Genomic DNA, 228,514 nt, shown 5'->3' with positions numbered 1-228,514 from the left:
ATCCCCAAACGCCGCGTGCACTTCAGTTTTCGCGTCGGGGCCGATATAGACCCACAGGCCTTCGCTACGCAAGGCCCTGCACCCCAGGCCTCGCGCAAGCTCAACGACTATTTGCACTCTTACTTTATCAAGGAGCTCGCCGAAGATGAGCGATCAGAACACCGTTAGCCTGATGCAGGAAATCAAAGAGCTGATCATCGAAGCCCTGGGCCTCGAAGACATCAGCGTCGACGACATCGGCGACAACCAGACGCTGTTCGGCGAAGGCCTGGGCCTGGACTCGGTAGACGCGCTGGAACTCGGCCTGGCGATCCAGAAAAAGTACGGTATCAAAATCGATGCCGACGCCAAGGACACCCGTAATCACTTCAGCAACGTGGCGAGCCTTGCGGCGTTCGTCACTGCAAAACAGGCAGCTTGAGACCGGACCATGCAAACTCGTGACGATATTTTCAACACCCTGCGCGATGCTCTGGTCGAACTCTTCGAGCTGGACCCCGAGCGCATCAGCCTGGAATCCAACCTGTACCAGGATCTGGAAATCGACAGCATCGATGCGGTCGACCTGATCGATCACATCAAACGCCAGACCGGCAAGAAAATCGCCGCCGAAGAATTCAAATCGGTGCGTACCGTCAGCGACGTGGTCGAGGCGGTCTACCGTCTGGTTCAGCCCGCCGCATGAGCCGACTGATCGGCCTTGGCCTGCTGCTCGCAGGCCTGCTGTACCCCTTTGCGGTGTATTTCGGCATGGAGCATTTTGCCCCGTGGCAGTTCGGTCTGCTGCTGGGCAGCCTGTGGCTGGCGCGAGCACTGACCGGCGAACGGCGCCCCGGCAGCCTGTGGATGTCCACGGCCGCCATCGCGTTCTGCTTGCTGCTGGCAGTGTTCGACAGCCCGGTGCTGCTGCGTTGGTACCCGGTGCTGATCAGCGCGTTCATGCTGGCGCTGTTCGGTCTTAGCCTGAAATACGGCCCGCCGATGGTCGAACGCCTGGCCCGCCTGCGAGAACCGGAATTACCGCCCAGGGCCATTCGCTACACCCGCCAGGTGACCATTGCCTGGAGCGTGTTTTTTCTCTGCAACGGTTTGTGCGCCGCCGCCCTGACCCTTTGGGCGCCGCTGAGCTGGTGGATGTTGTACACCGGCCTGATCTCCTATGGATTGATCGGCCTGATGTTTGCCATTGAATGGCTGATACGACAACGGGTACGAGGCCACCCATGAATTGGATAAAACTTGAGCAACTGCTGCTCAAGGCTCAGCCGGAGCGTGCCGTGACGGCCGAGCCGGCGTTGAATCACGCGCAATTGTGCGACCGGGCCCTGAGCCTGGCTGCCGGTCTGCAAGCCCAGGGCGTGCAGCGCATCGCCGTGCATCTTGAAGACGCCGCCGACCTGGCCATTGCCCTGCTCGGCGCCTGGCGTGCCGGGGTCAGCGTACTGCTGCCCGCCGACCTGCAAGCGCAGACGCGCCAGCGCTGGTCGACCGAGGTCGATCTGTGGCTGACCGATCAGGCCGACGATGCACACCTGAGCGATTATCGGCATCCGCCGCTGCCGGCCCACCCGCTGGACCTGGATCGTTGTCAGCTGAGCCTGTGCACCTCCGGCTCCAGTGGCGAACCCAAGCGCATCGACAAAACCCTGCGCCAACTGGCCAATGAAGTCGAAGCGCTGGAGCACTTGTGGGGCGCAGATCTGGGCGAAGCCTGCATCATCGGCAGCGTCGCCACCCAGCACATCTACGGGCTGCTGTTTCGGGTGTTGTGGCCGCTGTGTGCCGGGCGTTCGTTCGTGCGCAAGCAACTGGCTTTCCCCGAAGACTTGCAACGCGCCAGCCGCGAACACCCGGCCTTCGCCTGGGTTGCCAGCCCGGCGCTGCTCAAGCGCATGGGCGACAACCTCGACTGGCCAGCGCTGAGTGCAGTGCGCCGAGTGTTCTCCTCCGGTGGTGCGTTGCCCGCCGAAGCGGCGCAGAGCCTGCACGAACGCCTGCAACAATGGCCGACCGAGATCCTCGGCAGCTCGGAAACCGGCGGCATCGCCTGGCGTCAGGGTCAGAACCTCTGGCAGCCCTTCGCCGGCGTGGAGCTGAGCCAGGACAGCGATGGCGCCCTGCTTATCGCATCGCCATACCTGCCGGAAGGTCATATCGAACACACCGCCGATGCCGCGCGCATCACCGCCGACGGCCGTTTCGAGCTGTTGGGGCGGCTGGACCGGATCGTCAAACTGGAAGAAAAACGTATCTCGCTACCAATGCTCGAACACGCGCTGATGGCGCACGCCTGGGTCGCCGAAGCGCGCCTGGGAGTGGTTCAGGAAAACCGCGCCTCATTGGGGGCGCTGCTGGTGCTCAGCGAGCGAGGTATGCACGCGTTACGCAATCAGGGACGACGCAGCCTCACGCAGGCGTTGCGTCAGCATCTGAGCCAGCACTGTGAAACGCTGGCCCTGCCACGACGCTGGCGCCTGTTGCGGCAGTTGCCGCTGAACGCGCAGGGCAAACTGCCCCAGGCTGAGGTTGAAGCCTTGCTGCTGGCGCCCCGCCCAAAGGCGCCGCAAGTGCTGGAGCAGGTCGAAGCCGATGGTGAGTGGAGCCTGCAACTGGCCGTCCCGCCGGACCTGGCGTATTTCAGCGGACACTTTCCCCGGGCCCCGGTATTGCCCGGCGTGGTGCAAGTGGAGTGGGCAATGAGCCTGGGCCAACAATTGATGGACCTGCCGGCAAAGTTCGCCGGCATGGAAGTGCTGAAATTCCAGCAACTGGTGCGCCCTGGCGATGAAATCCAGTTGCACCTGCGCTTCGACCCGGTGCGCGGCAAATTGTATTTCGCCTATCGCAACGAAACCGCCACCTGCTCCAGCGGGCGGATTTTGCTGGAGGCTGCCAGCGATGCATAACCCCTGCGCCGTAATCCCGGTCTACAACCACGAAACCGCAATCACTGCCGTGGTCGATGCGCTGCTTGCCTGTGACCTGCCCTGCATTCTGGTGGACGATGCCAGCAGCCCCGCCTGCGCCAAGGTACTCGACCAACTGGCGCAGCGCGACAGGGTTTATCTGATCCGGCTCACCATCAATCAGGGCAAGGGCGGCGCAGTGATGACCGGCCTGCGGGAGGCTTCGCGCCTGGGCTTCAGCCATGCCTTGCAGGTGGACGCCGACGGCCAGCACGACCTGCAAGACGTCAAGGTCTTCATCGAATATTCACGCAACCATCCCGAAGCGGTGATCTGTGGCTATCCGCAATACGACGCCAGCGTGCCGAAGGGTCGTTTGTACGCGCGCTACCTGACTCACGTCATGGTCTGGATCAACACCCTGTCACTGCAGATTCGCGACTCGATGTGCGGCTTCCGTGTCTATCCATTACCGCCAACCCTGGCACTGATCGACTCGGCCAGGATCGGCAAGCGCATGGACTTCGACTCCGACATTCTGGTGCGCCTGGCCTGGCGCAATCAACCGATGCAATGGCTGAAAACCAGAGTTCATTACCCGCTGGACGGCGTTTCGCATTTCCGGCTGTTCTACGACAACGTACTGATTACGAGCATGCACACCCGGCTGTTCTTCGGCATGTTGCTGCGAGCACCGGTGATCCTCTGGCAACGGTGGCGGGCATGAACGGCAATGTAGACAAACAGCACTGGGCCGACCGCCAGGAGCGTGGCAGTTTCTGGCTGATGAAGTTCACCGCATTCTGCGCAAAGGTCTTGGGCCGACGCCTGCTGAGCCCGCTGCTCTACGGCATCGTGCTGTATTTTTTCCTGTTCGGACGCAGCGCCCGCCAAAGCGCCTGGCAATACCAGCAGCGGCTCGCCGACTGGAGCGGGCGCAGCGAATTGCGTCCGACTCATTGGCGGGTGTTCGGCCAGTTCATGGCCTTCGCCGACTCCATGCTCGACAAACTCGACGTGTGGAACGGCAAGCTGAGCATCGAACAGATCGAAATCATCGACCCGGCGCTGCTGCGCAACAAACTGCGTGGCACCCGCGGGCAGATGCTGGTGGGCGCGCACCTGGGCAATCTCGAGGTCTGCCGGGCACTGGCCGAGATCGGCGAGAAAGTCACCATGAACGTGCTGGTGCACACCAAGCACGCCGAGCAATTCAACCGCCTGCTGGGCGAAGCCGGGGCAACCAATCTGCGGCTGATCCAGGTCAGCGAACTCGACCCGGTGATCATGTTGCAACTGCATGAGCGCCTGGAGCGCGGCGAGTGGCTGGCAATTGCCGGCGACCGTGTGCCGCTTCATGGCGGGCGCAGCGTGACGGTGGATTTTCTCGGTCACCAGGCAGCGTTCCCGCAAGGCCCGTGGCTGCTGGCCGGTCTGCTGAAATGCCCGGTCAATCTGCTGCTGTGCCTGAAGAAACCCACGGGCGACTATCGACTGACCCTCGAACCGTTCACCGAGGCGGTGGTGTGGAAACGTAGCGAGCGCGAACAGGTCATTCATCAGTGGGCTTCGCGCTATGCCGAACGCCTGGGTCACTATTGCCTCGAAGCGCCCCAACAATGGTTCAACTTTTACCCTTTCTGGAAGACCGATGACGACGCCAACGCTTGAGCCGGTAACCTTCGGCGAACTCCCTTTGTGCATCGAAGACGTGCTGGCCCTGGCCAACCGTCAGGTGCCGACGCAGTTGCAGGGCGACCCCGAGTTTCGCCAGCGCATTGCCAAGGGTCCGCAGTTCCTTGACTCCCTGCTGGACAAGGAAGGCGTGATCTATGGCGTGACCACTGGTTATGGCGATTCCTGTGTGGTGGCGGTGCCGCTGCACCACGTCGAAGCCCTGCCTCGTCATCTGTACACATTCCACGGCTGCGGCCTGGGCAAACTGCTTGATGCCCAGGCCACCCGTGCGGTGCTGGCGGCACGTTTGCAGTCGCTGTGCCAGGGCGTGTCCGGGGTGCGCGTGGAGTTGCTGGAGCGCCTGCAAGCGTTCCTCGAACACGACATCCTGCCGCTGATTCCGGAAGAAGGTTCCGTGGGCGCCAGCGGTGATCTGACGCCGCTGTCCTACGTCGCCGCGACCTTGTCCGGCGAGCGCGAAGTGATGTTCCGCGGCGAACGCCGGCAAGCGGCTGATGTGCACAAGGAACTGGGTTGGCAACCGCTGGTATTGCGCCCCAAGGAAGCCCTGGCGCTGATGAACGGCACCGCCGTGATGACCGGCCTTGCGTGCCTGGCTTACGCCCGTGCCGATTACCTGCTGCAACTGGCCACGCGCATCACCGCGCTGAACGTGGTCGCTTTGCAGGGCAACCCGGAGCACTTCGACGAGCGCCTGTTCGCCGCCAAACCCCATCCAGGGCAGATGCAAGTCGCCGCGTGGTTGCGCAAGGATCTGGCGATCGACGCGCCGACCGCGCCGCTGCATCGCCTGCAAGACCGTTACTCCCTGCGTTGCGCGCCACACGTGCTCGGTGTACTGGCCGACAGCCTGAACTGGCTGCGCTCGTTCATCGAGATCGAACTCAACAGCGCCAACGACAACCCGATCATCGACGCCGAAGCCGAACGCGTGCTGCACGGCGGGCACTTCTACGGCGGCCACATTGCGTTCGCCATGGACAGCCTGAAAAACCTGGTGGCCAACGTCGCCGACTTGCTCGACCGTCAACTCGCGCTGCTGGTGGACGAACGTTACAACCATGGCTTGCCGAGCAACCTGTCCGGCGCCACCGCCGACCGTGCGATGCTCAATCACGGCTTCAAGGCCGTGCAGATCGGCACCAGCGCCTGGACCGCCGAAGCCCTGAAAAACACCATGCCGGCCAGCGTCTTCTCGCGCTCCACCGAGTGCCACAACCAGGACAAAGTCAGCATGGGCACCATCGCCGCTCGCGACGCCATCCGCGTGCTGGAGCTGACCGAACAGGTCGCCGCTGCCACCCTGCTGGCGGCCAATCAAGGCGTGTGGCTGCGTGGCCAGGCTGAAGACGCGCGCCCACTGCCACCGGCCCTGGCCGCGATGCACGAAGAATTGGCCAAGGACTTCCCGCCGGTCATCGAAGACCGCGCCCTGGAAGGCGAATTGCGCCTGTGCCTGCAACGCATCGCCGAGCAACACTGGAGGCTGCATGCGTAGCAAGGGAGTGCTTCACACCGATACGGAAATCCTCGTCCCGTTCTTTGACGTCGACACCATGAACGTGGTCTGGCACGGCCATTACGTCAAATACCTGGAAGTCGCCCGCTGTGCGCTGCTGGACAGGATCGGCCACAACTACGACGCCATGGTTGCGTCGGGTTACGCATGGCCGGTGATCGACTTGCAGTTGCGCTATGTGCGCGGCGCCGTGTTCGGCCAGAAGCTGAATGTGCGCGCCAGCCTGGTGGAATGGGAGAACCGACTGAAGATCAATTACCTGATCAGCGATCTCGCAACCGGCGAACGTCTGACCCGCGCTGTTTCAGTGCAGGTTGCCGTCGACATGAGCAGCCGCGAAATGCAGTTGGCTTCGCCCAAGGTGTTTACCGACGCGGTTGAAAGGGTGCTGCCATGAATTCGCTTTTCAAATGCCTTGGCGCTTTAGCGTTGCTCGGGCTTTCATCGTTGGCCCAGGCCTTCGATCTGCAGCAACTGAGCGATCAACTGGCCAAACCCGATGTGATCCACGGCAACTTCATCCAGGAAAAACACCTGCGTGCCCTGCCCCAGCCGCTGACCAGCAAGGGCACCTTCGTTCTGGCGAAGAGTCACGGCTTGCTCTGGCTGCTGAAAACACCGCTGCAACAGGACTACCGCATCAGCGACAAGGGCATTGCCCGGCGGGATGCCAGCGGCTGGCAAATGCTGCCGAACAAGAGTGCCGGCGCCGAACAGAACCGTTTGTTCCTCGCCGTGCTGCAAGGCGACAGCAGTGGCCTGCAACGGGATTTCGAGCTGTCGCTGAGCGGCGATGCGCAGAACTGGAAACTGACCCTGACCCCGCGTTCGATGCTGCTCAAGCAGGTGTTCAACCAGATCAACATTGACGGCGGCGAACTGGTGCACAACATCGAGCTGCTCGAAACCCAGGGTGACCGAACCCTGTTGCGCATGCAGGACAGCACCAGCGCCCAACCTTTGAGCGATGCGGAGCAACATGACTTTGCCGAGTGAACGGACGCTGCCACGGCTGTTTCTGATCCTGCTGCTGGCGGTGCTCGCGCTTGCCGGTTGGCAGTGGCGCGATGGCGCTCCACTGTCCGCCAACCTGATGGAACTGGTGCCAGGCACCGCGCCGGACGCGCTGGAACTGCGCGCCGAACAACGCATGCAAGAACCGCTGAACCGGGAAATGCTGGTGCTGGTCGGCCATAAAAACCGTCAGCAAGCCATCGCCATGGCGCAAAAAATCGGTGAGCAGTGGCAGGCCAGCGGCGTGTTCGAAAAGGTCCAGTGGAACCTGCAAGCCGACTTGCCGGCGCTGCGCACGCAATTGCTGCAAGGCCGACTGGCGATGCTGTCCGCGGCCGACCGCCAGCAACTCATCGAGCACCCCGACGCCTTTATCCAGCAACGGGTGCAAGCCCTGTTCGATCCCTTCACCGGGTTCAGCCTGGTGCCGAGCCAGGATGACTGGCTCGGCCTGACCGGGCGCATCCAGAACAGCCAGCCACAGCGCGGCTCGGTGCAGTTGGACATCGGCAGCGGCGTGCTGGCCGCCGATGCCGACGGCAAGAGCTGGGTGATGCTGCGGGCGCGAACCGTCGGCAACGCATTCGACATGAACCTGCCGCTGCAAGTGGCCGACCTGCTCCAGCACAGTCGCGAAGAAGCCGCCCAGGCGGATGTACAACTGCTCGCCGCCAGCGGCCTGCTGTATGCCGCCAGCGGTCAACGGCAAGCCGCGCGCGAGATCACCTGGGTCGGTGGCGGCGCCACCGTGGGGATTCTGTTGCTGCTGTTGCTGGCCTTCCGGCGTTGGCGGGTGGTGCTGGCGTTCGTCCCGGTGCTGGTGGGCATGCTGTTCGGCGCGGTGGCCTGCGTGGCGCTGTTTGGTCAGATGCATGTGATGACGCTGGTGCTGGGCTCAAGCCTGATCGGCGTGGCGGTGGATTACCCACTGCATTACCTGTCGAAAAGCTGGAGCCTGAAACCCTGGCACAGTTGGCCGGCGTTGCGCCTGACCCTGCCAGGGCTGACGCTGAGCCTGATCACCAGTTGCATCGGCTACCTGGCCCTGGCCTGGACGCCGTTCCCGGCCCTGACCCAGATTGCCGTGTTCTCCGCCGCTGGCCTGCTCGGCGCTTATCTGTCGGCGGTGTGCCTGCTGCCGGCGCTGCTCAAGGGCGCGCAACTGCGTCCGGCGCAATGGCCGATGCGTATCGCCGAGTCTTTGCTGGCACTGCGTGAATTGCTGCTCAAATACGTACGCACGCCGGTGTTGCTGGCGCTGTTGATCGCCTTCTGTGTTGGCGGTCTGTTGCAGTTGCAGACCAAAAACGACATTCGCCAATGGGTCGGCGCACCGCAGCAACTGACGGACGAAGCCCAGACCATTGCGCGCATCACCGGCTATCAACCCACCAGCCAGTTTTTCCTGGTGCGCGCGGCCAATCAGCAGGAGTTGCTCGAACGCCAAACGGCACTGAGCGAGCGCCTGGATCAATTGGTCAACCTGGAAAAACTCCAGGGCTACCTGTCGCTCAACCAACTGGTCAGCCCGCCGAACGAACAGCACAAAGTGCGTGATGCACTGAGCAAGCTGCCGCAGTTCTGGCAACCGTTGCTCGACCTTGGCGTGCCTGCTGACGCGCTGCAAGCCGAGTTGGTGAAGCTACAGGCGCTGCCCACCGAAGATATCGACGCGGCCCTGGCCGGCCCATTGGCCGAGCCCTACCGCACCCTGTGGCTGGGGCCGACCGATAACGGCGTGGCCGCGATGGTCAGCCTGCAAGGCTTGAACAATCCCGCGTTGTTGCGGGTCCAGGCGCTGGACTTGCCGGGTGTGCAACTGGTCGACCGCCTCGGCGACCTGAACAAGGTATTTGCCGCAACTCAAATCAGCGCCGCTGAATTGAAACTCGCCTCCTGCGTGTTGATCGTGCTGGTGCTGATCCTGCCATTCGGTCTCGGTGGCGCGCTGCGAATCGTCTCCCTGCCGCTGCTGGCGGCCCTGTGCAGCCTGGCAAGCCTCGGCTGGCTCGGTCAGCCGCTGACGCTGTTCAGCCTGTTCGGCCTGCTGCTGGTGACGGCCATCAGCGTCGACTACGCGATCCTCATGCGCGAACAGATCGGCGGTGCCGCCGCGAGCCTGCTGGGCACCATGCTGGCAGCCGCAACCACATGGCTATCGTTTGGCCTGCTGGCGGTGTCCAGCACACCGGCTGTGAGCAACTTCGGCCTGTCGGTGAGCCTCGGCCTGGCGTACAGCTTCATCCTGGCGCCGTGGGCCGGACGCCAAGTCCACACCGCCCCGGTTGCGGAGCCAGCAGCATGATGGTCGCGGCGTTCTGGGTCATGGCCCTGGTGTTGTTCGCCATGGCCACCCATGTCGGTAGACGTTTCGGTCTGATTCCGATCGTCAGCCAGTTGTTGCTGGCAACCTTCGGCCTGCCGCTGCTGATGTATTTCTGGATCGAACCGGGCTGGCAACTGAGCGGTGCCGACCTGATCTCGCCGGGTTGGCTGAAGAACCTCTACAGCCTGAGCTTTGCCTTGCTGCTGGGGCACATCCTCAGCGACGTGATCGACCTGCGACTGGATCGCCAGAGCCTGAAAATCGCCCTGCCGAGTTTCTGCATTCCGTTTGCCTGCGGGCTGGCGACAGCGGTCTGGCTACTGCCGCCACAGCCGTGGATCAGCTCGCTGGCGGTCGGTCTGTTGTTCGCCATCACAGCGATTCCGGTGTTGTACCTGTACCTGCGACACATCAACTACCCGCCCGCCGCCACCCGACGCCTGGTGCAGACCGCGATATTGATCGACCTGACTTGCTGGACCCTGTTCGCGTTCGCCCAGGGCAGCCTGCACCTGAGCAGCCTGTTGCTGCCGCTGGCCGGCGCCTGCCTGCCGTTGTTGCTGCGACTGCTCGGCTTGCGCCAACCGTTGCTGTACAGCGGCTGCTTCTTTGCACTGCTGGTGGTTGCCGAACACTTCAAGCTCAATGCGCTGATTTTCGGCATTGGTTACCTACTGTGCATGGCCGCGCTCAAGGTGCCGTTGGTGCTGCCATTGCCGACGGCGTGGATGAGTCGTTTGCAGACCTGGATCGCCATCCCGTTGATCCTCACGTTCGGCATCGTGCAGATCAACGTGCACAACGCCCTCGACAGTCTCGGTGGGGTGCAATTGGCCGCGCTTCTTCTGTTGCCGATCGCCAGCAAATTGTTGGGCAACTGGCTGGGCCTCGGCTGGGCCGGCGTCTCGTTTGAAGGTGCCAGCCGCTGGCGGGAAAGCCTTTTACTGAATATCCGCGGCTTGAGCGAAATCGTCTTTCTCAACCTGCTGCTGCAACAACAACTCATCAGCCCCGAGCTGTATTTCGCGCTGATGTTGATGGGCCTGATCGCAACCCTGCTGCCGGCACTCGCCGGCATGCACCGAATCCCTTTGAACATCGCCGCCCCGGCAAGGAGCACCCGTGCCAACAGTTGAAATGGAACGTCGTCAGGTGGTGGTGATCGGTGCCGGCCCCTCGGGCGCCATCGCCGCCGCGCTGCTCAAGCGCAAAGGCCATGATGTGCTGATGATCGAACGCCAGCATTTCCCACGGTTTTCCATCGGTGAAAGCCTGCTGTCCCACTGCCTGGATTTCGTCGAAGAAGCCGGCATGCTCGACGCGGTCAATGCGGCCGGTTTCCAGTTGAAGAACGGTGCGGCATTCGCCTGGGGCGATCAGTACAGCACCTTCGATTTCGGCGAGACGTTCAGCAACGGCAAGCCGACGACCTTCCAGGTCCAGCGCGCCGACTTTGACAAGCTGCTGGCCGACCAGGCTGAATTGCAGGGAGTCGACGTCCGTTACGGCGAAGCCATCGTCAGCGTTGATTTCAGCTTGGCGAAACCGCAGCTCGATGTACTTCGCGAAGATGGCAGCCAATACCGCGTCGAGGCCGATTTCGTGCTCGATGCCAGCGGCTACGGTCGCGTACTGCCTCGCTTGCTGGACCTTGAGGCACCGTCGAACTTTCCGGTGCGCCAGGCGGTGTTCACCCACGTCGAAGACTGTATCGACAGCCCGGCTTTCGAACGGGAAAAAATCCTCATTACCACCCATCCGACCCAGCGCGACATCTGGTTCTGGACCATCCCGTTCAGCAACGGTCGCTGCTCGGTGGGCGTCGTGGCAGCCGCCGAACACTTCGCAGGCCGCACCGAGAATCTGGACGATTGCCTGCGCGGTTTCATCGCCGAAACGCCAAGCCTGGCCGGGGTGCTGAACAACTCCGTATGGGATACCCCTGCGCGGACCATCGGCGGCTACTCGGCCAACGTCAAAACCCTGCATGGCCCTGGCTTCGCCTTGTTGGGCAATGCCGCAGAATTTCTCGACCCGGTGTTCTCCTCCGGCGTGACCATCGCCATGCGTTCGGCGAGCATGGCCGCCGGGGTGCTGCACCGCCAACTGCAAGGTGAAAGCGTCGACTGGCAGACCGAATTCGCCGAACCGCTCAAGCGCGGCGTCGACACCTTCCGTTGCTACGTCGAAGGCTGGTACGCCGGGACCTTTCAGGACGTGATTTTTTATCAGGGCGGTACAGAGGATATTCGCCGCATGATCAGCTCGATCCTCGCGGGTTACGCCTGGGATGAACGCAACCCGTTCGTCAGCGAACCTAAACGTCGACTGCGGATGATCTCGGACCTGTGCGCAAAGGATGCGACATGAGTTATTGGAGCGACAACTACGTCGAAGAAACCCGTTTCGGCTTCTGGTTCCTGCGCAGCCACACCTGGCAGCACCATGTATTGCGAGTGGCGATCAACGATTTGCGCAGCCTGTTCAGCGAGCCATTGCCCAACAAACCGGTCTTGCTCGACGCCGGCTGCGGCCAGGGCAAGTCGTTCCAGTACCTGCGCCAGACCTTCGCACCCAAACGCCTGATCGGGCTGGATGCCGACCCTCACAGCCTGAACCTGAGCGGAGAAGAAGCGGCCCGCCAGGGCATGGAGGTAGAGCTGATCGGCAGTGACTGCGCGAGCATTAAAGTGCCGGACGCCAGCGTCGATCTGCTGTTCTGTCACCAGACCTTCCATCATCTTGTCGAGCAGGATCAGGCCCTGGCCGAGTTCTATCGGGTGCTCAAGCCGGGCGGTTATCTGCTGTTCGCCGAGTCCACCGAGGCTTACATTGATACGTGGGTGATTCGCTGGCTGTTCCGCCACCCGATGCACGTGCAAAAGAGCGCCGCCGGCTACCTGGAGATGATTCGTCGGCAGGGTTTTGAATTCGGCCCGCAAAACGTGTCTTACCCTTACTTGTGGTGGAGTCGCGCCAAGGATTTCGGCCTGCTCGAACGCTTCGGCTTGCGTCAGCCAAAACCCTTTGGCCAACGGGAAGAAACCCTGGTCAATGTGGTCGCGCGCAAGCCCCTTGAAGAGAGTGTCTGATGATCCGTTTGCTGCTTCTGGGTTGTGTCCTGCTGCTGAGCGCCTGTGCTAGCCAGACGCCGCTGCCCGAGCGAACCCCGAACCTGGCGTTGCCGCTGCAATTGCACATCGAACGGCAGATGGCCGAGCAGCGTCAGGACTGGCTGCTGGTGATCCAGCGTGAAGGCCCGGGCATTCGGTGGTCGATGATGGACCCGTTGGGAATTCCCGTGGCACGACAGAAACTGATCGATGGCCAATGGCAAGCCGACGGTCTGCTACCACCCAATCCGGAAGCCCGGGAGCTGTTCGCCGCCCTGTTGTTTGCATTGACTCCCGAAGGCGAGTTGCACGGCAACTATCCCGCTGCCCGGCAGCATGACGGGCAACGATCATTGTCAGCGCGCTGGAACATCCGCTATTCACAACCAAGTCTTTCGCAACCACCGAGCTTTGAATTGAACGTATCCCAAGGCCCGCACTATCGCGTCACCCCGTTAGGCGAAAACACGCCATGACCGCTTACCTGAATGCCCTCGGGGTAATCTGCGCCCTCGGCCGCGACAAGCAGGAAGTCGCCCGCAACCTGTTTGCCGGCGATTGCTCGGGCATACGCAACGAGGCCGGCTGGGTCGCGGAGCGCTCGTTGCCCGTGGCGGCGGTGCGTGGTGAGCTGGCACCGATTCCGGTTGAGCTGGCTCATCAAAGCAGTCGCAACAATCAATTGCTGCTGGAGGCCGCGCTGCAAATTCGCCAAGACATCGAGCAGGCGATCCAGACCTACGGCCGCGACCGTATCGGCGTCATTCTGGGCACTAGCACCTCAGGCATCGACGAGGCCAGCCGCGGCCTGGCCCATTACATCCGTGAACATCACTTCCCGGCCGATTATGACTATCAGCAGCAAGAGCTCGGCGCTCCGGCGACGTTTCTCGCCGACTGGCTGCAATTGAGCGGCCCGGCCTATGTGATCTCCACCGCCTGCACCTCCAGCGCCCGCGCGCTGATGAGTGCCCAACGGCTGCTCGACCTGGGCATGTGCGATGCTGTGTTGTGCGGTGGTGTCGACAGTTTGTGCAAGCTGACCCTCAATGGCTTCTCAGCCCTGGAAGCGGTGTCCGAGCAGCGCTGCAACCCGTTCTCGGCGAACCGCAACGGCATCAATATCGGCGAAGCCGCGGTGCTGTTCCTGATGAGCAAAACCGCCGGCAGCAGCCAACCGATTGCTTTGCTCGGCAGTGGCGCCAGCTCCGATGCACACCATATTTCCGCGCCGGAACCCACCGGCCGTGGCGCCCGGCAAGCCATGCACAAAGCCTTGAGCCGCGCAGGCCTGCAACCCCAACAGATCAGCTATCTGAACCTGCACGGCACCGCCACCCAACACAATGACGCCATGGAAAGCCTGGCTGTGACGGCGCTGTTTCCACAAGGCGTGCCCTGCTCGTCGACCAAGCCGATGACCGGCCATACCCTCGGCGCCGCTGGAGCCCTGGAAGCGGCGTTCTGCTGGTTGAGCCTGAGCGCGGATAACCACGAGCATGTCCTGCCGCCCCATGTCTGGGACGGGCAGCCCGACCCCGAGTTGCCGGCATTGCATTGGGTGACCCCGACCGACCACCTGACGTCCATTGCACCCCGCTACCTGATGAGTAATTCCTTTGCCTTTGGTGGCAATAACGTCAGCCTGATTATCGGAGACGCCTCATGATTACCTGGCCGCTCGCCGAATTGCTGCCCCATGCCGGCGACATGATCCTCATCGATCAGATCCTGTCGTTCGACGACGAGCAGATCTATACCCGACTCACCGTCAAACCCGGCGGCCTGTTCAATCGCCCCGACGGCAGTCTGCCGGCCTGGGTCGGCATCGAGCTGATGGCCCAGAGCGTCGCCGCTTATGCCGGCTGCCATGCGCGCCAGAAAGGCAATGCGGTGGAACTGGGCTTCCTGCTCGGCAGCCGCAAATTCGAATGCAACGTGGAACACTTCCCCGCCGGCACCGAGCTGACCATCCATGGGATACGCTCGCTGGAAGACGACAACGGCATGGGCGTGTTCGAATGCCACATCACCGCCCCCGGCATCCACGCGACCGCCCGGTTGAACGTGTTCCGCCCGCCTCAAGCCGCTCAATATCTGCATGAATCCCAAGGAGTCGAGTGATGACTGAATCCGTACTGGTCACCGGCTCCAGCCGTGGTATTGGCCGCGCCATCGCATTGCGTCTGGCCCGGGCCGGGCATGACATCGTGCTGCACTGCCGCAGCGGCTTGGCGGACGCCGAAGCCGTCAAAGCCGAAGTGGAAGCCTTGGGCCGCAACGCGCGCATCCTGCAATTCGACGTCAGCAGCCGCGCCAGCTGCAAAGCCATTCTTGAAGCCGATGTCGAAGCCCATGGCGCCTATTATGGCGTGGTGCTCAACGCTGGCCTGACCCGCGACGGCGCTTTTCCGGCCCTGAGCGAGGAGGATTGGGATGTGGTGATGCGCACTAACCTCGACGGTTTCTACAACGTGCTGCACCCGGTGATGATGCCGATGATCCGTCGTCGCGCCGCCGGGCGGATTGTTTGCATTACTTCGGTGTCCGGGCTGATCGGCAATCGCGGGCAGGTCAATTACAGCGCCTCCAAGGCCGGGCTGATCGGCGCGGCCAAGGCGTTGGCGATTGAGCTGGGCAAGCGCAAAATCACGGTTAACTGTGTCGCACCCGGCCTGATCGACACGGCGATGCTCGATGAAAACGTGCCGGTGGAAGAACTGATGAAAATGATCCCCGCACAACGCATGGGCACCCCGGAAGAGGTGGCCAGTGCAGTGAATTTCCTGATGTCGGCGGAAGCCTCGTACATCACCCGGCAGGTTCTGGCCGTCAACGGAGGCCTGTGCTGATGAAGCGCGTCGTCGTCACCGGCATGGCCGGCATCACCTCACTGGGCAGCGACTGGGACACCATCGCCGCCAACTTCGCCGCCAACCGCAGCGGCATTCGTCGCATGCACGAGTGGGATCGCTTTACCGAACTCAATACCCGCCTGGCCGGGCCGATCGACGACTTCCAGGTGCCCGGCCACTGGACGCGCAAGCAACTGCGCAGCATGGGCCGGGTATCGCGGCTGGCAGTCGGCGCTGCAGAACAGGCCCTGGCGGACGCCGGGCTGCTGGGTGACGAGTCGATCAAGGACGGGCGCATGGGCGTGTCCTGCGGCTCGTCCACCGGCAGCACCGACGAGATCAAGGCGTTCGGCAAAATGTTGCTCAATTCGGTGGCCGAAGGCCTGAACGCCAACTCCTACGTGCGGATGATGCCGCACACCACGGCAGCGAATATCAGCATCTTCTTCGGCCTCACCGGCCGACTGATCCCGACCTCCAGTGCCTGCACCAGCGGCAGCCAGGGCATCGGTTACGCCTACGAGTCGATCAAGTTCGGCCGCCTGCCGCTGATGCTCGCCGGCGGTGCCGAAGAGCTGTGCCCGACCGAGGCCATGGTGTTCGATGCGCTCTACGCCACCAGCCTGAAAAACGATGCCCCGCAAACCAGCCCGCGCCCTTACGACAGCGGCCGCGATGGCCTGGTCATCGGTGAGGGCGGCGGCATGCTGGTACTCGAAGAACTCGAACACGCCCTGGCGCGTGGCGCCCGCATCCACGCCGAGATCGTCGGTTTCGGCAGCAACGCCGACGGCCAGCATGCCACCCGCCCCGAGCTGATCACCATGCGCCGGGCCATGGAGCTGGCTTTGGAAGACGCCGGGCTCGACCCAAGCGCCATCGGTTATGTAAATGGTCACGGTACGGCGACAGAACAGGGCGACATTGCCGAAACACTGGCGACCAACAGTTTGTTCGGCGAACACATGCCGATCAGCTCGCAGAAGAGCTTCCTCGGCCACACCCTGGGAGCCTGCGGCGCGCTGGAGTCCTGGTTCAGCATCGAAATGATGAACCGCGACCTGTACGTGCACACCTTCAACCTCGATGAGGTCGATCCCCAGTGCGGCAAGCTCGATTACCTGCGCGGTGAATTCCGGCAGATGAGCAACCAGTACGTGATGAACAACAACTTCGCTTTTGGTGGGGTCAACACCTCGTTGATCTTCCGCCGCTGGTCGTAAACGAAATACCAGGGTCAAGGAGACCAGCATGCCGGCGCCAACGCCGTGACCAACATCGTCAGCTTCTACAAGAGCAATGAGCGTAAGGATGCCAAGACGTATGAGTACCACACCGGGGCGATCATGGCCGGGGTTGCGTTGAAGGGGGATTTGGCGAAGGTCCAGTAACAACACTTGTGGCGAGGGGGCTTGCCCCCACGCTCAGCGCAGGGGCCGCCCAGACACTTACTGCGCTTGAATCAACTTGCTTTCAGCGACACCAGCACGGCCTGTCTTGTCGTCGACGACTTGCAGGTTGTTACGCGCCTTGATGAAACCCACTTTCACTTCCTGCCAGACAAAGTAGTTTTTGCCCGCTTCTGCGGTGAGTTTCAGTTCCGAGTCGTTTTCCGCCGAAGACACCAGAGTCTGCTGGCCAGCCGGGACAGCCAACATCAGATAGGACTTGGCGACTGTCTGCCCTACAGGCTTGCCATTGAGGGTCACCGGCATTTTCACCCCGGCACCCATGCTCTCGTTGCGATAAACATAGATATTGGCTTTGTCGGGGCTTACCTGGAACGTCTTCGCTTGAGCGTCCAGGGTTTCATCGGCCATTTTTACCGAAGCACAACCACCGGTCAGAGCAAACAATGCCAGCAATGCGGTGAACGTTAACTGCTTGAACATCCTGTATCTCCCTGGTTTGTGATGAGTCCAATGACAGTATCGGCCGATACGCTAAAAGACCTAGGGCTGCTCCCAATAAAAGCCTTGAAGCCCTATGGTGTCAGCTTGCGCGTCAACAACTCCACAAACGCCTTGGCCATCGGCGACTTCTGATCCTTGCGCTGCACCAGCCACACCGCCGAAATCGCCTCTGGATCGAGCAATGGCCGATACACCACGCCATCAATGCGCATCCGCTGATAAGACGCCGGCAACACCGATACCCCCAAACCCGCCGCCACCAGCCCGATGATGGTCATCGCCTCGCCCGCCTCCTGGGCAAAGTGCGGGCTGAAGCCGGCGTCCCGCGCTAGGCTGAGCAGTTGTGCGTACAGACCGCTGCCATAGCTGCGCGGGAAAAATACGAACGGCTCGAGGGCCAGAGCGGACAGGAACAGACCTTCTTCGCTGCCATCCACCAGCGGATGCTTGGAGCTGAGCACCGCCACCAATGGCTCACGCATCAGTTCCACCACGCTGAGGGAGTCCGGCAAGCCCAACGGTCGCATGATGCCGACCTCGATCGACTCGTCCACCAGCGCATCGGCCACTTGGGTGCTGCTCATTTCCCGCAGGTTCAGGTGCACCGCCGGGAAGCGCTGGCGAAATGAGAAAATCGCCTGGGGAATGGTCGAGTTGAACGGCGCCGACGAGGTGAAGCCGATCTTCAGTTCACCCAATTCACCAAGTTGTGCCCGCCGAGCCACATCCGCCGCTTTGTCGACCTGCGCCAGCGCCAGCCGCGCCTCTTCCAGAAACAGCCGACCGGCCTCACTCAGCTCGACCCGACGATTGGTCCGCTCGAACAGACGCGCCCCCACTTCCTGTTCCAGCGCCTGAATCTGCTGGCTCAGCGGCGGCTGCGAGATGCCCAGCACTTGGGCGGCGCGGCCGAAATGCAGTTCTTCGGCGACGGCAATGAAGTAGCGCAGGTGACGCAATTCCATGAAAACTCCATTAGGTCGTTAAACCTATCAAACAGGTCGAACAATATATTGGATAGAAACATTAGCCAGCTATATGATTTTTTCATTGCCTGACCGGCTGCGTCCTCCGAGGTCCGAAGTGAAAACTGCTGTCGCCCCACTCGCCCATGAAATCCCGCCCGCCGCGCTGAATGATGTCGTCGCTGAACGCAACGAGATCTACATCGAGAAAGGCACACCGATGTTTATGCGCACGGTGCTGGCGCTGTTCTCCGGAGGCTTCGCGACCTTTGCCCTGCTCTACTGCGTGCAGCCGATGATGCCGCTGCTGTCCCGCGAGTTTTCCATCAATGCGGCCCAGAGCAGCCTGATCCTGTCGGTCGCCACCGGCCTTCTCGCCATCGGCTTGCTGATCACCGGCCCCATCTCCGATCGCATCGGGCGTAAACCGGTGATGGTCGCCGCACTGTTCGCCGCCGCACTCTGCACCATGGCCAGTGCGATGATGCCGAGCTGGCAAGGCGTGCTGGTGATGCGGGCGCTGGTCGGGCTGTCGCTGAGCGGTCTGGCGGCGGTGGCAATGACTTACCTGAGTGAAGAAATTCACCCGCAGCACATCGGCCTGGCCATGGGCTTGTACATCGGTGGCAACGCCATCGGCGGCATGTGTGGACGCTTGATCGTCGGGGTGCTGATCGACTTCGTCAGCTGGCACACGGCAATGCTGGTCATCGGCGGCCTGGCGCTGATTGCCGCTGCGGTGTTCTGGAAAATCCTTCCCGAGTCGCGCAATTTCCACGCCCGCTCGCTGCACCCGCGTAGCCTGCTCGACGGCTTCACCATGCACTTTCGCGACGCCGGCCTGCCGCTGCTGTTTGTCGAAGCGTTCGTGCTGATGGGCGCGTTCGTTACCCTGTTCAACTACATCGGCTATCGCCTGCTGGCCGAGCCGTATCACATGGACCAGGCCCTCGTCGGGCTACTCTCGGTGGTGTACCTGTCGGGCATCTACAGCTCGGCGAAAATCGGCGCCCTGGCCGACCAGCTCGGCCGGCGCAAAGTGCTCTGGGTAACCATTGTGGTGATGCTCGCGGGCCTTGCGTTGACGATGTTTACGCCCCTGCCAGTAGTGATCTTCGGCATGCTGGTCTTCACCTTCGGCTTCTTCGGCGCGCATTCGGTGGCCAGCAGCTGGATCGGTCGTCGCGCGACCAAGGCCAAGGGGCAGGCGACGTCGTTGTACCTGTTCAGCTATTACGCCGGGTCGAGTATCGCGGGGACGGCGGGCGGTATGGCCTGGCATCTGGGTGGCTGGAACGGGATCGGGCTGTTCATCAGCGGATTGCTGGTGATTGCGCTGTTGGTGGCGTTGAAATTGGCGAAGTTGCCGCCGTTGGAGAATTTGAAAGCTTAAGGCTGCGATCTTTTTGATTTTGATGCAAAAACGCCCGGCAAATGCCGGGCGTTTTTTATCGGGCGACGATCACTCGTGATACTGCGCCGACAATTCATGCACCGCGCGCAAGAAAGCGCCTGCGTGCTCCGGATCAACTTCCGGCGTAATGCCATGGCCGAGGTTGAACACGTGGCCACTGCCCTTGCCGTAGCTGGCGAGAATCCGGCCGACTTCGGCGCGGATGGCTTCTGGCTTGGCGTAAAGCACGGTCGGGTCCATGTTGCCTTGCAGGGCGACTTTGTTGCCGACGCGCTGACGGGCCTCACCGATGTCGCAGGTCCAGTCCAGGCCCAGTGCGTCAGCACCGGCGTCGGCGATGCTTTCCAGCCACAGGCCGCCGTTCTTGGTGAACAGGATGACCGGCACTTTGCGGCCTTCGTGTTCACGGATCAGGCCGCTGACGATTTTGCGCATGTAGGCCAGGGAGAATTCCTGGTACGCCGCCGCCGAGAGATTGCCGCCCCAGGTGTCGAAGATCTGCACCGCTTGCGCGCCGGCCAGGATCTGGCCATTGAGATACGAAGTGACCGACTGCGCGAGCTTGTCCAGCAGCAGGTGCATGGCTTGCGGGTTGTCGTAGAGCATGGCCTTGGTCTTGCGGAAGTCTTTCGACGAACCGCCTTCAACCATGTAGGTGGCCAAGGTCCATGGGCTGCCGGAAAAACCGATCAGCGGCACACGGCCGTTCAGTTCGCGGCGGATGGTGCTGACTGCGTCCATCACATAGCCGAGGTCTTTCTGTGGATCAGGAATCGGCAAGGCTTCGATGTCAGCCAGGGTGCTGACAACTTTCTTGAAGCGCGGACCTTCGCCGGTCTCGAAGTACAGGCCTTGGCCCATGGCATCGGGGATGGTCAGGATATCGGAGAACAGGATCGCCGCATCCAGTTGCGGATAGCGGTCGAGCGGTTGCATCGTGACTTCGCACGCGAACGCCGGGTTCATGCACAGGCTCATGAAGTCACCGGCATTGGCACGGCTGGCGCGGTATTCAGGCAGGTAGCGACCGGCCTGACGCATCATCCACACAGGGGTGACGTCTACGGGTTGCTTGAGCAGGGCGCGAAGGAAACGGTCGTTCTTCAGGGCAGTCATGTCGGCATCCGGAAAAAAAGTGCGGGCATTTTCTCAGAGCGCGACGCAAAAGGCACGGCAAGAGCCGATCCTTTTGTCTATCGGGTCAATTTGTCGCGGTGAAATGCAGACTTTGCAGCACCACAAAACACTGTAGGAGCCGGCTTGCTGGCGATTCAGACGACGCGGTGTATCAGGTACACCGCGTTATCGTTCATCGCCAGCAAGCCGGCTCCTACAGGGTCAGGCGTCGATCAGACGCCCAGGTAATCCAGGATTCCTTCGGCGGCATTGCGGCCTTCGAAGATCGCCGTCACCACCAGGTCGGAACCGCGCACCATGTCGCCACCGGCGAAGATTTTCGGGTTGCTGGTCTGATGCTTGTACTGGCCTTGCTCCGGCGCCACGACGCGGCCCTGGCTGTCGGTCTGGATGCTGAACTGTTCGAACCACAACGCCGGGCTTGGGCGGAAACCGAACGCGATGACCACAGCGTCGGCCGGGATGATCTCTTCGGAACCCGGGATCGGCTCGGGGCTGCGACGGCCACGGGCATCCGGCTCGCCGAGACGGGTCTCGACCACCTTCACGCCCTCGACACGGTCTTCACCGACGATTGCGATCGGCTGGCGGTTGTAGAGGAATTTCACTCCTTCTTCCTTGGCGTTCTTCACCTCTTTGCGCGAACCCGGCATGTTCGCTTCGTCACGACGATAGGCACAGGTCACCGCCTTGGCGCCCTGACGAATCGAGGTACGGTTGCAGTCCATCGCCGTGTCGCCGCCGCCCAGCACCACCACCTTCTTGCCTTTCATGTCGACGAAATCTTCCGGCGACTTTTCAAAGCCCAGGTTGCGGTTGACGTTGGCGATCAGGAAGTCCAGCGCATCGTGCACGCCCGGCAGGTCCTCGCCGGCGAAGCCGCCCTTCATGTAGGTGTAGGTGCCCATCCCCATGAAGACCGCATCGAATTCTTCGAGCAGTTGTTCCATGGTCACGTCCTTGCCCACTTCGGTGTTCAGGCGGAACTCGATGCCCATGCCGGTGAAGACTTCGCGGCGATTGCTCAGCACGGTCTTTTCCAGCTTGAACTCAGGAATGCCGAAGGTCAGCAGACCGCCGATTTCCGGGTTCTTGTCGAACACCACCGGCGTCACGCCACCACGCACCAGTACGTCGGCACAGCCCAGGCCCGCAGGGCCCGCACCGATTACCGCAACACGCTTGCCAGTCGGCTTGACCTTGGACATGTCCGGACGCCAGCCCATGGCGAACGCGGTGTCGGTGATGTACTTCTCGACCGAACCGATCGTCACCGCACCGAAACCGTCGTTGAGGGTGCAGGCACCCTCGCACAGACGATCCTGTGGACACACCCGACCGCAGACTTCCGGCAGGGTGTTGGTCTGGTGCGACAGTTCGGCGGCCTGGAGGATGTTGCCCTCGGCCACCAATTTGAGCCAGTTGGGAATGAAGTTGTGCACCGGGCACTTCCATTCGCAATACGGGTTACCGCAACCCAGGCAGCGGTGGGCCTGGTCGGCCGACTGCTGGGGTTTGAACGGTTCGTAGATTTCCACGAACTCTTTCTTGCGTTGACGCAACAGTTTCTTCTTCGGATCCTTGCGCCCGACATCGATGAACTGGAAGTCGTTATTCAGACGTTCAGCCATAGTTAAAACCTCATCAAACTCTTCAGGCGCATATCACTGCGGGTTGGCACGGGTGCTGGAAAGCAACGATTTCAGGTTGGCAGCCTTGGGCTTGACCAGCCAGAAACGACGCAGATAGTCATCGAGGTTTTCAGCGAGGTTACGACCCCACTCGCTGTCGGTTTCCTCGACGTATTCGTTCAGCACGCGTTGCAAGTGGCTGCGATAGGCTTCCATCGCCTCACCGCTGATCCGCTGGATTTCCACCAGTTCGTGGTTGACCCGGTCAACGAAGGTGTTGTCCTGGTCGAGCACGTAGGCGAAACCGCCAGTCATGCCTGAGCCGAAGTTGTAACCGGTCTTGCCCAGAACGCAGACGAAACCACCGGTCATGTACTCGCAGCAGTGATCGCCTGTGCCTTCCACCACGGTGTGAGCACCGGAGTTACGCACCGCGAAACGCTCGCCAGCGGTGCCGGCGGCGAACAGCTTGCCGCCAGTGGCGCCATACAGGCAGGTGTTGCCGATGATGGCACTGTCCTGCGTCTTGTAGAGGCTGCCTTTCGGCGGAACGATGACCAGTTTGCCGCCGGTCATGCCTTTGCCGACGTAGTCGTTGGCGTCGCCTTCCAGGTACATGTTCAGGCCACCGGCGTTCCACACGCCGAAGCTCTGACCCGCCGTGCCTTTGAAGCGGAAGGTGATCGGCGCGTTGGCCATGCCCTGGTTGCCGTGTTTGCGGGCGATTTCACCTGAGATCCGCGCGCCGATGGAACGGTCGCAGTTGCAGATATCCAGGGCGAAATCGGCACCGCTCAGGTCGTTGATCGCCGAGGTGGCCATGTCGACCATTTTCTCGGCCAGCAGGCCTTTGTCGAACGGCGGGTTGCGGTCGACCTGGCAGAATTGAGGCTTGTCTGCCGGGATGTGATCGCTGCCGAGCAACGGAGTCAGGTCCAGGTGGTTCTGCTTGGCGGTCTGGCCTTCGAGGACTTCCAGCAGATCGGTACGGCCGATCAGCTCTTCGAGGGAGCGCACGCCCAGCTTGGCCAGCCACTCACGGGTTTCTTCGGCGACGTAGGTGAAGAAATTCACCACCATGTCGACGGTCCCGATGTAGTGATCCTTGCGCAGCTTCTCGTTCTGAGTCGCGACGCCGGTGGCGCAGTTGTTCAGGTGGCAGATGCGCAGGTATTTGCAGCCCAGGGCGATCATTGGCGCGGTGCCGAAGCCGAAGCTTTCAGCGCCGAGGATCGCGGCCTTGATCACGTCGAGGCCGGTTTTCAGGCCACCATCGGTTTGTACCCGGACTTTGCCGCGCAGGTCGTTGCCACGCAGGGTCTGGTGGGTTTCGGCCAGGCCGAGTTCCCACGGTGCGCCCGCGTATTTGATCGAGGTCAGTGGCGATGCACCGGTGCCGCCGTCGTAGCCGGAGATGGTGATCAAGTCCGCGTAGGCCTTGGCCACACCGGCCGCGATGGTGCCGACGCCCGCTTCTGCCACCAGTTTCACCGAAACCAGCGCATTCGGGTTGACTTGTTTCAGGTCGAAAATCAGCTGCGACAAGTCTTCGATCGAATAGATGTCGTGGTGCGGTGGAGGCGAAATCAGGGTCACGCCCGGCACTGCGTAACGCAGCTTGGCGATCAGACCGTTGACCTTGCCGCCTGGCAACTGACCACCTTCGCCGGGCTTGGCACCCTGGGCGACTTTGATCTGCAGCACTTCGGCGTTGACCAGGTATTCCGGGGTCACACCGAAGCGGCCAGTGGCGACTTGCTTGATTTTCGAGCTCTTGATGGTGCCGTAGCGCGCCGGGTCTTCGCCGCCTTCGCCGGAGTTCGAACGCGCACCGAGGCGGTTCATGGCTTCGGCCAGGGCTTCGTGGGCTTCCGGCGACAGAGCGCCCAGCGAAATACCAGCGGAGTCGAAGCGCTTGAGCACCGACTCCAGAGGCTCGACTTCGCTGATGTCCAGCGGCGTGTCGAGGGTCTTGACCTTGAGCAGGTCGCGGATCATCGACACCGGGCGGTTATCCACCAGTGACGTGTATTCCTTGAACTTGCTGTAGTCGCCCTGCTGCACTGCGGCTTGCAAGGTGTTGACCACGTCCGGGTTGTAGGCGTGATATTCGCCACCGTGGACGAACTTCAACAGACCGCCCTGCTGGATCGGCTTGCGCGGGCTCCAGGCTTCGGCCGCCAGGGCTTTCTGCTCGGCTTCGATGTCGACGAAGCGCGCACCCTTGATGCGGCTTGGCACGCCACGGAAGCTCAGTTCGCAGACTTCTTCGGACAGGCCGATGGCTTCGAACAGCTGCGCACCGCGATACGACGTGATGGTCGAGATGCCCATCTTCGACAGGATCTTGAGCAGGCCCTTGGTGATGCCTTTGCGGTAGTTCTTGAACACCTCATAGAGGTCGCCCAGCACTTCACCGGTGCGGATCAGGTCGCCCAGCACTTCATAGGCCAGGAACGGGTAGACCGCCGAGGCGCCGAAACCGATCAGCACCGCGAAGTGGTGCGGATCACGAGCGGTCGCGGTTTCCACCAGAATGTTGGAGTCGCAACGCAGGCCTTTTTCGGTCAGGCGGTGGTGCACGGCACCGGTCGCCAGCGAAGCGTGGATCGGCAGCTTGCCCGGAGCAATGTGACGGTCACTCAGTACGACCTGGGTGCGACCGGCGCGAACGGCTTCTTCGGCCTGATCGGCGACGTTACGCACCGCGGCTTCGAGGCCGACGCTCTCGTCATAGTTGAGGTCGATGATCTGACGCTCGAAACCTGGGCGATCGAGGTTCATCAACGAGCGCCACTTGGCCGGAGAAATGACCGGCGAGCTGAGGATCACGCGCGAGGCGTGTTCCGGCGACTCCTGGAAGATGTTGCGCTCGGCACCGAGGCAGACTTCCAACGACATGACGATGGCTTCGCGCAGCGGGTCGATCGGCGGGTTGGTGACCTGCGCGAACTGCTGACGGAAATAGTCGTACGGCGTACGCACGCGCTGGGACAGCACGGCCATCGGCGTATCGTCGCCCATCGAGCCGACGGCTTCGTAGCCTTGCTCGCCCAGCGGACGCAGCACCTGGTCGCGCTCTTCGAACGTGACCTGGTACATCTTCATGTATTGCTTGAGCTGGTCGACGTCGTAGAACGCTGATCCGTGGTCGTTGTCTTCCATGGTCGCCTGAATGCGCAGGGCATTCTTGCGCAGCCATTGCTTGTACGGATGACGGGACTTCAAGCGGTTGTCGATGGCGTCGGTGTCGAGGATCTGACCGGTTTCGGTGTCCACGGCAAAGATCTGGCCCGGGCCGACACGCCCCTTGGCGATAACGTCCTCAGGCTGGTAGTTCCAGACACCGATTTCCGAGGCCAGGGTGATGAAACCGTTCTTGGTGGTCACCCAACGCGCCGGACGCAGGCCGTTACGGTCGAGCAGGCACACCGCGTAGCGACCGTCGGTCATTACCACGCCGGCCGGACCGTCCCACGGTTCCATGTGCATCGAGTTGTATTCGTAGAACGCACGCAGATCCGGGTCCATGGTTTCGACGTTCTGCCACGCAGGCGGAATGATCATCCGCACGCCACGGAACAGGTCGATGCCACCGGTGACCATCAGCTCGAGCATGTTGTCCATGCTGGAGGAGTCGGAACCGACACGGTTCACCAGCGGGCCGAGTTCATCCAGATCCATCAGATCATTGGTGAACTTGGTGCGACGGGCCTGCGCCCAGTTGCGGTTGCCGGTGATGGTGTTGATTTCGCCGTTGTGGGCAAGGAAGCGGAACGGCTGCGCCAGCGGCCATTTCGGCAGCGTGTTGGTCGAAAAGCGCTGGTGGAACACGCAGATCGAAGTTTGCAGGCGCTGGTCGCTGAGGTCTGGATAGAAGGCGGTCAAATCCGCCGGCATCATCAGGCCTTTGTAAATAATGGTCTTGTGGGAAAAGCTGCAGATGTAGTGATCGACATCGGCGGCGTTGGCCACGGACGAACGACGACGGGCGCTGAACAGCTTGATCGCCATGTCCTGATCGCTCAGGCCTTCACCACCGATGAACACTTGTTCGATCTGTGGCAGGCGCTCAAGGGCCAGGCGGCCGAGGACGCTGGTGTCGATCGGCACTTTGCGCCAGCCGACCAGGGTCAGGCCTTCGGCCAGGATCTCGCGGTTCATGTTCTCGCGAGCGGCTTCGGCTTTCACCGGATCCTGGTTGAAGAAGACCATGCCCACGGCATATTGCTTGGGCAGTTCGACGCCGAAGGTTTCCTGGGCGATGGCACGCAGGAACACATCCGGCTTTTGAATCAGCAGACCGCAACCGTCACCGGTCTTGCCGTCGGCGTTGATCCCACCGCGGTGGGTCATGCAGGTCAGGGCCTCAATGGCCGTTTGCAAAAGGGTATGACTGGGCTCGCCCTGCATATGGGCTATCAGGCCAAAACCGCAGTTATCCTTGAATTCATCTGGTTGGTACAGACCTGCTTTCATAGACACTTTCTCACCAGGCTGCCTCTTATCGAGGCAAATTTCTTTTCAATTCAACCAGTTACCATCCGCGCCGAACGTACGCCAGCTTTGCGGGGGCAAAAGGGAGGTCATTGTACACACCGACACAGAGGCTCACAAATTTGACGACGAAATGTCGCAAATCTATGTCGCATTTGTGAAAGGTTTAAAGCGATATGCTGTGCTAGTCAAAACTTTTTTAATTTTGACCGCAGCGACTCAAAGACTACTGTGACGCAGACACCACAAGGCACGCAGCCGCAGGGACTGTTGGCGGCATGCGCTTGTAGAAATTTTGAGGTGCTTGGAGAGGCGGCCTGGGTAAGGCCGCCGAATCTTCAGCGAGTTGTTGCCAGTTCCTGTTGGACGCTGGCGACAGTGCGAGGCCAAGGTTTACCAGCCTGAACCTTCGCTGGCAAGGCCTTGATGGCAGTAACGGCTGCATCGCGGTTGGCGAAGCTACCGTAGGTGATGACGTAAAGCGGCTTGCCGTTGAGCACTTTCTTGAAATAACGGTACTCGCCGCCCTGCTCCTTGACGAAGTTTTGCGCGGTCGATTCGGAGCTGGTGCCAAGGATCTGCACTACGTAGCTGCCCGGTGCCTGGCCTGCGTACCAGCTGCCACCAGCGGCTTTGGCCACGGCAGCTGGCTTCTCGGCGGGTTTGGCCACGACGGCCGGTTTGGCGGGCGCTGGAGCCGGTTTGGCAGCCGGTGCAGGCGCTGGCGCTGGCTTGGCCGCAGGCGCGACAGGCTTGGCGGTCGCGACTTGAGTCGGCGCAGGCGTCGGCTTGGCGGCCGGTGTCGGCGCGGGCCCCGCTGGAACGCCTGCCGGTGGCGCAGTAGTGGTCACGGTCGGCGGTGTGGCGCTGGAACCTTCGACCGGTACGCCATCATCGCCTTCGGTAATGCCTCCAGCCGCTTCGGCCAACGGACCACGCATCACTGGCTGCGAGTTACCGACCAACGGCAATGGCATCGGTTGCGTATTACCGGCGAACTCCACGGAGGGAGCGCCTGCGCTGTTAGGTTTTGGCGTGCCCTGGCCCAGCGGCAGTTGTGCCTGTTCGTTGGCAGGCGCGCCGGTGGTCGGTGCTTTGTTGCGACCTGGCATCAACCAGGCGGCAGCTACCGCGACCACGACGACGGCGGAAATTGCCAATACGTGTTTCTTCGGCATGTTGAACCCCATACTTGGACGCTTGACCGCTGAGCGGCTGGCAATCATGGCTTCGATCATTGCATCGCGGGCGACCTGGTTGATGTTGCCAGGCCAACCGTCGGAGCTTTCGTGAATATCAGAGATCTGATCCGCGGTGAAAAGTTCGATTCCCCGGCCAGCACCTTCGAGACGCTGATCCAGATATTCGCGGGTTTCTTCTTCGGTGTAGGGCTGCAATTCGATGACGTGAAAACGCTCTTCCTCGAGACTCAGCGCATCAAGTTGAGCAATCAACGAGGACTCACCGAACAGGAATACATGCGGACGACCTTCCGGTGCGCCGGCAGCCAGGGCCAACAAGGCTTCCAGTGCAGACTCGTCGAGTTGCTCGGCGTCATCCACCAGCAAATAGACTTCCTGCCCCGTGAGCGCAAGCTGCACCACTTGAGCCAGGATCGCACCGATCTCGGCCTGAGCAACGTCCAGCGCCTGAGCCACTTGATTCAGCACGCCAGCGGCATCGCCGGCGCCACGGGCGGAAACCACCACGCTCTGCACTGACTGTTTGTTGGTGCTGGCCACCAGGGCCTGACGCAACAGGGTTTTACCGCTGCCTTGCGGGCCGGTGACCACCAGCAGCAACTGGCTGTAGCGAGCCAGGTGATGCAACTGGCCCAGCACCGGCTTGCGCTGGGCCGGGAAGAATTTGAAGCCAGGCACCCGTGGAGCGAAAGGGTCATGACTTAACTGGTAATGGCCGAGGAAAGCCTCGTCGGCATGCAAACTAGTCATCGGGATCTTATTAACCTTTAAGCTGAGCCAGGGCGCGGTAATCCGCTCCCAGCGTGGCCTGTAAAACCTCTTTCGGATAATCGTCGGTCACCACTGCTTCGCCCATATGGCGCAGCAGCACCAGGCGCAAACGACCGTCGATCACTTTCTTGTCAATTGCCATGTGTTCGAGAAAATCGGCTTCGGTCATCTCTTCCGGCGGAATGACCGGCAGGCCGGCGCGCTGGAACAGGCGAATACCGCGATCACGCTCCTCTTCGCTGATCCAGCCCAAGCGCGCGGACATTTCCAAAGCCATCACGGTGCCAGCAGCGACTGCTTCACCATGCAACCAGACACCATAGCCCATATGGGTTTCGATCGCGTGGCCGAAGGTATGCCCCAGGTTCAACGTGGCACGCACGCCGGTCTCTTTCTCGTCGGCACCCACCACCGCAGCCTTGGCCGCACAGGAACGTTCGATGGCGTAAGTCAGGGCGGCCTGGTCCAGGGCGCGCAGGCGATCGACGTTTTCTTCAAGCCAGGTCAGGAACGGCTCGTCGCAGATCAGCCCGTACTTGATGACCTCCGCCAGCCCGGCAGACAGTTCGCGGGCCGGCAGTGTATTGAGGGTGGCGGTATCGATCAGCACCACATTGGGCTGATAGAAGGCGCCGACCATGTTCTTGCCCAGCGGATGATTGATCCCGGTCTTGCCGCCCACCGAAGAATCGACTTGCGACAGCAACGTGGTCGGCACCTGGATGAAATCGACGCCCCGCTGGTAGCAGGCCGCGGCAAAACCGGCCATGTCACCGATCACGCCACCACCGAGGGCAATCACTGTGGTGCGACGGTCGTGCCGAGCGGTCAGCAGGCCATCGAAAATCAGTTGCAGGGTTTCCCAGGTCTTGAAGGCTTCGCCATCGGGCAGCACCACGGAAATGACCGAGAACTGCGCCAGACTGCGGGTCAGACGCTCGAGGTAGAGCGGCGCGACGGTCTCGTTGGAGATGATCGCCACCTGCCGCCCGCGAATATGCGGGGCCAGCAGCTCAGGCTTATCCAACAAACCTTCGCCAATATGAATCGGGTAGCTGCGCTCGCCTAGATCGACCTTGAGTGTCTGCATGTGTCCCCACAGTGAAGATGGAATCAGGCGTCCTGCCTTGAGTTTACGAATTCCATGGCGTCTGCTGGTGTGACGCCGTCCGGTAGCCATCCGCCACAACCTTGAGCGGCTGCGACAGGACGCCGAGGATAGCGCATTTCGCCCCGTGCATTAACGGGGCGGCAGCTGCTGCAAGCGTTCGAGAATATCGAGCACCACCATCCGCGGCGGCCGCTCATCGGTTTCCACCACCAGGTCGGCGATTTCCCGATACAGCGGGTCACGGATCGCCAGCAAGTCCCGCAGGGTCTTGGCCGGATCGGCGGTACGCAGCAGTGGCCGATTGCGATCGCGAGCCGTTCGGCCCACTTGCTGCTCGACAGACGCGTGCAGATAGACCACCCGACCACCGGCGTGCAGCGCCCGACGATTGGCCTCGCGCATTACCGCTCCGCCACCGGTCGCCAACACCACGCCGTCGGACGCGCACAGCTCGGCAATCATCGCCTGCTCGCGGTCACGAAAACCCGGTTCGCCTTCTTTATCGAAAATCCACGGGATATTGGCGCCCGTGCGCAATTCAATTTCCTTATCGGAATCTTTGAACGGCAGGCGCAGCTCTTTGGCCAGCAACCGGCCGATGGTGCTTTTTCCAGCCCCCATCGGTCCAACAAGAATCAAATTTCGCACAGAATCAATGACTCACAGCAATCGCCTGATTGTTCATGATACGCGGAGTGAGAAATACCAGCAGCTCGGATTTTTTCTCCGAAACCACGTCACGCCGGAAAAGGCGGCCAAGATACGGCACATCACCGAGAAATGGCACCTTATCTACAACCTTGCTCTGAGTATTTGAGAAAACCCCACCAATCACGATGGTCTCGCCGTCGTTGACCAATACCTTGGCGTTGACCTCGTTTTTCTTGATCGGCGGTACATCCTGCACTTTGTTCAGGTAGTCCGGTTCGTCCTTGGTGACCTTGACCTCCATGATGATGCGGTTGTCCGGGGTGATCTGCGGCGTCACTTCCAGGGACAGCGAGGCTTCCTTGAACGACACTGAAGTGGCACCGCTGGAGCTGGCTTCCTGATAGGGGATTTCGGTGCCCTTGAGGATTTTCGCGGTTTCCTTGTCAGACGTGACCACCTTGGGCTGCGAGACGATTTCCCCGTTGCCGGTTTTTTCCATGGCCGTCAGCTCAAGGTCCAGCAGCACATTGTCGGTAATGAAGGCGATGCCGATCCCCGAGGTGTTGGAGGAAGTCCCTAGGTCGACGAACGGCGAGTTGGTGCTGGTGCTGCCCGGCGTGCCAACGGTGGTCGAGGAGCCGTTGACCCCGGAGCCATTCCAATTACCCTTCTGCACCGAACCGCCCCAGCGCACGCCGAGGCTTTTGTCGTAATCGACGTTGGCTTCAACGATGCGCGCCTCGATCATCACCTGACGCACCGGAATATCCAGCTGTGCAACGATGCGACGCAATTCGTCGAGGCGGTCCTGGGTCTGGTAGGCAATGATGTTGTTGGTCCGCTCATCGACAGTGATTGAACCGCGCTCGTCGACTTTCGCCTCGGCGCTGGTCACCGACTGGAACAGCTTGGCGATATCGGCTGCCTTGGCGTAATTGACCTGCAACAGTTCGCGACGCAGAGGCGCCAGTTCGGCGATTTGCTTCTGCGACTCCAGCTCCTGACGCTCCCGGGCGGCGATTTCATCGGCCGGCGCCACCAGCAACACATTGCCAATCTTGCGTTTATCCAGGCCTTTGGTTTTCAACACCAGGTCCAGCGCCTGATCCCACGGCACATTCTGCAGGCGCAACGTGATGCCGCCCTGCACCGTGTCACTGGCCACCAGATTGAGGTTGGTGAAATCGGCGATCAGTTGCAGCACCGAGCGCACATCGATGTCCTGGAAATTCAACGAGAGCTTTTCGCCGCTGTAGGCAAAACGTTCGGCGTTGCGTTTTTGCAAGTCATCGACAGTCATCGGCCGGATGCTGACGGTCAGTTTGTTATCGGTCTGGTAGGTCGAATAATCGAAGGCGCCGCTGGGCTCGATGCTGATGATGGCCCGGTCGCCCGTGGCGCTGGCGTTGACGAACTGCACCGGGGTAGCGAAATCCTTGACGTCGAGACGGACGCGCAACCGCTCAGGCAATTGGGTTTTGGTGAAGCCGACGATGATCTTGCCATCGCGTTCCTGGATGTCCGGGGCGATGGACGGATCCGACAAATCGATAACCACGTTGCCTTCACCCTGGGTACCGCGCTGGAAATCCACGCCACGAATAGCCTTGCTCACGGGAGCACTGGCTCTGGCGGGCGCGGGTACCGCCGTGGCCGCGCGTGGTGCGCTGGCAATCGGTTTGGACGCCTTGTTACCGGCCGCCTGCCCGACAACCACAAACAGGTTGTTGCCTTCGACACGTGCGTTATAGGGAGTCAGTTGAGTCAGACCGATGATCAGCCGCGTGCGGTCCTTGGCTTCCACCACCGTGGCGCTGCGGGCATTGCCGCCGCCCAGGTCACGACTTTTGTTCGCCAGCTGGCTGGTAACCCCCGGCAGGTCCAGCGCAATCCGCGCAGGCTGCTCCGTCGTATAGCCATGCGGCTGCGGTGGTGGCCCGTCGAACGACAACTTCAGCTCGACACGGTCACCAGGCAGCGCGGCGACATCCAGCGCTTTGAGGTTGGCCGCCTGTACCAACGGCGACAGAAACGCTATCCATAGCGAAATACCGAAGGTTGAGAAAATCCTGTTCATTGTTCGAGTTCCACTATGAGTGCTCTTTCAAAGGGATGGTCCGCGGCCGCTCCAGCCAGGCGCCTTCGCCATCGGGAACGATTTCGACCACATCGACTTGCGAAGCGCTGATGGCGACGATCCGCCCATCATTACGTCCCAGGTAATCGCCGACTTTCAGCCGATGCACACCGCCCGCCCCGCGCAGCAGCGCAAAGGAGCCGGAGGCATTGGAGATTGTGCCGACCATTTCAAATTGCTCGATGTTGAAGCCTTCGAGGTACTGCTTGACCCGATTGAGGTCGGGTTTGACGTTGCGCGAGCCGTGCTTCTGGCCAGCCAGATCGACTCTGACCTGCCGGGAGAACGGGCTGCGCAGGTTGGCAGCGCTGTAGGTGAATGTCGGATAAGACTGGAATGTCGGCGTTGGTTCAATCTTGCCGGGCGCTCGCAGGCGCACTTCGTTCAGGTAGGCGTCGATGTCGCTGAAACCATTGTCACCGCCACAACCGGCCAGGGCGACCAGGCACATAACCATCGACAGGCAACGAATCGGGTTCATTTCTGCAACCCCTTGTCGTTGTAGCGGTAGGTCTTGGCAAGGATGCTCATGCGCAGCTTCGGACCGCCTTCGGGATTGGCCGGCACCAGGTCGAAATCATGCAGGGTGACGATCCGCGGCAACCCCGCCACGCCGCTGACGAAAGTGGCCAAGTCGTGATAAGCGCCGGTGACGGTGATCTGGATAGGGAGTTCGATGTAGAACTGCTGGGTGACCTCCGGCAGCAGCTTGATCTCTTCGAATTCCAGGCCGCTGCCCAGGCCGGTGCGGGTGATGTCCTCCAGCAGGCCGGGCACTTCGGTGTCGCTGGGCAATTGCCGTAATAGCATGCCGAAGGAATTCTCCATTTCCTTCATCTGCTGGGTATACAGCTCAAGATTGGCCGCCATGTGGGCTTTGGTCGCGAACTGCTCCTTGAGCGTCGACTCCTCCTCACGCTTGAGTTCCAGGTGGCTTTGCAGGTCGCTGATCAGGAAGCTATAGCCCAGGGCCAGCACCAGCACCATCAGCAGAACACTCGCAAGGACCTTGATCGCCCTTGGCCAGGAACCCATGTTGTTGGTGTCCAGATCGCTGATGTCGATCTGGCGCAACCCTTCGAGCCATTCGGACGGCCTCATTTAGCCACCCCCACAATTGCCGGCTGAGTCTGACGGACGGTCAACTGAAAAACATTGGCCTGATCCAGCTGACCGGCGGTGTTCGCTTTGACTTCCGTGAGATTGGGCGCATCGAACCAGTCGGATGCATCTAGATTGCGCATCAAATCCGAAACACGATTGTTGGACTCCGCCGCGCCGGTGATGGACAAGGTCTTGCCGACCATTTTCACTTCGGTGAAATACACGCCGTCCGGCAAGGTGCGCGCCAACTGATCGAAGATCCTCCCGCTGATCGGCCGGTTGCCTTGCAGGTCCTGGATGATGCGCATGCGCTCGACGAGCTGCTGGCGACGAGCCTTCAGATCGCTGATCTGTTTGATCCGCTCATCGACCACGGCAATCTGCTTGGCGATGTAATCGTTGCGCGCGACTTGTCGATCAATGGCGCTGTTAATGACCTGATCCGTGATCAGCAGCGCCCCCACCGACCCTGCCAGCACACCGACCAACGCCAGCAAAAAGCGTTTGCGCCGCGCTTCGCGCAACTCTTCACGCCAGGGTAAAAGATTGATCCGTGCCATCAGTCGAAACTCCTGAGGGCCAGCCCGCAGGCGATCATCAGTGCCGGCGCATCGCTCGCCAGGGCACTGGCATTGACCCTGCTGCTCAGGGTCATGTCGGAGAATGGGTTAGCGACCTGGGTCGGCGTACCCAGGCGCTGCTCGATCAACCGATCCAGCCCTGGGACCGAGGCAGTGCCGCCGGCCAGGAGAATGTGATCGACCGAGCTGTATTGGCCGGAGGCAAAGAAAAACTGCAATGAGCGCGATACTTGTTGCACCAACGCATCCCGAAACGGCTGCAAGACCTCACTGACGTAATCGTCCGGCAAACCGCCCTGTTTCTTCGCCAACCCTGCCTGCTCGACCGTCAGGCCATAACGGCGCTGGATTTCTTCCGTCAGTTGTCGGCCGCCGAACAATTGTTCGCGGGTGTAGATGATCCGCCCATTGTTCAACACGCTCAGGGTGGTCATGGTGGCGCCGATATCGACCACCGCCACGGTCAGATGCTCCTGAGAAGCGGCCAGCTGGGTTGCCAGCAGGCCGAACGATCGCTCCAGGGCATAGGCTTCGACATCGACTACTCGCGCGGTCAGCCCGGCCAGGGCCAGGGCCGCTTCACGAACCTCGACGTTTTCCTTGCGACAGGCGGCCAGCAGCACATTGACCCGCTCGGGATTGCGCACTGACGCGCCTTGCACTTCGAAGTCGATCGCCACTTCATCCAGCGGATACGGGATGTACTGATCGGCCTCGATCTTCAGCTGGTTTTCCATCTCGTCGTCGGAAAGACCGGCGTCCATCTCGATGGTCTTGGTGATCACCGCCGAGCCGGCGACCGCCACGGCGACGTTCCTCTGGCTGGTTTTGGCCTTGAGCAGCACGCGCGCAAGGGCCTGCCCCACGCCTTCGAGCTCGGCAATATTTTTTTCGACCACGGCACTGGCGGGCAGCGGCTCGACCGCATAGGCCTCGACCCGATAACGGTCGCCTTGGCGGCTTAACTCCAACAGCTTCACCGACGTAGAGCTGATGTCGATCCCCAGAAGCGCATTGGTTTTTTTATTGAAGAGTCCTAGCACTACCAATTCCCTATGACTATCCGTGAGTTACGGACTCTGTAATATCCATTGCGTTCAATACCCCCCGTCTTGACAGAAGCGCAAATGACGCTCCCTGCGGAAAAATGCTTATAATGCCGAGCGTTTTTCCGCTTTCACTGCAAGCGCGGGTCATTCTCTTTATAGCCTGAACCCTGATGCCTAATTCATTCTTTGCCCTGGATATCCAAAAGCCTTGATTCGTCTGCTGAAATTCTTCGGTTGGTCCATCGTCGCCGTTTTCTGCGGACTGCTCCTGGGTCTGAGCGGCGCCTTTCTTTACCTTAGCCCTGGATTGCCATCTGTGGAGGCGCTGAGAAGCATTCAGTTGCAGATTCCTTTGCGGGTGTACAGCAGCGACAACAAGTTGATCGCAGAATTTGGCGAAATGCGCCGTACGCCGATCCGTTTCGCCGACATTCCCCCCAATTTCATTAATGCGTTACTAAGTGCTGAAGACGACAATTTCGCCAACCACTACGGCGTCGATCCCAGCAGCCTGATGCGTGCCGCCACCCAGCTGGTAAAGAGCGGACACATTCAGTCCGGCGGCAGCACCATCACCATGCAGGTGGCGAAGAACTTCTTCCTGAGCAGCGAACGCAGCTTCTCGCGCAAAACCACCGAAATTCTCCTGGCCCTGCAGATCGAACGGCAGCTGACCAAGGACGAAATCCTCGAGCTGTACGTCAACAAGATCTATCTGGGCAACCGCGCCTATGGCATCGAGGCGGCGGCGCAGGTCTATTACGGCAAGTCGATTCGTGATGTCAGCCTGGCGCAGATGGCGATGATCGCCGGTCTGCCAAAAGCCCCGTCGCGCTTCAACCCGCTGGCCAACCCGGCCCGCAGCAAGGAGCGTCGCGACTGGATCCTGGGGCGCATGTACAAGCTCGGCAAGATCACCGAAGCCGACTACACCGCGGCGATCAACGAACCGCTGAACGCCAGCTATCACGTGCCGACCCCGGAAGTGAACGCACCGTACGTCGCCGAAATGGCCCGCGCCGAAATGGTCGGTCGCTATGGCAGCGATGCGTACACCGAAGGTTTCCGCGTCACCACCACGGTGCCGAGCGATTTGCAGGAAATGGCCAACAGCGCGGTTCACGAAGGCTTGATGACCTACGATCAACGGCACGGTTATCGCGGCCCCGAGTCACGCCTGCCGGGTAAAACCCGAGAGGCCTGGACCCTGGAACTGACCAAGCAGCGGACCATCAGCAGCCTGGAGCCGGCGATCGTGACTCAGGTCGACAAGAACGGCGTGCAGGTGCTGACCCGCACCGGCGAAGAGCACGTTGCCTGGGACACCATGAAGTGGGCCCGTCCGTTCCTGAACACCAACAGCATGGGCGCCAATCCGAAGCAGCCGTCGGACGTCGCGCAGGTCGGCGATCTGATTCGCGTACAACGTCAGCCGGATAATTCGCTCAAATTCAGCCAGATTCCGCAGGCCCAGGGCGCACTGGTGTCCCTCGATCCGCAGAACGGTGCCATTCGTTCCCTGGTCGGCGGTTTTGCCTTCGAGCAGAGCAACTACAACCGCGCCATGCAGGCCAAGCGCCAGCCGGGTTCGAGCTTCAAGCCGTTCGTCTATAGTGCCGCCCTGGATAACGGCTACACCGCCGCCAGCCTAGTGAACGACGCACCGATCGTGTTCGTCGACGAATACCTGGACAAGGTCTGGCGCCCGAAGAACGACACCAACACCTTCCTCGGCCCTATCCGCATGCGTGAAGCGCTCTACAAGTCGCGCAACCTGGTATCGATCCGCCTGCTGCAAGCGCTGGGCGTCGACCGCACCATCGACTACATCAGCAAGTTCGGCTTCAACAAGCAGGACCTGCCACGCAACCTGTCCCTGGCACTGGGCACCGCGACCCTGACGCCAATGGAAATCGCCACTGGCTGGAGCACCTTCGCCAACGGCGGCTACAAGATTTCCCCGTATATCATCGACAAGATCGAAAGCCGCAACGGCGACACGCTGTTCGTTGCCAACCCGCCGAGCGTTCCGAAAGGCAACGTAGTCAGCGACGGCATCGCCGTGCCGGCCGCCAATACCTTCACCGTCAACGCCACCCCAGGCGAAGCGCCGAGCGCCCAGCCAGTGTCACAAGCGCCAGCGGTGGCCGAACGTATCATCGATGGTCGCACTACCTACATCCTCAACAGCATGCTTGAGGACGTAATCAAACTCGGCACTGGCCGTCGCGCACTGGCCTTGGGCCGCAGTGACATTGCGGGCAAGACCGGCACCACCAACGAATCCAAGGACGCCTGGTTCTCTGGCTACAACGCCGATTACGTGACCACCGTCTGGACCGGCTTCGACCAACCGGAAAGCCTGGGTAAACGAGAGTTCGGCGGCACCGTCGCACTGCCGATCTGGATGAACTACATGGGCGCCGCCCTCAAAGGCAAGCCGCCTCATACCCAGCCGGAACCTGAAGGCATCCTCAGCCTGCGGGTCGACCCGGTCAGCGGTCGTGCAGCCACCCCAAGCACGCCAGGTGCCTACTTTGAGCTGTTCAAGGCCGAAGATACGCCACCGTCGGTGAATGAGCTGGGTAACGGCAATGTGCCAGGCAGCCCGCTGCCAGCGGACGAAGCGGCGCCGATCGATTTGTTCTGATCGCCACAACACCAAAAAGCCCCGCCTTCGAAAGAAGTGCGGGGCTTTTTATTGCCTGCCTGCAAACCCCTCAGATACAAAAAAGCCCCGACTCAGAATGAGCCGGGGCCTTTGGTTGAAGCGCTACAACGGCTTAGCCGTTGAACACGTCATCCACGCTTTTCAGCGGGTAGTTCTTCGGATACGGCAGGGTCGCCACGCCGGTCTCGATCGCAGCCTTGGCCACGGCATCGGAGATCACGGTGATCAGACGGGCATCCATTGGTTTCGGGATGATGTACTCACGACCGAATTCCAGCTTGATGCCGCCGTAGGCGTCGCACACTTCCTGAGGTACTGGCAGCTTGGCCAGTTCACGCAGGGCGTTGGCGGCAGCCACTTTCATTTCTTCGTTGATGCGCTTGGCGCGAACGTCCAGGGCACCACGGAAGATGAACGGGAAGCCCAGTACGTTGTTGACCTGGTTCGGGTAGTCCGAACGGCCGGTGGCCATGATCACGTCGTTGCGAGTGGCGTGCGCCAGTTCCGGGGAGATTTCCGGATCCGGGTTCGAGCATGCGAACACGATCGGGTTGGCCGCCATGGACTTCAGGCCTTCAGCGCTCAGCAGGTTCGGGCCGGACAGGCCAACAAACACGTCAGCACCTTCCAGTGCGTCAGCCAGGGTGCGCTTGTCGGTCGCGTGAGCGAAGACGGCCTTGTACTGGTTCAGGTCATCACGGCCGGAGTGGATCACACCGGTACGGTCAACCATGTAGATGTTTTCGATGTTGGCGCCCATGCTCACCAGCAATTTCATGCAGGAGATGGCGGCAGCACCGGCGCCCAGGCAGACGATCTTGGCGTCAGCCAGGGTTTTGCCAGCGATTTCCAGGGCGTTGATCATGCCGGCAGCGGTCACGATCGCAGTACCGTGCTGGTCATCGTGGAATACCGGAATATCGCACTGCTCGATCAGAGCGCGTTCGATCTCAAAGCACTCAGGCGCCTTGATGTCTTCCAGGTTGATGCCACCGAAGGTGATGGAGATACGCTTGACGGTGTCGATGAAGGCTTGCGGGCTTTCGGAGTCGACTTCGATGTCGAACACGTCGATGCCGGCGAAGCGCTTGAACAGAACACCTTTACCTTCCATTACCGGCTTGGAAGCCAATGGACCGAGGTTACCCAGGCCCAGAATCGCGGTGCCATCGGAAATGACTGCAACCAGGTTGCCTTTGCCGGTGTATTTGTAGGCCAGTTCAGGATCGCGGGCGATTTCGCGTACTGGTTCGGCTACGCCGGGGCTGTAGGCCAGCGACAGGTCGCGGGCGGTAGCAGTGGCCTTGGTGAGCTCGACACTCAGCTTCCCTGGACGAGGATTGGCGTGATATTCGAGAGCGGCAGTTTTCAAATCAGACATGTGGGCATTCCGCTTTTTACTGTTGGACAGACGGACCGCCGAGGATACTCGTGTCGCAAAGTCCCCACAAGACTGACCAGTCACCCCTGTCAAGCGCCCTGCCCTACGACTTTGGGCCAAGAGCCACGGAACACAAGGGATTAACTGTTCACAATTGATATAAAAAATGTCTACAATTTTTCTTACGGCGCGACCTGCAACATCGCCGGATCGGTCAGCGGCAAAAGCCAGCGCGCCTGTCCGGGCTTCAGTCCGCCACGGCGCGAACGATCCACGACCCAGCCACGAGCCTCGATTTGCTTGCCTATGAGCCTTTCAAGCGATGCGCCATCGAACTGGCCCAACATATTGGGTGCAACCCGCAATACAACTGAATCCTGCAACTCGATCCAAACCCCGCCGCGATTGCGCTGAACCTTGCTCACACGGCCACTGAGCACAGCGAAGCCGGACGCGTTGATCTGCTCCGCTTTCAGTACAGGTGACTGTCGCCACAGCCCGAGGCCGGCCTGACGAGCACTGCGTTCCGCCGCCTGCTGGCAGCCGACCAAATCGACGTTCGGCGCTACCGCGACCTGAAAACCGAGACCTTCAGCAAGCATCTGCGCTTCGAGGTTGGCGCCATCGACGCTGTAGACATGGGCCAGGGTGCGACCGTAATGGTCCTTGCCTTCTTTACCCGGTAGCAAACCGACTCGCCCGTCGCTGGCGGCCACCAGGGCTTCCAGGCGTTTGCGCGCGGCCACGGCGAACGGCTCGTCGGAACGACCCTGCTTGCCCAGCTCCGGCGTGTTCAAACCGATCATGCGCACACTGCGTCCATCGCTCAGACGCAAGGTGTCGCCATCCACCACCCGCTGCACCACAACCGGCGTCAGCCCGCTCGGCGCCGGGCAGAAGGCCTGGGCAGCGGAAAGCCAAATCGCAGACATAAAAAAGGCGCCCGCGAGGGACGCCTTTTTCATCAGCATGGAAAAACCGTAACGGCTTCCCAAGTTGATCGGCCTTAGGCCTTTTTCGCGCCGAAAGCACCGAAACGGTCTGCGAAACGCTGAACGCGGCCGCCAGTGTCCAGAGTCTTTTGCTTACCGGTGTAGAACGGGTGGCATTCGTTGCAAACGTCGATCGCCAGGGCTTTGCCGTAGGTCGAACGGGTTTCGAACTTGTTGCCGCAGCTGCAGGTAACAGCAACTGCTGGGTATTCTGGATGGATATCAGCTTTCATGGTGTCTTCCTCAGGCTAGCGTGCCGCCACCCAACACTATTGTTGAATACCGCACGTAATTAGGCCGCGGATTCTACCAGACCTTTGCAAACACGCAAGCTGTCGTGGGTGCCCTCCATCAGGAAAGACTGTTCAATGTTGACGGCGTCTTTTAACGCCATGCTGCGTTGCTACTCCTCCCCATAGCGCGCTATGAGTCGTCGTAGCGCCTTGCCTGGCATTAAAATCCACTCGTCAACACTTGAACGCTTTCCTGATGGAGGACACAAATCCGACCGTCTGCTAGGCTCCCGGCCTTCGTCATCGCTCCCCTATCGAGAAAACAATCGCGTGCCCAACGCCATTCTGCGCCTCGCCCTGCCTTCGCCCCTGCGCCGCCTGTTCGACTATCGCGCGCCGGCCGGAGTCCTGCGCGCCCAGTTACACCCGGGCATGCGTTTGCGGGTGCCGTTCGGCCGGCGGGAGATGATCGGGATTCTGGTGGAGATCACCGACCACAGCGAAGTCCCGACAGAAAAACTCAAACCGGCGCTGGCCCTGCTCGATGCGGTACCGCCGCTGCCACCCGCGCTGTTCAAGCTGTGCCTGTGGACGTCCCAGTATTATCAGCACAGCCTCGGCGACACATTGAGCTGGGCGCTGCCGGTGTTGCTGCGTCAGGGTGAGCTGGCCGAAGCCCGTCAGGAGCGGTTCTGGTCCGCCGCGCCCGGCGCCAGCCTCGATGACCCGCGCATCGCCCGCGCCCCGCGGCAGCGCGAAGCCCTGGCGACCCTGGCGCAACATCCCCACGGCGTCGCCCATCAGCTGCTGAGCAAACTGATGCTGAGCAAGGACAGCCTCGATCTGTTGCTGGCCAAGGATCTGGTGCAGGTAGACATCCGCAGGCACGCGCCCGGCGCTCGCCACGAACACTGGCTGGCACAACCGGAATTGCCGCTCAACCCGGAGCAGCGCGCCGCTTATGAAGCGATTCGCGCCGGGTTCGACAGTTATCATGCGTTCCTGCTGGCCGGCGTCACCGGCAGCGGCAAGACCGAAGTCTATTTGCAACTGATCCGCGAAACCCTCGAGGCCGGCAAGCAAGCCCTGGTGTTGATCCCGGAGATCAACCTCGGCCCGCAAACCCTGGCGCGCTTCGAACAGCGCTTCAATGCACGCATCGCACTGATCCACTCCGCCGTCAACGACCGCGAGCGCCTGGACGCCTGGCTGGCCGCGCGGGATGGCGAAGCCGACATTATTATCGGCACCCGTTCGGCGCTGTTCACGCCGATGAAGAACCCCGGCCTGATCATCATCGATGAAGAGCACGACGGCTCTTATAAACAGCAGGAAGGCTTGCGCTACCACGCCCGCGATCTGGCGCTGGTTCGCGCCCGGCAGGAAAACATCCCGATTGTCCTCGGCTCCGCCACGCCTTCTCTGGAAAGCCTGCAAAACGCCTACACCGGTCGTTACGGCCTGCTGCGCCTGAATGAGCGCGCCGGCGGCGCCAAGCAACCGCGTTTCCTGCGCCTGGACGTGAAAAGTCGTCCACTGGACAGCGGCATTTCCGGGCCGATGCAGCAAGCCATCGGTCAGACCCTGGCCGCCGGCCAGCAGGTGCTGGTGTTCCTCAATCGCCGAGGGTTCGCCCCGACGCTGCTCTGCCACGATTGCGGCTGGATGTCCGAATGCCAGCGTTGCGACGCGCGAATGACCGTGCACCAGCGCTCGGGCGAATTGCGCTGCCATCATTGTGGCTACGTCGAGCGCGTGCCTCGACATTGCCCAAAGTGCGGCAAGGTCGATTTGCGGCCCGTGGGCGCCGGCACCGAGCGTGCCGAGGAACGCCTGGGGATTCTATTTCCGGACGTCCCGGTGCTGCGAGTCGACCGCGACAGTACTTCACGCAAAGACGCGATGAATCAGTTGTTCGCGACCATCCAGAAAGGCCAGCCGTGCATTCTGGTCGGCACACAGATGCTTGCCAAAGGGCACCACTTTCCTCGGGTGACACTGGTGTCGATTCTCGATGCCGACGGCGGGTTGTTCTCCGGCGACTTCCGCGCCAGCGAGCGCATGGCGCAGTTGATCGTCCAGGTCGCCGGACGCGCGGGCCGCGCCGAAGAGCCGGGCAAAGTGATCATCCAGACGCACCTGGCGGACCACCCGCTGCTGGTGCAACTGACCGAGCAGGGCTATTTCGCCTTTGCCGAACAGGCATTGAGCGAACGCCGCTCCGCCGGGTTGCCGCCATTTGCGCATCTCGCGCTGCTGCGGGCCGAAGCGCACAAACCGGGGCAGGCCGAAGGGTTCCTCGATGAAGCGTGCAGCGAGGCCGAGCGACTGCTGGCCGAACAGCATCTGACCGGTATCGAGTTGCTGGGGCCGGTTCCGGCACCGATGGAGCGCCGGGCCGGGCGCTATCGCGCACAGTTATTGCTGCAAGCCACGGCCCGGGCGCCGCTGCATCGATTGTTGAGCAGTTGGTTGCTGGCTTTGGAGCAGATGCCCAGTGGGCGGGCAGTGCGTTGGTCTTTGGATGTCGATCCGGTCGATTTGTATTGATTTCAAAATCGCCATCGCGGGCAGACCTCGCTCCTACAACGGATCTTGCTGATCCGCACACTGCCTCTGTAGGAGCGAGGCTTGCCCGCGAAGGCGGCCGATTTGTCACCACATATCCATAACCTGCCCGCTATAGTTGGCAAGCCCGTCTTCGCAACGGATAATGCCCAGTTTTTCCACCAGCGCACTGAAGCGCCGCCGCGCCTGCGGTCGAAAGAGAAGACCATGAAAGACACCATTCGCCAGCTGATCCAACAAGCCATCACCCAACTCGTCAACGAAGGTGTGTTGCCTGAAGGCCTGTCGCCGGCGATCCAGGTGGAAAACTCCCGTGACAAGACCCACGGCGACTTCGCCAGCAACATCGCGATGATGCTGGCCAAACCGGCCGGCATGAAACCCCGCGACCTGGCCGAAAAAATCATCGCCGCGCTGCCGGCTGACGAAAACGTCTCCAAAGCCGAAATCGCCGGCCCAGGTTTTCTGAACTTCTTCCAGAACACCCAAGCCCTGGCGACCCGTCTGGACGCGGCCCTGGCCGACGACCACATCGGCGTACGCAAGGCCGGCCCGGTGCAGCGCACCGTGGTTGACCTGTCGGCACCGAACCTGGCCAAAGAGATGCACGTCGGCCACTTGCGCTCGACCATCATCGGCGACGGCGTGGCCCGGGTGCTGGAGTTCCTCGGCGACACCGTGATCCGTCAGAACCATGTCGGCGACTGGGGCACCCAGTTCGGCATGCTGATGGCTTATCTGCAGGAAAACCCGATCACCAGCGACGAGCTATCGGACCTGGAAAACTTCTACCGCGCCGCCAAGCAGCGCTTCGACGAGTCCGAAGAGTTCGCCGACCGCGCCCGTGGCCTGGTGGTCAAGCTGCAAGCCGGCGACCCGGACTGCCTGGCGCTGTGGACCAAGTTCAAGGACATCTCGCTGTCCCACTGCCAGAAAATCTACGAACTGCTGAACGTCAAACTGACCATGGCCGACGTGATGGGTGAAAGCGCCTACAACGACGACCTGATCAACGTGGTCAACGACCTCAAGGCCAAAGGCATGCTGGTCGAGAGCAACGGCGCCCAGTGCGTGTTCCTCGACGAGTTCAAGAACGCCGAGGGCGAACCGCTGCCAGTGATCATCGTCAAGGCCGATGGCGGCTACCTCTATGCCACCACCGACCTGGCGGCCGTGCGCTACCGCAGCGGCGTGCTGAAAGCCGATCGCGCGCTGTACTTCGTTGACCAGCGCCAGGCCCTGCACTTCCAGCAGGTGTTCCAGGTCGCGCGTCAGGCCGGCTTCGTGACCCATCCGATGGAAATGGAACACATGGGCTTCGGCACCATGAACGGCGCCGATGGCCGCCCGTTCAAAACCCGTGACGGCGGCACCGTGAAGCTGATCGACCTGCTGACCGAAGCCCAGGAACGCGCCTACACGCTGGTGAAGGAGAAGAACCCGGAGTTGGCCGAAGACGAGCTGCGCAACATCGCCAAGGTCGTAGGCATTGGCGCGGTGAAGTACGCCGACCTGTCCAAGCACCGCACCAGCGACTACAGCTTCAACTTCGACCTGATGCTGAACTTCGAAGGCAACACCGCACCGTACCTGCTGTACGCCTACACCCGAGTGGCCGGCGTGTTCCGCAAGCTTGGCAAGGACTTCAGCGAAGTCGAAGGGCAAATCGTCCTCGAAGCGCCGCACGAACATGAGCTGGCGGCGAAACTGGCGCAGTTCGGCGAAATCCTGAATAACGTGTCCGATAAAGGCACGCCGCACATTCTCTGCACCTACCTGTACGATGTTGCCGGCCTGTTCTCCAGTTTCTACGAGAACTGCCCGATCCTCAGCGCCGACACCCCGGCGCAAATGCAGAGCCGTCTGCGCCTTGCTGCGTTGACCGGCCGCACTCTCAAGCAAGGCCTGGAACTCTTGGGTCTGGAAACTCTGGAGCGTATGTAAGTTGGCTGCCAAGAAAAAACCTGCACCCAAGCGTGGCGCCAGCCGTTACCAAGCCCCTGCAAAGCAACCGATCCCGGGCTGGCTGTGGATGGCCATCGGCCTGACGGTCGGCGCGTTCATTGTGTTCCTGATGAAGCTGGAGCCGGGCAAGGGCAGTGACAGCGTCAAGCGCGAGAAGGTCGAGCAACAGCAGAAAGCGACCAAGATCGCCGAAGCCAACAAGACCCCGCCGAGCCCGACGCAACCGGTGAAGCCGAAGTACGACTTCTACACCTTGCTGCCGGAGTCGGAAGTGATCGTGCCGCCGGATGCAGTACCTGAGAAAACCCTGCCGACACCACAAGTGCCGGCCATTCCGACCACGCCGGTGACGCCTGCGGAAGCAGCGAAGATCGACACCGCCCGGGCTCAGGCGGCATTGGCCGGCATCACTCCGCCGCCAGCGCCACCGGTGGCTAAAGCGGCGCCGGTGACCAAGTTCTTCCTGCAGGCCGGTTCGTTCCGCAAGCAAGCCGATGCCGACAAGGTTCGGGCGCAGATCATCCTGCTGGGTCAGGCCGTGGCGGTTGAATCCGGCACGGTGAAGGACGAGACCTGGTACCGGGTGCTGGTCGGCCCGTTCAGCAACCGCGAACAACTGACCACCGCCCAGAAACAATTGGCGGGCAGTGGCTTCAGTAACCTGTTGTTACAACAACGCCAGAGCCGCTGATCCCACTTTACAGTCAGAAGCAATCTGCTTTTGTGGCGAGGGAGCTTGCTCCCGTTCGGCTGCGAAGCGGCCCTAAAATCGACCGCCAAGGTCTGTCTGGCCAACCGCGGCGACCGACTTTAGGGTCGCTTCGCGCCCCAACGGGGGCAAGCCCCCTCGCCACAGGGATTCACTTGCACCCGCCTTCGCAAATGACACACCGCTCGTCCCCCGCCGCGTCCTACAGTTGAAAAACGCTCCACCACCCCCATATGAGTTGGCATAAGGCATTTTCGCCCCGCTGCGTGGAGACTCTCCCTTGACCACCATCGTTTCAGTTCGCCGCCACGGCAAAGTCGTCATGGGCGGCGACGGCCAGGTTTCGCTCGGCAATACCGTGATGAAAGGCAACGCGAAGAAAGTTCGCCGCCTGTACCACGGTCAGGTTATCGCCGGTTTTGCCGGGGCTACCGCTGACGCCTTCACCCTCTTCGAGCGCTTCGAAGGCCAACTCGAAAAACATCAGGGCCACCTGGTTCGCGCCGCTGTCGAACTCGCCAAAGAATGGCGCACTGACCGCTCCCTCAGCCGCCTCGAAGCCATGCTCGCGGTCGCCAACAAAGACGCCTCCCTGATCATCACCGGCAACGGTGACGTGGTTGAGCCTGAAGAAGGCTTGATCGCCATGGGTTCCGGCGGCGGCTACGCCCAGGCTGCGGCCAGCGCGCTGTTGAAAAAGACCGACCTGTCGGCCCGGGAAATCGTCGAAACCGCTTTGGGCATCGCTGGCGACATCTGCGTGTTCACCAACCACAACATCACCATCGAGGAGCAGGATCTCGCTGAGTAAGCCTGTCTTGGCCTAGCGCCACGGCTCACTTTTGCTTGAGGACCGCCAATTACTATGCCCATGACCCCCCGTGAAATCGTCCACGAACTCAATCGCCATATCATCGGCCAGGACGATGCCAAACGCGCCGTCGCCATTGCCTTGCGCAACCGCTGGCGCCGGATGCAGCTGCCCGAAGAGCTGCGCGTCGAAGTCACCCCCAAGAACATTCTGATGATCGGCCCGACCGGCGTCGGTAAAACCGAGATCGCCCGTCGCCTGGCCAAACTCGCCAACGCGCCGTTCATCAAAGTCGAAGCGACCAAATTCACCGAAGTGGGTTATGTCGGCCGCGACGTCGAATCGATCATTCGTGATCTGGCCGATGCGGCGATCAAACTGCTGCGCGAACAGGAAATGACCAAGGTTCGCCACCGCGCCGAAGACGCCGCCGAAGAGCGCATCCTCGACGCCTTGCTGCCACCGGCACGTATGGGTTTCAGCAACGAAGACGCCGCCCCGGCCCAGGACTCCAACACCCGCCAGCTGTTCCGCAAACGCCTGCGTGAAGGTCAGCTGGACGACAAGGAGATCGAAATCGAAGTCGCCGAAATCACCGGCGTCGATATCTCCGCGCCACCGGGCATGGAAGAAATGACCAACCAGTTGCAGAGCCTGTTCGCCAACATGGGCAAGGGCAAGCGCAAGAGCCGCAAGCTCAAGGTCAAGGAAGCGCTGAAACTGGTTCGCGACGAAGAAGCCGGTCGCCTGGTCAACGAAGAAGAGTTGAAGGCCAAGGCGCTGGAAGCTGTCGAACAGCACGGCATCGTGTTCATCGACGAAATCGACAAGGTCGCCAAGCGCGGCAATACCGGTGGCGTCGACGTATCCCGTGAAGGCGTACAGCGCGACTTGCTGCCGCTGATCGAAGGCTGCACCGTCAACACCAAACTGGGTATGGTCAAGACCGACCACATCCTGTTCATCGCTTCCGGTGCATTCCACCTGAGCAAGCCGAGCGATCTGGTGCCGGAGCTGCAAGGTCGCCTGCCGATTCGGGTCGAACTCAAGGCCCTGAGCCCGGAAGATTTCGAACGCATTCTTAGCGAGCCGCATGCCTCGCTCACCGAGCAGTATTGCGCGCTGCTGAAAACCGAAGGGCTGCTCATCGAGTTCCAGCCGGACGGCATCAAGCGTATTGCCGAGATTGCCTGGCAGGTCAACGAGAAGACCGAGAACATCGGCGCACGTCGCCTGCACACCTTGCTGGAGCGTCTGCTTGAAGAGGTGTCGTTCAGTGCCGGCGATCTGGCCAGCACCCATGACGAAAAGGCGATCCTGATCGATGCCGATTACGTCAACAGCCACTTGGGCGAATTGGCACAGAACGAAGACCTGTCCCGTTATATCCTGTAGGTCACCTACTCTCCTGTGAGAACGTGAACCCAGCAGGAGCTGCCGTAGACTGCGGCAGCTCCTGCACAACGTTCCACATAGACGGACGACCTGCCATGACCCAACTCCCCACCGACATCAAACTGCACAAAGCCTCGAAAACCCTGACGCTCAAATACGCGTCCGGCGAGGAGTATCACCTGCCCGCAGAATTCCTTCGCGTGCACTCTCCTTCCGCCGAGGTCCAGGGCCACGGCAAACCTATCCTGCAATTTGGCAAGATCGGCGTAGGCCTGAGCAAGGTCGAACCCGCCGGTCAGTACGCACTGAAATTGACCTTCGACGACGGCCACGACAGCGGCCTGTTCACCTGGGAATATCTGTACCAGTTGGCGGTGCGCCAAGAGGATCTGTGGAACGATTATCTTGCCGAACTCAAAGCGGCTGGAAAGACCCGTGATCCGAACGAGTCGGTCGTCAAGCTGATGCTCTAGGTCAGGCCTCGAGGTATTTAGAGGGCATTTTCTAATTCCATCTGTTTGAATGCTTGGCTGCCGGGTCAACGATTGGCCCGCTTGCGAAAAAAATTAAACTCGGGTAACCAATGGAGCTGGCAAGTTCCGTGCAGTGCTCTCTGAACTGAAAAGCAGCTATGCAATCAACGGTCACCCGAGCAGTAGTACCTGGCGCATTGTGTGACTACACAGCTGGGCTCAGGTACTCGCCTCAGGACAATGGAGCGTCGTAGATGAGTAACAAGCAAAACGATGACCTGAAATTCCAGGCTTCAGAAAATACCTTGGGACTGAATCCTGTTGTTGGGCTGCGTAGAAAGGATCTACTGGGCTCTGCCCGAATGGTGCTGACCCAGGCCATCAGACAACCCATCCACAGTGCCAGGCACGTCGCCCATTTCGGCATCGAACTCAAGAACGTGCTGTTCGGAAAATCCGAGCTTCAACCGCAAAGCGACGACCGCCGTTTCCTCGACCCGGCCTGGAGCCAGAACCCTCTCTACAAACGTTATTTGCAAACTTATCTGGCGTGGCGCAAGGAACTCCACACCTGGATCGATAAGAGCAATCTCTCGCCCAAGGACGTCGCTCGCGGGCATTTCGTGATCAACCTCATGACCGAAGCCATGGCCCCGACCAACACGGCAGCCAACCCGGCGGCGGTCAAACGCTTCTTCGAAACCGGTGGCAAAAGCCTGCTCGACGGCCTCTCCCACCTGGCCAAGGATCTGATCCACAACGGCGGGATGCCGAGCCAGGTCAACATGGGCGCGTTTGAAGTCGGCAAGAGCCTGGGTGTAACCGAAGGCGCAGTGGTCTTTCGCAACGACGTGCTGGAGCTGATCCAGTACAAGCCGATCACCGAGCAAGTGCATGAACGCCCACTGCTGGTGGTGCCGCCGCAGATCAACAAGTTCTACGTTTTCGACCTGAGCCCGGACAAGAGCCTGGCGCGCTTCTGCCTGCGCAACAACGTGCAGACCTTCATCGTCAGCTGGCGCAACCCGACCAAGGAGCAACGCGAGTGGGGTCTGTCGACCTACATCGAAGCGCTCAAGGAAGCGGTCGATGTAGTCACCGCGATCACCGGCAGCAAAGACGTGAACATGCTCGGCGCCTGCTCCGGTGGTATCACCTGCACTGCCCTGCTGGGTCACTACGCAGCGATCGGCGAGAAGAAAGTAAACGCCCTGACTCTGCTGGTCAGCGTGCTCGACACCACCCTCGACAGCGACGTGGCCCTGTTCGTCGACGAGCAGACCCTCGAAGCCGCCAAGCGCCATTCCTACCAGGCCGGTGTGCTGGAAGGTCGCGACATGGCGAAAGTCTTCGCCTGGATGCGCCCCAACGACTTGATCTGGAACTACTGGGTCAACAACTACCTGTTGGGCAACGAGCCACCGGTGTTCGACATTCTGTTCTGGAACAACGACACCACTCGCCTGCCGGCCGCTTTCCACGGCGACCTGATCGAGATGTTCAAAAACAACCCACTGATCCGTCCCAACGCACTGGAAGTGTGCGGCACACCGATCGACCTCAAACAGGTCGATGCCGACATCTTTTCCCTGGCCGGTACCAACGATCACATCACCCCGTGGAAGTCCTGCTACAAGTCGGCACAACTGTTCGGTGGCAAGGTCGAGTTCGTGCTGTCCAGCAGCGGGCATATCCAGAGCATTCTGAACCCGCCCGGCAACCCGAAAGCGCGCTACATGACCAGCACCGACATGCCGGTCAAGGCCGAGGACTGGATGGAAAACTCTACCAAGCACACCGACTCCTGGTGGTTGCATTGGCAAGCGTGGCAGGCCGAACGCTCGGGCAAACTGAAGAAGTCCCCCGCCAACCTTGGCAACAAGGCCTATCCCGCGGGTGAGGCGTCGCCAGGCACATATGTGCACGAACGTTGAGCTTCAAACAACTCGCAGTCCGCGGCACTGGGAAGTGCCGCGATTGTCATTAATCAGCCTCGAGGCCAGCCTCGAACATTCTGCGACGGCCCGGGATGGCCCGATCAGCGTTTAAAACCTACAGGGCTTCGTGCATGCCGCAACCGTTCATATTCCGTACCGTCAACCTGGATGGGCAGACCCTCCGCACCGCGGTACGCCCCGGCAAGCCTCACTTGACGCCCTTGCTGGTTTTCAATGGCATCGGTGCCAACCTGGAGCTGATATTTCCGTTCGTCCAGGCGCTGGATCCGGACCTGGAAGTCATCGCCTTCGACGTACCCGGTGTCGGCGGCTCATCGACGCCCAGCCGGCCGTATCGCTTTTCGGGCCTGGCGAAACTGACGGCGCGAATGCTCGACTATCTCGATTACGGGCAGGTCAATGTGATCGGCGTGTCATGGGGGGGCGCCCTGGCGCAGCAATTTGCCTATGACTATCCCGAGCGCTGCAAGAAGCTGGTGCTGGCAGCCACGGCGGCCGGCACAGTGATGGTGCCTGGCAAACCGAAAGTGCTATGGATGATGGCCAGCCCACGACGCTACATCCAGCCGTCCCATGTGATTCGCATCGCACCGATGATCTATGGCGGCTCGTTCCGTCGCGATCCGACCCTGGCGGCCAGTCACGCCGCGCGGGTTCGCTCGGCAGGCAAACTGGGCTACTACTGGCAACTGTTCGCCGGCTTCGGCTGGACCAGCATTCACTGGCTGCACAAGATCCACCAGCCGACCCTGGTGCTGGCGGGCGACGACGACCCACTGATCCCGCTGATCAATATGCGCATGCTGGCCTGGCGAATTCCCAATGCCCAACTGCACATCATTGACGACGGGCATCTGTTCTTGATTACCCGGGCCGAAGCGGTGGCACCGATCATCATGAAGTTTCTCGAAGAGGAACGTCAGCGCGCAGTGATGCATCCGCATCCGGCGCCATCGGGCAGTTGACCTGCCCCGGATTTGGTTCAGGAAAAGTGCGTCGACAGGACGTCGTACCGCGCAACAATCCGCAACAACGTCTATGGTGATTTGTTCGGTGAGTTTGTTTTTGGCCTGATGACGAAGGAGTGTTGACTCATGCGCGACAAACCAGCGAAGGGCTCCTTGCCCACTCCCGCTGCATTCATCAACGCACAGAGTGCGGTGACCGGTCTGCGCGGCCGGGACCTGCTTTCGACCTTGCGCAGCCTGGCCACCCATGGCCTGCGCAACCCGGTGTACACGGCCCGGCATGCCTTGAAGCTGGGCGGCCAGCTTGGCCGCGTGTTGTTGGGTGAGACCCTGCACCCGATCAATCCGCAAGACAATCGCTTTGCCGACCCGGCGTGGAGCCTCAACCCTTTTTATCGCCGCAGCTTGCAGGCCTACCTGAGTTGGCAGAAGGAGGTCAAAAACTGGATCGACGAGAGCAACCTGAGCCCGGACGATCGCGCCCGCGCCCACTTTGCGTTTGCCTTGATCAACGACGCCGTGGCGCCGTCCAACACCCTGCTCAATCCGCTGGCGGTCAAGGAGATCTTCAACTCTGGCGGTCACAGCCTGGTGCGGGGTATCGGCCATCTGCTCGACGACCTGCTGCACAACGACGGCTTGCCCAGACAGGTCACCAAACAAGCATTCGAGGTAGGCAAGACAGTCGCCACCACCACCGGCTCCGTGGTGTTTCGCAATGAGCTGCTGGAACTGATCCAGTACAAGCCAATGAGCGAAAAACAGTATTCCAAGCCATTGCTGATCGTGCCGCCACAGATCAACAAGTTCTACATTTTCGACTTGAGCCCCAGTAACAGCTTCGTCCAGTTCGCCCTTAAAAACGGCTTGCAGACCTTCGTGATCAGCTGGCGCAATCCTGATGTGCGTCACCGCGAATGGGGGCTGTCGTCTTACGTCGAAGCCACCGAAGAAGCGATGAATGTGTGCCGGGCGATCACCGGTTCCCGCGACGTGAACCTGATGGGTGCCTGCGCCGGCGGGCTGACCATCGCCGCGCTGCAAGGGCACTTGCAGGCCAAGCGGCAGCTGCGGCGGGTGTCCAGCGCGACCTATCTGGTCAGCCTGCTCGACAGTCAGATAGAAAGCCCGGCCACCCTCTTCGTCGATGAACAAACGCTGGAAGCGGCCAAGCGCCGCTCATATCAGAAGGGCGTTCTGGAAGGTCGCGACATGGCCAGGGTTTTTGCCTGGATGCGCCCCAACGATTTGATCTGGAATTACTTCGTCAATAACTACCTGCTGGGCAAGGAGCCACCGGCGTTCGACATCCTCTACTGGAACAATGACAACACACGCCTGCCGGCAGCGTTTCATGGCGACCTGCTGGACTTCTTCAAGCACAACCCGCTGAGTCATCCGGGCGGGCTGGAAGTGTGCGGCACTCCGATCGACCTGCAGAAAGTCACCGTCGACAGTTTCAGCGTGGCCGGCATGAACGATCACATCACCCCGTGGGATGCGGTGTATCGCTCGACCTTGCTGCTGGGTGGCGAGCGGCGCTTCGTGCTGTCGAGCAGCGGTCATGTGCAGAGCATTCTCAACCCGCCGCACAACTCGAAAGCCAACTACGTCGAGAACCCGAAACTGAGCAGCGACCCGCGGGCCTGGTATTACGACGCCAAACGCGTCGACGGCAGTTGGTGGACACAATGGCTGAGCTGGATTCAGGAACGCTCCGGCACTCAACACGAAACCCTGATGACCCTTGGCAACCAGAACTATCCACCGATGGAGGCGGCGCCCGGTACTTACGTGCGCGTGCGCTGACGCTCAATGAACCACGGCCGCCAATGGCCGTGGCCTGACTCGACCATTAAGAAGACTGGATGAAAACCCGCGACCGGATTCTCGAATGTGCCCTGCAGTTGTTCAATCAGAAGGGCGAACCGAACGTGTCCACCATGGAGGTGGCCAACGAAATGGGCATCAGCCCCGGCAACCTCTACTACCACTTCCACGGCAAGGAGCCGCTGATCCTGGGGCTGTTCGAACGCTTCCAGACCGAACTGACGCCCTTGCTCGATCCACCGTCCGATGTGGAATTGGCACCCGAAGATTACTGGCTGTTCCTGCACCTGATCGTCGAACGCCTGGCCCAATACCGGTTTCTGTTCCAGGACTTGTCGAACCTTGCCGGCCGCCTGCCGAAACTGGCCAAGGGGATACGCAACTTGCTCAATGCGTTGAAGCGCACACTGGCTTCATTGCTGGCGCAGTTGAAGGCTCAGGGGCAGTTGGTCAGCGACACCCAGGCGCTGGGGCAACTGGTGGAACAAATCACCATGACATTGCTGTTCTCGCTGGACTATCAGCGGATTCTCGACCGTGAAGGTGAAGTACGACTGGTGGTGTACCAGATCATGATGCTGGTGGCGCCGCACTTGTTGCCGCCGGTCAAAGTCGCGACCGAGCGGTTGGCGTTGCAGTACCTCGAAGAGCACGACTGACCCGGTGGGTCTTCGATGGTTTCTGGAATCCATGCACAAACAAAAACGCCCGACCTTTGCAGGCCGGGCGTTTTTTTGCGTCCTGGAAATCAGGACTGACTGGTTGGCGCCGATGGAGTCGGTGCGATAGTCGGGGTTACAGCAGGGGTCGGTGCAGCGGCGGAGTTCGCCGGACTGACCGGGGTTGCCGGTTTGGCGGCAGCCACTGCTGGTTTCGGAGCGGCCGCTTTCGGGGCGGCTGGTTTCTTCACTGCTGGCTTCTTCGCCGCAGCGGGTTTGGCCGCTGCGGTTTTAGCTGCAGGTTTGGCCGCTGGTTTAGCGGCTGGTTTTGCAGCAGCTTTTGCAGCGGGTTTTGCAGCGGGTTTAGCGGCCGCTTTGGCTGCAGGTTTCGCAGCAGCAGTTTTGGCTGCCGGCTTGGCGGCAGGTTTCGCTGCGGCCTTGGCCAATGGTTTGGCCGCGCTTTTAGCTGCCGGTTTGGCCGCCGCGGTTTTCGCCGCAACAGGCGCAACCTTGGCACCGGTGAGTTTTTCGATTTGCTTGGTCAGGGTATCGACCTTGCTGTGCAGTGCCTTGACTTCATTGCGGCTCGGTACACCCAGGCGCGAAATGGCGCTGTTCAGGCGCTTGTCGAAAGCCCCTTCCAGTTCATCCCACTTGCCCAGTGCGCGATCTTTCACGCCGCTGATGCGCGACTTGGCCGACGAAGCGGAGTCCTTGGCAGCATCGACAGTCTTGCCGACAGCGCTCTTGGTGAGCTTCTCGGCTTTCTCGCCGTCCTTAACCAATGCATCGAAGAGTTTGCTGCCGTCAGTATCAATCTTCGAGTACACGCCTAAACCAGCCAGCCAGATCTTGCGGGAGTAGTCTTCGACCTTCCCGATCCACGAGCTGCTTTCTTTTTCAGTATTCTTTTTGCCAGCCATCCCGTTCTCCTTAAGATTTACGCGCGACACGTTCGAGCAATGCTGTCAGCTCATCGAGCTTAGCAGAGAGTGTCTCCACGTCATGTTTAGACGGAATGCCGATACGATTCAAGGCACTTGCGATACGCGTATCGAAAGCCTTCTCGACTTTGTCGAGTTGAAGTTCGACTTTGCCTTTGAAAGTACTCACTTCATTCTTGGCTTCATCGATCTCGGCATTAGCCGCTTCAAGTTTCTCAGCAACTACTTTTTTGCCTTTCTTTTCAACAGCTTGACCAGCCTTGATCAACTCTTGAACGTACTCGCTACCCTCTTGACCGACCTTGGTGTAAGCACCCAGGCCTGCCAGCCAGATCTTGCGGGCATACGATTTGACGTCGTTCAGAGTGTTGGTCTCAACGTCGACTTTTTTCTTCACAATAACTTTGGCCATGGTCCACCTCACGCGCAGAAGGGTTGAGGAACTGCCCGCGAAAGTGTCGGGCTCAGGCACAAAGTAGGGAGAAAAATTAGAAACGGCACCCTAACAAATGACATAAAGCCTGTAGTCGCAGAACGAATGTGGGAGCGGGTTTGCTCGCTCCCACATTAATCGCATTCCACACAATGAGAGGATTATGCCAACGCTTTGTCGAGGGCCCTTTCGATTTCCGATTTGATGGTGCCGCTCATGGCAGACATCAACAGCCCCAGTTCGACATCGACCCTGATCGAATCCTCGCCCACATGCACCGCCCCTTTCACACCGGAGCGCTTGAGGTTCAGCGTGTCGCCAGACCACTGTGGCTCCAGGCCATATTGATCGGACAGTTTCTGCGCCAACTTGTCGGCCTTCTCGCGGGCCGCTTCCTTACCCAGGCCATGGGCACGCTCAACACTAATATGGGCCATCGAATGACTCCTGCTTTATGGACACTTCCTGAAGCATCTTGACCGTTACTGCGTCAAAACGTCCCGGTTTCTCTATATCTTACCTTCAGCCTTGCCAAGACAAAGCAGGCCACCGGGATTAGAATGTCCCGCATTCTATTTTGGTGACAGCGATATGACTGATCAGCGCAAAGGCAGCGATGCCGAACCCACCACTCACTTCGGCTTCAAAAACGTTCCGGAAAGCCAGAAAGCGGAAAAAGTCGCTGAGGTTTTCCACTCGGTAGCCGCCAAGTACGACCTGATGAACGACCTCCTGTCGGGCGGCATGCACCGTCTGTGGAAGCGTTTCGCGATCGAACTGTCGGGCGTGCGTGCCGGTAACCGCGTGCTGGACATCGCCGGCGGCACTGGCGACCTGACCAAAAAGTTTTCGCATCTTGTGGGACCGACTGGTCAGGTAGTGTTGGCCGACATCAACGAATCCATGCTCAAGGTCGGTCGTGACCGCCTGCTGGATCTGGGTGTGTCCGGCAACGTCGAATTCGTCCAGGCCGACGCTGAAAAGCTGCCGTTCCCGGACAACCACTTCGACTGCGTGACCATCGCTTTCGGCCTGCGCAACGTGACGCATAAAGAAGACGCCCTGCGCTCGATGCTGCGCGTGCTCAAGCCCGGCGGTCGCCTGCTGGTGCTGGAGTTCTCCAAACCCACCAACGCACTGATGTCCAAAGCCTACGATGCCTATTCGTTCGCCTTCATGCCGTTGATGGGCAAGCTGATCACCAATGATTCGGAAAGCTATCGCTACCTGGCCGAATCGATCCGCATGCACCCGAATCAGGAAACCCTGAAGTCGATGATGGTCGAGGCCGGTTTCGACCGCGTGACCTACCACAACATGACCGCAGGCATCGTCGCCCTGCACCGTGGCATCAAACCCTGATGTTGCTGGCCGGCCTGCTCGCCAGCGTTGAACTCGGTCTGAACCGGGTGCTGCGTCTCGACAGCACGGCGCTGCCGCGGCTGGCGCATTTGAGTGGCAAGGTGATTGCCGTCGACTGCCGCAGCCCGGCGTTGCAATTGTTCATCCTGCCCAGCGATGAAGGCCTGATGCTGGCGTCCCACTGGGAAACCGGTGCCGACTGCACCTTGCGCGCACCGGCCTCAAGCCTGCTGAAACTGGCGACGAGCAAAGACAAGACGTCGGTGCTGCATGCCCCGGAAGTCGAACTCGACGGCGACAGCGGCGTGCTGCTGGAACTGGCGACGGTCCTGCAGGACCTGGAGCTGGACTGGGAGTACGAACTCTCGCGCTGGCTGGGACCTGTGGCCACGCAACTGGTCGGCGGTCACCTGCGCAGTCGCGCACGCTGGTATCAGCAAGGGTTCGCCAGCCTCAACCAGAACCTGGGCGAATACCTGGCCGAAGAATCGCGCACCCTCGTCGGTCAGCGCGAAGCCGAAGCCCGTTTCAGTGAATTGGACCAGATCAAGCTCGATCTGGAACGTCTCGAGGCGCGTTTCGAGCGCCTTTCCCGATCCCTCGACCCAAGCGATAACGCATGAAGCTGCTTGCCGTCCGCCGTTTGTTGCGCATCCAGCGCGTCGTGATCCGCTACCGCCTCGATGACCTGCTGTTCGCCCTGCCATTGCCCTGGTTTCTGCTGGCGCTGCGCTATGCCTTGCCGTGGCGCTGGTTCCCGCGCAAGCCCCTGGACCTGAGCCGTGGCGCACGATTGCGCCTGGCGCTGCAGGACCTTGGGCCGATTTTCATCAAGTTCGGCCAAATCCTTTCGACGCGCCGCGACTTGCTGCCCGAAGACATCGCCGATGAACTGATGATGTTGCAGGACCGGGTACCGCCGTTCGACTCGCAAGTGTCGGTCCGGTTGATCGAAGAGCAGCTCGGCAAGAAGATCAATGAAGTCTTCTCACGTTTCGACGTCGAACCGCTGGCCTCGGCTTCGGTGGCACAGGTGCATGCCGCACAGCTGAAAACCGGTGAAGAAGTGGTGGTCAAGGTGATTCGCCCAGGCCTCAAACCGGTGATTGCCCAGGACCTGGCATGGCTGTTCATTCTTGCCCGCGCCGCGGAAAAACTCTCGGCCGACGCCCGTCTTCTACACCCGGTGGACGTGGTCAGTGATTACGAAAAAACCATCTACGACGAACTCGACCTGCTGCGTGAGGCCGCCAACGCCAGCCAGTTGAAGCGCAACTTCGACGGTTCGCCGCTGCTGTATGTGCCGCAAGTCTATTGGGACTGGTGCCGGCCGAAAGTGCTGGTGATGGAGCGCATCTATGGGATTCAGGTCACCGACCTCGCGACCCTGGCCGATCAGCGCACCGACATGAAAATGCTCGCCGAGCGCGGTGTGGAGATCTTCTTCACCCAGGTGTTCCGCGACAGCTTCTTCCACGCCGACATGCACCCCGGCAACATTTTCGTCAGCACCGTGCAGCCCTGGAGCCCGCAGTACATCGCCATCGACTGCGGCATCGTCGGCAGCCTGACCCCGGAAGACCAGGACTATCTGGCGCGCAACCTGTTCGCGTTTTTCAAGCGTGACTACCGGCGTGTCGCGCAATTACACATCGACTCGGGCTGGGTACCGGCGGAAACCAAGCTCAACGAATTCGAAGCGGCGATCCGCACGGTGTGCGAGCCGATCTTCGAAAAACCTTTAAAAGATATTTCCTTTGGTCAGGTGCTGATGCGCCTGTTCCAGACCGCTCGACGCTTCAACATGGAAGTGCAGCCGCAGTTGGTCTTGCTGCAAAAAACCCTGTTGAACATCGAAGGCCTGGGTCGTCAGTTGTACCCGGACCTTGATCTGTGGAACACCGCCCAGCCGTTCCTCGAACGCTGGATGCGCGAGCGCGTCAGCCCCAAAGCCTTGCTGGGCAACGTGCAGAGCCAGTTCGAGCAGCTCCCGCACCTGGCCAACATGGCCCGCGACCTGCTTGAGCGCATGTCCCAACCCCACGCCAACGACCCGCCGCCTCCGTGGCACCGGCGCAAGGACGACGTGTTCCTGCGCCTGCTCGGTACCGCTCATCTGGCGGGTGGCACGATACTCGCCGCCGGTGGCCCGTTACACGAACTGGGGCATTGGCCCGCCGGAATCATGGTGGCGATCGGCTTGTATCTGGTCGTTCGCCGATAGCCAGTTGGATCATCGGCTGGCACACTGTTTGAACGCTGAATTTGAACATTGGCCTCAACTATTGAAGTAGAGCCCGCTGTCGGAGTCGAAGATGAAAAACTGGCTGGACGAGATCAAGTGGGACGCCGATGGACTGGTGCCGGCGATTGCCCAGGATCACAAGACCGGACGCGTCCTGATGATGGCCTGGATGAACCGCGAAGCACTGCAATTGACCGCCGCCGAGAACCGTGCCATTTACTGGTCACGTTCCCGTGGCAAGCTGTGGCGCAAGGGCGAAGAGTCCGGCCACGTGCAAACCCTGCATGAGATGCGCCTGGACTGTGACGCTGACGTGATCATCCTGATGGTCGAGCAGATCGGCGACATCGCCTGCCATACCGGCCGTCAGAGCTGCTTCTACCGCGTCTTCGAGAACGGCGACTGGAAAATCGTCGACCCGGTTCTGAAAGACCCGCACGCCATCTACTCCGCAGGACATACCCATGAGTGACACTTTGACCCGTCTGGCCCAGGTGCTGGAAGAGCGCAAAGGCGCAGCCGCCGACAGCTCGTACGTCGCCAGCCTGTACCACAAGGGCTTGAACAAGATTCTGGAAAAGGTCGGTGAAGAGTCGGTCGAAACCATCATTGCCGCCAAGGATGCCGCCATCAGCGGTGACTGCAGCGATGTGATCTACGAGACCGCCGACCTGTGGTTCCACAGCATGGTCATGCTCGCCCAGTTGGGGCAACATCCACAGGCTGTGCTCGATGAACTGGACCGTCGCTTCGGTCTGTCCGGACACGCCGAGAAAGCCTCGCGCCCGTCCGCCTGAACAATTATTAGAGAGGAACGCAACATGGGCATTTTTGACTGGAAACACTGGATCGTCATCCTGGTTGTCGTGGTGCTGGTGTTCGGCACCAAGAAACTGAAAAACCTCGGCACTGACGTCGGCGAGTCGATCAAGGGCTTTCGCAAGGCCATGAACGACGAAGAGAAACCGGCCGACCCGACTGCGACTCCGGCCCAACCGGTTCCACCGACCCAGCCACAGGCCACAACGTCTGTGAACCCGCCGCACACCATCGACGTGCAGGCGCAAAAAGTCGAAGAGCCGATCCGCAAAGACTCGTGAGCACTGACTAATGTTTGGTATCAGCTTCTCTGAACTGCTGCTCGTCGGCCTCGTCGCCCTGCTGGTGCTAGGCCCCGAGCGCCTGCCGGGTGCTGCGCGCACCGCTGGCCTGTGGGTCGGGCGGCTGAAGCGCAGCTTCAACGCGATCAAACAGGAAGTTGAACGTGAAATCGGTGCCGACGAGATTCGCCGGCAACTGCACAACGAGCACATTCTGTCCCTGGAGCAGGAGGCGCGGAAGATTTTCACGCCGACCCAGCAGGAGCCAACGCCGGTGGAACCTGTGGCGACGCCGACGATTCATGCGCCAACAGCTGAAGTCACACCGGCGGTTGCAGCTGCTGAACCTGCGCCTGCCAGCCCAGTAGAACCTGTTGCTCCTGCCGCTGCGCCGACAACCCCGGCGCCTCACGACACCACTTTGCCGCCGCGAGCCCCATGAGCGATCTCCCCGAAAACGACCAGCACATGCCACTGGTCTCGCACCTCACCGAGTTGCGCACCCGTCTGCTGCGCTGTGTAGCGGCGATCTTCATAATCTTCGCCGGGCTGTTCGCCTTCACCCAGCAGATCTACACCTTCGTCTCCACGCCGCTGCGCCAGTACCTGCCGGCCGGCGCGACGATGATCGCCACCGACGTGTCGTCGCCATTCCTGACGCCGCTGAAGCTGACCATGATGGTCTCGCTGTTCCTGGCAATCCCGGTGATCCTGCATCAGATCTGGGGTTTCATCGCGCCAGGCCTGTACAAGCATGAGAAGCGCATCGCCGTGCCGTTGCTGGTCTCCAGCATCCTGCTGTTCTACACCGGCATGGCCTTCGCCTATTTCCTGGTGTTCCCGCTGATCTTCAAGTTCTTCGCCGCTGCCACCCCGGCCGGCGTGGAAATGATGACCGACATCACCAGCTACCTCGATTTCGTCATGACACTGTTCTTCGCCTTCGGCGTGGCGTTCGAGATCCCGGTGGCCGTGGTGCTGCTGGTGTGGATCGGCGTGGTCAACGTCGCCTACCTGAAGAAAATCCGCCCGTACGTGGTCATCGGCTGCTTCGTGGTCGGCATGATCCTGACGCCGCCGGACATCTTCTCGCAGACGCTGTTGGCCGTACCAATGTGGTTGCTGTTCGAGATCGGCGTCCTGTTCGGCGGCCTGATCAGCAAGCGCGGCGAGCACCCGGACGAAAAACCGGCTGACGATCACAACGACCAGCCGCCAGCGACCCAAGCGTGAACCTGCTGCTCCTCGAGGAGGCCGATTTCATTGCGGCCGACCGGGCGATCCTGCGCGATCGCCGCTTGACCCATATGCAGGAAGTCCACCGCTGTGAAGTGGGTGACAGCATGCGCGTCGGGCGTATCGGCGGGCTGATGGGGGCCGCCGAAGTGCTGCGCCTGGACGCCGACGAAGCGGAGTTGCGCGTCACCCTCGACCAGCCGCCGCCAGCCAAGCTGCCACTGACCCTGGTGCTGGCCCTGCCACGCCCGAAAATGCTCCGCAGGGTGTTCCAGACCGTGGCCGCCATGGGTGTGCCGCGAATCGTTCTGGTAAACAGCTATCGCGTCGAGAAGAGCTTCTGGCAAACCCCGTTCCTCGAACCTGAGGCGATTCGCGAGCAATTGATCCTGGGGCTTGAACAAGCCCGGGACAGCGTGCTGCCGGAAGTCGTCATCGAAAAGCGCTTCAAACCTTTTGTCGAAGATCGCCTGCCAGCAATCACTGAAGGCACTCTCGGCCTGGTCGGTCATCCCGGCAATTACCCGCCCTGCCCCCGTGGCCTGGACGAACCCGTGACCCTGGCCATCGGCCCCGAAGGCGGCTGGATTCCTTACGAAATCGACCTGCTGGCCAAGGCCGGCCTGCAACCGGTGCAGCTCGGCGAGCGCATCCTGCGGGTCGAAACAGCGGTCACTGCACTGCTCTCGCGTTTGTTCTGACCCAGACACTTACCCTTGCCACAGGTGTTTGCTCACCTACAGGTTCCAGCCTGCCTGCCGATACAGTTCCCATAAATCCGAATAATGGTCCGAGGGGAGTTGCAGCATGTACCGTTGGCTAGCCGAGAAACTGGGGAACGTAAGCGTCAATCGCAAACTGGGTGTCGGCTTCGGTCTGGTGCTGCTTCTCACCTTGTTGATCACCTTCACCGGCTGGACCGGCCTGAGCGGTGTGATCAGCCGTGGCGACACGCTCGGGTTTATTTCCAGCCTCAATGAGCTGACCAAAGACCTGCGCCTCGCCCGTCTGGACTACGACATGCGCCGTGGCGAACAAGGACCGGGCGCCGTCAACGAGCTGATCGGCAAAATCGATGCTGGCCTGAAAACCGCCCGCACACTGATCGAACAACCTGACGACGTGACATTGATCGACCAGCAAGTGGCCGCCATCAGCGAGTACAAACGCGCCTTCGCCGACCTGACCCAGGCCACCGTCGCTCGCGAAGATGCTCGCAGCAAACTGGGCGCCACCGCCGATAACGCCGTGGCCCGCGTCGCTGAAGTCGAAAAATCCATGCTGCAGGGCGACAGCGTCGCTCAATTCAACAGCGTGATCGAACTGAGCAAGCTGATCCAGCAGGCGCGCTTCCAGGTCCGCGGCTACACCTACAGCGGCAAGCCCGAGGCCGAGCAACCAGCGCTGGACGCCATCGACAACGCCCTGAAAAACCTCGAAAGCCTGCCGTCCAAACTACCGGAGCAACACATCGCCAACCTGCAACAGGCGACCGACTCGCTCAAGGCCTATCGCGCGGCTGTCAGCCAGTTCCGCGACTCCCAGGTCGCCAGCGCTGCTGCCTTCAAACGCATGAGCGCCCAGGGCGACATACTGTTCGACGTCAGCAAAAAGCTCACCACCTCGCAAACCGCCGTGCGTGACGCCGATACGGCGCATGCCAAGAATCTGCTGCTGATGGCCACCGTCCTGGCGTCGGCCTTTGGCCTGTTCGCGGCCTGGGCCATCACCCGGCAGATCGTCATTCCCCTGAGCCAGACCCTGAAAGTGGCCGAGCGCGTCGCCGCGGGCGACCTGAGCCACAACCTGATTTCCGAACGCCAAGACGAACTGGGCCAGCTACAGCGCGCCATGCAGAGCATGACCCTGGGCCTGCGGGAACTGATCGGCGGCATCAGCGACGGCGTGACCCAAATCGCCAGCGCCGCTGAAGAACTGTCTGCCGTTACCGAGCAGACCAGCGCCGGGGTCAACAGTCAGAAGGTCGAAACCGATCAAGTGGCCACCGCCATGCACGAAATGACCGCCACCGTGCAGGAAGTCGCGCGCAATGCCGAGGAAGCGTCCGAAGCCGCCGTCGCCGCCGACCAGCAGGCCCGCGAGGGTGACAGGGTGGTCGGCGAAGCCATCGCCCAGATCGAGCGCCTGGCCCTCGAAGTCGGCAACTCCACTGCCGCCATGGGCGACCTGAAGCGCGAAAGCGACAAGATCGGCAGCGTGCTCGACGTGATCAAATCCGTGGCCCAGCAAACCAACCTGCTCGCGCTCAACGCCGCCATCGAAGCCGCTCGCGCCGGTGAAGCCGGGCGTGGCTTTGCGGTGGTCGCCGACGAAGTCCGCAGCCTGGCCCAGCGTACCCAGAAGTCCACTGAAGAAATCGAAGAGCTGATCGTTGGCCTGCAAACCGGCACTCAGCAAGTCGCGACCATCATGGACAACAGCCGCAGCCTGACCGACAGCAGCGTCGAACTGACCCGCCGCGCCGGCGGCTCGCTGGAAAGCATCACCCGCACCGTGTCGGCGATCCAGTCGATGAACCAGCAAATCGCCGCAGCCGCCGAGCAACAGAGCGCGGTGGCCGAAGAGATCAACCGCAGCGTGCTGAATGTGCGTGACGTATCAGAGCAGACCTCGGCCGCCAGTGAAGAGACCGCGGCCTCCAGCGTGGAACTGGCGCGGCTGGGGACGCATCTGCAGATGCTGGTGGGCAGATTCAAGGTTTGAGCGTTCGCTTAAGACCGAGGTGAAGCCATTCGCGGGCAAGCCTCGCTCCTACGGGGGAATTCCTGTAGGAGCGAGGCTTGCCCGCGAATGCGATGGATCAGGCGACGAAGTTAGAGAACCTGCCGCAAAAACGCCTGCGCACGCGGATCCTTCGGTGCATCGAAGAACTCGGCCGGCGAGGCATCTTCCAGCAATTTGCCGTGATCGAAGAACAGCACCCGATCCGCCACTTCCCGGGCGAAGCCCATTTCGTGGGTGACGCACACCATGGTCATGCCTTCCACGGCCAGGGTCTTCATCACATCCAGCACTTCACCGACCATTTCCGGGTCGAGCGCCGACGTCGGCTCATCGAACAGCATGACCTTCGGCTCCATCGCCAACGCCCGAGCAATGGCCACGCGCTGCTGCTGACCACCGGACAGGCGCGATGGAAACTCGTGGGCCTTCTGAGCGATACCGACCTTTTCCAGCAACACCATGGCCTTGGCCTCGCGCTCCTTCTTGCCTCGCTTGCGCACGACTTTCTGGGCCAGGCAGAGGTTCTCCAGCACGGTCATGTGCGGGAACAGGTTGAAATGCTGAAACACCATGCCGACTTCGCGGCGGTAGGCGTTGACGTCGGTTTTCGGGTCGGCCAGTTGCAGACCGTCGATGCTCACCGAACCGGAGTCGAACGCTTCCAGGCCATTCAGGCAGCGCAGAAAGGTCGATTTGCCGGAACCGGACGGGCCGATCACCACCAATACTTCGCCCTTCGCCACTTGGGTGGTGACGTTGTCCACCGCGCGAACCACCTGGCCGCGAGTGTCGAAGACTTTAATCAGATCGCGGACTTCAATCACTTTGCGCGAGCCTCCGCTCAAGCCGACTGGCGATTTTCGACAGCGGCAGGTTGATCAACAGGTACAGCCCAGCCACGCAGAACAGGATTTCGAACGGCGAGAACGAGGTGGTGATGACTTCGCGACCGCTTTTCAACAGTTCGGTAATCGCGATTACCGACACCAGCGAGGTGTCCTTGACCAGACTGATGAACTGCCCGGCCAGCGGTGGCAGCACGCGCTTGAACGCTTGTGGCAGCACCACGTGGCGCATCGACTGGCCACCGCTCAAACCGAGGGAGCGCGCCGCTTCGTTCTGGCCACGGGCAATGGACTGCACGCCAGAGCGGATGATCTCCGCCACGTAGGCACCGGTGAACAGCGACAACGCGGCGATCCCGGCGAACTCCCGGGAGAGGTTCATCACGGTGCCGATGAAGAAGTAGAAAATGAAAATCTGCACCAACAGCGGTGTACCGCGCACCAGCTCGACATAGATCGTCGAGAGGTCGCGCAGGGTCGGGTTGTTCGACAGGCGGCACAGCCCGGTGGCCAGGCCGATCAGCAGGCCAAGCACGCCAGACACCAGGGACAACCACAACGTGGTCCAGAGACCCCATAGCAGCGGGCCGGCGGCCCAATGCCGGGTCACACCGATCACGTCGCCTTCGGCCACATCATCGCCTTGCGCGACTTGCAGGCTGTTGTCGTCAACCGTCAGGTGCTGCTCATCCCCGGCATCATTGCGCAGGGTCACTTCAGCCTTGCCGCCCTTGCGCACCAGCTCACTGACGGTGGAGATGTCGGCCGCACGCAGGGACTCTTCGGCGTGGTAGGCGAAGTACTGCGGCACACGGTTCCAGCGCCATTCGTAGGACATCAGCGAGGTGGCGTAGTACAACGCGCCAGCCAGGCCGATCAGCACCAGCACGGTTAATACGTGCCAGGGCCATTGGGCTTTTTTCTGTTTCATTTAAAGGCAAATCCATAACGATCAGGGCGCCCGCTCCCTCTGTGGCGAGGGAGCTTGCTCCCGCTGGGTTGCGCAGCAACCCTGAAATCGGCCACCGCGCAACGTCGGGTAAAACGAGTCAATCGATTTACGACTGCTTCGCAGTCGGACGGGAGCAAGCTCCCTCGCCACAAAGGCGGTGTTATTCCATGTCCTTGAGCCAGGCGGTGTCTTTAAACCACTTGTCATGGATGCGATCGTAGGTGCCGTCCTCGTGAATCTGGTGCAGGAAGTTGTTGATGAAGTTGAGGCTGTCGTAATCGCCCTTCTTCAGGCCGAAAGCCAGGGGTTCATAGGTGAACGGCTTGTCGAGGAACAGCAGTTTGCCGTTGCCGACCTTGTTCACCGCCACGACGTTGTAAGGCGCGTCGTAGATGAAGGCGTCAGCCTTGCCGTTGACCACGTCGAGCACCGCTTCCTGCTCATTGTCGTAGCCGTGGTACTTGGCTTTGGAAATGAGTTTTTTGGCGACCATCTCGCCGGTGGTGCCGAGCTTGGAGGTGATGCGGTAGTCGGCGGTATTCAGGTCTTTATAGGACTTGATGGTGCCTTCCAGCTCCTTGCGGATCAGCAGTGTCTGGCCGACCACGATGAAGGGCTCGCTGAAGTTCAGGCGCAGGTTGCGTTCCTGGGTCAGGGTCATGCCACTGCCGATCATGTCGAACTTGTCGGTCAGCAGGGCCGGGATGATGCCGTCGTAGCCGGTGGATACCATTTCCAGCTTGACGCCCATGGCCTTGGCCATGGCTTTGAGGATGTCGACTTCGAAGCCGATGATTTCGCCGCGCTTGTTGGTCATTTCGAACGGCATGTAGGTCGGGTCCATGCCGACTTTCAGCGTGCCGCGCTTGACCGCGTCATCGATGGCACCGGCCTGCGCCGCGCTGACTGCAACCAATGCCGTGACGCCGACCAGCAGCATCGACAGATACTTCTTCATCTTCAAGTCCCCAAAACCCATCGCATTGTGAGGCACGCAAACGGCAGGTTTCCTTTGGGAAACCGGCAGATACGAACAGAAAGTTGTCCGGGCGCACCAATTCGGGGACGGATGCTAACGCACTCGGCCGTTTGCACAAGGGGTTGAAGGAGATTTGTTTGATCGTTCCCACGCAGAACACGGAACGATCATCAGCACAAAAAAAACCCCGCTCTCGCGGGGTTTTTCATTATGCCAACTGAGGCTGCACGCTCAACGGCTTGAGCGGCAACAGCGGCGCATGAGGATCGGCATCCACCGAAGTGCGCCAGGCCTGCAGCCACTCGGCATGGCCTTCGCTCCAGACTTGCTCATGCAAGCGACCCAGTGCCACCGGATCGCTCAGCAGGGCCACTCGCTCGTTGTTGGTCAGCCCTTCAGGCCCGACCTTCATCGCATGGCGAACCCGCTCGATACGCAGCCATTCGATCGGCTCGGCCTGACGGTGACGAGACGTCGCCAGCGCACACGCCAACGCGTTCTGCTGTGGATCGACCACCGACCGGACGAAGCCGTCGTGCAGTGCATGCCAGCGGTTTTCGTGGGTGTACTGATCGGTCGCCAGCAATGCCTGCGGCGGATTGTATTCCTCAGGAATCAGGAACAGGCTCTCGTCACGGGATTTCAGGCCCAGGCCGACACGACTGGAGATCACCGACACCGGAATCGACAGCATCAGCGAACCGACGATCGGCACCAGCCACCAGAGGAAGCTCGGGTTCAGCCAGATCACCAACAGCGCCCAGAAGAAGCCCAGCACGGTTTGCGGACCGTGGCGCTTGACCGCCTCGCTCCAAGGCGTGGAGTCGTCGTCACGTTGCGGCGAGTTCCAGGTCGCGGCCCAGCCGAGGAACGCGGCGAGCACGAAACGGGTGTGAAAAATCATCCGCACCGGCGCCAGCAGCATGGAGAACAACATCTCCAGCAGCATCGACAGCGTCACCTTGAACTTGCCACCGAACTCTTTCGCGCCCTTGGCCCAGATCAGGATGATGCTCAGCAACTTCGGCAGGAACAACAGCACGATGGTCGTCGAGAACAGCGCGATCGCCTTGTCCGGGTGCCATTGTGGCCAAAGCGGATAGAGCTGGCGCGGCTCCAGGAAGTACTGCGGCTCCATCAGCGTGTTGGTCGCCAGCAGGGCCGTCGACAGCACGAGGAAGAAGAACCACAACGGCGCCGACAGGTAAGACATCACGCCTGTCAGGAACACCGCGCGGTGTACCGGGTGCATGCCTTTGACCAGGAACAGCCGGAAGTTCATCAGGTTGCCGTGGCACCAGCGACGGTCACGCTTGAGTTCGTCCAGCAGGTTCGGTGGCAGTTCTTCGTAGCTGCCCGGCAAGTCATAGGCAATCCACACGCCCCAGCCGGCACGGCGCATCAGCGCCGCTTCAACGAAGTCGTGGGACAGAATCGCACCGGCGAACGCGCCTTTACCGGGCAACGGCGCCAGGGCGCAGTGCTCGATGAACGGCTTCATGCGGATGATCGCGTTGTGGCCCCAGTAGTGGGATTCGCCCAACTGCCAGAAGTGCAGGCCAGCGGTGAACAGTGGACCGTACACACGGGTGGCGAACTGCTGCATACGCGCATAAAGGGTGTCCATGCCCGACGCACGCGGCGCGGTCTGGATGATCCCGGCGTCCGGCGTGGCTTCCATCAGGCGCACCAGGCTGCTCAGGCATTCGCCACTCATTACGCTGTCGGCGTCGAGCACGACCATGTACTTGTAGTCACCGCCCCAACGACGGCAGAAGTCGTCGAGGTTGCCGCTTTTACGTTTTACACGACGACGACGGCGGCGGTAGAAGATCTTGCCGAAGCCCTTGGCTTCACGGCAGACGTCCAGCCAGGCCTGCTGTTCGGCGACGCAGATATCGGCGTCGTTACTGTCGCTGAGCACGAAAAAGTCGAAGCGATCCAGGTTACCCGAGGCTGCAACCGACTCGAAGGTCGCCCGCAAACCGGCGAACACCCGCGGCACGTCTTCGTTGCAGATCGGCATCACCAATGCGGTGCGTGCGTCCTTGGCGATCGGCTCGTTGCCGGCGCTGGCGCCGGAAATGCGGTACTTGTCGCGACCGGTGATCAACTCGAGGAAGCCCATCAGCGCGGTCCAGAAACCGGCCGACACCCAACAGAACAGAATCCCGAACAGAATCAGGATGCTGGTTTGCAACGCGTAAGGCAGCACTTGGGCCGCGGTTTGCAGAAGCGGTTGGTGCAGGACTTCTTCAAGATCGACGAACGACCAGCCCTGGTACGGCATGATGCCTTTCATGTACCAGCCGGCGACGATCGTCTGACCGAGCATCAGCACCAGCAGAATATAGCGGCGGATCGAACCGACGGTGCGCCAGCGAGCCGCCGGCAGCACGTTCTCGTCTTTCGGCGGCTGCGGCGGATTGGTGCGACCGGTCAGCCGACGCCAGCCACGCACCAGAATATTGGTGCGCCATGGCTCCGGAACGACTTTGGTCCGACGGATCGGCGGGGCTGCCTTGAGGCAAACCCGACCACTGGCGTCGAGCCCCAGCATTTGCGCATCCGCCAGTTCTTCGGCGGTGTTCAGGGTCAGGCGCCGCCCGACCGATGCCTGGGCGGCATCGGTCGGCGCGTCGAACGCCTGGGACGACAGACGTTCGTGCAGTTCACTGAAAGACTTGCAGCCCGCGAGTTCCGCGCGCTGCTCGTCGGTCATCGGCAAATGCGCCAGGTACTCGGCAAGCGTTTGTGGCTGTACTTGTGAATTACTCATCGGCGGGCAACTGATAGCTCCAGGTCTCGGTCAGGACTTGTTCAGTCGGTGCCGATTCCGGTGTGGCAGGGGCCGCTTCGGCAGCGACAGGCTGCTTGGCGTCTTTGTTGTCCTTGTCCTTGGTGTCCTTGACTTGCTGGGCTTGCGCTTCAGCTTGCTTGGCCTCCTTGTCCTTCTTCTCCTGCTGCTTGGCGGCGATCTTGTCGGCCTTGGCAACGGAAGAGCTGGACGCTGGCGCCGTGGTCTTGATCGTCTCGGCAGGCGTGATGGTCTTGACCAGTGCTGCACGCATTTCGGTGGACTTGTTCGGATCCTTGATCTTCATCCGCAGGGTCAGGCGCCAGCCCTTGGTTTCAGGGTTGTAACGGACGCTGTTCTCGACCAGTTCCGCGTTGTCGCCAACGCTCACCTGACTGCGCACTTCGGCATCTTCCGGCAAGTCTTGCAGGGACGGACCCTGGAAATCCACCAGGTAGGCCACGCTGCCGTCCGGCTGACGAATCAGGTTCGACTGCTTCACATCACCCGTGGAACGCAGGGTCTGTTGGACCCAGGCGCTGTCCGCCGAATGCAGGGCGGCTTCGTCGATGGTCCAGTGCATGCGATAGGCGACGTCCAGGGGCTGGCCAGGCTCTGGCAGTTTTTCCGGGCTCCAGAAAGCAACGATATTGTCGTTGGTTTCGTCAGCGGTAGGAATCTCCACCAGATCGACGGAGCCCTTGCCCCAATCGCCTTTCGGCTCGATCCAGGCACTTGGGCGCTTGTCGTAGCGGTCATCGAGGTCTTCGTAGTGGCTGAAGTCACGACCACGCTGCAGCAAGCCGAAACCGCGCGGGTTCTCGATCGAGAAGTTGCTCACGGCCAGGTGTTTCGGGTTGTTCAATGGGCGCCAGATCCATTCGCCGTTGCCGGCATGGATCGACAGACCGCTGGAGTCGTGCAGTTCGCGACGGTAGTTCAGCACTTTCGACGGCTGGTTGGCGCCGAACAGGAACATGCTGGTCAGCGGCGCAACGCCAAGTTTGGTGACCTTGTCACGCAGGAACATCTTGGCCTTGACGTCGACGACCGTGTCGCTGCCCGGACGCAGGGTCAGGCGATAGGCACCGGTGGCGCGCGGCGAGTCCAGCAGGGCGAAGATCACCAGGTGCTTGTCGCCCGGCTTCGGCTGCTGAATCCAGAACTCGGTGAAACGCGGGAACTCTTCGCCGGACGGCAAGGCGGTATCGATGGCCATGCCGCGAGCGGACAGGCCATAGGTGTGGCCCTTGCCGACGACGCGGAAATAACTCGCGCCGAGCATGGTCATGATTTCGTCTTGCTTGTCGGCCTTGTTGATCGGGTAGAGCACACGGAAACCGGCATAACCCAGCTTCTCAGTGGCTTTAGGATCGAACTTCATATCGCCGAAATCGAAACGACTTGGGTCGTATTTGATCTCTTCGACGGCGTTGGCCGTGATTTCGTTGATTTTCACCGGCGTATCGAAGTGCATGCCCTGGTGATAGAACGACAGCTTGAATGGGGTTTTCTGGTTAGCCCACTCGGCTTTTTCGGTGAGGAAGCGAATTTTTTGATAATCCGCGAATTTCATCTCACGAAATTCATTCGGCAGGTTACTGCGCGGGGCTTCGTATTTTTGCCCGGCCAGCTCTTTTGCCTTGACCGATACGTCATCCAGATTGAATGCCCAAAGCTGGCCGGCGCTGAACAGGCAGAGCAGTGCAGAGCCCGCTACCAGAGCATTTCGAAACCGTTTGGCAGACAATTTTGGTGCATTACAGGGACTAACAATCACGAGCAACCCTCGCCGAAAACAGATCAAAAAACCAACGGCCAGTTAAAGTGCCAGCACGGTGTACGGTGGAAAAAAACCGACCCTGCGGACCACTCTTGCCAAGTTGGCGAGCATTGTTCCGACTCCCATGGGGCAAAATGATTCCCCAACAGGCCGCGGACAAGTCTCTACCTAAGTCAAAATGGACCAACGAACGCTGATCCCCGTAGCGCGCGATTATCTAGTAGGCCGCGTTACAACGCATCAGGGGGAAGCAAGTATTTATCGGGAAAAGCCTCTGTTTTCAGCCGAAATGCCCTTAAAAACATGTTTCAAGCGCTTTCACGTCTGTAACAGGAAGGTTACCGGGCCATCATTGACCAGGTGCACCTGCATATCCGCGCCGAATCTACCTGATGCCACAGTGCCATGCACCTGTTTCGCTTTGCCCAATAGATAGTCGAACAGCGCCTCGCCCAAGGCCGGAGGGGCTGCAGTCGAAAAACTCGGACGCAACCCGTTTTTGGTATCGGCGGCCAGGGTGAACTGCGAGACCAGCAACAACCCGCCGTCCACGTCAGCCAAGGACAGATTCATCTTGCCCTCGGCGTCACTGAATACTCGATAGTTAAGCAGTTTATGCAGAAGTTTGTCGGCGCTGGCCTGCGTGTCGTCGGGTTCGACCGCCACCAGCACCAGCAACCCCTGATCTATCGCACCAACCACCTCTCCCGCGACCTCGACTCGCGCGCCGCGCACGCGTTGCAGCAGGGCCTTCATGCTTCGTCAGGCGACAGGTCGAGCAAGCGACGGGCCATCTGATCGGCGGCGCGCACCAATGCATCGGTGATCCCCGGTTCGGACGCCGCATGGCCGGCGTCGCGGATCACCTGCAGTTCGCTGTTCGGCCAGGCTTGATGCAGTTCCCAGGCGTTGTCCAGCGGGCAGATCACGTCATAGCGACCATGGACGATGACGCCGGGCAAATGAGCGATCTTGCCCATGTCGCGGATCAGCTGATTCGGCTCAAGGAAAGCGTTGTTGGTGAAGTAGTGGCATTCGATGCGGGCGATGGACAACGCACGCTGGGGTTCGGAGAAACGATCGACCACCAGCGGGTTCGGACGCAAGGTCGCGGTGCGGCCTTCCCAGATGGACCAGGCCTTGGCCGCATGCATCTGGGCGATCTGGTCGTTGCCGACCAGGCGTTTGTGGAATGCCGTGAGCAAGTCGTCGCGCTCGTCCAGCGGGATCGGCGCGATGTAGTCCTGCCAGTAATCGGGGAACAGGCGACTGGCGCCACACTGGTAGAACCACTCGATTTCCTGGGGACGGCAGAGAAAAATCCCGCGCAGAATCAGACCGTGCACGCGCTCCGGGTGGGTTTGCGCGTAAGCCAGGGCCAGGGTCGAACCCCAGGAACCGCCGAACAGCACCCATTTGTCGATGCCCAGGTGCTTGCGAATCCGCTCGAGGTCGGCGACCAGATCCCAGGTGGTGTTGTTCTCAAGGCTGGCGTGGGGCGTGGAGCGACCGCAACCGCGCTGGTCGAAGGTGACGATGCGATACAGGTTCGGATCGAAATACCGGCGGCTCTGCGCATCACACCCGGCGCCAGGGCCGCCGTGAATGAACACTACCGGCAAACCTTCCGGTGAACCGCTTTCGTCGACATACAGCGTATGGGTTTTATCGACGGCCAGATCGTGCCGGGCGTGGGGTTTGATCTGCGGGTACAAAGTCTGCATTGCGCGCTCCGTAAGGGGTCGAGGTCATCCCTGTAGGGACTTCTATTATTCTGCCGTCCGGCATCATAAACCCGAATTACTTCAATGAGCATGCCCCTCGCAGCGTCAGCGTTTGTCAGCCCGTCTTATCAGCCCGTCTTGTCAGCCAAATAGCCGAGCAGGGTTTCATAGAGTCGGTCGACCTCGGCAACCTGCCCCCGCGCCCGCAAACACCCGTGAACCAGCCCCTGACCGTAATAAAGCATTGCGCTCACGCCGGCGGCGTTGAGTCGCCCGGCGTAAAGCACGCCGTCGTCACGCAATGGATCGAACTGCGCCACGGCGATCAACGCCGGCGGCAGGCCGCTGAAATCGTTGGCGAGCAATGGCATCGCATAGGCTCCCGGTTGCCGGGTACCGCGTAAATACATCGCGTGATAACAATCCAGATCGCTGCTGCTGAGCAGTGGCGCGTCGGCGCACTCACTGCGCGACGGCAATGGGTGATCACCGCCCAGCCCCGGATAAATCAGAACCTGTGCACAAGGCCCCGGTTCGCCGGCATCGCGCAAGACCAGACACAACGCAGCGGCAAGGTTGCCGCCAGCGCTGTCGCCGGCCACCAGCGTCCGCGCCGGGTCGAGTTGAAACGGCCCCGTGCGCAACGCACGCCAGACACTCAGGCAGTCATCGAACGCCGCTGGAAACGGATGCTCCGGCGCCAGCCGATAATCGACGGCGATCACCAACACACCGAGCACCGATGCCAGTTCGGCGCAGATGAAGTCGTGGGAATCCAGATCCCCTACCACCCAACCGCCTCCATGCAGATACACAATGCAGGGCCAACCGTTGGTCGGCGGCGGAACCGGTGGTTGCCAGGCGCGCACCGCGACTCCCGCCAACTCGAAATCGACCACCTCAAGCCCCGCGGGATGTGGCGGGGTAAACGCCCGGCACATCTCGCTGTAGGCCTGACGCATACCGGCGAGGCTGCTGTCGGTGCTGTTGAAGCTGAGGGTTTTCTCGACGAAAGCCGCCATCTGTTCAGAGAGTGGATAACAAGCCATGGACTACAGCCAGTCAGTTCGAAGTTTTTGATTGATAACCTTTGCCGCGGTCAATTTTTGAGACTGGCCTGAACGGTTGCCACGCCATCCTTGCCATCGAAACTGCTGACACCCGCCAGCCAGCGCTGAAGGTCTTCGGGATGATCACGCAGCCACTGTTTGGCGACATCCTGCGGCGTCTTGCGCTCCATGATCGGCACCATCAACTGGCTTTCCTGGGCAGCGGTGAAGGTCAGGTTTTCCAATAGACGGTTCACGTTCGGGCAACGCTCGGCATAGTCCGGCGCGGTCACAGTGGAAACGGTCGCCGCGCCTTCGTTCGGGCCATAGACGTCTTCGCTGCCGGTCAGGTAGGCGATGTTCATGTTGATGTTCATCGGATGCGGGGTCCAGCCGACGAACACCACGAACTCCTTGCGATTGACCGCCCGCTGCACGGCGGCGAGCATCCCGGCCTCACCGGACTCGATCAGCTTGAAGTCCTTCAAACCGAAGCGGTTGGTCTCGATCATGGTTTTGATGGTGGTGTTGGCACCGCTGCCCGGCTCGATGCCGTAGATTTTGCCGCCCAACTGATCCTTGAACCTGGCGATGTCAGCGAAGGTTTTCAGGCCGGCGGCAGCGACGTAATCAGGTACCGCGAGCGTTGCCTGGGCGTCGGCCAGGCTCGGTTTATCCATGACCTTCACTTGATTGGCAGCGACGAACGGGGCGATATTCTTGTCCATCGCCGGTTTCCAGTAACCGAGGAAGATATCGAGGCGTTTGTCGCGGATGCCGGCGAAGATGATTTGCTGTACGGCGCTGGTTTGCTTGCTTTCATAGCCAAGGCCATTAAGCAGCACATCGGCCATGCCGCTGGTGGCAATGACGTCGGTCCAGTTGACCACGCCCATGCGCACGGTCTTGCAGGAAGCGGGGTCGTTGGCGAAAACGCTGGTGCTCAGAAGAGCAGTGCCGGTGAGGATTAACAGACAGCGGTTGAACAGTCGTTTCATCGGGAAGGCTCGCTCGGCAGCAGATTATTGTGGGCCCGGTGTCTTCGTGCACCGTGCCCACAACGTTACGCAGCGCCGAGTCGGCAAAAGTGACCTGTGGCGACCGTGTTTTGCACGGTGGCGACTGTCCTGATGCGTTATCAAGGCGAACACTAATCTGTGGCGAGGGAGCTTGCTCCCGCTGGGTTGCGAAGCAGCCCCCAAACCATTCAACCGAGCTTCATCAGATACGCCCGACCAACCGGGTTTACGACGGCTTCGCCGCCGAGCGGGACGGTGCGGCGATCCGACAAGCTCCCTCGCCACAAAGGCCCGTTCGCCACAGGGTTACGCGCTGTAATGCTTTTCGCCCCACGCCAACAACCCTTGCAGCAACTCCCTGAGCACCACCTGAGTCGGTTCCGCCAGATCCGGGCGATAACGGAACGGCTGGAACTCTTCCATATACGTGCACTGGCCCAACTCCAGTTGCACGGCATGAATGTTCTCGGCCGGATTGCCATAATGCCGGGTGATGTGACCGCCCTTGAAGCGACCGTTCAGCACATGGCTGTAATCGGTGTGCTTCGCGCAGATCGCTTCCAGCTGTGTGGCCAACTGTGGATCGCAGCTGGCGCCGTTGAAGGTGCCGAGGTTGAAGTCCGGCAGCTTGCCGTCGAACAGGTGCGGGATCACCGAGCGGATCGAGTGCGCGTCGAACAGCAGCGCGTAGCCGAACTCGGCTTTCAGCCGCGCCAGCTCTTCCTGCAAGGTGCGGTGGTACGGCGTCCAGATCTGCTCCAGATACGTCGCCCGCTCTGCAGCCGACGGCTCCAGCCCTTCGCGGAACAACGGCACGCCATCGAACAGCGTCGCCGGATACAGACCGGTGGTGGCGCCGACATATAAAGGCTTGTCGTCGGACGGCCGGTTCAGGTCGATGACAAACCGCGAGTACTCGGCCGCCAGGGTGCTGGCGCCCAGTTCGGCGGCGAATTCATAAAGCCTGGGGATATGCCAATCGGTGTCCGGCAGGCTTTTCGCGTCAGGGATCAACCCCGCTTCCACCGTCGGGGTCAGGCGCAGGCCGGCGTGGGGCATGCTGATCAGCAGCGGCACGCGGCCTTGTTTGAAGTTCAGAACCTTATCCACAACCGCTCTCCTACAGATTTGATTCAACGCCGTGACGCACGACGCGTTTTTCCAGGTCGCCGCCCAGCCAGTACGACAGGTCGGCCGGACGATCGATTTGCCAGGCGACGAAGTCTGCGACCTTGCCGGCTTCCAGCGAACCGTGGGTTTGGCCCATGCCCAACGCGGTGGCGGCATGAATAGTCGCGCCCGCCAGTGCCTCTTCCGGAGTCATGCGGAAACAGGTGCAGGCCATGTTCAGCATCAAGCGCAACGACAACGCCGGCGAGGTGCCCGGGTTGAGGTCGCTGGCGATGGCGATTTTCACCCCGTGTTTGCGCAGGGCTTCCATCGGTGGCAATTGGGTTTCCCGCAGGAAGTAAAACGCGCCGGGCAGTAATACCGCGACGGTGCCGGACTTGGCCATGGCGATGGCGTCGTCTTCGGTCATGAATTCCAGATGATCGGCGGACAGTGCGTGGTAACGCGCCGCCAGGCTCGAACCGTGCAGCGATGACAATTGCTCGGCGTGCAGCTTCACCGGTAAGCCGAGGTTCTGCGCGGCGACGAACACCCGCTCGACCTGCTCTGGCGAAAACGCCAGGTATTCACAGAACGCGTCTACCGCATCCACCAGCCCTTCGGCCGCCAGGGCCGGGAGCATTTCGCTGCAGATGTGATCGATGTAGGCGTCGGCGCGGTCGGTGTATTCCGGCGGCAAGGCGTGGGCCGCCAGGCACGTGCTGCGCACGCTGACGGGTAGCTCGGCGCCGAGACGGCGGATCACCCGCAGGATCTTGCGTTCGCTGGCCAGGTCCAGGCCGTAGCCGGATTTCATTTCGACGGTGGTCACGCCATCACGCATCAGGCTTTTCAGACGCTTGGCGGCGCTGGCGAACAGCTCATCTTCGCTGGCGGCGCGGGTGGCGCGCACGGTGCTGGCAATGCCGCCGCCGGCAGCGGCGATTTCCGCGTAGCTGACGCCTTGCAGGCGCTGCTCGAATTCGCCGCTGCGGTTGCCGCCGAACACTGTGTGGGTGTGGCAGTCGATCAGGCCCGGAGTGACCCAGGCCCCGCTCAAGTCATTGACGGCCGGGTACTCGCCGGCCGGCAGTTCGGCGCGTGGGCCGATCCACTCAATGTGCGCACCGGACGTCACGATGGCCGCATCCTCGATGATCGAGTAGACGCCTTGCGCCATGGTTGCGACGTGGCAGTGTTGCCAGAGCGTTTTCATCCTTGGCCTCCGTTAGGTTATCGATGAGAAAAAATGGGTTCCTGCTCAACCAGTACCGCCTTGCCTGCCGCCGGCTTGACCCACGTCAGGTAGGCCAGCACCAGCAACACAATCCAGACCACGCCGACGATCAACGCCGCCTGGGTATCCGGGAAATAACCCAGCACGCCGAAGATGAACAGCATGAAGGCAATCGCCGCCATCGGCGCATAGGGCCAGAACGGCACCGGGAATTTCAATTGCGCGACCTGCTCGGCACTCATGGAGCGACGCATGGCCACCTGGGTGAACAGAATCATCAGCCAGACCCACACCGTGGCAAACGTCGCGATGGAGGCGATCAACAGAAACACGTTTTCCGGGATCAGGTAGTTCAGCAACACACCCAGCAGCAGAGCGCAACTCATCACCATCACCGTCAACCACGGCACGCCATTGCGCGACAAGCGAGCGAAGCCTTTCGGTGCGTGCCCTTGCTGAGCCAGGCCATACATCATGCGGCCCGCGCCGAAGATGTCACTGTTGATGGCCGACACCGCCGCCGAGATCACCACGATGTTGAGGATGGTCGCCGCCGAGCTGATCCCCAGGTTGTCGAAAATCTGCACGAACGGGCTGCCTTGGCTGCCGATCTGCTGCCACGGGAAGATCGACATCAGCACCAGCATCGTCAGCACGTAGAACAGCAGGATTCGCAACGGTACGGCATTGATCGCGCGAGGCAGCACATGCTGCGGGTCTTTGGCTTCACCGGCGGTAACGCCGATGATTTCAATACCGCCAAAGGCAAACATCACCACCGCAAACGAGGCGATCAAGCCGCCCACGCCATTGGGCATGAAGCCGCCCTGGGTCCAGAGGTTGCTGATATCGGTCGCCTGGGCACCGGGCGCATTGCTGATGCCGAACAGCATGATGCCGAAACCGCCGAGGATCATCGCGACGATGGCCGCGACCTTGAGCAGCGACAACCAGAACTCCATTTCGCCGAAGACTTTGACGTTGCACAGGTTCAAGCCGCCGACCACCGAAACGATGCCCAGCACCCAGATCCAGCGGGAGACTTCCGGAAACCAGAAACCCATGTAAATGCCGAATGCGGTCACGTCGGCCATACCGACAATGACCATTTCAAATGCGTAGGTCCAACCGAGGATAAAGCCCGCCATTGGCCCCAGATAGGTGCTGGCGTACTGGCCGAAAGAACCGGCCACCGGGTTATGCACCGCCATCTCGCCAAGGGCGCGCATGACCATGAACACCGCCGCGCCACCGATCAGGTAAGCGAGCAGGACCGCGGGGCCGGCCATTTGAATGGCCGAGGCAGAACCGTAAAACAGCCCGGTGCCGATCGCCGACCCCAGTGCCATGAAGCGAATATGTCGGGCAGAGAGCCCGCGTTTCAAACCTTTTGCTGGCTGTTGCATTTCTCGTCCTTAATTATTCTTATTCGACGCTAAATGATCATTCCCACGCTCCGCGTGGGAATGATCATCAGAGAAGGAGCTATTACAGGCTAGGCAGCAACTTCGCCGTCACCAGGCCATTCAGGCAACGCGTAGCCAACAACTCACTGGCCGCATTGATGTCTGGCGCAAAGAAGCGGTCCTTCTCGTAGAACGGCACTTCAGCACGCAGAATGGCGCGGGCTTTTTCCAGTTTTGGCGAGGTTTTCAGACCGTCGCGCAGATCCAGACCCTGGGCCGCCGCCAACCATTCCACCGCGAGAATCCCGCGAGTGTTCTCGGCCATTTCCCACAGACGCTTGCCGGCAGCCGGCGCCATGGACACGTGGTCTTCCTGGTTGGCGGAAGTCGGCAGGCTGTCCACCGAATGCGGATGGGACAGCGCCTTGTTCTCGCTGGCCAGTGCCGCAGCTGTTACTTGAGCGATCATGAAGCCCGAGTTCACGCCGCCATTGGCCACCAGGAACGGCGGCAGTTGCGACATGTGCTTGTCCATCATCAGCGAGATGCGGCGTTCACTCAGGGAACCGATTTCAGCAATGGCCAGAGCCATGTTGTCGGCAGCCATGGCTACCGGCTCGGCGTGGAAGTTACCGCCGGAGATCACGTCGCCTTCAGCGGCGAACACCAATGGGTTGTCCGATACGGCGTTGGCTTCGATGGCGAGCACTTCGGCGGCCTGACGGAACTGGGTCAGGCAGGCGCCCATGACTTGCGGCTGGCAGCGCAGGGAGTACGGGTCCTGGACCTTTTCGCAGTTCTGGTGCGAGTCGGACACTTCACTGCGCTCGCCCAGCAAATCGCGGTAAGCAGCAGCGGCGTCGATCTGGCCTTTCTGGCCGCGAGCGGCATGAATACGCGCGTCGAATGGCGAGCGCGAACCCAGTACCGCTTCGACCGTCAGGCCGCCAAGGGCCAGGGCGCCGGCGAACAGATCTTCGCCTTCGAACAGGCCACGCAGGGCGTAGGCGGTGGACACCTGAGTGCCGTTGAGCAGCGCCAGACCTTCTTTCGCTGCCAGGGTCAGCGGTGTCAGACCGGCGACTTTCAGCGCTTCGGTGGCGGGCAGCCATTCGCCTTTGTAGCGCGCCTTGCCTTCACCCAGCAGTACCAGCGACATGTGCGCCAACGGCGCCAAATCGCCGGAGGCACCAACCGAACCTTTCAGAGGAATATGCGGGTAAACCTCGGCATTGATCAGCGCGATCAGTGCGTCGATCACCTGACGACGAATGCCGGAGAAACCACGGCTCAGGCTGTTGACCTTGAGCACCATGACCAGTCGCACCAGGGCGTCGCTGATCGGCTCGCCGACACCGGCGGCATGGGACAGCACCAGCGAGCGCTGGAGGTTTTCCAGGTCTTCGCTGGCGATGCGGGTCGAGGCCAGCAGGCCGAAACCGGTGTTGATGCCATACGCGGTGCGGTTCTCGGCGAGGATCTGTTCCACGCAGGCAACGCTGGCTTCGATTTGCGCCGAAGCGCTTTCGTCGAGGGTGATTTTGACCGGTTGCTGATACACATCACGCAGTTGGGCAAGGCTCAGTTGGCCGGGAATCAAATTAAGCGCAGTCACATTCATTCTCCTTTTGAGAGCATTTTTATTAACTAACCAGACGCTCCGGAGATATCCGTTGTCCGTCGCTTCCCGCCTTTTGGAGGGGCCGCGCCTTGGCACGCTGGTGGTTGTGGAAATCAGTTGAGGTTCGGTACAGCCTTGTGCAGCAAAATCGGGTCTTTCAAAACAGCAGCGGCGCTGGCGATGTCCGGCGCCAGCCAGCGGTCCTGGTCGTAGGCCGGAATACGTTCGCGCAGCAGGCGCCACGCGGCATCGGTGCCGGCGCCGAAGCGTTGTTCTTTCAGGAATTCAAAAGCCTGAGCCGCCAACAGGTACTCGATGGCGAGGATCTGCGTGCAGTTTTCCAACGCGCGATGCAGCTTCAGCGCGGCGTTGGTGCCCATGCTCAGGTGGTCTTCCTGCAAGCCCGAAGTGACGTAGTTATCGAGCACCGCCGGTTGCGCCAACTGGCGGTTTTCCGCACACAGCGACGCGGCGACGTATTGCACGATCATCATCCCGGAGTTCACGCCCGGATTGGCCACCAGAAAGGCCGGCAAACCGCTGACGTGCGGGTTGACCAAGCGGTCCAGGCGACGCTCGGCGATAGAGCCGATTTCGGCCATGGCAATGGCGAGCAAGTCAGCCGCCAAAGCAACTGATTGGCCGTGCGGATTGGCCTGGGACATGACGCGGAAATTGTCCGGCGTGCCCAGCAGCAACGGGTTGTCGGTCGCGGAGTTGAGCTCGGTTTCGATCTGTTTTCTGGCGTGTTCCAGCTGATCGCGGGCAGCGCCGTGCACTTGCGGAATCGAGCGGATGCTTAATGCATCCTGAGTGCGAATGCCTTTGCTGTTGGCGATCACTTCACTGCCGTCGAGCAACGCTCGCAGATTGATACCCACCTGTTGCATGCCCGGATGCGGTTTGAGCGCAATGATCTCGGCATCGAACGCGGCAATCTGGCCGCGCTGGGCTTCGAAGCTCATGGCGCCGATCACATCGGCCCACTGCACCAGGTTCGTTGCATCGGCCAGGGCCAGGCAGCTGAGGCCGGTCATGCACGGTGTACCGTTGACCAGGCACAAACCATCTTTGGCACCCAGTTGAACCGGTTGCAGCCCTTCTTCGGCCAAGGCTTGTTGTGCAGAAACGATCTGCCCGCGATAGCTGACATTACCGACGCCCAGCAGCGCGATGCCGATGTGGGCCATGTGGGTCAGATAACCGACCGACCCCTGGGACGGCACTTGCGGAGTGATGCCGCGATTGAGCAGCGCCAGCAACGCTTCGACCACCCGGCGGTGAATGCCGGATTTGCCATGGCTGTAGTTGTGGATCGCGGCGCAGAGAATCGCGCGAGTCTGCTCGTCGGACAGTGGAGCACCGACGCCGCAGGCATGGCTGAGCAAGGTGTTGCGCGACAGCTGGCTGAGTTGTTCGTCCTTGAGCGAGACGTTGCACAAGGCGCCCAGGCCGGTGTTGACGCCATAGGCGCGCTCGCCGCTGGCGACGATGCGCTGGACGATCGCCTGGGCATTCTCGATCCGCGTCCAGGTTTGGGCCGACAGCTCAAGCTGCGCGCCGTGGCGGGCGACCGCGACCACATCCTGCCAACGCAACGGGGCATCGGCGATAACGATTTTTTCAGCCTGGGACATCTAGAGCCTCATACAAAATTCATGGACGTATGACACCTGTGGCGAGGGAGCTTGCTCCCGTTCGACCGCGCAGCGGTCGCAGATTTTCAGGGCCGCTTCGCAGCCCAGCGGGAGCAAGCTCCCTCGCCACAAAAACGATCAACCTCAAACCACCGCAGCCCGCCGCTGTACGAACCGGTCTACATACTCATCCGCCGGCGAATGCAGGATCTCTCGTGGCGTGCCGACCTGAATCAGCCGGCCATCCTTGAGGATCGCGATGCGGTTGCCGATGCGCACGGCCTCATCGAGGTCGTGGGTGATGAAGACGATGGTCTTGTGCAGGGTCTTTTGCAGTTCCAGCAACTGGTCCTGCATTTCGGCGCGGATCAGCGGGTCGAGGGCGCTGAAAGCTTCGTCCATCAGGATGATGTCAGTGTCCGCCGCCAGGGCGCGAGCCAGGCCCACACGCTGGCGCATACCGCCGGAAAGCTGATGCGGGTATTTGTTTTCGTAGCCCTTCAGGCCCACGGTGTTGATCCAGTGCAGCGCGCGCTCGGCGCACATCTGCTTGCTCTCGCCACGCACTTTCAGGCCGTAGGCGACGTTATCCAGCACGCTTTTGTGCGGCAGCAGGCCAAAGCTCTGGAACACCATGCTGATCTTGTGCCGGCGAAATTCGCGCAAGGCTTCCATGTCGTATTGCAGGATGTCCACGCCGTCCACCAGGATCGCGCCGCTGGTCGGGTCGATCAGGCGGTTGAAGTGACGCACCAGGGTCGACTTGCCGGAACCCGACAGGCCCATGATCACGAAGATCTCGCCGGTGCCGATGCTCAGCGACAGGTCATTCACGCCAACCACGCAACCGGTTTCGGCCAATACCTGGTCTTTGGTTTTGCCCTGGCTAATCATGGCCAGCGCATCCTTGGAACGGTTGCCGAAAATCTTGAAGACGTTTTTGACTTCGATCTTGCTGATGGCTGCGTTGCTCATTTGCTCACCTCATGCCGTGCACGACCGTACGCCTGTGTAATGCGGTCGATCACCACTGCCAGAATCACGATCGCCAGACCGGCCTCAAGACCACGTCCGACGTTGAGGGTCTGAATCCCCACCAATACGTCTTCACCCAAGCCACGGGCACCGATCATCGAGGCGATCACCACCATCGACAGGGCCATCATGGTGGTCTGATTGATCCCGGCCATGATGCTCGGCAGGGCCAGCGGCAGTTGCACGCCGAACAGTTGCTGCCAGCGGTTGGCACCGAAGGCGTTGATCGCTTCCATCACTTCACCGTCAACCTGGCGAATACCCAGATCGGTCAGGCGGATCAGCGGCGGCGCAGCGTAAATAACGGTAGCGAAAATCGCCGGGACCTTGCCCAGGCCGAACAGCATCAGCACCGGGATCAGGTACACGAAGCTCGGCATGGTTTGCATGATGTCCAGCAACGGCATCAACACCGAACGCAGGCGATTGCTGCGCGCAGAAAGAATGCCCAACGGAATGCCGATCAGCACCGAGATGACCGTCGCCACCATCATCAGCGCCAGGGTCTGCATCAGCTTGTCCCAGAGACCGACCGCGCCCACCAGGAACAGCAGGCCGACGATGACCGCCGTGGTCACGACTTTGCGGGTCGCGTGCCAGGCCACGCCCGCCACGATCGCCAGCATCAGCCACCAGGGCGCCGCACGCAGCAGCCCTTCAAGATTGACGATGGCCCACAGCAGGGTGTCAGAGATGCTGCGGAACACGTCGCCGTAGTTGGTGACCAGCGTATCGACCCAACCGTTGACCCAGTCGGCGATGGAAAAGGTAAAGCTTTCGGGAAACATAAGAGACTCTCAATCAAGGGGTTGCAATCAAGCATCCGACTGCCGTTGCCGACAGTCGGAGAGGCTCAACCTACAAGGCCGCGTCGATTTTCTTGGCTGCGTCTTCGCTCACCCACGCGTGCCAGACTTCAGGATGTTCCTTCAAGAAGATCTTGGCCAGTTTTGGCGACTCGATCCGCTCTTTGGCCATACGCCCCAGGTTCTGATTCAACAGGTCGATCGGCAGGTTGACCTTTTCCAGCACGGTCACCAGTTCCGGGGCCTGCTCGTGGAAAGTCTTGGAGAGGCCGACCTTGATGGTCACGCGCTTGTCGACACCCGGTTTTTCTTCCAGTTTGACCACGTCGATCTGACCCATCAGCGGGGTTGGCGACCAGTAGTAGAACAGGATCGGCTCGCCACGCTTGTAGCTCGACAGCACCGCCGCATCCAGCGCCGGGCCGGTGCCTGGACGGAAGTTGGTGTAGCTGTTTTCCAGGCCGTAGCTTTTCAGCATTTCGCTGTTATCCAGCTCGCAGGTCCAACCGGCCGGGCAGTTGTAGAAACGCCCTTTGGATGGCTCTTCGGCGTCCTTGAATACCGCGGAATATTTAGCCAGATCGGCAATGTTTTTCAGGTCCGGCGCCTTGGCTTCCAGTTTGCGCTTGGCGTCGCCTTCGATCACGTAGCGCGGCACGTACCAGCCTTCGACGGCACCCACCACCGGAGCGCCGACACCGACGACCTTGCCGGCCTTCTCGGCCTTGTTCCAGACTTCGCTGCGGCCGACCCACTCTTCGGCGAACACTTGGATGTCGTTGCTGCTCAGGGCGTTTTCCATGGTGATGGAGTTGCCCGGCAGGCTGTCGGTCTTGCAGTCGTAGCCTTTCTCCAACACGACTTGCAGCACGTCGGTCAGCAGCATGGCGCTTTCCCAGTTCAGGCCGGCGAATTTCACCGGTTTACCCGATTCGCACCAGCCAGCCGCCTGGGTAGCACCGGCACTGGCCAGCAGGCCCATGGAAAGCAAAGTGGTCAGCAGGGTCTTGTTCGATTTCATTGTGTGACGCTCCTAATCATGAGTTGGCTTACGGCAGTCAAGAGGCATCCAGCCCTGTCCACGTCCAATCAGGCCTGCGCTACGCGCGACCCGCCCCGCTTATTGTTGGGTCTGCAACATCGTGATCTCTGCAGGAGCTGCCGCGACAGCTCCTGCAGTGGTCTTTTCTCTTATTTGCCGGTGATCATCGGCAGGTTCAGCCCTTGTTCCTTGGCGCAGTCGATCGCGATCTGGTAACCCGCATCGGCGTGACGCATGACACCGGTGGCCGGGTCGTTGTGCAGCACGCGAGCGATACGTTCAGCCGCTTCGTCAGTACCGTCGCAGACAATCACCATGCCCGAGTGCTGGGAGAAGCCCATGCCGACGCCGCCGCCGTGGTGCAGGGAAACCCAGGTCGCGCCGCTCGCGGTGTTCAGCAGAGCGTTGAGCAGTGGCCAGTCGGACACGGCGTCGGAACCGTCCTGCATCGATTCGGTTTCGCGGTTCGGGCTGGATACGGAACCGGAGTCCAGGTGGTCGCGACCGATCACGATTGGCGCGGACAATTCACCGCTACGGACCATTTCGTTGAACGCCAGACCGAGCTTGGCGCGCAGGCCCAGGCCAACCCAGCAGATACGTGCCGGCAGACCCTGGAAGCTGATGCGCTCGCGAGCCATGTCCAGCCAGTTGTGCAGGTGGGCGTCGTCCGGGATCAGTTCTTTGACTTTAGCGTCGGTCTTGTAGATGTCCTGCGGATCACCCGACAGCGCAGCCCAACGGAACGGGCCGATGCCACGGCAGAACAGTGGACGGATGTAAGCCGGTACGAAACCCGGGAAGTCGAATGCGTTCTCCACGCCTTCTTCTTGCGCCATCTGACGGATGTTGTTGCCGTAGTCGAAGGTCGGAACCCCCATTTTCTGGAAGTCCAACATCGCTTTAACGTGCACGGCCATCGATTGCTTGGCGGCTTTGACCACGGCAGCAGGTTCGGTCTTGGCGCGAGCGCGGTATTCGTCCCAGGTCCAGCCGGCCGGCAGGTAGCCGTTGAGCGGGTCGTGGGCGCTGGTCTGGTCGGTGACCATGTCCGGACGCACACCGCGACGAACCAGTTCCGGGAGGATTTCCGCGGCGTTGCCCAGCAGGGCGATGGAGATCGCCTTGCCTTCGGCAGTGTATTTGGCGATACGGGCCAGGGCGTCGTCGAGGTCTTTGGCTTGCTCGTCGACGTAACGGCTTTTCAGACGGAAATCGATGCTGACCTGCTGGCATTCGATGTTCAGCGAGCAAGCGCCGGCCAGGGTTGCAGCCAGAGGCTGAGCGCCGCCCATGCCGCCGAGGCCTGCGGTCAGGACCCAACGACCTTTCAGATCATCGTTGTAATGCTGGCGACCGGCTTCGACGAAGGTTTCGTAGGTGCCTTGAACGATGCCCTGGCTGCCGATGTAGATCCAGCTGCCGGCGGTCATCTGGCCGTACATGGCCAGGCCTTTGGCGTCGAGTTCGTTGAAGTGCTCCCAGTTCGCCCAGTGGGGTACCAGGTTGGAGTTGGCGATCAGAACGCGTGGTGCGTTGCTGTGGGTCTTGAACACGCCGACCGGCTTGCCGGATTGCACCAGCAGGGTCTCGTCGTCGTTCAGGTTGGTCAGGCTTTCGACGATCTTGTCGTAGCATTCCCAGTTACGTGCCGCACGACCGATACCACCGTAAACCACCAGTTCTTTAGGGTTCTCGGCGACTTCCGGGTCGAGGTTGTTCATCAGCATGCGCAGCGGCGCTTCAGTCAGCCAGCTCTTGGCGGTCAGCTTGTTACCACGCGATGCGCGGATTTCAACGTCACGGTGCTTAGTAAAAGAAGCGGTCGTAGGTTTATTCTCAGTCACGAAAAGAACTCCTCAGCAATCAATCCAAACCAACCCAGGCAGTGGGCGAGCAAGCCGATGGGCATCAGTGCACATCAGCGAATCAGTGGACGATGGTTGAGTCTTCGTGACTCATACACATACGTCTTTACTTGTACATACAAGCATATGCAATCAAGCGGCCAACTTGTTGAATGAGCATCCAAGAAAATTTCTTACAGGGCTGGAAAGCGCCTGGATCAAGGGTTCTGGCGTAAGTGAAATTTTTCGCGGGGATTTATTCGGGGACGTGCTGGTTGTTACTTGAGCATGGTTTTGCGCCACGCTGGGGCGTTCGGTAACAAATTGGTGCGCGATGGGGAACGGATTTGCGAGGACGAAAAGCATCGCGGGCAAGCCTCGCTCCCACAAGATTGTCATCGACCTTGTGGGAGCGAGGCTTGCCCGCGATAGAGGCGACTCGATATTGGATCAGCGTGCAGTCAGCTCAATGACGCAGCACGAACCATTGATGGCGACGCCCAGCAGACCGACGTTACCGTCCAGTTGCAGGCAATCATGGCGACCGAGTTGCGATGCGCTGTTACCGACCTTCACTTCCAGCGCTTCACTGACACTGAACACCAGCAGAGTCCCGGCTTCACTAAAAAACCGCTGCTTGCCTTCCAGCCACTGCAACCGCGCACTGTAACGATCCGGCGCATAAATCAGGTTGAAGTCGCGAATCGGCCCACCGAGCAATGCGCAGGACACGTGACTCTCGCCACTGAAAGCAAACGGGTCGAGCGGTAACAACGCTCGCGTGTCCTGGCCATCGACGCGCAAGGTCATGCCCTCGCCTTGCAGCACGGTGATCACCCGCTCATAACCGGCAAAGGTGGAAAAACCGCCCGACTCGCCGATGTCGGCAATCGACAGGCGCCAGCCAAAACCATCAAGACCTACCCCCGTATCACGGGTGATTTCTTCAGTGCTGCCGCCGCCGTTCTTCCACGGCATGCGCGGGTAATCGGCCGCGCGTAAAACCTTCAACTGACTCATTTATGGCTCTTCTTATTTGTGGAACCGTCCTTCCAGACGATGACGGGAACCGGGGTGGATCAAACGGGCAGCGGTCACTGGCTGACGGCCGGACCAGGTGCGGCGACGAATCAGCAGGCACGGTTCGCCCTTTTCAATCTGTAGCAACTTGCACTCGGACGGCTCGGCGAGAATCGCTTCGACCACATGCTCGCCTTCGGTCAACGGCGCGACCTGATTCAGATAGGCGTAAGGCGTTTGCAGGGTGAAGTCTTGCTTGAGGTAGTCCGGCGCCACCAGCGCGTTGACGAAACGGTCTTCGATTTGCACCGGGATATCGTTTTCGAAATGCACGATCAGCGAGTGGAACACCTTCTGGCCTTCGCGCATGTCCAGGGCCAGGGCCCGCTCGGAACCGGCGGCCTCTTCTTCGAGGGTGATCACCTTGCACGTGTGACGATGACCACGGGAGGCGATCTCGTCGGCGATGTTGTGCACTTCAAACAGCGCAGACTGACTTTTTGGCTCGGCGACGAACGTTCCAACGCCTTGCATACGCACCAACAGGCCGTCGGCGGTCATCTCGCGCAGGGCGCGGTTGATGGTCATGCGGCTGAAACCCAGCTGGTTGACCAGTTCGCTTTCCGACGGAACGCGGTAGTGCGGCGGCCAGTTTCCACTGTCGATTTGCTGGGTGATCATCTGTTTTACGCGGGCGTACAAGGGCGCCGGACTGTCGCCCATGTTCGCGGCCAACGGGGAGACTGCAGGCGGAGTCGGCACGGTTAATCCTTGTTCATTTGGTAGAGGTTGCTAGCTTGCCGGAGTTTACCGAGCAGGCAAACGTCTGTATATGTATATACAAATAACACACGATGGGGTGCTGAACCATGTCCGCCTTCTTTGCCGAACGCGCGCTGCTGCCTAGTGGATGGGCCAACAATGTACGTCTTGAAGTCAACGCCGATGGCGTGCTGACCCATATCCAGGCCGATTCCCACGCAGATGGCTCCGAACGGTTGAGCGGTCCGCTGCTGCCGGGAATGCCGAATTTACACTCCCACGCCTTCCAGCGAGCCATGGCAGGACTTGCGGAAGTGGCGGGTAATCCGAATGACAGTTTCTGGACCTGGCGCGATCTGATGTATCGGCTCGTCGGAAAAATCAGCCCGGACCAACTCGGCGTTATCGCCCGTCAGCTGTACATCGAAATGCTCAAGGCTGGTTACACATCGGTCGCTGAATTTCATTACGTCCATCACGACAATAATGGCCAGCCGTATGCGGACCCAGCCGAACTGGCACTGCGCATCAGCCAGGCGGCCAGCTCCGCCGGTATCGGTTTGACCTTGCTGCCGGTGCTCTACAGCCATTCCGGTTTTGGCGGCCAGACCCCGAACGAAGGCCAGCGCCGCTTTATCAACAGCACCGAAAACTACCTGAAGCTTCAGTCGCGTTTGCAGCCGATTCTGGCGCAGCAACCGGCGCAGTCGCTCGGTTTGTGTTTCCACTCGTTACGCGCGGTAACCCCACAGCAGATCAGCGAAGTGTTGGCGGCCAGCGACAAGCAGTGCCCGGTGCACATTCACATCGCCGAGCAGCAGAAGGAAGTCGACGACTGCCTGAGCTGGAGCGGTCGCCGTCCGCTGCAATGGCTGTACGAAAACACCGAGGTCGATCAACGCTGGTGCCTGGTCCACGCCACCCACGCCAACCCGGAAGAAGTCACGCTCATGGCCAAGAGCCGCGCCATCGCCGGCCTGTGCCTGACCACTGAAGCCAACCTCGGCGACGGGATTTTCCCGGCGGTGGACTTCCTGGCGCAGGGCGGGCGCATGGGTATCGGTTCCGACAGCCATGTGTCGTTGAGCGTGGTTGAAGAATTGCGCTGGCTGGAATACGGCCAGCGTCTGCGCGATCAGCGGCGTAATCGGTTGTATGGCGCGAATCAGCCGATGGTCGGCCGCACGCTGTACGACGCAGCGCTGGATGGCGGCGCCCAGGCGCTGGGGCAGCCGATCGGCGCCCTGGAAGTCGGCAAGCGCGCGGATTGGTTGGTGCTGGATGGCAACGATCCATACCTGGCGACAGCCAGTGGCGACGGGATTCTCAATCGTTGGCTGTTTGCCGGTGGCGATCGCCAGGTCCGGGATGTGCTGGTCAATGGCCAGTGGGTCGTGCGCGATGGGCGGCATGCCGACGAGGAAGAGAGTAACCGGGCATTCACCCAAGTCCTGCGCGATCTCTTGGGCTGACGCAAAAAAACTGTGGGGAGCGAGCCTGCTCACTCCCACAGTTTTTGCTCTTCAGTGACCGTTAGTTCGAGGTCTTGGCCATCTTGCTATCCGACGTACGCCAGATCAGTCGCGTCGTGTCATAGCCCTGCTGACGCGCCCTGCTCAGCAGTTCTTCACGCACTACGCCATTGACCGTCGGGGTCCGTGACAGCAGCCAGAGGTGATGGCGGCTCGGGTCGCCGACAATCGCGGTCTTGTAGTCATCGCTGACGTACAACACCCAGTATTCTCCCTTCGACACACCGGGTATCAATCGCGAGAACCAGGTATCGAACTCGACCCACAGTTTGTCGGCCTTGCCGGGTACCTGTGGATAAGCCCTGCCCTTGGCCTCTTCCCATTGCCATTGCGAGGTCAGGCAGCGGTTCAGCACCGCCATCTCACCGTCAGGCTTGAGGCTGTAATGGGCTTCGGATTGCGCACAGTTACGCTGGAAATACACCGGCAGACGCGCCAATTCGTACCAGGTTCCCTGGTAACGCTTGAGGTTGACACTATTGACGGTCTTGGGCGCCAACGGATCTACGCCAGAAGAGGCGCAGCCGGCCAATACCAGGCCGGCCAAAAGAACGATCAGGAACCGCTTCATTATTTTTTTCTCCCGTGGGCGAAAAGCCCCGGTTTACTTCAGGCCTTGGCCCGAAAACATCAGCACTTTGTCACCGGCATACTGCACGCTGATAAAGCTGTTTTTGTCGCCCCAGGTGCAGCTGGACATGCCGAGTGCGCCCGAGCAGTCGGTCGGTTTGCCCAGCAAGGTTTCAACCTCGGCCTTGGGCATGCCGGTCGACAGCTTCGAATAATTTTCCTGATTGATCTTGCTGCACGCGGCCAACAGCACGCAGAACGAGAGCAAGGCGATAGAACGCAGCGACATGGTGTAACTCCTGGAGCGGAAGAGAGGTGGCATGTTGCCAACCAGAAGCTTAGAAGAGAAAACCCTAATCTGGTTCCCCGACCGCCCGCCTATTTATTAGGCCACTCGTCAGCCTTTTACTGATAAATCAGCCCCTTTCTCAGGTCATTGGGTATTTCGTCGGTTTTCGTCAATACCCGCCTAATCTTTGGCGCTGGCCAGTCGACATAAAAGCAGCGCCAAGCCCTCGACTGTGGCAAATTGACGCCCCTTTGCTGACCAGCCACTGCGCGGTAGATCATTTAATGACCAGAAACATGAAATTCAGCCACAAGATCTTGTTGGCAGCCGCTCTCGTGGTGGCCGTTGCATTCGCCTGTTTCATCCTGTTCAACGATTACCGCCAGCGTCAAACCCTGCGCAGCAGTACCGAGTCCTCGATGCAGGAACTCGGCAGCCTGACCACCAGTAACATCCAGACCTGGCTGGAAAGCCGCATCCAATTGCTGCAATCGCTGTCCCAGCAGATCGCCGTGGACGGCGGCGCCCCGGCCAATCTCAAACGCGCCATCGACCTGCCGGCCTATACCAGCAACTTCCAGCTGAGCTACTTCGGCGGCACCGATGGCGTGATGTTCTCGATCCCGGCCGGCAACCGCGCTGCGGACTACGACCCTCGCGCCCGTGGCTGGTACAAGGCAGCCAACAACGCGCAACAGACCATCGTCACTGAACCCTACATCGCGGCGTCGTCGGGCAAACTGGTGATCACCGTGGCCACGCCGGTGAAGTACCAGAGCCAGATGATTGGTGTCGCCGGCGCGGATATCGACTTGTCCAGCGTCAGCGCGATCATCAACTCGCTGAACTTCGGCGGTCATGGTCATGCGTTCATTGTCAGTGCCGACGGCAAGATCCTGATCCACCCGGACAGCAAACTGATACTCAAGAACCTGGCCGACGCCTACCCCAACGGCGCGCCGAAAGTCAGTTCGGGCCTGAAAGAAGTCGAACTGGACGGCAAAACCCAGTTCATCTCCTTCACCCACGTTAACGGTGTGCCGTCGGCGGACTGGTACGTGGCGCTGGTACTGGATCAGGAAACCGCGTTCTCGATGCTCAGCGAATTCCGCACCTCGGCGATCATCGCCATGGTCATCGCCGTGGTGATCATCATCGCGCTGCTGAGCATGTTGATCCGCGTACTGATGCAGCCTCTGCTGATCATGGGCCGCGCCATGCATGACATCGCCGAGGGCGAAGGCGACCTGACCAAACGCCTGACCATTCACGGCCAGGACGAATTCGGTGCTCTGGGCACCTCGTTCAACCGTTTCGTCGAGCGTATCCACACCTCGATCCGCGAAGTATCTTCGGCCACCGGCCAGGTCAACGAAGTTGCCCTGCGCGTAGTGGCGGCCTCGAACTCATCGATGTTCAACTCCGATCAACAGGCTTCACGCACCAGCAGCGTCGCGGCAGCGATCAACCAACTCGGTGCCGCCGCCCAGGAAATCGCCCAGAACGCCGCCCTCGCCTCGCAACATTCGAGCGACGCGCGCAGCCTGGCCGAAGAGGGTCAGCAGGTAGTGGATAAAACCATCGCCGCGATGCACCAGCTTTCGGCAAAAATCAGCGATTCGTGCGGCAACATCGAAACCCTGAACAGCAACACGGTGAACATCGGACAGATTCTGGAAGTGATCACCAGCATCTCGCAGCAAACCAACCTGCTGGCCCTCAACGCGGCCATCGAAGCGGCGCGCGCCGGTGAAGCCGGCCGTGGCTTCGCCGTGGTGGCCGACGAAGTACGCAACCTCGCCCACCGCACTCAGGATTCGGCGCAGCAAGTGCAGAAGATGATCGAGGAGCTGCAAGTTGGCGCCCGGGAAGCGGTCAGCACCATGACCGACAGCCAGCGCCAGAGCGAAAGCAGCGTCGGCATCGCCAACCAGGCCGGCGAACGCCTGGGCAGCGTGACGCAGCGCATCGGTGAAATCGACGGGATGAACCAGTCGGTGGCTACCGCGACTGAAGAACAGACCGCCGTGGTGGAATCGATCAACGTCGACATCACCGAGATCAACACGCTGAACCAGGAAGGTGTGGAGAATTTGCAGTCGACGTTGCGTGCGTGTGCCGATCTTGAGCAGCAAGCGGCGCGGTTGAAGCAATTGGTGGGGAGTTTCCGGATCTAGTGCTTTTGCCCGCGAAGGCGGTATCAGGCGCAATGATTGTCTGAAGCCTTGGGCTCATGCTCTACAAAAGAACGCCGGTCGGCAGAACCTGACGCAGGACTGAATTAAGACTAAACTCAGTCCTATTCAATCTGGCGAGGCTCACTCCATGAAGCTTTCATCTCAAATAAAACCGATCAGTTACCTGAAAAGCCACACTGCGGAAATCGTCAAAACAATCACAGAGAACCGTGAACCCTTGGTGATCACCCAAAATGGTGAAGCGAAGCTCGTGGTCATGGATGTGAAAAGCTTTGAAGAGCAAGAAGACACAATGGCTCTTTTGAAGCTCTTGGCGATGGGTAATCGGGAGATTGAAGAGGGCAAGTTTCGGGATGCTGAAGACGTCTTCGCGGATTTGGACAAGGCCGACCATCAATGAGTTTAAAGGTCGTCATTCTTCAATCCGCCGAAACAGACCTCAAAGAAATTCGTACTTATCTCACCAAACAGTTTTCTGCACAGACATGGCAAAACACCTACGCCAATCTAAAGGCAGCCATCCGCCATTTGGGAAGTCAGCCCTATGCAGGGCCAGTCCCGGAAGAGATCGAGAAGCTCAATCTCAGCCAATATCGACAAATTCTCTCAGCAATGAACCGGATCATTTATGAAGTGCGGGAGCAAACGGTTTACGTCCACATCATTGCCGATACGCGAAAAAACCTGCCGACACTGCTGATGAAACGACTGCTGCAAGGGAATCCGTGAGTCAGAACCGTGACCCCGGCCCACTCAAAAACTCCAGCTCCTCAGCCGTAGACTCACGCCCCAACACCGCATTGCGATGGGGAAACCGCCCAAATCGCGCAATGATCTTCTGATGCCGTTCGGCGTAATCCAGGTTGCTGGCAAACACCGCCCGATCCGCCTCGGGTTGCTGTTCAACCAGATCGAGAAACCGCGAAACCGCTTCGTTCTGCACCGCCAGGTTTTCGCAGTGCTCGAACACCAGATAGATAAATACCCGCTGGATCGGTTGCAGTTGCCGATCGAAATCCGCGGCAATGCCTTGCGCCACCAGTGCCTGGGCCCTGACGTCGCCGGAAAAGGATTTGGGGGTGTCGCGAAAGATCATTCGCGGCAATTGATCGAGTAACAGCACCAGGGCCAGCCAACCTTCGGGGCGTTGCGCCCATTCGGTCAATCCGCCGGCCAGTGCCTGCTCGACCAGATCCCCGAAACGCATCCGCGCTTCGAGGTCCTGACTGTCACGCTTGCCGAACCATAACTTGCCCTTGTCAGCCGCTATTTCGTTGGGTGATTCGAAAGATCCAAACCACCATTCGAGTAACGGCTGCCAGGGCACGGTCATGTTTTATTCCTTGTGGTAAGCCGTGACGCGGGCAACTTCTTCTTTCGAACCGAGGAACACCGCAACACGCTGGTGCAGGCCTTCCGGCTGGATGTCGAGGATGCGCTGGTGGCCGTCAGTGGATGCGCCACCCGCTTGCTCCACCAAGAACGACATCGGGTTGGCTTCGTACATCAGGCGCAGTTTGCCCGGCTTCGACGGCTCGCGGCTGTCGCGTGGGTACATGAACAGACCGCCGCGGGTCAGGATGCGGTGCACGTCGGCCACCATCGCGGCGACCCAACGCATGTTGTAGTTCTTCTTCAGCGGGCCTTCATCGCCAGCCAGCAATTCGTCGACGTAACGTTGTACCGGCGCTTCCCAGTGACGCTTGTTGGACGCGTTGATCGCGAATTCCTGCGTGGACTCCGGAATCGTGATGTCTTCATGGGTCAGTACGAAGCTGCCCATTTCACGATCCAGGGTGAAGCCTTTGACGCCATTGCCCAGGGTCAGCACCAGCATGGTCTGTGGACCGTAAATCGCGTAACCGGCGGCAACCTGCTGAGTGCCTGGCTGCAGGAAGGCCTTTTCGTTCAAAGGCTCGTTCTGGGTCAGGTATTCGTTCGGGCAACGCAGCACCGAGAAGATCGTACCGACCGGCGCGTTGATGTCGATGTTCGACGAACCGTCCAGCGGGTCGAACACCAGCAGGTACGCGCCTTTCGGGTATTTGCCCGGGATCTGGTAGGCATTGTCCATTTCTTCGGATGCCATACCGGCCAGGTGACCGCCCCATTCGTTGGCTTCGAGCAGGATGTCGTTGGACATCACATCAAGCTTCTTCTGCACTTCACCTTGGACGTTTTCAGTGCCCATGCTGCCCAAGACACCACCCAGGGCGCCTTTGGAGACGGCGTGGCTGATTTCCTTACAGGCACGCGCCACCACTTCGATCAGGAAACGCAGATCGGCAGGAGTGTTGTTGCTGCGGGTCTGCTCAATCAAATAGCGACTCAGGGTAACGCGGGACATGGACGGCTCCGGAGGAATGGGGGGCTAAAAACCCGCGCAGTTTAACGCGAGTCGGGGCGCATTTCCTCCTATCAGACGTGATACACCCAATAGAGTTCATGCGCGGGGTTGAGCGTAGTTGGAAATGGGCCGGGATTGGGCGCCAGTTTCGATATTTTTGGTGGCAGGAAGGACGTCTTCGCGGGCAAGCCTCGCCCCTGCAGGAGCGGCTTGCCCGCGATCTGGCGCGCAGCGCCAGCCATCCTCAGGATTTAGCAGCAGGCTTGCGCAGCAAACTGAATGCCATCCCCCCCAGAAACAGCACACTGAGCAGCAAAACCGCCCACAGCCCGATCTTTTTCCAGTTCGTGCCCAGCACCGTGGGCGCTGTCGCCACCGGGGTCACCACGGCCCCGCCGTCCACCGTCGCCTTGCCCAGCGTCGCCAGCTTCGCCGCGCTGTAATCGGGAATCAGCGTCGACAGCGGCAAGCTTGCAGCCTTCACCGTCGCACTTCCCAGCGCCAGCGTATAAGGCCCGGCACCGCGTGCCAGGAACACCAGTTGCGTGGAGCGCACGGCATACCGCACGGTGGGTGCTTCGGCGCCCAGGCCGCCGCCGCGCTCATCTACCGTCAGCTTCAATTGCTGCACGGTCTGTCCCGACAACTGCAATTCGTTCTGCACCACGTCTTGGCCATTCTGGGTCAGGCGATAGAGCAAACCGTTGGTCAGCGGTTGCCACGGCAGGCTGGTCTCCCGGCGCCCCGACAACGTTACCGGTGCCAGGCTGTTGGGCTGATTCAGCTCGATCTGCAAACGCTGGACGTTCAACCCCATCGGCAATTGCCAGATGTACTCACCGGCCTTCACGCTGCTGCCGGCCAGGGGTTGCGACCAGACCAACGGCAGCGGCAAGGTGCGAGGATTGGTGCTTTCCAGTTGCGCCGAGGTCAGCACTGGCGCCGACTGAGGCGAATTCCAAAGCAAACGCAGATAGCGCGCCGATTGCCCCGGCAGGCCGACTTCATGTTGCTCGACCCGTTCGTCAGCAAACGTCAGACGCGCCACCTGCCCTTCACCCCACGACTGCCAATGCTGCAAATCGTTGCTGGCCTCGATGCTGAAACGCTGGAAGCCGTCGCGTTCACTGGTCCAGTCGAGGATTAATTGCTGCAACGGCGCCTTGATGCCGCTGGCATCGAGTAACCAGCCACGCAGTTCTTCTTCGCCCGCCTCCAACTGGCTGGACGGCTGCACTTCGATCAACGTGCCGTTGGTGTTCGATTGCACCCGTACGCTCGGCGTGCGTTCGCTGGCATCCGCCGAGTTGTACAACGGGAACCACTTTACGTCGGTCAGCGTGCGGTTTTCGTGGGTCTGCGCAGGCTCTCGGGCCAGAGCGTACGCCTGAGGCTCACCGGCGGCGTTGAACACACGCACATCGCTGAGATCGGTTTGCCGCGCGTTCAGTTGCACGCCCAAGGGCAATTCCAGGCGATACCACGGGCCCTCGCCGCTCACAGACAATGGCACCTGCGTGGCGAAATCCGCAGGTTTTTCCTGCGCGCCAGCCGACAGTGTCACACCCAGCACAACAGCAGCCCACCAGCCCAGGTTCAGCTTCTGACTCAAGATGACGCTCCTTCGGTTTCAGGGGCCGGTTTTTCAGCATCCGGCACGGCTTCGGCACGCTTGGGTGGCAACGGGGCGAAATAGCCCACCACCAACAGCAACACGCCAACGCCGATAAACGACACGATCCGCGCCAACCCGCCACGGTTACTCAATTCAACGAAGAACAGCTTGGCGACCACCAGCGCGATCAGCCCTGCGCCGATCAGCCAGACTTCGCGGCGATGACGCAGATGCCCACCGATCATCAGGCTCAGGGCCATCAGGGTCCAAACGATGGACAGGCCGGCCTGCACCAGCATCGATTCAAGCAGCAGATCCAGCGCGAACGGCACGCCACCCCAGTGGTGAGCCGCGCGCATCACCAACGCGGTAAAGAAGGCGAACAGTGAAACACCGGCAATCACCTGCGTGGCGTTATCGGTGTAATCCTTGCGGATCGCCAGTTGCGTGACTGCGTTGCGGGACCAGACATAAACGCCGAACAGGGCGAACAACAGGCCCAGCTCCAGCGGGTTGATCAGTGGCACATAGGGCAACGGCTCGGCGGTGCCGTCGCTGGCCATGTTCGCCAGCCAGAACCAGCCGAGCATCAACAACGCCAACGGCGCGGCGGCATAGACCCGGTACTCGCGGGGATAAGCCGACACTGGCCATGGCCACGCACGCGGTGCGGCCATCAGCACCAGATACAGGCTCGGCAGAATCGCCCAACCCAGCCAACGCCAGGCGTTGTACTGCTCCGACAACAGTAGCAAGCCATAACGCAGCTCCAGGGCTAGCACGCCGATCAACAGCCAGCAGCCGAGCACATGGGCGGTGCTCAGGGCTTTTTCGGGCAGCATCGACGCCAGACGCTGCAACGAGATGAAATGCACGACGAACACCGCGGCCCAAACCAGCCAGCCGAAGTTGGCGGCCGGGTGATAACGCGAATGCCAGGCCGCGAGCAACACCAGACCGGCGGCGGGAATCAGCAAGGTGCAGAGCAAGCCCAGCGACGACCACTTCAGGCGCAGCGCCAGCACCGCCCACAGCGCCACACTCACCGCCGCGACCGCCATCAACAACGTCGCTTGCAGGTTCACAGGCGCAAAACGCAGCACTTCGCTGATCCACGCCAGAGCCCACCAACCCGTTCCCCACACCAGCAACACTTCGGACAAGCGCTGCAGGCTCAACACATCGAAAGCCGAAGCATGGTTGCCTAGCTGCAGACGCCAGGCCCCGACAAATGCCGCCAGCCCCAGCACCAGCGGCGTCCAGAACCCGCTATGCGCCAACGGTCGCAAGCCTTCGCTGAGCAGCGGCCCAAGCAGGTCTGGCCCGGCGAACAGGAACGCTACGCCGCCGATCACCTGCAACAGCAGACCAAAGACAAAACTCACCCGCTGCTTCAGGTACAGACTCAGCCAGATGATGAACAAACCACTGGCCGCCCACACCGCACTCGCGGTTTGCCACGGCAACACGAACAGCACAGCCAGGTTGATCAGCACCAGACCGGCCAATAGCACCACTGACAAGCCACGCAGCAAACGTACGTCACTGCGCACCATTTCGTCCCGGGCCGCCAACAACATGCCGGCGATCAGTGCCAGCCCGATCAAAGATGCGCTGAGCAAACCGCTCCAGCCGGCGCTGAACACCGCAGCCGAGTCTCCGCTCGCCCCTCGCAGCCGCACCAGGAACAACGCACCGCCAAGCAGTTGCACAGCAAACGCGCTGAACAGGAACGCCCGCGATTGCAGGCGCAGGCCGACGAACAGCGTCGCCAACCCGGCCAGCGCCCAACTGATCGCCGTGCCGTGAGTGAAGAAAAACAGCGGCGCCAGCAGATAGAGGAACGTCAGGCCCAGGCAGGCCAGCACCGGCAACCCCTGGCGTTCCCACGGCAACGCTTGTTCAGGCAACGCTTTGCGTAATTGGTAGAAGCTGAACAGCAGCGCCACGCCGAGCATCAACGCCCCCAGCGGCGCACCGTCGAGCAGGCTGCTCTCGCCGCTGCGCAATTCGCTGATAAAGGCCAACGCCGAGCCCAATTGCAACAGCAAGGCAAAGGCCCGCGCCAGCGGCCGTCGTTGACGCAGACCGAGCCAGAAAATCCCCGCGCCTTCCACCGCCCAGGCTGCGGCAGTCCAACGCGCATCAAGCCCCAGAGGGATCGCCAGGCTGGCGAAGATCACCCCCAGCGCCAGACAGGTTTCGGCCAACAACAGTGCTCGACCACCCATCAGCAACCGGGCCAGGCTCATGTAAATAATGCCCAGGGCCAAGGCGCTGAAGGCCGCGGCAAATTCAAAGTGCTCCACCAGTGCGAACTGCAGACCGAAGCCCACCAACGGTGGCGCGAACAGCATCATGCCGTCGACGTAATCGCCCTTGTGCGCCGACCAGCGCAGCAGCGCTTCACGGCTGTCGTCCTCGGGCGCGTCGCTCATCTCCAGCAACTTGCGCCGGGTGAACAACAAACCGATGGCCAGGTACATCAGGAAGAACAGAATCAGGAACGGCTCGGTACTCCACAGCAACTCCGGTCTATAGGAGCGCAGACCCCAGGCAAAGCCGATGCCGAAGGTGCCGACAAACCCGATCAGGTTGAGCAGCCGCCAGGCCTTGAACCACGCGATGGCGAGGATGCCAGCGTTGAGCAGGGCGAAATAGCTGAACAACGCGACGTGATTGCCGGCGCCAGTGGAGGTCAGGATCGGCGCGGCGAAACCGCCCAACGCGGCAGCGGCGGCCAGGCCCAACGCATTTTGGGTAATGGCGAGAATCGCCGAGAACACCGTCACCACCACCAACAGACCCAATGCTGCCTTTGGATCAAGCAACGGATGCAGACGCATCGCGGCAAATACCGTCAGGTACAACACCGCGATCCCGGTGCCTTGCAGCATCAGCGCGTAGTTGCTGTTGCGCAGTCGCAGCCACCAGCCCAGCGCGAGCAGGCCCAAGGCCGCCGCCGCAACGCCGGCGTAACGCAACTCGATCGGCACTACCATGCCTTCTGTGGCATAGCGCAACAGGAAGGCCAGGCCGAGGAACAACAGCACCACACCGACCCGCAACACGGTATTGCCGCCGAACAGCCAGTTGCGTGCGCCGCTGATGGCGCGCTCGATGAAGTTCGGGCCGCGCGGCTCCACCGGTTGCTGCGGTTCGCGGGCGACCGGCTCGGGCTGCCAGACATCGGCGGGCAACGGACGACTGGTTTCGGCAGCGGCCACAGTGATGGGTTCGAATTCGGGGGGTAGCTCCCAGACCAGCTCCGGGGGGGCGACAGGGGCTTGCTCAAGAATGATTTCAGGCGACTCAGCGGGTTCGCTGACAACCGGTTCGCCTGGTTCAGGTGCCTTGGCACCCGACACCTCCAGCAACGCCAGTCGCTGCTCGACCGCATTCAGCGCAACCTGAGCCTGATCAAGCAAGCGTCGCTGCTCGGTCGATTGAGTACTCAAGCGGCCAATGCGAATGGCCTGGCCGAGACCCAGCCCGAGCAACGCGCCCAACAGCGCCTCGCTGAACGACTCGTCAAGCATCCAGCCCAGCAGCAGCCCAATCAGCATGAACATCCATTGCATGGTCGATATCCCTAAGCGGCCCATTGCCTTGTGGCGTTTGCACTGACCGCGCAGCGGTCACTGAAACATCCGGTAAAACTGGTGCTTAGTATATCGATCAGGCCCAACGGACGTTGGGCCTTGCGCACATTTGTTGCTAAAAATTACTCCAAAGCCTTCCAGATATCCGTGGCGTACTCGCGAATAGTCCGGTCTGACGAGAACCAGCCCATCCGCGCGGTGTTCAATACCGCCGAACGCCACCACTCTTTCGAGTCGTGCCAGTGAGCTTCGACCCGCATCTGCGCGTTCCAGTAAGAGTCGAAATCGGCGCAGACCAGGAAGCGGTCGTAGTCCACCAGTGAATCAATCAGCGCGGTGTAACGGGACGGATCGTCTGGTGAGAACACCCCGCTGCGAATCGCTTGCAACACGTCGTTGAGCCTATGGGAGGCAGCGATGTCCGGCGCTGCGTTGAATTCATGGTTACGCTTGCGCGCTTCCACTTGCTGGGCGCTGAGACCAAAAATAAACATGTGCTCGGCACCGATGCGCTCGCACATTTCTACGTTGGCCCCGTCCAGGGTACCGATGGTCAGCGCGCCGTTGAGGCCGAATTTCATGTTGCTGGTGCCCGAGGCTTCGAAGCCGGCAGTGGAAATCTGCTCCGACAAGTCCGCCGCCGGAATGATGCTCTCGGCCAGGCTGACGTTGTAGTTGGGCAGGAACACCACTTTGAGCAAACCGCGCACCGTCGGGTCGTTGTTGACCACCCGCGCGATGTCGTTGGTCAGCTTGATGATCAGCTTGGCCTGGTGATAACTGGCCGCCGCCTTGCCGGCGAAGATTTTCACCCGCGGCACCCAATCGATTTCCGGCTCGGCACGAATCGCCTGATACAGCGCAACGGTATGCATCAGGTTAAGCAACTGACGCTTGTATTCGTGGATCCGCTTGACCTGCACATCGAACATTGCCGCCGGATTGACCGCGATCCCCAGCCGCTCATGAATCAGATACGCCAGGGCTTTCTTGCTGTGCAGCCGCTGTTCGGCGAACTGCTTGCGAAACGCAGTCTTCTCGGCAAATGGCTCCAGCGCGAGCAAGTGCTCCTCGGGGTTGTCCAGCAGGCTCGGGCCGAGGGCGTCGACCAGCATGGAGGTGAGTTCGGGGTTGGCCTGATAGAGCCAGCGGCGGAAGGTAATGCCATTGGTCTTGTTGTTGATCCGGTCCGGGTAAAGCTTGTGCAGCTCGGAGAACACCGTGCTGCGCATCAGCTGCGTGTGCAGGCCGGACACGCCATTGACGCTGTGGGAACCCAGGAATGCCAGGTTACCCATGCGCACGCGGCGACCGTTGTCTTCCTCGATCAGCGAAATCGCACGCAGCACGTCGAAATCGTGAACACCTTTGGCTCGCAACGAGTCGATGTGCTGGGCGTTGATCAAGTAAATGATCTGCATGTGCCGGGGCAGCATCCGTTCCATCAGACTGACCGGCCAGGTTTCCAGCGCTTCCGGCAACAGCGTGTGGTTGGTGTACGACAGCGTGTCGACCGTGATCTGCCACGCCGCATCCCACGCCACGTCATAGACGTCGACCAACTGACGCATCAGTTCGGCCACGGCGATCGAGGGGTGAGTGTCGTTGAGTTGAATGGCCGCGTGATCGCCCAGGGTCAGCACCGAGGTGTGCATGTTGCGATGGCGACGCAACAAGTCCTGCAAGGACGCGGAGACGAAGAAATATTCCTGGCGCAGGCGCAACTCCTGGCCGGCCTCGTTGCTGTCCGCCGGGTAAAGCACGCGGGAGATACTTTCTGCCCATGCCACTTCCGCGACCGCGCCCAAGTGGTCGCCCGCGTTGAAGCGCTCCAGATGCAATTCTTCCATGGCCCGGGCGCGCCACAGCCGCAGGGTGTTGACGCTTGCACCACGCCAACCGACCACCGGGGTGTCGTAGGCGATGGCCCGCACGGTTTCCGACGGGGACCAGACTTGCCTGGACTTGCCGGCTTCATCGGTCACGGTTTCGACACTGCCGCCGAAACCGATCGGGTAGGCCACCTCTGGTCGCTCGAACTCCCACGGGTTGCCGAAGTCCAGCCAGTGTTCGGTCTGCTCCTGCTGCCAGCCGTCGACGATGGCCTGGCGGAACAAACCGTGTTCGTAACGAATGCCATAACCATGGCCGGCGATGCCGAGGGTCGACATGCTTTCCATAAAGCATGCCGCCAGACGTCCGAGGCCACCGTTGCCCAGTGCCGCATCGGGCTCCAGCAGACGGATGCGTTCGATGTCGACGCCCAGTTCGGTCATGGCCTCGCGGGCTACATCGAGCAAGCCGAGGTTGCTCAGGCTGTCGTAGAGCAAGCGACCGATAAGAAATTCAAGGGAAAGGTAATAAACCCGTTTCTGGCCTTTGCGGTAGATCTGCCGGGTGTGGTCCATCCAGTGCTCGACCATGTGATCACGCGCCGCCAGGGCAATGGCTTCGAACCAGTCGTGGTCGAAGGCGTGATCCGGGTCTTTACCCACCGCGTAAGTGAGCTTGGTCAAGACGGCGTCGCGGAATGCGGCCACCTCTGCTTCGCGAACAAGTGGTTCTTGAGTCATCGATAAGACCTCGAGCGAGCGTGAAGTTGTCTGAGCCTAGTCGGTCTGACAGACCGTAGAGACTCTGGTTCGGCAGTTTTTCCTGTTAGTACGAGATAGATCGACATTACGTTGTCGTGTGCCAGAAACAATGCAGGGGCCGTGCCGGACACAGGACTATTTTGCGACAAGCAAAAAAATCTGGCGAAAGGTTGTTCAAAAATCCACCAGTCCCGGTATGATCGCGCGCCCTGATGCACACGCTGGTAACAACCGATGATGAAGCCCAACCTGATCGCCGCCGCGGAAATCGATCGCCTCGATACCTGGGCCAAGTACTCTGCCCCAATGTGCGGCTCGTGCATGTCCAGCTGCTGCACGCTGCCGGTCGAAGTCAAGATCAAGGATCTGATCCGTATCGGCATCGTCGACGAATTCGAACTGGGCGATCCACCCAAGAACATCGCCAAGCGCTTGCAGAAGGAAGGGATTGTCGAGCGCTACAACCAGAAGTCCGAGATCTTCACCCTCCAACGCATGAGCAACAACGATTGCCTGTACCTGGATCGTAAAAGCCGTTTGTGCACTATTTATGATAAGCGCCCGGACACCTGCCGCAACCACCCGAAGATCGGACCGCGGCCAGGGTATTGCGCGTACAAGCCTAAAGAAGTGGTGCGCGAGACCAGCAGCTCCAGCCGCACCCTCGAAAAGTTTTAAAGCCGCCTCGATCCCCGTAGCAGCTGTCGAGCCCCAGCGAGGCTGCGTTCGGCAGCGCAGCAGTCGCAGGCCTGAAAACACGATTTATATGATGCACCGCAGCGTTTGATTTCACGACTGCTGCGCAGTCGAACGCAGGCTCGGCAGCTGCTACAGCCAGACAAACAAAAACGCCCCCGGCCTTTCGACCGGGGGCGTTTTCATTCAGCCTGAGTTAACTCAGTTCTTGGCTTTCTTGGCAGCGCGGGTACGCTCGCCTTCGTCCAGGATCTTCTTACGCAGGCGGATCGACTTAGGTGTCACTTCGCACAGCTCGTCATCCTGGATGAATTCCAGGGCCTGTTCCAGAGTGAAGCGAACAGGTGGAACCAGAGCGATGGTTTCGTCTTTACCCGAAGCACGCATGTTGTCGAGCTTCTTGCCTTTGGTTGGGTTGACGCCCATGTCGTTGTCACGGCTGTTCAGACCAACGATCTGACCGTTGTAGATCTCTTGACCGTGTTCAACGAACAGCTTGCCACGCGCCTGCAGGGTTTCCAGGGAGTAGGTCAGCGCCTTGCCGGTTTCTACCGATACCAGAACACCGTTCTGACGACCGGACATGTCGCCGGACTTCATGGTGTCGTAGCGATCGAAGATCGAGGTCAGGATGCCAGCACCGTTGGTCAGGGTCAGGAACTGGTTACGGAAACCGATCAGACCGCGAGCAGGGATGTTGTACTCCAGACGAACACGGCCTTTGCCATCCGGCACCATGTTGGTCAGGTCGCCTTTACGCAGGCCCATCTCTTCCATGACCTTGCCCTGGGATTCTTCAGGGGTGTCGATGGTTACGTTTTCGAACGGTTCCTGCTTCACGCCGTCAACTTGACGGATGATCACTTCCGGACGACCAACGCCCATTTCGAAGCCTTCGCGACGCATGGTTTCGATCAGTACCGAGAGGTGCAGCTCACCACGGCCGGAAACCTTGAACTTGTCAGCCGAGTCGCCTTCTTCAACGCGCAGTGCAACGTTGTACAGCAGCTCTTTATCCAGACGCTCCTTGATGTTACGGGAAGTCACGAACTTGCCTTCTTTACCGCAGAAAGGCGAGTCGTTTACCTGGAAGGTCATGGAAACGGTTGGCTCGTCAACGGTCAGAGGCTTCATCGCCTCGACGTTGTCCGGCTGGCACAGGGTGTCGGAGATGAACAGCGAGTCCATACCGCTCACGCACACGATGTCACCGGCAAACGCTTCTTCAACGTCGATACGGTGCAGGCCGTGGTGACCCATCAGCTTCAGGATACGACCGTTACGCTTCTTGCCGTCGGCGCCAATGGCCACGACTGGAGTGTTCGGCTTGACGCTACCACGAGCGATACGGCCAACACCGATAACACCCAGGAAGCTGTTGTAGTCCAGTGCCGAGATTTGCATCTGGAACGGGCCTTCACGGTCAACTTTAGGAGCCGGTACGTTGTCGACGATCGACTGGTACAACGGGGTCATGTCTTCAGCCATGTCGGTGTGGTCCAGACCGGCGATGCCGTTCAGGGCCGAGGCGTAGACGACTTTGAAGTCCAGCTGTTCTTCGGTAGCACCCAGGTTGTCGAACAGGTCGAAGATCTGGTCCAGAACCCAGTCCGGACGCGCGCCTGGACGGTCAACCTTGTTGATGCACACGATTGGACGCAGGCCGGCTTCGAACGCCTTCTTGGTCACGAAACGGGTTTGCGGCATAGGGCCGTCTTGAGCGTCAACCAGCAGCAGAACGGAGTCGACCATCGACATTACGCGTTCAACTTCACCGCCGAAGTCGGCGTGGCCCGGGGTGTCCACGATGTTGATGTGGTAGCCGTTCCAGTTGATGGCGGTGTTTTTCGCCAGAATGGTAATACCGCGCTCTTTCTCCTGGTCGTTGGAGTCCATCACGCGCTCGTCGTTGAGCTCGTTGCGTTCCAGGGTGCCGGATTGACGCAAGAGTTTGTCTACCAGGGTGGTTTTACCATGGTCAACGTGGGCAATGATGGCGATGTTGCGTAGATTTTCGATCACTTGTGTATCTCGATCAGAGGATTCGGTGTGCTGACAAGTCTTGGCAGCGATTAACAGTAGCGTCCGGACAAGCCGTTACAGCTTGACGGTGGCATCGGGGGGCCGGTGACGCAGGCCACAGGCAAACAGCCCCGGGCACTTAGCTCGGTCGATAAACGCGCACATTGGCATGCCCCTCACTGAGCAAATGGTGGGCATGCAGGCGACTCATCACGCCTTTGTCGCAATACAGCAGGTACTGGCGAGTAGGGTCCAGTTCCTTGAAACGAGCGTTCAGTGCATAAAACGGCATCGTCTGTACCTCGATACCAGGAAGCTCCAGCGGGTCGTCTTCGGCGGCATCCGGGTGACGGATATCGATGATGATCTGGCCCGCCAGCGCTTCGCTGACTTCTTCAATCTGCAAATCCTGGCCCAATTCGTCGATCACGCGATCGATCGGCACCAGTTTGGCATTCTCGAGCGCGCGCTCAAGGACTGCCATGTCGAATTCTTTCTCTTCGTGCTCCACGCGGTAGCGCTTGGCCGCCGTCTTCGGATTGACCGAGATGACCCCGCAGTACTCCGGCATGTGCCGGGCGAAATCGGCGGTGCCGATCTCGTTGGCCGTGTCGATGATGTCCTGCTTGTGACTGGCGATCAGTGGACGCAAGACCAGCTTGTCGGTCACGCAGTCGATCACGGACAGGTTCGGCAACGTCTGGCTCGACACCTGGGAGATCGCCTCGCCAGTGACCAGCGCTTCGATGTGCAGTCGATCAGCAATTCGGGAAGCAGCGCGCAACATCATACGCTTCAAAACTACACCCATATGACTGTTATCGACTTTCCCGAGAATTTCTCCCAGAACTTCCTCGAACGGCACACTGACAAATAACACGCGTTGGGAGCTGCCGTACTTCTTCCAGATGAAGTGCGCGACTTCCATCACGCCCAGCTCATGGGCTCGTCCGCCCAGATTGAAGAAGCAGAAATGGCTCATCAGCCCGCGGCGCATGATCTGGTAGGCCGCAACGGTGGAATCGAAGCCGCCGGACATCAGTACAAGCGTCTGTTCCAGGGCCCCGAGCGGATAACCGCCGATGCCGTTGTGCTGGCTGTGGATCACGAACAACCGTTGGTCGCGAACTTCGATACGGACTTCGATTTCGGGCTTTTTCAGGTCGATCCCGGCGGCACCACACTGACGGCGCAACTGGCTGCCGACATATTTCTCGATGTCTATCGAACTGAATGGGTGCTTGCCGGCTCGCTTGCAGCGCACCGAGAAAATCTTTCCGGCCAGCGCATCGCCGTAGTGCTGCTTGCACTTCTCGACGATGTCGTCGAAATCGCCCAGCGGGTACTCGTCGATCTGCAGAAAGTGCGCGATGCCCGGCGTGCAAGTCAGGCGCTCGCCCATCTCTTTCAGGACCTTGGGGTCGCTGACGCGGGTTTCCAGCTCGAGATTGTCCCACACACCGTTCACCACCACGGCCGGGTCCAGATCGCGGAGCACGGTACGGATGTTTTTGGCCAACTGGCGGATGAAACGCATCCGTACCGGGCGGCTCTTGATGGTGATCTCGGGGAAGACTTTTACGATTAGTTTCATGAAAACAGCGCGCGCAGGGCCAGCCGAAAAAGGGGGGCGCGGATTATAGCGGAAATTGCTCAAGGTTTAACCAGTTAATGTGCAGAAGGTTTTGCATGCACCAAAACGGGTCATTTATGGAATTCGACGCTACATTACAGGGCGATATTTTGCGCTTTATGGTGCGCCGCCCCCTTGCAAGCGTGATATTGGGGCAAAAAACCCATGATGAGGCACTGGCATGCAATTTGCTCCCTTGTGAGGCAGGTTGCCATGGCAGAGTATTCGCGCCGGCATCACCCACATTTAAGGGCATCCATTACAAGCCCTAAGCCACCCGGAGGACACTATGTCGAAGTCGGTTCAACTCATCAAAGATCATGACGTCAAGTGGATTGATCTGCGCTTCACGGACACCAAAGGCACTCAGCACCACGTGACCATGCCGGCTCGCGATGCGCTGGATGAAGCTTTCTTCGAAGAAGGCAAAATGTTCGACGGTTCCTCCATCGCTGGCTGGAAAGGCATCGAAGCTTCCGACATGATCCTGATGCCGGACGACACCACTGCCGTTCTCGACCCGTTCACCGAAGAGCCGACCCTGATCCTGGTTTGCGACGTGATCGAGCCTTCGACCATGCAAGGCTACGACCGTGACCCACGGGCGATCGCCAAGCGTGCCGAGGAATACCTGAAGTCGACCGGTATCGGCGACACCGTATTTGTGGGTCCAGAGCCTGAGTTCTTCATCTTCGACGAAGTGAAGTTCAAGTCCGACATCTCCGGCTCGATGTTCAAAATCTTCTCCGAACAAGGTTCGTGGATGTCCGACCAGGACGTGGAAGGCGGCAACAAAGGCCACCGTCCAGGCGTCAAAGGCGGCTACTTCCCGGTTCCGCCGTTCGACCACGACCACGAAATCCGTACATCCATGTGCAACGCCATGGAAGAAATGGGCCTGGTCATCGAAGTTCACCACCACGAAGTGGCGACTGCCGGTCAGAACGAAATCGGCGTGAAGTTCAACACCCTGGTTGCCAAGGCTGACGAAGTTCAGACCCTGAAATACTGCGTACACAACGTAGCTGACGCATACGGCCGCACCGCGACCTTCATGCCTAAGCCGCTGTACGGCGACAACGGTTCGGGTATGCACGTTCACCTGTCCATCGCCAAAGATGGCAAGAACACCTTCGCTGGCGAAGGCTATGCCGGCCTGTCCGACACCGCTCTGTACTTCATCGGCGGCATCATCAAGCACGGTAAGGCTCTGAACGGCTTCACCAACCCGTCGACCAACTCCTACAAGCGTCTGGTCCCAGGTTTCGAAGCTCCAGTGATGCTGGCCTACTCGGCTCGCAACCGTTCCGCTTCGATCCGTATTCCTTACGTGTCCAGCCCTCGCGCTCGCCGTATCGAAGCCCGTTTCCCGGATCCAGCAGCTAACCCGTACCTGGGCTTCGCTGCACTGTTGATGGCTGGCCTGGACGGCATCCAGAACAAGATCCACCCTGGCGATGCAGCTGACAAAAACCTGTACGACCTGCCGCCTGAAGAGGCGAAAGAGATCCCACAAGTTTGCGGCAGCCTGAAAGAAGCCCTGGAAGAGCTGGACAAAGGTCGTGCGTTCCTGACCAAAGGCGGCGTTTTCAGCGACGACTTCATCGACGCTTACATCGCTCTGAAAAGCGAAGAAGAAATCAAGGTTCGTACCTTCGTACACCCACTGGAATATGAGCTGTACTACAGCTGCTGATCCGGTAGCGCTGCACTACGCAGCGTGACAAAAGAGAGGCCTCCTTCGGGAGGCCTTTTTTGTGGGCGAACGTCTGTCATCGGATGCCCGGTTGCGTGCATCATGGCCTTCACCCGATAAAGTCGAGATCCTCCATGCGCCTACGCTCATCCCTTGCCTTGCTCACTGCCCTGCTGGCCAACAGCGCTTTTGCCAGCCCGGCACCTGCCGCCCTCGCCCCGCTACTAGGCACCATCGAGGAGCGCCTGGCGATTGCCGATCAAGTCGCGTTGAGCAAATGGGACAGCGGTAAACCCGTCGAGGACCGTCAGCGCGAGCGTGAGGTAATTGCTGGTGCCGTGGCCCTGGCACCTGCTTATAAATTGAGCAACGAAGCCGTCGAACAGTTCTTCTCGGCGCAGATCGAGGCCAACAAACTGGTGCAATACGCGCATTTGTCTGACTGGCATGCGCAAGGCAAGGCTCCCGACACCCCTCGCCCCGACCTCGTCGGGCAGATCCGCCCGCAACTTGATCAGTTACAAAAACGCCTGCTGCAACAACTGGCCGATTTCAGCCCTTATCGCAACGACCCGCAGTGCCCATCCTGGCTGGCCAAAGCCAATAAAACCGGCGCCCAAGTGTCTCTGCGCGAGCTCGCCAAGGTACGTGCCAGCGCTGAGTTGTGCAGCACCAGCCGCTGAGCCGGCCTGCCGACATGCGCTGATGTGCTCTATGCTCAGCGCTTAGTCGCCACGAACGGAACAGGGCCGGACACTTGCCCAACGGCCAATGGAAGCCTGCAATGCGCTCATTGTTGTTATGCCTGCTCGTACTGATCGCCCTGCCCGTCGCCGCGCAGATCTATAAGTACACCGACGCCAATGGCAACACCGCCTACAGCAATCAGCCGCCCGACGGCGTCAAAGCCCGGCCGGTCGAATTGTCACCGCTCAACAGCGTCGAGCGTCAGTCGCCCAGCGAACCCGTAGCACCTGCGCAAGCCAGTAGCCGTGACCAAGCGCACAGCGCCTATCAGGTGCTGGAGCTGAGCGGCCTGCCCACCGAAGAAGCCTTGCGCGCCAACAACGGCACGTTCACCGTCAGCGTATTGATCAATCCACGCCTGCAAGGCACTCATCGATTGAGGCTGTTACTGGACGGTCAACCCTACGGCCAGCCGAGCAACGTGCCGACCCTGCAACTGGTGAACATCGACCGTGGCGAACATAACCTTGCGGTTCAGGTGATCGACGGGCAAAACGTCGTGCAACAGAGCCCCACCGTGACGCTCACCGTGCAACGGGTGCATAAACCTTGAGGGCCTGGCTGTTGATCGCGTGCCTGGTCAGCCTGCCGGCGATGGCCGAGGTCTTCACCTATATCGACGCTCAGGGTAATCGGGTCTTCACCGATCAGCCGGGCGCCCGCAACGCCAAACGTGTGCCGTTGGCGACAAGCAATCGAATGTCAGCCAACCCGAGTGGCGCAGCGCCCATGACCGCTGCGAAAACAAACCCGACCAAGCCACTGTTTCATTACGACATGCTTCGGGTGCTGGTGCCGGAACCGGATGCCACGATCCGTAGCAGTGCCGGTGAATTGATCGTCAGCATTACCAGCGAACCCGGCCTGCAACGGGGCCATCGTTACCGTTTGCTGCTGGACGGCCAGCCCACTGCCGAGCCCGGCCCCAGCCCGGTGTTCGCCCTGAGCAATATCGACCGCGGCAGTCACAACCTGTCGGTGGAAATCCTCGACGAACAGGGCCACACCGTCGAACGCACCGCCAATCAACCGTTCCATATGCTGCGCATTTCCCTGGCGCAGAAACGCCAGGTCAAACCCTGCACCCTCACCGACTACGGCCAACGGCCGGAATGCCCCCTTAAAGACAAGCCTGAAGAAGAAAAAAGCGCCTTCTTGCCCTTCTTCTAACCTCGTTCAGGTTTGCGCACTATATTGGTGCAAACATCTGCACCATACCCACATCTCAACCCATTTTGGTTCGAAAGTACCCGAAAAAACTGGCAGAACGCCATGCAAACGAGCGTAAAACGCCCGTTTCAGGCTCTAAACGCTTCTTTTCGGAGCCTTGGTTTGGTTTTTGCATTTTCCTCATACCGGCGCGTTATTCATGCGCATGCCCTGCTCCAAAAGAGGGAGTAGGGCGTGCTCACCGTAAATGGCGATCGCGCAAAGCCCCACGAGACGCAAGACTAGGCATGAGGAGAGAAGTTTGGTTGCTCCAAATGAACGACGAATAACGACGGATTGCGTCTCGTGGGGCTTTGCCCTTCGGGTTGGCGCTGTGATCGCGCCATGCTGCGTTGTAGGACTTGAAAAGGGAACGCCATTCTCTGCGTCCTACGCCTTGCCTGGCGCGATCACAGCGCCAACGCGATTCGCCATTTACGGTGAGCACGCCCTACTATGACCATTAGCGACGCACTACACCGCTTGCTACTCGACAACCTCACCACCGCCACCATCCTGCTCGACGCCGAACTGCGCCTCGAGTACATGAACCCGGCGGCGGAAATGCTCCTGGCCATCAGCGGCCAGCGTAGCCATGGGCAGTTCATCAGTGAGTTGTTCACCGAATCCACCGAAGCGCTGAACTCCCTGCGCCAGGCAGTCGAGCAGGCACACCCGTTCACCAAGCGCGAAGCGATGCTCACCGCCCTCACCGGCCAGACCTTGACCGTCGACTACGCCGTGACGCCAATCCTGAGCAATGGCGACACGATGCTGCTGCTGGAGGTTCATCCTCGCGACCGCCTCCTGCGGATCACCAAGGAAGAGGCACAACTGTCGAAGCAGGAAACCAGCAAAATGCTGGTGCGTGGCCTCGCCCACGAGATCAAGAACCCTCTCGGCGGCATTCGTGGCGCGGCTCAGTTGCTCGCCCGTGAGTTGCCGGAAGAAAGCCTGCGCGATTACACCAACGTCATCATTGAAGAGGCCGATCGCCTGCGCAATCTGGTGGATCGCATGCTCGGCTCTAACAAGCTGCCGTCGCTGGCCATGTGCAACGTCCACGAAGTGCTCGAGCGTGTGTGTCAGTTGGTGGAGGCCGAAAGTCAGGGCTGCATCACTTTGGTGCGCGACTACGACCCAAGCATTCCGGATGTCCTGATCGATCGCGAACAGATGATTCAAGCCGTGCTGAACATCGTGCGCAACGCGATGCAGGCCATCAGCAGCCAGAACGAGCTGCGCCTTGGCCGCATCAGCTTGCGTACCCGCGCCATGCGCCAGTTCACCATCGGCCACGTGCGCCATCGCCTGGTGACCAAGATCGAAATCATCGACAACGGCCCGGGGATCCCCGCCGAGCTGCAGGAAACCATCTTCTTCCCCATGGTCAGCGGCCGCCCGGACGGTACCGGGCTGGGCCTGGCCATTACCCAGAACATCATCAGCCAGCACCAGGGCTTGATCGAATGTGACAGCCATCCAGGCCACACCACGTTCTCGATCTTTCTGCCACTGGAACAAGGAGCCACATCGACATGAGCCGTAGTGAAACCGTGTGGATCGTCGATGACGACCGTTCTATCCGTTGGGTCCTGGAAAAAGCCTTGCAACAGGAAGGCATGACCACCCAAAGCTTCGACAGCGCCGATGGCGTGATGAGCCGCCTGGCGCGCCAGCAGCCGGACGTGATCATCTCCGACATTCGCATGCCGGGTGCCAGCGGCCTGGACCTTCTGGCGCGGATTCGCGAACAACACCCACGGCTGCCAGTCATCATCATGACTGCCCACTCCGACCTGGACAGCGCTGTCGCGTCCTATCAGGGTGGCGCGTTCGAATACCTGCCCAAGCCGTTCGACGTCGACGAAGCCGTTTCCCTGGTCAAGCGCGCCAATCAACACGCTCAGGAACAGCAAGGCCTGGAAGTCGTCCCGACGCTGACCCGCACCCCGGAAATCATCGGCGAAGCGCCGGCGATGCAAGAAGTGTTTCGCGCCATCGGGCGCTTGAGCCACTCCAACATCACCGTGCTGATCAACGGCGAATCCGGCACCGGTAAAGAGCTGGTGGCCCACGCCCTGCACCGTCACAGCCCACGGGCGGCCTCGCCGTTCATTGCGCTGAACATGGCGGCGATCCCCAAGGATCTGATGGAGTCCGAACTGTTCGGCCACGAAAAAGGCGCGTTCACCGGCGCAGCCAACCTGCGTCGCGGGCGCTTCGAACAGGCCGACGGCGGCACGCTGTTCCTCGATGAAATCGGCGACATGCCGGCGGACACCCAGACTCGTTTGCTGCGCGTACTGGCGGACGGCGAGTTTTACCGCGTCGGCGGTCATGTGCCGGTGAAGGTCGATGTACGCATCATCGCCGCGACTCACCAGAATCTGGAAACCCTGGTGCACGCCGGAAAATTCCGTGAGGACTTGTTCCACCGCCTCAACGTGATCCGCATCCACATTCCACGGCTGTCGGACCGTCGCGAAGACATCCCGACCCTGGCCAAGCACTTCCTCAGCCGCGCCGCGCAAGAACTGGCGGTGGAACCGAAACTGCTGAAAAGCGAAACCGAGGAATACCTGAAAAACCTGCCATGGCCAGGCAACGTGCGTCAGCTGGAGAACACCTGCCGCTGGATCACCGTGATGGCTTCAGGTCGCGAAGTGCACATCAGCGACCTGCCGCCGGAGCTGCTGAGCCTGCCGCAGGATTCAGCACCGGTGACCAATTGGGAGCAGGCGCTGCGCCAGTGGGCCGACCAGGCTTTGGCACGTGGCCAATCGAGCCTGCTCGACAGCGCCGTACCGGCCTTCGAGCGGATCATGATCGAAACCGCCCTCAAACACACCGCCGGCCGCCGCCGCGACGCCGCCGTGCTGCTGGGCTGGGGACGTAATACCTTGACGCGCAAGATCAAGGAATTGGGGATGAAGGTAGATGGTGGGGATGATGATGAAGGGGATGAGGGTTAACTAGCCGCCAGCTCCTCACTGAGTACCGGATCCAATCGCGGGCAAGTCCGCTCCCACAGGAATTTCGATGGTTTCACCGGCGCGTGAACACCATTGAACCTTGTGGGAGCGGGCTTGCCCGCGATGCTTTTGGGGCCACCGTGCACCGCAGCAATGCACCGTGAACCGCAATCGCGCACAACAACCCGTCCCAAATCCCGTGCTCACCTGCAGAAAAAACCATACCGAAAAAACACAAAAGCCCCGGAATACGGGGCTTTCAGCACTACTCAGCGACTTTTCGTTTCAACATATTAAAAACTGGCACGCCCCCTGCAATAGTCCAATCAGTGATTCGATTCACTACCCAGTTTCGGGGACCTTGGTACAGGCAGGCCGGGGATTCCCCTCTTTATACCGGGCTCATACCGCAACAGCGACGAGCCCACCCGTTTTGGGGTCCTTGGTACAGGCAGGCCGGGGATTCCCTCTTTACACCGGGCTCACGACGCATGCGCGAGCCCTCCCGTTTTGGGAACCTTGGTACAGGCAGGCCGGGGATTCCCTCTTTTATTGCTCTCGGAGATGGATCTCCAGCCGCCAGCGGTCATCGACCTTGCTACCGGCCCAGTCGCCTTGCAGGGGCCGGGCCGCCACCACCGTCAGCAACAATCCCCCATCACTCAATCGCGTTCGCCAGTTCACGTCTTTACCGTTGAGCTTGAGCTGACCTTTCTGTGCACGGCCTTCAGCCTCGAACAATAGCGCGACACTGCCGTCGACCAATTCGCCGTGGGTTTTGGGTTCGTTGTTGAACCACACCACCAGCCCATCATTGGTCACCTCGACCTGCTGCAAAACGCTGGGGTCAGGCGCAGTCAGACGACCGATCATCAGGCCCACCATCACTCCGACAATCGCCAGTGAACCCATCACCCGCAGGAATAGTTTCGAACGGGGATCGGCTTGCGGCGTAGAATGCTGCTCATCTTTACCTTCGGAGCCGTGCATGTTTCACGTCATCCTTTTCCAACCAGAAATTCCGCCGAATACCGGCAACGTTATCAGGCTGTGCGCCAACAGTGGCTGCCACCTGCATTTGATCGAACCGCTGGGCTTCGAGATGGACGACAAGCGCCTGCGCCGGGCGGGCCTCGATTACCATGAGTATGCCACCCTGCAACGCCACGCAGACCTCGCCAGCTGTCTGGAAAGCCTCGGCCACCCTCGGCTGTTCGCCTTTACCACCAAAGGTTCGCGACCGTTCCATGATGCCAGCTTCGCCGAGGGCGATGCCTTCCTGTTCGGCCCGGAAAGCCGTGGCTTGCCAGCCGAAGTGCTCGACGCCCTGCCCGGCGAACAACGCCTGCGCCTGCCCATGCGCGAAGGCTGTCGCAGCCTGAACCTGTCCAACACCGTGGCCATCGCGGTGTACGAAGCCTGGCGTCAGCTCGGGTTCAAGTAACCGCACGATCCGACGACAGGTTTCGTTTGCTCCATGAAAAAAGCGCCTTTGAAGGCGCTTTTTTCATGGAGCAAATGAAGCTTCTTTTACTGGACGGTCGGAGTTTCGCCAGCCGCCTGCATGCGTTGCAGCTCTTGTGCGTACAGCGCGTCGAAGTTCACCGGGGCCAGCATCAGGGCCGGGAACGAACCGCGGGTCACCAGGCTGTCCAGGGTTTCGCGAGCGTACGGGAACAGGATGTTCGGGCAGAACGCGCCCAGGGTGTGGCTCATCGAAGCCGCGTCCAGGTTCTTGATCAGGAAGATCCCGGCCTGTTGCACTTCAGCGATGAACGCTACTTCTTCACCGTTTTTCACGGTGACCGACAGGGTCAGTACGACTTCGTGGAAGTCGCCTTCCAGCGCCTTCTGACGGGTGTTCAGATCCAGACCGACGCTCGGTTCCCACTGCTGGCGAAAGATTGCCGGGCTTTTCGGGGCTTCGAAGGACAAGTCACGTACGTAGATGCGCTGCAAGGAGAATTGCGGTGCGTTTTCTTCTTCGCTAGCTGCAGTGTTCTGTTGGTCAGTCATCTCAGATCCTTTCTGATCTCGGGTCTTATAGGGTTAGCTATTTCTAAGTAACGCAGTCAGGCCTTGAGCATGGCGTCGAGCTTGCCGGCGCGCTCCAGGGCAAACAAATCATCACAGCCGCCAACGTGGGTGCTGCCGATCCAGATCTGCGGCACGGACGTACGCCCGGCCTTCTGAGCCATCGCGGCACGCACCTGCGGCTTGCCATCGACCTTGATCTCTTCGAAGGCCACGCCTTTGTTCTCGAGCAGGTACTTGGCTCGCGAGCAATAAGGGCAGTAATCGCTGGAATAGACGACGACGTTGTTCATATCACTTCACCAGTGGCAGATTGTCGGCTTTCCAGCTGGAAATACCGCCAGACAGCTTGGCAGCGGTGAAACCGGCTTTCACCAGTTCACGGGCATGAGTACCGGCGGTCTGGCCCATGGCGTCGACCAGGATAATGGTCTTGGCCTTGTGCTTTTCCAGTTCGCCGACGCGAGCGGTCAGCTTGTCCTGAGGAATGTTCAACGCGCCAACGATGTGACCGGCGGCGAAATCCTTGGTCGGACGAATGTCGACCACTACGCCTGCGTCCTTGTTGACCAGCCCGGTCAGTTCACCGGTGCTCAGGCTGCGGCCGCCGCCTTGCATCTGATAGGCCAATAGCAGGGCCGCCAGTACAACGAAGATACCCACGAGAATGTAGTGGTTGGTGGCGAATTGAATCAGGTGATCAACCATCGAAGGAGGTTCCAGGGCGTTAAAATGTCGGCCAGTATACACAGCCACTATGGTGGGCCAAACCCCGTCCGGCGGTGACGGCGCCGGAACTTAGCTTTAAACTCCTACTCCCTTTTCCATCGCCCTCTTTTAATTCAGCCACGAGTGGAATCCATGACTACCACGCCTAAACCTTTGGTCCTGATTATTCTCGACGGCTTCGGTCACAGTGAGAGCCCTGAATCCAACGCCATCTATGCGGCGAAGAAGCCCGTACTGGACCGTCTGTGGGCCACCGTGCCGAATGGCCTGATCTCGGGCAGCGGCATGGACGTCGGCTTGCCGGACGGCCAGATGGGCAACTCTGAAGTTGGCCACATGAACCTCGGCGCCGGCCGGGTGGTGTATCAGGACTTCACTCGCGTGACCAAAGCGATCCGCGATGGCGAGTTCTTCGAGAACCCGACCATCTGCGCCGCGGTGGATAAAGCCGTCGCTGCCGGCAAAGCCGTGCACTTCATGGGGCTGCTGTCCGATGGCGGCGTTCACAGCCACCAGGACCACCTGGTCGCCATGGCTGAGCTGGCCTTCAAGCGCGGCGCCGAAAAAATCTACCTGCACGCCTTCCTCGACGGCCGCGACACGCCGCCGAAAAGCGCCCAGTCGTCGATCGAGTTGCTGGACGCAACCTTCCAGGCCCTCGGCAAAGGCCGGATCGCCAGCATCATTGGCCGTTATTACGCCATGGACCGCGACAACCGTTGGGATCGCGTGTCCCAGGCCTACAACCTGATTGTCGATGGCGCCAGCGAATTCAACGCCGCCACCGCTCAGGAAGGCCTGCAAGCCGCGTACGAACGTGGTGAGAGCGACGAATTCGTCAAAGCCACCAGCATCGGTGAGCCGGTGAAGGTCGAAGATGGCGACGCCGTGGTCTTCATGAACTTCCGCGCCGACCGTGCCCGCGAACTGACCCGCGTGTTCGTCGAAGACGATTTCAAGGAATTCGAACGTGCTCGCCAGCCAAAACTGGCCGGTTTCGTCATGCTGACCCAATACGCCGCCAGCATCCCCGCGCCATCGGCTTTCGCTGCGGGCAGCCTGGAAAACGTACTGGGCGATTACCTGGCGAAAAACGGCAAGACACAGCTGCGCATTGCCGAAACCGAGAAGTATGCCCACGTGACCTTCTTCTTCTCCGGCGGTCGCGAAGAACCGTTCCCGGGCGAAGAACGCATCCTGATCCCGTCGCCGAAAGTCGCCACCTATGACTTGCAGCCCGAGATGAGTGCCCCGGAAGTCACCGACCGCATCGTCGATGCCATTGAAAACCAGCGTTACGACGTGATCGTGGTCAACTACGCCAACGGCGACATGGTCGGTCACAGTGGTGTATTCGAGGCGGCGGTGAAAGCTGTGGAATGCCTGGACACCTGCGTCGGCCGTATCGTCACGGCGCTGGAAAAAGTCGGCGGCGAAGCCCTGATTACCGCCGACCATGGCAATGTCGAGCAAATGTCCGACGCCTCCACCGGCCAGGCCCACACCGCCCACACCACCGAGCCGGTGCCGTTCATCTATGTCGGCAAGCGTGACTTGAAGGTTCGCGAAGGCGGCGTGCTGGCCGACGTGGCACCGACCATGCTGAAGTTGCTGGGGCTTGAGAAGCCTGTGGAAATGACCGGAACTTCGATTCTGGTGTAATCGCGCCGCTCAAACGCCGCCAAACCCTGTGGGAGCAGGCTTACTCGCTCCCACATTGGTTTTGCGGTGTTTTTCTGTCCAGTTATCACACAGCCCCAATTGGGCATTTTTTTTGCTGCGCTTGGCGGGCATACTAGGCCCGTCCCTTTCCCTGGTGTCGCCCGCCTCTATGCTTCGCGTCCTGATAGCCCTCGCTCTGACATGCCTGCTCCAACCGGCCTTTGCCGACGAGCGTACGCAAACCCAACAACAGTTGGACGCCACGCGTCAGGACATTGCCGAGCTGAAAAAACTGCTGGGCAAGCTCCAGGAAGAAAAGTCCGGGGTGCAGAAAGACCTCAAAGGCACCGAAACCGAGATGGGCAAGCTCGAGAAGCAGGTCGAGGCGCTGCAAAAAGAGCTGAAGAAAAGCGAATCCGAGCTGCAGCGACTCGACGCCGAGAAAAAAAAACTCCAGAGCGCGCGCGTTGAACAGCAACGACTGATCGCCATCCAGGCCCGTGCGGCCTATCAGAATGGCCGCCAGGAGTACCTGAAACTGCTGCTCAACCAGCAGAACCCGGAAAAATTCGCCCGCACCCTCACCTATTACGACTACCTGAGCCAGGCCCGCCTGGAGCAGCTGAAGAATTTCAACGAAACCCTGCGCCAACTGGCCAATGTCGAAAAAGACATCTCCATGCAGCAAGCGCAATTGCTGGTGCAGAAAAGCAGCCTCGACAGCCAGCGCGACGAACTCGACAAAGTCCGCAAAGAGCGCCAGCAAGTTCTGGCCAAGCTCAATGACGACGTGAAGGCTCGAGACCAGAAACTGGCCGCCCGCGAGCAGGATCAGGCAGACCTGTCTAAAGTCCTTAAAACCATTGAAGAAACCCTGGCTCGTCAGGCCCGAGAGGCAGAAGAAGCGCGGCAAAAAGCGCTGATCGCCCAGCAGGAAGCCGAAAAAAAGCGGTTACGTGAGGCTCAGGCTGAAGCAGACGCCAGCGACGCCCCACGCAAACCCGCCAAATCGACGCCCGGTGCCCTGGTTTCAAGTTCAGGCGAGACCTTCGGCGGTCCTTTTGCTTCGACTCGCGGCAAACTTCCATGGCCGGTTGATGGTCGACTGTTGGCACGCTTCGGTGAAACCCGTGGCGACGACGCCCGCACCAAGTGGGACGGTGTGATGATCAGCGCCTCCGCCGGCAGCCAGGTGCATGCCGTTCACGGCGGTCGCGTGGTGTTTGCCGACTGGCTGCGTGGGGCCGGGCTGCTGGTGATTCTCGACCACGGCAACGGTTTTTTGAGTCTTTACGGTCACAACCAGACGCTGCTCAAGTCTGCGGGTGACGTGGTAAAAGCCGGTGAGTCGATCTCCACTGTCGGTAACAGTGGCGGGCAGGACACACCAGCGCTGTATTTCGCTATTCGTCAGCAGGGTCACCCGAGTGACCCGGCGCAATGGTGCCGCGCGCAAGGATAGGCGTTGAGTCACCTACATTAGGAGTTCGTTCGACATGCTGCATTTGTCCCGCCTTACCTCGCTGGCTCTGACGATCGCCCTGGTGATCGGCGCGCCTCTGGCGTTTGCCGCTCAACCGGCCCCGGCGGTCGCGCCTGCCGGCACTGCTGCGACCACCAAGGCGCCATTGCCGCTGGACGAGTTGCGCACCTTTGCCGAAGTCATGGACCGGATCAAGGCAGCCTATGTAGAACCGGTTGACGACAAGACCCTGCTGGAAAACGCCATCAAAGGCATGCTCAGCAACCTCGACCCGCACTCCGCCTACCTGGGCCCGGAAGACTTCACTGAATTGCAGGAAAGCACCAGCGGCGAATTTGGCGGCCTGGGCATCGAAGTCGGCGCGGAAGACGGTTTCATCAAAGTGGTTTCGCCTATCGATGACACCCCGGCCTCCAAGGCTGGCATCCAGGCCGGCGACTTCATCGTCAAGATCAACGGCCAGCCGACTCGCGGCCAGAGCATGACCGAAGCCGTGGACAAGATGCGCGGCAAGATCGGCCAGAAGATCACCCTGACCCTGGTCCGCGACGGCGGCACTCCGTTCGACGTGACCCTGGTCCGCGCCACCATCCAGGTGAAAAGCGTCAAGAGCCAGCTGCTGGAATCCGGCTACGGCTACATCCGCATCACCCAGTTCCAGGTCAAGACCGGCGAAGAGGTCTCCAAGGCCTTGGCCAAGCTGCGCAAGGACAACGGCAAGAAGCTCAGCGGCATCGTCCTCGACCTGCGTAACAACCCGGGCGGCGTGCTGCAATCGGCGGTGGAAGTGGTCGACCACTTCATCACCAAGGGCCTGATCGTCTACACCAAGGGCCGCATCGCCAACTCTGAACTGCGCTTCTCCGCTACCGGCAAGGACGAAAGCGAAGCTGTGCCAATGGTCGTGCTGATCAACGGCGGCAGCGCCTCGGCCTCGGAAATTGTCGCCGGCGCCCTGCAGGATCAGAAACGTGCGGTGGTCATGGGCACCACCAGTTTCGGCAAAGGCTCGGTACAAACCGTGTTGCCGCTGAACAACGACCGCGCACTGAAAATCACCACGGCGCTGTACTACACGCCGAACGGCCGCTCGATTCAGGCTCAGGGCATCGTCCCGGACATCGAAGTGCGCAAGGCCAAGATCACCAACGAGCAGGACGGCGATTACTTCAAGGAAGCCGATCTGCAAGGTCACTTGGGCAATGGCAACGGCGGCGCCGACAAACCGACAGGTTCCGGCGGCAAAGCCAAGGCCATGCCGCAGGATGACGATTACCAGCTGGCCCAGGCCCTGAGCCTGCTCAAAGGACTGAGCATCACCCGCGGCCACTGAGATGCGCCTGCGGTTACTACTCGGTCTGCTGTGCAGTCTGGCGGGAGTTGTTCACGCAGCACCTGCCACGACAGCGACCACACCTCACAAGGCTTATCTGAGCCTGATCATCGATGACCTGGGGCAGAACCTGCCCCGGGATCGTCGCGTGCTGGCCCTGCCCGGCCCGGTCACCACGGCGATCATGCCCGATACACCCCACGCCACCGAGTTCGCCCGCGAAGCCCATCGCGCCGGCAAGACCGTCATTCTGCACATGCCCATGGACCCGGCCACCGGACCATTCGCCTGGCATCCCGAGTTGCCCATCGAAGAACTTGAAAAGCGCCTGAACGCCGCGTTCAACATGGTGCCCTATACCGCCGGCATCAATAACCACATGGGTAGCCGCATGACCGCACAGCAACCGGCCATGGCCTGGCTGATGGCGGACTTGCAGCGTCGGCACAAATTCTTCGTCGACAGCCGCACCAGTGCGCAAACCGTGGCCGCCGCCGAGGCGCAGAAGATTGGCTTGGCAAGTGTTTCGCGGGATGTGTTTCTGGATGACGAGCCCACCGAAGCGGCGATCTTCACGCAGCTACAGACAGCGATCAGCCTGGCGCGCAAGCAGGGTTCGGCGGTGATGATCGGGCATCCGTATCCGCAAACTCTGGCGGTGCTGGAGCGTGAGTTGCCCAAGCTCAAGGCACTGGGAATTGAGTGGATCGACATCAAATTGATGATCAGCGTGCGCGGCAATCGTGCGACGGCTGCTCATGGCAAGGATGGCGTCTACCGCTAACTTGCCGCACCACCCACAGTGATTTGCGTAAGGTACAAGGTTCGGTGTTGGGATTTAGAGATACCGCGCCATGATGTCGTCCACCACGCCTTCCTTGCGCAACTGATCCAGCGCAGCCTGCAGCTTGGCCACGGTCTCATCCGGTACGTCCTTGTTCAGCGCCAGGTACAGCTCGGCGCTGTTGAAGCGCAGTACGGTCTTGAGCCCGGTTACCCCGTCCAGCCGCGCCAGGTAACGTCCCGCCGGATCACCCGTAGCCCACAGATCGATCTGACCGTTAGCCAGCTTCTTCGCATTGTCCTGGTCGCGCAGCACCACAATCGGCTTCAGACCTTGCTTGGCCAATGTCTCGGCAATCGCATCGCCCTTGTAGGCACCAATCTTGTATTTACGCGCCTGATCCAGCGATTCCAGGGTGATCTTGCTATCAGCCTTGGCCAGCATGATCCAGTCGTCCGGGCCGATAGGGCCGACCCACTTGAAGAGTTTCTCGCGGTCCGGCAGCCGCGCCATTACGAACACGCCATAACCGGGCTTTTCCAGGGCGAGCTTGTAGATTCGCTCCCAAGGGAAACGCAGCGTCAGGCTGTAGGGGATGTCGGCACGCTTGAACATCTCGCGGACGATGTCCACGGCGATGCCATTGATATTCTCGTCCTGGGCGAAGTTCTTGCCGTTCTTCGCCATGTTGTACGGGGGAAAGTTTTCCGTCAGCAATACCAGGCCGGTGCCGGGACCTTCTTCGGCGCGAGCCCCGTTGATGAGCAACAGAGAAGCGCTGGCGAGGACAAGAAGAAGACGTTTAAGCATGTCGGGCTACCGGAATCCATGGCGTGCCCAAGAGTGCCTTGAGCCCGCCACGCTGTCTACTGGCCTTTTGATAACGGCCTTATATGCAACATTAAAATAATGGGTATCTCAGTCACTGTGGTAGATAGTTACCACCCTCCACCCAGCCTCACCTGATTAATTGCAAATACCCGGCCACAGGCCGTTTCTTCAATTAATCAGAGGCACCCTTCAATGAATTCGATCCCCATACTTCTTGCCAGTGCATTGTGCTCACTGTGCACACCCAGTTTTGCGAACAACAGCGATTATGGCGAAGGCCTGCAGAACCTGACCCCTTCCAAAATCCTTGAAAATACCGACGGTTCCCGCGACCACTGGCAAGGTATCGGGCGTCTGGCGATCAATCGCGGTAGCTGTACCGCGGCCCTTCTCGATACACGCGATGAAATCGAGTTGCCGGAAACCCCCGCTTACGTACTTACTGCGGGACACTGCATTGAATTGACCAATGGCAACATCGTGACCGACAGCCCGGTCAGCGGCACCATCACATTCAATTATTTCACCGACACCTCCAAGCTCAAGGCCTATCCGCTGAAGACGACGATATGGCGGAGCATGCAAGGCATTGATATGGCTATAGTTGAATTGGATGTCAGCCTTCAAAAGCTCATTGCGGATGGCATACAACCGTTGAAACTGGCGAGTGAGACACCCGCGAATGGCACCGATGTCTTGATCGTGGGGGCACCAAAAGGTTTCGACCAAATTACATTGCGCATGGCGGCTTGTACTTTGCAGCCCACCCAGGACCTTGTTGAAGGACCATGGGTGTGGCGGAACACCTTTATGACTCGCTGCAAGGACATTCGAGGCGGCAGCTCCGGAAGCCCCGTGCTGGATCGCTATTCAAACGAGATCGTAGGGGTAGTGGGAACAGGAAATTTCGAGGCGGATATTGTCCCATGCCGCGGTCATGCGCCCTGCACGCGCGTTGGAAATGACTATGTGGCGGTACACGAAAATGTGTATGGCAACCCCACGGCGCTTCTCAACGGGTGTTTCTCACAAGGCCGCATCGCTCCAAATCCGCCATCGTCCTGCCAACTCTACCCGGCTTTTACCGTTGACGGTGGCGCAGCCGAGCTGGACAGATACAAGAGAGTTAAACAGCTCAATAATGGTTCCATCGTCATCCCGACCTGGAACTATCGATTTTCGATCAGCACTCCCTTCTACCGTCATAAAACCGTTTCCTCCGCAATGAAATGCGAGGAAGCCGAAAATTACAGCGATCCAATAAGCTCAACAGATGCACAAATCAATTCTGAGATAGGTACGAAACCAGGATTCTATTTTCTATGCATTTTAGGTCTGGAATCAGCTGAACAGCACGCCTCAAGAGGCCTCTTGAAAAACGCGTTGTCTTTACCCGTAGAGATATTGGATAACACACCAACCGCGCAGGCCAACTTGTCCATTGAAAGCGACGTGTTTGTAACACTGGCGAAAGCAGAAGAGCCGTATCGGACCTACTCCATCAAGTTTGGTCCTGTAGAAACAACGGACTGTCATCAACCCGAAAAATACATTGAAAACATGACAATGGACTTCTTTATTCCGAGCGAGAAACTTCCGGGAAAGCTTTGCGTCATTGCCTACGACAAATCGGGACAGGCGTCCGAACCGAGGATCGACTTACTGAGCCCGGTGACTGGAACTCATAAGGCTGCGTCATCCAACGCTCAAGTTGCCCCATAACATCGGCCCGGAGCGTTTTCTCCGGGCCGCGGGCCTTCATCGCATCACGATTCCGCGATGGGCCATGTAGGCCTTGGCTTCCTGAACGGTGTATTCGCCGAAGTGGAAAATACTCGCCGCCAATACCGCACTGGCGTGGCCTTCAAGAATACCGTCGGCCAAATGCTGCAAGTTGCCGACACCACCGGAGGCGATCACCGGAATCCCCAGCGCATCACTGATAGCGCGGGTGACACCCAGATCGAAGCCGTTTTTCATGCCGTCCTGGTCCATGCTGGTCAGCAGGATTTCGCCGGCACCGAGACCTTCCATTTTCTTCGCCCACTCAACGGCGTCGAGGCCGGTTGGCTTGCGACCACCGTGGGTGAAGATTTCCCAGCGCGGGGGTTCGCCCGGGCCGGAAACTTTCTTGGCGTCGATCGCGACGACAATGCACTGCGAACCGAAATGCTGCGCCGCTTCGCCGACGAATTCCGGGTTGAACACTGCAGCGGTGTTGATCGAGACCTTGTCCGCACCGGCGTTCAGCAGATTGCGAATGTCCTGCACGGTACGCACGCCACCGCCCACAGTCAGCGGGATAAACACCTGGCTGGCCATGCGCTCGACGGTGTGCAGCGTGGTGTCGCGACCGTCGACGCTGGCAGTGATGTCGAGAAAGGTAATCTCGTCGGCACCTTGCTCGTCGTAGCGACGGGCGATTTCCACCGGGTCGCCGGCATCGCGAATGTTCTCGAACTTGACGCCCTTGACCACCCGGCCGTTATCCACGTCCAGGCAAGGGATGATGCGTTTGGCCAGCGCCATGGTGAGTCCTCAGCCTTTGTACGAATCGCAGAAAGCTTGCGCTTCAGCAACATCGAGGGTGCCTTCGTAGATCGCCCGGCCGGTGATGGCGCCGATGATGCCTGGTGCCTTGGCGTCGAGCAGCGACTTGATGTCACCCAGATTGTGGATACCGCCGGATGCAATGACCGGGATCTTCGTCGCAGCAGCCAGAGCAGCGGTGTAAGAGACGTTGCAGCCCTGCATCATGCCGTCTTTGGCGATGTCGGTATAAACGATCGCGGACACGCCGTCGGCCTCGAATTGCTTGGCCAGGTCGATGACCTGCACGGTGCTGATTTCAGCCCAGCCGTCGGTGGCGACAAAACCGTCTTTGGCATCCAGGCCGACAATCACTTTGCCCGGGAACGCGCGGCAGGCTTCGGCGACGAAGGCCGGATCTTTCACGGCCTTGGTGCCGATGATCACGTAGCTCACACCCGCTTTCACGTAGTGTTCGATGGTTTCCAGGGAACGGATACCGCCGCCGATCTGAATCGGCAGGTTCGGGTAGCGCTTGGCGATGGCGGTGACCACTTCGCCGTTGACCGGCTGGCCTTCGAAGGCACCGTTCAGGTCGACCAGATGCAGACGACGGCAACCGCCCTCCACCCACTTGGCAGCCATGCTCACCGGGTCATCGGAGAACACTGTGGAATCTTCCATGCGGCCCTGGCGCAGACGAACACAGGCACCGTCTTTGAGATCGATAGCGGGAATAATCAGCATCTGGCAAACCTTCAAATTCGAGTGTTCAGCTTCGCTCGGAAATCAGTTTTTCTCGAGCGCCCACAGGTCGCTTTCGATGCTTTCGAACCTCTCTTTGAGGTGCGTCTGCACATCGAAAATCGCCCTGTTGTAATAGTGCGGAGCAATTTCGCGGGTAAACAGCTCAAGGATTTCAGCCGCTTCGAACGAACCCAGGTCCAGTTCGAAGCGGTCCTCCATGAAGCGCTTGATCTTGTGATTGGCCTCGCTCTCCTGCTCGGGAGTGAGGGTCAGGATCGGCGGCTTCTTCTTGGCAGCCATTTACCAGCGGCCATCCCACGCGGCGAAATTCTGCAGCAATTGCAGGCCATGGGTGTGGCTCTTCTCCGGGTGGAACTGCACGGCGAAACGCGAGCCATCGGCCAGCGCGGCGGCGAAATCGACCCCGTAATGACCGCTACCGACCACCTGCCGCGCATTGCCGGCAGCGATGTAGTAGCTGTGCACGAAGTAGAAGCGCGCCAGGTCCGGAATGTTGTGCCACAGCGGGTGAATCACCGTCTGCTTCACTTCGTTCCAGCCCATGTGCGGCACTTTCAAATGTTCGCCGTCTTCGTGCAGATCCTTGCCGAAGAACTTCACCTGGCCTGGAAACAGGCCGATGCAGTCGACGCCATCGTTCTCTTCGCTGCTGTCGAGCAAGGCTTGCATGCCCACGCAAATGCCAAGGAACGGACGGTCCTGGCTGACTTCACGTACCAGCGAATCGAAGCCCAGGCGACGGATCTCCGCCATGCAATCACGAATCGCACCAACGCCGGGGAATACCACCCGGTCGGCTTCGCGAATCACGTCGGCATCGCTGGTGATCAAGACCTTGCCGGCACCGACGTGCTCGAGGGCCTTGGCCACCGAGTGCAGGTTGCCCATGCCGTAATCGATAACCGCGACCGTCTGCATTACAGAACGCCTTTGGTCGAAGGCATTTGCCCGGCCATGCGGTCATCCAGCTCCACGGCCATGCGCAGCGCGCGGCCGAAAGCCTTGAACACGGTCTCGATCTGGTGGTGGGTGTTGTGCCCACGCAGATTGTCGATGTGCAGGGTGACGTTGGCGTGGTTGACGAAGCCCTGGAAAAACTCCTGGAACAGGTCAACGTCGAAGCCGCCGACGGTAGCGCGGGTATACGGAACATGCATCTGCAGGCCAGGACGGCCGGAGAAATCGATCACCACACGCGACAGCGCTTCATCGAGCGGCACGTAGGCGTGGCCGTAGCGACGGATGCCTTTCTTGTCGCCGATGGCTTTGGTGAAGGCCTGACCCAGGGTGATACCGACGTCTTCCACCGTATGGTGGTCGTCGATATGCAGGTCGCCCTTGCTGACAATATCCAGGTCGATCAGCCCGTGACGGGCGATCTGGTCCAGCATGTGCTCAAGAAAAGGCACACCGATATCAAATCGGGCCTTTCCGGTGCCATCCAGGTTGATCGAGGCTTTGATCTGGGTTTCCAGAGTGTCGCGCTCGACAGACGCCATACGTTCGGCCATCACCAGCTCCGCAAAAAATCATTGGGGCGAAAAAGGCAGCCATTATAGGGTCGCGGGCGCTAAACAGAAACACGGGAGGTGATATCACTGACGGAGTGAACCCCGTGTTGTCGGGGATAGACATGTCCGTACAAGCATCTCAGGACCACTGATCGCTCACACGCAGAGCGTGTGAGCGATCAGTTACAGGGGCGATGTGTTTACTTAGTGGAAGAGGACAGCCGTTTTCTGCAGGGTCACCCAAACACCCCACGCCAACGGAATCCCTACCACCAGCCACGCAGCCACCGCCAATGGTTTGGTGCCCGCATCCGCTTTCCACTCCAGCACGGTGCTGGCGTCAGCACCCTTGTCGTGGCCCAGCGCCTGTTCGGCGGCCAGTTCGGCGTCGGTCATGAAGTACTTGTCCGCCACCGGACGCACCAGCAGGTTGCAGATGAAACCCAGCACCAGCAGGCCCGCGAGGATGTACAAGGTGATGTCGTACGCCGCGGCACGTTCAACACCGATGCTCAGCTGATATTCACGCAGGTAGTTCACCAACACCGGCCCCAACACACCCGCCGCCGCCCAGGCTGTCAGCAGACGACCGTGGATCGCGCCGACCATTTGCGTACCGAACAGGTCCGCCAGATAGGCAGGAACAGTCGCAAAACCACCGCCGTACATCGACAGGATGATGCAGAACGCCGCCACGAACAGCGCAACGCTGCCCAAGTGACCGAGGTTCGGGATCAGCGCGTACAGGGCGAAACCCAGGGCGAAGAACACAAAATAGGTGTTTTTGCGACCCAGGTAGTCCGAGAACGAAGCCCAGAAAAACCGGCCACCGATGTTGAACAGGCTCAGCAGACCGGTGAAACCGGCAGCAATGGCGGCGATCGAGGCCAGTTGCGAAGCGTCCAGTTGACCGAACGTCAGGTCGTTGCCAAGCAATTTGCCGGCGAACACTTCCTGCAACAGCGGCGAAGCCATGCCGAGGATGCCGATACCCGCCGAAACGTTCAGGCACAGCACCAGCCATACCAGACGGAATTGCGGGGTTTTCCACGCCACATTCACGTGGACGTGCCGATGAGTGATCATCGCGTTCGAAGCTTTTTTCGCCGGAGCCGTCCAGCCTTCAGGCTTCCAGCCGGTTGGCGGAACGCGGTAGGACAGTGCGCCACCGATCATGAACACGAAGTAGATAGCGGCCATCACCAGGAAGCTCTGCCATACGCCCACACTGGTTGGCGAAGCAAAGTGGCCCATCAGGGCCGCAGCCAGTGGAGCACCGACCATCGCGCCACCACCGAAACCCATGATCGCCATGCCGGTCGCCATGCCGCGCTTGTCCGGGAACCACTTGATCAGGGTCGAGACCGGCGAGATGTAGCCCAGCCCCAGGCCGATACCGCCAATGACCCCGGAGCCGATCCACATCAGCCAGATCTGGTGGGTATAGACCCCCAACGCCGAAATCAGCAGACCGCCACACCAGCACAGTGCCGATACAACACCTGCCTTGCGTGGGCCTGCGTGTTCGAGCCAACCGCCCCAGATCGCTGCCGAGCAACCTAGGAAGATGAAGAACAGGGTGTAGATCCAGCCGAGCATCGAGATCGGCCAGTCGCATTGCGACGAAAAGACCTGAGCGATGAAGCTCATGTCCGGCGCACAAGCCACGGCTTTGGTGACGCCCAGGGCTTTGGACAGCGGCAGCCAGAACACCGAAAAGCCATAGGCCATGCCGATGCAGAGGTGGATGGCCAGAGCGGCCGGTGGTACAAGCCAACGGTTAAAACCGGGCTTGGCGATGATGCGTTCCTTGGACAGGAACGCGGGCCGGTCGGCAAAGCCGTCCGCCGTAATGCTCGTAGTCATGGTGTTTCCCCCAATTATTAGTAGGGTTCGCCAGCCGCTCCTCACCCCCAGCCTTTATGCACGCAGACATGACTGTTTTTAGGTGAAGCTTCATTTTAGTGCGACATCACGTCGCAGAAGGACGGACGAACGGGCAGAGGTTACCATTTGCACGTGACAGAAAAACCAAACTGACATCACGTTTTGTATGTCATCCGATCTCGTACCACTGGATGAACATTGTTTTCACGGGGAATGGCTCCGTTTAACTTCACAGGAATTTCCATGCCGATCATTGTCGAGCTGCTGAACCAGGTCACTTATCAGGATCAGCAAGATCTGCAGAAGATCTACCGCGATGCCCCGAGCTGGCTGTTTGCGCCGTTTACAGGGGATGCTGAGCTGATCGAAAGCTGCTTGCGGGACGGCTCGCTGGTCGCCGGACGCTTCAACGATCGGTTGCTGGGCGCAGCACGTCTGCAACGGCACCATGACACCTGGCATTTGTCCCATTTATGCGTACGAAAAATCACCCGCCGCCGTGGTGTTGCCGAGCGCCTGGTAAGCGAAGCGCAGAAAATGGCGGTGCAATCGGGCGCGACATTGCGCCTGCTCGCGCCCGCCGGGCACCTAGAAGCCCAGGCGCTGGCGGCTAAGCTGAAAGTGCCGCTGGATGCGCTCCCGACATGATCGCTGACCGGGCGGCCACTTCGGGGCGCTATACTCCCCGGCTAAATTTCGAATTCGACTAATACAAGGACTCGCCCATGAAAGCGTTCGGCAAAATCCTGGGTCTGGTACTTCTCGGGCTGTTGCTGATCATTGTGGCGCTGGGCTTTGCCCTGACCCACTTCTTCGATCCCAACGACTACAAAGACGAGATTCGCCAGATAGCCCGCGACAAGGCCCACATCGAGCTGACGCTCAATGGCGATATCGGCTGGAGCCTGTTCCCCTGGCTGGGCCTGGAATTGCACGAAGCCAGTGTGGCGACCCTGGCCAAGCCCACCGAGCCGTTTGCTGACCTGCAGATGCTCGGTCTGTCGGTCCGTGTGATTCCGCTGCTGCGCCGCGAAGTGCAGATGAGCGATGTGCGCGTCGAAGGCCTGAACCTGCGCCTGAACCGTGACAAGGACGGCCACGGCAACTGGGAAGACATCGGCAAGGTGCCGGCGCCTGCGGCTGCGACGACCTCGACCACAACGCCCGCCACTACCGGCGAACCCGCGCCAACGACCACCGCCCAGGCCGAAAAACCGGCTCAACCGGTCCGTCTGGACATCGACAGCCTGACCGTCAACAACGCCCGCGTTGAGTACAGCGATGAGAAAACCGGCAAGCAGTTCAGCGCCGAAAGCATCCAGCTGAGTACCGGCCCGGTTCATGACTCGACCAACATCCCGGTCAAACTCACGGCGTTCCTGGGTACCAACCAACCGGTTCTGCGGGTGCGGACCGAGCTGGCCGGCGAGCTGCGCTTCGAGCGAGCGCTGCAACGCTACAAGTTCGAAGACATGAAACTCTCCGGCGAAGTCGCTGGCGATCCGCTGCAAGGCAAGACCATGACCTTCGCCGCTCAAGGTCAGTTGCTACTGGACAAGGCCGCCAACGTCGCCGAATGGACTGGCATCAAGATCTCCGCCAACCAGTTGCGCGCCTTGGGTGAACTGAAAGCCAACGACCTCGACAAGACCCCGCAAATCAGCGGTGGCCTGTCGATTGCCCAATTCGATCTGGCGAAATTCGTCGACAGCATCGGCCAGAAACTCCCGGCGATGGCCGAAGGTAGCCTGAGCAAAGTTGAACTGGTCAGCCAGGTTGCCGGCACGCCGACCAGCCTGTCGCTCGATAACATCAACCTGAAACTCGACGACAGCAACTTCAGCGGCCGCATCGCCATTGAAGACTTCGCCAAGCAATCGCTGCGGGCAACCCTCAAGGCTGACACCTTCAACGTCGACCGTTACCTGCCGCCGAAATCCGCCGAAGCCAACAGCGCAACTCAGGTGCGCAAGGCCGAAGTGGCCAGCACCGAGGCCGATGCCCTGGCCGGCCCTGGCAGCACACCGCTGCCGCCATCACCAACCAAAGGCCCGTGGAGCAGCGACCGCCTGTTCCCGGTGGAGCGCCTGAGCAAACTCGACGTGGACGCCGACCTGACCTTCGGCCAACTGACCCTCGACAAACTGCCGATTCAGAACGCGGCGCTCAAGGCCAACGGCCAGGGCGGCTTGCTGACCCTGGAGAACCTGCGCGGCGATCTGTACGACGGTAACTTCGAAGCCAAGGGCACCCTGGATGTGCGCCAGCAAGTGCCGACACTGAACATGCAGACGCGCATCAACAACGTGCCGGTGGAGAAAATCCTCGAGGGCCAGGGGAAAAATCCACCGGTCAAAGGCCAGGTCACGCTCAACAGCACCCTGACTGGCAGTGGCAATAGCGAGAGCGCGCTGATCGACAGCCTCAACGGCAACGCCAGCTTCGTCATCAACAACGGCATGCTGCTCAATGCCAACCTTGAGCAACAACTGTGCAAAGGCATCGCCACCCTGAATCGCAAAACCCTCAGTGGCGAACCACGGGGCAAGGACACTCCCTTCGAGGAGCTCAAGGGCAACCTGACTTTGCGCAATGGCGTGGCCAATAACCCGGACCTGAAAGTGCGCGTCCCAGGCATGACCGTGAACGGTAACGGCGACATCGACCTGCGGGTGCTGGGCATGGATTACCGCCTGGGCATCATCGTCGAAGGCGACAAGAGCGACATGCCAGACCCGGCTTGTCAGGTCGGCGAGAAATTCGTCGGCATTGAATGGCCGCTGCGCTGCCGTGGCCCGCTGGAGTTGGGCGCCAAGGCTTGCCGCCTCGACAGCGAACGCATGAGCCAGGTCGCCAGCAAGCTGGCCGGCGAGCGCATCAGCGAAAAAATCGACGAGAAGCTTGGCGATAAAGTCAGCCCGGAACTGAAAAACGCGCTCAAGGGGCTGTTCAAGCGATGAGAGCCGAGCAGTTTTCAACGGCCGTGCTGGATTGGTACGACCGCCATGGCCGCCACGATTTGCCTTGGCAGCAGGGCATCACCCCTTACCGGGTGTGGGTCTCGGAAATCATGTTGCAGCAGACCCAGGTCAGCACGGTGCTGAACTACTTCGACCGGTTCATGGCCTCGCTGCCAACCGTCGAAGCCTTGGCCGCAGCACCGGAAGACGAAGTACTGCACCTGTGGACCGGCCTCGGTTACTACACCCGCGCGCGCAACCTGCAAAAGACCGCGAAGATTGTGGTCGCCGAATATGGCGGCGAGTTTCCCCGTGATGTGGAAAAACTCACCGAGCTGCCGGGTATCGGCCTGTCCACCGCCGGGGCGATTGCCAGCCTGAGCATGGGTATCCGCGCGCCGATCCTCGACGGCAACGTCAAACGGGTGCTGGCGCGTTTTACTGCGCAAGAGGGTTATCCGGGCGAGCCGAAGGTCGCCAAACAGCTGTGGGCGAACGCTGAGCGCTTCACGCCACATGATCGGGTCAACGCCTACACCCAGGCGATGATGGATCTGGGCGCCACGCTCTGCACCCGCAGCAAACCGAGCTGCCTGCTCTGCCCGCTGGAAAAGGGCTGCGAAGCACACATGCTCGGCCTGGAAACCCGCTACCCGATCCCCAAGCCACGCAAAGCCGTGCCACAGAAGCGCACGCTGATGCCGATGCTCGCCAACGGCGATGGCGCGATTCTGCTTTACCGACGCCCTTCCACGGGCCTGTGGGGCGGTCTCTGGAGCCTGCCGGAACTCGATGACCTCGACGACCTGCAACATCTGGCTTCGCAGCACTCGCTGGAACTGGGCAGCCAGCAGGCACTGCCGAGCCTGGTGCACACCTTCAGCCACTTTCAGTTATCCATCGAACCCTGGCTGGTGCAGGTCCAGGAGGCCGGTCATCACGTGGCCGAGGCCGACTGGCTCTGGTATAACCTCGCCACCCCGCCGCGCCTGGGCCTTGCCGCCCCGGTCAAAACCTTGCTCGAGCGCGCGGCCGCCGTATTGAACGCAGGAGAGTTGCAATGACCCGCACCGTGATGTGCCGCATGTACAAAGAAGAACTGCCAGGCCTTGAGCGCCCACCGTACCCGGGCGCCAAGGGTCAGGATATTTTTGAGCACATATCGCAAAAGGCCTGGGCCGACTGGCAGGACCACCAGACCAAGCTGATCAACGAAAAACGCCTGAACATGATGAACGCCGAAGACCGTAAATTTCTTCAGGGCGAGATGGACAAGTTCTTTTCCGGTGAGGAATACGCCAAGGTCGAAGGCTACGTTCCGCCTGCTCAATAATTGATCAAAATCCGGGGTCGGCACGTAAGCGACGGTAATAATTAAATATTTTTTGAAAACTTGCTTGACGACCCCCTGAAAAACCCGTTTAATGCGCCCCGTTGCCCAGATAGCTCAGTCGGTAGAGCAGGGGATTGAAAATCCCCGTGTCGGCGGTTCGATTCCGTCTCTGGGCACCAAATACCGAAAACCCTGAATCGCAAGATTCAGGGTTTTTTTATGCCTGCGATTTAATCGGACATCACGCAAGCCACCTCTCCTGACTAGTTTTGACCGCCCCAGTGGAAAACCAGATTGCGAGCGGCACCACTGCCCACATCCGCCGTATCACGCCGCACCTCACCTTTATGCGTGGCGATAACGGTGTACTTGCCGGCAGGCAGCTGAACGTAAACCAACGGTCCAGCCTCACTCAGTGTCAGCACGGTCTGCCCTGCGGCTTTCTGAATAACCAGATCCACATCGGGAACGTATTCGTCCTGAGGCCCGGTGGAGAATGTCATGTGCAGGTTGTAGCCCTTGGTTTGCTGAATGGCTTTAGCCTCGTCCTCTCCAATCCCCCCGGACAGGTAGGTAATCCCGTTTTGTTGTTGCTGCTGGACTTGCACGGCCGAGCTGTCAATTGGCTCAAGGCTGGCGGCGTTAAGCGCGACTGGCAACAGCAGTAGGCCGACAGCGGCGATGGGCAGCATGAATGAATGGACGTACTTCATGATGGCGACTCCCGGGTTACGTAGAACCCACTCGTTACTCCTTTTAGATTTATCGCCGAATACTCAAGTTTTAGAACGATTCGGAATTGAGCTCACTGCGAATCGGACTACACGATTTACTCCTCAAGTACGAGCTGTAGTCGGTGGTGTCCTGCAAGACGAATCCGGTATTTCCTTCCGATTTACCAGCAGCGCCCGGCATCCCCGACTATCACTCTCTTGCCATCCTCTTGCGCCTGTTCCCTCCAGCTGCGGAAGATGTCATGAGCCACCTCAAACCCGATAACACTCAAGATCCACAAATGGCTTCACTGCTCGGCAGTCTTGGCGAACTGATCCGTGAAGCGCGTCAAAAGGTGCTGAGAGCGGTCGATACCGTTCAGGTGCAAACCTGTTGGCAGATCGGCCGGCATATTGTGGAATTCGAACAGGAAGGCGCTCGGCGGGCGGCTTATGGCAAGCAGCTGCTGTCGACGCTGGCCAAAGTCCTGACTTCCGAGTTTGGAAAAGGTTTTGACGAACGCAATCTGCGATACATGCGGGACTTTTATCAGACCTTTCCAATTTGGAACGCAGTGCGTTCCGAATTGAGCTGGACCCACTACCGCAGGCTGCTGCGAGTCGACAACGACAACGCTCGCCACTGGTACATGAACGAATCAGCGCTCCAGAACTGGTCAAGTCGCGCCCTCGAGCGTCAGATCAACACCCTCTACTACGAGCGCCTGCTGGCGAGTCGCGACCGGTCTGCCGTCAAACAGGAAGCCGCCATCAACATCCAGCAAATGAACGCCAGCCCTCGGGATTTCATCCGGGACCCCGTGCTACTGGAGTTTCTCGGCCTGCCCAATGCGGGCCTGGTTCAGGAAAGCGAACTTGAACAAGCACTGATCGATCAACTTCAGGGTTTTCTGCTCGAACTGGGCAAAGGCTTCGCCTTCATCGCTCGCCAGCAACGCATCAGTACCGAGAGCAAAGACTTCTACATCGATCTGGTGTTCTACAACTACCTGCTCAAGTGCTTCGTCATCTTCGACCTCAAGCGTGGCGTACTGACCCACCAGGATGTCGGCCAGATGGACATGTACGTGCGCATGTACGACGACCTCAAGCGCGGACCGGAGGACCGCCCCACCGTCGGCCTCATTCTCTGCGCGCAAAAAGATGAATCGGTGGTGCGCTATTCAGTGCTGCAAGGCAATGAACAACTGTTCGCAAGTACCTACAGACTGGTGCTGCCGAGTGAGGAGGAACTTCGCACAGAACTGGATCGGGAATGGGCGGTGCTTGAGGAACGGTTACTCAAACGCCCCCGATAAGCGCGGGCAGATTGTTCATAAACGGCATGACGACTATGGTGAGTAACTCGTCGCAAAGGTTCAAAGCCGATGAACTTACAGGACATACCCTCACTGGCCCCGACTCAATTCGAGTTGCCGTTGCCCACCCGCACACCCGGCGAATCCTTCAAGGAACCCGCCGCCGATGGCTTCCTCCTTGGCGGCTTCACCTGGCGGCACACCCATCAAGACCCAACTCGCCCGGTGGTGATCATCAACGCCGCCACCTCTGTCCGTTGCCGGCACTATTCGCGCTTCGCCGATTACCTGTTCGCCAACGGCTTTGACGTGATCACTTATGACTACCGTGGCATCGGCGAGTCGCGTCCCGCATCGCTGAAAGGGCTTGAGGCCACATGGTCCGACTGGGGCGCGCTGGATTTCGAGGCGATGCTGCAAAGAGCGCAACGCGTATTTGCGGGACAACCCATCAATGTCGTCGGCCACAGCTTCGGCGGCTGTGCTGCGGGGCTGGGGGCCTCCGGGCATTTGATCCGACGCCTGGTGACAGTGGGCGCGCAGTTCGCTTACTGGCGCGACTACGCCCCCGCTCATCGCTGGCGGATGTTCGCCAAGTGGCACGTGGTGATGCCGTTGATGACGACGCTTTGCGGCTACTTCCCCGGCAAACGCCTGGGTTGGCTCGAAGACACCCCCGCCGGCGTGGTTCGCGACTGGAGCACGCCCAGCGACCGATATGAGAAACGCCCCAGCGGTCGTCTCATCCACGCCAGAACCGGTCGACTCCCCTTCGCCAACGTCAGCGCACAAACCCTGGCCATCAGCCTCAGCGACGATCCCTACGGCACGATTCCAGCCATAGAACGCCTGCTTGGCTACCTCACCGGCAGTACAAATACCCACCTGAGAATCACACCTGAGGACATCGGCGAAGAAGAAGTCGGACATTTCGCCTTTTTTCGCAGCGCATACCAAGCCACACTATGGCCCATTGCATTGTCCTGGCTGCAGACCGGCGAGTTGGCCCCCGATACACCCGGGCGGCGAATGCCACGCAACTGATTTGATGCGCCCTCTCAACGAATTACGGAACGACGCCCATGGCCTCCGCCAACAAGCAGAACAAACGCGCCTCCCGCGCCAAAGCCAAGGCCAAGCAGAACCGCACCCAGCGGGCCGCCGCGCCGGTCGAGCTGGACCCGAACGACGATCGCATCGACTTCGAATCGGTGGACCTGACCGAACTGTTCAAAAAAATGATCGACGCCGAAAAGTCCAGCCAGCAGGCAATGTGCACAGCCTTCCTTGAAGACCCACTGCTGGAGCTGGTGTACGAACAGGAAGGCGAAGAAGGCGCGATGGACTTCATCCTCGCAGCGCTGATCGAGTACCGCCAATGGTCCACCGAGACCGACGAAGCCGGCGCCCTGGCGTGGATCGAATCGCCGGCCTTCCAGGCTGATTACGTGGCGGCGTCCAACGCCATCGCGGCCCAAACCCAACAGAAAACCCACTGAGTTCCCATGGCATCCCTGAACAAGCAACAGAAACGCGCCAAACGCGCAAAGGCCAAAGCCAAACAGATCCGCATGGTCGGCAGAAAGCCTGCCGATCTGAACGATGACCTGGGTGAGATCGGGGAGCCGATCCCGGAATACACCCTGGCGATGTTCAGCAAAATGCGTGACGCCGAAGCCACCAGCCGCAACGACATGCTGCTGACCCTGCTGTCGAACCTCGCCGGGATCATCAGCGACCATCCAGAACTGCTGGACATGGAAAACGCCGACAACGAAGCCATGGCCGCCACGCACCTGGCCGCCGACATGCTGATCGACTACCGCATGTGGGCCGACGGCATGGACCGCGATACCGCTCAGGCCTGGCTGACCGATCCACAATTCATCACTGACTTTGGCGATGCGCTGGACAGCTATCGTCAGTCGCTGGATGCGCAGGAAGAAAAGAGCGAGTAAACACGCCTTCTCTTCAGAACTAAAAACGGCCGCGTGTCATCACTGACAGCGGCCGTTTTGCGTTACGCGGTACGGATCAGCTCAGCACCACCGCGCCCAGTTTCTGCAGCTTGCGACGACGCGCCACAATCAAACCGGCAGCCACCACCAACACACTCAACAGACCCGTCGCGAGGATCTCCACGCGATGCGCTTCCTGGAACAGCATGATGGTCAGGGCGGCGATGATGAATACGATCACCGCGTAGGTCAGACCCGGGAACAACCACATGCTGAAGGCGATTTTTTCACCGCGAGCCATGCGCTGTTTGCGCATACGCAGTTGCGAAAACGCGATCACCAGGTACACCAGCAACGCGATGGCGCCAGAGCTGGCCAGCAGGAATTCGAACACGGCAGCCGGGGCCACGTAGTTGGCGAAGACTGCGAGAAATGCCGCAGCGGTCGACAACATCACGGCCCAATAAGGCGTGCCGCTGTTGTTGGTGCGCTGGGAAATGGCCGGCGCGTCGCCGCGTTTACCCAACGAGAACATCATCCGCGAAGCGGTGTAGAGCGCGGAGTTCAGGCAGCTGGTGACCGCAACCAGAACCACGATATCAACGATCAGCTTGGCATTCGGGATCCCCATGCGCTCCAGCACGGTCTGGTAAGAACCAACACTGGCCAGAATCGGGTCGTTCCATGGCACCAAGGCCACAACGATGAAGATGGAGACGAGGTAGAACAAGCCAATCCGCCAGATGACCGAGTTGGTCGCCTTGGAAATCTGCTGGCCAGGGTTCTTCGATTCCGCGGCCGCGATGGTCACGATCTCAGTACCCATGAAGGAAAACATGGTGGTCAGAATCGCGCCGAGCACCGCGCCCATGCCGTTTGGCAGGAAGCCTTGAGTGTCAAACAGGTGCGACACGCCGCTGACCTGGCTGGTGGGCAGGAGGCCGAAGATCGCCAGAATGCCCAGACCGATAAAGCCAATGATCGCCACGACTTTGACCAGGGCGAACCAGAACTCGAACTCGCCGTAGTTCTTCACGCTGAACAGGTTAGTCACCGTCAGCAGTAACGTGATGACCAAGGTGAAGGCCCAGATCGCCACGTTCGGGAACCAGGCATGCAGAATGGTCGCCGCAGCGTTAGCTTCCAGCGGGATGACCAAAACCCAGAACCACCAGTAGAGCCAGCCGATGGTGAAACCGGCCCAGTGACCGATCGCACGATCGGCATACGTCGAGAAGGAGCCTGTATCTGGCGATGCAACGGCCATCTCGCCGAGCATGCGCATGACCAGAACCACCAGCGCACCGGCGGCAGCGTAGGCCAACAGCACGGCCGGGCCTGCAGCGGCGATGGCGTGGCCGGAGCCGACGAACAGCCCGGCGCCGATAACACCGGCGATCGACAGCATGGTCACATGACGCGGTTTAAGCCCCTGTTCGAGGCCATTGGAGCTTTGCGTACTGCTCATTGAAACTACCTTTGCCTGGAAATCGATTCAGTCCACCCTGCCTGAAAATCCCTTGTCGTAAAAAGAATCCAACAGAGTGTTCCTTATTCTGCACGCAATAATTGCGCCAAAATGTTTCACGCCCCCGGTATACGCGGCCTGTGCGCCGATGGAGTGCTTATCGCAAGTCATTGAGATTAATGGCATTTAGCCAGAGCGTTACCTTGCCACCCACTTCAGGAACGAATCCATGCACCGGAAACACACCCAAAAAGGCAGGCGCGCACAATAAAAGTGCAGATCAGGAACGTTTGGCCGGTTAGCGCTTCCAACACCCCGCCAAAGCTGGCAACATCGCGCCTTTTTTTACGGGACAGCCGCACCCCATCGGGTTCAAACGGCTGTTCGGTTGATAGCAGCGCGACAGTCTGCTGTACCGATGCGACAACCTGCCACATGCCATCCGTTTACCGTCCCGAGCGCTGTTGGCTGCCATTCGAACGCTATGCTAGCTTGGCCGCCTCGCCAGGAAGGCGACCAACAGCAGGAGCGCAACACACTATGAGGAACGCACATGGCTGAGGCCACGCCCGCGCTTGAAATCCGCAACTTGCACAAACGCTACGGACAGCTTGAGGTGCTCAAAGGCATCTCGCTGACCGCCCGCGACGGCGACGTGATCTCGATCCTGGGCTCCTCCGGTTCCGGCAAGTCCACGTTCCTGCGTTGCATCAACCTGCTGGAAAACCCGCACCAGGGCCAGATCCTGGTGGCCGGCGAAGAACTCAAGCTCAAGTCCGCCAAGAACGGCGAACTGGTCGCTGCAGACGGCAAACAGATCAATCGCCTGCGCAGCGAGATCGGTTTTGTATTTCAAAACTTTAATCTCTGGCCGCACATGACCGTGCTCGACAACATCATCGAGGCCCCGCGCCGCGTACTCGGTCAGAGCAAGGCCGAGGCCATCGAAGTCGCCGAAGCCCTGCTGGCCAAGGTCGGCATCGCTGACAAGCGCCACGCCTACCCCGCACAACTCTCCGGCGGCCAGCAGCAACGCGCAGCCATCGCCCGCACTTTGGCGATGCAACCCAAGGTGATCCTGTTCGACGAACCCACCTCCGCCCTTGACCCGGAAATGGTCCAGGAAGTACTTAATGTCATCCGCGCGCTGGCCGAAGAAGGCCGCACCATGCTGCTCGTGACCCATGAAATGGGCTTCGCCCGTCAGGTTTCCAGCGAAGTGGTGTTCCTCCACCAGGGCTTGGTAGAAGAACAAGGATCGCCGCAGCAGGTGTTCGATAACCCGCTTTCGGCGCGCTGCAAACAATTCATGTCCAGCAACCGCTAACGGAGCTACCCGCATGCAGAACTACAAAAAAATCTTCCTGGCTGCGGCCGTCACCCTGGCCTTCAGCGCCGGTGCCGCCGCCGAGACCTTGAAGATGGGCATCGAAGCGGCCTACCCGCCGTTCAACAATAAAGATGCCAGTGGCAATGTCGTCGGCTTCGACAAAGACATCGGCGACGCCTTGTGCGCCAAGATGAAAGTCGAGTGCACCGTGGTCACCTCCGATTGGGACGGCATCATCCCGGCCCTGAACGCGAAGAAGTTCGACTTCCTGATCTCCTCTATGTCGATCACCGATGAGCGCAAGCAAGCGGTGGACTTCACCGCACCGTACTACTCCAACAAACTGCAGTTCATTGCCAAAAAAGACGTCGACTTCAAGACCGACAAGGCTTCGCTGCAAGGCAAGGTGATCGGCGCCCAACGCGCGACCCTGGCCGGCACCTGGCTGGAAGACAACATGGAAGGCGTCGAAGTCAAACTCTACGACACCCAGGAAAACGCTTACCTGGACCTGACTTCCGGTCGTCTGGACGGCATCCTGGCCGACAAGTACGTCAACTATGAATGGCTGAAAAGCGACGCAGGCCGCGCTTACGAATTCAAGGGCGACCCGGTAGAAGAAAGCGACAAGATCGGTATCGCCGTTCGCAAGAACGACCCGATCCGCGAAAAGCTGAACGCTGCGCTGAAAGAAATCGTCGCTGACGGCACCTACAAAAAGATCAACGACAAGTACTTCCCGTTCAGCATCTATTGATTCTGACCTGCCTGACCGGCGCCGCTCGCTGACGGCGCCAGTCCTTGGCATTGCCTGCCGCGATTTGAAAAGAAATCCATGATTATCGACCTCTACGGATTCGGCCCGGCGCTCGCCGCTGGCGCGCTGATGACTGTGAAACTGGCACTCTCGGCCTTGTGCCTGGGGCTGGTGCTCGGTCTGCTCGGCGCCTTGGCCAAGACTTCCCCGTACAAGCCGTTGCAATGGCTTGGCGGCACTTATTCAACGCTGGTTCGCGGCATCCCGGAATTGCTCTGGGTGCTGTTGATCTACTTCGGCACAGTCAACCTGATGCGTGCGCTGGGTGAGTTCTTCGGCAACCCCGAGCTCGAACTCAACGCCTTTGCCGCCGGCGTGATTGCGCTGGGGCTGTGTTTCGGCGCCTATGCCACGGAAGTGTTTCGCGGGGCGATTCTGGCGATTCCCAAAGGTCACCGTGAAGCCGGTGTGGCCCTGGGCCTGTCGAAATTCCGCATCTTCACCAAGTTGATCATGCCGCAGATGTGGCGCATCGCCCTGCCGGGCCTGGGCAATCTGTTCATGATTCTGATGAAAGACACTGCGCTGGTATCGGTCATCGGCCTTGAAGAAATCATGCGTCACGCGCAAATCGGCGTGACCGTATCCAAGCAACCGTTCACCTTCTATATGGTGGCTGCCTTCATGTACCTGAGCCTGACCATTCTGGCCATGACCGGCATGCACTTTATGGAACGACGTGCCGCTCGCGGCTTCGCGAGGAGCACCCAATGAATTGGGAAGTCATCATCAAGTGGCTGCCAAAACTGGCTCAGGGCGCGACGCTGACCCTGGAACTGGTGGCCATCGCCGTGATTGCCGGGTTGCTACTGGCAATTCCACTGGGCATCGCTCGCTCATCGCGACTCTGGTATGTGCGGGCATTCCCCTACGGCTACATCTTCTTTTTCCGTGGCACGCCGTTGCTGGTTCAGCTGTTCCTGGTCTACTACGGCCTGGCGCAGTTCGATGCGGTGCGTAACAGCTCGATGTGGCCGTACCTGCGCGATCCGTTCTGGTGCGCCACCGCGACCATGACCTTGCACACCGCGGCCTACATCGCCGAGATCCTGCGTGGCGCGATCCAGGCGATTCCACCGGGCGAGATCGAAGCGGCGCGGGCGCTGGGCATGTCCCGGGCCAAGGCGTTGTTCTACATCATGCTGCCACGTGCTGCGCGTATCGGCCTGCCGGCGTACAGCAACGAAGTGATCCTGATGCTCAAGGCCAGTGCCCTGGCCAGTACCGTGACCCTGCTGGAGCTGACCGGCATGGCCCGCACCATCATTGCTCGCACCTACCTGCCGGTGGAGATCTTCTTCGCCGCAGGCATGTTCTATCTGCTGATGGCTTACGTGCTGGTGCGCGGCTTCAAGCTGCTGGAGCGCTGGTTGCGCGTCGATGCCTGCCAAGGGCGTTGATGCCAGCGTGCTGACGGGCGAGACCCTGCTCGCCCGCTTCGCTGCGCTGGATGCTTTTCTGATCGAGCATCAGGCGCTGTGGAAGCCCCGACCGTTTACCCATCTGCAACTACCCTGGGAAGCGTCCTACCCGGAACTGGCGTTGTGGCTACGCGGGCGGTCGCTGGAAGATGCGGAAAACAGTCATAACCAGCCTGGCTGGCTCGATGCACCGGAGCCGTTTACTTCATTGGCAGCGATGTCTCTTGAGCTGAGTGCGGTAGGTGAATTGCCGGCTCGTGCACTCGAAGCGGCGGGCCATCGGCTGAATGTCGATGTACCGGGGCGCAAGCGGCAGCAGATTGAAGCGTTCGCCGGCTGCTTGCAGTTTGCCCGTGCACCGACGCATTGGCTGGACTGGTGTTCGGGCAAGGGCCATTTGGGGCGACGCCTGCTGCAAACCGGTCAACAACTGACCTGCCTGGAATACGACCCGGCACTGGTCGCCAGCGGCGAGGCACTCAGCCAGCGCCATCAAATGCATGCGCTGCATGTCGAACAGGATGTACTCGCGCCTGGCGCAGCCTCTTTATTGAATGCCGATCACACACCCGTAGCACTACACGCCTGCGGGGATCTACATGTGCGACTGATCCAGCTCGCCAGCGCCGCCGGTTGCAAACAACTGGCCATCGCACCGTGCTGCTACAACCGGATCAGTCTGAACACCTATCGGCCACTTTCCTGCGTGGCTGAGCGCTCCGACCTACACCTTTCCCTCGATGATCTTGCGCTGCCGATGAGCGAAACCGTCACCGCCGGCGCACGCGTCCGACGCCAGCGCGACACCTCCATGGCCCGGCGCCTGGGGTTCGACCTGCTGCAACGGCAACTTCGCGGTGTCGACGACTACCTGCCCACCCCTTCCCTGCCCAGCGCCTGGCTGGACAAACCCTTCTCCGATTACTGCCGCGATCTGGCCGCACTCAAAGACTTATCCACAGTCCGCACGCCAGATTGGGCCGCACTGGAAGCCGCCGGTTGGCAGCGACTGGCCGAAGTGCGCAACCTGGAGCTGCTGCGAGGCCTTTTCCGACGGCCTCTGGAGCTGTGGCTGGTACTCGATCGGGCACTCTTTCTCATTGAGCAGGGTTATGTCGTTCGTCTCGGCACCTTCTGCGAATCCCCACTCACACCGCGCAATTTCCTGCTTCTGGCAGAGCGCCCTTAAACAGTCGCAACCTGTGGATAACTCTGTTGATGGAATTATCGTGGATCCAATATCCACGCTGTTTTACGCCTAAAACACAACTGGTCATTTTTTGTTCACAAAAATAAAAAACCCGTAAAACAGGTATTTGCGGACAAATGAGAACGAGTCCACAAAAGCGCAATGATCAAGCAGATTCCGCCAGCCCGTTGTGCATAAGCATTAAATCAAAACGACATAACCGCCGAATTCCGGACATCACGGGCGGAAAATTGCGCCTTGTAATCCCCCTTGCTATACACGCATACGAAGGCGCCGACAGTGCGGCCATGAACAAGAAAAATCTTCGACCGTGACGTTCTGCAGAGGCCATCAATTCAGCCACCCCGTCACCAACACCGAAAACCACCTCGCCGCCGCCCTGCAACGCGCTGAACACGCCGAAGTGCAACTGCGGGCTATGCAAAACAGCCGAGCCCGGCGCACCCTGCAGAAACTCAAGAAAGTACTGCATCGCGCCTGACCGAAAGCCTGCACAAAAATAGTCTGAATTCAGGGGTTTACAGAACCAACCCAATCGCTATAATCGTCGCCCTGACACGCCGGTATAGCTCAGATGGTAGAGCAACTGACTTGTAATCAGTAGGTCCCGGGTTCGATTCCTGGTGCCGGCACCATACAAAACGAAGCCCTCGCAGAAATGCGAGGGCTTTGTTGTTTCTGGCATCTATAAAAACTGCCCTTGTAGATACCGTCTTAACCTCCCCTGCGCCAAATCTACTTGCACACCGCCCCATCACAATTTCACTTCAGCGCTAAGCACTTAACTGCCTAATCCAGTCAAGACTCGCCACGGTAGAACCGGAAGGACGGTATTCACACCCGATCCATCCTGTGTAGCCACGCTGCTCCAGCGTCGCGAACAAAGCTGCAAAGTCGATGCTCCCCGTTCCCGGCTCGTGGCGCCCCGGGCAGTCGGCAATTTGCACATGAACTGTTCTGTCGTAAAACCGAGCCAGAACATCTGCTGCGTCTCCGGTCAGAAGCTGGGCATGGTAAAGATCGAGGATCAGCCCGACACTCGGGAAGGTTTCCAGCACTTGTTGCGCCTTGCTGAAGTCAGACATGTAATAGCCCGGCATCTCCTGCGCACAGATTACTTCGATAAGCGGCCGCAAACCCTGATCCTCGAAGTACTTGACGGCATACTCCAGGTTGCTCCCGAAGACACGCCCTGCGTCATCCAGCGTCGTAACACCAGACATAATATGGACATCCGAACATGCCAGCGCCTTTGCATAGCTGGCGGCCCGGAGCAAACCGTTGCGAAACTCTTCCTCCTTGCCCTGCAAGGCAGCGATGCCTTTGGTAACGCCAGCCGGTGCAGCGAATTGAATCAATGGCAGACTGTATTGAGCCAGATGGTCGGCCAAGAGACTCGCGTCGAACTCATAGGGTGATGGGAACTCCACCGCCCGAAAACCAGCTGCGGCGGCTGCTTCGATGCGTTGCAGAAAAGGCAATTCATTGAATTGGAAGCCGAGATGAGCATTGAACTTGAGCATTGGGTAAATATCCATCCTGGGAAGAAAATCATCAGCCTGGAGCATCCTTCGCAACTCCAGCACCGCACTATAGGTTTACGTTGTCAGCAAGCTCAAATCGTGCGGGACTTTTTTGCTCAAACCAGGGATACGACGATTTCCATTTGGGAAAATAACGTTGCCCCTTTTCCACTTCTCAGAGGTCATTGTCCCCAGATACCGCTCCTGGCTGGGGCTCTTTGCCAATAAAAGGGGCGGTTTCCACTTCCAGCATCAGCAACACCATTTCCGTCAACTCGGCGTCGGACTTCTGTCCCGCATAGAGGTCATGGAGTGCTTTGGCGAAGGGGATGCGCAGGTCCTGGTTTTCTTCGCGGGCGGTATCGCTGGATTGCATGAGTTCGCTGATGGCTCGCAGCACAGCCGCTTGCCACCGAGCGGTGGTCCTGGGACCACCGCTGGTGATTGCAATCAACTTATCCTTCGTCAGCTGGCGAAGGGCAGGTTCTCGCAACGGCTTATGCGGCTTTGGGTTGCGAGTGATCTTTGACATACCGGACGATACTCAGCGTTTCCTGCCGGAACTGCTCGTAGTCGATCTGCTGGGCGTTAATAAAGGTGCTGCCCATCATGGTCAGCGAGCCCATAAAGCTGGCTTCGGAAATTTCCTCGTCGCTCGCGCCAAACAGGCGCGCGGCTTCGGTATGGAACAGAGCGCAATACTTGCAACGGGTCGCCCCGGATACCGCCAGACCTATCAACTCCTTGTACTTATTAGGAATCTTGGTATCTGCCAGCCAGAAATCCCGGGCTACGCCCCAGAATCCGATCGCGCCGCCTTCCGGCATCTGCTTGATCCACTCCGGTACCAGACCCAGGGTCTGTTCAATTTCCTGATAGGTATCACGAATGGCCATTTGACACCTCCTTATCTCTGTAGAGACATCTTCTATAGAGATATAACTAGTTTAGTTCCCTGGCGGCCATGCCAGAGCCCGCTGCAGCACGACTTCAGCAAATGAACTCTTAACCATCGTAGAAACAACAGGATGGATTTAGACTTTTCGGGCGCAATGACGCACCGCTCAGTACCTGGAGTTATCAGACTTGGCGGGTTGGCTAAGAGACGATCTTCGGATGATGCACGTGCTGGTAAAGCGTGCACCATACAAAACAAAGCCCTCGCAAAAACGCGAGGGCTTTGTTGTTTCTGAAGTTTGAAAAAACAGGTCTTAGTGACCCGCACTCTGCCCGCCATCAACATGCAGGATTTCCCCGGTGACAAAGTTGGCGCTGTCCAGATACACCACAGCCTGAGCAATATCGCTGATCTCGCCCATGTGCCCAACCGGATGCAAACTCCCCAGCGCTTCATGGGTTTCCTCTCCGTGCATCGGCGTTTTGATGATGCCGGGGCTAACCGCATTCACTCGAATCCCGCGCTTGGCGTACTCGATGGCCAGGGATTTGGTCGCCGCGTTCAAGCCACCTTTGGTCAACGAAGCCAGTACCGATGGCACACCGTCAATGGCGTGGTCCACCAGGCTGGTGGTGATGTTGACGACGTGGCCTTTGCCCTGCTTTTCCATCTCGGTGATCGCGAGTTGGGTGATGTAGAAGAAACCATTCAGGTTCACCGACAGCACCGCGGCATAGTCTTCAGGGGTGTAAGCAGTGAACGGTTTGGCGACGAAGATCCCGGCGTTGTTGACCAGGGTGTCGATGCGGCCAAAACGTGCGATCGCCTCACGAATGACTTGCCGAGCGACTGCCGGGTCGCCGATGTCGCCGGCCACAGTGAGGATGTCCGGGTCGGTGGACGGTTTGATCGAACGCGAAGTGGCGACAACCTTGTAGTCGAGATCACGGAAAGCCTTGACCATGCCTGCACCGAGACCTTGGGATGCGCCAGTAATAACGATGACTTTTTTCGAATTGCTCATGATGAACCTCTACTCATAAATGATGGTTTGAAAAAGTGATTAATCAGGCTTCAACAGGCGCCTGCGCCATTTGTCTCAACATCTGTTCGTAGTACTCGACCGATTGCGAACCGGACACCAGGTGACGACCGTTCAGCACCATGGCCGGAACCGAATTAATCCCGCGCTCGCGGTAAAACACTTCAAGCTCACGCACTTCCTGGGCAAACGCTCCGGATACCAACACCTCACGCGCGCTCGCCGCATCCAGCCCCACTTGCGCTGCCAGTCGAACCAGCGTTTCGCGATCGTTCGGGTTCTGGCCGTCGGTGAAATAAGCACGTAGCAAGGCTTTCTTGAGTGCGACCTGACGCCCTTCCTGCAACGCCCACAACAGCAACCGGTGAGCATCAAAGGTGTTGTAGAAGTGGCTGCGTTTATCCAGATCGAACTTGAAACCGATGGCCTCGCCTCGAGCGATTTGCATCACTTTGCCGGCGGCAACATCCTCGGCGCTGCGCCCGTATTTGCGCATCAAGTGCGCAACTGCGTTCTCGCCCTCCGCCGGCATGTCCGGGTTCAACTCGAAAGGCTTGAAGGTCAGCTCGACCGTGACTTCACCCGCCACGTTCTCGATCGCTTGCTCCAGCGCCGTCGCACCTAGGGCGCACCACGGGCACACCACATCGGAAACGAAATCGATGGTGACGGAGGCGGTCATGACTGCCCCTCCGCCTCAGCCAGTTGCTTGCGGTACTGGGTGGTGGTGATACCGGCATAGCCCCAGTTATCGGTGTCGACTTCCTCGATCACGATGTGGGTCAGGTCCGGGCGTTTGTTGAGGACGCGTTCCAGGGTTTCAGTGATTTCGGCGATCACCTGAGCTTTCTGCTCTGAGGTAACACCATCGCGGGTAATGCGTACGCTGACAAAAGGCATGATGAGTCTCCAGTGACCTGCCCTTCGGGATGAATGGGTAGGTGGGTGGAGCTCAATGTAAGAGGTTGGTTTGGGGGGATAAAGGTGGGGGTAGGAACATCATTAGTTACGCGGTGTAATGAACTGTAGTGGTCTAATGAAACCGGACACCCATTTAGGTGAGAATGCTCGCCAGATCGTGTCGTCAGTGTAGACATGAGGCATTAACGTGTCGCAGTTTTTCACTTTTTGCGACACGTTTTTGGAACATGTCGCCGCGGACGACATATTGGCCACACGTGTTACCCAAATCGAGTTTTGGCGACACGAGCTCATCCAAGGCATGGGCCTCCCGAATTCAATCTGGGCTTTTAGTTTCCGGTGTCACACCTCACTGACTTCAAACACAAACGAGATCCTGCGACTGCTCGCACTCCACACATACCGAATGTGCTTCCCCTGCTTCGGAATGGACACGGCCGGCGGCCGAAACGCGGCAACACATTCATGCCCAGGCAATCGAACGCTGTTGTAGAGCAATCCCCAAGACAACGTTTCGCGCAGTTGCCGGGCAAAGGTCTGGGCTGGACCGTAGGCGTTGGGATCCGGGTCGTGCAGGTGTGGGTAGTCGGCGCGGATGTCGTGCAGAGGTTTGACCACCCGGTTGACGTAGGTACGCATGGTCAACTCAAGATCCGGTTCGTTGGTCGCGGCGAGGAAGCGTTCCTGGTGATAACTCGTCTCGGCGATGGCCGCTGCCTGGCTGCTGGCGGCGTAGTAGACGCCGAAGGTGCCGTCGGTGAAGCGGCTGGTTTTGCCGATGTGGGTGAACGCGGCCATCACCGGTGTGGAGCCGGGGCCGGAGATGCGGTCTTCGGGGCGCACGCGGGTGAGCACGCCGGCTTCTTCCATCAGCCGATCGTTGGTCAAGGCTTCCAACGCGTAGGCAGTGGGCAGGTCTTCAGGGTCGAGAACGTCTTCGAACAACGAGATCGGCGGGAAGCAGCTATTGACGATCCGATAGGCCCGCGGCCACTGCGGGTCGGCGAGTTCCGGCACCATCAACCGCGTACCCCGTCGAGGTAGCGGCGCACATCAGCGATGTCGACCACGCGACCGGCCAGCATGTAGTTCAATGCCGATTGGCCATTGAACGGTGCGGCGGTGTTGGGGCTGCTGACCCATGTGTAGGCACGTTCGCGACTGTTGCTGAAGATGATGCTCAGCGCTTTGTGGATGCCCATCAAATACGAGATGCGCTCCAGGGTGTCGTGGGGCAGGCGCACGTTGGGTGGCAGGTGTTTGTATTTGTAGAAAGTCGTATTACCGACTTTGCCCAGGAGTGTGCGTTGTTGCTCGGCGGTACAGCCCCAGCGTTCCATGAGGTTGAAGAAAAACTTCAGCGCGACTCGACCGGCTTCGGGGGAGTCGAGTTGTTGCTGTGGGCTGAGGACAGTGGATGAGGCAGGCATGGTAATAGCCTCCTTGGGTATGATGTCTTGATTTCAGACTAGTACAGATGCGAACAAAAATGAATTTTTAATTCACAAGCGTATTAATCTGTTCCCCCTTCGAAAAGAGCATTCACACCCGCTTTTCCGCAGCCTGAAAAGACGCCGACATACGGTCAGACACACACGTTGACACCCCCACTATAGGGGCAGAGAATTAAATCGAGAGCGCGAAACCGACTGCCTCCAAGTGGCAATAGTCGGCGGAGGGACCTCGTTGATGACTTGGAAATCAACGCCTGGTGAGACCTCTTCTCCCCTGCTTGAGGGAGCACAATATCAAGCACCTTTTCATGAAAGCAGCCTGATCAGGCTGCTTTTTTTTGCCTTGGGAAAAGGTTTCGTTAATAAAACAAGCAGCCAAAAAACGCCCGCACCTCCCCATCCGGGCCACTTTCTTGACCCCGATCACCTCCCCTCCAACAAAAATCTCGATCCTGTGCAAGCCTCCAGCCATCGGACGCAGAATCATTTCGCTACTAAACTCGGGACAAGCATGCTCTGGTGCAGGATCATAGCCAGCACGCGACCCACGCCCACCGGGCGGCAAGGTACACAACAATAGCCAGCCCACTTTAGAGGGCATTACCCAAATGGATAGCAGAACCTTACGCAACCTCATGCGCATCGTGCAGACCGGCTCGTTGTCGGCGGCGGCAGAGCATTCCTTTTTGACCGTGCAGGCATTGGCCGCGCAGTTGAACAAGGTCGAAGAGCAGTTCGGTTTTCGGTTGTTTCGTCGCTCCAACAAGGGGCTGACCCTGACCACACAGGGCACGGAGCTCACGCCCTACATGGACAAAGTGTTGGTCGCCACGCGGCAGCTGGAAGAGAAAGTCGCCGCGCTCAAGGTGCCCGGGCAGCGCACGCTCAAGGTTGCGCTTAACACCACGCTCTCGGCCGACTTCAACCGGCGAATGATCGGACGCCTCATCGAGGTGTTTCCTGATTATCAGTTGGAATTCAGCTACGCCGAGTCGATGGAAAACCTCAGCAAGTTGAAGAATGAGGACTTCGACCTGGCCGTGCTGATCGGGCCGCAACAGCCGGGGTTGCCCAGCATGGCCCTGCCCGATGTGCAGGTGCAGGTGGTCGGTGCTCATTGCGGTCAGGAAAACGACCCGCTGGTGCTGCTTGGCAATAAATTTCAGGTTCGGCCGGCCGACGACTGTCCGTATTCCCACAGCTTCTTGCGCTTTCTCGACGCCGGTCTCGGCAACTACGAGTCAGGCAAGCGGATGATCTATTCCTGCAGTGAAACCCTGACCCTATCGTTGATCACACAAATGGACGGCCTGGGCATGGTTTCCCGTGAGGCGGCCCTGCGTAACGGCCTGACCATTTTCCCGGGGTTCGAGGATTCCCTCGAAGTGCGGCTGGCGATCAATAATCCCGAGTTGTCGGGTCAGGCTTTAAATGACGTGGTCCATCTGCCGTTACATGAACGAGCCGAGCGCAATGTACGCAGCCGTTCCCACCGCAACGGAGAGAAAGAGGTTTTTGCTGAAATACGCACATAACAACGTCGGAATGGCTGCATAAAATTCCGGGCGATCGAGCTGCACATGCTGATCCTTGATCAACAGGGGCGTGAGGCTGATGGCAGCCACGATCGCCACCGGCAGGTATTCCAGCGCCCGGGCGACCAGAGGGGGCCAATGATCGGTGTTCACCTGCAGCGGCAACGCGCGTGGCAGGAATGTCACGGCCATCATCAGCGCGACCACCAGGATCAGGAACGTTTGGTCAGGCATACACCCACTCCGCAGCCCACGAATGTGGCAATGAATACGTTGAAGGGTGAGTTGCCAATCAGGCTCAGTGCACCCATGCAAGCGACCGCGGCCAGTGCGGCGATCAGTTTGTTGCGGGTGTTGCAGAGCGATACCAGCACGTAGAGCATCATCGCGGTCAGTGCATAGTCGAGCTGATATTTGATCAGGTGCGCCGCGTACTGCGCGCAGATCGCCCCCAGCAAACCGCCGAGTACCCACGAGGTGTGGCAATACAGATTGAAGCCGATCAGGTAACGCACATTGACCGGCGAGCCCTTGCCCAGTTTGACGCTGTGGAAGGCGAACGATTCATCGGTCAGCCCACCGGCATAACACCAGCGTTCCAGACGACTGAGCCCCATCGCCTGCAGGGCCTTGGCCATGTAGACCGACATCAGCATGTGCCGCGCATTGATCAGAAACGTGGTGAGGATAATGGTGGTCAGCGACGCACCGCTGGAGATCAACGCCAGGGCGGCGAACTGCGAGGCACCGGCGTAGACGAACAGGCACATCGCGACCGGCAACCACACGGGCATCCCGGCATTGACGGCCATCAGACCGAACACAAACGACACCGTGAAGTAGCCCGCAACCACCGGGCTGGCTTCAGCAAACGTGCGCGAGGGCTGGGGCTCGACCATCAGCGGCTGGCTGCTGGACGTCTCATTCATAAGTCCCTCTCAAAGGTAGTTTCGCCGCGCGGCTCACAAAAGCCCTGGGCACTCCAAAAACGTTTGCCGGCAAGGTTAGCATCGTCGACGAACAGGAACATCCGCAGCACACCCACCCGTTTCATGTCCGCCGAGGCCGCTTCCACCAGACGTTGACCGACGCCCTGGCTGCGATAAAACGGGCTCACCGCCAGGTGATTGATGGTGCCACGGCTGCCAAGCATGCCGCCCAACACCGCGCCGACCACTTCGCCACTGACATCGAGTGCGAGGAACGCGGTGGTGGTTTTCTGCTCCAGCACGCCGCGCAGGCATTTGGCGTCCTGCCATTCACAGAACGACACTTCTTCGAATTGCCGAAAGAAGCGCTCCAGGCGTTGGGCATCCTTGGCCGTCGCGCGTCGCAGCATCACCGGTGCAGAGCACTCGGTGATGTTCATCATGGGGTCGAACTGTTCAGCGAACAATGTCGAAAGCGGTCCCGGGCCGCGAGAAGGAAATGGCCAGAATCTGCCGATAGGCCATTTCGTGAGCATGGGTGTTGCGTGCCGGTGTCACGTAGTGACGCATCTCGCGATCGAGAAAGTAGGTGGTGTCGAGGATTTCCATATAAGTCGTCGTCGCCAGCTGTTCCTCTTGGGCCGAATACAAACGGCTCTCCGCCCCGTCCACATTGTTGCGACCCCAGAAATGCACACCACTGAACGGATAACCGTCGCAGTGAATACCTTCCGGGGTAATTTCCAGTTGCTTGCCCGGCTTGATCTCGATGCGGATCTGATGAATCTGGCATTGCCAGATTGCGTCGTGCAGTTCCGGCGGCAATACGTGTTTGTACACCTCGAAATCCGTATCGATGAGGCTGCGCATCACCGGCGAATTAATGACCTCATTAGAGAAGTCCTGGAAGTGCCGCTCCAGTCCACCGACGTAGCTGTTGTTGGCCTTCGATTGCACGTAGGCGCGGTGTTCCAATTGCTTCAAGTCACGGGTGACAGGGTTGTATTCAAAATCGCTGTAGCGACGAAAACGCATGCCCGCATCGGCCTGGCCGTAATAACTGTCCGGCTCCATGTTTTCCCAACTTTTGGTCAATCTGACGAAGTCGGAAAAATGACCGAAGAGATTGAAGTCGGCTCCCTGGACGTTGACATACTTGTCGCGCCGTAGCGATTCGCCAACTTCTCTGTTCAACACGATCATTACTAGGTCTCCGCTGCATTAAGCGGCCTAATCTAGTAGCTGCCGGATTGACGGCCCATGAGAAAGAATTTCAGGCATATCAAGCGTTGCTTGAAACGCAGGATGAAGTTGCTTCAATTCGACTTTTTACGATCGAAAACAGCCATTTTCGGTGTTTTTATACGGTCATGAGGCAAAAAAAACCCCGAACCAGTCACGAACCAGTCGGGGTTTTCATCGAGTCTGAATAACTCAACCGATCATCAGAAGATGTTGATCGGGTAATCCACGAATACGCGCAGCTCGTTGCCACTGACGTTGTACTCGCTGGATTTCTGCGACACACGCAGGATCGAGCTGCGTACCTTCACGCTCAGGTCTTTGGCCGGGCCACTTTGCACGACGTACTTGAACTGGTTGAAGATCTCGCGCTCGGTGCCGCCTTCGCTGGTGGAAGTGGTGATGTTGTCGCCGCGCACGTAGGCCACGTTGTAGCTCAGACCCGGAACGCCGAAGGCACCGAAGTCCAGACCGTAACCCAACTGCCAGCTGCGTTCGTCTTCGGCGTTGAAGTCGGACCAGTAGGAGTTCGCCAGGTAGATGGTATTGCCGCCATCGCCGACGCGGTTCTGGCCGCGCTGATAGCCACCGTAGGCATAACCCAGGTTGCTGTCGCCGGTGCTGCGCTGGTGGGCGAGGGTGAACGAGTGCGGGCCGGTGGCGAAGGTCGCTGCCAGGCTCCAGATTTTGTTGTCGTCGCCGGTTACGATGCTTTTTCCGGGTACGGTGTTTTCGCGGATGTAGGAGTTCTCCAGCTTGGTGCGGTAGCCATTGAAGTCCAGGGTCAGGGACTGATCCTTGGCAATCGGGAACACGTAGTTGGCGTTCACGTATTGCTTCTTCAGTACGTCTTCGACGTCGGAAGCGTACAACGCTGCCTTGAACTGTTCAGTGAACTGGTAGCTACCGCCCAATACGTTGATCGACTTCAAGCCACCGCTGTCACGGCCTTCGGCGCTTTTGCGCGATTCAGCGGTGAAGCGACCGGCGTTCAGCTCCAGGCCTTTGATCTCTTTGGAGGCGATCAAGGTGCCAGTATAGCTTTCCGGCAGCAGGCGGGAGTTGTCGTAGTTCAGCACCGGCAGGGCCGGCATCTGGTCACCGTAGGTCAGGACAGTACTGGAGATACGGAATTTGACCGCGCCACCGAACTTGGACAAATCATCCGCCGCGTTGCCGCTGTCGCCCTGCTTGAAGAAGTCGATACCACCGGCGCCGCTGCGGCCTTTGCCGCCGTCCAGACGCAGTGCGTACAGACCGAAGGCATCCACACCCACACCGACGGTGCCTTGGGTGAAACCGGACGAGTAAGTACCGATGGCCGCTTGGCCCCATTCGGCTTTGTCCGGGTTGCCGTCTTTATAGTCACGATTGATGTAGGCGTTGCGCAGCAGCACTTTGAGGCTGCTGTCTTCAACAAAACCCTTGGATTCGGCCTGGTCGTTAGCCATGGCCTGTGTGGCGCTCAACATCCCCAGTGCGATCAGGCTGATTCGCTTGTTCAACATGTTATTTTCCTTATTACGGGTTGATACGCTCTGTGCCGAACAGCTGAAACGGCGCTATCGCGCTCTTTTTTCACCGCAAAAACAAAAAGGCCCGCCCACGAAAATTCGCGGCGGGCCTTTTATTGTTTTGTCAGTCGTGGCGGTTAGCCACAGGCGTTGGGGCGCATCCTATCTGCGCCCTTAATGATGTGTCAATTTCGTGAATCTTCTGTAAATAGGCGAAAATCGTCTAAGAAATCACTTGTCAGCGATAGCCAATTGCACGACATGGCTGTCGACGAATTGTTCAAAATGGGTGACTTTTCCGTCGGCCAGAGTCCACAAGTGCGCGACTCGGGCATTCATCGCACGACCGGTAGCTTTATAGACGCCGCTGTAATTGCCGTAGGCAAATACCTTGTCGCCCTGAGCGACGTAGTTCTCGACCTTGAACTGAAAATCTTCCCATTCTGCGGCCAGGCGCTTGAAGACATTTTCGACGATCGCGTCGAAACCGACGTAGGTCCCGGCATACGGAAAACCTGCGGCTTCGGTCCAGCGGGCGTCATCGGCCAGCGCCGCGGCGGTGTTGCGCGCATTCTCCTGGGAGTTGACGCCTTCGTAGGTGCTTTTGATCAGGCTCAGGTTATCCATGGTGACTCCAGGTGAGTTCAATGGGCGCAGCCGTCGAGGCCACAGGTTTGAAACGCGGATGAAGACTCTGTTGCCGCAAACGACTGGCTCAACCATTGGGCGAAGGCTTGCGGCTTGCCGAGCCAGGGGCCGATATCGACCAGGGTGAACTGGCCATCCTGTTCCAGCGCGAAGGTCGGGAAGCCCTGACCGCCGACACGGGCCAAGAGTGCGCGGCTGTCCTTGATATGGCGATCGGTATCGGCTGCACTAAATGCCTGCTGGAAAGCCTCGGGCTCAAGACCTGTTTGTGCGGCAAGTTCAAGCAAAACAGCCTCGTCAGCGATGCGTCGACCTTCCGCGTAATGAGCCGTCTGCAAACGCCCCAGCAACTCCAGTCCGCGCCCGGCGATCTGCTCGGCTGCCAGCACGGCGGCAATCGGCGGCGTGGAGTCGAACACCGCCGTCTCATCACGCAGCAATCCCTCAAAATACGCCTCGCCAAACGGCTGGCCGGTGTACTCGGCGATGCGCCGGTCGTGGGGCATGACGTAATTGCGCAGTTGTGGCGAAACGGTTTGGCGATTGGCACCGCTCATCATGCCGCCCCCGTGGCCGATCACCGGCAACACGGTTTGGGCAGCTTGCACCAAGGGTTTGGCACCGTAGCACCAACCGCACAATGGGTCGTAAATATAGTGAAGGATCATGGGAAGACTCCGGCAACAAAGTAGGAAAACTCAATGCCGACAGACTAATACTCAGATCGTTTTGGAAAAACGCCGGAATCGATTTCAGTCTGTTTCAAGAATCGGTCGAATGACCCTCATCTTGCAGGCGCCCACTTTTGCGACGGGCATAAAAAAGCGCCGCCTTCCCGGCAGCGCTTTTATCAATCCGTTGTTTTTCTTCTTATCCTTCCATCACATCCCACAATGCTTCCAGTTCCGCCTCGCTGAATAAACCAGCGGGATAGCGCTCGATCATCATCCGGCGCGGATCAGGTTCTCTGATCTGACGCGTTCCATTGGACTTCAACCACTGTGCCAGGACTTGAAGCGATTCGCTGTTAACTGCCAGGGGATGCAGTGCCCGCTCGCCCACTACGTTCATTTCGGCGTTCATCTCAGCGCTCTCTCCTGGTTTGTGAGCGGCTAACTTATCCAAGGTTTATGACAGAACATCGAAGTTCTCTCCCTCCCCGTGTTGCGCCATCGAAGATACAAGAGCTATGCCAATGTTTTCGAAGTGTCGATAAGTGGATACAAAAAAGCCCGCAGTCCTGATGGGCTGCGGGCTTTCTGCGAAACGAAGAGGCTAAACCGTTGCTCAATCGATTTTTCAATCAACTCAAGCTGTTACGTCCTCACTCACTCCTTGTGCGGAGCGGGCTGTTGTTGGGTAAGGCAATGGATGTTACCGCCCCCAAGTAACAGTTCGCGACCCGGCACCATGACGACTTCGTGCTGCGGGAACAGGCTCTGCAAAATCTCTTTGGCCGGCCCGTCCAGCGGGTCGTCGAAGCTCGGCGCGATAATGCCGCCGTTGACGATCAGGAAGTTCACGTAGGAGCCAGCCAGACGCACGGTCGGATTACGTTCCTGAGTGCCGTCCACCGGGTCCACACCCGCGCACTCTTCTTCGGTCGCATACAGCGGCCCCGGAATCGGCATTTTGTGCACCGTGAACGGGCGCCCCTTGGCATCGGTGCTGTTTTGCAGCACGTTCATGGCCGCCTGGCAGCGCGGGTAGTTCGGGTCCTGCGGGTCGTCGGTCCAGGCCAGCAGCACTTCACCCGGACGCACATAGCAGCAGAAGTTATCCACATGGCCGTCGGTTTCGTCGTTGAACAAGCCGTCCGGCAGCCAGATAATCTTATCCACAGCCAGGTTTGCGCTGAGCACCGCTTCGATTTGCTCACGGCTCATGTGCGGATTGCGATTGCGGTTGAGCAGGCATTCTTCGGTGGTGATCAGGGTGCCTTCGCCATCGACATGAATCGAGCCGCCTTCGAGCACAAAACCCTCGGTGCGGTAGCGCGGGCTGCGCTCGATTTCGAGGATCTTGCCCGCCACCTGCGAATCACGGTTCCACGGCGAATACAAACCGCCGTCGAAACCGCCCCAGGCATTGAAGTCCCAGTCCACGCCACGGACTTCGCCGCTGTTATTGATGACGAACGTCGGGCCGGTATCCCGGACCCAGGCGTCATCGCTGGACATCTCCACCACACGAATATTCGGCACGTCGAGACGAGCGCGCGCGTTTTCGTACTGGCCCGCGGAGACCGCCACGGTCACCGGTTCGAAACGCGCGATGGCCTTGGCCACTGCAACATGCGCGGCTTGCGCAGGTTTGCCACCCAGGCGCCAGTTGTCCGGGCGCTCGGGCCAGACCATCCAGGTCTGGGTTTGGGGTGCCCACTCGGCGGGCATGTAAAAGCCGTCGGCGCGAGGGGTGCTGTTCAAAGTGGTCATGGCTTCAGGACTCCAGGGAACCGTCGAGGGTTTTGATCGCGCCGTACAGGTTCGGACGACGGTCGCGGAACGAACCCCAGGCGCTGCGAATGTGCTCCAGCTCATCGAGGTCGAAGCTGTGAACCAGAATGCCTTCTTCGGTTTTGTTCAGCTCTTGGACTTTCTCGCCAAACTGGTTGGCGATGAACGACGAGCCGTAGAAGGTAATGTCGTAACCGTCCTGCTCTTCATTGCCGATGCGGTTGCTGGCGATCAGCGGCATCAGGTTGGCACCGGCATGGCCCTGTTGCACGCGCTGCCAGTGGTCGCGGGACGAAATGGTCTTGTCGTGCGGCTCACTGCCAATGGCAGTCGGGTAGAACAGAATTTCCGCGCCTTGCAGCGCCATGCTGCGGGCGCACTCAGGGAACCACTGATCCCAGCAGATGCCCACGCCGATTTTCGCGTAACGGGTGTTCCACACTTTGAAACCGGTATCTCCCGGGTTGAAGTAGTACTTTTCGTGATAGCCAGGGCCATCCGGGATGTGGCTTTTACGATAAATCCCGAGGTTGCTGCCGTCGGCATCGATGATCGCGATGCTGTTGAAACGCGCGCGACCGGCCAATTCGTAGAAGCTGATCGGTAGCACCACTTGCAGTTCCTTGGCGACTTTCTGGAAGTGCTTGATGGCAACGTTGTCTTCTACCGTCGTGGCCAGTTGCAGGTAGTCCGGGTTTGGCTTCTGGCAGAAGTACGGAGCCTCGAACAGTTCCTGGATCAGGATGATTTGCGCGCCTTTCGCCGCGGCCTCACGGACCAGCTTTTCAGCGGTCTCGATGTTGGCTTCAAGGTCCCAGGAACAAGCCATCTGGGTGGCGGCGACGGTAACGATACGACTCATGAATCATCTCCTGGGCAAGTGCTTGAGGGTCAGTGTGGCATCGACCGATGACAGAACGGGAATCACCGGGCGTGGTTCGTCCACACTGTGGGCAGTGGCGACTTTATAGCCGATAAAAATCGGCTTTAAAAGCGATAAATATCCACTACGTCTAAATATCCTCAAAAATTCCCGATAACAATCGACATTTTCAACCTCTAGGAGCTGTCTACAAACCTTCGCCCAGCACCTTCGACAGCATGTCCACAAAGAAGTCCACACTCTGCCGCGACGTGACCATCGGTGGTTTGATCTTGAGGATGTTCAGGTAATCACCCGTCGGCTGCATGAAAATCCCCAACTCACGAAGGCGATCGCACAACGCCGTGGTTTCTTCGGTCGCCGGTTCAAGGGTTTCGCGATTGCGGACCAACTCCACGCCCAGATAGAAACCGGAACCATGCACCGCCCCCACCAACGGATGCAGGTCGATCAAGGCTTCAAGACGCTCCTTGAAGTACCCGCCCACGACCTGGGCGTTTTCCCAGAGTTTTTCTTCTTCCATCACATCCAGCACCGCCATGCCGATCCGGCAACTGACCGGGCTGCCACCCGCCGACGAGAAGAAATAACCCTCGGCCTCCAGCGCTTCGGCAATCTCCCGACGGGTAATGACGGCGCCCAACGGCTGGCCGTTACCCATGCCTTTGGCCATGGTGATGATATCGGGCACCACGCCCTGCTCTTCGAAGCCCCAGAAGAATTTGCCCATGCGGCCGTAACCGACCTGCACCTCATCGGCGATGCACACCCCGCCCTGAGCACGGACCAGCGCATAGACCTGCTTCAAATAGCCCGGTGGTAGAGAGATGCCGCCGGCATTGCCATACACCGGCTCGCAGATGAAACCGGCAAGTTGGCGTTTCTGCCCGGCGATTTTCGCCAGGTTGTGTTCGACGCTGCGCACGTAGTCCGGTGCGCTGTCCGGGCCACGGAATTCACCGCGATAGGTGTTCGGCGCGGTCACCGGGTGCACCCAATCGGGACGGCTGCTCAAGGCCTTGGGGTTGTCGGCAATCGAGGTCGAGACCGCATCCGCCGCCACCGACCAGCCGTGATACGCCTCCAGCACACTGAGCATGTCGCGGCCGCCGCTGTAGGCCCAGGCCAGACGAATCGCCAGGTCATTGGCCTCGGTGCCGCTGTTGACCAGGAATACCCGGTCCATGTTGTCCGGTGCCAACTTCAACAAGCGCTCGGAAAACTCGGCAATCGCTGCGTAGTGAAAACGCGAGTTGGTGTTGAGCAACGACCATTGACGGCCGGCGACGGCGGCCATGCGCGGATGACCATGACCCAACACCGCAACGTTATTAAGCATGTCGAGGTAGGAGCGGCCCTGCATGTCGATCAGATGATTGCGCCAGCCCCGCTCGATGCGCGGCGGGTCGACGTAATAATGCTTCTGGGATCGGGCGAAACTGGCGTCGCGACGGGCCAGCAAGGTTTGCGGGTCGAGTTCTTCTTCGGCATCGCAGGCCAGACCCAGCAACGCGGCCGGTGACGGACACAACGCCTGCCAGGCGGCGGCGCGCGAAGGTGTGCAAAACAACGGCGCGTCGAGCTGAGCGCCTCGACACAATTGCACGATCAACGGCCCGCTGACCGAACCCAGCACCTGACCTTTGACCAATGCTGCGCCCGCGTGCAACGACGGTGTCACACCCCACAGCCGTAAACTCAGTTGCGGACCATCCAGTTGCAGCACACCCACTGCCGGCTGGTGAACCGTTCCGGCAAACGGCGATTCGACCGCCGTGCCATGGGGCACTCGCAACTCGACGTGCAGAGGGCAAGTGGCCGGTTCAGTGGCGCTGTCCGGTTGGGTGCGAGACAGACGATATTGCCCATAACGACTGGCCGCCAGACCGTGGGCCGCGGCGGCCTCGGTCAGCAGGTGCTGGTCGATCCCCTCCTGTTCCCAGTTACCCGCTTCGAAGTGCGGGCTGAGGACACCCAGATCGATCAAAGCAAACTCACGCCCCACCAGACTCGGCAACAAGGGCGCAAAGCCTTCGCTGCCAATGCTCGGCAGGCCTTGACCAACCGCGGCAAGAATCGCCGCCTCCATCAACCCCAGCGGCACCGATGTGGCCACGCGGAAAATTTCCCACTCATGGGTCAGGTTGTCGCGACTGTACTCGTTGCCCGGATCAATGCTGACCTGCTGTTCGCCACTCAGCACCAACACCGCCGAGCGCGCAACGATCAGCGGCCAGAGCGCCAGCAGTTCTTCATGTTGCAGCGGATTGATCGCGTGATAGGCCCGAACCGCCGGCAAGATGTAGAACGGATCGCCATCGGCATGGTGCAGCAGCGCCGCACAGGTCACCGACAGATCGGTGATCCGCCAGGTTCGGACCAGGTCGCCGAAATCGATGACACCCTGCAACTGCCATTGGCGCTGCGCATCTCGCTGCCAGACCACGTTGTCGTCGGTGATGTCCATGTGAATCGCCTGCACCGGCAACTTATCCACCAAGGGCTGCAAATGGCGCTCGGCCTGCTCGGCCGCTTCAGCAATCAGCTTGCGTTGCTGATCATCCTTGATCACCGGCAGCAAATGCGCGATCAACGCGTTAGCGTGGCGGGCGTCCCATTGAAGGGTGCGCTCAAGGCCAGGATGGTCGAAGCTGGCCAGCGCCAGGTCCATCTCGCCGCAGAGCCGACCGAAACCGGCGACCACTGCCTGGCTCAGATGGTCGAGGTGCGTCAGGGACTGGCCGTCGATGTAATCGAGCAGACGTACATGCACCGCTTGACCGCCGACCTCCAGGGAGAGCAGGTCAGTACCATTTTTGGTCGGGATCACTCGCGGCACCTGCACGCCGGGATGTTCGGCCAAGTGCTTGAGCCCTGCGTGCTGGGCTTGCAGTTCCAGCACCGAGTAATCGCCACGGCAGATCTTCAGGACGAAACGCCCCTGCTCGCTGTCGACGCGGTAGTTGAGATCCTGCTGGCTTCCAAGAGCCTGCAACCGTCCGCTCAGCCCGTAATGTTCTTCCAGCAACTCAAGCGCTTGCACCGCGGACACTTGCGGGCTGGGCAGACTGGCGCGGTGAATCAACGTGGCGAGCGGCATACAACGACCCCTGAAATTTTATTAGGCGCTTATATCGCCACTGCCGGGGGCGATAAGCAACCCCCCTTCCCTGGTTGGCCTGAATCAAATGCGTGAGCAACTCTCTTCACAGCCCCACTCGCGCCTGCCGGCACTTTGCGTAAGAATGTCGGCCATCAACGCCTATTGCTGGAGAAACACCATGAACGTAGTCATCACCGACCTGCCCGGTGTTCTGATCATCGAGCCCAAGGTATTTGGTGATGAGCGCGGCTTCTTCTATGAAAGCTTCAACGCCAAGGCTTTCGAAGAAGCAACCGGCCTGAACACCCGATTCGTGCAGGACAACCATTCCCGCTCGCAAAAAGGCGTACTGCGCGGCTTGCACTACCAGCTGGAAAACACTCAGGGCAAACTGGTCCGCGTCACCGCCGGTGAAGTGCTGGACGTGGCCGTGGACATTCGCCGCAGCTCGCCGCATTTCGGCAAATGGGTCGCGGTGCGCCTGTCCGCCGACAACCATCGCCAGCTCTGGGTACCGGAAGGTTTTGCCCATGGTTTCGTGGTGCTGAGCGATTTCGCCGAGTTCCTCTACAAAACCACCGACTACTACACCCCGTCGGCTGAACGCAGCATTCGCTGGGACGACCCGGACTTGGGCATCGACTGGCAGCTGGACGAAGCACCGCAGCTGTCCGCCAAGGATCAGGCCGCCGCGTTCTTCAAGGACGCTGAAGTCTTTTCCTGAATTGCTGTCTGAATTTTCACCGCCAGCACGCACTTGATCCTGGGTGCGCAGACTGCGCCCGCAAGCCTAGGCATAATGCGTCTATACCCACAGGCGCTTGATGCTCATGACACCGACCCTCCCCCGCAGACCCCGCTGGCGCAGCCTGGCACTGCTTGCGTTGTGCCTGGCACCCTTGCTGTGGCCACTGGAGCATCTGGCCGAGCGTTATTACCGCAGCGAGCTGGCCGGGCAGAACCGTCAGACCCTCGACCTCTACGTCGCCAACCTGCTGGGTACCCTGCACCGCTATGAAGTGCTGCCGCAGATTCTCGGCGACCTGCCCGCCCTTCGTGCGACGTTGGGCGCACCCGACGAGGGCGTGATTCAAGGCAATGCCAATCGCCTGCTGAAACACATCAGTGCCCAGACCGGCGCCGAAGTCATGTACCTGATGGACACCACCGGCAAGACGCTGGCGGCCTCCAACTGGGATAAAAACGACAGCTTCGTCGGCCGCAATTTTTCTTTCCGTCCTTATTTCAGTGAAGCCATGGCCGGGCGCCTGGGGCGCTTCTTCGGCCTGGGCACCACCTCGGCCAAGCGCGGTTACTTCTTCGCCGCGGCGGTACACGATCGTGAAAAAATCATCGGCGTGTTGGTGGTCAAGGTTGACCTCGATCACACCGAAAGCCTCTGGGGCAAAACCCCGGAACAACTGCTGGTCACCGACCACAACGGTGTGGTCATCCTCACGTCGCGGCCAGAATGGCGTTTCCGTTCGACCCGTCCATTGAGCGATGAGGAGAACAAGGCCGTCGCCGCGATTCAACCCTATCCGACCCGCGATCCAAAGCCGTTGAGTCTCGACCCCAATGCCTGGCTGACCCAAACCCGGCAGATCGAAGAAACCGGCTGGAGTGTCAGTATCCTTGCTCCACGCACCCTGATCGACCGCCCCGTGCGCACAGTCGTGGCCATCGGCGGCGCAACGCTGCTGGTATTAATGCTGCTGCTCGGCCTGATGATGCAACGCCGACGCCATTACCTGGAGCGGATCGCCTTCGAAGCCAAGGCCCGCCAGGAACTGGAAGGCCGGGTCGCCGAACGGACCAGCGACCTCGAGGGCCTCAACCGTCGACTGAAACAGGAAGTGCTGGAGCGCGAACATGCCCAGCAAGAACTGGTACGCGCTCAGGATGATCTGGTACAGGCCGGCAAGCTCTCGGCGTTGGGGACAATGTCGGCGAGTATCAGCCATGAACTCAACCAACCGCTGGCGGCAATCCGCAGCTACGCGGAAAACGCCGAAGTGCTGCTCGATCATCAGCGCACCGAAGATGCTCGCGGCAACCTCAAGCTGATCAGCGAACTGACCGGGCGCATGGCGTCGATCATCGCCCACCTGCGCGCCTTCGCCCGACGTGATCGCCACGCCCCGGAGAGCGTGGCCCTGCAACCGGCGCTGGACGACGCCCTGGCGTTACTGGCCAAGCGTCGGCGCAGCATGGAAGTCGAGCTGATCCGTGACCTGCCGGCCGCCACCCTGTGGGTCGAGGCCGGAGAAACCCGTCTGCGCCAGGTACTCGGCAATCTGCTGGCCAATGCGCTCGATGCGCTGACGGAAAAAGGCCCGCCGCGTAAGCTCTGGTTGAGTGCCCAATCCACCACCGACGGCGTCACTCTGTACATTCGCGACAACGGCCCCGGGTTCTGCCTGGAAGCGCTGGGTCGTGCGGGCGAGCCCTTCTACACCACCAAGACCCGCACTCAGGGACTTGGGCTGGGGCTGGCGATCTGCGACACCCTGATGCGCGCCTTCGGTGGTGAACTGTCGTTCTCCAACCATAAGGAAGGCGGCGCCCTGATTACCCTGAAGCTGCGCGCAGGCGCGCCGGGTGTGAGCCTGCAACCGTCCGAGGACCGAAGTGCATGACCATCGACAACCGCATCCAGGTCGTGTTGATCGACGACGATCCCCACCTGCGCCAGGCCCTGAGCCAGACCCTGGACCTGGCCGGCCTGAAGATCCTGCCGCTTGCTGAAGCCAAGGGCCTGGCCGGGCAACTGGAACGCGACTGGCCAGGCGTTGTGGTCAGTGACATCCGCATGCCGGGCATGGACGGCCTCGAACTGCTGACCGAACTCCACGCCCAGGATCCGGAGCTGCCCGTGCTGCTGATCACCGGCCACGGCGATGTCCCCCTGGCGGTGCAGGCCATGCGCGCCGGGGCTTATGACTTTCTGGAAAAACCTTTCGCCAGTGACGCCCTGCTCGACAGCGTACGTCGCGCCCTGGCCCTGCGCCGCCTGGTGCTGGACAACCGCAGCCTGCGGCTGGCCCTGAGCGATCGCAACGAACTGAGCGCCCGACTGGTCGGGCAATCGACGCCAATGCTGCGCCTGCGCGAGCAGATCGGGGCACTGGCAGCGACCAAGGCTGACGTGCTGATCCTCGGTGAAACCGGTGCGGGCAAAGAAGTGGTGGCCCGCGCGTTGCACGACTTGTCGAGTCGGCGTAACGGCCCGTTCGTGGCAATCAACGCCGGGGCCCTGGCCGAGTCGGTGGTGGAAAGCGAGTTGTTCGGTCACGAACCCGGCGCGTTTACCGGCGCGCAAAAGCGCCGCATCGGCAAGTTCGAATTCGCCAACGGCGGCACGTTGTTCCTCGATGAAATCGAAAGCATGAGCCTGGACGTGCAGGTGAAATTGCTGCGCTTGCTGCAAGAGCGGGTCGTCGAACGCCTGGGCGGCAATCAGTTGATCCCGCTGGACATCCGCATCATCGCCGCGACCAAGGAAGACCTGCGGCAATCCGCCGATCAGGGGCGCTTCCGTGCCGACTTGTATTACCGCCTGAACGTTGCGCCGTTGCGCATTCCGCCGCTGCGCGAACGGGGCGAAGATGCGCTGGTGCTGTTCCAGCATTTCGCTGACGAAGCCAGCGCCCGCCACGGCTTGCCGCCCCACGAACTGCAACCGGGGCAACGGGCGCTGCTGCTGCGTCACAGCTGGCCAGGTAACGTGCGGGAACTGCAGAACGCCGCCGAGCGCTTTGCCCTGGGCCTGGAGCTGGCACTGGACAACAGCGCACCGGATGGCGGTGTCGGCACCACGGTTGAAGTGGTCAGCGGCGGCTTGAGCGAGCAAGTCGAGAACTTCGAGAAAAGCCTGATTGCCGCCGAACTGGCGCGCTCGCACAGCTCCGTGCGCAGCCTCGCCGAAGCGCTCGGCATTCCGCGCAAAACCCTGCACGACAAACTGCGCAAGCATGGCCTGAACTTCGCCGATGGCGGCACCAGCAGCCATACCGACGACCTCGATTGAGCTACCGTAAAATCATCCTCATCAAACAAAAGGCCCGCGAATGAACCGCGACAGTCGTCACCTGGAATCGATCCTCTATCGCGACATCCCCCTCACGCGGGATATGGGCCTCAAAGTGCTCGACTGGCATGACCAACAACTGCGCCTGCATCTGCCGCTTGCGCCCAACGTCAATCACAAGAGCACCATGTTCGGTGGCAGCCTGTATTGCGGCGCGGTGCTGGCCGGCTGGGGCTGGCTGCATTTGCGTTTACGTGAAGAAGGTATCGAAGACGGACACATCGTGATTCAGGAAGGGCAGATCAACTACCCGCTGCCGGTCACCATGGACGCGACGGCGATCTGTCAGGCACCGAACCCGGCAGTGTGGAGGAAGTTCCTGGCGATGTATCGACGCTATGGGCGGGCGCGGTTGACGCTGCATTCGCGGATCGTGAATGCCGGGAGTGATGAGGATGCGGTGAGGTTTACCGGGCAATACGTCCTTCACCGGTAAAGCAAACGATCTTAAAAGATCGCAGCCTCGTTGCACTCGACAGCTCCTACAGAGAAGCGCGCCCCCTGTAGGAGCTGTCGAGTGAAACGAGGCTGCGATCTCTTGATCTTTACGCCCGAGCGAGCGCCAATAGTTTCTCCCGCCAAGCTGCTTTAGCCGGCAGCGCCAGGAAGAACTCATTCAGCAACGATTCCCGCGCCGGATAACAGAACGGCGCGCCGCTCAAATCCAGCACCTCACCGCCGGCGCCTTCCAGCACACCTTGAGCCGCGGCCGTGTCCCACTGCGAAGTTGGCGCCAATCGCGGATAACAATCCGCAGCCCCTTCCGCCAGCAGGCAAAACTTCAGTGAGCTACCGATATTCGCCAGTTGCAGCTCGCCCAGACTGTCACTCAACCCCGCCAGTAAGCGCTCCTGCTCAGGGCTTGAATGCCGACGACTGGCGACCACCGTGAAGGCTTCACCCGCAGCCGGCACCTCGCGAACCTGAATTGGCAACGGCTCGGCGCCTTTATCGCCACGCCAGGCACCCAGCCCAGCACCGCCGACATAAAAACGCCCGCTGGTCGGCATCGACACCACGCCGAACACCACACGCCCCTGCTCGATCAGCGCGATATTGACAGTGAACTCTTCGCTGCCGGAGATGAACTCCTTAGTGCCGTCCAGAGGGTCGACCAACCACCAACGCTGCCAGCCGGCACGCACGCTCTGGGGGATGTTGGCATCCTCTTCGGACAGCACCGGAATAGTCGGGTCCAGCGCCGTCAACCCGGCAAGAATCACATGGTGAGCGGCCATGTCGGCAGCTGTGACCGGGGAATCATCGGACTTTGCGGTCACAGCAACGTTGACGCGCCAGAACGGCAGGATCGCCTCGCCAGCCTTCAATGCCAGCTCGACCACCGGCGCCATCAACGGATGGGGAAAATTCAACTTCATGGCAGGAACACCCCACGCTGAGTCAACAGATCACGGGCCAGATACAGCGCCGCCAAGGCACGGCCCTCGGTGAATCGCGGGTTCTGCGCCAACGCCGACAATTCCCGCAGGTTGATCTTGTCCATCCCCATCGGCTCGGGCTCGTCACCCTCCAGGCGTTCTTCGTACAAATCGGTGGCCAGCACCACCTGGATCTTCTGGCTCATGTAGCCAGGTGACAACGACAACTCGGTCAGATGCTCCAGTTGCCGCGCGCCATACCCGGCCTCTTCCTTGAGCTCCCGCTCGGCCGCCGCCAGCACGTCTTCGCCCGGCTCGATCAAGCCTTTGGGCAGGGACAATTCGTAGGCATCGGTGCCACCGCAGTATTCCTCCACCAACACGGCGTGGTCCGCGTCGAGCATCGCCACGATCATCACCGCACCATAACCAGCGCCTTTGCCGACCAATCGCTCGTAAGTGCGTTCCACGCCATTGGAAAAGCGCAATTTCAGCTCTTCGACACAGAATAATCGGCTGGTGGCGACGATCTCGCGGGCGAGTATGGTGGGTTTCTGGCGCATGAGAAGCTCCTTGGCGTGAACGCGTTACTATACCCGGCCTATCCTGATTGTTTACCTCGGATATCTTTTTTACCGCTGGAGAAGTTTTTTATGTCCCTGCTGCCCTGGCGCGACATCGATACCGTTCTGCTGGATATGGACGGCACGCTGCTGGACCTGCACTACGACAACCATTTCTGGCTGGAACACCTGCCAAAGCGTTATGCCGAGTTGCACGGGGTGAGCCTGGCCATGGCGGAGCTGGAATTGCAGCCACTGTTCGAGCGCCATGCCGGTCAGTTGCAGTGGTATTGCCTGGACTTCTGGAGCGCCGAACTAAAGTTGTCGGTGCGCGAACTGAAACTGGAAACCGCGCACCTGATCGCCCTGCGTCCGGATGCGGACACTTTTCTGGCAGCAATCAAACAGGCCGGCAAGCGCGTGGTACTGATCACCAACGCCCACCGCGACTCGTTGTCATTGAAACTGGAAAGAATTGAACTGGCGCCGTATTTCGAGCGCTTGATCAGCTCTCACGATTACGGTTTCGCCAAAGAAGACCCGCAGTTCTGGGATGCCTTACAGGCCGATATCGGCTTCGACCCGGCACGCTGTCTGTTCATCGACGACACCCTGCCGATCCTGCGCAGCGCACGCAACTTTGGGGTGGCGCACCTGCTGGCCGTCAGCGAGCCGGACAGCCGCAAAGGGCCGAAGGACACGGCAGAGTTTGCGGCGGTGGGGGATTATCGGGAGCTCATCGCAGGGCTTTAGAGTCTGACGCGGTCGTTGTGGCGAGGGAGCAAGCTCCCTCGCCACAGGTTCTGTGTTATTCAGGAATCCGCAACACCTGCCCCGGATAGATCTTGTCCGGGTGCGAAAGCATTGGTTTGTTGGCTTCAAAGATTTTGTTGTACTTGTTCGCGTCGCCGTATGCCGCCTTGGAAATCGCGCTGAGGGTGTCGCCCTTTTTAACGGTGACGAACTGCGCTGCCTTGGCAACCGGCCCCGTTACGGTGATCTGGTCATCGACGCTACCGACACCGGCAATATTGCCCACGGCCAACAGAATCTTTTCCTTCTCTTCCTGGCTTGCCACTTCACCGGTGACGGTGACTTTGTCGCCATCGATGGTCGCCTGAACATTCGGGTTACCCAAGCCGACCTTGCTGATGTGTGCCTTCAGCTGCTCGCTGGCGTTGGCATTGCCGGGTGTCAGCAGATCAATAAGTTTTTCACCTGCTTCTTTCACAAAGCTAAAAATACTCATGGTGCACGCTCCTTGGGGTTTGGGTTCCAGACGCCCAAGACTAGACCAGTCGTTTGAAGACCGGTTCCCAGCCGACCAATGACCCAACCCCGCGCAGGCGGTAGAATCGCAAACCTTGCCGGCGCCCTGGAGCGAAGATGGACATCAAGCAGCTGAAATTCCTCATCGCTCTCGACGAAACCCGACACTTCGGCCAGGCCGCCGCGCGTTGCCACATCACCCAGCCGACGTTGTCCATGCGTCTGCGCAGCCTTGAGGAAGAACTCGAACTGCCGCTGGTCAATCGCGGCCAACGCTTCGAAGGTTTCACTGCGCCGGGTGAGCGCGTGCTGGCATGGGCGCGTACGGTGCTGGCGGCCTACGACGGTTTGCAGGCCGAAGCGGCGGCCTGTCGCGGCAACCTCGTGGGTACGTTGCGTCTGGGGGTGGTGCCGCTGTCGAGTTTCGACCCGGTGCCGCTGATGCAACGCCTGCACGCCGCACACCCGAACCTGCGGTTCGAACTCTCGGCCCTGAGTTCCGAACAGATCCTTGAACAACTGGCGAATAACCGTCTCGACCTCGGCGTATCGTACCTGGAGCATCTGGACGGCGAGCGCTTCGACTCCCTGGCGTTCAGCGAAACCCACATGGGCCTGCTCTACGATCAACGCTTCTTCAGTTTCGGCGAGACGCCACTGAGCTGGGAGTCGCTGATCGAACTACCCATGGGCATGCTCACCAGCGGCATGCATTTTCGTCAGTCCATCGACCATAACTTCCACAGCCGTGGCCTGACCCCACAGCCGTTGCTGCAAACCGATGCAGTCCACCAATTGTTACAAGCGGTACACGGTGGCCTGTGCTGCGCGGTGATGCCGCTGAACAGCGGCCTCGAAAACCTCACTGATCACTTGCGCCTGCAACCCATCGAAAGCGCCCAGACCCTCGCCCGGCTGGGGCTGATCATGCGTCGTAGTGCTCCGCGTTCGGCCTTGGCAGAAGCCTGTTTTGCGATCTATCAGAAATCACTGACAGACTCTTGATCGACGCCATCTATCGGTAGATCAGTAATAGCGATTAGACGTGACATGTTGACACGCCTAGGCTTAAAGCTGACCAAACCGTCGGTGATGCCTAATGAACGCCAAGCGCCCCGGCTGCGCGGCGCCCGCTCTCGAAACGCCCGCGCCCGCCGCAAGCCAGACATACAGTTACTGCAACCTTGAATACTCCGAATCATCCAGCACCGCGCTGGCCGAAGAAGTCGCGTTGGCGATCGCCTACAACGGCATCAGCCAGGCCGTCATGTTGGTGACGCCGACGGACCTTGAAGACTTCATCGTCGGCTTCAGCCTCGGCAGCGGCATCATCGAAGACGCTTCAGACATCTATGACCTGCAACTCAGCGGCTCGGGTTCGGCGCAATACGCGCAAGTGACCATCGCCAACCGCGCCTTCTGGAACCTCAAGCAGCAGCGCCGGCAACTGGCCGGCACCAGCGGTTGCGGGCTCTGTGGCGTGGAAGCGGTGGAGCAAGCGCTGCCCGATCTCAAGGTGCTGCCCGGCGCCCCGCTGCCCCCGGCCGAATGGCTGGACGGCCTGCGCCATCGCATCGGCGAATTCCAGCCTTTGGGCCAGCATTGCGGCGCGGTGCATGCGGCGGTGTTCATGAATGGCAAAGGCGAATTGCTGCTGGGCCGTGAAGACATCGGTCGGCACAACGCCCTCGATAAGCTGATCGGTGGGTTGATCCGCCAGAAGATTCCGACCACCGATGGTCTGGCGATTGTCACCAGCCGTTGCAGCCTCGAATTGATCCAGAAAGTTTTACGCGCCGGCATCCAGACCCTGGTCAGCCTGTCGTCGCCCACGGGCCTGGCCGTGCAATGGGCCCGTCGACACAACCTCAATCTCATCCACCTGCCGCAAAAAAGTGCGCCGCGGGTCTACAGCCCCGCGACGGAGAAACAAGCGTGAGCCAACACCAACAAGCCGACCAGAAACCCGTTCCACGTTACAAGCCTTATAAAGGACCGGCCGGTGGCTGGGGCGCGCTGGCCAGCGTTGCCCGTGCCTGGTTGACCAGCGACAACGCGTTGAAAAATCTGCGCATGATGCTCAAGACCAACAAGAACGGCGGGTTCGACTGCCCCGGTTGCGCCTGGGGCGATTCTAAGGAAGCCGGCATGGTGGCGTTCTGCGAGAACGGCGCCAAAGCAGTGAACTGGGAAGCGACCAAACGGCGTGTCGATGGCGCGTTTTTCGCCAAGCACAGCGTTAGCTCGTTGCTGGAACAAAGTGATTATTGGCTCGAGTACCAGGGCCGTCTGACCGAGCCGCTGAGCTATGACGCCGAAACCGATCGTTACAAACCGATCAGTTGGGAAGCCGCCTTCGCCCTGATCGGCAAACACCTGCAAGGGCTGTCGAGCCCGAATCAGGCCGAGTTTTACACCTCGGGCCGTGCCAGCAACGAAGCGGCGTTCCTCTATCAATTGTTCGTGCGCGCCTATGGCACCAACAATTTCCCCGACTGCTCGAACATGTGCCACGAAGCCAGCGGTGTGGCATTGGCCCAAAGCGTCGGAGTCGGCAAAGGCACCGTGACCTTCGACGATTTCGAACATGCAGATGCAATTTTTGTCTGGGGCCAAAACCCTGGCACCAACCACCCGCGGATGCTCGAGCCACTGCGCGAAGCGGTGAAACGCGGTGCGCAGGTGGTGTGCATCAACCCACTGAAAGAGCGCGGCCTGGAACGCTTCCAGCACCCGCAACACCCGATCGAAATGCTCACCAACGGCGACAAGCCGACCAACACCGCGTACTTCCGTCCGGCATTGGGCGGCGACATGGCGATCATGCGCGGCATGGCCAAGTTCCTGCTGCAATGGGAGCGCGATGCGCAGAAGGCGGGTGAGCCTGCGGTGTTCGACCACGACTTCCTCAATGAACACAGCGTCAATGTTCTGGAATACCTCGGCATCGTCGACGACACCCCGTGGGAGCAGATCGTCGAGCAATCCGGCCTGCCCCTGGTGGAAATCGAGCAAGCGGCGCGCATGTACGCCAAAGGCAAGAACGTGATCATGTGCTGGGCGATGGGCATCACCCAGCATCGCCATTCGGTGGCGACCATCCAGGAAATCGCCAACCTGATGCTGCTGCGCGGCAACATCGGCCGGCCGGGGGCCGGTCTGTGCCCGGTGCGCGGCCACAGTAACGTGCAGGGCGACCGGACAATGGGCATCAACGAACGTCCGCCGGCGGCGCTCCTCGACTCTCTGGAGCGGCGCTTCCAGTTCAAGGTCCCGCGCGAAAACGGCCACAACGTGGTCGAGGCGATTCACGCCATGGCCGAAGGCCGTTCGAAAGTTTTCATCGGCCTGGGCGGCAACTTCGCCCAAGCCACCCCGGACAGCCCACGGACCTTCCAGGCCCTGAGCAACTGCGACCTGACCGTGCAGATCAGCACCAAGCTCAACCGCAGCCATTTGATCCACGGTAAAGACGCGCTGATCCTGCCGTGCCTGGGCCGCACCGATATTGATATCCAGACCGAAGGCGCCCAAGCGGTGACCGTGGAAGACTCCTTCAGCATGGTCCACGCCTCCAACGGTCAGTTGCAACCGTTGTCGAACCTGATGCGCTCGGAGCCTGCAATCATCGCTGGTATCGCCGCCGCGACCCTGGGCAGCAAACCGGTGGACTGGAACTGGCTGGTGGCTGATTACAGCCGCATCCGCGACCTGATCGCCGACACCATCCCGGGCTTTCGGGACTTCAACGAGAAAGTCCAGAACCCCGGCGGTTTCTACCTGGGCAGCAGTGCCGGCGCACGTCGCTGGAATACCCCATCGGGTCGGGCCAATTTCCGTCCGAACACCCTGCCCAAAGACCTGGTACACGAACGCACCCGCGCCACCGGCGTACTGCCGGACCTGATCATGCAGTCGATGCGCTCCCATGATCAGTACAACACCACCATTTATGGTCTTGATGATCGTTATCGCGGGGTGAAAGGTCAGCGGGATGTGTTGTTCGTCAATGAAGCCGACATCATTCGCCTGGGCTTCAAACCGGGGCAAAAGGCTGACATCGTATCGATCTGGGATGATGGCCGTGAGCGGCGGGTCAAGGGTTTTACCCTGCTGGCGTTTGATATTCCTGCCGGGCAAGCGGCTGCGTACTATCCGGAAGTGAACCCGCTGGTGCCGTTGGAAAGCACTGGGGATGGCAGCCATACGCCGACGTCGAAGTTTGTGTCGATCCGGCTGGAGGCGGCGAGTGAAACCGGGTTGATCATGGCCAAGTCAGCTTGACGCAGCGATGGCGGTAGCCCACTCAACAAACTCTTCCGATCCGTACTTTCCAATCGCCCACAAAAAAGGCCGTTTTCATATGAAAACGGCCTTTGAGAAGTAGCTAAAGACCGGCGAAAAACACTTAAGTTCCGCCCAAAAAACAGCAACTTATAGAAATGTGCTCAAGTCGTGTTATTCGTCGGATTTCTATTGTCACAACCATGACACAGCCTCAGGATCGCGCCGTCATCCCCTTGAGGTTCCTCTATGAAGTTCTCCTCGATTCTCTTGTTGTCCCTTGGCCTGGTCAGTGGCTTCGCGTCTGCTGGCGGCACCACCGAAGCAGGTGTGGGCGGCGCATTGGGCGGGGTTCTTGGCTCGGTCGTCGGTCAATCACTAGGCGGCAGTACAGGTTCAACCATTGGCGCGGCCCTGGGCGGCGCGGGTGGTAGCGCAGTTGGCGCAGACAGACGCAGCCGTGGCGAAGCCGCCATTGGCGGTGCGTTGGGCGCAGCTGGCGGTAACGTGGTCGGCCGCAGCATGGGCGGCACCACCGGTAGCCTGATCGGCTCCGCAGCAGGCGGCGGCCTCGGTGGCGCGCTGGGTAACCATATGGGCAACAGCAGCAATGACGACGATGATCGTCGTTCCTATCGTCGTGGTTATGACGATGATGATCGTCGCTACTACCGTGGTCACCCGGGTCGCGGCCATGCGTACGGGCATCGCAAGCATCACCATCGCTATCACGATGACGACTGAGGCTTGAATCGCCTCGTCGACCGTTAGATCCAAAAATCGCAGCCCTCGGGCTGCGATTTTTTTGCCCTCAGATCGCCAGTCGCTCCAACGCCCCGCGCAACCCGGCAGGAATCGCCACCGGCTGATTCGACAGCCGATCGACGAATACATGCACGAAGCGCCCTGCCGCGCAGGCCTCATCTTCTCCAGCCTTGAACACCGCCAGCTCATACTGCACCGAACTGCTGCCCAACTTGCCGACCCGCAGGCCAATCTCGATCCGATCCGGGAAGGCGATAGACGCGAAGTAATCGCAGGCCGAACTCACCACAAAACCCACCACCTCACCGTCATGGATATCCAGGCCGCCGACTTCGATCAGGTAGGTGTTCACCGCCGTATCGAAAAAACTGTAGTAGGTGACGTTATTGACATGACCGTAGGCGTCATTGTCATGCCAGCGGGTGGTGATGGGCTGGAAATGGGGGTAGTCGGTGCGATGGGGCATCGGGTTGGACATCAGCGTCGGTTCCTGGAGTTGGATGGCCAGTTTAAGGTGAAACTGCGAAGGCGCTGTCACAGGCACTACCTAAATCACATGTCGGTAAACCCTCTGCCCTGCGCCGCCAACTCCCCAATCAACCGTGCCGGGGCCCAGTGATCCCCCTGTTTGGTCTCAAGCTGCAACAACCGCAGATGAATATCGTCCAGCCCTTGCTGATCCGCCCAGGCCATCGGCCCGCCCTTGTCCGTCGGGAAACCATAACCGTTGAGGTACACCAGATCGATGTCGTGCGCCGACGCCGCAATGCCTTCCTGAAGGATCTTCGCCCCTTCATTGACCAGTGCCAGCAAGCTGCGCTCAAGAATCTCCTCTGGCCCTATCTCACGCCGCTGGAACCCCAACCCTTCGCTGATTTCCAGTACCAGCGCATCGACTTCCACATCATGCTCAGCCTGACGACTGCCCGGCTCGTAATGGTAATACCCGTCGCCGCTCTTCTGACCGAAACGCCCGAGCTCGCACAAACGATTGTCCACCTGAACCTCCGGCGCATCCTGGCCCTTGCCAGCCAGCTCCCGCGCGCGCCACTCCAGGTCAATGCCGACCACGTCATACATGCGGAACGGCCCCATGGCGAAACCAAAACCTTGCAGCGCTGCATCCACCTGATAAGGCAACGCCCCCTCCAGCAGCATCTTGCGCGCTTCGAGCACGTACGGATGCAGCATGCGGTTGCCGATGAAACCGTGACAGTTGCCCGAGACCACGCTGACCTTGTCCATGCGCTGGCCCAGTGCCAGGGCTGCATCAAGCACCGCCGGAGCGGTCTGGGCGCCGCGTACGATCTCCAGCAATTTCATGATGTGCGCCGGGCTGAAGAAGTGCAGGCCCAGGACCTGCTGCGGGCGGCGAGTGGCGGCGGCGATGGCGTCGATATCCAGCGCCGAGGTATTGCTGGCCAGAATCGCTTCAGGTTTGAGCAGGCCATCGAGTTCGCGGAAGATTTTCTGCTTCAGCTCGAGGTTTTCGTAGACCGCTTCGATAACCAGATCAACATCGCGGATCGCCGCGTAATCGGCAGCCGCCGTTACCCGTGCAATGCGCGCATCCGCCTCGGTCTGATCGATCCGCCCCTGACGCACGCTGTGGGCGTAAGTGTCAGCCACGCTGGTCAGCGCCTGCTCAAGCATCTGCGGATTGTTATCGACCCACTGCACCGGCACCCCGGCGCTGGCCAGGCACATGACAATGCCACGGCCCATGGTGCCCGCACCAATCACGGCGGCGCGCTGAATATCGAACGATGTCTGGCTCATGGTTGTTGTTCTCTTATTGGCGATCCGAAGACAGTCCTCACCATAGTCAGCCGATGGGTGTTTTTGAAGTTTATTCCTGTGATGGGCGACATTCAGCGGATGGATGCGTCCCGATCCCGCGGGTTAGAGGTTCGCCTCAGCCCACGTCCGGACCTCGGCATACGGATAATCTTCCAGCACCGCAAACCCAGGAATCGACCGCGCCTTGAGCTTGGTAAACAACGGCACGCTGATCCCGCACAAAAACCGCGTCACGCGCTCCGCCGATGGAGCACTTCCCGTGTGCTGCTGGTGCCTGTGGATAAAATCACCGCACAGCGCCTCGAAATTTTTATCCACAAGCGCCGGCAATTCCGGTGGTTCGGGTAACCGCGCTACGTGGCCGTGACACACCGAACAATGCCCGCATCGCTGTGGCGCGTTTTCATCGCCGAAGTACTCGGCCAGGCGATATCCCAGGCAGTGGTCGGTGGCGAACAGATCCAGCATGGCGTGAATCCGCGAAATCTCGGTGCGTTCGTGCTGGGTGAAGTAGGTGTGCAATTCGGCGCTCAAGGCCTGGGAATCGAAGTCGGCTTGCAGCAGGCTATAGACCTCCGTCATCTGCTTGCTTTCAAGCTCCACCCAGCCCTTTTCCTGGAAGTAATCCAGCGCCTTGACCACTCGACTGCGCTCGGCGGAATGCTGCTGATACAGTGCGTCGAAATTCACCGTGGCCCAGGTCCGTGCGCGACTGGAAGTCTGGATGATCGCCGAGACGAAGTCCCTGCGCTCACCCTCGAAACGGGCCAGCAACGCTTCCGGCTCCTGCAAATACTTGAAGCGGTATTCCGCGTAATAGGCATAGCGCGGAGCGATCAGCCCACGCAACTCCAGCTGTACCAGCAAGGTCTTGAGCGGTAACTGGCGAATGTTGCTCTGATCGGCCAAAGGCCCCAGCAGAAACTCCCACTGCCCCTCGGGCGCTGCGGCTTGCAACTCGTCGAGCACACAACGAATGCCGTCCCGCTCCGGTGTGTCGCCGTAGACGAAATTCTCCAGCACGTTGAGGCTGTCGCGGTTGGCCAGCACCAGGCAATCGGACGGCTGCCCGTCACGCCCGGCGCGGCCGATTTCCTGGCTGTAGTTTTCGATGGATTTGGGCAGGTCGAAATGCACCACGTTGCGGATATCGCTTTTGTCGATGCCCATGCCGAAGGCAATAGTGGCGACGATGCAATTGGACTGCCCACCCATGAACCGGCGCTGAATCGCTTCCCGTTGCTCGTGGGGTAAACCGGCGTGATAGGCCTCTGCCTGTATACCGTTGCGCCCCAGGTGTTCGGCGATGTGCTCAGCGGTTTTCTGCAGAGTGACGTAGACAATGCTGGGCTGGCCGGGACGCTGGCTCATCCACTCGACCAGGCGGCGGCGCTTGTCCTGGCCACGCACCGGTTCCACCAACAGATTGAGATTGGGCCGGTAGAAACCGGTGGTCACCACATCCTCAGGCGCAATGGCGAACCGGGCCTCCATGTCGGCGATCACCTTGGGTGTCGCGGTGGCCGTCAGCAGCAGCGCCTGAGGGATGTTGAACTGGCGCTGATAGTCCGGCAGCTTGAGGTAGTCGGGGCGGAAGTTGTGACCCCACTCGGAGATGCAGTGGGCCTCGTCCACCACCAACAGCGAGATCGGTACCTGCTGCAAAAAATGGCGAAAGCGCTCGTTCTTCAGGCGCTCCACGGAAATCATCAGAATCTTCAATTCACCAGACTTGGCCCGGGCCATCACATCGCTGGCGTCATCGCGACTCTGGGCCGAATCAATACTGCCCGCCGCAATCCCATGGCGCTGCAAGAACGCTAACTGATCCTGCATCAACGCCAGCAGAGGCGAGACCACTAGCGTCAGGTGCGGCAGCAGGATGGCCGGTAACTGATAGCACAGGGATTTGCCCGATCCGGTAGGGAAAATCGCCGCCGCCGAACGCCCGGCCAGTACCGCGCTGACCGCCGCCTCCTGGCCGGGCCGAAACTGTGGATAACCGAAAACCTGTTCCAGGGTGTTGTGCATAAGCTGTCACTCCGTTGACCGCTGCGAAGCCCAAAGCCTAGCCGGCGAACGCAGCAAGTCGAGAAAAGGTCGGGGGCAAAAACGATACGGGATGATACAGCGTCAACCCATCGATTCCTTCGCCACAGATTGAAACAAACGAGGCACTTTGCCCCCTGACATCAGCCCCCTGTCAGCCGATAAGGTTCGCCCCGAGAAAAACCATTATCCGCGAAGTTTTCATCAAGGCAGGACGCCTGCACGCGGATCCTCACAAAGGAACAATCATGCCTGACACTCTGTTTTTTCCAATCGCCTTTGTCTTTGCATCCCTGCTGCTGAGCGGCTGCATGAAGCTCCCTGACGAACCCCCTCTCCTCGCAACGCCTACGACTCTGGGCGGCACCTCACAGACTTAGTCATCAATTGACTGACGCCGGGTGGCTATGGCACCAACACCGCCACCCGCAACTGCTCATCCAGCGCCTGTTCATGAAACACCCGGCTCTTGCTCGCCCAAACCGTATAAGCCGGGCTGATTTCGCCCGTAAACGCCGCCGCCAGCTGACGCAGATCGTTGACGCTACGTACACGAGGACAGAAGAGTTGGTCCTCGCAGTTCTGACTGGCACTGCGATAGGTGATCAGCAACCGATCCCACAACCCATCACGCACTTGCCTGACCGACTTGAGCTTCACAGCCCGCACGCCCAGTCGCTGTTTCAGCCCCTGCTCATCCAGCGCTTCGCTGGCCAGCAACGCCTTGCCCACCATCAACACCTCGGCGCGAGATGCGGTATCGATGTCCGCTTGGGTGGTCAGCGCATCCGGCCAACCGGTTCGCTCCATGTTGGCGCGGACCAGCGAATGACCGACGTCGGCAGCACCCGCTATCCGACAAACACCGGCCCACAACAATAAAATCGAGGCCACACGTAGCCATTGCATGCCTAATTCCCTTTAAGAGTCGACCCAGACGCTTCGAAACGTCCTACACATTCTGGCGCGCACCCTCCAGAGACTGGATGCGTTAAGCCTGACAATCCCGTAGGAATATCGACCTCCAGGGCAAAAGCTTAAAAAATTGTCGAGGGGCGCGTAGGCAAAGGGCGATAACACCGGTAAACCCCCTACAAAACCTGTCCACTTGCACCACCTTGCGACGCCTCGCTGTGGCCCTCTATAGTTTTCGACACGGCTGGAAACACTGTATCGGCCCGTCGGAGCGACTTCGTACAGGACACGCCTCAACCATGAAAACGTTCAACCCGTTGACCAACCGCTATCGCCCACTCAAGACCAGTTGCAGCGACACCTCGGTGCTGGTCATCGACACCGATGCCAGCCATGGCGACCTGCTCGATGCCGCCCAACAACGCCTGCGTGCGGCCAGCGATCTACTGGAAACACTTTACTGTTTATGTTTCAAACAGGCCGATGTGAAAGACATCCCCAACATCGTTAATGCGCTTTATTTATTAACACAAGACGGCTGCGAATTACTTGAAGTCGCAAAGCAACAAATACATCCAATCTGAAAAAATAAAACTACAAACCCCGCAACAACCAATCGCTTTATTATTATAAGAATCAACACTAGCCTACTTGCTCTTACATCAACTAAGGGCAACACAATGACAGCATTAACCATTTTCTTTTGCGGTACCGGCTCGACAAAGTTCGACAGTCAGAACCCAACTTACTGGAACGGTGAATTGGTCTCGACACTGGCATCCCATCACGGTGGTCGCGAATTTGCCGAATGGGTCGTGATCGATGGTCCCGGCACCAGCAACCTGCAAGCTGACGAACTGTTCACCCAATCCAAGGATTATGGACTGAGCGGTACGCTGTTCGGCAAAGGCTGGGGAGAGAACGTCCAGCACGCCATCAACATCATCAAAGGCAAGTGCGACTGGGAGCGTGAGAAGCTGACTGAGACTGAATACAACCGACTCAAGGCTGCTGGCATTCCCATTGAAGACGTCATCGTCGAAGGTTCCTGGATGTGGCGCAAGTACAACTACGGCGACCGCAGCGTGACCCAACAGAAGTTACAGGAACAAATCATCAAGACCTTTCGTAAAGATGGGATTATCCCCACCAAAGTTAACTTGGTAGGTTGGAGTCGTGGCGGTATCAGTTGCCACATGCTGGCCAACGCCATGTTCAAGGACAGCGCCCTGAAGAACATCCCGGTGAATATTTTTGCGATTGATCCGGTGCCGGGCATCGGCAACTTTCAGGAAGACAAAGTAAAACTCAATACCAACGTAAAGGAATACGTCGGTTTCTACGCCCGAGACGAGCGCTCCAAAGGCTTCAGCTGCGTTATCCCACAAACGGCAACCGGCACCCGGACCCACATTTACCCCATGCCCGGCCGCCATGGCACGCTGGTCGGTAACGCCGCAGCAGACGGTGTCAGCGGCCCCAAAGCATTGGCCGAACCAGGGCGCATCGTCCGCCACTTCGCCGAAGTCTGCCTCCAGCGCTGGGGTGTGCGACTCAACAAGCCGCTGAACCTGACCCAGGCCGATCTGGATAACCTGCGCAAGACCATGGTCAACGACGAAGCCAAGTACCGGCTGATGCACAAGTATTCCTACACCTACTTCACCGAACTGGATCAAGGCGAACGCTACGTTTCGCTGGGCAGTAAAGGGGTCAACTTCTCAGCGGTTAAAGGCACGATCTACACGCCGACGACCGGGCTGACTACCAGCGTGCTGGATGGTGCAGCGTATCGGTCTATTTGTTGAAAACGATGGCGGATCGGTAGGAACGGCCTATGAAATCTTCATACCGTTCCTACAACAGAAGGCACCTTGTCGCCTATCGCCGCACTGTAGCTCAAATCTATAGTCGTGACCGTCGCTGCCAAATCAGCGGCTCGGGCTTGGTCACCCGAATGGTTCATATATGCGCGTCCGTTGTATGCTGCCGGCACTTCAAGTGCCTGCACGCTATATGGTGGCTGTGTTTGGGACGCTCTCGGGCGTGCCAGGAATGTGAGCCTCACTGGTTGACCAACCCGAACACAGTCCGCCTCCCATCGCTTGGTCACGATGGCGGCGGTTACTCCTGATGCATTTGAGGCTACAAACAATGAATTCATGGAAACCGTTCACCGATCGTTACCGCCCACTCCAATCCAATCTCACCGATACCCCGCCCCTGATCATCGACACAGAGGCCAATCCCCAAGACATCCTCGAAGCCGCCCTCCAGCGCATCCGAGCCTCCAGTGATCTACTCCAAACCCTGCACTGCCATTGCTTCAAGCAAGGCGATGTCGAAGACATTCCCCACATCACCCACGCGCTCTACTTGCTGACCCAAGACGGCTGCGACCTGCTGAAAGTCGCCCAGCAACGCATGATGGGTTGGAAAGCACCGGCCTAACGCCGAGTGAAGATCGTTCCCATGCTCCGCGTGGGAATGCCTCTACGGACGCTCCGCGCTCGACCCTTGGGACGCAGAGCATCGAAAGCCGTCATCGAACACTGGAGATAACCATGAGCATGTTTTTTGATGAGCTAATGGAAAGCGTGCAACAGATGAACGAAATCATCCGCGGCGGGCGTGAGCCTCCCCGCGAACTTCATGTTGATGCGTTGCAAGTCCAAGAAATTCGTATGGCTACCGATCTGACTCAGACCAAGTTCGCAGCGTTTATTGACGACCGACTCGCTGCAAAGTCAGGCTTAATCAGCCTCATCGATATACACCCAACGGACGATGCACCATGAATCTCGCCCCCAACTTCCCCGACGATCACGCCATGCACCTGCTCATGCAGCTACTGCACGAAGAACTCGGCCTGCCCGAACGCAAAACCATCAGCCTCACCACCTCGATCAACTTCGACCTGGGCTGTGACGGCGCAGATGCGCGGCATCTGATGGAAGCGCTGGAAGAACAGTTCGCCATCGACTTCGTCGACTACGACGCGTATCGGTACTTTCAGCCTGAAGGGTTTGATGTGTTTCTCAAGCGCCGGGCGAAGGGTCGTGGCGACAAAGTGCCGCTGACCATTGGCATGCTCTATAAAGCAGTCAAGAAACAACGGTGGGACACGCAGGAAGTGGAAGGGGTCTAGGGGATCTGATCAACAGAAGTGGAATTATTCTGGCTGCTTAGCGTGTTTACTGCGGGAATATTGCCAGTTATGCCTCAAGGGAACTGAATCAGCGCCCATAAAAAAGCCGCCCCAAAGGGCGGCTTTCTCATTACATCAAACCAACTCTTACAACTTCGGCCCAGCAGCCTTGATCGCGTCGCTCACGTCGAACTTCTTGAAGTTCTCAACAAACAACCCGGCCAGTGCTTTAGCAGCTTCATCGTAAGCAGCCTTGTCAGCCCAGGTGTTACGTGGGTTCAACAGGCCAGTCTCAACGCCCGGTACAGCCAATGGCACGTCAAGGTTGATGGTGTCCAGGTGTTCAGTCTCGGCACCGATCAACGCGCCGCTCTGGATCGCTGCGATCACGCCGCGAGTAGTCGGGATGTTGAAGCGTTTGCCGACGCCGTAGCCGCCGCCGGTCCAGCCGGTGTTGACCAGGTAGACCTTGGAGCCGAAGCCGCGGATGCGTTTGATCAGCAGTTCAGCATATTCGCCAGCCGGACGCGGGAAGAACGGTGCGCCGAAGCAGGTGGAGAAGGTCGACTTGATGCCGCTGCCGGAACCCATTTCGGTCGACCCCACCAGTGCGGTGTAGCCGGACAGGAAGTGGTAGGCCGCTTGTTCTTCATTGAGGATCGACACTGGCGGCAGCACGCCGGTCAGGTCGCAGGTCAGGAAGATCACTGCGTTTGGCTCGCCGCCCAGGTTCTTCTCGGAACGCTTGGCTACGTGCTCCAGCGGGTAGGCGGCGCGGCTGTTCTGGGTCAGGCTGACATCGGTGTAATCGGCGTGCTTGGCGTCGTCGATAACAACGTTTTCCAGGACTGCGCCGTGTTTGATGGCTTTCCAGATGACCGGCTCGTTCTTCTCGGACAGGTCGATGCACTTGGCATAGCAACCGCCTTCGATGTTGAACACCACGCCCTCGCCCCAGCCGTGTTCGTCGTCACCGATCAGGTAACGGCTTTCGTCGGCGGACAGGGTGGTCTTGCCGGTGCCGGACAGACCGAAGAACAGGGTCACGTCGCCCGCTTCGCCGATGTTGGCGGCGCAGTGCATTGGCAGCACGTCGGCGGCCGGCAGCAGGAAGTTCTGCACCGAGAACATGGCTTTCTTCATTTCACCGGCGTAGCGCATGCCAGCGAGCAGCACTTTTTTCTGCGCGAAGTTGATGATCACGCAACCGTCGGAGTTGGTGCCGTCACGCTCTGGCACGCACTCGAAGTTGGCGACGTTCAGAACTTGCCACTCTTCACGACCGGCCGGGTTGTACTGGGCCGGGTTGATGAACAGGCAACGACCGAACAGGTTCTGCCAGGCAGTCTGGGTAGTCATTTTCACGGCCAGGTAGTGCTCTTCAGCCGAACCTACGTGCACGTGGGAAACGAAATGCTCTTGCGCGTTGTTGAACGCCTCGACGCGAGCCCACAGGGCATCGAACTTGTCGGCCGGGAACTTGCGGTTGATCGGACCCCAGGCAATAGCGTCCTGGGTGGTCGGCTCTTCAACGATGAAACGATCGACTGGCGAACGGCCGGTACGGTGACCGGTGCGAACAACCAGCGCGCCGGTATCGGCAAGCTCGCCTTCACCGCGACTCAGGGCTTGTTTAACCAGATCATCAACACTCAGATCGGTGTACACGGCGTTATTGGCTTGCGTCATGAGGTTCCCCGTCGGCCAGTGGCCGAGTGCTCCAAACGTTTTGTAGTAGAAAGTCGTGCACTACTACCGCGAAAAAAGTGGGCCGGATTATGCCAGAAAAGCCCAAAAAGTGTAGGGCCCTCCCGTCAGAACGGCGTTATTCCGGCGCTAAGCAGTGAATTTACCTGCGCTGAAGCGTTTTAGTGACGGGTATCTGACGGCGTATCAACCCCTGCTCCGGCGAATAATTGAGTGATATCGGCCGCGTCGAACAGGTAGCGCTCGTTGCAAAATTGGCAATCGACCTCGATGCTGCCGCCATGTTCGACGACCAGCTGCTGCGCATCTTCCAGACCCAGACTGACCAACGCATTGCCCGAGCGTTCCCGGGAGCAACTGCAATGGAAGCGCAGTTTCTGCACATCGAACAGACGCACTTGTTCTTCGTGGTACAGGCGATGGAGCACGGTTTCGTTGTCCAGGCTCAGCAATTCGTCGGCGGTCAGGGTGCTGGCCAGGGCGGTGATGTGCTGCCAACTGGCGGCGCGATCTTCTTCATCTTTCAGACGGTCGGCAGGCAATTGCTGCAACAGCAGGCCACGGGCACGACGGCCGTCGGCGTACAACTTGAAGCGGGTGCCAACCTGCTGCGACATGACGAAATAGTTGGTGAAGCAATCGGACAGGGTTTCGCCGTCGAGATCGACAATGCCCTGATAACGCTGGCCTTGAGTCGGGTCGACCGTCAGCGCCAACACGCCATTGGGCATCAGGTCGGCGAGCGTCGCATCGGGCGCGATCTGCTCGGCGTCGTAGCGGGCCAGGCCGCGAATTTCGCGCTCGCTGGAGCACTCGATCATCAGCATCGGCACCGGGCCTTCGGAACGGGCCTGAAGAATCAGCAAGCCGTCGAACTTCAAGGTGCCTACCAGCAACGCTGCAGCCGCCATCAGCTCGCCCAGCAGTTGCGCGACCGGCTCCGGATAGGTGTGTTTGGCGAGGACTTCGGCATAGCTACGCTCCAATGCCACCAGTTCGCCGCGGGTGTCGCTGTCATCGAAGATGAAGCGTTGGGTGTAGTCGGTATCCGGTAGATCGGTCATAGGTCTGGGTATCTGAAGTGGTGACAAAAAAGGTTACAAAAAATGAAACACGCTGTAGCAGCACTTTTGGGGGTGAGCTTAGCCATAGCGGCATTTTATGAACAATTCGGGGTTGTTCCAAGCAAGGTCAAACCTCGGTTTTCGACGAGCGGTGCTTTCACCTGCGAAATGCGCCGTGGGCGAATATCCCCCATATGGCTGCACAGGCAGGCGATTACAAGTCTGCGCCCGACGGCCGTCACTACTCGTCGTTGCTGCTGCCGCGAAACTTGAACAAATCCCGGCGCTGTTTCTTGCTCGGTTTGCCGTCGGTGCTCACGCCCAACGCCCCGGCCTTGCGCATGGCCGCCGCCGCTTCGCGCTTGGCAATGCTGGCTTCGGTTTCGGCATACAGAGCCTGGGCTTCCGGCGCGCCACGACGCACGATCGACAACGCCTGGACCACCACCGTGCGTTCCTCGAAGCCGGTGCGAATCTGAAACTCGTCGCCGATCCTCGGCTCCTTGCCTGGCTTGCAACGCTCGCCCCGGCAATGCACCTTGCCGCTTTCAATCGCGGCCTTGGCCAAGGCACGTGTTTTATAAAAACGCGCGGCCCACAACCATTTATCGAGACGGACCTTGTCGTCCTCTTCGCTTTTTTGTGCCATTGGATGACCTCATTCTGAAATATCGATGAACTGTACTACCGTTTCTGTCGTGCCATGAATCACAACGCTGTGGATTAGAATGCAGGCATTCCCCCCTGTTTGAGGGATGAAAATCCGGGCCGTAGATATCTGTCGCCTTTTACCCATTATTCTGCGTGAATACCGCGAATTCGGCCGCACACGGCCTGAGCGGTTTTTGCCGGTTGAGCACTTTTGAAGACATTTGACCATTTGACCGTTGTCGGTCTGCGCGAGTGGGTGGCGCTCCCGGATTTGGGAGTCGCGGGCCTTCGGGCAAAAATCGACACTGGCGCGAGTACCTCCAGCCTGCATGCCACCGACATCGAGCCGTTCGAGCGCGACGGCGAACAGTGGGTGCGCTTCACCGCGCACCTGGGCACGGTGGTGCAATTGCGTCACCGGCGCTGCGAAGCACCGCTGGTGACGATGAAAACCATTAAAAGCTCCAACGGCCACGCGCAGATGCGCTATGTGGTCAGTACCACCCTGGCCCTCGGTGATCGGGTCTGGCGGGTCGAGTTCACCCTCGCCTGCCGCAAGTCCATGCGTTATCGCCTGTTACTCGGTTCCAAAGCCCTGATCGACGGCCAGTTGGTGGTCAATCCGGGCATCAAATATGTACAAGACAAGCCGGTGTTCCCGGTATCTACCCTCTCCACAGGTGTTGCATGAAGATCGCTGTGCTGTCGCGGAATCCGCGTCTGTATTCCACCCGTCGCCTGGTCGAAGCCGGTGTAGAGCGTGGCCATGAAATGGTGGTGATCGACACCCTGCGCGCCTACATGAACATTGCCAGCCACAAGCCGCAAATCCACTACCGTGGCAAACCGCTGGAGGGTTTCGATGCGGTGATCCCGCGGATCGGCGCGTCGGTCACGTTTTATGGCTGTGCTGTGCTGCGCCAGTTCGAAATGATGGGGGTGTTTCCGCTCAACGAATCGGTGGCCATCGCCCGTTCCCGAGACAAACTGCGTTCCCTGCAATTGCTGTCGCGCCGGGGGATCGGTTTGCCGGTCACCGGTTTTGCGCACTCCCCGGATGACATTCCCGACTTGATCGAGATGGTCAACGGCGCACCGCTGGTGATCAAAGTGCTGGAAGGCACCCAGGGCATCGGCGTGGTGCTGTGTGAAACGGCGACGGCGGCGGAGTCGGTGATCGAGGCCTTCATGGGCCTGAAGCAGAACATCATGGTCCAGGAGTACATCAAGGAAGCCGGCGGCGCGGACATTCGCTGTTTCGTGGTCGGTGACAAGGTGATCGCGGCGATGAAGCGCCAGGCCAAGCCGGGGGAGTTTCGCTCCAACCTGCATCGCGGCGGTAGCGCGAGCCTGATCAAGATCACCCCGGAAGAACGCATGACCGCGTTGCGTGCGGCGAAGGTCATGGGGTTGGCGGTGGCGGGGGTAGATATCCTGCGCTCCAATCATGGGCCGCTGGTGATGGAAGTGAACTCGTCGCCAGGGCTTGAAGGGATTGAAACCACCACCGGGAAAAACGTGGCGGGGATCATCATCGAGCATCTGGAAAAGAATGGCGGGCCGAATATGACGCGGACCAAAGGTAAAGGGTGAAGCTTACTCAGTCCCTGTGGCGAGGGAGCTTGCTCCCGCTGGACCGGGCTGGCGCTCCAGGCCGAAGGACTCCCGAATCCGGCAACCGTGTTTTGCATTGAAATACGGTTGCCGGATCTCACGGTCGCTGCGCAACCGAGCGGGAGCAAGCTCCCTCGCCACAGAGGTTGTGTACGACGCTTAAACCGCATCCCGCGGCAACATCAACCCAAGCGGCAACCGAACCCGTGCTTCCAGCCCACCACCGGAGCGGTTGCGCAGCTCGACATTGCCGCCATGCATCGAGGCGATCCGTTTCACGATCGCCAGCCCCAACCCCGTCCCCTTTCCGCCCCGGGCCCGATCGCCACGGGTGAACGGGTTGAAAATCGCTTCCAGCTCCGATGGATCAATCCCCGCGCCGCGGTCCATGACACTCAGCACCACATATGGCGCACTGGTATCCCCGGACACATAAGCCGCCACTTCCACTCCGCTGCCAGCGTGATGCAGGGCATTACCGATCAGGTTGTTCAGCAACCGCTTCATCGATACCCGACGCAACGGGAACGGCTGGATCGGTTCCAGGCGCAAGTGCACTTTTTCTTCGTTCTGGTTGTACGGCGCGGCGACTTCGCGAACCAGATCGCTCAGGTCCACTTCTTCCACCAACTCGTCACGACCGTCGCGAATGAAGGCCAGGAACTGGTCAAGAATCGCGTCCATGTCTTCGATGTCGCGGATCATGTCGTCCGTCAGGTCGCTGTGATCACCCATCAGTTCCAGGGACAGCCGCAAACGGGTCAGCGGCGTGCGCAGGTCGTGGGATACCCCGGCCAGCATCAGTTCGCGCTCGCGCCCCGCCTGTTCGACGTCTTCGGCCATCTGATTGAAGGCTCGATAGACCTCGGTCATTTCACTCGGCGTGTCGCTGATCGGCAGACGTACGCTGCGGCCCTGACCGAGTTGCCGCGCGGCATAGACCAGACGTTTCAACGGTTGATTGAGCTGGCTGACGAAAATCCACGCCGAGGCGGTGGATAGCAGGCCGATGGCGAGGAACCAGCCGAGTACGTTCCAGATTTTCTGCCCGCGCAATGGATGCGGGTACAGCGGCACTTTCAGCCAGCCATCGCCCAGGCTGGGCGCCCGGACCCATAAGGCAGGTGGCGAGTGCATGCGTAAACGCACCTCCGTATCTGCACCCAATTCGTCGCGCATCTGCCGCTGATAAATCGCGCTGTACGGCCAGTGCTGCTCACCTTCCGGCACGCCGGCGCCTACCACCCGGATCAGGGTCGCAGCATCGGCAATCTTCGCGCGGTTCTCTTCATCGGCGGCCCAATAGGCGCGCAGCGTCAGGGCGACGCCGTGGCTGTATTGACGATCCACCAGCACGTCTTCGTTCATCAACAGATAAACCAGGGTCAGCGCCTTGGAGAACAGGACGACGATCAGCACCAGCCACAGGGTGCGGGAGAAGAAGCTCTGGGGGAACCAAACAGGGGTTTTCATGGGTAACCGCTACACACTTGCAGGAGCGAGCGATGCTCGCATATTGCGGATCGCGAGTCTGCGGGAAAGGTCATCCGACCCGTTGCCCGCAGGACCCGCTCCTACAAATCACCGATCACTTCGTGGCGGCGCCATCCGGAACGAACACGTAGCCCACGCCCCAGACGGTCTGGATGTAGCGCGGCTTGGACGGATCGGGCTCGATCATCCGGCGCAGACGGGAGATCTGCACGTCGATGGAACGCTCCAGGGCATCCCACTCGCGGCCACGGGCCAGGTTCATCAGTTTGTCGCGGGTCAGCGGTTGACGGGCGTTCATGACCAGGGCCTTGAGCACCGCGAACTCACCGGTGGTGAGCATGTGCACTTTGTCGCCACGCTTGAGTTCGCGGGTGGCCAGGGACAGCTCGTAATCACCGAAGGTCACGCTTTCGTCTTCGCTGCCCGGCGCACCCGGCACCGGTGCGGCCTGGCGCCGCAGCACCGCTTTGACCCGGGCCATCAGCTCGTCCGGGTTGAACGGCTTGGCCAGGTAGTCGTCGGCGCCCAGTTCCAGGCCCTTGATGCGGCTCAGCTCGTCGCCCTTGGCGGTGAGCATGATGATTGGAATCTGATTGTTCGCCGTGCGCAGGCGGCGGCAGGCGGTCAGGCCGTCTTCGCCGGGCAGCATCAGGTCGAGGACGACCAGGTTGAACACTTCACGCGCCAGCAGGCGGTCCATTTGTTCAGTGTTCGGGACGGCGCGGGCACGGTAGCCCTTGCTGACGAAAAAGCGTTCCAGCAGGCTGCTCAGCCCTGGATCGTCGTCAACGATAAGAATTTTTTCGCCTTCAGCAGTTTGTGCAGTGCTGCTCATTGGATGCTCCTTTGATCTCGGCGCGCATTATGGCGTAGCTGCCGTTATACGCACCGTGTGCATTGTTAGCAGATTTTTCCTTCACCGCCAGAAAACCAGTCTTTTCGCCTACAGCCTGCAATGCCCCCGAATGACACAACGCTGGTTATAATGCGCGGCCTTTTGTGTCAGGCAACGTCTGATCGTTATTGCCGGTAACTACTTTTTATTTTCATGGTGCTGGCAGTAATTGTTCGATTTCACGGGTCAACGGCAAGCCTGTTGATCCAGGTAGCGGCGCTCGCCAGGCCGCTCAACCAGACTCGCGAAGGCCCTATTTCCGCGCCTGCGAGCCTGCTTTCACAATTTGTCAGGTGGTTTTATGGACAGCATCAACAGCCGCATCGCCGAGGAACTCGGCGTCCGCCCACAACAGGTCGAAGCGGCCGTCGCGCTACTCGATGAAGGCTCCACGGTGCCCTTCATCGCCCGCTACCGGAAAGAAGTGACCGGCAGCCTCGATGACACGCAACTGCGTCATCTGGAAGAGCGTCTGCGCTACCTGCGAGAACTCGACGAACGGCGTATCAGCATCCTCGCCAGCATCGAGGAGCAAGGCAAGCTGACCCCTGCACTTGAGCGCGACATCAAGCTCGCCGACACCAAGACCCGCCTCGAAGACTTGTACCTGCCGTACAAGCAGAAGCGCCGCACCAAGGGCCAGATCGCCCTGGAAGCCGGCCTCGGCGAACTGGCCGACGGCCTGTTCAACGATCCAACCCTGAACCCGGAAACCGAAGCGGCGCGCTTCATCGACGCCGAAAAAGGCGTGGCCGATGTGAAGGCCGCCCTCGAAGGCGCCAAGTACATCCTCATGGAGCGCTTCGCCGAAGACGCCGGTCTGCTGGACAAGCTGCGCAATTACCTCAAGCAGGAAGCCACCCTCAGTGCCCGCGTGATCGCCGGCAAGGAAGAGGAAGGCGCCAAGTTCCGCGACTATTTCGAACACGACGAACCGCTGAAAAGCATGCCGTCCCACCGCGCACTGGCGATTTTCCGTGGCCGCAACGAAGGCATTCTCAGCTCCGCGCTGAAAGTCGGTGACGAGCTGCCGGGCACCATGCACCCGTGCGAAGGCATGATCGGCCAGCAATTCGGCATCCAGAACCAGAACCGCGCCGCCGACAAATGGCTGGGCGAAGTGGTGCGCTGGACCTGGAAGGTCAAGCTCTACACCCACCTGGAAACCGATCTGCTGGGCGAGCTGCGCGATGGCGCGGAAACCGAAGCGATCAACGTGTTCGCCCACAACCTGCACGACCTGCTGCTGGCCGCGCCGGCCGGCCCGCGTGCCACCCTGGGCCTCGACCCGGGCCTGCGTACCGGCTGCAAGGTCGCCGTGGTCGACGCCACCGGCAAGCTGCTGGACCACGCCACGGTTTACCCGCACGTGCCGCACAACAAGTGGGACCAGACCCTCGCCGTGCTCGCCGCCCTGTGCGCCAAGCATTCGGTGGACCTGATCGCCATCGGCAACGGTACCGCCAGCCGCGAAACCGACAAACTGGCCGCTGAACTGATCAAAAAATACCCAGCCATGAAGATGACCAAAGTCATGGTCTCCGAGGCTGGTGCATCGGTTTACTCGGCCTCGGAACTGGCTTCCAAGGAATTCCCGGATCTGGACGTGTCGATCCGTGGCGCGGTGTCCATCGCTCGTCGCTTGCAGGACCCGCTGGCCGAGCTGGTGAAAATCGATCCGAAATCCATCGGCGTTGGCCAATACCAGCACGACGTGTCGCAGCTGAAACTGGCGCGCGGCCTGGACGCAGTGGTCGAAGACTGCGTGAACGCCGTGGGCGTGGACGTGAATACTGCATCCGTGGCGCTGCTGGCGCGCATCTCCGGCCTCAACGCGACCCTGGCGCAGAACATCGTTACCCACCGCGACGAGCACGGTGCGTTCAAAACCCGTGCGGCATTGAAGAAAGTCGCCCGCCTGGGTGAAAAAACCTTCGAACAGGCCGCCGGCTTCCTGCGCGTAATGAATGGCGACAACCCGCTGGATTCGTCGGCGGTTCACCCGGAAGCCTATCCGCTGGTGCAGCGCATTGCTGCTGAGACCGACCGCGACATTCGCTCGCTGATCGGCGACGCCGCGTTCCTCAAGCGCCTGGATCCGAAGAAGTACACCGACGAAACGTTCGGCCTGCCGACGGTCACCGACATTCTGCAAGAGCTGGAAAAACCTGGCCGCGACCCGCGTCCCGAGTTCAAGACCGCCGAGTTCCAGGACGGCGTCGAAGACCTCAAGGACCTGCAACTGGGCATGATCCTCGAAGGCGTGGTCACCAACGTGACCAACTTCGGTGCCTTCGTCGACATCGGCGTGCATCAGGACGGTCTGGTGCACATTTCCGCGCTGTCGGAGAAGTTCATCAAGGATCCACGCGAAGCGGTGAAGGCCGGTGATGTGGTCAAGGTGAAGGTCATGGAAGTCGATATCCCACGCAAACGCGTCGGCCTGTCGATGCGCATGAGCGATACACCGGGCGAGAAGATCGACGGTGCCCGTGGTGCACGTCCGGGGTCGGCTCCGCGCCAGTCCCAGAACACCGCGCCGCGCAAGGAAACCCCGACAGCGGCTCCGACCAACAACGCCATGGCGTCGCTGTTTGCCAACGCCAAGCAGTTGAAGAAACGTTGATGGAGATCCCGGCCGGCTTGACCGAAAGCGCATTTTTCAAGCTGCTGGGGTGTCGCTTGCACAGCCTGGACACCGGGGTGGCGCAAGTCGCCCTGGCGCTGGAGCCACAGTTGCGCAATCGCGGCGGCAAGCTGCACGGCGGGGCCTTGTTCAGTCTGGTGGACATTGCCATGGGGCTGGCCTGCTCCAGCACCCACGGTTTTGACCAGCAAAGCGCGACCATCGAGTGCAAGATCAACTACATCCGCGCCGTCGCCGACGGTGAAGTGATGTGCACGGCCAGGGTGATCCACCCGGGCCGTCGCACGCTTGTCGTCGAGGCCGACGTGATGCAAGGCGACAAACTGGTCGCAAAAGCACAAGGCACGTTCGCTGTCCTGTAGCCCCCAATCATCAATTTGAGTTAATTTCGGCGCTGTGACTGCAGCGTCGGAGTTTTCTCTGCGCGCGATAGCCAGATTCAGGGAATGAAGTTGGCCTTTCAGTACGAGCCTGTATGGCCCAAGAACCAGGCGAAAACGCCAGTTTCAACTTCACCCTTGTAGACCGTCTTGCCCACCCCCATATTGGGGCGACTGACGCGTGAAGGAATCCAACTTGAGCGAACTTCTCAACCGCCGCCTGGCTCTGCTCGGCGAGCGCGCTAACCTCTCTCTGCTCGAACAGTGCCTTCACGGCATCGAACGTGAATGCCTGCGCGTGACAGGCGAAGGGCGCCTGGCGCAAACGCCGCACCCCGAAGCATTGGGTTCCGCGTTGACCAACGAACAAATCACCACTGACTACTCCGAGTCGCTGCTGGAGTTCATCACGCCGGCCCTGCCAGACCCGGCGGATACGCTGGCGAGCCTGGACAAGATTCACCGGTTTGCCTACAGCAAACTCGGCGACGAGTACCTGTGGAGTCCATCGATGCCGTGCCCGTTGCCGGCCGAGGAAGACATCCCGATCGCCTATTACGGCACCTCCAACATCGGTCAGCTCAAGTACGTCTATCGCAAGGGCCTGGCCCTGCGTTACGGCAAGACCATGCAGTGCATCGCCGGGATTCACTACAACTTTTCCCTGCCGGAAAAGCTCTGGCCGCTGCTTAAAGAGGCTGAAGGCTTTGTCGGCACCGACCGCGATTATCAGTCGTCGGCCTACATCGCGCTGATCCGCAACTTCCGTCGCTACAGCTGGCTGCTGATGTACCTGTTCGGCGCCTCGCCGGCGCTGGACGCCGGTTTCCTGCGCGGTCGCTCGCACCAACTGGAACAGCTGGACCCGGACACTTTGTACCTGCCGTACGCCACCAGCCTGCGCATGAGCGATCTGGGTTACCAGAGCAACGCCCAGGCCGGTCTGACGCCGTGCTACAACGACCTGACCAGCTACACCGACAGCCTGCGCAAAGCGGTGGCTACGCCGTATCCAGCGTACGTCGAGGTGGGTACGCACAAGGACGGTGAGTGGGTTCAGCTCAACACCAACATCCTGCAGATCGAAAACGAGTACTACTCCAACATCCGCCCCAAGCGCGTGACCTACACCGGCGAACGGCCGATTCAGGCGCTGGTGGCCCGTGGCATCCAGTACGTTGAAGTCCGCTGCCTGGACATCAACCCGTTCCTGCCGATGGGCATCGACCTCACCGAATCACGGTTCCTCGACGCATTCCTGCTGTACTGCGCGCTGAACGACAGCCCACTGCTGACCAGTACCAGCTGCGGTAACGCGACGTCGAACTTCCTCAGCGTGGTCAAGGAAGGTCGTCGTCCTGGCCTGCAATTGCAACGCGACGGGCAAGCGGTGGACATGAAGGAATGGGCCGGCGAATTGCTGGAGAAAATTGCACCATTGGCGGCGCTGCTGGATCAGAGCCATGGCGGCGATGCCCACAGCAAGGCGCTGGACGCCCAAATGGCCAAGGTCCAGGACTCCTCCCTGACGCCATCGGCCCAGGTGCTGGCGGCGATGGCCGAACACAAGGAAAGCTTCGCCCAGTTCTCCTTGCGCCAAAGCCAGGTGCATGCGGAGTTTTTCCGCAGCGAGCCGCTTTCAGGTGTAGAACAAGCCAGGTTTGAAGAGTTGGCGCGTTCGTCGTTGGCTCAACAGGCTGAGCTTGAACAGAACGAAGTCGGCGATTTCGATGTGTTTGTCGGAGCGTATCAGGCGAGCATTCTGGCGATCAGCAACTAAACTGCCAGAGCAGGTCCCCCTGTGGCGAGGGGGCTTGCCCCCGTTGGACTGCACAGCAGTCCCAAAAACGACACGCGCAATATTTCGGATAAATCGAGTCGCCTGCATCACGACTGTGCGCAGCCGAACGGGGCAGTGGCGGCGTTCCGACAAGCCCCCTCGCCACAACAGTCTCCCTTAGAATTTTCCGCTCATATGCTAATTCTAAAAAGTTATTTATTTTAAGTTTCTTATATCATTTAGTCTCTTTTTCACGCCGACTTCCGGTCGTCTGAAAAGGAGCTTCCCCATGAAACTGACTTCCCCCCTTCGCCTCCTGGTGGCCGCGTCGCTGGCTGCGGCAAGTTTCCTGGCTCAGGCGACAGATGTGACCGTCGCCTACCAGACCACCGTTGACCCGGCCAAAGTCGCCCAAGCCGACGGCGCCTACGAAAAAGCCACCAAAGCCAGTATCGACTGGCGAAAATTCGATAGCGGCGCCGACATCATCGCCGCCATCGCTTCCGGCGATGTGCAGATCGGCTATCTCGGTTCCAGCCCCCTGACGGCAGCAATCACCCGTAAAGTCCCGGTGGAAACCTTCCTCATCGCCACCCAGATCGGCGCCGCCGAAGCCTTGGTCGCGCGCGACGGGTCCGGGATCAAGACCCCACAGGACCTGATCGGCAAAAAAGTCGCCGTACCGTTCGTCTCCACCGGCCACTACAGCCTGCTGGCCGCGCTGAAGCACTGGAACATCGACCCGTCGAAAGTCACCGTGCTCAACCTCGCGCCGCCGGCCATCATCGCGGCATGGAAGCGCGGTGACATCGACGCCACCTACGTGTGGGATCCGGCGCTCGGTGTGGCCAAGGAAAACGGCAAAGTGCTGATCACTTCCGGCGAGTTGGCCAAGTTCGGCGCGCCGACCTTCGATGCCTGGATCGTGCGTAAGGACTTCGCCGAGAAGCATCCGGAAATCGTCACTGCGTTCGCCAAAGTGACCCTCGATGCCTACGCCGACTACCGCAAAGACCCGCAAGCCTGGCTGGCCAACCAAAGCAACGTCGACAAACTGGTGAAACTTTCCGGCGCCAAGGCCAGCGACATTCCGCTGCTGCTGCAAGGCAACGTGTATCCGCTGGCGGCTGATCAGGTGATCACCCTCGGCGCGCCGACCACCAAGGCCATTACCGACACCGCAGCGTTCCTCAAGGAACAGGGCAAGGTCGAGGCCGTGCTGCCGGACTACGCGCCGTACGTCAGCGCCAAGTACATCACCAACTGATCGGGAGTTAACCGCGATGGCTTTGCTACAGCTGGAGCGCATCAGTGCACAGTACCCCGGTGCAGCAGAACCTGTGCTGGCGGATATTTCCCTGAGCCTTGGGCCCCGGCAGTTGCTGGTCGCCCTCGGCCCTTCCGGCAGTGGCAAGACTTCGCTGTTGAACCTGATTGCCGGTTTCGTCGAGCCCAGCACCGGGCGCATCACCCTTGACGGCGTGCCGGTCAAAGGCCCGAGCGCCGAGCGCGGCGTGGTGTTTCAGGACGACGCCCTGCTGCCTTGGCAGGACGTGCTGGCCAACGTCGGCTTCGGCCTGGAACTGGCCGGCGCCGCGCGGGAAAAACGCGAACAGCGCGCCCGGGAAATGCTCGCGCTGGTAGACCTTTCCGGTTTCGAAAACCGCCGCATCTGGCAACTCTCGGGCGGGCAGAAACAACGTGTCGGCCTCGCCCGCGCCCTCGCCGCCGACCCTCGGGTGTTGCTGATGGACGAACCCTTCGGCGCCCTGGATGCCTTCACCCGCGAACAGATGCAGGAGCTGCTGTTGCAAATCTGGCAACGCACCGCCAAACCGGTGTTCCTGATTACCCACGATATTGAAGAAGCGGTGTTCCTCGCCACCGACCTGATTCTGCTGGCGCCGAATCCCGGGCAAGTCGTCGAGCGCCTGAGCCTGGATTTTGGCCAACGTTACGCCGCAGGGGAATCGGCGCGCTCGATCAAGTCCGACCCACGCTTTATCGAAACCCGCGAACACGTACTCGCCAAAGTGTTCTCCCAACGCAGTGCCGTCCAGCGGCAGGAGCGCGCATGAGCAGCTATGGAATTCCCGCCGCAACGGTGAAACCCGATTCAAAGGTGAAGGGCTCGGCGGTGATTGCGCTGCGCCGCCGTATCAGCACCCGCGGGGTCAGCGTGTTGACCCTGATCGCACTGTTGGCGATCTGGTGGGCCGTCACCGCCACCGGTTTGATCGAACCGCTGTTCCTGCCGCCACCCTCCGCCGTGCTGCAAAAAGGCTGGTTGCTGGTGACCAGCGGCTACATGGATTCGACCTTGTGGCAGCACTTGGGCGCGAGCCTCAGCCGCATCGGTTTGGGCCTGGGCTTCGCGGTGCTGACCGCCGTGCCAGTCGGCATTGCCATTGGCCACAACCGCATTGCTCGCGGCATTCTCGATCCGCTGATCGAGTTTTACCGCCCGATTCCGCCCTTGGCCTATTTGCCGCTGATCGTGATCTGGTGCGGCATCGGTGAGCTGTCGAAAGTCTTGCTGATCTACCTGGCGATCTTCGCCCCGATTGCCATCGCCACCGCCACCGGCGTACGCACCGTCGACCCGGCGAAATTGCGCGCCGCGCAGTCGTTGGGCGCAACTCGGGCGCAGTTGATTCGCCATGTGATTCTGCCCAGTGCCTTGCCGGACATTTTGACCGGTGTGCGCATTGGTTTGGGAGTGGGCTGGTCGACACTGGTCGCCGCCGAGTTGATCGCCGCCACCAGCGGTTTGGGGTTCATGGTGCAGTCGGCGGCGCAGTTCCTGGTCACCGATGTGGTGGTGCTGGGGATTCTGGTGATCGCGCTGATCGCCTTCGCCATGGAGATGGGTCTGCGCGCCCTGCAACGCAAACTGGTGCCGTGGCATGGCCAGGCTCACTGAATATTCATGTGTCGACACCCTGGATTGAAGAGAACCGCCATGAGTAACTTGACCATCGTCCCCCTCAGCTGCGCCCTCGGCGCGCAAATCAGCGGCGTCGACATCAGCCAGCCGCTGAACGTGGAACAACGCGACGCCATCGAACAGGCGCTGCTCAAGTATCAGGTGCTGTTCTTCCGTAACCAGCCGATCGAACCACAGCAACAGGCGCGATTCGCCGCTTATTTCGGCGACCTGCATATCCATCCGATCTACCCGAACGTGCCGGAACAACCGGAAGTGCTGATCCTCGACACCGCCATCACCGACGTGCGGGACAACGCGATCTGGCACACCGATGTGACGTTCCTGCCGACCCCGGCGATGGGCGCGGTGCTCAGCGCCAAGTTGCTGCCGGAGTTTGGCGGCGACACCCTGTGGGCCAGCGGCATTGCGGCGTATGAAGCGTTGTCCGCGCCGATGAAAACCTTGCTCGAAGGGCTGACCGCCACTCACGATTTCACCCGTTCGTTTCCACTGGAGCGCTATGGCAACACGCCGGAGGCGCTGGCCCAGTGGGAAGAAGCCAGGCGCAAGAACCCGCCGCTGTCACACCCGGTAATTCGCACGCACCCGGTGAGCGGGCGCCGGTCGTTATTCGTCAATGAGGGCTTCACATCGAAGATCAACGAACTGTCGGAAACCGAGAGCGAAGCGCTCCTGAAGTTTTTGTTCGCCCACGCCACACGGCCGGATTTCACCATCCGCTGGCGCTGGCAGAAAGACGACATCGCGTTCTGGGACAACCGCGTGACCCAGCATTACGCGGTGGATGATTACCGCCCGGCACGGCGGGTGATGCAGCGAGCGACGGTGTTGGGGGATGTGCCGTTTTTTCGCTGATCCGCCAGTTCCTGCTCGTTCCCACGCTGCGTGGGAACGAGCAGTACTCAGTTACTCAGCCATCGAAGGCTTCTCCCACAAATTGATCCCGCCCTCCCGGGCAAATCGATCAATCTCCGCCAGTTCTTCCACGCTAAAACTCAGGTTCTTCAGCGCACCGACGTTCTCGATGATCTGCTCCGGCCGGCTCGCGCCGATCAGCGCCGAGGTCACCCGTGGATCGCGCAGGGTCCAGGCCAACGCCAGTTGCGCCAGGCTCTGACCACGACGCTTGGCGATTTCATTGAGTGCCCGCACTTGGGCGATGTTGGCTTCGGACAGGTGAGAGGACTGCAATGAATCACCGCCCGGGCGATTGACCCGCGCATCCTTCGGAATGCCATTGAGGTATTTGTCGGTCAACAGGCCCTGCGCCAACGGCGTGAAGGCGATCACGCCGGTACCGAGTTCGTCGGTGACATCCAGCAGGTCCTTTTCCACCCAGCGATTGAGCAGGTTGTAGGCCGGCTGGTGGATCAACAGCGGGACTTTCCACTCCTTGAGCAACGCGGCCATTTCCCGGGTTTTCACCCCGGAGTAAGACGAGATGCCAATGTACAACGCCTTGCCCTGTTGCACGGCCGTGGCCAGTGCGCTGGCAGTTTCTTCCAGCGGGGTGTCCGGGTCAAAACGGTGGGAATAGAAGATGTCCACGTAATCGAGGCCCAGGCGTTGCAGGCTCTGGTCGAGGCTGGCCAGCACATATTTGCGCGACCCGCCGCCCTGGCCGTAAGGGCCGGGCCACATGTCCCAACCGGCCTTGCTGGAGATGATCAGCTCATCGCGGTACTGCTTGAAGTCTTCGCGCAGCAAACGACCGAAGTTGATCTCGGCGCTGCCGTACGGCGGGCCATAGTTGTTGGCCAGGTCGAAGTGGTTGATGCCCAGATCGAACGCCGTGCGCAGCAACGAGCGCTGTATGTCGATCGGCGTGCTGTCGCCGAAGTTGTGCCACAGGCCCAGGGACAGTGCCGGCAGCACCAGTCCGCTGCGACCTACGCGGCGGTAAGGGATAGAGTCGTAGCGGTTTTCGGCAGCGGTGTAGGTCATCGAATCCTCTCTTGTGGGTCTTGAATGGGGTATCGACTGCTTTGCAAGCTGCCCAGCATACGCCCAGACAAACGCCAGGAAACCCCGGATTCGACTAATTGCTGAAACGTTTCAAAGATAATTAAAAACTGAGCTCCCCCCATAGAGTCGATATCCACACCCAACGCTTACGCCGACAACTCACGTAGCGCGGCAGCCGCCAAAAAGCCAGACCTTGAGCTATATCGCTGATCTCGTCTGACCGTCTGATCGATACGCTCAAGCAACTGCTCAGGAAGCGTGGCATTGAAGCGCACCGACTTGCCGAAATAGGGTGTGATATCGAATTCGACCACACCCCACACACCGCCAGCGTAATCAGGGTTATCAAGATGAGCGTCAATTTCACGCACCTGCGGAAGTGGATCACCATCGGCGACCAGACCTTCGTAGTGCAAAGCCAACGCTTCTTTCACGTTTTCAAATGCCTGCGCCACTGTAGCGCCTGCGGAGAAGCATCCCGGCACGTCCGGGATAATCACTCCGTATTCTGAGTCGGCATCCTTGTGCAGAACGACCGGGAATTTCATTTCGATGACTTCTCTGTTGACAGAGATTGGACTGTAAAACAGAAACCAACACGCATACACACCATACACATCTTGCAAAGATCGCCATCAAACGGCACCCGCAAACACCTCCCCCAACCAATCCACAAACACTCGAACCCGTGGCGACATGTGTCGGTTATGCGGATACAACACCGAAACCGGCATCGATGGCGGCGGTGTGTCGGTGAGGATTTCCTGCACCAACCCTTGGGCAATCTGCGCTTCCATTCGGTAATGCGGGCACTGAATCAGCCCCAATCCGGCAATTGCCGAGGCCGCATAAATCTCCGCGCCGAACACCGACAACGCTCCCTCGATGGCCACTTCTTTCAGCTCGCCATCCACCATGAACTCGAATGGAAACAGCTTGGCCGTGGTGCGCGAAACGTAGTTCACCGCGCGGTGGTTTTTCAGGTCTTCGAGGTTTTTCGGTTCGCCGTATTTGCGCAGGTAAGCCGGGCTGGCGCAGGTGATCTGGCGCAGGTTGGCGACACGTTTACCGATTAGCGCCGAATCGCCCAAGGTGCCGGCGCGCAACACGCAATCAACGCCTTCGGCGATCAGGTCGACGAAGCGGTCGGCTTCGCTGATGGACAATTCGATGTCCGGGTAGCGCGACATGAATTGCGGCAACGCCGGGATTACAAAGTGCTTGGCCAACGTGCCATGCAGATCCACCCGTAATCGGCCTTTCGGCGCAACGCCGCGAAATGCCAGTTCGGCTTCTTCCAGTTCTGCCAACAACTGCACGCAACGCAAGTAGTACGCCTCGCCATCCAGCGTAGGACGGACCTTGCGCGTGCTGCGCTCCAGTAAACGGGTGCCGAGCCAGGCTTCGAACTGATTCAGCGTATGGGTCAGGGTGGCACGCGGCAGGTTCAGGTCATCGGCCGCCAGCGTGAAGCTGCTGCGCTCGTAGATCCGCACGAAAACCTTCATCGCCTTGACTTGATCCATACGGCGCTCCTGACGATCGATTGTTGGCGATTATTGAACAGTCAAGGCAACTCTCGTGCATTTATCGCCCTGAGTAAACATGTGAATCTGGCTCCACACCCCAGCCACTCCAAGGAATCAACGCCATGACTACTCAAACTTCGAAAGTTGCCATCGTGACCGGCGCCTCCCGCGGCATTGGTGCCGTGATCGCCCAGCAACTGGCCGCCCAAGGTTTCGCCGTCGCCATCAACTACGCTAACAGCGCCACCGAGGCGTCGGCACTGGTGGTAAAACTGCGTCAGGCCGGTCACCGGGCCATAGCGATCAAGGCTGATGTGGCCAACGCCGACGATGTACGCCGGCTGTTCGACGAAACCGAAACCCAACTGGGCAAGGTCGACGTGCTGGTCAATAACGCCGGCATCCTCAAAGTGCTGCCGCTGGCGCAACACAGCGACGAACTGTTCGACCAGAACTTCAACATCCACGCTCGCGGCACTTTCAACACTCTGCGTGAAGCGGCAACGCGCCTGAACAGCGGTGGCCGGATCATCAACTTCTCCAGCAGCACCGTCGGCATGAACCTGCCGGGTTATGCGGTGTACATTGCCAGCAAGGCGGCAGTGGAATCCCTGACCCAGGTGTTCGCCAAGGAAATGCGCGGTCGCAACATCACCGTCAACGCCGTGGCCCCGGGCCCGGTCGCCACCGACCTGTTCCTGCACGGCAAGAGCGAAGAACAGATCCAGACCTTCGCCAAGATGCCACCGCTGGAACGCCTGGCTCAGCCAGAAGACATCTCCCGCGTCGTGTCCTTCCTGGTCGGCCCGGATTCGGCCTGGGTCAACGGGCAAATCCTGCGCATTAACGGCGGGTTGGTTTAACTATGCTCGATGTATTGGGCTGAATCCGTAAGGCAGCACACATCTGAAGGGCGGAACGCATCATGCACACCACGATCATCATCTTCTTCGGCCTGGTCCTGCTGGCACTGATGCTGTTCATCGGCGAGAAAATCGGTTTCTCCCGTCAGACCCTGGCCTACAGTTTTGTCGTGCTGTGGCTGGCGTTGACCTTGATCAACGGCGCAGTCGGCATGGTCATCGCCGGCCAACCGTTGAGTGCGGAACTGGTGGTGGGCAGCGCGGTGTTCGGCGTACCGGTGGCGGCACTGGTGCTGTTCATGGTGTTGAGCAGCGAGACCTGAGCGCCACCGGTCGATCAACGCACCAAATGCAAAAACTGCATGTGCCGTTCGTACTGGTCGAGGATGTCGTTGATCACCTGATCCTTGGTGTAACCCACCAGATCGTAGTCCTGGCTGCCCTCGCGCAAATGCACTTCGGCACGGTGGTAGCGACGGTTGTTGAGTTGCTTGGAACCCATGCCACCCCGGGCGAAAGACGGCGTGAAGTAACCGCGCATCTGCACCTGATAAATGAACGGATGCAACTCGCCGTGACCGATTTCCAGGCTGACGTTGTCGTTGGCTGGGTCGGGCTGAGTGACCACGTGCAACCCCTTCTCGACAAACACCGCCGTCACTTCCTCGATCGCCGGGCGCACCGTGGTATCAAGGAAGCGATAGACCTCATCCCGAGACGGGAAATGCACCGCCTGACTCAAGCGCTGACGCCATCCACCGCGTCGCGAACCGGCCACCGGCGCGAGGGAATGCAGTTGCGCAATTTGCTTCTGCGACTCCAGATAAAACGCCTTGTGCAGGCCCCACATCATCAGCAGCAAAATCATCGAGAACGGTAACGACGTCAGCACCACCGCCGACTTCAAGGCGTCGATGCTGCCGGAGAACAGCAGTGCGCTGGTCACCAGTGCCGTCATCGCGCCCCAGAACACTCGCAGCCATTTCGGCCCGTCCTCATCGGGATTGCCACCCTTGGCGGACAAGGTCGACAACACCACGGTGCCGGAGTCGGCAGAGGTGACGAAGAACACGAAGCTGATGAACACCGTGACCGCGATCACGGTTTTGCTCCACGGGTAGGTCTCCAGCAGCAGGTAAAGCGTCATCGACGGGTTGTCGATGGCCGACAGGCCGAGCGCGCTCATGCCGTGGTTGAGCACCTGATCGATGGCGCTGTTGCCGAAGATCGACATCCACGCCAGGGTGAAACCGAGCGGGATCAGCAGCACGCCGAAGACGAATTCGCGGATGGTCCGGCCACGGGAAATCCGCGCAATGAACAGGCCCACGAACGGCGACCATGCAATCCACCAGGCCCAGTAGAACACCGTCCAGCCGCCCAGCCAGTCGCTGGGTTTGTCATAGGCGTAGAGGTCGAAGCTCTTCATCGGCAAGGCGCCGAGGTAATCGCCGAGGTTCTGGATCAGGGTATTGAGCAAGTGCTGGGTGGGGCCGGCGAACAACACGAACAGCAGCAGCGCACAGGCCAACAGCATGTTGATGTCGGACATCACCCGCACGCCTTTATCGACGCCAGACACCGCGACGATGATCGCCGCGCCCATCATCAGCGTGATCAGGCCCACCTGAATCCACTGGGTGTGGGCGATGCCGAACAGGTAGTCCAGGCCGGAGTTGAGGTGCAATACGCCAAAGCCCATGTCGGCACCGAGGCCGAACACCGTGGCGATGATGCCGAAGCCGTCCACTGCGTAACCGATGGGCCCGTTGATGCGCTTGCCGATCAGCGGGTACAGCGCCGAACGCAGGGCCAGCGGCAGGTTATGTCGATAGGCGAAATAGGCCAGCGCCATGCCGACGAAGGCGAACACGCCCCAGCCGTGCAGGCCCCAGTGCAGAAACAGAATCTGCATCGCCTGACGCGCCGCCTCCGCCGTACCGGCCTCGCCTTGCGGTGGTTGCACCAAATGCGTAAGTGGTTCGGACACGCAAAAGAAAAACAGCGTGATGCTAATCCCGGCGGCGAACAGCATGCCGGCCCAGGACAAGTAACTGAATTCGGGCTCGTCGTGGTCGGCACCGAGCTTGATCTTGCCGTAGCCGGACAAGGCGGTGACCACCACGAAGACCAGATACAGCGTCATCGCGAGCATGTAGTACCAGCCGACCGTATTGGCCGCCCAGTTTTGCGCTTGCAACAGCCAGGCACCGGCCTGTTCGGGGATCGCCATGACCACGACGGCGAACAACAAAATGAAGGTCGCCGCGAAATAAAACACCGGCGGATTCATGCGGACCTGGCCGCTTGCGGGGATGGACGATGCACTCACGAAAGGTGCACCTCGAGGGGGGAAAACGTGGCTGTAAAAATCGGACTCAGCAAAGGCAAGCCTCCTGTTGTGAGCGGGCGGCGAACCACCGGTTTAACTTGAATGAACGTTCAAGTTAAACATGAATAGGGGGCTAAGGACTAATCGCAGGGCTCGGCGGTCGCTTTTCTGCGCGAGTGCAAGGAAGGGTATGACGCGGGGTTTACGGGATTTGTTCTGTGGAAAATTAGTTGGATGCCATTATCTCGGTTTGGCTTGAAACCATTCGTGGGCAAGCCTCGCTCCTACAGATTTTGTGTCGGTCGCCAAGTCCCCGATCGACACTGATTCTGTAGGAGCGAGGCTTGCCCGCGAAGACTGCATGTCAGTCAGCAAATATCAGGGAGCCTTACTTCTGCGTCCCGTCATCATGCTGCAGATTCGCCTGGGTCAGGTTGCACCCCGCTGGCACGCTGCGGGTCAGCCAGACGTTGCCACCAATCGTCGAGCCCTTGCCGATGGTGATCCGTCCCAGAATCGTCGCGCCGGCATAGATCACCACGTCGTCCTCGACGATCGGATGCCGCGGATGGCCTTTCTGCAACTGACCGTCTTCGTCCGCCGGGAAGCGCTTGGCACCCAAGGTCACCGCCTGATAAATCCGCACACGCTCGCCAATGATTGCAGTCTCGCCGATCACCACACCCGTGCCGTGGTCGATGAAGAAACTGCGACCGATCTGCGCGCCAGGGTGGATGTCGATACCGGTGGCCGAGTGGGCGATTTCCGCGCTGATCCGCGCCAGCAACGGCAACCCGGCGCGGTACAAATGGTGGGCCAGGCGATGGTGAATCACCGCCAGGATTCCCGGGTAGCACAGCAACACTTCATCGACACTGCGAGCCGCCGGATCGCCGTGATAGGCCGCCAGCACGTCGGTGTCCAACAGGCTGCGCAATTCCGGCAGAGCGAGGGCGAAGTCCTGAATGATCCGGATGGCCTTGGCTTCGACTTCAGAATCGCCCCCGGCACTGTGACGAGCGACGTAGCGCAATTCGAGCCGCGCCTGAGCCAGCAATGCATTCAACGCCACGTCGAGTGTGTGGCCGACGTAGAAGTCCTCACTCTCCTCGCGCAAATCCACCGGCCCCAGACGCATCGGAAACAACGCACCGCACAAGGCTTCGAGAATGTCCGCCATGGCCGCTCGGGACGGCAACTCGCGACCGCCCTGCTCGGTGCTGGCGCGGCCGTTTTGTGCGCGCCACTGGTCGCGCGCCGTACGCAGTTGGCTGACGATGGTCTGCAATTGCCAATGGCTGGAACGCTCGCTCACGGTAAAAACTCCTCACGGGCGGCCGGACTGTCTGGCCGCACTGACGGCGATTACTTTACGGCAACGACTTGCAGCCGAATTAAGAACCAATAGTGCTGTTGACAATACTTTTGGCTATAAGCGATTGGCAGTTGCCCCACTAAATACCCGTGCCTATAGTCCTGACATCTTCCTCCGCCAGTACGGACCCATGATCAAACAACAGCTTGCCCGTTTTAACCGCCTCGACCTGCTCGGTCACCCTACCCCGTTGGAAAAACTCGAACGTCTGTCGACCTGGCTGGGCCGCGATGTGTACGTCAAACGCGATGACCTGACGCCATTGGCACTGGGCGGCAACAAGCTGCGCAAACTCGAATACCTCGCCGCCGATGCCCTGGCCCAGGGCGCCGATACACTGATCACCGCTGGCGCGATCCAGTCCAACCACGTGCGCCAAACCGCCGCCATTGCGGCCAAGCTTGGCCTGGGCTGCGTGGCGCTGCTGGAGAACCCGCTCGGGACTGACGATAGCAACTACCTCGGCAATGGCAATCGGCTGTTGCTGGACCTGTTCGATGCCAAGGTCGAACTGGTGGAAAACCTCGACAACGCTGACGAGCAATTGCAAGCGCTGGCCGCACGTCTGCGCAGCAATGGCAAGAAACCCTATCTGGTGCCGATTGGTGGCTCCAATGCGGTGGGCGCGTTGGGTTATGTCCGTGCGGGTCTGGAACTGGCCGAGCAGATCAAGGACACCGGGCTGCAATTCGCCGCCGTAGTCCTGGCTTCCGGCAGTGCCGGCACCCATAGCGGGCTGGCGCTGGCATTGAGCGAAGTACTGCCGGATTTGCCAGTCATCGGCGTGACCGTTTCACGTAGCGATGAAGCTCAACGACCGAAAGTCCAGGGCCTCGCCGAACGCACTGCCGAGCTGTTGGGCGTGGGTCTGCCGGCGAGTTTCAAAGTAGAACTGTGGGACGAATATTTCGGCCCGCGTTATGGCGAGCCGAATGCCGGGACGCTGGCGGCGGTGAAGCTGTTGGCGAGCCAGGAAGGGTTGTTGCTGGACCCGGTGTATACCGGCAAGGCCATGGCCGGTTTGCTCGACGGCATCGGGCGCCAGCGCTTCGATGACGGCCCGATCATCTTCCTGCACACCGGCGGGGCGCCGGCGTTGTTTGCCTACAAAGACTTTTTATAGCCGATAGTCCTGTGGCGAGGGGGCTTGCCCCCGTTGGGTCGCGCAGCGGCCCCTTGTGTCCGGCAGTCATATCGAGTCAGCAGACATTACGACTGCTTCGCAGCCGAACGGGGGCAAGCCCCCTCGCCACAGGAATGCAATCCTCAAATATTCATTTAAAGAATAACAAACTTAATATTTATTATTTTCCTATCTAAAGACGACATCATATAGTCGCGCCGCAGGCGAATTTGCAGCGAGACGCATAAGCTGCTTTAGGGCAGGATATCGCAGTCGTTCAAATCCCGAATTTGCCAACTTTCCTTAAGCGTCTTCCATAAGAAAACACAGGGGCTTGTCATGAATTTTTCCGCACTACGTAGAAATCTGCTGGTGGGCTCGTTGGGCCTGGCGCTGAGCGCCGGCCTGCTCGGGCAAGCGGTTGCCGGAGAGCAACTGCAAAAGATCAAGGACGCGGGCGTGATCAACGTCGGCCTGGAAGGCACTTATCCACCGTTCAGCTTCGTCGACGAGGCCGGCAAACTGAGCGGCTTCGAAGTCGAGTTCTCCGAAGCCTTGGCCAAAGAGCTGGGCGTGAAGGTCAAACTGCAGCCGACCAAATGGGAAGGCATCCTCGCGGCCCTGGAATCCAAGCGTCTGGACGCGGTGATCAACCAGGTGACCATCACCGAAGAGCGCAAGAAGAAGTACGACTTCTCCGAGCCGTACACTGTTTCCGGGATTCAGGCCCTGACCCTGACCAAAAACAAAGACACCATCAAGACCGCCGCCGATCTGGCCGGCAAGAAAGTCGGCGTAGGCCTGGGCACCAACTACGAGCAGTGGGTGAAAGAGAATGTGCCTAAGGCTGACGTCCGCACCTACGAAGATGACCCGAGCAAGTTCCAGGATCTGCGCGTCGGCCGCATCGACGCCATTCTGATCGACCGCCTGGCCGCGCTGGAATACGCCAGGAAGGCCAAGGACACTGCCGCCGCCGGCGAAGCGTTCTCCCGCCAAGAGGCCGGTATTGCCCTGCGCAAAGGCGAGCCTGAACTGCTGGCCGCGGTGAACAAAGCCATCGACAAGCTGCGTGCCGACGGTACGCTGAAAAAGCTTTCGGAAAAATACTTCAGCGCTGACGTCACTCAATAATGGGAGAAGCTTTCCAACTCGCGCTGGACTCCGCGCCCTTCCTGCTCAAGGGCGCGTACTACACGGTTATCCTGAGCCTGGGCGGGATGTTTTTCGGCCTGCTGATGGGCTTCGGCCTGGCATTGATGCGCCTGTCGCGCTTCAAACTGGTGAGCTGGATTTCCCGCATCTACGTGTCGTTCTTTCGCGGCACGCCGTTGCTGGTGCAACTGTTCGTGATCTATTACGGCTTGCCGCAATTGGGCATCGAACTTGATCCGCTGCCGGCCGCCCTGATCGGCTTCTCGCTGAACATGGCGGCCTACGCCTGCGAAATCCTGCGTGCCGCGATCAGCTCCATCGAGCGCGGCCAATGGGAAGCTGCGGCCAGTATCGGCATGACCCGCGCGCAAACCCTGCGCCGGGCCATTCTGCCGCAAGCGATGCGCACGGCCCTGCCACCGTTGGGCAACAGCTTCATCTCGCTGGTCAAGGACACCGCGCTGGCGGCCACCATTCAGGTGCCGGAGCTGTTCCGCCAGGCGCAGCTGATCACCGCCCGTACCTTCGAAATTTTCACCATGTATCTTGCCGCCGCGCTGATCTACTGGGTTCTGGCCACGGTGCTTTCGCACCTGCAGAACAAGTTGGAAGAGCGGGTCAATCGGCACGACCAGGAGTCCTGACCCAATGATTGTCGTGGAAAAACTGACAAAGCAGTTCAAGGGTCAGGTGGTGCTCAACGGCATCGATCTGCAGGTGAAGGAAGGCGAGGTGGTGGCAATCATCGGCCCCAGCGGCTCGGGCAAGACCACGTTCCTGCGTTGCCTGAATTTTCTGGAAGAACCCACCAGCGGCCGGATCAAGGTCGGCGACATCGAGATCGATGGCAGCCGTCCCCTGAACCAGCAGCAGAGCCTGGTACGACGCCTTCGCCAGCACGTGGGTTTTGTGTTCCAGAACTTCAATCTGTTCCCCCATCGCACAGCCTTGGAAAACGTCATCGAAGGCCCGATCGTGGTGAAAAAAATCCCACGAGCCGACGCCGTTGCCTTGGGTAAAAAGCTGTTGGCCAAGGTCGGCCTGGCGGGCAAGGAAGACGCTTACCCGCGACGCCTCTCCGGCGGTCAGCAACAGCGTGTGGCGATTGCCCGGGCGCTGGCGATGGAACCGGAAGTGATCCTGTTCGATGAACCGACCTCGGCGCTGGACCCGGAATTGGTGGGCGAAGTATTGGCGACCATCCGCGGCCTGGCTGAAGAGAAACGCACCATGGTAATCGTCACCCACGAGATGGGGTTTGCTCGGGACGTGGCCAACCGTGTGGTGTTTTTCGACAAGGGTGTGATTGTCGAACAGGGCGAAGCCAAGGCGCTCTTTGCCAACCCGAAAGAAGAACGGACGAAGCAGTTTCTCAGCAAGTTCCTTAACAACGCTTAATTCAATCTCCACTCAAAACTGTCAACTTCCATGGATGGAAGTGACACTTTCTCCGACTTATAAAATCCTGCATTCGCCTTCAACAACCGCCTTGATTAATTCCAAATCGTAGATAACTTCCCACCCTCCCATGCGGTACATATATATGTCCTGCAACAGATTCATCTCGCTTAAAATCCATAAAAACCCTCGCCACCCACAGTCAATGGGTTGCTACCTCCAAGGCGTGCAGCCCATCAAATATTGGACTAAATTCGACAGAGCATTGGGGTTTATTAACTGCACTGCGTAGGAGATTTCTGAATAACCCAAGAACCAACCTTTAACCAATAAACACTATTGACACCTATTCGAACCCACTCTTATCTAGTCTCCAACAAGCGACTTTCATCAAACTCGATCACTCTTCAAATACACAAAAAGTGAATCGTTTTGTTGCCTGGTAATTCACGCCTTTCGATCTTTCAGAAACGGACTTCGCGGTAAGGCTTCAAGGAGAGAACCCCATGACAAGCACTTCGAACAAACCCGACCTTGCAGCCCCGACCCTGGCGCAAACTCACAAGGCCGGCATCAGCATCACCTCGGCCGCTCATCTAATGATCGACGTGCCGCCTTATCCAGGCATGGACGAAGGCGACCTGATCGAGCTGTTCTGGAACAACTGCTACGTGGCCTCCAGCCTGGTGGGGACTGACCATGGCGGCAAAGCGGTGAGCCTGCGGGTGCCGGAAAGCTTCATTGCCAACGGTTCTGCTCGCGTCCATTACAAGGTCATGCAGATCGGGCAAGGGCCAGCGATATCACCGGCGGCGCGCGTCCAGATCAAACTCGATTGCCCCGGCGGCCTACCCTCGCCCCTTTGCGATGAGGAAAACCAGAGCCTGGCGCCGGTGTTCATTCCCGAGACCATTCGCCGTCAGGGGGTCAATCCGAACCAGGTCAAGCGCGGTGTGCCATTGACCATCGAACCCTACCTGAACATGGCCGCCGACGACGAAATCACCCTGCGCTGGGGCGATGTGCGCATGGACCTGCCCAAACTCAAGGCCGACGATGTGGGTCAGCCGATCCACGTCTGGGTGCCACCGGCAATCATTCTCGAAGCCGGCGAAGACCTTCGACTGGAAGTGACCTACTGCATCCTCGACCGGGTGGGTAACAACTCGCGCTGGGCACCGGCACGCACACTGAAAATCGGCTGTGCCAATCCTTACCTGAAAGTGCCGCCCAAAGAAGTGCTCAAAGCCGCAGAACCCAGAAAGCGGTGAGGCCCTGTAGCAGCTGGCGAAGCCAGCTGCTACAGGGAAGAGACTGATACCTCTTCTATCTATATTCCTAAAAGTTAGTTCATTAATTATTTATACGCGTTTAGGGTATATACACCGGACCACCGGACATTCGTGTTTTTCGTTCGCCGCAACACCTGCGGCGTTTTCATGAGATGTGAGGTAGGTATGGTCCGGAACACAATCACCCCAGTGCAAATCGCCAGGGCATTGCGTGCAGCCAAGGAGCGGCACTGATGTCCAGTCTGGCAGATGCAATCGTTCAGAGTGATCTGGACATCGCCCCATTGTTGTTGCCCGCGCAGGTCTTGCGCAACGACACACAAGCCATCAAGGCTGCCCAAGAGCTGGCGCAAGTCGCGCGCCTGCAAGCCGCCAAACGTGACCAGCAGCGCAAGTTGCCCTGGTCGGAAATCGAACAGTTCACCCGCAGCGGCTTGGGCAGCATTGCCATCCCGCGTGAGTACGGCGGCCCACAGGTTTCATTCGTCACCGTTGCCGAAGTCTTCGCGATCATTTCCGCAGCCGACCCGGCCTTGGGGCAGATCCCGCAGAACCAGTTCGGGATTCTCAACCTGATACTGGGCAGTGCCACCGAGTCGCAGAAAAAACAGCTGTTCAAAAGCGTGCTCGAAGGCTGGCGGATCGGTAACGCAGGCCCTGAGCGCGGAACCAAAAATACCCTGGAGCTCAAGGCGCGAATCACCGCCGACGGCGATGGCTTCGTCATCAACGGGCAGAAGTTCTACTCCACCGGCGCCTTGTTCGCCCACTGGGTGGCCGTCAAGGCGCTGAACGACGACGGCAAGCAAGTGCTGGCCTTCGTTCGGCGCGGCACACCGGGCTTGCGCATCGTTGATGACTGGTCAGGTTTCGGCCAGCGCACCACCGCCAGCGGCACCATTTTGCTCAACAACGTGCGGGTCGACGCCGAGCTGGTGGTGGATAACTGGAGGATCAACGACAGCCCGAACACTCAGGGCGCCGTGTCGCAACTGATTCAAGCGGCCATCGACGCCGGCATCGCCCGGGGCGCTATCGATGACGCCATCGAATTCGTGAAAACCCGTGCCCGGCCCTGGATCGACGCCAAGGTCGAACGGGCCAGCGACGACCTCTACGTGATCGCCGATATCGGCAAGCTGAAAATCGAACTGCACGCCGCCGAAGCGCTGCTGCGCAAGGCCGGGCAAGTGCTCGATCAGGTCAACGCCGCGCCGCTCACCGCCGAGTCTGCGGCACGCGCCTCGATTGCCGTTGCCGAGGCCAAAGTGCTGACCACCGAGATCTCGCTGCTGGCCAGCGAAAAACTCTTCGAGCTGGCCGGCAGCCGCGCCACCCTCGCCGAGTTCAACCTCGACCGCCACTGGCGCAATGCCCGGGTGCACACGCTGCACGACCCGGTGCGCTGGAAGTATCACGCGGTTGGCGCTTATCACTTGAACGGCACGTTGCCGGCTCGCCACTCCTGGATTTAACGACCAGATCGCTGGAGAAACACATGTCTCTTTCTCGAAACGTCGCGGTCATTACCAGCGATGAGCAAGCCCTGATCGTCGCCGGTGACCTGGCCGACGACTTCAAACGCGACAGCGCCCTGCGCGACCGCGAACGTCGATTGCCGCACCCGGAACTGGAAGTGTTTTCCCGTTCGGGTCTTTGGGGCATCAGCGTGCCAAAGGAATACGGCGGCGCCGGTGTTTCCAACGTCACCCTGGCCAAAGTGATCGCGTTGATCGCCCAGGCCGACGGCTCCCTCGGGCAGATCCCGCAGAACCATTTCTACGCCCTCGAAGTGCTCCGTGTGAACGGCAGCCATGAGCAGAAAAAACGCCTGTATGCCGAAGTGCTGGCCGGCCAGCGTTTCGGCAATGCACTGGCGGAACTAGGCACCAAAACCGCCCATGACCGCGTCACCCGCCTGACCCGCGACGGTGACGGCTATCGCATCAACGGCCGCAAGTTCTACGCCACCGGCGCCATTTACGCCCAGCGCATCCCCACCTCAGTAGTGGATGAAAACGGCGTGCAGCAGCTGGCCTTCGTCCCGCACAACAGCAAAGGCCTGACGGTCATCGACGACTGGAGCGGCTTCGGCCAGCGCACCACCGGCAGCGGTTCGGTGGTGTTCGAGGATGTCTACGTTGCCGCCGAGGACGTGATTCCATTTCAAAGCGCGTTCGAGCGCCCGACCACTGTCGGCCCATTGGCGCAGATTCTCCACGCCGCGATCGACACCGGCATTGCCCGCGCAGCCTATGAAGATGCATTGCATTTCGTGCGGACCAAAACCCGGCCGTGGATCGACGCCACGCATGAAACAGCCACCGAAGACCCACTGACCCTCAAGAGCTTCGGCCACTTGAGCATTCGCCTGCACGCCACCGAAGCCTTGCTGGAGCGCTCCGGCGAATTCCTTGACCAGGCCCAGGTCGACACCAATGCCGAGACCGTCGCCGCCGCGTCGATTGCGGTTGCCGAAGCCCGGGCCATCAGCACAGAAATCTCGCTCGCCGCCGGCAGCACGCTGTTCGAATTAGCCGGTAGCCAAGCAACTCTGATTGAGCACGGCCTGGATCGCCACTGGCGCAACGCCCGGGTGCACACCCTGCACGACCCGGTGCGCTGGAAGTATCACGCGGTGGGCAATTACTACCTCAACGATGAAAACCCGCCGTTGCGGGGGACCATTTGATGAGCAAAAAGAAGATCCTGCTCAACGCGTTCAACATGAACTGCATCGGGCACATCAACCATGGTCTGTGGACCCATCCACGGGACACGTCCACCCAGTACAAGACGATCGAATACTGGACCGAACTGGCGCAACTGCTGGAGCGCGGACTGTTCGACGGTCTGTTCATCGCCGACATCGTCGGCGTGTACGACGTCTACCAGAACTCGGTCGATGTGCCGCTCAAAGAGTCGATCCAATTGCCGGTCAACGATCCGCTGCTGCTGGTCTCGGCCATGGCCGCGGTCACCAAGAACCTCGGCTTCGGCCTGACCGCCAACCTGACCTACGAGCCGCCGTATCTGTTCGCCCGACGCCTGTCGACGCTTGATCATCTGAGTCGCGGCCGCGTCGGCTGGAACATCGTCACCGGCTATCTGGACAGCGCCGCCAAAGCCATGGGTCTCAGCGAACAGGTGGAACACGACCGACGTTACGACCAGGCCGACGAATATCTGCAAGTGCTCTACAAACTCTGGGAGGGCAGTTGGGAAAACGGCGCGGTGCTCAACGACCGCGAGCAACGGATCTACGCCCAGCCAGACAAAGTGCACAAGGTCGAGCACAAGGGCGAGTTCTATCAGGTCGAGGGTTATCACCTCTGCGAGCCGTCGCCGCAACGCACGCCGGTGCTGTTCCAGGCCGGCAGCTCCGATCGCGGTTTGCTGTTCGCCGGTCGGCATGCCGAGTGCGTGTTCATCAGCGGCCAGAACAAACCGGCGACCCGGGTTCAAGTGGACAAGGTTCGCGCCAGCGCCGTCGAGGCCGGGCGCAATCCTTGGGACATCAAGGTGTTCATGGGTTTAAACGTGATCGTCGGCGCCACCGAAGCGCTGGCCTGGGCCAAGCATGCCGAGTACCTGAGCTACGCCAGCGCCGAGGCCGGCGTGGCGCACTTTTCGGCGTCCACCGGGATCGATTTTTCCGAATACGAACTCGACGAACCGATCCAGTACGTGAAGAGCAACGCCATCCAGTCCGCCACCAAGAACCTGCAAAACAACGACTGGACCCGCCGCAAACTGCTGGAACAACACGCCCTCGGTGGCCGCTACATCACCGTGGTCGGCTCGCCTGAGCAAGTGGCCGATGAGCTGGAATCATGGATCGCCGAAACCGGCCTCGACGGCTTCAACCTGACACGGATCGTCACCCCGGAAAGCTATGTGGATTTCATTGAGCTGGTGATTCCCGAGTTGCAACGCAGGGGCTCGTACAAGACCGCTTACGACAACGGCAGTCTGCGGGAAAAGCTGTTTCAGCGTGACGCGCATTTGCCTGAGCAACATACGGGCTCTGCGTTCCGCCGCTAATCCTGTGGCGAGGGGGCTTGCCCCCGTTCGGCTGCGCAGCAGTCGCAAACCTGCGGACCGGTTTTACCTGACACACCTCATTGCATGGTTTTGGGGCCGCTTCGCGGCCCAACGGGGGCAAGCCCCCTCGCCACAAATTTGTGCACCGATTAAACAATTGACTGGAAACTACTCATGACCAAAAAACTCTTATCCCACCCAGTCAAAGCACTGGCCCTGGCCCTCGGCCTCTTCAGCTCCATCACCTTCGCCGCCGACGCGCCGCTGAAAGTCGGCACCACCGCCGCCTTCGCCATTCCGCTGGAAGCCGCCGTAGAGGAAGCCAGCAAACAAGGCCTGAAAGTCGAACTCGTGGAGTTCAGCGACTGGATCGCTCCCAACGTCAGCCTCGCCTCGGGCGACATCGACGTGAACTATTTCCAGCACATCCCGTTCCTGGAAAACGCCAAGGCCGCGGCCGGCTTTGATCTGGTGCCGTTCGCCCCGGGCATCATCAACAACGTCGGCCTCTATTCGAAGAAATACAAAAGCTTCGCCGAGTTGCCAGAAGGCGCCAGCGTGGCCATCGCCAACGACCCGATCAACAGCGGTCGCGGCCTGCAACTGTTGGCCAAGGCCGGGTTAATCACGCTCAAACCGGGCGTCGGCTACAAGGCCACCGAAGAGGACATCATCGCCAACCCGAAGAAAATCAAAATCCTTCAGGTCGAAGCCGTGCAACTGGTACGCGCCTACGACGACGCCGATCTGGTCCAGGGTTATCCGGCCTACATTCGCCTGTCGAAAACCTTCGATGCCAGCTCCGCGCTGCTGTTCGACGGTCTCGATCACAAGGAATACGTAATCCAGTTCGTGATCCAGCCGAAAAGCAAAACCGACCCACGGCTGATCAAATTCGTCGACATCTATCAGCACTCGCCAGCGGTTCGCGCAGCGCTGGATAAGACCCATGGCAAGCTCTATCAAGCTGGCTGGGAAAGCTGAGCATGACGGCCGCCATCCAACGGCGACTGGAGACTCCAGAGCCACACAGTGCTGAACGCACCGAGCTCCACCCCGAGCTGAACCGCGCCCACGTGCGCTTCATCGGCCTGGGTAAAACCTACAATGGCCAGCAAGGTCCGGTGGCGGCCCTGCACGGTATCGACCTGGCAATCCAGCGCGGCGAAGTGTTCGGCATCATCGGGCGCAGCGGTGCCGGCAAGTCGTCTCTGATCCGTACCATCAACCGCCTCGAACAACCGAGCAGCGGGCGAGTACTGATCGATCAGGTGGACATCGGCGAGTTCGATGAAGACCGACTGGTGGCGCTGCGCCGGCGCATCGGCATGATCTTCCAGCACTTCAATTTGATGTCAGCCAAGACGGTTTGGCAGAACGTCGAATTACCATTGAAAGTCGCCGGTGTGCCCAAGGAAAAACGCGAGCAGAAGGTCCGTGAATTGCTCGAACTGGTGGGTCTGCAAGGTAAACACAAGGCTTATCCGGCGCAGCTTTCCGGCGGGCAGAAACAACGTGTCGGCATCGCCCGTGCGTTGGTGCATGACCCGGAAATTCTGCTGTGCGACGAGGCCACTTCGGCCCTCGACCCAGAGACCACCCAATCGATCCTCGGCCTGTTGCGCGAGATTAATCAGCGCCTGGGCCTGACCATCGTGCTGATCACCCACGAGATGGCGGTAATCCGCGATATCTGTGATCGGGTCGTGGTGTTGGAACACGGGCGAATCGTCGAGCAAGGGCCGGTCTGGGAAGTCTTCGGCAACCCGCAACATGAGGTCAGCAAGACCTTGCTCGCGCCGCTGCAACACGGCCTGCCGGAAGAACTGCAAAGCCGCTTGCGGGCACAGTCGCAGTCTTCGGACGCCGCCGTGGTGCTGCGCTTGCAATTCACCGGCAATACCCGCGACGAGCCAGACCTGGCGGCGTTGTTCAGCGCCCTCGGTGGTCGTGTGCGTTTGCTGCAAGGGGGCGTGGAGCGGATTCAGGGCCATGCGCTGGGGCAATTGCTGCTGGCGGTGACCGGTTCGTCCCTCGGTGCCGAGGAATTGCGTCAGCGCGCCAGTCATTGGGCGCAACAGGTGGAGGTGCTGGGTTATGTGGTTTGATCGATTGCTGCAAGGTTTCATCGACACCTTTTTGATGGTCGGCGTGTCATCGCTGATCGCGCTGTTGGCGGGCATTCCGTTGGCGGTGATTCTGGTCACCAGCACCAAGGGCGGAATCTACGAAGCACCGGCACTGAACCGCGCACTGGGCGCGTTCGTGAACCTGTTTCGCTCGATTCCGTTTTTGATTTTGATGGTGGCGCTGATTCCGTTTACCCGGTTGATCGTCGGCACCACCTATGGCGTATGGGCCGCCGTGGTGCCACTGACCATTGCCGCTACGCCGTTCTTCGCACGCATTGCCGAAGTCAGCCTACGGGAAGTCGACCACGGGTTGATCGAAGCGGCGCAAGCGATGGGGTGCCGGCGCTGGCATATCGTCTGGCATGTGTTGCTGCCGGAAGCGCTGCCGGGGATTGTCGGGGGGTTCACCATTACGCTGGTGACGATGATCAATTCGTCGGCCATGGCCGGGGCGATTGGCGCTGGCGGGTTGGGGGACATTGCGTATCGGTATGGGTATCAGCGCTTTGACAGCCAGATCATGTTGACGGTGATTGTGTTGCTGGTGGTGTTGGTGGCGGTGATTCAGTTGGGTGGGGATCGGTTGGCTCGGGGGTTGAACAAGCGCTGAATCAAGATCAAAAGTGCGAAAGCGCTTATAGTCAGTGCTTCTCTCTTTTTCTGTGCAGCCAACCATGAAACAGACTCCCACCGACCTGGAGCAGATCACCTCCACCACTCTGGGCCATTACAACGCGGTGGCTGAAGACTTCCGTGAAGGCACTCGCGATCACGATGTCAGCCAGAACATCGATGCCCTGCTGCGGCATATTCAGGGTAAGGCGCCCTTCAGCATTCTCGACTTTGGCTGCGGTCCTGGCCGCGACCTGAAAACCTTCACCCGCCTGGGCCACATCGCCATCGGGCTCGACGGTTCGGAAAAGCTTGCGCAGATGGCCCGGGACGACAGCGGGTGTGAGGTCTGGCAGCAGGACTTCCTGAAACTCGATCTGCCGGCCGAGCGCTTCGACGGGATTTTTGCCAATGCGGTGCTGTTTCATGTCCCGAGTCAGGAGTTGCCCAGGGTGTTGAAGCAACTGCGCGCGGCGTTGAAGCCGGGCGGTGTGTTGTTCAGTTCCAATCCCCGTGGCGAGAATCAGGAAGGCTGGAACGGATCACGGTATGGGGCGTATTACGACCTGGCGGCGTGGCAACAAATGCTGACCGAGGCGGGGTTTGTGGAGCTTGAGCATTACTACCGGCCGGCGGGGCTGCCGCGGGAGCAGCAGCCTTGGTTGGCCAGCGTTTGGCGTCGAGCCGACTGATCGTTACGGCGCTTGTTTCTTCGGCTCGCGTACCTTGTACCAGGCCACATACAGCGCCGGCAAAAACAGCAGCGTCAGCAACGTCGCAATGATGATCCCGCCAATCATCGCGTAGGCCATCGGCCCCCAGAACACTTCCCGGGCAATCGGGATCATCCCCATGCTCGCCGCCGCGGCCGTCAACAGAATCGGTCGGCGACGGTGTTCCGTGGCGTGCAGCACCGCGTCCCACGGCGTATAGCCGTCCTTCTCGAGGGCGTCGATCTGGGTCACCAGGATCACCGAGTTGCGGATGATGATGCCGATCAGCGCCAGAATCCCGAGGATCGCCACGAAGCCCATCGGCGTGCCCGTCGGGATCAGCGCCAGCACCACGCCGATCAGCCCGAGCGGCGCGACGCTGGCCACCAGGAACAGCTTCTGCACGCTGTGCAACTGGATCATCAGGAAGGTCGCCATCAAAAACAGCATCAACGGCACCACCTTGGCAATCGGCCCCTGGGCCTTGCCGCTTTCCTCCACCGTACCGCCGGTGGCGACTTTGTAGCCCACCGGCAAACCGGCGGCGAACTTGTCGATGTCCGGTTGCAACTGCTTCACCAGGTCGGTCGGCTGAATCTCGTCGCGCACCGCAGCCTTGATGGTAATGGTCGGTTTGCGGTCACGACGCCATACCAGCGGTTGCTCCAGTTCGTAGCGCACCGTGGCAAACGCCAGCAGCGGTATCGAAGTGCCGCCGGGGGTGACGATCTGCAAGTTCTGCAAGGTTTCCGGGCTGCCGCGCTCGGCATCTTCAGCGCGGCCGACCACGTCGATCAGGTAGATGTCATCATCGACCTGCGTCACCGGCGAGCCGACGACGATGCTGTTCATCAGGTTCGCCACGTCTTCCGACGACAGCCCCAGTTGCCGCGCCTTGTCTTGCGCGATGTCGATGCGCAGCACTTTGCCCGGCTCGTTCCAGTCGTAAATGATCTCACCGATGTGCGGGTTTTTATCCAGTTCAGTGGCCAGGGCGATCGCGTGCTTGCGCACTTGATCGATGTCTTTACCGCTGACCCTGTATTGAATCGGACGCCCCACCGGCGGGCCCATTTCCAGAGCCTGGACGTAACTGCCGATGCCGACGAACTCTTCACGCAAGCGCTTTTGCAAACGAGCAGTCAGCGCCGTGCGTGACTCCAGGCCTTTGCTGACGATCACCAGTTGCGCGTAGTACGGGTTCTGCAACTGCTGGTCGAGGGGCAGGTAGAAACGGATCGCACCCTCGCCGATGTAGGTGCTCCAGCGCACGATGTCCGGGTCACCCTTGAGCGTCGCTTCGAGCTTGTCCACGGCTTTGCGGGTTTCGGCGATCGAGGCGTTTTGCGGCAGGTTCAGGTCGACGAGAATTTCCGGGCGGTCCGAGGACGGGAAGAACTGGTTCTGCACGAACTGCATGGAAAACACCGAGAGCACGAACAGCACTACGGTAATGCCAATAGCCCACCAGCGATTGCGCATGGCCCAGAGCAGGCCACCATTGAATGCCCGACCGATGCGCCCAGGCTCGGTGTCGTGAGGTTTCACCTTGGCGCTCAGGATATGCACCCCAAGCACCGGGGCGAACAGCACGGCGACGATCCATGACACCAGCATTGCCACCGCGATCACCGCGAACAGGGTGAAGGTGTACTCACCGGCGGAGCTGGCGTTCAAGCCGATCGGCACGAAACCGGCGACAGTGACCAGCGTGCCGGTGAGCATCGGGAACGCGGTCGAGGTGTAGGCGAAGGTGGCCGCTTGCTCTTTGGTTTCACCCATTTCTAGGCGCGTGACCATCATCTCCACCGTGATCATCGCGTCGTCCACCAGCAGGCCGAGGGCGATGATCAATGCACCGAGGGAAATCCGCTGCATGGTGATGCCGCTGTATTCCATGAAGAGGAAGACCATCGCCAGCACCAACGGAATCGAACATGCCACCACCAGCCCGGCGCGCACGCCAAGGCTGACGAAGCTGACGATCAGCACGATCACCACGGCCTCGAACAACGCACTGGTGAAACCGCCGACAGCTTCTTCCACCACTTCGGCCTGATCGGAAACGTTGTGCACGCCAACGCCCACCGGCAGGTCGGCCGTCAGCTCGTTCATGCGCAGATGCAGCGCCTTGCCAAATGCCTGGATGTTGCCGCCCTTCTTCATGGCGATTGCCAGGCCGATGGCCGGCTGGCCGTTGAAACGAAACTCCGGGGTGGCAGGATCGACATAGCCACGACTGATATCGGCGATGTCGGCCAGGCGGTAGAAGCGGTCGTTGAGCTTCAGATTGACGTTGGCCAGGTCTTTCTCAGAGGCAAACTGCCCCGAGGTCCGCACCGAAATCCGCTCCGGGCCGGCCTCGATCACTCCCGCCGGGGTCACGGCATTCTGTGATTGCAGGCTCTGCACCACCTGGCGCTGATCGATGCCGAGGGCGGCGAGTTTGCGGGTGGAGAAGTTCAGGTACAGCACTTCATCCTGCTCGCCGATCATTTCGACCTTGCCCAATCCTGGCACTTCACGGATTTCGGCACGCACCTGTTCCACGTAATCGCGTAGCTGGCGCATCGACAGGCCGTCAGAGGTAAAGGCATACACCGAACCGAACACATCACCGAACTCATCGTTGAAGCCCGGCCCTTGCAGGCCTTGCGGGAAGTCGCCGCGGATGTCGTTGATCTTCTTGCGCACCTGGTACCAGATTTGCGGAATGTCCTTGGCGCTGGTGGTGTCGAGCAGGTTAACGAAGACCGTTGATTCGCCGGGGCGGGTGTAGCTTTTCACGTAATCGAGCGAGTCGAGTTCTTCGAGTTTTTTCTCGATCCGGTCAGTGACCTGCTTGAGGGTTTCTTCCTGGGTCGCGCCGGGCCAACGGGTCTGGATCACCATGGTTTTGATGGTGAACGACGGGTCTTCTTCGCGACCCAGGTTCAGGTAGGAGAACACGCCCATCAACAGCGCGACGAACATCAAATACCAGACAAACGACTGATGCTTGAGGGCCCATTCGGATAAGTTGAAACTCCCTTTCATTGCGGGCTGCCCTCGTCAATTCTCACTTTCTGCCCCGGCTTGAGGCTGTTCACACCGGCACTGACCACCCGCTCGCCGGATTTCACACCGTTGGCCACGACCACTGTGTCGTCGGTCCGGCTGATCAGGCTGACCTCCCGTGGGGCAACGGTTTGCGTCTGTGGATCGACGATCCAGATCCGTGTTTTCCCATCGACCTCCTGCAATGCGCTCGCCGGCAGTTCGAGGCGTGGTTTGATTTCAGAGCTGAGGGTCACGCTGATCGCCGTGCCGAGGTGAAAACCCGGCGGCGTATCGGTCAGGCTCAGGCGGGCGCGACGGGTACGGGTCGCGCTTTGGGCCTGGGGTTCGATTTCACGCACGATGGCGGTGCTGGTGATGCTCGGGTCCAGCTGCGAGGCGACCTGGAACACCACGTCGGCCGGCAAATCATCGACCAGGGTATCGGGCAGGTCGATCACTGCTTCCTTGATGTCCGGCTGCGCCAGAGTCACCACCTGCTGGCCGGCCGTCACCACCTGCCCGGCTTCGGCGCTCCACGCGGTGACAATGGCTTTGTGATCGGTGCGCAGTTCAACGTAGTTGAGTTGGTCCTGCGCCTGATTGACCGCGGCCCTGGCTTGATCGAGGGACGCCTGGGTGGTTTTCAAATCGGTCTGGGCGATGTCCAGTTGCGCCTGAGCGCCGACCCCGCGATTGAACAGTTCCTGCTGACGCCGGGCGTTGGCCTGGGCGTTGATGAGCTGCGCCTGAACACGCGCCAGGTCACCCTGGGCCGAGCGCAACTGGTTCTGCTGATCGGTGGGGTCGAGGGTGGCGAGCAAGGCGCCTTTCTGGACTTCGGCACCGACATCGACGTTACGGCTGGCGATACGCCCCGGCACCCGGAACCCAACGTTGCTTTCGTAACGGGCCTGAATGCTGCCGGCGAACCGGCCGAGGTTTTCTTGATTGAGCGCTTTCACTTCCACAGACAACACCGGCCGCACCGGTTCTGGCGGCGCTTCTTCCTTGGAACAGGCACCCAGCAGCACAGCGGCGGACAACAGCAACAGGCGCTTCATGGTTGGGCTCCTGTCGTTGGGGTCTGATCGGTATTTTCGACGACCTCCACCCGTACGCCCGGGTGCAGCAACTGGCCGCCCGCGGTGACGACTTTTTCGCCACCGGTGAGGCCGGCGCTGACAATGACTTTGCCGGTCAGGTAACGGCCAACGGTGACCGTGTGCAACTGCGCCTTGCCCTCGGCGTCCACTAACCACACGGCAGGGTCGCTGAGGTTTTTGGTCAGGGCAGCCCAAGGCAGCTCCACCGCGGTTTTGCCCACAGGCTTGGCGGTGGCGCTCACCACCGAGCCGAGCTGCATGCCTTCAGGGAGACCGTCGAGGCTGACTTTGACTTGCACCGTGCCGGTCTGCGCGGACACCGCTGGCGTGACTTCGCGAACGGTGCCCGTGGTCTTGATTTTCGGATTGTCGAGCAGGCTGACCACAATTGATCTGTCCGATGGCGGCTCGGCCAGCAGCGATTCGTAAACGTTGAACACCGCGTCACGCTCGCCATCCCGGGCCAGACTGAAAATCGGCACCGTGGCCTGCACCACCTGACCGACTTCGGCCTGGCGCGCGGTAATCACGCCTGGCGCATCGGCAATCAACGCGGTGTAGCTCAATTGATCACGGGCGTTGGCCAATTGCGCTTGAGCCGCGCTCAATGCGCTCTGGCTGCTGCGCAAGGCCGCTTGGGCGGAGTCGTATTCGCTCTGGCTGGTGTAGTCCTTGGGCAGGAGTTTTTGCTGGCGAACGAAGGCGGCGGCAGTCTGTTTGACCCGCGCCTGTTCGGCAACGACCTGGGCCTGGGCCGAATCGACATTGGTTTGCAGGTCTTTGGGGTCAAGCCTGGCCAGCACTTGTTTGGCCGACACTCGGTCACCGACATCGACCATGCGCTGGATGATCTTGCCGCCCACGCGGAACGACAACTCGGTCTGGACTCGGGCCTGGACATCGCCGGTGAGTGTCACCGCGGCGGCGTAATCGGTTGGCTTGACCTCTTGCACGAAGACTCGCGGACGGTCCTTCTCGACGGGCTTTTTCTCGCCACAAGCGGTCAGCAGGGCGAAGAGGCTCAGGCCAACCATTAATTTCAATCCGGGACCCGCCATGCAGACTCCTTTGCGTTGTACGTACGTGCCAGTGACGATACGACTGTGAGCTTAGAACAGGGTTCAACAGGTGCACGGGTTTGCTGCATTCCCTGTGGCGAGGGGCTTGACTGTGGCGAGGGGGCTTGCCCCCGTTCGACTGCGCAGCAGTCGTAAGCCGGCTAACACAGTGATCCTGAAAGAAACGCGGTGACTGGTTTAAGGGCTGCTTCGCAACCCAACGGGGGCAAGCCCCCTCGCCACAGGGATCACCGTGTTGCTGACAATAAGGCAGAATGGCTGACCCTGCAGCAGGAAGCTCCCCATGCTCAAAACCCTCGCGGTGGCCAACTACCGCTCGATCAATAAATTGGTGATTCCGCTCGAACGGCTGAACCTGATCACCGGCCCCAACGGCAGCGGTAAATCCAATCTCTACCGCGCCTTGCGTCTGCTGGCGGAAACTGCTCAGGGTGGAGTGGTCAATGGCTTGGCACGCGAGGGTGGGCTGGATTCGACCTTCTGGGCCGGGCCGGAAACCATCACCCAGCGCATGCGCAAGGGTGAAATCCCGGTCCAGGCAACCATGCGACACGGCGTCAAGCGCCTGCGCCTGGGGTTTGCCGGTGAAGACTTCAGCTACTCGATCGCGCTGGGCCTTGCGGAACCGAGTCTTTCCGCGTTTTCTCTGGACCCGGAAATCAAAAAGGAATGCATCTGGTCCGGGCCGTTCTATCGCCCGGCCAGCCTGCTGGTGGATCGCAACGGCCCAATGATCCGCGCCCGGGTCGGGCGCGGCTGGGAGGTGCTGTCCCAGCACACGCCGAATTTCGACAGCCTGTTCGATCAGGTTGGTAGCTTGCGTACCTCGCCGGAAGTCTTGCAGCTGCGTGAATTCATCCGCCGTTGGCGCTTCTACGATCACTTTCGCAGCGATGCCGAAGCTCCGGCGCGACAACCACAACTGGGCACTCGCACGCCGGTGTTGCACCACGACGGTCGTGACCTCGCGGCGGCATTACAGACCATCCGCGAAATCGGCGATCCCGAAGCCTTGCAGGCGGCGATCAGCGATGCGTTCCCCGGCGCGACGCTGAACATCGCATTGCTGCAAGGTGGCCGATTTGCAATCGAGTTTTATCAGGAAGGGTTGTTGCGGCCACTGTCCGCCGCCGAATTGTCGGACGGGACGTTGCGCTATCTGTTGCTGGTCGCGGCATTGCTGACACCCCGGCCGCCGACGCTGATGGTGCTGAATGAGCCGGAAACCAGTCTGCATCCGGACTTGTTGCCGGCGTTGGCGCGGTTGATTATTCGAGCGTCCGAACAGTGCCAGGTGTGGGTGGTGTCCCATGCGCGGCGCTTGATCTCGGCATTGCAGCAAGACCCGGAATGCAATTGCATTGTGCTGGAGAAAGATTTCGGCCAGACCGGGATGGTCGGGCAGCGGATGCTGGATGAGCCGGTGTGGTATTGGCCCGACTGAGACACACTGATCGTTCCCTCGCTCTGTGGCGAGGGAACAAGCTCCCTCACCACAGGTGGGAACGATCAGCTGAAGCAAATCACCCCTGCCACTTCCCACCCTCGACAATCACGCTCTCAGGCCTGGTGTCATCGCTCAGCTCTTTACGCACGTACTGGTCGTACAGCTTGAGCAAAAATTTATCCTCACCCAGCTTCGCCAACTCCGCATTCACCCAATCACGCAGTTCGATGTTGCCCTTCTTTACCGCCGGGGCGATCGGTGCTTCGGCGCCCAACTTCTGCTCCAGTACACGGTAGCCCGGGTTTTGTTTGGCCCAGCTGAACAGCACCAGATTGTCCTGCGCATAAGCGTCGCCGCGACCATTGGCCAGGGCTTGCAGGGACTCGGAGTTTTTCTCGAACTTCAGCAGTTTCCAGTCCGGGTGATTTTTGGTCAGCCAGACATCGGCTGTGGTGCCCGTGGTCACGATAGTCGTGCGGGTCGCCAAGTCATCAAGGTTCTTCACTGAACTGGCCTGCGGCACCAGCGCCTGCACCGCCACCTTGAGGTTCGGGTTGGTGAAGTCCACCGCTTCCTTGCGCTCCGGGGTGACGGTCATGTTGGCCAGGATCAGGTCGACCTTGTCGCTTTGCAGGAATGGAATCCGGCTCGCCGGCTCCACCGCCACGAACTCGACTTTGTTTTCATCGCCCAATAGATCCTTGGCGAATTGGCGACCAATGTCGGTATCGAACCCCACGTAGCGCCCGGCTTCATCGACAAAACCGAACGGCGGTTTGTCGGTGAACACGCCGACAATCAGCTTGTCCCGGGCTTTGATCTTTTCCAGGTAACCGGCCGGTGCGCTGCTGACGCTGGCGACTTTCGGCTTGGCCGGTTCTTCGGTTTTGTTGCAGCCGGCCAGCAGCGCCAGGCCGAGCAGCGGGAGTAGCAGCAGAGAAGACTTGGCAGTTTTCATGGCAGTTCCAGTTCCTTTGTTTGAGTCGTTTTGGGTAGTGCGGCGACATAGGAGAACTTCTCCAGGAACTGCTGCGCTCGTGCGGTTTGCGGGTTCGTAAAGAAAATCTCGGGGGGTTGTTGCTCAAGGATGCGCCCGGCGTCCATGAACACGATGCGGTCGGCCACGGCGCGGGCGAAGGCCATTTCGTGGGTGACGATCAGCAGCGTCATACCTTCGCGGGCCAGCCCCTGAATCACTTCGAGCACCTCCTTGACCATCTCCGGGTCAAGGGCGGCGGTGACTTCGTCAAAGAGCATGACCTGGGGATTCATGCACAGCGAACGGACGATGGCGATGCGTTGTTGCTGACCACCGGAGAGCTGACGCGGGAACGCGTCGCGCTTGTCCAACAGGCCTACGCGCGCCAGCAAGGCTTCGGCCTGGGAACGGGCTTCGCGGCGATCGCGCTTCTGCACTTTCACCGGGCCAAGCAGCACGTTATCGAGCACACTCATGTGCGGGAACAGGTGATAACTCTGGAATACCATGCCGATCTGCTGACGCACTTCGCGCCAGTCGGTGCCCTTGCCCAGCAACTCACGCCCGGCAAAATTCAAGCTGCCGCTGTGAGCGACTTCCAGGCCGTTGAGGCAGCGCAGCAAGGTGCTTTTGCCACAGCCGCTGGGGCCGAGGATGACGATCACTTCGCCCGGTTTCACCTTCAGGTCGATGCCGTTGAGCACCTGCTGCTCGCCAAAAAACTTGTTGAAACCCTTGAACTCGATCAATGCGTTCATGCTTGCGTCCAGCGCCGCTCCAGCACGCGGGAAGCGGCTGACAGCGGGTAGCAGATGAAAAAGAAAAACAGAAACAGCGCGCCATAGATCAGTACCGATTCGTAGGTGCGCTCGATGATCTGCTGGCCGACCTTGATCACGTCCACCACGCCGATCAGCACCGCCAGGGAGCTGGTCTTGATGATCCGCGTGTAGACGTTGATGGTCGGCGGCGTCATGCGTTTCAGCGCCTGGGGCAGCAGCACGTAGCCATAGAGTTGCGGGCCGTTCAAGCCAATCGACAATCCCGCTTCTCGCTGGCCGCGCGGTAACGAATGCAAGGCGCCGCGCACCACTTCCCCGACTTCGCTGGCGCCCCACAGCGACAGCACCAGCACCGCGCACCAGAAGCTCGGAATGCTCAGGCCGAAAAAAATCGGCAGGCCGAAGAACAGCAAATACAACCAGACCAGCACCGGGATCGCCCGGAACAATTCCAGATAGACCCGCAAAATGACGTTCAGCCACTTCGAATTCAGCGTGCGCAACACGCCGTAGAGCACGCCGCCGACGGTGCTGAAGGCGATGCTCAGAAAAGAAATCGACAAGGTTTGCGCAGCGCCCTTGCCCAATTGCGGCAATGACACCATGAGCAACTCAAGACCCGAACTGGCCATGCTGGAGCCTCCTTTCCAGACGGCTGAGCAGCAGCGACAACGGCAAAAACAACAGCACGCAGATCAACGTCAGCACGGCGAGCATTTCGTAGGTTTTGTAATAGAGCGCGATGTAGCTCTTGGTGGTGTAGAGAATCTCCGGCACCGCCACCGCCGAGACCACCGTGGTTTCCTTGAGCAGGAATATGAAATTGGCGAATAGCGACGGCAGGCTGAGGATGCCGGCCTGCGGCAAGATCACGTAGCGCAGCAATTGCCCGTGGGACAAGCCAATTGAACGACCGGACTCAAGTTGCGCCTGGGGCACGGCATCCACGCCGGCACGCAGGACTTCGGTGAGGTAGGCTCCGCCGAGAAAGGTCATGGTGATGATCGCTGCGGCGAAGCCCGAGACTTTGATGCCCAGGGCCGGCAAGGCGAAGTAGACGAAGAACAACTGGATCAGCAATGGCGTGTTGCGCGCCAACTCCACATACAGCCCGACCAGCCGCTGCAGGTAAGGCGTGCGAAACACCAGAATCGTCGCGTTGACCAGCGCCACCAGCAATGAAGTGCCGATGGCGATGAAGCCGACCTGCAG

The 228,514-nt window shown here is 60.0% G+C and carries 215 protein-coding genes, 2 tRNA genes and 3 pseudogenes (2 of these 220 running past the window's edge); 115 read left to right on the top strand and 105 right to left on the bottom strand.

The genetic code is table 11. The features are described 5' to 3' along the window. The 20 genes and pseudogenes from AF70_RS11240 to AF70_RS29650 form a co-directional block, all read left to right on the top strand. Positions 1 to 168 carry the 3' end of a 1-acyl-sn-glycerol-3-phosphate acyltransferase gene (locus AF70_RS11240; protein ID WP_018928587.1) on the top strand. The gene continues 645 nt to the left of window position 1, outside the view, so the window shows 168 of its 813 coding nt (coding positions 646-813); its start codon lies beyond the left edge, outside the window; the stop codon is at positions 166 to 168. Further along, positions 146 to 421 (top strand): phosphopantetheine-binding protein, encoded by a 276-nt coding sequence (locus AF70_RS11235; protein ID WP_018928588.1) that lies wholly within the window; start codon positions 146 to 148, stop codon positions 419 to 421. The genes AF70_RS11240 and AF70_RS11235 overlap by 23 nt, the downstream gene beginning before the upstream one ends. A gap of 9 nt (positions 422 to 430) precedes the next feature. Then, a complete protein-coding gene (locus AF70_RS11230) occupies positions 431 to 685 on the top strand; it encodes an acyl carrier protein (protein WP_007936741.1) in 255 nt (84 codons plus the stop codon). Then, the gene (locus AF70_RS11225; protein ID WP_019581882.1) at positions 682 to 1,227 is read left to right on the top strand and encodes a membrane protein; all 546 of its coding nucleotides are present in this window, start codon (positions 682 to 684) and stop codon (positions 1,225 to 1,227) included. Before AF70_RS11230 ends, AF70_RS11225 begins: the two co-directional genes overlap by 4 nt. Further along, positions 1,224 to 2,906, top strand: coding sequence for an acyl-CoA synthetase family protein (locus tag AF70_RS11220; protein ID WP_019581881.1), 1,683 nt, complete (start codon positions 1,224 to 1,226; stop codon positions 2,904 to 2,906). Before AF70_RS11225 ends, AF70_RS11220 begins: the two co-directional genes overlap by 4 nt. Then, entirely contained in the window at positions 2,899 to 3,633 is a 735-nt protein-coding gene (locus tag AF70_RS11215) for a glycosyltransferase family 2 protein (RefSeq protein ID WP_019581880.1), read from the top strand. The genes AF70_RS11220 and AF70_RS11215 overlap by 8 nt, the downstream gene beginning before the upstream one ends. Further along, entirely contained in the window at positions 3,630 to 4,577 is a 948-nt protein-coding gene (locus AF70_RS11210) for a glycosyl transferase (RefSeq protein WP_019581879.1), read from the top strand. The genes AF70_RS11215 and AF70_RS11210 overlap by 4 nt, the downstream gene beginning before the upstream one ends. Further along, on the top strand, positions 4,558 to 6,102 hold the full coding sequence (hutH, locus tag AF70_RS11205; protein ID WP_019581878.1) for a histidine ammonia-lyase: 1,545 nt from the start codon (positions 4,558 to 4,560) through the stop codon (positions 6,100 to 6,102). The genes AF70_RS11210 and hutH (AF70_RS11205) overlap by 20 nt, the downstream gene beginning before the upstream one ends. Further along, complete coding sequence (locus AF70_RS11200; RefSeq protein WP_018928594.1) at positions 6,095 to 6,520, top strand: thioesterase family protein; 426 nt, start codon at positions 6,095 to 6,097, stop codon at positions 6,518 to 6,520. Before hutH (AF70_RS11205) ends, AF70_RS11200 begins: the two co-directional genes overlap by 8 nt. After that, the gene (locus AF70_RS11195; protein WP_019581877.1) at positions 6,517 to 7,119 is read left to right on the top strand and encodes an outer membrane lipoprotein carrier protein LolA; all 603 of its coding nucleotides are present in this window, start codon (positions 6,517 to 6,519) and stop codon (positions 7,117 to 7,119) included. The genes AF70_RS11200 and AF70_RS11195 overlap by 4 nt, the downstream gene beginning before the upstream one ends. Then, complete coding sequence (locus tag AF70_RS11190) at positions 7,103 to 9,442, top strand: MMPL family transporter (protein ID WP_028939626.1); 2,340 nt, start codon at positions 7,103 to 7,105, stop codon at positions 9,440 to 9,442. The genes AF70_RS11195 and AF70_RS11190 overlap by 17 nt, the downstream gene beginning before the upstream one ends. Then, complete coding sequence (locus AF70_RS11185) at positions 9,439 to 10,599, top strand: hypothetical protein (RefSeq protein WP_028939625.1); 1,161 nt, start codon at positions 9,439 to 9,441, stop codon at positions 10,597 to 10,599. The genes AF70_RS11190 and AF70_RS11185 overlap by 4 nt, the downstream gene beginning before the upstream one ends. Beyond that, positions 10,586 to 11,833 carry an NAD(P)/FAD-dependent oxidoreductase gene (locus tag AF70_RS11180; protein WP_019581874.1) on the top strand — a complete coding sequence of 416 codons (1,248 nt, stop codon included), beginning with the start codon at positions 10,586 to 10,588 and terminating at the stop codon, positions 11,831 to 11,833. Before AF70_RS11185 ends, AF70_RS11180 begins: the two co-directional genes overlap by 14 nt. Then, on the top strand, positions 11,830 to 12,555 hold the full coding sequence (locus AF70_RS11175) for a class I SAM-dependent methyltransferase (RefSeq protein ID WP_019581873.1): 726 nt from the start codon (positions 11,830 to 11,832) through the stop codon (positions 12,553 to 12,555). Before AF70_RS11180 ends, AF70_RS11175 begins: the two co-directional genes overlap by 4 nt. Continuing rightward, on the top strand, positions 12,555 to 13,052 hold the full coding sequence (locus tag AF70_RS11170; RefSeq protein WP_019581872.1) for a DUF3261 domain-containing protein: 498 nt from the start codon (positions 12,555 to 12,557) through the stop codon (positions 13,050 to 13,052). Before AF70_RS11175 ends, AF70_RS11170 begins: the two co-directional genes overlap by 1 nt. After that, positions 13,049 to 14,245, top strand: a complete 1,197-nt coding sequence (locus AF70_RS11165; RefSeq protein WP_028939624.1) for a beta-ketoacyl-[acyl-carrier-protein] synthase family protein — start codon at positions 13,049 to 13,051, stop codon at positions 14,243 to 14,245. The genes AF70_RS11170 and AF70_RS11165 overlap by 4 nt, the downstream gene beginning before the upstream one ends. Next, the gene (locus AF70_RS11160) at positions 14,242 to 14,700 is read left to right on the top strand and encodes a hotdog family protein (protein ID WP_018928602.1); all 459 of its coding nucleotides are present in this window, start codon (positions 14,242 to 14,244) and stop codon (positions 14,698 to 14,700) included. Before AF70_RS11165 ends, AF70_RS11160 begins: the two co-directional genes overlap by 4 nt. Beyond that, positions 14,700 to 15,428 (top strand): 3-oxoacyl-ACP reductase FabG, encoded by a 729-nt coding sequence (fabG, locus tag AF70_RS11155; RefSeq protein WP_028939623.1) that lies wholly within the window; start codon positions 14,700 to 14,702, stop codon positions 15,426 to 15,428. Before AF70_RS11160 ends, fabG begins: the two co-directional genes overlap by 1 nt. Then, positions 15,428 to 16,654 carry a beta-ketoacyl-ACP synthase gene (locus AF70_RS11150; RefSeq protein WP_019581869.1) on the top strand — a complete coding sequence of 409 codons (1,227 nt, stop codon included), beginning with the start codon at positions 15,428 to 15,430 and terminating at the stop codon, positions 16,652 to 16,654. Before fabG ends, AF70_RS11150 begins: the two co-directional genes overlap by 1 nt. Positions 16,655 to 16,669: 15 nt before the next feature. Then, positions 16,670 to 16,822: pseudogene (locus AF70_RS29650) on the top strand (excinuclease); the annotation flags it as partial. 57 nt (positions 16,823 to 16,879) lie between these two features. On the opposite strand, the gene AF70_RS11145 reads toward AF70_RS29650, so the two are convergent. Together AF70_RS11145 and AF70_RS11140 are read right to left on the bottom strand one after the other, a co-directional pair. After that, positions 16,880 to 17,323 (bottom strand): DUF2846 domain-containing protein, encoded by a 444-nt coding sequence (locus tag AF70_RS11145; protein ID WP_019581867.1) that lies wholly within the window; start codon positions 17,321 to 17,323, stop codon positions 16,880 to 16,882. 92 nt (positions 17,324 to 17,415) lie between these two features. After that, entirely contained in the window at positions 17,416 to 18,309 is an 894-nt protein-coding gene (locus AF70_RS11140) for a LysR family transcriptional regulator (RefSeq protein ID WP_019581866.1), read from the bottom strand. Positions 18,310 to 18,427: 118 nt separating this feature from the next. On the opposite strand from AF70_RS11140, the gene AF70_RS11135 reads away from it, so the two are divergent. Then, positions 18,428 to 19,702 carry an MFS transporter gene (locus tag AF70_RS11135; protein WP_028939622.1) on the top strand — a complete coding sequence of 425 codons (1,275 nt, stop codon included), beginning with the start codon at positions 18,428 to 18,430 and terminating at the stop codon, positions 19,700 to 19,702. Between the two features lie 69 nt (positions 19,703 to 19,771). Here AF70_RS11135 and hemE read toward each other — a convergent pair whose 3' ends face one another. From hemE to AF70_RS11080, 11 genes are all read right to left on the bottom strand, one after another. Next, complete coding sequence (gene hemE / locus AF70_RS11130) at positions 19,772 to 20,839, bottom strand: uroporphyrinogen decarboxylase (protein ID WP_028939621.1); 1,068 nt, start codon at positions 20,837 to 20,839, stop codon at positions 19,772 to 19,774. Positions 20,840 to 21,072: 233 nt separating this feature from the next. Continuing rightward, the gene (locus AF70_RS11125; protein WP_028939620.1) at positions 21,073 to 22,491 is read right to left on the bottom strand and encodes an FAD-dependent oxidoreductase; all 1,419 of its coding nucleotides are present in this window, start codon (positions 22,489 to 22,491) and stop codon (positions 21,073 to 21,075) included. A 33-nt stretch (positions 22,492 to 22,524) separates the two neighbouring features. Beyond that, complete coding sequence (gene gltB / locus AF70_RS11120) at positions 22,525 to 26,970, bottom strand: glutamate synthase large subunit (protein ID WP_019581863.1); 4,446 nt, start codon at positions 26,968 to 26,970, stop codon at positions 22,525 to 22,527. Between the two features lie 356 nt (positions 26,971 to 27,326). Then, positions 27,327 to 28,940 carry an AAA family ATPase gene (locus AF70_RS11115; RefSeq protein WP_019581862.1) on the bottom strand — a complete coding sequence of 538 codons (1,614 nt, stop codon included), beginning with the start codon at positions 28,938 to 28,940 and terminating at the stop codon, positions 27,327 to 27,329. Positions 28,941 to 28,950: 10 nt separating this feature from the next. Continuing rightward, positions 28,951 to 30,051: a 3-dehydroquinate synthase gene (gene aroB / locus AF70_RS11110; protein ID WP_019581861.1), complete on the bottom strand. Its 1,101-nt coding sequence runs from the start codon at positions 30,049 to 30,051 to the stop codon at positions 28,951 to 28,953. Positions 30,052 to 30,201: 150 nt separating this feature from the next. Further along, positions 30,202 to 30,720 (bottom strand): shikimate kinase AroK, encoded by a 519-nt coding sequence (gene aroK / locus AF70_RS11105; protein ID WP_019581860.1) that lies wholly within the window; start codon positions 30,718 to 30,720, stop codon positions 30,202 to 30,204. A gap of 4 nt (positions 30,721 to 30,724) precedes the next feature. After that, entirely contained in the window at positions 30,725 to 32,800 is a 2,076-nt protein-coding gene (pilQ, locus tag AF70_RS11100; protein ID WP_028939619.1) for a type IV pilus secretin PilQ, read from the bottom strand. A 13-nt stretch (positions 32,801 to 32,813) separates the two neighbouring features. After that, complete coding sequence (locus AF70_RS11095) at positions 32,814 to 33,341, bottom strand: pilus assembly protein PilP (RefSeq protein ID WP_019581858.1); 528 nt, start codon at positions 33,339 to 33,341, stop codon at positions 32,814 to 32,816. After that, positions 33,338 to 33,961 (bottom strand): type 4a pilus biogenesis protein PilO, encoded by a 624-nt coding sequence (gene pilO / locus AF70_RS11090; protein ID WP_019581857.1) that lies wholly within the window; start codon positions 33,959 to 33,961, stop codon positions 33,338 to 33,340. The genes AF70_RS11095 and pilO overlap by 4 nt, the downstream gene beginning before the upstream one ends. Further along, positions 33,958 to 34,524, bottom strand: a complete 567-nt coding sequence (locus tag AF70_RS11085) for a PilN domain-containing protein (protein WP_019581856.1) — start codon at positions 34,522 to 34,524, stop codon at positions 33,958 to 33,960. Before AF70_RS11085 ends, pilO begins: the two co-directional genes overlap by 4 nt. Then, positions 34,524 to 35,588 carry a pilus assembly protein PilM gene (locus AF70_RS11080; RefSeq protein WP_019581855.1) on the bottom strand — a complete coding sequence of 355 codons (1,065 nt, stop codon included), beginning with the start codon at positions 35,586 to 35,588 and terminating at the stop codon, positions 34,524 to 34,526. The genes AF70_RS11085 and AF70_RS11080 overlap by 1 nt, the downstream gene beginning before the upstream one ends. A 217-nt stretch (positions 35,589 to 35,805) precedes the next feature. On the opposite strand from AF70_RS11080, the gene AF70_RS11075 reads away from it, so the two are divergent. Continuing rightward, entirely contained in the window at positions 35,806 to 38,244 is a 2,439-nt protein-coding gene (locus AF70_RS11075; RefSeq protein WP_371929199.1) for a penicillin-binding protein 1A, read from the top strand. 133 nt (positions 38,245 to 38,377) lie between these two features. Here AF70_RS11075 and AF70_RS11070 read toward each other — a convergent pair whose 3' ends face one another. The 3 genes from AF70_RS11070 to rpmE all read right to left on the bottom strand — a co-directional run bounded on the left by AF70_RS11070 (position 38,378) and on the right by rpmE (position 40,871). Continuing rightward, complete coding sequence (locus AF70_RS11070; protein WP_019581853.1) at positions 38,378 to 39,646, bottom strand: malic enzyme-like NAD(P)-binding protein; 1,269 nt, start codon at positions 39,644 to 39,646, stop codon at positions 38,378 to 38,380. Positions 39,647 to 39,828: 182 nt separating this feature from the next. After that, positions 39,829 to 40,617: a thermonuclease family protein gene (locus tag AF70_RS11065; protein WP_028939618.1), complete on the bottom strand. Its 789-nt coding sequence runs from the start codon at positions 40,615 to 40,617 to the stop codon at positions 39,829 to 39,831. Between the two features lie 35 nt (positions 40,618 to 40,652). Beyond that, the gene (gene rpmE, locus AF70_RS11060; RefSeq protein ID WP_018929146.1) at positions 40,653 to 40,871 is read right to left on the bottom strand and encodes a 50S ribosomal protein L31; all 219 of its coding nucleotides are present in this window, start codon (positions 40,869 to 40,871) and stop codon (positions 40,653 to 40,655) included. 330 nt (positions 40,872 to 41,201) lie between these two features. On the opposite strand from rpmE, the gene AF70_RS11055 reads away from it, so the two are divergent. The 10 genes from AF70_RS11055 (at position 41,202) to AF70_RS11010 (ending at position 54,207) form a co-directional block, all read left to right on the top strand. Next, complete coding sequence (locus tag AF70_RS11055) at positions 41,202 to 43,421, top strand: primosomal protein N' (protein WP_007936815.1); 2,220 nt, start codon at positions 41,202 to 41,204, stop codon at positions 43,419 to 43,421. 225 nt (positions 43,422 to 43,646) lie between these two features. After that, the gene (gene argS / locus AF70_RS11050) at positions 43,647 to 45,383 is read left to right on the top strand and encodes an arginine--tRNA ligase (RefSeq protein WP_028939617.1); all 1,737 of its coding nucleotides are present in this window, start codon (positions 43,647 to 43,649) and stop codon (positions 45,381 to 45,383) included. A gap of 1 nt (position 45,384) precedes the next feature. Continuing rightward, positions 45,385 to 46,095 (top strand): SPOR domain-containing protein, encoded by a 711-nt coding sequence (locus tag AF70_RS11045; protein ID WP_028939616.1) that lies wholly within the window; start codon positions 45,385 to 45,387, stop codon positions 46,093 to 46,095. A 298-nt stretch (positions 46,096 to 46,393) separates the two neighbouring features. Then, positions 46,394 to 46,924, top strand: a complete 531-nt coding sequence (gene hslV, locus AF70_RS11040; RefSeq protein WP_007936812.1) for an ATP-dependent protease subunit HslV — start codon at positions 46,394 to 46,396, stop codon at positions 46,922 to 46,924. Between the two features lie 54 nt (positions 46,925 to 46,978). Further along, positions 46,979 to 48,319, top strand: coding sequence for an ATP-dependent protease ATPase subunit HslU (gene hslU, locus AF70_RS11035; protein ID WP_019581849.1), 1,341 nt, complete (start codon positions 46,979 to 46,981; stop codon positions 48,317 to 48,319). Between the two features lie 95 nt (positions 48,320 to 48,414). After that, complete coding sequence (locus AF70_RS11030) at positions 48,415 to 48,792, top strand: gamma-butyrobetaine hydroxylase-like domain-containing protein (protein WP_019581848.1); 378 nt, start codon at positions 48,415 to 48,417, stop codon at positions 48,790 to 48,792. A 254-nt stretch (positions 48,793 to 49,046) separates the two neighbouring features. Further along, complete coding sequence (gene phaC / locus AF70_RS11025; RefSeq protein WP_007936808.1) at positions 49,047 to 50,726, top strand: class II poly(R)-hydroxyalkanoic acid synthase; 1,680 nt, start codon at positions 49,047 to 49,049, stop codon at positions 50,724 to 50,726. Positions 50,727 to 50,860: 134 nt separating this feature from the next. Then, on the top strand, positions 50,861 to 51,715 hold the full coding sequence (gene phaZ, locus AF70_RS11020; RefSeq protein ID WP_019581847.1) for a poly(3-hydroxyalkanoate) depolymerase: 855 nt from the start codon (positions 50,861 to 50,863) through the stop codon (positions 51,713 to 51,715). A gap of 129 nt (positions 51,716 to 51,844) precedes the next feature. Further along, positions 51,845 to 53,527 (top strand): class II poly(R)-hydroxyalkanoic acid synthase, encoded by a 1,683-nt coding sequence (gene phaC, locus AF70_RS11015; protein ID WP_019581846.1) that lies wholly within the window; start codon positions 51,845 to 51,847, stop codon positions 53,525 to 53,527. 59 nt (positions 53,528 to 53,586) lie between these two features. Further along, positions 53,587 to 54,207 carry a TetR/AcrR family transcriptional regulator gene (locus tag AF70_RS11010; protein WP_019581845.1) on the top strand — a complete coding sequence of 207 codons (621 nt, stop codon included), beginning with the start codon at positions 53,587 to 53,589 and terminating at the stop codon, positions 54,205 to 54,207. An 89-nt stretch (positions 54,208 to 54,296) separates the two neighbouring features. Here AF70_RS11010 and AF70_RS11005 read toward each other — a convergent pair whose 3' ends face one another. The 3 genes from AF70_RS11005 to AF70_RS10995 form a co-directional block, all read right to left on the bottom strand. Further along, positions 54,297 to 55,130, bottom strand: coding sequence for a phasin family protein (locus tag AF70_RS11005; RefSeq protein ID WP_019581844.1), 834 nt, complete (start codon positions 55,128 to 55,130; stop codon positions 54,297 to 54,299). Between the two features lie 10 nt (positions 55,131 to 55,140). Further along, on the bottom strand, positions 55,141 to 55,563 hold the full coding sequence (locus AF70_RS11000; RefSeq protein ID WP_028939615.1) for a phasin family protein: 423 nt from the start codon (positions 55,561 to 55,563) through the stop codon (positions 55,141 to 55,143). Between the two features lie 182 nt (positions 55,564 to 55,745). Further along, the gene (locus AF70_RS10995) at positions 55,746 to 56,021 is read right to left on the bottom strand and encodes a polyhydroxyalkanoic acid system family protein (protein WP_018929158.1); all 276 of its coding nucleotides are present in this window, start codon (positions 56,019 to 56,021) and stop codon (positions 55,746 to 55,748) included. 154 nt (positions 56,022 to 56,175) lie between these two features. Between AF70_RS10995 and ubiE the strand changes: the two genes are divergently transcribed. The 10 genes from ubiE to AF70_RS10945 all read left to right on the top strand — a co-directional run bounded on the left by ubiE (position 56,176) and on the right by AF70_RS10945 (position 64,251). Continuing rightward, the gene (gene ubiE, locus AF70_RS10990; RefSeq protein WP_007936800.1) at positions 56,176 to 56,946 is read left to right on the top strand and encodes a bifunctional demethylmenaquinone methyltransferase/2-methoxy-6-polyprenyl-1,4-benzoquinol methylase UbiE; all 771 of its coding nucleotides are present in this window, start codon (positions 56,176 to 56,178) and stop codon (positions 56,944 to 56,946) included. Further along, complete coding sequence (locus tag AF70_RS10985) at positions 56,946 to 57,569, top strand: SCP2 domain-containing protein (RefSeq protein ID WP_028939614.1); 624 nt, start codon at positions 56,946 to 56,948, stop codon at positions 57,567 to 57,569. The genes ubiE and AF70_RS10985 overlap by 1 nt, the downstream gene beginning before the upstream one ends. Beyond that, a complete protein-coding gene (gene ubiB, locus AF70_RS10980) occupies positions 57,566 to 59,170 on the top strand; it encodes a ubiquinone biosynthesis regulatory protein kinase UbiB (RefSeq protein WP_028939613.1) in 1,605 nt (534 codons plus the stop codon). The genes AF70_RS10985 and ubiB overlap by 4 nt, the downstream gene beginning before the upstream one ends. Positions 59,171 to 59,261: 91 nt before the next feature. Then, a complete protein-coding gene (gene hisI, locus AF70_RS10975) occupies positions 59,262 to 59,663 on the top strand; it encodes a phosphoribosyl-AMP cyclohydrolase (RefSeq protein WP_019581839.1) in 402 nt (133 codons plus the stop codon). Next, positions 59,656 to 59,988 (top strand): phosphoribosyl-ATP diphosphatase, encoded by a 333-nt coding sequence (locus AF70_RS10970; protein WP_007899279.1) that lies wholly within the window; start codon positions 59,656 to 59,658, stop codon positions 59,986 to 59,988. Before hisI ends, AF70_RS10970 begins: the two co-directional genes overlap by 8 nt. Positions 59,989 to 60,012: 24 nt before the next feature. Next, complete coding sequence (locus tag AF70_RS10965) at positions 60,013 to 60,291, top strand: twin-arginine translocase TatA/TatE family subunit (protein ID WP_018929163.1); 279 nt, start codon at positions 60,013 to 60,015, stop codon at positions 60,289 to 60,291. Between the two features lie 10 nt (positions 60,292 to 60,301). Then, positions 60,302 to 60,733 (top strand): Sec-independent protein translocase protein TatB, encoded by a 432-nt coding sequence (tatB, locus tag AF70_RS10960; RefSeq protein ID WP_028939612.1) that lies wholly within the window; start codon positions 60,302 to 60,304, stop codon positions 60,731 to 60,733. Next, complete coding sequence (tatC, locus tag AF70_RS10955; protein WP_019581837.1) at positions 60,730 to 61,524, top strand: twin-arginine translocase subunit TatC; 795 nt, start codon at positions 60,730 to 60,732, stop codon at positions 61,522 to 61,524. The genes tatB and tatC overlap by 4 nt, the downstream gene beginning before the upstream one ends. Further along, positions 61,521 to 62,228 carry a 16S rRNA (uracil(1498)-N(3))-methyltransferase gene (locus AF70_RS10950; RefSeq protein ID WP_018929166.1) on the top strand — a complete coding sequence of 236 codons (708 nt, stop codon included), beginning with the start codon at positions 61,521 to 61,523 and terminating at the stop codon, positions 62,226 to 62,228. Before tatC ends, AF70_RS10950 begins: the two co-directional genes overlap by 4 nt. Before the next feature lie 106 nt (positions 62,229 to 62,334). Further along, a complete protein-coding gene (locus tag AF70_RS10945; RefSeq protein WP_028939611.1) occupies positions 62,335 to 64,251 on the top strand; it encodes a methyl-accepting chemotaxis protein in 1,917 nt (638 codons plus the stop codon). Between the two features lie 110 nt (positions 64,252 to 64,361). Here the strand turns inward: AF70_RS10945 and AF70_RS10940 are convergent, their stop codons facing one another. The 20 genes from AF70_RS10940 to hutC form a co-directional block, all read right to left on the bottom strand. Beyond that, entirely contained in the window at positions 64,362 to 65,096 is a 735-nt protein-coding gene (locus AF70_RS10940; protein WP_007936789.1) for an amino acid ABC transporter ATP-binding protein, read from the bottom strand. Continuing rightward, positions 65,089 to 66,048, bottom strand: coding sequence for an amino acid ABC transporter permease (locus AF70_RS10935; protein ID WP_028939610.1), 960 nt, complete (start codon positions 66,046 to 66,048; stop codon positions 65,089 to 65,091). Before AF70_RS10935 ends, AF70_RS10940 begins: the two co-directional genes overlap by 8 nt. A 181-nt stretch (positions 66,049 to 66,229) precedes the next feature. Further along, positions 66,230 to 67,027: a transporter substrate-binding domain-containing protein gene (locus AF70_RS10930; RefSeq protein WP_026286648.1), complete on the bottom strand. Its 798-nt coding sequence runs from the start codon at positions 67,025 to 67,027 to the stop codon at positions 66,230 to 66,232. 229 nt (positions 67,028 to 67,256) lie between these two features. Continuing rightward, on the bottom strand, positions 67,257 to 69,827 hold the full coding sequence (gene mdoH / locus AF70_RS10925; RefSeq protein ID WP_019581833.1) for a glucans biosynthesis glucosyltransferase MdoH: 2,571 nt from the start codon (positions 69,825 to 69,827) through the stop codon (positions 67,257 to 67,259). Further along, positions 69,820 to 71,625 (bottom strand): glucan biosynthesis protein G, encoded by a 1,806-nt coding sequence (locus AF70_RS10920; RefSeq protein ID WP_019581832.1) that lies wholly within the window; start codon positions 71,623 to 71,625, stop codon positions 69,820 to 69,822. The genes mdoH and AF70_RS10920 overlap by 8 nt, the downstream gene beginning before the upstream one ends. A 321-nt stretch (positions 71,626 to 71,946) precedes the next feature. Continuing rightward, on the bottom strand, positions 71,947 to 72,384 hold the full coding sequence (dtd, locus tag AF70_RS10915; RefSeq protein WP_018929172.1) for a D-aminoacyl-tRNA deacylase: 438 nt from the start codon (positions 72,382 to 72,384) through the stop codon (positions 71,947 to 71,949). Next, positions 72,381 to 73,352, bottom strand: a complete 972-nt coding sequence (gene pip / locus AF70_RS10910) for a prolyl aminopeptidase (protein ID WP_018929173.1) — start codon at positions 73,350 to 73,352, stop codon at positions 72,381 to 72,383. Before pip ends, dtd begins: the two co-directional genes overlap by 4 nt. Before the next feature lie 128 nt (positions 73,353 to 73,480). Then, positions 73,481 to 74,401, bottom strand: a complete 921-nt coding sequence (locus tag AF70_RS10905; protein ID WP_028939609.1) for an alpha/beta hydrolase — start codon at positions 74,399 to 74,401, stop codon at positions 73,481 to 73,483. Between the two features lie 50 nt (positions 74,402 to 74,451). Then, a complete protein-coding gene (locus tag AF70_RS10900) occupies positions 74,452 to 75,399 on the bottom strand; it encodes a choline ABC transporter substrate-binding protein (protein ID WP_028939608.1) in 948 nt (315 codons plus the stop codon). A gap of 327 nt (positions 75,400 to 75,726) precedes the next feature. Further along, positions 75,727 to 76,530: an N-formylglutamate deformylase gene (hutG, locus tag AF70_RS10895; protein ID WP_018929176.1), complete on the bottom strand. Its 804-nt coding sequence runs from the start codon at positions 76,528 to 76,530 to the stop codon at positions 75,727 to 75,729. Positions 76,531 to 76,540: 10 nt separating this feature from the next. Further along, the gene (gene hutI, locus AF70_RS10890; protein WP_018929177.1) at positions 76,541 to 77,746 is read right to left on the bottom strand and encodes an imidazolonepropionase; all 1,206 of its coding nucleotides are present in this window, start codon (positions 77,744 to 77,746) and stop codon (positions 76,541 to 76,543) included. Between the two features lie 17 nt (positions 77,747 to 77,763). Then, positions 77,764 to 79,173: an amino acid permease gene (locus AF70_RS10885; protein ID WP_028939607.1), complete on the bottom strand. Its 1,410-nt coding sequence runs from the start codon at positions 79,171 to 79,173 to the stop codon at positions 77,764 to 77,766. Between the two features lie 82 nt (positions 79,174 to 79,255). Then, positions 79,256 to 80,794: a histidine ammonia-lyase gene (hutH, locus tag AF70_RS10880; protein ID WP_018929179.1), complete on the bottom strand. Its 1,539-nt coding sequence runs from the start codon at positions 80,792 to 80,794 to the stop codon at positions 79,256 to 79,258. A gap of 113 nt (positions 80,795 to 80,907) precedes the next feature. Further along, the gene (gene hutH / locus AF70_RS10875) at positions 80,908 to 82,431 is read right to left on the bottom strand and encodes a histidine ammonia-lyase (RefSeq protein WP_028939606.1); all 1,524 of its coding nucleotides are present in this window, start codon (positions 82,429 to 82,431) and stop codon (positions 80,908 to 80,910) included. Positions 82,432 to 82,575: 144 nt separating this feature from the next. Beyond that, a complete protein-coding gene (locus AF70_RS10870) occupies positions 82,576 to 83,406 on the bottom strand; it encodes a glycine betaine/L-proline ABC transporter ATP-binding protein (RefSeq protein WP_018929181.1) in 831 nt (276 codons plus the stop codon). Beyond that, complete coding sequence (locus AF70_RS10865; RefSeq protein WP_018929182.1) at positions 83,403 to 84,254, bottom strand: proline/glycine betaine ABC transporter permease; 852 nt, start codon at positions 84,252 to 84,254, stop codon at positions 83,403 to 83,405. The genes AF70_RS10870 and AF70_RS10865 overlap by 4 nt, the downstream gene beginning before the upstream one ends. 70 nt (positions 84,255 to 84,324) lie before the next feature. Beyond that, complete coding sequence (locus AF70_RS10860; RefSeq protein ID WP_018929183.1) at positions 84,325 to 85,293, bottom strand: ABC transporter substrate-binding protein; 969 nt, start codon at positions 85,291 to 85,293, stop codon at positions 84,325 to 84,327. Between the two features lie 170 nt (positions 85,294 to 85,463). Continuing rightward, positions 85,464 to 87,161: a urocanate hydratase gene (gene hutU / locus AF70_RS10855; RefSeq protein ID WP_028939605.1), complete on the bottom strand. Its 1,698-nt coding sequence runs from the start codon at positions 87,159 to 87,161 to the stop codon at positions 85,464 to 85,466. Positions 87,162 to 87,611: 450 nt separating this feature from the next. After that, positions 87,612 to 88,181: a HutD family protein gene (locus AF70_RS10850; protein WP_028939604.1), complete on the bottom strand. Its 570-nt coding sequence runs from the start codon at positions 88,179 to 88,181 to the stop codon at positions 87,612 to 87,614. A 12-nt stretch (positions 88,182 to 88,193) separates the two neighbouring features. After that, positions 88,194 to 88,904, bottom strand: coding sequence for a histidine utilization repressor (gene hutC, locus AF70_RS10845; RefSeq protein WP_161793960.1), 711 nt, complete (start codon positions 88,902 to 88,904; stop codon positions 88,194 to 88,196). A 146-nt stretch (positions 88,905 to 89,050) separates the two neighbouring features. Between hutC and AF70_RS10840 the strand changes: the two genes are divergently transcribed. Continuing rightward, entirely contained in the window at positions 89,051 to 90,415 is a 1,365-nt protein-coding gene (locus AF70_RS10840; RefSeq protein ID WP_028939603.1) for a formimidoylglutamate deiminase, read from the top strand. Positions 90,416 to 90,476: 61 nt separating this feature from the next. Here AF70_RS10840 and AF70_RS10835 read toward each other — a convergent pair whose 3' ends face one another. Further along, positions 90,477 to 91,046 carry a lipocalin family protein gene (locus AF70_RS10835; RefSeq protein ID WP_019581820.1) on the bottom strand — a complete coding sequence of 190 codons (570 nt, stop codon included), beginning with the start codon at positions 91,044 to 91,046 and terminating at the stop codon, positions 90,477 to 90,479. Positions 91,047 to 91,079: 33 nt separating this feature from the next. After that, positions 91,080 to 91,334 carry a hypothetical protein gene (locus AF70_RS10830; protein ID WP_019581819.1) on the bottom strand — a complete coding sequence of 85 codons (255 nt, stop codon included), beginning with the start codon at positions 91,332 to 91,334 and terminating at the stop codon, positions 91,080 to 91,082. Positions 91,335 to 91,618: 284 nt separating this feature from the next. Here AF70_RS10830 and AF70_RS30045 point away from each other — a divergent pair. From AF70_RS30045 to AF70_RS10815, 4 genes and pseudogenes are all read left to right on the top strand, one after another. Further along, positions 91,619 to 92,653 (top strand): annotated as a pseudogene (locus AF70_RS30045) (cache domain-containing protein); the annotation flags it as partial. Positions 92,654 to 92,746: 93 nt separating this feature from the next. Beyond that, complete coding sequence (locus AF70_RS30040) at positions 92,747 to 93,511, top strand: methyl-accepting chemotaxis protein (RefSeq protein ID WP_370695245.1); 765 nt, start codon at positions 92,747 to 92,749, stop codon at positions 93,509 to 93,511. Between the two features lie 148 nt (positions 93,512 to 93,659). Next, entirely contained in the window at positions 93,660 to 93,932 is a 273-nt protein-coding gene (locus AF70_RS10820) for a type II toxin-antitoxin system Phd/YefM family antitoxin (RefSeq protein ID WP_019581817.1), read from the top strand. Continuing rightward, positions 93,929 to 94,261: a type II toxin-antitoxin system RelE/ParE family toxin gene (locus AF70_RS10815; RefSeq protein WP_028939602.1), complete on the top strand. Its 333-nt coding sequence runs from the start codon at positions 93,929 to 93,931 to the stop codon at positions 94,259 to 94,261. Before AF70_RS10820 ends, AF70_RS10815 begins: the two co-directional genes overlap by 4 nt. A 1-nt stretch (position 94,262) precedes the next feature. Here the strand turns inward: AF70_RS10815 and AF70_RS10810 are convergent, their stop codons facing one another. The 5 genes from AF70_RS10810 to AF70_RS10790 form a co-directional block, all read right to left on the bottom strand. Then, positions 94,263 to 94,865 carry a DUF924 family protein gene (locus AF70_RS10810; protein ID WP_028939601.1) on the bottom strand — a complete coding sequence of 201 codons (603 nt, stop codon included), beginning with the start codon at positions 94,863 to 94,865 and terminating at the stop codon, positions 94,263 to 94,265. Between the two features lie 3 nt (positions 94,866 to 94,868). Then, positions 94,869 to 95,879, bottom strand: a complete 1,011-nt coding sequence (locus AF70_RS10805; protein ID WP_007933966.1) for a class 1 fructose-bisphosphatase — start codon at positions 95,877 to 95,879, stop codon at positions 94,869 to 94,871. Positions 95,880 to 96,123: 244 nt separating this feature from the next. Beyond that, positions 96,124 to 97,491 carry a DUF3999 domain-containing protein gene (locus tag AF70_RS10800; protein WP_019581814.1) on the bottom strand — a complete coding sequence of 456 codons (1,368 nt, stop codon included), beginning with the start codon at positions 97,489 to 97,491 and terminating at the stop codon, positions 96,124 to 96,126. After that, entirely contained in the window at positions 97,488 to 101,075 is a 3,588-nt protein-coding gene (locus AF70_RS10795) for a DUF2339 domain-containing protein (protein WP_028939600.1), read from the bottom strand. The genes AF70_RS10800 and AF70_RS10795 overlap by 4 nt, the downstream gene beginning before the upstream one ends. A gap of 143 nt (positions 101,076 to 101,218) precedes the next feature. Next, positions 101,219 to 103,669, bottom strand: coding sequence for a glycogen/starch/alpha-glucan phosphorylase (locus AF70_RS10790; RefSeq protein WP_019581812.1), 2,451 nt, complete (start codon positions 103,667 to 103,669; stop codon positions 101,219 to 101,221). A gap of 258 nt (positions 103,670 to 103,927) precedes the next feature. Between AF70_RS10790 and AF70_RS10785 the strand changes: the two genes are divergently transcribed. Then, positions 103,928 to 104,368, top strand: coding sequence for a YkgJ family cysteine cluster protein (locus AF70_RS10785; protein ID WP_026286653.1), 441 nt, complete (start codon positions 103,928 to 103,930; stop codon positions 104,366 to 104,368). 219 nt (positions 104,369 to 104,587) lie between these two features. Here AF70_RS10785 and typA read toward each other — a convergent pair whose 3' ends face one another. Both typA and thiI read right to left on the bottom strand, forming a co-directional pair. Further along, positions 104,588 to 106,408 (bottom strand): translational GTPase TypA, encoded by a 1,821-nt coding sequence (gene typA, locus AF70_RS10780; RefSeq protein ID WP_008028025.1) that lies wholly within the window; start codon positions 106,406 to 106,408, stop codon positions 104,588 to 104,590. A gap of 139 nt (positions 106,409 to 106,547) precedes the next feature. Beyond that, positions 106,548 to 108,002 (bottom strand): tRNA uracil 4-sulfurtransferase ThiI, encoded by a 1,455-nt coding sequence (thiI, locus tag AF70_RS10775; protein ID WP_026286654.1) that lies wholly within the window; start codon positions 108,000 to 108,002, stop codon positions 106,548 to 106,550. A gap of 328 nt (positions 108,003 to 108,330) precedes the next feature. Between thiI and glnA the strand changes: the two genes are divergently transcribed. The 6 genes from glnA (at position 108,331) to ntrC (ending at position 114,668) form a co-directional block, all read left to right on the top strand. Further along, positions 108,331 to 109,737, top strand: coding sequence for a glutamate--ammonia ligase (glnA, locus tag AF70_RS10770; protein WP_019581810.1), 1,407 nt, complete (start codon positions 108,331 to 108,333; stop codon positions 109,735 to 109,737). A 134-nt stretch (positions 109,738 to 109,871) separates the two neighbouring features. Next, positions 109,872 to 110,420 carry a chorismate mutase gene (locus tag AF70_RS10765; protein WP_019581809.1) on the top strand — a complete coding sequence of 183 codons (549 nt, stop codon included), beginning with the start codon at positions 109,872 to 109,874 and terminating at the stop codon, positions 110,418 to 110,420. Between the two features lie 101 nt (positions 110,421 to 110,521). After that, a complete protein-coding gene (locus tag AF70_RS10760) occupies positions 110,522 to 111,037 on the top strand; it encodes a DUF4124 domain-containing protein (RefSeq protein ID WP_019581808.1) in 516 nt (171 codons plus the stop codon). Further along, complete coding sequence (locus AF70_RS10755; protein WP_032830985.1) at positions 111,034 to 111,654, top strand: DUF4124 domain-containing protein; 621 nt, start codon at positions 111,034 to 111,036, stop codon at positions 111,652 to 111,654. Before AF70_RS10760 ends, AF70_RS10755 begins: the two co-directional genes overlap by 4 nt. A 495-nt stretch (positions 111,655 to 112,149) precedes the next feature. Beyond that, positions 112,150 to 113,235 (top strand): nitrogen regulation protein NR(II), encoded by a 1,086-nt coding sequence (gene glnL / locus AF70_RS10750; protein ID WP_018929201.1) that lies wholly within the window; start codon positions 112,150 to 112,152, stop codon positions 113,233 to 113,235. Then, positions 113,232 to 114,668 (top strand): nitrogen regulation protein NR(I), encoded by a 1,437-nt coding sequence (ntrC, locus tag AF70_RS10745; protein WP_018929202.1) that lies wholly within the window; start codon positions 113,232 to 113,234, stop codon positions 114,666 to 114,668. Before glnL ends, ntrC begins: the two co-directional genes overlap by 4 nt. Before the next feature lie 549 nt (positions 114,669 to 115,217). Here the strand turns inward: ntrC and AF70_RS10740 are convergent. After that, entirely contained in the window at positions 115,218 to 115,658 is a 441-nt protein-coding gene (locus AF70_RS10740; protein WP_018929203.1) for a hypothetical protein, read from the bottom strand. On the opposite strand from AF70_RS10740, the gene trmL reads away from it, so the two are divergent. Next, entirely contained in the window at positions 115,657 to 116,112 is a 456-nt protein-coding gene (trmL, locus tag AF70_RS10735) for a tRNA (uridine(34)/cytosine(34)/5-carboxymethylaminomethyluridine(34)-2'-O)-methyltransferase TrmL (protein ID WP_007939438.1), read from the top strand. The genes AF70_RS10740 and trmL overlap by 2 nt on opposite strands. 86 nt (positions 116,113 to 116,198) lie before the next feature. Here the strand turns inward: trmL and secB are convergent, their stop codons facing one another. The 3 genes from secB to AF70_RS10720 are packed head-to-tail and all read right to left on the bottom strand — an operon-like array spanning position 116,199 to position 117,410. Next, complete coding sequence (gene secB / locus AF70_RS10730; RefSeq protein WP_007939439.1) at positions 116,199 to 116,684, bottom strand: protein-export chaperone SecB; 486 nt, start codon at positions 116,682 to 116,684, stop codon at positions 116,199 to 116,201. Between the two features lie 56 nt (positions 116,685 to 116,740). After that, positions 116,741 to 116,995: a glutaredoxin 3 gene (grxC, locus tag AF70_RS10725; protein WP_007939440.1), complete on the bottom strand. Its 255-nt coding sequence runs from the start codon at positions 116,993 to 116,995 to the stop codon at positions 116,741 to 116,743. Position 116,996: 1 nt separating this feature from the next. Next, complete coding sequence (locus tag AF70_RS10720) at positions 116,997 to 117,410, bottom strand: rhodanese-like domain-containing protein (protein WP_018929205.1); 414 nt, start codon at positions 117,408 to 117,410, stop codon at positions 116,997 to 116,999. Between the two features lie 153 nt (positions 117,411 to 117,563). On the opposite strand from AF70_RS10720, the gene gpmI reads away from it, so the two are divergent. From gpmI to AF70_RS10700, 4 genes are all read left to right on the top strand, one after another. Continuing rightward, positions 117,564 to 119,093: a 2,3-bisphosphoglycerate-independent phosphoglycerate mutase gene (gene gpmI, locus AF70_RS10715; protein WP_019581806.1), complete on the top strand. Its 1,530-nt coding sequence runs from the start codon at positions 117,564 to 117,566 to the stop codon at positions 119,091 to 119,093. A gap of 169 nt (positions 119,094 to 119,262) precedes the next feature. Continuing rightward, entirely contained in the window at positions 119,263 to 120,555 is a 1,293-nt protein-coding gene (locus AF70_RS10710; RefSeq protein ID WP_019581805.1) for a murein hydrolase activator EnvC, read from the top strand. A gap of 34 nt (positions 120,556 to 120,589) precedes the next feature. Continuing rightward, entirely contained in the window at positions 120,590 to 121,909 is a 1,320-nt protein-coding gene (locus tag AF70_RS10705; protein WP_028939599.1) for a S41 family peptidase, read from the top strand. A gap of 1 nt (position 121,910) precedes the next feature. Continuing rightward, positions 121,911 to 122,693 carry a divergent polysaccharide deacetylase family protein gene (locus AF70_RS10700; protein ID WP_028939598.1) on the top strand — a complete coding sequence of 261 codons (783 nt, stop codon included), beginning with the start codon at positions 121,911 to 121,913 and terminating at the stop codon, positions 122,691 to 122,693. A gap of 54 nt (positions 122,694 to 122,747) precedes the next feature. Here AF70_RS10700 and AF70_RS10695 read toward each other — a convergent pair whose 3' ends face one another. After that, entirely contained in the window at positions 122,748 to 123,503 is a 756-nt protein-coding gene (locus tag AF70_RS10695) for an ABC transporter substrate-binding protein (protein WP_019581802.1), read from the bottom strand. A 213-nt stretch (positions 123,504 to 123,716) separates the two neighbouring features. Between AF70_RS10695 and AF70_RS10690 the strand changes: the two genes are divergently transcribed. Further along, a complete protein-coding gene (locus AF70_RS10690) occupies positions 123,717 to 125,246 on the top strand; it encodes a serine protease (RefSeq protein ID WP_028939597.1) in 1,530 nt (509 codons plus the stop codon). A 36-nt stretch (positions 125,247 to 125,282) separates the two neighbouring features. On the opposite strand, the gene hisF is transcribed toward AF70_RS10690, so the two are convergent. From hisF to AF70_RS10660, 6 genes are all read right to left on the bottom strand, one after another. After that, positions 125,283 to 126,053: an imidazole glycerol phosphate synthase subunit HisF gene (gene hisF, locus AF70_RS10685; protein WP_018929212.1), complete on the bottom strand. Its 771-nt coding sequence runs from the start codon at positions 126,051 to 126,053 to the stop codon at positions 125,283 to 125,285. Positions 126,054 to 126,062: 9 nt separating this feature from the next. Beyond that, positions 126,063 to 126,800 carry a 1-(5-phosphoribosyl)-5-[(5-phosphoribosylamino)methylideneamino]imidazole-4-carboxamide isomerase gene (gene hisA / locus AF70_RS10680; RefSeq protein ID WP_019581800.1) on the bottom strand — a complete coding sequence of 246 codons (738 nt, stop codon included), beginning with the start codon at positions 126,798 to 126,800 and terminating at the stop codon, positions 126,063 to 126,065. 42 nt (positions 126,801 to 126,842) lie between these two features. Beyond that, positions 126,843 to 127,100, bottom strand: coding sequence for a DUF2164 domain-containing protein (locus AF70_RS10675; RefSeq protein ID WP_018929213.1), 258 nt, complete (start codon positions 127,098 to 127,100; stop codon positions 126,843 to 126,845). Further along, positions 127,101 to 127,739, bottom strand: coding sequence for an imidazole glycerol phosphate synthase subunit HisH (hisH, locus tag AF70_RS10670; protein ID WP_018929214.1), 639 nt, complete (start codon positions 127,737 to 127,739; stop codon positions 127,101 to 127,103). It abuts the gene before it with no gap. Next, positions 127,739 to 128,332 carry an imidazoleglycerol-phosphate dehydratase HisB gene (hisB, locus tag AF70_RS10665; protein WP_007939452.1) on the bottom strand — a complete coding sequence of 198 codons (594 nt, stop codon included), beginning with the start codon at positions 128,330 to 128,332 and terminating at the stop codon, positions 127,739 to 127,741. Before hisB ends, hisH begins: the two co-directional genes overlap by 1 nt. A gap of 204 nt (positions 128,333 to 128,536) precedes the next feature. Then, a complete protein-coding gene (locus AF70_RS10660; RefSeq protein ID WP_018929215.1) occupies positions 128,537 to 130,198 on the bottom strand; it encodes an OFA family MFS transporter in 1,662 nt (553 codons plus the stop codon). Between the two features lie 264 nt (positions 130,199 to 130,462). On the opposite strand from AF70_RS10660, the gene AF70_RS10655 reads away from it, so the two are divergent. The 5 genes from AF70_RS10655 (at position 130,463) to AF70_RS10635 (ending at position 134,691) form a co-directional block, all read left to right on the top strand. Continuing rightward, positions 130,463 to 130,867: an acetyl-CoA sensor PanZ family protein gene (locus tag AF70_RS10655; protein ID WP_019581799.1), complete on the top strand. Its 405-nt coding sequence runs from the start codon at positions 130,463 to 130,465 to the stop codon at positions 130,865 to 130,867. Between the two features lie 77 nt (positions 130,868 to 130,944). Next, positions 130,945 to 133,179 carry an AsmA family protein gene (locus AF70_RS10650; RefSeq protein ID WP_028939596.1) on the top strand — a complete coding sequence of 745 codons (2,235 nt, stop codon included), beginning with the start codon at positions 130,945 to 130,947 and terminating at the stop codon, positions 133,177 to 133,179. Beyond that, the gene (gene mutY, locus AF70_RS10645; protein WP_019581797.1) at positions 133,176 to 134,243 is read left to right on the top strand and encodes an A/G-specific adenine glycosylase; all 1,068 of its coding nucleotides are present in this window, start codon (positions 133,176 to 133,178) and stop codon (positions 134,241 to 134,243) included. The genes AF70_RS10650 and mutY overlap by 4 nt, the downstream gene beginning before the upstream one ends. Beyond that, the gene (locus AF70_RS10640) at positions 134,240 to 134,512 is read left to right on the top strand and encodes an oxidative damage protection protein (protein WP_019581796.1); all 273 of its coding nucleotides are present in this window, start codon (positions 134,240 to 134,242) and stop codon (positions 134,510 to 134,512) included. Before mutY ends, AF70_RS10640 begins: the two co-directional genes overlap by 4 nt. 103 nt (positions 134,513 to 134,615) lie before the next feature. After that, positions 134,616 to 134,691, top strand: a tRNA-Phe gene (locus tag AF70_RS10635). A gap of 84 nt (positions 134,692 to 134,775) precedes the next feature. On the opposite strand, the gene AF70_RS10630 is transcribed toward AF70_RS10635, so the two are convergent. After that, entirely contained in the window at positions 134,776 to 135,225 is a 450-nt protein-coding gene (locus AF70_RS10630) for a hypothetical protein (RefSeq protein WP_019581795.1), read from the bottom strand. Between the two features lie 263 nt (positions 135,226 to 135,488). Here AF70_RS10630 and AF70_RS10625 point away from each other — a divergent pair, with 263 nt between their 5' ends. The 4 genes from AF70_RS10625 (at position 135,489) to AF70_RS10610 (ending at position 138,502) form a co-directional block, all read left to right on the top strand. Beyond that, positions 135,489 to 136,544 (top strand): YhcG family protein, encoded by a 1,056-nt coding sequence (locus AF70_RS10625; RefSeq protein ID WP_028939595.1) that lies wholly within the window; start codon positions 135,489 to 135,491, stop codon positions 136,542 to 136,544. A 69-nt stretch (positions 136,545 to 136,613) separates the two neighbouring features. Beyond that, positions 136,614 to 137,588, top strand: a complete 975-nt coding sequence (locus AF70_RS10620; protein ID WP_028939594.1) for an alpha/beta fold hydrolase — start codon at positions 136,614 to 136,616, stop codon at positions 137,586 to 137,588. A gap of 38 nt (positions 137,589 to 137,626) precedes the next feature. Further along, entirely contained in the window at positions 137,627 to 138,043 is a 417-nt protein-coding gene (locus tag AF70_RS10615) for a hypothetical protein (RefSeq protein ID WP_028939593.1), read from the top strand. A 6-nt stretch (positions 138,044 to 138,049) separates the two neighbouring features. Then, positions 138,050 to 138,502 carry a hypothetical protein gene (locus AF70_RS10610; RefSeq protein ID WP_019581791.1) on the top strand — a complete coding sequence of 151 codons (453 nt, stop codon included), beginning with the start codon at positions 138,050 to 138,052 and terminating at the stop codon, positions 138,500 to 138,502. A 76-nt stretch (positions 138,503 to 138,578) separates the two neighbouring features. Here AF70_RS10610 and gabP read toward each other — a convergent pair whose 3' ends face one another. Continuing rightward, positions 138,579 to 139,970 (bottom strand): GABA permease, encoded by a 1,392-nt coding sequence (gene gabP, locus AF70_RS10605; protein ID WP_019581790.1) that lies wholly within the window; start codon positions 139,968 to 139,970, stop codon positions 138,579 to 138,581. A 215-nt stretch (positions 139,971 to 140,185) separates the two neighbouring features. Continuing rightward, the gene (locus tag AF70_RS10600) at positions 140,186 to 140,407 is read right to left on the bottom strand and encodes a hypothetical protein (RefSeq protein ID WP_155954631.1); all 222 of its coding nucleotides are present in this window, start codon (positions 140,405 to 140,407) and stop codon (positions 140,186 to 140,188) included. 116 nt (positions 140,408 to 140,523) lie between these two features. On the opposite strand from AF70_RS10600, the gene AF70_RS10595 reads away from it, so the two are divergent. The 7 genes and pseudogenes from AF70_RS10595 to AF70_RS10565 all read left to right on the top strand — a co-directional run bounded on the left by AF70_RS10595 (position 140,524) and on the right by AF70_RS10565 (position 145,383). Next, on the top strand, positions 140,524 to 141,297 hold the full coding sequence (locus AF70_RS10595; RefSeq protein ID WP_019581789.1) for an ABC transporter ATP-binding protein: 774 nt from the start codon (positions 140,524 to 140,526) through the stop codon (positions 141,295 to 141,297). A gap of 13 nt (positions 141,298 to 141,310) precedes the next feature. Next, positions 141,311 to 142,057 (top strand): ABC transporter substrate-binding protein, encoded by a 747-nt coding sequence (locus AF70_RS10590; protein ID WP_019581788.1) that lies wholly within the window; start codon positions 141,311 to 141,313, stop codon positions 142,055 to 142,057. A gap of 78 nt (positions 142,058 to 142,135) precedes the next feature. Further along, on the top strand, positions 142,136 to 142,831 hold the full coding sequence (locus AF70_RS10585) for an ABC transporter permease (protein ID WP_019651467.1): 696 nt from the start codon (positions 142,136 to 142,138) through the stop codon (positions 142,829 to 142,831). Then, positions 142,828 to 143,517, top strand: coding sequence for an ABC transporter permease (locus tag AF70_RS10580; RefSeq protein ID WP_007897471.1), 690 nt, complete (start codon positions 142,828 to 142,830; stop codon positions 143,515 to 143,517). Before AF70_RS10585 ends, AF70_RS10580 begins: the two co-directional genes overlap by 4 nt. Next, on the top strand, positions 143,498 to 144,727 hold the full coding sequence (locus AF70_RS10575) for a methyltransferase (RefSeq protein ID WP_028939592.1): 1,230 nt from the start codon (positions 143,498 to 143,500) through the stop codon (positions 144,725 to 144,727). Before AF70_RS10580 ends, AF70_RS10575 begins: the two co-directional genes overlap by 20 nt. 337 nt (positions 144,728 to 145,064) lie before the next feature. Beyond that, a pseudogene (locus tag AF70_RS29605) lies at positions 145,065 to 145,229 on the top strand (FkbM family methyltransferase); the annotation flags it as partial. 78 nt (positions 145,230 to 145,307) lie between these two features. Beyond that, positions 145,308 to 145,383, top strand: a tRNA-Thr gene (locus tag AF70_RS10565). 138 nt (positions 145,384 to 145,521) lie between these two features. On the opposite strand, the gene AF70_RS10560 is transcribed toward AF70_RS10565, so the two are convergent. The 8 genes from AF70_RS10560 to AF70_RS10520 all read right to left on the bottom strand — a co-directional run bounded on the left by AF70_RS10560 (position 145,522) and on the right by AF70_RS10520 (position 150,562). Next, on the bottom strand, positions 145,522 to 146,271 hold the full coding sequence (locus AF70_RS10560; protein WP_028939591.1) for a hydroxypyruvate isomerase family protein: 750 nt from the start codon (positions 146,269 to 146,271) through the stop codon (positions 145,522 to 145,524). Positions 146,272 to 146,446: 175 nt separating this feature from the next. Beyond that, positions 146,447 to 146,803 (bottom strand): hypothetical protein, encoded by a 357-nt coding sequence (locus AF70_RS10550; RefSeq protein ID WP_231380648.1) that lies wholly within the window; start codon positions 146,801 to 146,803, stop codon positions 146,447 to 146,449. Further along, a complete protein-coding gene (locus AF70_RS10545; RefSeq protein WP_007939479.1) occupies positions 146,769 to 147,167 on the bottom strand; it encodes a carboxymuconolactone decarboxylase family protein in 399 nt (132 codons plus the stop codon). Before AF70_RS10545 ends, AF70_RS10550 begins: the two co-directional genes overlap by 35 nt. Positions 147,168 to 147,482: 315 nt before the next feature. Continuing rightward, positions 147,483 to 148,193: an SDR family NAD(P)-dependent oxidoreductase gene (locus AF70_RS10540; RefSeq protein WP_018929278.1), complete on the bottom strand. Its 711-nt coding sequence runs from the start codon at positions 148,191 to 148,193 to the stop codon at positions 147,483 to 147,485. 43 nt (positions 148,194 to 148,236) lie between these two features. Further along, entirely contained in the window at positions 148,237 to 148,893 is a 657-nt protein-coding gene (locus tag AF70_RS10535) for a DsbA family oxidoreductase (protein ID WP_028939590.1), read from the bottom strand. Further along, positions 148,890 to 149,111: a 4-oxalocrotonate tautomerase family protein gene (locus AF70_RS10530; protein ID WP_007939483.1), complete on the bottom strand. Its 222-nt coding sequence runs from the start codon at positions 149,109 to 149,111 to the stop codon at positions 148,890 to 148,892. The genes AF70_RS10535 and AF70_RS10530 overlap by 4 nt, the downstream gene beginning before the upstream one ends. Positions 149,112 to 149,474: 363 nt before the next feature. Next, positions 149,475 to 150,152, bottom strand: coding sequence for an RES family NAD+ phosphorylase (locus tag AF70_RS10525; protein ID WP_028939589.1), 678 nt, complete (start codon positions 150,150 to 150,152; stop codon positions 149,475 to 149,477). Then, a complete protein-coding gene (locus AF70_RS10520; protein ID WP_028939588.1) occupies positions 150,152 to 150,562 on the bottom strand; it encodes an MbcA/ParS/Xre antitoxin family protein in 411 nt (136 codons plus the stop codon). Before AF70_RS10520 ends, AF70_RS10525 begins: the two co-directional genes overlap by 1 nt. Positions 150,563 to 151,194: 632 nt before the next feature. On the opposite strand from AF70_RS10520, the gene AF70_RS10515 reads away from it, so the two are divergent. After that, positions 151,195 to 152,121: a LysR family transcriptional regulator gene (locus AF70_RS10515; RefSeq protein ID WP_026331893.1), complete on the top strand. Its 927-nt coding sequence runs from the start codon at positions 151,195 to 151,197 to the stop codon at positions 152,119 to 152,121. Here AF70_RS10515 and AF70_RS10510 read toward each other — a convergent pair. From AF70_RS10510 to AF70_RS10460, 11 genes are all read right to left on the bottom strand, one after another. Then, entirely contained in the window at positions 152,038 to 152,355 is a 318-nt protein-coding gene (locus AF70_RS10510; RefSeq protein ID WP_007939492.1) for an AzlD domain-containing protein, read from the bottom strand. The two genes, AF70_RS10515 and AF70_RS10510, sit on opposite strands and share 84 nt — an antisense overlap. Continuing rightward, positions 152,334 to 153,050, bottom strand: coding sequence for an AzlC family ABC transporter permease (locus AF70_RS10505; RefSeq protein ID WP_019651478.1), 717 nt, complete (start codon positions 153,048 to 153,050; stop codon positions 152,334 to 152,336). The genes AF70_RS10510 and AF70_RS10505 overlap by 22 nt, the downstream gene beginning before the upstream one ends. After that, positions 153,047 to 153,460 (bottom strand): GNAT family N-acetyltransferase, encoded by a 414-nt coding sequence (locus AF70_RS10500; RefSeq protein ID WP_172901253.1) that lies wholly within the window; start codon positions 153,458 to 153,460, stop codon positions 153,047 to 153,049. Before AF70_RS10500 ends, AF70_RS10505 begins: the two co-directional genes overlap by 4 nt. 46 nt (positions 153,461 to 153,506) lie before the next feature. Beyond that, the gene (locus AF70_RS10495; protein WP_019581770.1) at positions 153,507 to 154,253 is read right to left on the bottom strand and encodes a 2OG-Fe dioxygenase family protein; all 747 of its coding nucleotides are present in this window, start codon (positions 154,251 to 154,253) and stop codon (positions 153,507 to 153,509) included. A gap of 242 nt (positions 154,254 to 154,495) precedes the next feature. Next, positions 154,496 to 155,800 (bottom strand): OprD family porin, encoded by a 1,305-nt coding sequence (locus AF70_RS10490; RefSeq protein ID WP_028939587.1) that lies wholly within the window; start codon positions 155,798 to 155,800, stop codon positions 154,496 to 154,498. Positions 155,801 to 156,037: 237 nt separating this feature from the next. After that, on the bottom strand, positions 156,038 to 156,433 hold the full coding sequence (locus tag AF70_RS10485; RefSeq protein WP_019581768.1) for a nuclear transport factor 2 family protein: 396 nt from the start codon (positions 156,431 to 156,433) through the stop codon (positions 156,038 to 156,040). 17 nt (positions 156,434 to 156,450) lie between these two features. Further along, positions 156,451 to 157,122, bottom strand: a complete 672-nt coding sequence (locus tag AF70_RS10480) for a DsbA family protein (RefSeq protein ID WP_028939586.1) — start codon at positions 157,120 to 157,122, stop codon at positions 156,451 to 156,453. 202 nt (positions 157,123 to 157,324) lie between these two features. Continuing rightward, positions 157,325 to 157,537 carry a hypothetical protein gene (locus AF70_RS10475; RefSeq protein ID WP_018929289.1) on the bottom strand — a complete coding sequence of 71 codons (213 nt, stop codon included), beginning with the start codon at positions 157,535 to 157,537 and terminating at the stop codon, positions 157,325 to 157,327. Positions 157,538 to 157,782: 245 nt separating this feature from the next. After that, positions 157,783 to 158,889 (bottom strand): agmatine deiminase, encoded by a 1,107-nt coding sequence (gene aguA, locus AF70_RS10470; RefSeq protein WP_028939585.1) that lies wholly within the window; start codon positions 158,887 to 158,889, stop codon positions 157,783 to 157,785. A 4-nt stretch (positions 158,890 to 158,893) separates the two neighbouring features. Continuing rightward, complete coding sequence (gene aguB, locus AF70_RS10465; protein ID WP_019581765.1) at positions 158,894 to 159,772, bottom strand: N-carbamoylputrescine amidase; 879 nt, start codon at positions 159,770 to 159,772, stop codon at positions 158,894 to 158,896. A gap of 208 nt (positions 159,773 to 159,980) precedes the next feature. Beyond that, entirely contained in the window at positions 159,981 to 162,893 is a 2,913-nt protein-coding gene (locus AF70_RS10460; RefSeq protein ID WP_028939584.1) for an aminotransferase, read from the bottom strand. A 181-nt stretch (positions 162,894 to 163,074) separates the two neighbouring features. On the opposite strand from AF70_RS10460, the gene rfbC reads away from it, so the two are divergent. The 4 genes from rfbC (at position 163,075) to AF70_RS10440 (ending at position 167,422) form a co-directional block, all read left to right on the top strand. Then, a complete protein-coding gene (rfbC, locus tag AF70_RS10455) occupies positions 163,075 to 163,620 on the top strand; it encodes a dTDP-4-dehydrorhamnose 3,5-epimerase (RefSeq protein WP_018929293.1) in 546 nt (181 codons plus the stop codon). 106 nt (positions 163,621 to 163,726) lie between these two features. Next, complete coding sequence (locus AF70_RS10450; RefSeq protein ID WP_026331892.1) at positions 163,727 to 165,535, top strand: ATP-binding protein; 1,809 nt, start codon at positions 163,727 to 163,729, stop codon at positions 165,533 to 165,535. Beyond that, positions 165,532 to 166,926, top strand: coding sequence for a sigma-54 dependent transcriptional regulator (locus tag AF70_RS10445; protein ID WP_028939583.1), 1,395 nt, complete (start codon positions 165,532 to 165,534; stop codon positions 166,924 to 166,926). Before AF70_RS10450 ends, AF70_RS10445 begins: the two co-directional genes overlap by 4 nt. 40 nt (positions 166,927 to 166,966) lie before the next feature. Beyond that, positions 166,967 to 167,422 (top strand): thioesterase domain-containing protein, encoded by a 456-nt coding sequence (locus AF70_RS10440; protein WP_028939582.1) that lies wholly within the window; start codon positions 166,967 to 166,969, stop codon positions 167,420 to 167,422. A 109-nt stretch (positions 167,423 to 167,531) separates the two neighbouring features. On the opposite strand, the gene cysQ is transcribed toward AF70_RS10440, so the two are convergent. Then, a complete protein-coding gene (cysQ, locus tag AF70_RS10435) occupies positions 167,532 to 168,365 on the bottom strand; it encodes a 3'(2'),5'-bisphosphate nucleotidase CysQ (protein ID WP_019651490.1) in 834 nt (277 codons plus the stop codon). Continuing rightward, positions 168,362 to 168,928: an ADP compounds hydrolase NudE gene (gene nudE, locus AF70_RS10430; RefSeq protein ID WP_018929298.1), complete on the bottom strand. Its 567-nt coding sequence runs from the start codon at positions 168,926 to 168,928 to the stop codon at positions 168,362 to 168,364. Before nudE ends, cysQ begins: the two co-directional genes overlap by 4 nt. 90 nt (positions 168,929 to 169,018) lie before the next feature. Here nudE and yrfG point away from each other — a divergent pair, with 90 nt between their 5' ends. Continuing rightward, a complete protein-coding gene (gene yrfG, locus AF70_RS10425) occupies positions 169,019 to 169,681 on the top strand; it encodes a GMP/IMP nucleotidase (RefSeq protein WP_007939517.1) in 663 nt (220 codons plus the stop codon). A 55-nt stretch (positions 169,682 to 169,736) separates the two neighbouring features. Here yrfG and lysM read toward each other — a convergent pair whose 3' ends face one another. Next, complete coding sequence (lysM, locus tag AF70_RS10420) at positions 169,737 to 170,177, bottom strand: peptidoglycan-binding protein LysM (RefSeq protein ID WP_018929300.1); 441 nt, start codon at positions 170,175 to 170,177, stop codon at positions 169,737 to 169,739. A gap of 137 nt (positions 170,178 to 170,314) precedes the next feature. Here lysM and AF70_RS10415 point away from each other — a divergent pair, with 137 nt between their 5' ends. The 4 genes from AF70_RS10415 to AF70_RS10400 all read left to right on the top strand — a co-directional run bounded on the left by AF70_RS10415 (position 170,315) and on the right by AF70_RS10400 (position 175,225). After that, complete coding sequence (locus tag AF70_RS10415) at positions 170,315 to 171,202, top strand: LysR family transcriptional regulator (RefSeq protein WP_019581758.1); 888 nt, start codon at positions 170,315 to 170,317, stop codon at positions 171,200 to 171,202. A gap of 94 nt (positions 171,203 to 171,296) precedes the next feature. Beyond that, positions 171,297 to 172,136: a formate dehydrogenase accessory sulfurtransferase FdhD gene (gene fdhD, locus AF70_RS10410; RefSeq protein ID WP_028939581.1), complete on the top strand. Its 840-nt coding sequence runs from the start codon at positions 171,297 to 171,299 to the stop codon at positions 172,134 to 172,136. Then, on the top strand, positions 172,133 to 174,481 hold the full coding sequence (locus AF70_RS10405; RefSeq protein WP_028939580.1) for an FdhF/YdeP family oxidoreductase: 2,349 nt from the start codon (positions 172,133 to 172,135) through the stop codon (positions 174,479 to 174,481). Before fdhD ends, AF70_RS10405 begins: the two co-directional genes overlap by 4 nt. Before the next feature lie 249 nt (positions 174,482 to 174,730). After that, positions 174,731 to 175,225 carry a glycine zipper domain-containing protein gene (locus tag AF70_RS10400; protein ID WP_018929304.1) on the top strand — a complete coding sequence of 165 codons (495 nt, stop codon included), beginning with the start codon at positions 174,731 to 174,733 and terminating at the stop codon, positions 175,223 to 175,225. 67 nt (positions 175,226 to 175,292) lie between these two features. Here the strand turns inward: AF70_RS10400 and AF70_RS10395 are convergent, their stop codons facing one another. From AF70_RS10395 to AF70_RS10380, 4 genes are all read right to left on the bottom strand, one after another. Next, positions 175,293 to 175,724, bottom strand: coding sequence for a thioesterase family protein (locus AF70_RS10395; protein WP_018929305.1), 432 nt, complete (start codon positions 175,722 to 175,724; stop codon positions 175,293 to 175,295). A 74-nt stretch (positions 175,725 to 175,798) separates the two neighbouring features. Further along, on the bottom strand, positions 175,799 to 177,025 hold the full coding sequence (locus AF70_RS10390) for a 3-hydroxyacyl-CoA dehydrogenase (protein ID WP_028939579.1): 1,227 nt from the start codon (positions 177,023 to 177,025) through the stop codon (positions 175,799 to 175,801). Between the two features lie 123 nt (positions 177,026 to 177,148). Next, the gene (locus tag AF70_RS10385; RefSeq protein WP_028939578.1) at positions 177,149 to 179,077 is read right to left on the bottom strand and encodes an ATP-dependent DNA helicase RecQ; all 1,929 of its coding nucleotides are present in this window, start codon (positions 179,075 to 179,077) and stop codon (positions 177,149 to 177,151) included. A 423-nt stretch (positions 179,078 to 179,500) separates the two neighbouring features. Continuing rightward, the gene (locus tag AF70_RS10380; RefSeq protein ID WP_028939577.1) at positions 179,501 to 180,004 is read right to left on the bottom strand and encodes a hypothetical protein; all 504 of its coding nucleotides are present in this window, start codon (positions 180,002 to 180,004) and stop codon (positions 179,501 to 179,503) included. Between the two features lie 305 nt (positions 180,005 to 180,309). On the opposite strand from AF70_RS10380, the gene AF70_RS10375 reads away from it, so the two are divergent. The 5 genes from AF70_RS10375 (at position 180,310) to AF70_RS10355 (ending at position 183,158) form a co-directional block, all read left to right on the top strand. Further along, on the top strand, positions 180,310 to 180,594 hold the full coding sequence (locus tag AF70_RS10375) for a hypothetical protein (RefSeq protein WP_019581750.1): 285 nt from the start codon (positions 180,310 to 180,312) through the stop codon (positions 180,592 to 180,594). Between the two features lie 96 nt (positions 180,595 to 180,690). After that, on the top strand, positions 180,691 to 181,818 hold the full coding sequence (locus AF70_RS10370) for a hypothetical protein (RefSeq protein WP_028939576.1): 1,128 nt from the start codon (positions 180,691 to 180,693) through the stop codon (positions 181,816 to 181,818). A 346-nt stretch (positions 181,819 to 182,164) separates the two neighbouring features. Beyond that, entirely contained in the window at positions 182,165 to 182,461 is a 297-nt protein-coding gene (locus AF70_RS10365) for a hypothetical protein (RefSeq protein WP_019581748.1), read from the top strand. A gap of 113 nt (positions 182,462 to 182,574) precedes the next feature. After that, on the top strand, positions 182,575 to 182,808 hold the full coding sequence (locus tag AF70_RS10360; RefSeq protein WP_019581747.1) for a hypothetical protein: 234 nt from the start codon (positions 182,575 to 182,577) through the stop codon (positions 182,806 to 182,808). Continuing rightward, positions 182,805 to 183,158, top strand: coding sequence for a DUF1493 family protein (locus AF70_RS10355; RefSeq protein ID WP_028939575.1), 354 nt, complete (start codon positions 182,805 to 182,807; stop codon positions 183,156 to 183,158). The genes AF70_RS10360 and AF70_RS10355 overlap by 4 nt, the downstream gene beginning before the upstream one ends. A gap of 147 nt (positions 183,159 to 183,305) precedes the next feature. Here AF70_RS10355 and AF70_RS10350 read toward each other — a convergent pair whose 3' ends face one another. The 3 genes from AF70_RS10350 to AF70_RS10340 form a co-directional block, all read right to left on the bottom strand. After that, on the bottom strand, positions 183,306 to 184,847 hold the full coding sequence (locus tag AF70_RS10350; RefSeq protein WP_019581745.1) for a phosphoenolpyruvate carboxykinase: 1,542 nt from the start codon (positions 184,845 to 184,847) through the stop codon (positions 183,306 to 183,308). 179 nt (positions 184,848 to 185,026) lie between these two features. Then, complete coding sequence (gene hslO, locus AF70_RS10345; RefSeq protein ID WP_018929315.1) at positions 185,027 to 185,929, bottom strand: Hsp33 family molecular chaperone HslO; 903 nt, start codon at positions 185,927 to 185,929, stop codon at positions 185,027 to 185,029. 241 nt (positions 185,930 to 186,170) lie between these two features. Further along, a complete protein-coding gene (locus AF70_RS10340; RefSeq protein ID WP_018929316.1) occupies positions 186,171 to 186,578 on the bottom strand; it encodes an RNA-binding S4 domain-containing protein in 408 nt (135 codons plus the stop codon). 231 nt (positions 186,579 to 186,809) lie between these two features. Between AF70_RS10340 and AF70_RS10335 the strand changes: the two genes are divergently transcribed. Both AF70_RS10335 and rimK read left to right on the top strand, forming a co-directional pair. Further along, positions 186,810 to 187,271: an ATP-dependent zinc protease gene (locus AF70_RS10335; protein WP_172901254.1), complete on the top strand. Its 462-nt coding sequence runs from the start codon at positions 186,810 to 186,812 to the stop codon at positions 187,269 to 187,271. Beyond that, positions 187,268 to 188,173, top strand: coding sequence for a 30S ribosomal protein S6--L-glutamate ligase (gene rimK / locus AF70_RS10330; RefSeq protein WP_018929318.1), 906 nt, complete (start codon positions 187,268 to 187,270; stop codon positions 188,171 to 188,173). Before AF70_RS10335 ends, rimK begins: the two co-directional genes overlap by 4 nt. 180 nt (positions 188,174 to 188,353) lie before the next feature. Here rimK and AF70_RS10325 read toward each other — a convergent pair whose 3' ends face one another. Together AF70_RS10325 and ompR are read right to left on the bottom strand one after the other, a co-directional pair. Further along, positions 188,354 to 189,667 carry an ATP-binding protein gene (locus AF70_RS10325; RefSeq protein ID WP_028939574.1) on the bottom strand — a complete coding sequence of 438 codons (1,314 nt, stop codon included), beginning with the start codon at positions 189,665 to 189,667 and terminating at the stop codon, positions 188,354 to 188,356. Positions 189,668 to 189,782: 115 nt separating this feature from the next. Further along, positions 189,783 to 190,523: a two-component system response regulator OmpR gene (gene ompR, locus AF70_RS10320; protein WP_007939544.1), complete on the bottom strand. Its 741-nt coding sequence runs from the start codon at positions 190,521 to 190,523 to the stop codon at positions 189,783 to 189,785. Between the two features lie 361 nt (positions 190,524 to 190,884). Here ompR and AF70_RS10315 point away from each other — a divergent pair, with 361 nt between their 5' ends. From AF70_RS10315 to tauD, 7 genes are all read left to right on the top strand, one after another. Then, on the top strand, positions 190,885 to 193,209 hold the full coding sequence (locus tag AF70_RS10315; RefSeq protein ID WP_028939573.1) for a Tex family protein: 2,325 nt from the start codon (positions 190,885 to 190,887) through the stop codon (positions 193,207 to 193,209). Further along, entirely contained in the window at positions 193,209 to 193,592 is a 384-nt protein-coding gene (locus AF70_RS10310; RefSeq protein WP_018929320.1) for a PaaI family thioesterase, read from the top strand. The genes AF70_RS10315 and AF70_RS10310 overlap by 1 nt, the downstream gene beginning before the upstream one ends. A 214-nt stretch (positions 193,593 to 193,806) precedes the next feature. Then, positions 193,807 to 195,390 (top strand): glutamate--cysteine ligase, encoded by a 1,584-nt coding sequence (gene gshA, locus AF70_RS10305; protein ID WP_028939572.1) that lies wholly within the window; start codon positions 193,807 to 193,809, stop codon positions 195,388 to 195,390. A gap of 289 nt (positions 195,391 to 195,679) precedes the next feature. Beyond that, positions 195,680 to 196,657, top strand: a complete 978-nt coding sequence (tauA, locus tag AF70_RS10300) for a taurine ABC transporter substrate-binding protein (protein WP_028939571.1) — start codon at positions 195,680 to 195,682, stop codon at positions 196,655 to 196,657. Positions 196,658 to 196,673: 16 nt separating this feature from the next. Further along, on the top strand, positions 196,674 to 197,468 hold the full coding sequence (gene tauB / locus AF70_RS10295) for a taurine ABC transporter ATP-binding subunit (protein ID WP_028939570.1): 795 nt from the start codon (positions 196,674 to 196,676) through the stop codon (positions 197,466 to 197,468). After that, a complete protein-coding gene (gene tauC / locus AF70_RS10290) occupies positions 197,465 to 198,313 on the top strand; it encodes a taurine ABC transporter permease TauC (RefSeq protein WP_019581738.1) in 849 nt (282 codons plus the stop codon). The genes tauB and tauC overlap by 4 nt, the downstream gene beginning before the upstream one ends. Positions 198,314 to 198,352: 39 nt before the next feature. Beyond that, the gene (tauD, locus tag AF70_RS10285) at positions 198,353 to 199,195 is read left to right on the top strand and encodes a taurine dioxygenase (protein ID WP_019581737.1); all 843 of its coding nucleotides are present in this window, start codon (positions 198,353 to 198,355) and stop codon (positions 199,193 to 199,195) included. Between the two features lie 51 nt (positions 199,196 to 199,246). Here the strand turns inward: tauD and mgrA are convergent, their stop codons facing one another. The 3 genes from mgrA to AF70_RS10270 all read right to left on the bottom strand — a co-directional run bounded on the left by mgrA (position 199,247) and on the right by AF70_RS10270 (position 201,831). Continuing rightward, complete coding sequence (mgrA, locus tag AF70_RS10280) at positions 199,247 to 200,284, bottom strand: L-glyceraldehyde 3-phosphate reductase (protein WP_028939569.1); 1,038 nt, start codon at positions 200,282 to 200,284, stop codon at positions 199,247 to 199,249. A 167-nt stretch (positions 200,285 to 200,451) separates the two neighbouring features. After that, positions 200,452 to 200,853, bottom strand: coding sequence for a type II toxin-antitoxin system HicB family antitoxin (locus AF70_RS10275; RefSeq protein ID WP_007903104.1), 402 nt, complete (start codon positions 200,851 to 200,853; stop codon positions 200,452 to 200,454). Between the two features lie 87 nt (positions 200,854 to 200,940). After that, complete coding sequence (locus AF70_RS10270) at positions 200,941 to 201,831, bottom strand: LysR family transcriptional regulator (RefSeq protein ID WP_028939568.1); 891 nt, start codon at positions 201,829 to 201,831, stop codon at positions 200,941 to 200,943. 125 nt (positions 201,832 to 201,956) lie between these two features. Between AF70_RS10270 and AF70_RS10265 the strand changes: the two genes are divergently transcribed. Then, positions 201,957 to 202,697 carry an SDR family oxidoreductase gene (locus AF70_RS10265; RefSeq protein WP_028939567.1) on the top strand — a complete coding sequence of 247 codons (741 nt, stop codon included), beginning with the start codon at positions 201,957 to 201,959 and terminating at the stop codon, positions 202,695 to 202,697. 62 nt (positions 202,698 to 202,759) lie between these two features. Continuing rightward, the gene (locus AF70_RS10260; protein WP_028939566.1) at positions 202,760 to 203,020 is read left to right on the top strand and encodes a hypothetical protein; all 261 of its coding nucleotides are present in this window, start codon (positions 202,760 to 202,762) and stop codon (positions 203,018 to 203,020) included. 14 nt (positions 203,021 to 203,034) lie between these two features. Here AF70_RS10260 and betT read toward each other — a convergent pair whose 3' ends face one another. Both betT and epsC read right to left on the bottom strand, forming a co-directional pair. Further along, positions 203,035 to 204,990, bottom strand: coding sequence for a choline transporter BetT (gene betT / locus AF70_RS10255; protein ID WP_169342480.1), 1,956 nt, complete (start codon positions 204,988 to 204,990; stop codon positions 203,035 to 203,037). 427 nt (positions 204,991 to 205,417) lie between these two features. Next, on the bottom strand, positions 205,418 to 206,344 hold the full coding sequence (epsC, locus tag AF70_RS10250) for a serine O-acetyltransferase EpsC (RefSeq protein WP_007939563.1): 927 nt from the start codon (positions 206,342 to 206,344) through the stop codon (positions 205,418 to 205,420). 190 nt (positions 206,345 to 206,534) lie between these two features. Here epsC and AF70_RS10245 point away from each other — a divergent pair, with 190 nt between their 5' ends. From AF70_RS10245 to AF70_RS10190, 12 genes are all read left to right on the top strand, one after another. Beyond that, on the top strand, positions 206,535 to 207,527 hold the full coding sequence (locus tag AF70_RS10245) for a D-cysteine desulfhydrase (RefSeq protein WP_019581731.1): 993 nt from the start codon (positions 206,535 to 206,537) through the stop codon (positions 207,525 to 207,527). Positions 207,528 to 207,866: 339 nt separating this feature from the next. After that, entirely contained in the window at positions 207,867 to 208,661 is a 795-nt protein-coding gene (gene tcyJ / locus AF70_RS10240; protein WP_019581730.1) for a cystine ABC transporter substrate-binding protein, read from the top strand. Beyond that, entirely contained in the window at positions 208,661 to 209,326 is a 666-nt protein-coding gene (tcyL, locus tag AF70_RS10235) for a cystine ABC transporter permease (protein ID WP_007939566.1), read from the top strand. The genes tcyJ and tcyL overlap by 1 nt, the downstream gene beginning before the upstream one ends. Positions 209,327 to 209,330: 4 nt before the next feature. Then, on the top strand, positions 209,331 to 210,080 hold the full coding sequence (tcyN, locus tag AF70_RS10230; RefSeq protein WP_007939567.1) for an L-cystine ABC transporter ATP-binding protein TcyN: 750 nt from the start codon (positions 209,331 to 209,333) through the stop codon (positions 210,078 to 210,080). Between the two features lie 506 nt (positions 210,081 to 210,586). Continuing rightward, entirely contained in the window at positions 210,587 to 211,351 is a 765-nt protein-coding gene (locus tag AF70_RS10225; protein ID WP_019581728.1) for a hypothetical protein, read from the top strand. A 254-nt stretch (positions 211,352 to 211,605) separates the two neighbouring features. Beyond that, positions 211,606 to 212,847 (top strand): SfnB family sulfur acquisition oxidoreductase, encoded by a 1,242-nt coding sequence (locus AF70_RS10220; protein WP_028939564.1) that lies wholly within the window; start codon positions 211,606 to 211,608, stop codon positions 212,845 to 212,847. Positions 212,848 to 212,870: 23 nt separating this feature from the next. Next, positions 212,871 to 214,064, top strand: coding sequence for an SfnB family sulfur acquisition oxidoreductase (locus AF70_RS10215; RefSeq protein WP_028939563.1), 1,194 nt, complete (start codon positions 212,871 to 212,873; stop codon positions 214,062 to 214,064). Continuing rightward, a complete protein-coding gene (locus AF70_RS10210) occupies positions 214,064 to 215,416 on the top strand; it encodes an LLM class flavin-dependent oxidoreductase (RefSeq protein WP_028939562.1) in 1,353 nt (450 codons plus the stop codon). The genes AF70_RS10215 and AF70_RS10210 overlap by 1 nt, the downstream gene beginning before the upstream one ends. A 174-nt stretch (positions 215,417 to 215,590) precedes the next feature. Then, positions 215,591 to 216,400, top strand: a complete 810-nt coding sequence (locus tag AF70_RS10205) for a MetQ/NlpA family ABC transporter substrate-binding protein (RefSeq protein WP_028939561.1) — start codon at positions 215,591 to 215,593, stop codon at positions 216,398 to 216,400. A 2-nt stretch (positions 216,401 to 216,402) separates the two neighbouring features. After that, a complete protein-coding gene (locus AF70_RS10200; RefSeq protein WP_019581724.1) occupies positions 216,403 to 217,524 on the top strand; it encodes a methionine ABC transporter ATP-binding protein in 1,122 nt (373 codons plus the stop codon). After that, entirely contained in the window at positions 217,514 to 218,158 is a 645-nt protein-coding gene (locus tag AF70_RS10195) for a methionine ABC transporter permease (RefSeq protein WP_019581723.1), read from the top strand. Before AF70_RS10200 ends, AF70_RS10195 begins: the two co-directional genes overlap by 11 nt. A 64-nt stretch (positions 218,159 to 218,222) precedes the next feature. Next, positions 218,223 to 218,852, top strand: coding sequence for a bifunctional 2-polyprenyl-6-hydroxyphenol methylase/3-demethylubiquinol 3-O-methyltransferase UbiG (locus AF70_RS10190; protein ID WP_019581722.1), 630 nt, complete (start codon positions 218,223 to 218,225; stop codon positions 218,850 to 218,852). 3 nt (positions 218,853 to 218,855) lie between these two features. Here AF70_RS10190 and AF70_RS10185 read toward each other — a convergent pair whose 3' ends face one another. The 3 genes from AF70_RS10185 to AF70_RS10175 are packed head-to-tail and all read right to left on the bottom strand — an operon-like array spanning position 218,856 to position 224,073. Further along, positions 218,856 to 221,909: an efflux RND transporter permease subunit gene (locus AF70_RS10185; protein ID WP_028939560.1), complete on the bottom strand. Its 3,054-nt coding sequence runs from the start codon at positions 221,907 to 221,909 to the stop codon at positions 218,856 to 218,858. After that, positions 221,906 to 222,973 carry an efflux RND transporter periplasmic adaptor subunit gene (locus AF70_RS10180; protein WP_028939559.1) on the bottom strand — a complete coding sequence of 356 codons (1,068 nt, stop codon included), beginning with the start codon at positions 222,971 to 222,973 and terminating at the stop codon, positions 221,906 to 221,908. Before AF70_RS10180 ends, AF70_RS10185 begins: the two co-directional genes overlap by 4 nt. Continuing rightward, a complete protein-coding gene (locus AF70_RS10175; protein WP_028939558.1) occupies positions 222,970 to 224,073 on the bottom strand; it encodes an efflux RND transporter periplasmic adaptor subunit in 1,104 nt (367 codons plus the stop codon). Before AF70_RS10175 ends, AF70_RS10180 begins: the two co-directional genes overlap by 4 nt. Before the next feature lie 304 nt (positions 224,074 to 224,377). Here AF70_RS10175 and AF70_RS10170 point away from each other — a divergent pair, with 304 nt between their 5' ends. Next, positions 224,378 to 225,538, top strand: coding sequence for an AAA family ATPase (locus AF70_RS10170; protein WP_028939557.1), 1,161 nt, complete (start codon positions 224,378 to 224,380; stop codon positions 225,536 to 225,538). A gap of 79 nt (positions 225,539 to 225,617) precedes the next feature. Here the strand turns inward: AF70_RS10170 and AF70_RS10165 are convergent, their stop codons facing one another. The 4 genes in view from AF70_RS10165 to AF70_RS10150 are tightly spaced (each overlapping or abutting the next) and all read right to left on the bottom strand, a layout consistent with a single transcriptional unit that may run on beyond the window. Further along, positions 225,618 to 226,499: a transporter substrate-binding domain-containing protein gene (locus AF70_RS10165; RefSeq protein ID WP_028939556.1), complete on the bottom strand. Its 882-nt coding sequence runs from the start codon at positions 226,497 to 226,499 to the stop codon at positions 225,618 to 225,620. Further along, the gene (locus tag AF70_RS10160; RefSeq protein ID WP_028939555.1) at positions 226,496 to 227,278 is read right to left on the bottom strand and encodes an amino acid ABC transporter ATP-binding protein; all 783 of its coding nucleotides are present in this window, start codon (positions 227,276 to 227,278) and stop codon (positions 226,496 to 226,498) included. The genes AF70_RS10165 and AF70_RS10160 overlap by 4 nt, the downstream gene beginning before the upstream one ends. Continuing rightward, positions 227,275 to 227,934, bottom strand: a complete 660-nt coding sequence (locus AF70_RS10155; RefSeq protein WP_019581715.1) for an amino acid ABC transporter permease — start codon at positions 227,932 to 227,934, stop codon at positions 227,275 to 227,277. The genes AF70_RS10160 and AF70_RS10155 overlap by 4 nt, the downstream gene beginning before the upstream one ends. Further along, positions 227,915 to 228,514 carry the 3' portion of an amino acid ABC transporter permease gene (locus tag AF70_RS10150; RefSeq protein WP_019581714.1) on the bottom strand. It continues 66 nt past the right edge of the window, so the window shows 600 of its 666 coding nt (coding positions 67-666); its start codon lies off the right edge, out of view; its stop codon occupies positions 227,915 to 227,917. The genes AF70_RS10155 and AF70_RS10150 overlap by 20 nt, the downstream gene beginning before the upstream one ends.

The organism is Pseudomonas sp. KD5, assembly GCF_012932895.1.
Classification (GTDB): Bacteria; Pseudomonadota; Gammaproteobacteria; order Pseudomonadales; family Pseudomonadaceae; genus Aquipseudomonas.
The sequence above is the reverse complement of the archived record's forward strand: the minus strand, read 5'-3'. Positions and strand labels throughout refer to the sequence as shown.

Bases quoted from the DNA above. Each gene is read 5' to 3' on its own strand.
- AF70_RS11235 (WP_018928588.1), top strand. From the start codon at position 146: ATGAGCGATCAGAACACCGTTAGCCTGATGCAGGAAATCAAAGAGCTG.
- AF70_RS11230 (WP_007936741.1), top strand. From the start codon at position 431: ATGCAAACTCGTGACGATATTTTCAACACCCTGCGCGATGCTCTGGTC.
- AF70_RS11225 (WP_019581882.1), top strand. From the start codon at position 682: ATGAGCCGACTGATCGGCCTTGGCCTGCTGCTCGCAGGCCTGCTGTAC.
- AF70_RS11220 (WP_019581881.1), top strand. From the start codon at position 1,224: ATGAATTGGATAAAACTTGAGCAACTGCTGCTCAAGGCTCAGCCGGAG.
- AF70_RS11215 (WP_019581880.1), top strand. From the start codon at position 2,899: ATGCATAACCCCTGCGCCGTAATCCCGGTCTACAACCACGAAACCGCA.
- AF70_RS11210 (WP_019581879.1), top strand. From the start codon at position 3,630: ATGAACGGCAATGTAGACAAACAGCACTGGGCCGACCGCCAGGAGCGT.
- hutH (WP_019581878.1), top strand. From the start codon at position 4,558: ATGACGACGCCAACGCTTGAGCCGGTAACCTTCGGCGAACTCCCTTTG.
- AF70_RS11200 (WP_018928594.1), top strand. From the start codon at position 6,095: ATGCGTAGCAAGGGAGTGCTTCACACCGATACGGAAATCCTCGTCCCG.
- AF70_RS11195 (WP_019581877.1), top strand. From the start codon at position 6,517: ATGAATTCGCTTTTCAAATGCCTTGGCGCTTTAGCGTTGCTCGGGCTT.
- AF70_RS11190 (WP_028939626.1), top strand. From the start codon at position 7,103: ATGACTTTGCCGAGTGAACGGACGCTGCCACGGCTGTTTCTGATCCTG.
- AF70_RS11185 (WP_028939625.1), top strand. From the start codon at position 9,439: ATGATGGTCGCGGCGTTCTGGGTCATGGCCCTGGTGTTGTTCGCCATG.
- AF70_RS11175 (WP_019581873.1), top strand. From the start codon at position 11,830: ATGAGTTATTGGAGCGACAACTACGTCGAAGAAACCCGTTTCGGCTTC.
- AF70_RS11170 (WP_019581872.1), top strand. From the start codon at position 12,555: ATGATCCGTTTGCTGCTTCTGGGTTGTGTCCTGCTGCTGAGCGCCTGT.
- AF70_RS11165 (WP_028939624.1), top strand. From the start codon at position 13,049: ATGACCGCTTACCTGAATGCCCTCGGGGTAATCTGCGCCCTCGGCCGC.
- AF70_RS11160 (WP_018928602.1), top strand. From the start codon at position 14,242: ATGATTACCTGGCCGCTCGCCGAATTGCTGCCCCATGCCGGCGACATG.
- fabG (WP_028939623.1), top strand. From the start codon at position 14,700: ATGACTGAATCCGTACTGGTCACCGGCTCCAGCCGTGGTATTGGCCGC.
- AF70_RS11150 (WP_019581869.1), top strand. From the start codon at position 15,428: ATGAAGCGCGTCGTCGTCACCGGCATGGCCGGCATCACCTCACTGGGC.
- AF70_RS11145 (WP_019581867.1), bottom strand. From the start codon at position 17,323: ATGTTCAAGCAGTTAACGTTCACCGCATTGCTGGCATTGTTTGCTCTG.
- AF70_RS11140 (WP_019581866.1), bottom strand. From the start codon at position 18,309: ATGGAATTGCGTCACCTGCGCTACTTCATTGCCGTCGCCGAAGAACTG.
- hemE (WP_028939621.1), bottom strand. From the start codon at position 20,839: ATGACTGCCCTGAAGAACGACCGTTTCCTTCGCGCCCTGCTCAAGCAA.
- AF70_RS11125 (WP_028939620.1), bottom strand. From the start codon at position 22,491: ATGGCTGAACGTCTGAATAACGACTTCCAGTTCATCGATGTCGGGCGC.
- gltB (WP_019581863.1), bottom strand. From the start codon at position 26,970: ATGAAAGCAGGTCTGTACCAACCAGATGAATTCAAGGATAACTGCGGT.
- AF70_RS11115 (WP_019581862.1), bottom strand. From the start codon at position 28,940: ATGACTAGTTTGCATGCCGACGAGGCTTTCCTCGGCCATTACCAGTTA.
- aroB (WP_019581861.1), bottom strand. From the start codon at position 30,051: ATGCAGACACTCAAGGTCGATCTAGGCGAGCGCAGCTACCCGATTCAT.
- pilQ (WP_028939619.1), bottom strand. From the start codon at position 32,800: ATGAACAGGATTTTCTCAACCTTCGGTATTTCGCTATGGATAGCGTTT.
- AF70_RS11095 (WP_019581858.1), bottom strand. From the start codon at position 33,341: ATGAACCCGATTCGTTGCCTGTCGATGGTTATGTGCCTGGTCGCCCTG.
- pilO (WP_019581857.1), bottom strand. From the start codon at position 33,961: ATGAGGCCGTCCGAATGGCTCGAAGGGTTGCGCCAGATCGACATCAGC.
- AF70_RS11085 (WP_019581856.1), bottom strand. From the start codon at position 34,524: ATGGCACGGATCAATCTTTTACCCTGGCGTGAAGAGTTGCGCGAAGCG.
- AF70_RS11070 (WP_019581853.1), bottom strand. From the start codon at position 39,646: ATGTCTGATTTGAAAACTGCCGCTCTCGAATATCACGCCAATCCTCGT.
- AF70_RS11065 (WP_028939618.1), bottom strand. From the start codon at position 40,617: ATGCTGATGAAAAAGGCGTCCCTCGCGGGCGCCTTTTTTATGTCTGCG.
- rpmE (WP_018929146.1), bottom strand. From the start codon at position 40,871: ATGAAAGCTGATATCCATCCAGAATACCCAGCAGTTGCTGTTACCTGC.
- argS (WP_028939617.1), top strand. From the start codon at position 43,647: ATGAAAGACACCATTCGCCAGCTGATCCAACAAGCCATCACCCAACTC.
- hslU (WP_019581849.1), top strand. From the start codon at position 46,979: ATGCCCATGACCCCCCGTGAAATCGTCCACGAACTCAATCGCCATATC.
- AF70_RS11030 (WP_019581848.1), top strand. From the start codon at position 48,415: ATGACCCAACTCCCCACCGACATCAAACTGCACAAAGCCTCGAAAACC.
- phaC (WP_007936808.1), top strand. From the start codon at position 49,047: ATGAGTAACAAGCAAAACGATGACCTGAAATTCCAGGCTTCAGAAAAT.
- phaZ (WP_019581847.1), top strand. From the start codon at position 50,861: ATGCCGCAACCGTTCATATTCCGTACCGTCAACCTGGATGGGCAGACC.
- phaC (WP_019581846.1), top strand. From the start codon at position 51,845: ATGCGCGACAAACCAGCGAAGGGCTCCTTGCCCACTCCCGCTGCATTC.
- AF70_RS11010 (WP_019581845.1), top strand. From the start codon at position 53,587: ATGAAAACCCGCGACCGGATTCTCGAATGTGCCCTGCAGTTGTTCAAT.
- AF70_RS11005 (WP_019581844.1), bottom strand. From the start codon at position 55,130: ATGGCTGGCAAAAAGAATACTGAAAAAGAAAGCAGCTCGTGGATCGGG.
- AF70_RS11000 (WP_028939615.1), bottom strand. From the start codon at position 55,563: ATGGCCAAAGTTATTGTGAAGAAAAAAGTCGACGTTGAGACCAACACT.
- AF70_RS10995 (WP_018929158.1), bottom strand. From the start codon at position 56,021: ATGGCCCATATTAGTGTTGAGCGTGCCCATGGCCTGGGTAAGGAAGCG.
- ubiE (WP_007936800.1), top strand. From the start codon at position 56,176: ATGACTGATCAGCGCAAAGGCAGCGATGCCGAACCCACCACTCACTTC.
- AF70_RS10985 (WP_028939614.1), top strand. From the start codon at position 56,946: ATGTTGCTGGCCGGCCTGCTCGCCAGCGTTGAACTCGGTCTGAACCGG.
- ubiB (WP_028939613.1), top strand. From the start codon at position 57,566: ATGAAGCTGCTTGCCGTCCGCCGTTTGTTGCGCATCCAGCGCGTCGTG.
- hisI (WP_019581839.1), top strand. From the start codon at position 59,262: ATGAAAAACTGGCTGGACGAGATCAAGTGGGACGCCGATGGACTGGTG.
- AF70_RS10970 (WP_007899279.1), top strand. From the start codon at position 59,656: ATGAGTGACACTTTGACCCGTCTGGCCCAGGTGCTGGAAGAGCGCAAA.
- AF70_RS10965 (WP_018929163.1), top strand. From the start codon at position 60,013: ATGGGCATTTTTGACTGGAAACACTGGATCGTCATCCTGGTTGTCGTG.
- tatB (WP_028939612.1), top strand. From the start codon at position 60,302: ATGTTTGGTATCAGCTTCTCTGAACTGCTGCTCGTCGGCCTCGTCGCC.
- tatC (WP_019581837.1), top strand. From the start codon at position 60,730: ATGAGCGATCTCCCCGAAAACGACCAGCACATGCCACTGGTCTCGCAC.
- AF70_RS10945 (WP_028939611.1), top strand. From the start codon at position 62,335: ATGTACCGTTGGCTAGCCGAGAAACTGGGGAACGTAAGCGTCAATCGC.
- AF70_RS10935 (WP_028939610.1), bottom strand. From the start codon at position 66,048: ATGAAACAGAAAAAAGCCCAATGGCCCTGGCACGTATTAACCGTGCTG.
- AF70_RS10930 (WP_026286648.1), bottom strand. From the start codon at position 67,027: ATGAAGAAGTATCTGTCGATGCTGCTGGTCGGCGTCACGGCATTGGTT.
- mdoH (WP_019581833.1), bottom strand. From the start codon at position 69,827: ATGAGTAATTCACAAGTACAGCCACAAACGCTTGCCGAGTACCTGGCG.
- dtd (WP_018929172.1), bottom strand. From the start codon at position 72,384: ATGAAGGCCCTGCTGCAACGCGTGCGCGGCGCGCGAGTCGAGGTCGCG.
- pip (WP_018929173.1), bottom strand. From the start codon at position 73,352: ATGCAGACTTTGTACCCGCAGATCAAACCCCACGCCCGGCACGATCTG.
- AF70_RS10905 (WP_028939609.1), bottom strand. From the start codon at position 74,401: ATGGCTTGTTATCCACTCTCTGAACAGATGGCGGCTTTCGTCGAGAAA.
- AF70_RS10900 (WP_028939608.1), bottom strand. From the start codon at position 75,399: ATGAAACGACTGTTCAACCGCTGTCTGTTAATCCTCACCGGCACTGCT.
- hutI (WP_018929177.1), bottom strand. From the start codon at position 77,746: ATGAAAACGCTCTGGCAACACTGCCACGTCGCAACCATGGCGCAAGGC.
- AF70_RS10885 (WP_028939607.1), bottom strand. From the start codon at position 79,173: ATGCAACAGCCAGCAAAAGGTTTGAAACGCGGGCTCTCTGCCCGACAT.
- hutH (WP_018929179.1), bottom strand. From the start codon at position 80,794: ATGAATGTGACTGCGCTTAATTTGATTCCCGGCCAACTGAGCCTTGCC.
- hutH (WP_028939606.1), bottom strand. From the start codon at position 82,431: ATGTCCCAGGCTGAAAAAATCGTTATCGCCGATGCCCCGTTGCGTTGG.
- AF70_RS10870 (WP_018929181.1), bottom strand. From the start codon at position 83,406: ATGAGCAACGCAGCCATCAGCAAGATCGAAGTCAAAAACGTCTTCAAG.
- AF70_RS10865 (WP_018929182.1), bottom strand. From the start codon at position 84,254: ATGTTTCCCGAAAGCTTTACCTTTTCCATCGCCGACTGGGTCAACGGT.
- AF70_RS10860 (WP_018929183.1), bottom strand. From the start codon at position 85,293: ATGAAATCGAACAAGACCCTGCTGACCACTTTGCTTTCCATGGGCCTG.
- AF70_RS10850 (WP_028939604.1), bottom strand. From the start codon at position 88,181: ATGAGTCAGTTGAAGGTTTTACGCGCGGCCGATTACCCGCGCATGCCG.
- hutC (WP_161793960.1), bottom strand. From the start codon at position 88,904: ATGGGCGACAGTCCGGCGCCCTTGTACGCCCGCGTAAAACAGATGATC.
- AF70_RS10840 (WP_028939603.1), top strand. From the start codon at position 89,051: ATGTCCGCCTTCTTTGCCGAACGCGCGCTGCTGCCTAGTGGATGGGCC.
- AF70_RS10835 (WP_019581820.1), bottom strand. From the start codon at position 91,046: ATGAAGCGGTTCCTGATCGTTCTTTTGGCCGGCCTGGTATTGGCCGGC.
- AF70_RS10830 (WP_019581819.1), bottom strand. From the start codon at position 91,334: ATGTCGCTGCGTTCTATCGCCTTGCTCTCGTTCTGCGTGCTGTTGGCC.
- AF70_RS30040 (WP_370695245.1), top strand. From the start codon at position 92,747: ATGTTCAACTCCGATCAACAGGCTTCACGCACCAGCAGCGTCGCGGCA.
- AF70_RS10820 (WP_019581817.1), top strand. From the start codon at position 93,660: ATGAAGCTTTCATCTCAAATAAAACCGATCAGTTACCTGAAAAGCCAC.
- AF70_RS10815 (WP_028939602.1), top strand. From the start codon at position 93,929: ATGAGTTTAAAGGTCGTCATTCTTCAATCCGCCGAAACAGACCTCAAA.
- AF70_RS10810 (WP_028939601.1), bottom strand. From the start codon at position 94,865: ATGACCGTGCCCTGGCAGCCGTTACTCGAATGGTGGTTTGGATCTTTC.
- AF70_RS10805 (WP_007933966.1), bottom strand. From the start codon at position 95,879: ATGTCCCGCGTTACCCTGAGTCGCTATTTGATTGAGCAGACCCGCAGC.
- AF70_RS10795 (WP_028939600.1), bottom strand. From the start codon at position 101,075: ATGCAATGGATGTTCATGCTGATTGGGCTGCTGCTGGGCTGGATGCTT.
- AF70_RS10790 (WP_019581812.1), bottom strand. From the start codon at position 103,669: ATGACTCAAGAACCACTTGTTCGCGAAGCAGAGGTGGCCGCATTCCGC.
- AF70_RS10785 (WP_026286653.1), top strand. From the start codon at position 103,928: ATGAAGCCCAACCTGATCGCCGCCGCGGAAATCGATCGCCTCGATACC.
- thiI (WP_026286654.1), bottom strand. From the start codon at position 108,002: ATGAAACTAATCGTAAAAGTCTTCCCCGAGATCACCATCAAGAGCCGC.
- glnA (WP_019581810.1), top strand. From the start codon at position 108,331: ATGTCGAAGTCGGTTCAACTCATCAAAGATCATGACGTCAAGTGGATT.
- AF70_RS10765 (WP_019581809.1), top strand. From the start codon at position 109,872: ATGCGCCTACGCTCATCCCTTGCCTTGCTCACTGCCCTGCTGGCCAAC.
- AF70_RS10760 (WP_019581808.1), top strand. From the start codon at position 110,522: ATGCGCTCATTGTTGTTATGCCTGCTCGTACTGATCGCCCTGCCCGTC.
- glnL (WP_018929201.1), top strand. From the start codon at position 112,150: ATGACCATTAGCGACGCACTACACCGCTTGCTACTCGACAACCTCACC.
- ntrC (WP_018929202.1), top strand. From the start codon at position 113,232: ATGAGCCGTAGTGAAACCGTGTGGATCGTCGATGACGACCGTTCTATC.
- trmL (WP_007939438.1), top strand. From the start codon at position 115,657: ATGTTTCACGTCATCCTTTTCCAACCAGAAATTCCGCCGAATACCGGC.
- AF70_RS10740 (WP_018929203.1), bottom strand. From the start codon at position 115,658: ATGCACGGCTCCGAAGGTAAAGATGAGCAGCATTCTACGCCGCAAGCC.
- secB (WP_007939439.1), bottom strand. From the start codon at position 116,684: ATGACTGACCAACAGAACACTGCAGCTAGCGAAGAAGAAAACGCACCG.
- grxC (WP_007939440.1), bottom strand. From the start codon at position 116,995: ATGAACAACGTCGTCGTCTATTCCAGCGATTACTGCCCTTATTGCTCG.
- AF70_RS10720 (WP_018929205.1), bottom strand. From the start codon at position 117,410: ATGGTTGATCACCTGATTCAATTCGCCACCAACCACTACATTCTCGTG.
- gpmI (WP_019581806.1), top strand. From the start codon at position 117,564: ATGACTACCACGCCTAAACCTTTGGTCCTGATTATTCTCGACGGCTTC.
- AF70_RS10710 (WP_019581805.1), top strand. From the start codon at position 119,263: ATGCTTCGCGTCCTGATAGCCCTCGCTCTGACATGCCTGCTCCAACCG.
- AF70_RS10705 (WP_028939599.1), top strand. From the start codon at position 120,590: ATGCTGCATTTGTCCCGCCTTACCTCGCTGGCTCTGACGATCGCCCTG.
- AF70_RS10700 (WP_028939598.1), top strand. From the start codon at position 121,911: ATGCGCCTGCGGTTACTACTCGGTCTGCTGTGCAGTCTGGCGGGAGTT.
- AF70_RS10695 (WP_019581802.1), bottom strand. From the start codon at position 123,503: ATGCTTAAACGTCTTCTTCTTGTCCTCGCCAGCGCTTCTCTGTTGCTC.
- AF70_RS10690 (WP_028939597.1), top strand. From the start codon at position 123,717: ATGAATTCGATCCCCATACTTCTTGCCAGTGCATTGTGCTCACTGTGC.
- hisF (WP_018929212.1), bottom strand. From the start codon at position 126,053: ATGGCGCTGGCCAAACGCATCATCCCTTGCCTGGACGTGGATAACGGC.
- hisA (WP_019581800.1), bottom strand. From the start codon at position 126,800: ATGCTGATTATTCCCGCTATCGATCTCAAAGACGGTGCCTGTGTTCGT.
- AF70_RS10675 (WP_018929213.1), bottom strand. From the start codon at position 127,100: ATGGCTGCCAAGAAGAAGCCGCCGATCCTGACCCTCACTCCCGAGCAG.
- hisH (WP_018929214.1), bottom strand. From the start codon at position 127,739: ATGCAGACGGTCGCGGTTATCGATTACGGCATGGGCAACCTGCACTCG.
- hisB (WP_007939452.1), bottom strand. From the start codon at position 128,332: ATGGCCGAACGTATGGCGTCTGTCGAGCGCGACACTCTGGAAACCCAG.
- AF70_RS10660 (WP_018929215.1), bottom strand. From the start codon at position 130,198: ATGACTACGAGCATTACGGCGGACGGCTTTGCCGACCGGCCCGCGTTC.
- AF70_RS10655 (WP_019581799.1), top strand. From the start codon at position 130,463: ATGCCGATCATTGTCGAGCTGCTGAACCAGGTCACTTATCAGGATCAG.
- AF70_RS10650 (WP_028939596.1), top strand. From the start codon at position 130,945: ATGAAAGCGTTCGGCAAAATCCTGGGTCTGGTACTTCTCGGGCTGTTG.
- mutY (WP_019581797.1), top strand. From the start codon at position 133,176: ATGAGAGCCGAGCAGTTTTCAACGGCCGTGCTGGATTGGTACGACCGC.
- AF70_RS10640 (WP_019581796.1), top strand. From the start codon at position 134,240: ATGACCCGCACCGTGATGTGCCGCATGTACAAAGAAGAACTGCCAGGC.
- AF70_RS10630 (WP_019581795.1), bottom strand. From the start codon at position 135,225: ATGAAGTACGTCCATTCATTCATGCTGCCCATCGCCGCTGTCGGCCTA.
- AF70_RS10625 (WP_028939595.1), top strand. From the start codon at position 135,489: ATGAGCCACCTCAAACCCGATAACACTCAAGATCCACAAATGGCTTCA.
- AF70_RS10620 (WP_028939594.1), top strand. From the start codon at position 136,614: ATGAACTTACAGGACATACCCTCACTGGCCCCGACTCAATTCGAGTTG.
- AF70_RS10615 (WP_028939593.1), top strand. From the start codon at position 137,627: ATGGCCTCCGCCAACAAGCAGAACAAACGCGCCTCCCGCGCCAAAGCC.
- AF70_RS10610 (WP_019581791.1), top strand. From the start codon at position 138,050: ATGGCATCCCTGAACAAGCAACAGAAACGCGCCAAACGCGCAAAGGCC.
- gabP (WP_019581790.1), bottom strand. From the start codon at position 139,970: ATGAGCAGTACGCAAAGCTCCAATGGCCTCGAACAGGGGCTTAAACCG.
- AF70_RS10600 (WP_155954631.1), bottom strand. From the start codon at position 140,407: ATGTGGCAGGTTGTCGCATCGGTACAGCAGACTGTCGCGCTGCTATCA.
- AF70_RS10595 (WP_019581789.1), top strand. From the start codon at position 140,524: ATGGCTGAGGCCACGCCCGCGCTTGAAATCCGCAACTTGCACAAACGC.
- AF70_RS10590 (WP_019581788.1), top strand. From the start codon at position 141,311: ATGCAGAACTACAAAAAAATCTTCCTGGCTGCGGCCGTCACCCTGGCC.
- AF70_RS10585 (WP_019651467.1), top strand. From the start codon at position 142,136: ATGATTATCGACCTCTACGGATTCGGCCCGGCGCTCGCCGCTGGCGCG.
- AF70_RS10580 (WP_007897471.1), top strand. From the start codon at position 142,828: ATGAATTGGGAAGTCATCATCAAGTGGCTGCCAAAACTGGCTCAGGGC.
- AF70_RS10575 (WP_028939592.1), top strand. From the start codon at position 143,498: ATGCCTGCCAAGGGCGTTGATGCCAGCGTGCTGACGGGCGAGACCCTG.
- AF70_RS10560 (WP_028939591.1), bottom strand. From the start codon at position 146,271: ATGCTCAAGTTCAATGCTCATCTCGGCTTCCAATTCAATGAATTGCCT.
- AF70_RS10550 (WP_231380648.1), bottom strand. From the start codon at position 146,803: ATGTCAAAGATCACTCGCAACCCAAAGCCGCATAAGCCGTTGCGAGAA.
- AF70_RS10545 (WP_007939479.1), bottom strand. From the start codon at position 147,167: ATGGCCATTCGTGATACCTATCAGGAAATTGAACAGACCCTGGGTCTG.
- AF70_RS10540 (WP_018929278.1), bottom strand. From the start codon at position 148,193: ATGAGCAATTCGAAAAAAGTCATCGTTATTACTGGCGCATCCCAAGGT.
- AF70_RS10535 (WP_028939590.1), bottom strand. From the start codon at position 148,893: ATGACCGCCTCCGTCACCATCGATTTCGTTTCCGATGTGGTGTGCCCG.
- AF70_RS10530 (WP_007939483.1), bottom strand. From the start codon at position 149,111: ATGCCTTTTGTCAGCGTACGCATTACCCGCGATGGTGTTACCTCAGAG.
- AF70_RS10525 (WP_028939589.1), bottom strand. From the start codon at position 150,152: ATGGTGCCGGAACTCGCCGACCCGCAGTGGCCGCGGGCCTATCGGATC.
- AF70_RS10520 (WP_028939588.1), bottom strand. From the start codon at position 150,562: ATGCCTGCCTCATCCACTGTCCTCAGCCCACAGCAACAACTCGACTCC.
- AF70_RS10515 (WP_026331893.1), top strand. From the start codon at position 151,195: ATGGATAGCAGAACCTTACGCAACCTCATGCGCATCGTGCAGACCGGC.
- AF70_RS10510 (WP_007939492.1), bottom strand. From the start codon at position 152,355: ATGCCTGACCAAACGTTCCTGATCCTGGTGGTCGCGCTGATGATGGCC.
- AF70_RS10505 (WP_019651478.1), bottom strand. From the start codon at position 153,050: ATGAATGAGACGTCCAGCAGCCAGCCGCTGATGGTCGAGCCCCAGCCC.
- AF70_RS10500 (WP_172901253.1), bottom strand. From the start codon at position 153,460: ATGCTGCGACGCGCGACGGCCAAGGATGCCCAACGCCTGGAGCGCTTC.
- AF70_RS10495 (WP_019581770.1), bottom strand. From the start codon at position 154,253: ATGATCGTGTTGAACAGAGAAGTTGGCGAATCGCTACGGCGCGACAAG.
- AF70_RS10490 (WP_028939587.1), bottom strand. From the start codon at position 155,800: ATGTTGAACAAGCGAATCAGCCTGATCGCACTGGGGATGTTGAGCGCC.
- AF70_RS10485 (WP_019581768.1), bottom strand. From the start codon at position 156,433: ATGGATAACCTGAGCCTGATCAAAAGCACCTACGAAGGCGTCAACTCC.
- AF70_RS10480 (WP_028939586.1), bottom strand. From the start codon at position 157,122: ATGATCCTTCACTATATTTACGACCCATTGTGCGGTTGGTGCTACGGT.
- AF70_RS10475 (WP_018929289.1), bottom strand. From the start codon at position 157,537: ATGAACGCCGAAATGAACGTAGTGGGCGAGCGGGCACTGCATCCCCTG.
- aguA (WP_028939585.1), bottom strand. From the start codon at position 158,889: ATGACCACTTTGAACAGCACCCCTCGCGCCGACGGCTTTTACATGCCC.
- aguB (WP_019581765.1), bottom strand. From the start codon at position 159,772: ATGAGTCGTATCGTTACCGTCGCCGCCACCCAGATGGCTTGTTCCTGG.
- AF70_RS10460 (WP_028939584.1), bottom strand. From the start codon at position 162,893: ATGCCGCTCGCCACGTTGATTCACCGCGCCAGTCTGCCCAGCCCGCAA.
- rfbC (WP_018929293.1), top strand. From the start codon at position 163,075: ATGAACGTAGTCATCACCGACCTGCCCGGTGTTCTGATCATCGAGCCC.
- AF70_RS10450 (WP_026331892.1), top strand. From the start codon at position 163,727: ATGACACCGACCCTCCCCCGCAGACCCCGCTGGCGCAGCCTGGCACTG.
- AF70_RS10445 (WP_028939583.1), top strand. From the start codon at position 165,532: ATGACCATCGACAACCGCATCCAGGTCGTGTTGATCGACGACGATCCC.
- AF70_RS10440 (WP_028939582.1), top strand. From the start codon at position 166,967: ATGAACCGCGACAGTCGTCACCTGGAATCGATCCTCTATCGCGACATC.
- cysQ (WP_019651490.1), bottom strand. From the start codon at position 168,365: ATGAAGTTGAATTTTCCCCATCCGTTGATGGCGCCGGTGGTCGAGCTG.
- nudE (WP_018929298.1), bottom strand. From the start codon at position 168,928: ATGCGCCAGAAACCCACCATACTCGCCCGCGAGATCGTCGCCACCAGC.
- yrfG (WP_007939517.1), top strand. From the start codon at position 169,019: ATGTCCCTGCTGCCCTGGCGCGACATCGATACCGTTCTGCTGGATATG.
- lysM (WP_018929300.1), bottom strand. From the start codon at position 170,177: ATGAGTATTTTTAGCTTTGTGAAAGAAGCAGGTGAAAAACTTATTGAT.
- AF70_RS10415 (WP_019581758.1), top strand. From the start codon at position 170,315: ATGGACATCAAGCAGCTGAAATTCCTCATCGCTCTCGACGAAACCCGA.
- fdhD (WP_028939581.1), top strand. From the start codon at position 171,297: ATGAACGCCAAGCGCCCCGGCTGCGCGGCGCCCGCTCTCGAAACGCCC.
- AF70_RS10400 (WP_018929304.1), top strand. From the start codon at position 174,731: ATGAAGTTCTCCTCGATTCTCTTGTTGTCCCTTGGCCTGGTCAGTGGC.
- AF70_RS10395 (WP_018929305.1), bottom strand. From the start codon at position 175,724: ATGTCCAACCCGATGCCCCATCGCACCGACTACCCCCATTTCCAGCCC.
- AF70_RS10390 (WP_028939579.1), bottom strand. From the start codon at position 177,025: ATGAGCCAGACATCGTTCGATATTCAGCGCGCCGCCGTGATTGGTGCG.
- AF70_RS10385 (WP_028939578.1), bottom strand. From the start codon at position 179,077: ATGCACAACACCCTGGAACAGGTTTTCGGTTATCCACAGTTTCGGCCC.
- AF70_RS10380 (WP_028939577.1), bottom strand. From the start codon at position 180,004: ATGCAATGGCTACGTGTGGCCTCGATTTTATTGTTGTGGGCCGGTGTT.
- AF70_RS10375 (WP_019581750.1), top strand. From the start codon at position 180,310: ATGAAAACGTTCAACCCGTTGACCAACCGCTATCGCCCACTCAAGACC.
- AF70_RS10370 (WP_028939576.1), top strand. From the start codon at position 180,691: ATGACAGCATTAACCATTTTCTTTTGCGGTACCGGCTCGACAAAGTTC.
- AF70_RS10365 (WP_019581748.1), top strand. From the start codon at position 182,165: ATGAATTCATGGAAACCGTTCACCGATCGTTACCGCCCACTCCAATCC.
- AF70_RS10360 (WP_019581747.1), top strand. From the start codon at position 182,575: ATGAGCATGTTTTTTGATGAGCTAATGGAAAGCGTGCAACAGATGAAC.
- AF70_RS10355 (WP_028939575.1), top strand. From the start codon at position 182,805: ATGAATCTCGCCCCCAACTTCCCCGACGATCACGCCATGCACCTGCTC.
- AF70_RS10350 (WP_019581745.1), bottom strand. From the start codon at position 184,847: ATGACGCAAGCCAATAACGCCGTGTACACCGATCTGAGTGTTGATGAT.
- hslO (WP_018929315.1), bottom strand. From the start codon at position 185,929: ATGACCGATCTACCGGATACCGACTACACCCAACGCTTCATCTTCGAT.
- AF70_RS10340 (WP_018929316.1), bottom strand. From the start codon at position 186,578: ATGGCACAAAAAAGCGAAGAGGACGACAAGGTCCGTCTCGATAAATGG.
- rimK (WP_018929318.1), top strand. From the start codon at position 187,268: ATGAAGATCGCTGTGCTGTCGCGGAATCCGCGTCTGTATTCCACCCGT.
- AF70_RS10325 (WP_028939574.1), bottom strand. From the start codon at position 189,667: ATGAAAACCCCTGTTTGGTTCCCCCAGAGCTTCTTCTCCCGCACCCTG.
- ompR (WP_007939544.1), bottom strand. From the start codon at position 190,523: ATGAGCAGCACTGCACAAACTGCTGAAGGCGAAAAAATTCTTATCGTT.
- AF70_RS10315 (WP_028939573.1), top strand. From the start codon at position 190,885: ATGGACAGCATCAACAGCCGCATCGCCGAGGAACTCGGCGTCCGCCCA.
- AF70_RS10310 (WP_018929320.1), top strand. From the start codon at position 193,209: ATGGAGATCCCGGCCGGCTTGACCGAAAGCGCATTTTTCAAGCTGCTG.
- tauA (WP_028939571.1), top strand. From the start codon at position 195,680: ATGAAACTGACTTCCCCCCTTCGCCTCCTGGTGGCCGCGTCGCTGGCT.
- tauB (WP_028939570.1), top strand. From the start codon at position 196,674: ATGGCTTTGCTACAGCTGGAGCGCATCAGTGCACAGTACCCCGGTGCA.
- tauC (WP_019581738.1), top strand. From the start codon at position 197,465: ATGAGCAGCTATGGAATTCCCGCCGCAACGGTGAAACCCGATTCAAAG.
- tauD (WP_019581737.1), top strand. From the start codon at position 198,353: ATGAGTAACTTGACCATCGTCCCCCTCAGCTGCGCCCTCGGCGCGCAA.
- mgrA (WP_028939569.1), bottom strand. From the start codon at position 200,284: ATGACCTACACCGCTGCCGAAAACCGCTACGACTCTATCCCTTACCGC.
- AF70_RS10275 (WP_007903104.1), bottom strand. From the start codon at position 200,853: ATGAAATTCCCGGTCGTTCTGCACAAGGATGCCGACTCAGAATACGGA.
- AF70_RS10270 (WP_028939568.1), bottom strand. From the start codon at position 201,831: ATGGATCAAGTCAAGGCGATGAAGGTTTTCGTGCGGATCTACGAGCGC.
- AF70_RS10265 (WP_028939567.1), top strand. From the start codon at position 201,957: ATGACTACTCAAACTTCGAAAGTTGCCATCGTGACCGGCGCCTCCCGC.
- AF70_RS10260 (WP_028939566.1), top strand. From the start codon at position 202,760: ATGCACACCACGATCATCATCTTCTTCGGCCTGGTCCTGCTGGCACTG.
- betT (WP_169342480.1), bottom strand. From the start codon at position 204,990: ATGAATCCGCCGGTGTTTTATTTCGCGGCGACCTTCATTTTGTTGTTC.
- AF70_RS10245 (WP_019581731.1), top strand. From the start codon at position 206,535: ATGATCAAACAACAGCTTGCCCGTTTTAACCGCCTCGACCTGCTCGGT.
- tcyJ (WP_019581730.1), top strand. From the start codon at position 207,867: ATGAATTTTTCCGCACTACGTAGAAATCTGCTGGTGGGCTCGTTGGGC.
- tcyL (WP_007939566.1), top strand. From the start codon at position 208,661: ATGGGAGAAGCTTTCCAACTCGCGCTGGACTCCGCGCCCTTCCTGCTC.
- tcyN (WP_007939567.1), top strand. From the start codon at position 209,331: ATGATTGTCGTGGAAAAACTGACAAAGCAGTTCAAGGGTCAGGTGGTG.
- AF70_RS10225 (WP_019581728.1), top strand. From the start codon at position 210,587: ATGACAAGCACTTCGAACAAACCCGACCTTGCAGCCCCGACCCTGGCG.
- AF70_RS10220 (WP_028939564.1), top strand. From the start codon at position 211,606: ATGTCCAGTCTGGCAGATGCAATCGTTCAGAGTGATCTGGACATCGCC.
- AF70_RS10215 (WP_028939563.1), top strand. From the start codon at position 212,871: ATGTCTCTTTCTCGAAACGTCGCGGTCATTACCAGCGATGAGCAAGCC.
- AF70_RS10210 (WP_028939562.1), top strand. From the start codon at position 214,064: ATGAGCAAAAAGAAGATCCTGCTCAACGCGTTCAACATGAACTGCATC.
- AF70_RS10205 (WP_028939561.1), top strand. From the start codon at position 215,591: ATGACCAAAAAACTCTTATCCCACCCAGTCAAAGCACTGGCCCTGGCC.
- AF70_RS10200 (WP_019581724.1), top strand. From the start codon at position 216,403: ATGACGGCCGCCATCCAACGGCGACTGGAGACTCCAGAGCCACACAGT.
- AF70_RS10195 (WP_019581723.1), top strand. From the start codon at position 217,514: ATGTGGTTTGATCGATTGCTGCAAGGTTTCATCGACACCTTTTTGATG.
- AF70_RS10190 (WP_019581722.1), top strand. From the start codon at position 218,223: ATGAAACAGACTCCCACCGACCTGGAGCAGATCACCTCCACCACTCTG.
- AF70_RS10185 (WP_028939560.1), bottom strand. From the start codon at position 221,909: ATGAAAGGGAGTTTCAACTTATCCGAATGGGCCCTCAAGCATCAGTCG.
- AF70_RS10180 (WP_028939559.1), bottom strand. From the start codon at position 222,973: ATGAAGCGCCTGTTGCTGTTGTCCGCCGCTGTGCTGCTGGGTGCCTGT.
- AF70_RS10175 (WP_028939558.1), bottom strand. From the start codon at position 224,073: ATGGCGGGTCCCGGATTGAAATTAATGGTTGGCCTGAGCCTCTTCGCC.
- AF70_RS10170 (WP_028939557.1), top strand. From the start codon at position 224,378: ATGCTCAAAACCCTCGCGGTGGCCAACTACCGCTCGATCAATAAATTG.
- AF70_RS10165 (WP_028939556.1), bottom strand. From the start codon at position 226,499: ATGAAAACTGCCAAGTCTTCTCTGCTGCTACTCCCGCTGCTCGGCCTG.
- AF70_RS10160 (WP_028939555.1), bottom strand. From the start codon at position 227,278: ATGAACGCATTGATCGAGTTCAAGGGTTTCAACAAGTTTTTTGGCGAG.
- AF70_RS10155 (WP_019581715.1), bottom strand. From the start codon at position 227,934: ATGGCCAGTTCGGGTCTTGAGTTGCTCATGGTGTCATTGCCGCAATTG.